Below are 224671 nucleotides of genomic sequence, written 5' to 3'. Positions count from 1 at the left end.
CGTCACCCTCGGCGACAGCCCGCTCGGCGGGCTGAGGGCGACGATCCGCATTCCGGCCTAAACGCCTGCCACAGTCAGCCTCACGGCCTTGCGCGCATCGAAATCGCCAAGCCGTTCGACGATCCAGCGCCAAAGCGCTGCGACCTGCATGAGGAGGTCGCGTCCGAGCGGCGTCAACTCATATTCAACGCGCGGCGGCACTTGCGGATAGAGCGTGCGGATGATGAGGCCGTCTCTTTCGAGGGTGCGCAGCGTTTGCGTCAGCACTTTCTGGCTGATGCCCTCGACCCTCTCCATGAGGCGCGAGAAGCGCAAGGGTGCGCCGGCATCGGAGAGCACGTGCAGGATGCGCAACGGCCATTTCGCCGCCGCGCGTTCGATCAGTTCGCGGGCGCGCGCATCCTGTTCGTCGGTCATGGAGCAGCAGAAATCGAACATGTCGCTCAAGTCAGTTACCTCAAGGTGTGTATAGATCGTCCGGGTACCTTCTTTCGATCGGATACAATAGACCATACATGATCCGGGAACCAAAGAAGGAAGGGTTTCCGATGTCCAGGGTCTGGTTGATTACAGGAAGTTCGCGCGGTCTCGGCCGGGCGCTGGCGGAGGCGGTTTTGGCCTCCGGCGACAATCTGGTGGCGACGGCCCGCGATCCCGCCCGGCTTGCCGATCTCTCCGAGCGGTATGGCGGTCAGGTGCTGACGATAGCGCTCGATGTGACCGACGAGACGGCTGCAGCCGCGGCGATCGAGGCTGGTGTGAAGCGGTTCGGGCGCATCGACGTGCTCGTCAACAATGCCGGCTACGGCAATGTCTCCTCGATCGAAGATACCAGCCTTGCCGATTTCCGGGCACAGATCGAGGCCAACCTGTTCGGCACGATCATCATGACCAAGGCGGTCATCGCCTTGATGCGCGGGCAGGGGGCGGGGCACATCATTCAATTCTCATCCGTCGGCGGCCGGATCGGGCCTGCGGGACGCGGCGCCTATTCGGCGGCGAAATTCGGGGTCGAGGGCTTTTCCGAGGTGCTGGCGAAAGAGGTCGCGCCATTCGGCATCAAGGTGACGGTGATCGAGCCCGGCGGCTTCAGAACCGATTTCGCCGGCGCCTCGACGGTGCTTGCCGAGGGGCGGCAGGATTATGCCGAGACGGTCGGCGCCACGGTGCGCTTCCAGCGTGAGTATAATGGTCGCCAGCCCGGAGATCCTGCCAAAGCGGCCGCCGTCGTCATCCATATCGCCGGCCTCGATGCGCCACCGCTCCGGCTGCTGCTTGGCAGCGATGCTGTACGCAATGTCGAGAAGGCCGATGCCGCGCGTATCGAAGCGGATCGAGAATGGCGCGCAGTCAGCGTCTCGACGGATTTCGAGCCGGATGCCGAGGTGGGGCCGATGCCTTGGGAAAAGAAAGCCGGGTGAAGGGTTCCAAAGCGCGTCGCATCAATATCCCTGAACCGCTGCAGACTTCCGGGCGACATGCGTAAAAAACAAAAGCGCCGCTGATGAGCGGCGCTTGGTAACTGGGATTGTTGAGCGATCAGCCGGCGGTGCAGAAGTGGCTGCGGCCGTCATTGCCGATATAGGTGCCGCTGCGCGGATCGAAGGAGCGGTAGCGGTAGGAGCAGTAACGCTCCCATTGCGGCGACCAGGGCTCTACTGCCGCGCGGACCGGCGCATAGTAGCGCGGCTGTTCGACATATTGCGGCTGCTCAACATAGACGCGGCGCGGGGCGCGATAGACCGGAGCCGGCTCGTAATATCCGGGTTCGTAGGGCGGGTCGATGTAGCGAGGCTCGTCGTAAACAGGGCCGTTATTGGCATTGGCGATGGCCGAGCCGACGATCAGGCCGGTGGCAAGGCCGACTGCGCCGCCGACGAGCGCGTCGTTGTTGCTATGATGGCGCCAATGGCGGTCGCGGGCCGATGCCTCGCCGATGGCAGAAAGGGTAAGCGCAGCAGCCGTTGCCGTCAGCAGAAGAGTTTTGGCGAGCCTGTTCATAAGCATAAATCCCAATCCCGGGAACCGAACGCCGGTTCCTTTCTCGATGATCACAGTAGTAGAGATCAGTAGCTGAACGAAGGCTGAACGACAAAACCCGGCATTGCTGCCGGGCTTCAACTCGAAATTCGACAGCCTTGTTAAGGGTTCAGCCCGCAATCTGCAGATTGACGGCCTTTGGGCCCTTGCCGCGGCGATCCGGCTCCGTGTCGAAGCTTACCTTCTGGTTTTCCGTCAGGCCGGCCAGCCCGGAGGCTTGAACGGCAGAAATGTGAACGAAGATATCGGCGCCGCCCCGGTCCGGCTTGATGAAGCCGAAGCCTTTGTCGGTATTGAAGAATTTTACAGTGCCAGTCTCTGCCATGCGTCAGGTCCTTTTCTCTCTGCCCGCCATCCACACGGGCAGCATCATAGCATTGCCTCCTTGCGGGAGGCGTTGGCAGGCAATTCTTGAAATGTGAGAAAAAGGTCCCCTCTACCTCGGCCTGCTCCAGACAGGACTTTCGCCCGCCATAATCGGAACCGGCTGACCGGGATAATTGGCGTTCCCGGCGCGCAAATACTTTAGGACTTCCCATGCTCGCAAAATGCCCGAACGCGCTGAGAGTGCTGCGTTAAACGAATTTTGGCAAGTAAAAGTTTTTTGCCGTGTCGTTCGAGGCACACCTGCCCGGATATCCAATTTGCGCAAAAACGCAAAATTTCCTTCGCCGATAGGGAATGATTAACGTTTTATATCGTCTGCAATATAAGTTTCGAGCAGATTTTCCCAAAAATGCAACGTGAACGCGTCTTGCCGCTCTCGTTAATTTTTTTTCGGATTCGCCAACCGCCCATATTTGGACGCGTGTTCAGACGGCTGGCAAGCGTCGCCGGGCAAATCCCGGCACGAGTTCGACCACAAGCATAGCGATAAACAGGAGCGCGCAACCTGCATAACCGGTCGCCGGCATCGTCTCGCCGAGCAGAAGGGCCGCAAGCGACGAGCCGAAAAGCGCTTCGGAGGAGAGGAAGATCGCGGCCTGCGAGGGCGTTGTGTAACGCTGGGCGATCACCTGCAGCACGAAGGCCAGGCCCGAGGAGAAAATGCCGACATAGAGAATCTGAGGTCCTGCGGCCCATATTGCCGACAGGGTGATCGGTTCAAAGGTTGCGGCAATGGCGAGCGCGCAGATCGCGGTGACGGCGAATTGCGTGGCCGAGAGTGCGAGCGGCCTTCCGGTCGCAGAAACGGTCGTGCCGGCAAGGGTGATCTGGATTGCCCAGAAGACGGCGCAGGCGACTGTCAGGAGATCGCCTGATGTGAGGGCCGAGAGATGACCGCCGGAGAGGAGATAAATGCCGGCGACGGCCATCAGCGCGCCCGGCCAGATGATCCAATGCGGGGCACGGCGCAGGAAGAACACGGCGATCAGCGGCACGAAGACCACATAGAGACCGGTGATGAAGCTGGAATTCGTCACCGTCGTCGTCTGCAGCCCGACCTGCTGTGTGGCTGCGCCGCTGAAAAGGGCAAGGCCGGTCAGGATATAGAGTTTCGCATGGCGAGCGGTTGTCTTCGCCTTGGCTTTGCGCGCTTCCAGAAGGACGAAGGGCAGGACGGCCAATGTGGCCACGGCAAAACGCAGGGCGATGAACCAGAAGGGCCCGATCGCCTTCATCGCCGTCGACTGGGCAACGAAGCCGCCGCCCCAGATGGCGGCTGCGAACAATAGCAGGAGGTTCGCCTGAGCGCGCGTCATGTCGTCCTCGATGGGGAAGGTTGCGCCCGAGCGGTTAGCAGTTGCATTTCCTCCAGGCAAGGGCAAAGACTTCATGCCTATCCGCGGAGATGACAGGATGGGACACGCAGAAAGCCGACAGGCCGGCGATACGGCAGCCACGTCCGGGACGGCTGGCTATTCAGGCAGGCCGCTCGCCAGCAAGCTCGGCCTTGGGCGCGGGCAGGCGGCTGCTCTTCTCGGAGTTCCCGAAACGATTGGCGACATCCATGGCTTCGATGGTTTTGCCTCGGTCACCCTTGCGCTGCCGGAGACGCCTCGGCAGGCGTTCGACTACGTGCATCTGTTTGTGACCGAACGGGCAGCGCTAGAGGCTGTCGCGGTTAAACTCTTCGGCGTTCTCAAGCCGGACGGCATGCTCTGGATCTCCTGGCCGAAAAAGAGTTCGAGGGTGCCGACCGATGTCACCGAGGACGTGCTGCGGGAGATCCTTCTTCCCACAGGTCTTGTCGACGTCAAGGTCTGCGCCGTCGACAAGATCTGGTCCGGGCTGAAATTCGTCATCCGCAAGGAGCGGCGCGGGACCTTGTGATCTTTCAGCCGTTATTGGCCTCAACGCGCGAAACCCGAAGCAGCGCGCCGTTATCCTCATCCGTCACCATCAGCAGTGCGCCGTCGGGCGCGATGATGACATCGCGAATGCGGCCGTATTCTCCCTCGAACAGCCGTTCCTCGGCGACGAAGGCGCCGCTTTCGTCGCGTTGCATGCGGGACAGCAGCTGGAACTTCAGCGCCGCGACGATGAAATTGCCGTCCCATTCCGGAAACATAGCGCCGCGATAGACAGCGAGCGCACCGGGCGCAATCGACGGATCCCAGTAATGCAGCGGCTGTTCCAGTCCTTTCTTCGCTGTGCCTTCTCCGATCTCGGCGCCGGAATAGTCGCGGCCGTAGGTGATGATCGGCCAGCCGTAATTCTTGCCCGCCTCGGGCTGATTGATCTCGTCGCCGCCGCGGGCGCCGTGCTCGACGGTATAAAGCTTGCCGTCCTTGCTATCGAAGGTGATACCCTGCGGGTTGCGGTGGCCTTTCGACCAGATTTCCGGCAGCGCTTTGCCGCCGTCCTTGAACGGATTGTCGGCCGGGATGCTGCCATCGGCATTGATGTGGATGATCGAGCCGGCATCGTCCCGCCAGTCCTGCGAGCGGTCGCGGTCGCCGCGGTCGCCGACGCTGATGAACAGCGAACCGTCACGGGCAATGGCGATGCGCGAGCCGTACTGGATATTGCCCGAGGTGAAGCGCCGCATGGTGAATACAGGCGTCACGGCATTGAGAGCCTTTTCGTCGGCGGAAAGCGTGGCGCTGAAGGCCTCGGTGCCGGAGCCCTGTCCATTGGCGATGGCGGCGGTGAAATAGAGTTTTCTCGACGTCGCAAAGTCCGGAGCCAGCGCCACATCCATCAGGCCGCCCTGGCCACGGGCGCTAACCTTGGGCACGCCGTCGATCGGGCTGGAGACCTTGCCGTCGCGAATGATGCGCATGCGGCCCGGCCGCTCGGTGACGAGGTAGGCGCCATCGGGCAACACCTCGACCGCCCAGGGATGTTCGAGGCCGTCGGCGAGTTTGTCGACACGGACCGCAAGATCCTGCGTATTGACGGTCTCGGCCGCATCGGCGGATGCGGCGCCGTGCAGAACCAGCGCTGCGGCGAAATGAAAGGCGGATATTCTCATCTTGTTTTCCCGTCGTCTCACGCTGAAGGTGGAGCGGGCAGGGGAGAGCTTCAACCCTCATGCGACCTGATATAACGGCTTTGTGTTTGCTGGTTGAACGGATGCGTGGATTCAAAAGACGCTCTACCCGTCGACCAGTTCGGCCTCGAGGATGTAGCGTAGCGGCCCGCGTTCGGTCGCATCGAAGGGCCAGCAGGTGGTCAGCACCAGGCGGCGGCCGTTGGAGGAAGGGTCGATGCCGCTGGCATCCCATGGGGCGATGCGGCCTTCGCCGGCCTTGAAGGTCAATAGTTTGCCGTCACGGCGGGTGACCTCGATCGTATCGCCGGGCTTTACATATTGCAGCCAGCGGAAATGCGTGTCGCGATGAGCGGCGATCACCGAGGTGCCTTTTTCGCCGGGCTGCGGCGTATCGGTAAGCCAGGCCGGGCCGAAGGCGAGGGCTTCGCCGGAGGCGCCGGCGAGCACGATCGCCTCCTTGCCGAGCCGCGGTGCGCGCACTTTGGCCTCCGTGGTGAAATCCGCCCAGGGCCAGGGTTTTGTCTCCTCGCCCTTCAGTTCCGCGGCGAAGGCGCGTTTCAGCAGGATCTGCGAGAGCTCCGCCTTCGCCTTCAGCAGGAAGCCGTCGCCCATCAGCGCCAAGCCATAAAGGGCAAGGCCGGCGATGGCGACGGCGATCGCTTTTTCGATCGAGGAAAGACGCCAGAGGAAGAAACCTCTCCTCTGGCGCACCTTGGGCCTGTCGTGGGCCGTGGCGGCGGCCATGGCGAGTTCCAGATAGGTCGGAAGCGGCTCGAATTCGGCCGCTTCCTCGTTCCGGCTTGCTGAGAGCCTAGAGACCATTTGGCTTGGCTCCCACCGCGATCAACCGCTTGATGCGCCGGCGCCAGACGGCCAGCCCGCTTGCCGCCGTCAGCGCCAGGAGCAGCATGGTCAGCCCGCGGATGATCTGCTCGTCGGCGCGCGTCGCCGTCTGCGGCAGGTTCACGGTCGAGCTCTTCTGCGCGATCAGGGTGGCGGCCTTGGCGGTCGGGGCTGCGGCCATCATGTTGGCGAGCTCAGGCGATGCGGCGAGATCCGGTGTTTCGGCCACGGCCTGATGCGGCGCGGCGTTTCCTGCAGGGGTGGCTACGCCATGACGTTCTCCGCCGCCGGGAGAAACAACGTTTTCGCCGAAGACCTTATCGAAATCCCAACCCTCAGGCAGGTTCAGCGGCAGCTTCGCCGAGCCGAGCGGCTCGTTTGCCGGCCGCGACGGCGTGACGTCGACGGCGACCAGGCTGGTGAGACGGGAGACGAGATGGTGGGCGAGCGCCACCGTCTCGATATCCTTGTCGAGCCCGGCCGGATCCTGACGCTCATAGGCGCGGGCTTCGAAATCATCGATCTTGCGCCGCGCCCAGAGCTTGGAGATGCCGTTGCCGTCGGCGGCATTGGCGATATCCATTTGGACGCGCCAGGGCTGGTCGCCCGTCTTGCCGATGATTTCAAGCTTGCCGGCGGGCTTATCCCCCGGCAGTTCCGCGGTCAGCACGACGGGCTCGCCGCTATAAAGGTCCGGCATCGGATTGGGCGTGATATCCTCGGCAGCGATGCCTTCGAAATTTGCGGCGATATCGGTCATGGCGGGGTTCTGCAGCTTGGCGAAAAGCTCGCCCATGCGGCTTGCCACCTGATCGGTCGAGCCGATCTGGGTGAAGGTGCCACGGCCGATTTCGGCGGCCTTGGTCATGAAATAGGTGTTCGGGGCCGAGCCGATGCCGACGGTGAAAACGCGGGCATCGCCGCGGTTTGCGGTGATTTCCTGGAAGAGCTGCTGTTCGTTGCCGATCGCACCATCAGTCAGGAACACGACCTGCCGCAGCGCGCCGGTTGCAACCGGTCCCTGATTGCGCAGCGCATCCTCGAGCGCGGGCAGCATTTCGGTGCCACCGTCGGCGGTCAGGCCCCTGACATAGGCGATCGCTTTTTCGCGATTATCAGGGGTGGCAGCGACCAGGCCCTTGAAATAGTCGGTCATCGTGTCGTCGAAACGGATGACGTTGAAGCGGTCGTCGGGATTCAGCCTGGAAATGGCAAGCGCCAGGCTCTGCTTTGCCTGCTCGATCGACGGCCCCGACATGGAGCCGGAATTGTCGATGACGAAGACCACTTCACGTTTGGCTGGCGGCGCTGCCGCATCCGGCGCCGTCGGCGGGGTGACGAAGGCGAGCAGGTAGGTCTTACCATCCTTCACTTCGCGGAAGAGGCCGGCGCTCGGCAGCTTGCCGGGCGCGGCCTGCCAGGTGAGCTCGAAATCCTTGTCGGCGGGGACGGCTTCCCCCTTGAGGCTGATCGTTCTCTCCTGGTCGCCGTCCTGGCGGATATCGACCTCGTGAAAGGAGGATTTGACCTCGCCGAGCGGGAAACCGGCCTTAAGGTCGACGGTCAGCGAAACCGGGTTGATCTTGGCATTTTCGCGCGGATCGAGCACCGGGGCTTCGATCTTCTCACGGTTTTCCACCGGATCGCGCGGCGTGGCGAAACCGGCGCCGTTGTTGAACTCGACGGTCTGGACGATTGGCGCCGGATTGTAGCGCGGGGCGACGACCATCGGGAAGCGCAGCGAGAACTCGCCGCCCGACTGGTGGACCGTCTGCTGATATTCGATCTGCACGACGATCTCTTCGCCGGGGCCGATATTGGCGACCTGATTGGTGAAGATGTTCGGCCGCTGCTGTTCGAGCAGCGCCGTCTTCTTGCCCTCCGCCTTGGCCTGCTCGTAGATCTCGCGGGCTTCCTGGCGCGGCTTGATCTGGCCTTCGATGAAGCGTTCGCCGATCTGCATCTTCAGCGCATCGACGGCGGAATTGTCCGGCAGCGGGAAGACGTAGGTGCCCTCGACCCAGCCCTTGCTCGGGTTATGGAAACGCTGCGTCACCTTCACCCTGGCGATCGGGCCGGAGACGTCGATCGCGACGTCGCTCTTCAGCCGCGGCGCTTCGACGTAGAAGCCCGGCTCCTTTGAAGGAAACAGCAGCGAGCCGCTGTTGACGTCGTTCGGCCGCACCAGTGCTGCAAGCTGGTTGGACGCCTGCTGCGTGTCGGCGCGAGCGGCGGAGGCAAGCCCTAGCATTGCCGTGACACAGGCGACAAAGGCGGTGGCGGCGACAAGAAATGAAATGGAAATCCGGCGCGCACGTATGCGCCCCATGGCATATTCGTCTTCCAGAAACATTGGCATACCCTCAATAACCAATTTTGGATGAGGCAATGATGCGGCTTCGATCTCGGCGCGCTCGCGACCGAATTACGGCGCGGCCCGGCATTTGTTGCGGCTTATTCGCGGCGATGACGAAATCCGGCGATCTGTCTGATTTCAAAAGACATAGGTGAGGAAAAAACGCGATCGTCGCTACCGCGAATGTGCCGGATGCTGTCGAGACGTCACCGACCGTCCGCCGCTGTCGTTCGTGACAACAACCCTTGCTGATCGGCATGATGGCGAAGGTCGGGTCGCGGCAGATGCCGGCGATCCTAATCGCCTCGACATGGTGGCGACTGGCTTCGAGGAAACGGAGAGCCCCGATGGTCTCAGATCTTGGTGCAAGAGTTGCGCCGAGCCCTTCAACTGCGCGTAGCAAGACTGTCCGAAGCTGCCGGCAAGCTGGGGCGGCCGGTGCGGCAAAAGGATCAATAAGAATCATTGCCCCATCACGCCTTTGCGCTTGAAATGCCGTCATACATTGGACATAGAGCTAACCGCAGAACTCCGGTCGCGGCTTTTCTGCCCGTTTCAACCATTAGGACCGATATCATGGCCTTCCTTGCCGATGCTCTTTCCCGTGTGAAGCCTTCAGCCACCATCGCCGTTTCCCAGAAAGCGCGCGAGCTGAAAGCAAAAGGACGTGACGTCATTGGCCTCGGTGCGGGTGAGCCGGATTTCGATACGCCCGAAAATATCAAGAAGGCCGCCATCGACGCGATCAACCGCGGCGAGACCAAATACACGCCGGTTTCCGGCATTCCCGAACTGCGCAAGGCGATCGCCGCCAAGTTCAAGCGCGAGAACGGGTTGGAATATTCCTGGGAGCAGACAATCGTCGGCACCGGTGGCAAGCAGATCCTGTTCAACGCCTTCATGGCGACGCTGAACCCCGGCGACGAAGTCGTTGTCCCGGCGCCTTACTGGGTTTCCTATCCCGAGATGGTGGCGCTGTGCGGCGGCACGCCGGTTTTCGTTTCCGCGACCCAGGAGCATAATTTCAAGCTCCAGGCTGCCGATTTGGAAAAGGCGATCACGCCGAAGACCAAGTGGTTCATCTTCAACTCCCCGTCCAACCCGACGGGTGCGGCCTATACGCAGGACGAGCTGAAGGCATTGACGGATGTGCTGATGAGGCATCCGCATGTCTGGGTGCTGACCGACGACATGTACGAGCACCTGACCTATGGCGACTTCAAGTTCGTCACGCCTGTCGAAGTCGAGCCGAAGCTCTACGACCGCACACTGACGATGAACGGCGTCTCCAAGGCCTATGCGATGACCGGCTGGCGTATCGGCTATGCCGCAGGCCCGATCCAGCTCATCAAGGCCATGGACATGATCCAGGGTCAGCAGACCTCGGGCGCGACGTCGATTGCCCAGTGGGCGGCCGTCGAGGCACTGAACGGCACGCAGGACTTCATTCCGGCGAACAAGAAGATCTTCGAAGGCCGCCGCGATCTCGTCGTTTCCATGCTGAACCAGGCCAAGGGCATCGTCTGCCCGGTGCCGGAAGGCGCCTTCTACGTCTATCCCTCCTGCAAGGGCTTGATCGGCAAAACCGCACCCTCCGGCAAGGTCATCGAGACGGATGAGGATTTCGTTTCCGAGCTTCTGGAATCGGAAGGCGTCGCTGTCGTTCACGGCTCGGCCTTCGGCCTCGGCCCGAATTTCCGCATCTCCTATGCGACCTCGGAAGATCTTCTGGAGGAAGCCTGCCGCCGCATTCAGCGTTTCTGCGCCGCCTGCAAGTAAGCGGACTGCGATAGTATCGATCGAAGGCCTGCCGGCGACGGCAGGCCTTTTTGCTTGCGGCGACGTTGACGATGTGGCTGCATGTAGCTACATTTGTGGCATGAAGACCGTTTCGATCCGTGACGCGAAGAACCGCCTGACCGAGCTTGCCCGCGAGGTCGAGGAAGGCGAGACCATTGTCGTGACGCGCAACGGCCGCCCGGTCTTCGATCTTGTACCGCATCAGAAACGCGGCGGTTTGAACCTGGAAGCTGGCGAGGCCTATCTCCGTTCCAAGGGCATCACGAGGACGGAGATGTACATCGCCGACGACTTCGACGATCCTTTGCCGGAAGATTTCCTTTTGAAGCCGCTGCCGTAACCATGCGGGTGCTGCTTGACACGCACATGGTGATCGCCATTGCGCAGAGGAAACTGGCGGAACGTTTTCCGCGTGTCGAGCAACTGCTTTCCGACAATGCCGCTGGTGGCTTCGTCAGCGTCGCCAGTCTCTGGGAAGTTGCCATCAAGACGAGGCTTGGCAAATTGCAGCCGGGATTGCCTCTGGAGACCATTCCCATCTATCTGCGGGAAGTCGGGCTGACGATCCTGTCCGTCGATGTCCCGCACGTCGTCACCGCCGCCGACCCAGAGCCGGAGACGCGCGATCCCTTCGATCGCCTGCTGCTGGCGCAATGCAAGGTCGAGGGCTTGCAGCTCGCGACGGTCGATCGATTGCTCGTCGATCATCCCCTGGCGCTGCGACTCTGAATCAGGCTGACATCCCGATTCAAGATCTTGCGGCATTGATTCCGCTTTGGCTCGCAAGTCGTTGAATTCCGATTCAAATCGTGACGGGGAGCGTCGGTAGCGCGGGTGATCTCAGGTTGCGGGCAGCCTTCAAACCAACTAGATATCCGGCATCAAGTTCAAGTTGCCGCTTTGGGAGGCCGGATTTTGCAGAGTAGTGCCGTCATCGTGTGTTCTGACGTCAACATGCTGCCGGCTGCCTGCTGCACGCTGCTATCCGTCAAGCGCAATCTCGACGGTCCTGGCGTGGAGTTCCTGCTTCTCGGCATCGACCTCAAGCCGAACGAGATCGCCGAGGTGGGCAATTTCGCGAAGCTGCACGACATGGCGATCACTGTGCTGCCCTATAATACCCCGGATACGGCAAAGCAGGCCCGGGGCCGCTGGTCAGGGGCGACACTGGCGCGGCTCTACATAGATCTGCATATTCCCGATCATATCGAGCGCCTGCTTTACCTCGACGCCGACGTGCTCGCGGTAGCGCCCGTCGACGAACTCTTCACCAGAGATCTCCGAGGCAAGGCGCTTGCTGCGGTCGACGATTATGTCATGGCCTTCCCAGAGAAAGCCGGAGCACGGCAGCGCAAGATCGGCATGGGCGAGGGCGGACGCTATTTCAATGCCGGCGTGCTGCTGTTCGACTGGTCGGCCTGCCGGGCGAAGGGGCTTTTCGCCAGAACCCGGGAAATCTTCGAGGAGCGGTCGCATCTTTTCGAAAATAACGACCAGGATGCGCTAAACGTCAGTTTCGACGGCGACTGGCTGGTGCTCGATCCGCGCTGGAACACGCAGACGGGGCTTTTGCCTTTCGTCGATCGGCCGGCGATCTTTCACTTTACCGGCCGCAAGAAACCGTGGCAGGCGACCGTTCCCTGGGTGCATCGGCGGATGGCCAGGCAGTATGTCGAGGATCTCCGGAACACGCCCTGGGCATCCTTCTGCAGGCAGCCGTCGGCTGCGGGCCGGATCGGCGGATTCTTCTCGCATGTGGGAAAGCAGATCGGCGGGCTGGCGCGGCTTGCACGGATGCGCGCCTATTTCAGCAACAGCTAGCAAGGCGCGTCCTTGGAAAGTGCATGTGAGCCGATATGGAATCGACCTCCAGTGATACGCAGAGGCTAGCCGCCGCCGATAGCGGCTTCAATTTCCTGACGCCGGAAGCGTGGAAGGCGCTGCTGTCGCGTTATTCCCACATCGTGCTGGTGGCAAACAGCGAAGCGGTCGATTTCGAGCGGCTGCGAAGCGAGCTGCCGGAGCCGACGCTCTACGTCTTCTTCAACAATGTCTACAAGGTGCTCGACGAACCCTTTGCCGGTCATGCAGTGCTGGTTGCCCGCAGCGGTGTAATGGGCGCCAATATCGTCCACCGGCGCGAGGTGGCGGAAGTTCTACGCTTCTTTGCCGGCGATGATTTTCTGGGTGTCGTCAACATCCGAGTTTCCCCCGAGGAGAACTTCAGCGAGGAGAGCCGCTTCGATGGCACCGGCACCCGCCATCTCGATCTGACGCAAATGATCGGAGATCTCTATCCAACAGGCAAGATTGCAACGAGCGGCTTTGCGATGGCGCTCTGGCTCGCCGACCTGCAGCTGCCGGGCAAGATCCTGCTTGCCGGCTTTTCGGCAAAGAGAAGCGAGAAGTGGAAGGTCTTCGACGTACACGATTGGACGTTCGAGCAAATCTTCCTGCGTCTCTTCGCCAGGATGGGTACGATCTCGATGATGGGCGGCGTCGATGCCAGCCCCTATGCGGCGCTCGCCAAACGCTTTCCCCAGGTGCCGCCGGTCGAAATCGCGATGACGGCGGCCGAAGTCCTGTCCGAGCGGCTTCACAATGCAAACAGCCAGATCGACAGGCTGATGTCCGTTACCAAATCCATCCGCGCCGTCGAAAACTTCTTCCGCCGTTTCAAACCGAAAACCCGTAAAGAGCGCTTCCTGGAAAAATCGAAAGAATGACTGTCGCAGGCTCCCGCCACCGGGCGTGACCTGCCGAGAGAACTCCTTTCGAGATCGAGAGCAGCGCCATCTTCAAAGCCCCAGCGCCGTCAGCATGACGAAAGTGGCAAAGAGGATGAAGTGCGTCATGCCTTCGATGGCGTTGGTCTCGCCGTCATTGAGGTTGATCGCTGCGGCAATCAGCGTGATCGTCACCATCACCGTCTGCACCGGGGTCATCGCCATGATGAAGGGTTGGCCGGTATAGAGCGCGATCGCCTCCATGACCGGCACCGTCAGGATCACGGTCGAGAGCGAGGCGCCCATGGCGATGTTGACGGTCGCCTGCATGCGGTTCTTGAGGGCCGCCTTCAAGGCGGTCAGGATCTCGGGGGCAGCTGAAATCGCCGCGACGACGACGGCGGTGACGGCGATCGGCGCGCCGCTGTCGCGCAGACCCTCGGTCATCAAGGCCGACATGAACTCGGCCAGCAGGCCGATGATGACGACGCCGACGAGAATGGTGGCGATCGATATCGCGGCCGGCTCGTCAGCGCCGTGCGCGTCCGAAGCCCCTTTCTTCCGTTCGGAGCGCGGGTAGCTGTAGCTGAAAAAATAGCTGTGCTGGCCGACCTGCATGCGCAGGAAGAGGCCGTAGAGCGCAATCATCGCAACGATGGTAAAGGCGGAATAATAGTGCCATTTGTCGCCGGGCACGAATTCCGGCACGATCATCGAGATGCCCATGGCAGTGAGGATCATCACGCCGTAGGTCTTGCCCGAATTGTCGTTGTAGGGCTGTTCGCCGTGCTTCAGGCCGCCGAGCAGGGCGGCGAGACCCAGAATGCCGTTGATATCGAGCATCAGGGCCGAATAGATCGTGTCGCGCACCAGTGTCGGCGAACTCTCTCCGCTCATCATGATGGCCAGGATGATGACCTCCACGGCAACAGCCGCCAGCGTCAGGATCATCGTGCCATAGGGGTCGCCGACCTTGACGGCGAGCAGTTCGGCGTGATGGGCAACGCGGATCGAGGCGAGAACGATGGTGCCGACCAGGACGGCGGCGGCGATCAGCGCGACGCCGCGTCCCATCTCGATCACCGTGTGTTCCAAGAGATAGGCGATGGCTGCAACGGCAAGTGCGGCGACGAGAAACTTCTCTCCTTTTAAGCGTGATGCAATCGCCAAGTTTCAGCTCCTGTCCCGATTCATGCGTTTTATCTAAGTCACTGATTTCGCATATCAAGAAAGCCGCGGTCTGGTGCCATTTGCAGTCTTCGGCGTTTAATGGAATACTGAACGTCATCGGGGCCGGAAAGCAGATCGCGGCGTCCTCGAATTCTTGTCAAGCGGCCGCGATGATCCGGATCCTGTCCGGAAGCGTGCGAATGCGCAACAAGAAGATGAGGAGACGGATGCATGATCAAGGTGGTCTACGAAGTCGTGCCGCATGACGGCGGTTGGGCTTACAGGCTCGGAGGCGTCTATTCCGAGGCATTCCCGACTCATGCCGAGGCGCTCGAAGCTGCGCGCATCGTCGCGGCCGAACAGCAGGTCGGCGGCGATTCCGCCGAGATCAGTTGGCAGGACGAGAATGGCAAGTGGCATGAGGAATATGCCGAAGGCGGTGACCGGCCGGAAACCGAGGTGGTAGACGGTCAATGGAAGGACCGCGGGGCCGGGGCCTCGCAAGGCATTTGAAGTCAGCGATCGTCCGCCAATGCCCGCGCGACGATCGCGTTGACGAATTCGCGCTTATGCGCGGTATAGCCGTCGCCATCCATCCTGAATTTGCCCGCCAGCCTGCGTTTGAGCGCGGCATATTCGGCCGCAGCCTCAGGATGCGCAATGAGATGATCCCGGAAAGCCAGCCTGTTTCGATGCGTGCCATTGCCGGCCGGACAAAGGTAGACCCGCTCCCGCGGTACCAAGCCTCTCGATAAAAACGCCCAGACCTCGTCGTCATAACGATTGCCGCGCGGTTCGTAACCTTCGGCCAGAAGCACATCGGTGGCAGCCTCGATATGCCCGAGGCTGGGAAGAACGATGTCGATATCGATCAGCGGCTTGGCAGTCATGCCTGATATGGACGTGCTGCCGATGTGATCGATGGAGAGCGCCTGCGGCAACAAGACGAGCAACCTGTCACGGATACGCCGGAACGCCTGCGGCCATTGCGGATCGTAGGGCACGAGTTCAACCGGATCGTGGCTCATCATTTTCTCCCGCTGCAGCGCCGCGCATCCGACAGGCCAGCTTTCGGATGCTCTCTTGCGTTGAAATTTGCGCATGATTCTCTCCGAAAATCGATTCCCGATTCGAGGTTATGTGCCGGTCGAATATCGGTGATAGTCTTGAAGCCCTTTGACCAGCGCGTCGAAGGTGGCGCGGCAGCGTGGCGAGGTCTTCAGGCTCTCATGCATCGCCACCCATGTGCCGAGCGGGATGTTGAACGCCTCGGGCAGGATATGAATCAGATCGGGGTTTTCCCGCGCAAGCCCGGTCTGGCAGATGCCGATTCCGACGCCGGCGCGGATCGCGGAAAGCTGCGCGAGATTACTGTCGGAACGAAAGACGAAATCGATGTCAGGCATGGAATAGCGGCTGATCATAAGGCGGATATAGGCCGTTTGCCGGTCGAAGCCGATAAGGCGGTGCCTTGCAAGGTCGGCAATGGTCTCCGGCATGCCGTGCCGCTCGATATAGCGACGATGGGCGTGGAAGCCGACCGGAAGATCGCCGATCCGACGCACGATGAGCGCATCCTGCCGAGGCTCGGCCATGCGCACGGCGATATCGGCTTCACGATTCAGAAGGTCCTCGATCGTATCGGACGCCGAGAGTTCGATCTGGAGTTTCGGGTAAGTCTCCTGCAGCGGCCCGAGGATGCGTGGCAAGATCTCGACGCCGACGATCTCGCTGGCACTGACCCTGACGGTGCCCGCCACGCTCTCGGGCTGGCCGGACGCCGTCCGCAAAAGTGCCGCCGTGGTTGCGGCCAGCGTTTCGGCATGGGGCTTCAGTGCCAGTGCGGTGTCGGTCGGCAGGAGGCCGTTCGGCGAGCGGGTGAAGAGCTTGGCGCCAATTGCCTCTTCCAGCGCATCGACATGGCGGCCTACGGTCGGCTGGGTCAATCCGAGTTCGCGGGCGGCGGCCGAAAGCGAACCTTGCTGCAGCACGGTCAGAAAACTCCGGTAGTAATCCCAACTGAGTTCGCTCATATATTTTTGTATATCTGATGCACTTATTTAGTCAATTTTGTTTATCTGATGCAGATGGCATCATGCCTTCAGCCAATCGAAGGAGATGATCATGAGCAGCGAAATAAATAAGACGGCCCTCGTTCTCGGCGCCACCGGCGGTATCGGCGGGGCGGTCGCCCGCAAGCTTCTTGAGAGCGGCTGGCACATCCGGGCGCTTAACCGCAATGCAGCCAAGGCATCCCAAAGCCAGCCGGCATTCGAATGGCTGCAGGGCGATGCCATGAATTCAGGCGATGTGCTGAAGGCCGCAGAGGGCGCCAGCCTGATCGTGCACGCCGTCAACCCGCCCGGCTACCGCGACTGGGAAAAATTGGTGCTGCCAATGCTCGACAATACCATCGCGGCTGCCCGAAGCGTGGGTGCGCGTATCGTGCTGCCCGGCACGGTCTATAATTTCGGTCCCGATGCCCTGCCGACGCCGACGGAGGATAGCCCGCAGCATCCGGTGACCAAGAAAGGGGCGATCCGCGCCGAGATGGAGAAGCGGTTGAAGGCTGCGTCGCAGCCCGGCGCCGGCGTCATCATTGTTCGCGCGGGTGACTTCTTCGGTCCAGGGACGACATCAAACAGCTGGTTCTCATCTGCGCTGGTTACGCCGGGCAAGGCGGTCGCCACGATCAAGAACCCGGCGCGACGCGGCATCGGTCATCAGTGGGCCTATCTGCCCGACGTGGCCGAAACCATAGTTCAGCTGATCGCGCGGGCCGATCAACTGCCGCCCTTCGCCGTCTATCATATGGAGGGATTCTGGGATGCTGACGGCATGCAGATGGCCGAAGCGATCAAGCGTGTGGCCGGCGGCAGGGCGAAGATCGGTGGCTTCCCCTGGTGGATCGTGCCGCTCGCTGCGCCCTTTATGCCGATCATGCGGGAGATCAAGGAGATGCGCTATCTGTGGAAGGTGCCGCTCAGGATGCGGAACAGCAGGTTGACGGCCGAACTCGGCAAGGAACCGCAGACGCCGATCGACGAGGCCGTCAGAGCTTCGCTCGTGGCGCTCGGCTGCCTGCCGGAACCGCATCGCGACATGGCGGCGGCCTTGATCGTACCTTCTCCTGAGAATGCGGGTTAAGCCTCGAGTTCTGCCAGCGCGATCCGGGCGACCGTCAAGGCGGTCTCGGCCTGCTCTATGTTCGGGTCGCCGAGGAACCAGGCGGCGGAAAGGCCGGAATAGGCGGCGATCCATTGTAGCAGCCGCTTCGGCTCGATCCCAGCTTCGGCCGAGACGATGGCGAGCTGGCGGCGGAAACGAGCGGGGTCAGTGTTAACAGGCAGTTCCGCGTTGGCGAAGATGTTGGCGAAATCGAAGCCGCGCTCGCCATGCAGCCGCTTCGGATCGATCGCCAGCCAGCCGCGCGCCTGGAAATCGAGGATATTGCCGTGGTGGATGTCGCCGTGGAGGACGGTGAGGTCACGCGGATCGGCAAGCAGCGCATTGGCAATCGCCGAGCATTCGGCCAGCGTGCCGCCATGTTTGCCTGCCGCCGGCTCGAGATCGCGGAACCAGCGGCTGAGGGGGATGGGATCGGGAAGCGGTTTTTCGCGCGGCGCATGCAGCCGTGCCGCCGTTCGGCAGAGGATGCGGCTTGCCTCGTCGTCCTCGCCGTTCATCGCCATGGCAAGCAGCGAGCGTTCTCCCATCGCCCGTTCCAGGAGCACCGCGTCGCCCTCATGAGCGTAGACATGGGCTGCGCCGTCGCCATCCCACCATTGCATCAGCAGCGCGCCGTATCGTTCGTCGACATCGGCGGCCACTTTCAGCATGGCCGGCTTCTCCTGCCAGAGGACCGGCAGCAGACGGCTTGAATGGGTTATGATGGGCTCGCCGTCTGATATCAGGGACCAGCGATCAAGATGGGCAGCGAACATTGGCATACCCTACAAAGATGCGTGGGAAATGAAAATCCCGCCTTTCGGCGGGATTCGCAATGTGTGTTCGAAAAGTTCAGGCGACCTTTTCGAGAGCGGGATAGTCGACATAACCCTTAGCGGTGCCGCCATAGAAGGTTGACTGGTCGGGCGTGTTGAGCGGCAGGTTCTTCGCCAAGCGTTCGACGAGATCGGGATTGGCGATGAAGGGCTTGCCGAAGGCGACGAGGTCGACGCGGCCGCTTTCGACAGCGTCGATCGCCAGATCGCGGTCATAACCGTTATTGACCATCCAGTCGGCCTTGCCGCCGGCAGTTTCATAAGCCTGGCGCAACGCCTTGTAATCGAAGGAAGGATTGTCGCCCTGCCGGTAGTCGCGATCACCGCCGGTCTGGCCTTCGATCACATGGATATAGGCGAGATCGTATCTGGCCAGCCCCTCGACGACATGGGTGAAAGTCGCCTGCGGATTGGAATCGTAGCTTTCGCCCGACGGTGTGACCGGCGAGATGCGGATCGCGGTGCGGCCTGCGCCGATTTCGCTGACGACGGCATCGACGACATCGAAGGTCAGGCGCGCGCGGTTTTCGATCGAACCGCCATATTGATCGGTGCGGTCGTTGACGCCGTCGCGGATGAACTGGTCGAGCAGGTAGCCGTTGGCGCCATGGATCTCGACACCGTCGAAGCCGGCGTCGATCGCCGCACGCGCGGCCTTGCGGTAATCTTCGATGATACCGGGGATTTCAGCGGTTTCGAGGGCGCGCGGCTCGGAGGTGTCAGCAAAGCTGCCGGTGCCGTCGCCATTGACCAGATAGGTCTTGGCCTTGGCGACCCGGTCGGTCGAGGAGACCGGCTTGCGGCCATTCGGCTGCAGCGTCGTGTGCGAGATGCGGCCGACATGCCACATCTGGACGACGATCTTGCCGCCGGCTGCGTGAACGGCGTCGGTGACGCGCTTCCAGCCGTCGAGAGCCTCTTTGCTGTAGAGGCCGGGCACGTCGGCGTAGCCCTGGCCCTGATGGGTGATCGCGGTCGCTTCGGTAATGATCAGGCCTGCCGTGGCGCGCTGGCGATAATATTCGACATTGAGGTCGTTCGGGATGGCGCCCGGCGAGCGGTTGCGGGTGAGCGGCGCCATGACGATGCGGTTTTTGACTGTAATGTCGCCAACCTTGGTAGGTTCGAAAAGCTTGGCCATGATGGTCCTTTCTTTTGCGGGAGGATCACTCGGCAGGGGCGAGGGCGGCTCGGCCCCTGGCGGAGAGATAGGTGAGCGCCGTCGCGCCGAGGCCGATCAGGGCCATCAAGGCTGCGGCGAGCGGGACGCGGGTAAGATCGAAGCCGGCATCGATGACCAGACCGCCAACCCAGGCGCCGAGCGCATTGCCGGTGTTGAAGCCGCCGATATTGATGGTCGAGACGAGGTTCGGGGCGTCCTTGCCGAAGCCGACGACACCGACCTGAAGCGCCGGCACGGCGGCAAAGCTCGCTAGGGCCCAGAGGAAGAGCGTGATTTCAGCCGGGATGAAGAAACGGCTTGTGTAGCTGAAGGCGATCGACGTGACGGCGATGGCGGCGAAGACGCCGGCAAGCGTCGCGCCAAGCCGCCAGTCCGCCAGTTTGCCGCCGATGAGATTGCCGATGGTCAGCCCGAGGCCGATCAGGAACAGCGTCCAGGTGACGCCTTCCGGCGAAACGCCGGTGACGTCGCGCAGCAGCGGCGCGATATAGGTGAAGAGGGCGAACATCGAGGCGGCGAAGAAGACGGTGGTCGATAGCGCCAGCCACAGGCCGCCATTCCGGAGTGCAGCGATTTCGCGCAGGATACTGCCGTTTTCCTGCTGCCTGTCCCTGGGCAGGATGGCGATCAGGCCTGATATGGTGACGACGCCGATGACGGTGACCACCCCGAAAGTGGCGCGCCAGCCATAGGCCTGGCCGATGGCGGTGCCGATCGGCACGCCAAGAACATTGGCGAGTGTCAGGCCGGTAAACATCAGGGCGACGGCGCGGGCCTTGCGGTCTTCGGCGACCAGGCCGGCGGCGACGACCGAACCGATGCCGAAAAAGGCGCCGTGGCAAAGCGCGGTCACGACACGGGCGATCATCAGTACCCAGTAGTCGCTTGCCAGCGCACAAAGCAGGTTGCCGGCAATGAAGAAGGCCATCAGCGCGATCAGGGCGGTGCGGCGCTTCAGCTTGGCCGTCGAAATAGCCATCACCGGGGCGCCGATCGCGACCGCCAGTGCATAACCGGTTACCAGCCACCCGGCCTGCGGGATCGTCACCGAGAGATCGGCGGCGACCTCGGGCAGAAGACCCATGATGACGAATTCGGTGGTGCCTATCGCAAATGAGCTCAAGGCAAGGACGAGAAGGGCGAGGGGCATTTTAAAGATCCTGCGTCAGCTGCTTGAGGAATGCAGCGATCGTTTCTTCGTTGCGCTTGTAGAAGATCCACTGTCCCACGCGTTTGGTGGTGACGAGGCCGGCGCGATGCAGCGTTCCCAAATGAGCCGAGACCGTCGACTGCGACAGGCCGCAGCGCTCGAACTGGCTGGCACAGACACCCATTTCGAACGGATGCTCCTGCGAGGGGAAATGCTGCTCGGGATTTTTCAGCCAGTTCAGAATGTCCATCCGGGTGGGATGGGCGAGTGCCTTGATAATCTCGTCTTTGTCCATCGTCGCTCGCCGAACTATAAATCGTGTTTGTTCGATATATTGATCGTCAGGCGTCGATATGCAAATCACGGAGGCGTGAGGCCGTGCGTTTTATTGAGTGAGCAAAATTTGGGCAAAAAAAGAGGGCCACCGGAAAACCAGGGCCCTTGTAATTGTGAAGGTCAAAAACCTCCAGAGGGGAACAGCTAATGCGGTGGTACTGGGAGAGAAACCACAAGATGCATCAGCTGAGATAGATATGGTGCTTCCTTGGGCAGGTTTCAATGCTTTTTTGTGCATGCCTGCTATGCGCCGCACAATTTTTTTGCGGCGCAGCATTCTCCGGGCACGTAAGGCAAAAAAAGAGGGCCACTGGAAAACCAGGGCCCTTATAAGTGTGAAGGTCAAAAACCTCCAGAGGGGAACAGCTAATGCGGTGGAACTGGGAGGAAAAGCCACCATGTGCATCGGCTATGTGCGATATGGTGGTTTAATGGGCAAACGGCAACCCTTATTTGTGCATGCCAGTCATGCGTTCAATGCATAGTATGGAAAACATTCCATAAATCTGGCCTAGGTCCGTATGATTTAAGGCCGATCCGGCCCAAAATCATCCGGATCTAATCAGAGCAGGTGAGCATGATGTCGTCCGAAGACCGCTCACACTTTTCGGCACGATGTTCTAGAAATTCCAGTTTCTGGCCTTGCTGACGATGAAGTCACGGAAGGCCTTCAGCTTGGCGGCGTTCTTGATCTCATCGGGATAGCAAAAATAGGTGTCGAAGGAGGGAACGTCGGCATTGATCGCCAGCTGAATAAGGCCAGGATCGCGGCCGACGATGTAGTCCGGCAGGCAGGCGACACCGATACCGAGCAGGGCGGCGCGCTTGATCGAGGTCTGGCTGTTGATCTGCAGATGCGGGATGCGCTTGTTGTCCGACGAGCGGCCGGCGACCTCAAGCCAGTTGACATCGAGCAGGTAGCTCGGCGCCGGCTCGCCGAAGGTGATGATGCGGTGATTGTCGAGATCCTCGATCTTCTGCGGCTCGCCATGGCGGTTGATGTAGGAGGGAGCGGCATAGACGTGCATGTGCACGGTGAAGAGCTTGCGCTGGATGAGGTCGGATTGTTGCGGCTGGCGCAGGCGGATCGCGCAGTCGGCATGGCGCATGTTCACATCCACTTCCTCATTGTCGAGGATCAGCTGGATCTGCACATCGGGATAAAGCTGCAGGAATTCCTGGATCTTGTCGGTCAGCCAGCCCTGTCCGAGGCCGACCGTGGTGGTGACGCGCAGCTTGCCGGACGGTGTTTCGTTGGTTTCCGTCAGCTGCATCTTCACGGTTTCGAGCTTCAGCAGCACGTCATGGGCGGTGCGGTACAGCAGCTCGCCCTGTTCCGTCAGGATCAGGCCGCGCGCATGGCGGTGAAACAGCTTGGTGCCGACGTCCTGCTCCAGCGCGCTCACCTGGCGGCTGATGGCGGACTGGGACAAATGGAGTTTATCCGCCGCATGGGTGAACGAACCCGCTTCGGCAGCTGCGTGAAAAATACGCAGCTTGTCCCAATCCAATGGCATTCCCCCACCCCTCATGCCGATCTTACTCCGCGGCTACGGCGACGGGCATGTGACCCGTCAGATAGCGCTCGGCTTCGAGCGCTGCCATGCATCCAAGACCGGCGGCAGTGATTGCCTGACGGAAGGTGTCGTCGGTCACGTCGCCGGCGGCATAGACCCCTTCCAGGCTGGTCGCGGTCGAATCCGGCGCGGTCCAGAGATAGCCGTTGTCCTTCAGCTTCAGTTTGTCCTTGAAGAGCTCGGTTGCCGGCGCATGGCCGATGGCGACGAAAACGCCATCGATTGCCATCTCGGTGATCGCGCCGGTTTTGACGTCGCGCAGTCGTGCGCCGGAGACGGATTGCGGCATCGGCGGCTTGGCCGGCGTGCCGGTGATTTCGGCCACTTCGGTGTTCCACAATACCTTGACGTTCTCCTTGGAGAACAAGCGTTCCTGCAGGATCTTTTCGGCCCGGAAGAAGTCGCGGCGGTGGACCAATGTCACCGACTTGGCGATGTTGGAGAGGTAGAGCGCTTCCTCGACGGCGCTGTTGCCGCCGCCGACCACGATCACATTCTTGTTGCGATAGAAGAAACCGTCGCAGGTGGCGCAGGCCGAAACGCCGAAGCCCTGGAAATGCTGCTCGCTCTCGATGCCGAGCCACTTGGCCTTGGCGCCGGTGGCGATGATCAGCGTATCGGCAGTCCAGACCTGGCCGCTGTCGGTGCGGGCGACGAAGGGGCGCTGGTTCATGTCGACTTCGGTTACCAGATCGTTGACGATCTCGGCGCCGACATGTTTTGCCTGCTGCAGCATCTGTTCCATCAGCCAGGGGCCCTGGATGGGATCGGCAAAGCCCGGATAATTCTCCACATCGGTGGTGATCATCAACTGGCCGCCCTGTTCGAGACCGGCGATCAAAACCGGCTTCAGCATGGCGCGCGCGGCATAGACCGCGGCGGTATAGCCTGCGGGTCCAGAACCGATGATGAGCACCTTGGTATGGCGGGCGGGCATGTCATTTCCTTTCGACTGGCAGGAGGGCGGCGGCTAAGTGGCGATTGCGGCCGTTTCGCGGTCCCTGCGCCATTTATGAACGTCCAATGCTTTTATTCAAGGGCAGCCTTGCGTTACCAACAAGGCAAATCGGCCGGATGTGCAAGAATCCGTCATCGGCGTGAAACATTCTTGCGTATTCCGCGGCTTTATATAGAAGCTCCCCGCGGAGAATTAAAGAAAGGCCATGATGTGGGTCGCGCCGAACTCGACGTCATCGACATAAAGATCCTCCGGGAATTGCAGGCCGACGGCCGCATGACCAATGTGGAGCTGGCCGACCGCGTCGGCATCTCTGCACCGCCATGCCTGCGCCGGGTGCGCAAGCTCGAGGAAGCGGGCATCATCGAGGGCTACCACGCGATGCTGAACAGCCCGAGGCTCGGCTTCGATCTGGTCGCTTTCTGCATGGTTGGCCTCAAGCACCAGTCGGAAGGCAATCTCAAATCCTTCGCCGCCGCCACCGCCGAGTGGCCGCTGGTGCGCCAGGCCTGGATGGTCTCCGGCGATAGCGATTTCCTGCTGCATTGCGTGGCGGAAAATCTCACCCATTTCCAGGATTTCGTCATCGAGGTGCTGACGGCGAACGAACATGTCGACACCGTGCGCACCATGCTGACGATCCGGCAGGTGAAGAAGCTCGGGCTGGTGGAAGTCTGAAACAGTTTATTTGCGCGCGGAATAGCCGCCGCGGTTGATGCCGTGGCGCTGAAGCTTGTCGTAAAACGTCTTTCTCGGAATGCCGAGCGCCTCGATAGTGCTGCGCACGTCGCCGTCATTGGCCGTGAGCGCGTCGCGGATGATCTCCGCCTCGTAGCGTTCCAGCCGTTCGGGCAGGGTGCCGCCGGTCGGTTGGGCAGGGATGGGTGCTGCTCCGCCGCCTTCGACACCCAGCACCACGCGTTCTGCATAATGCGAGAGCTCGCGGACATTGCCCGGCCATGCATGCGCGGCAAAGTGGCGGCGCACCTCGGGCGAAATCTCCGGCACCTCTCTGCGGAAGCGCTCGGCGGCGCGGGCGGCGAAATGGGAAAACAGCAGCGGAATATCGTCGCGGCGCTCCCTCAGCGGCGGAATAGAGATCGTCACCACATTCAGCCTGTAATAGAGGTCCTCGCGAAAATCGCCGCGCAGGTCGGGATCGCCGAGATCGATTTTGGCGGCTGCAACGACGCGAAGATCGACGGGACGCACCTCATTGGTGCCGAGCGGGGTGATTTCGCGCATCTCCAGCACCCGCAGCATCTTGACCTGGGTAGCGACCGGCATGCTCTCGATCTCGTCGAGGAAAAGCGTGCCGCCGCTTGCATGTTCGATGCGGCCGGTGCGGCGCTTCTGAGCGCCGGTAAAGGCGCCGGCCTCGTGGCCGAACAGCTCGCTTTCGATGACGGTTTCGGGGAGCGCGCCGCAGTTCAGCGCCACGAAATTGCCCTTCCGGCGGTGGCTCCACTGATGCAGGATCTGGGCGACGACTTCCTTGCCGCTGCCCGTCTCGCCGGCAACAAGCACGTCGACATCGGTATCGGCGATATGGCGAAGGATCTTCCGCAGATTTTCCATGACCGGCGTCTGGCCGATCAGCGGCGAATTCTCCTGCGCGTCTTCGGCCGCCTTGCGCAGCATACGGTTTTCCAGGATAAGCCGCCGCTTCTCGCCGGCGCGACGAACGCTCTGGACCAGCCGGTCGGCAGCAAACGGCTTGGCGATGAAATCATAGGCGCCGTCCTGGATCGCCTGAACGGCCATCGGAATATCGCCATGACCGGTCATCAGGATCACCGGCAGGTCGGCGTCAATGCCCTTCAGCATGCCGAACAACTGTAGCCCGTCGATCTCAGGCATGCGGATATCGGTGACGACCGGGCCGGCAAAATCCGCGGACAGGTCGGCCAGTGCGGCCTTCGCTCCCTCATAGGCCGAGACGGAAAATCCGGCGAGTTCCAGCGTCTGCGCGGTGGCGCGGCGCAGGTCCTTGTCATCGTCGATCAGCGCAACGGGCATCGGTGTGGCCATGATCTCAAGCCTTCCTCAGATGAACGACGAACCGGGTCCCGCCGCCGTCGCTGTCAACCTCCATCCGCCCGCCGTAATCGCCGACGATATCCTTGGAGATGACCAGCCCGAGGCCGAGGCCGCTTTCCTTCGAGGTGTTGAACGGCGTGAACAAGCCCTTGCGGATTTCAGGTGAAATGCCGGGGCCGTTATCGGCGACCGTCAACGTCACCATGTCCCCTTCGCTTGACGTCCTGACCTCGACATGCGCCTCGTCGGCCTTCGGCGCCACCGCCTCCAGCGCGTTCTGCAGCAGGTTGATCAGCACCTGTTCGAGGCGGATCCTGTTGCCCATAACTTGCAGGTCAGGCGGCGGCAGGTCGATGTCGAGCGTGTCCATGCGGCCGGCAAAGCGGCTGCGCAACAGCATCACCGCCCCTTCGATCACATCCTTCAAGCCTGTCGGCTCAGCGCTGCCGCGACCCTTGCGGGCAAAGCTTTTCAGCTCCTCGGTGATCGAGCCGATGCGCTCTGTCAGCGCCGCGATGCTTTCGAGATTTTCACCGGCCGGCGCCGTCTGGCCGCGGTCGAGAAAGGTGCGGGCATTATCGGCATAGGCGCGGATAGTCGCCACCGGCTGGTTGATCTCATGGGCGACGCCGGCGGCCACCTGGCCGAGGATTGCCAGCCGGTTGGCCTGCACCAGATCCTGCTGCACCGCCTGCAATTTCTGCTCGGTGCTCCTGTGGCCGACGATTTCGGCCTGCAGCCGATCCCGCGCCTGGCTGAGATCCTGTGTCCGTTCGGCGACACGCCGTTCCAGTTCCTCCCGCGCCTGCTGTTCGCTCAATATCCTGAGAGTGACAGCCTGGCGGCGGCGCAGCAGGAAGGCGGCGCCGGCCAACAGCGGCGAGAGCGTCAGCAGCGCCAGCATGCGGGCCTCGCGAATGCCGGCATCGACGGACGGACCCAGCGCCACGAGATGCTGCAAATGCCAGGCGGTCGCGGGAACCGGCATGCCGACATCGAGAAAGCTGGTTTTCCCGGCGCCGCCCGGCATGACGATTTCGACGACGCCGAGGTTCTCGCCCAGACTTCGCCCGGTATCGAGCGGCAGCGGCTGCAGCGGCGCGTCGCCGAATTGCAGGCTTTCGCGGATCGCCGTCAACTTGTCGTCGGCAATCCGCCCGATCGTCATAAATCGCCAGGAGGGAATGCTGGTGATGAGGACGATACCGCGGTCGTCGATCACATAGGAGGGGGCGTCCGTGGCGCTCCAATCCGCCTCGACGTCGTCGAACTCGACCTTAACCACGACGACCCCGAGCAGCCCGCTGCTGCCTGATATCCGCTCGGAGATATAAAGGCCGGGTTTTTTGCTGACGGTGCCGAGCGCGAAGTGCTCGGCCTGTCCTTCAGCGACCGCTCCCTGAAAATATTCCCGAAAACGATAGTCGTTGCCGACAAAGCTCGTCGGTTCGCGCCAGTTGCTGGCCGCAACCGCCATGCCGTCCTTGTCGATGACGTAGATGACCGCCGCCTTGGTGCCCGCCGCCAGCATCTCCAGCTTCTGGCTGAGCCGCTCGAAGGTGCCGGCATCGTTTCCCGCAAGCGCTGCGGCGAGTGCCGTATCCTGCGACAGCACGAAGGGTAGCGCCCGGTATTTTTCGAGAACCGTGCGCAGCAATGCCGCATTCAGCCTGGCATCGGTGCGGGCCTGTTCTTCGAGGGCCGCCTCTGCATGGCGCCGGCCGATCTCGCCGCTTGCCCACAGGCCGAGGGCGGCGGCAACAAGCGCGATCACCGCATAAGCCCACCACATCCGGCGGATGCGGTGCCGCAGGGGCAGGGAAGGCCACAGCGATGACAGGGACAGGGACAGGGACATGGCGGATTTGTGCATTTTTCTGCACTGGTTGCAAATGGATTTGTGCGGATTTCCGCATTTATTAATGGGTTGTCAGCGGCCTTAAAAATTTTTATTGAATAAAATCAATATTTTGGATGCGGACGCCAAAACTGGCACGGTGATTGCGAAGGAGATGGCAACAACGGCTGAGCTGTTGGATTGAAGCGAACGGCTCGGGAGGCCGGAGTTCGTTCCGGGCGAGCCTTAAGGAGGACATCATGATCGCAGCACCATTCGATGCAGTCGCAGACAGCAAGGGCAAGAAGCCCTTCTATTCCCATCTCTACGTTCAGGTTCTCGCCGCCATCGCCGCGGGTATCCTTCTCGGCCATTTCTATCCCGAGCTCGGCGCGCAGCTGAAGCCGCTCGGCGATGCCTTCATCAAGCTCGTCAAGATGATCATCGCTCCGGTGATCTTCCTGACGGTGGCGACCGGCATTGCCGGCATGAGCGACCTGAAGAAGGTCGGCCGCGTCGCCGGCAAGGCGATGCTGTACTTCCTGACCTTCTCGACCTTGGCGCTGGTCATTGGTATGATCGTCGCCAATGTCGTCCAGCCCGGCGCGGGCATGAATATCGATCCGGCGTCGCTCGATCCCACCGCCGTCGCCACCTACGCCTCGAAGGCGCATGAGCAGAGCATCGTCGGCTTCCTGACCAATATCATTCCGACGACGATCGTCGGCGCCTTTGCCGATGGCGACATTCTGCAGGTACTGTTCTTCTCGGTGCTCTTCGGCATCGCGCTTGCCATGGTCGGCGAAAAGGGTGAGCAGGTCGTCAATTTCCTCAACGCCCTGACGGCTCCGGTCTTCAAGCTCGTCGCCATCCTGATGAAGGCTGCCCCGATCGGCGCTTTCGGCGCCATGGCCTTCACCATCGGCAAGTACGGCATCGGATCGATCGCCAATCTCGCCATGCTGATCGGCACTTTCTACCTCACCTCGCTGCTCTTCGTTCTCGTGGTTCTCGGCGCCGTCGCCCGCTATAACGGCTTCTCGATCCTGGCGCTGCTGCGCTACATCAAGGAAGAGCTGCTGCTGGTTCTCGGCACCTCGTCGTCGGAGGCGGCACTTCCGGGCCTGATGAACAAGATGGAAAAGGCCGGTTGCAAGCGCTCGGTCGTCGGCCTCGTCATCCCGACAGGCTATTCCTTCAATCTCGACGGCACCAACATCTACATGACGCTGGCAGCGCTGTTCATTGCCCAGGCAACCGGCATCAACCTCTCCTGGGGTGACCAGATCCTGCTGCTCCTGGTCGCGATGCTGAGCTCGAAGGGTGCCGCCGGCATCACCGGCGCTGGCTTCATCACCCTTGCCGCCACGCTCTCCGTCGTGCCCTCCGTGCCGGTCGCCGGCATGGCGCTCATCCTCGGCATCGACCGCTTCATGTCGGAATGCCGGGCGCTGACCAACCTCGTCGGCAATGCCGTGGCGACGATCGTCGTGGCACGCTGGGAAAACGAACTGGATACCGCGCAGCTCGCCAGAGCCTTGGGCGGCCAGGCCGAGGAAGGCGCTCCGGCTGCCGGACTTCAGCCGGCGGAATAATCAGCGATTGTTGGCAATCTTTGCAGCGGCCCGTTATCCGACGGGCCGTTTGCCTGTTGGTAAACTTCGTTCTCTACTCGTCGTTTTCTGCCGTTTCCCGCTGGTCGCGAAACGCGCAGGAGCTCAATATCCACGCGACATTTCGGCCTAGGAGATCGGTGAGGGCTGCCCCTCATCCGGCTGCCGCCACCTTCTCCCCGCCTGCGGGGCGAAGGAGACAAGCCGCGACCTTCGGTCTCTCACCAACGCCTCGTGGGGCACGTCCCCTCTCCCCGTCAGAACGGGGAGAGGGTTAGGGTGAGGGGCAGTTTTTGCCTTTAGCCGCGGTTGTCGCCGAGAAGGCTGGTGTAAACAGCGCCGATGGCGTTTGCTTCCTTCTCCAGCGCAAAATTCGCTCTGACATGGCGCAGCGCATTCTCGCCATGCGCGATCGCCAGACCGGGATCGGCGATATAGGGGGCGATGGCCCGTGTCAGCGCTTCACTGTTGCCGGCAGCCACCACCGAGCCGGTCTCACCTTCGGCGATGAGTTCGGCATAGGCCCCGGCGTCGGATGCCACCACCGCCGTTCGAGACGCCATGGCTTCGAGCGGGGTCAGGCCGAAGCCCTCGTTGCGGGAGGGGGCGACATAAAGCGTCAGGCGGCGATACCAGACCTTGATATCGGGCACTTCGCCGAGAAAGAGGATGCGTTCGCTGAGGCCGGCGGCGGCGACATCCGCCTTGAGCTTGTCTGCGAAGGCGGTGTGCTCGGCCGTCACCCGGCCGGAAACAACAGCCGTCCATTCCGGGTGCTGCGGCAGGAGTTCGATCATTGCCCGGACGAAAAGATCGGTGCCCTTCTGATGGCGCACGCGGCCGAAACAGCCGACCAGATGGCGGCCGGGCAGGCCGGTGGCGGCAATGCCGTCTTCTGCCGTTTCCGGCGGATGGAACAGCGAAAGGTCGACGCCGTGCTGGATGACCGTGTGCGGCACTTCGAGGAACGAGCCGGAGCGGTCGCTGGTCGCGATCACCGCGTCCATGCGGCGGATCAGCCATTTTGTATAGGCGGTATGGCGGCGCTGCGCGGCCGAAGTGAAGAGCAGCTTCAGCGGCATGCGCAGGAGATAGCGAAGCAGGATGCCGACGGCCATCTCGTTGTTGCGGCGGGCGTGCCAGACACGCCGCCGCCGGCGCGCCGGCGGGCGCCAGAGGCCAAGGAGCTGCGACCATCTCAGCTTCGCCAAGCCTTCCGGCAGGCCGGGGCCGAGCGTTGCGATCCTCATGCCGAGCCGGATCTGGCAGGGGATGAGCTGGACGATGGTCGACGTGACGCCGGAGAGCCGGCGCTTGAAATTGGGCGCGATGATCTCGACGTCACGCATATCAGGCAAGGGAGGGGTCTCGTCTGTGGCGGGCGATCAGCCCCAGGAAACCTGGAGGATTTCGTAGGCCTTGGAGCCGCCAGGCGCATTGACCTCGATGGAATCGCCGACTTCCTTGCCGATCAGCGCGCGGGCGATCGGTGAGGAGATGGAGATGCGGCCGGCTTTGACATCGGCTTCCTGGTCGCCGACGATCTGGTAGGTCTTTTCTTCCTCGGTGTCCTCGTCCACGAGCTTCACCTTGGCGCCGAATTTGATCTTGTCGCCGGACATCTTCGTCAGGTCGATGACCTCGGCGCGCGCCGTCAGGTCTTCCAACTCGCTGATGCGGCCTTCATTGTGGCTCTGGGCTTCCTTGGCGGCGTGATATTCGGCGTTTTCGGAAAGGTCGCCATGGGCACGGGCTTCGGCGATCGCCTCGATGATTCGAGGGCGCTCCTCCTGCTGACGCCAGCGCAGTTCTTCCTGCAGCTTGACGAAACCACCCGGTGTCATTGGTACCTTTTCAACCATTTTTCTGTCCTTCACGCCTTGTATCCACGCAGTAGGCGCGAACACAAAAGAAAACAGGTCCCGAAGGGGAGCTTCGGAACCGTGCCACAATCCTAGTTAAGTGCTTATAGCAGATCGCCAAGGCCGATTTCCAGAAAATTCGCATAGAGGAAAAAGCGAGCCACTGCCACGGCGGGTCATCAGGCGCAATAACGCGGTTAAGCCAGGATCGCCGCGATTGACTTTGTCCGTAAGAACATATAGTGAACATACTAATGAAGAAGTCGCTAACAGAACGCTTGGCTATCCTTTCTGATGCTGCCAAATATGATGCTTCCTGCGCCTCCAGCGGCACGGTGAAACGCGATTCGGCGGCAAGCGGCGGGCTCGGCTCGACCGAGGGGTCCGGCATCTGTCATGCCTATGCCCCGGATGGGCGATGCATTTCGCTTCTGAAAATACTGCTGACCAATTTCTGCATCTACGACTGCGCCTATTGCATCAATCGCTCGTCGAGCAATGTCGAACGGGCGCGCTTCACGCCCGAGGAAGTGATCTGGCTGACGCTGGAATTCTACCGCCGCAACTATATTGAAGGCCTGTTCCTTTCCTCAGGCATTATACGCTCGTCCGACTACACGATGGAAGAGATGGTCCGCATCGTACGCGAACTGCGCGTGACGCATAATTTTCGCGGTTATATCCATCTGAAATCGATCCCGGAGGCGTCGCCGCGCCTGATCGAGGAGGCAGGGCTTTTTGCCGACAGGCTGTCGCTCAATATCGAGTTGCCGACGGATAACGGCATCAGCCGCTTTGCGCCGGAAAAGAAGCCCGCCAATATCCGCCGATCGATGGGCGATCTGAGGCTGAAGATCGAGGCCGCCGGCGAGCCGACGCTGCGCACGAAGAAGCGTCAGCGCTTCGTGCCGGCCGGCCAGAGCACGCAGATGATCGTCGGTGCCGACGGCGCGAATGATGCGACGATCCTTGCGACCAGCGGCCGGCTTTACAGCAGCTACGGCCTGAAGCGTGTCTATTATTCCGCCTTCAGCCCGATCCCGGATTCATCGAAAAACCTGCCGCTGATCAAGCCGCCGCTGATGCGCGAACACCGGCTCTATCAGGCAGACTGGCTCTATCGGTTCTATGGGTTCGGCATCGACGAAATTACTGCCAGCCAGACCGGCGGCATGCTCGACCTCAACCTCGACCCGAAGCTTGCCTGGGCGCTGGCGAACCGGGCCGAATTTCCCGTCGATATCAACAAGGCCGAACGTGAACGCCTACTGCGCGTTCCCGGTCTCGGCACGAAGACGGTCAAATCAATCGTTTCGGCTCGACGCTTTCGCCGGCTGCGGCTCGACGATCTGTCGCGGCTCGGCATCTCGATCAAGAAGGTTCAGTCCTTCATCTCGGCGGAAGGCTGGTCGCCGCGCCGGCTGATCGACCGCCCGGACCTTCGCGCCATGTTCGAGCCGAAACCTGAACAATTGTCGCTGCTATGATGCGCCGGGTCGTTCTTGCAGGACGGGGCGATCTCGCCGAATGGCGCGACGCCGCGCGCGCCTTCGCGGCCGCCGGCATTTTGCCTGAGGAGATCGACTGGCGGGAAAAAAGCGCAGAGGCGGATCTTGCCTTTCAACGCGACGCCATGCCGCCGGCGCCGGTGACACGCAAGCCGATGACGGTGCCGCCCGCCTTTATCGAGCTTGCCGAGACGGTTCTCTGCCACTCCGACCCGGCGCGCTTCTCCTTGCTTTACCGCCTGCTCTGGCGGCTGCAGCTGGACCGGCAACTGCTCGAAGTGGCCTCCGACGAGGATGTCGTGCGGGCTCGCCTGATGGCAAAAAATGTCCGGCGCGACGCCCACAAGATGACGGCTTTCGTCCGTTTCAAAGAGGTTGGTGCGGCAGCGGCGGGCCGTCGAAAATTCATCGCCTGGTTCGAGCCGGACCATCATATCGTCAGGCGCACGGCGCCATTTTTCCAACGGCGCTTCACCGATATGGACTGGCTGATCGCCACGCCCAAGGGGTCGGCGGCCTGGGACGGTGCGCGGCTGACGCTCAGCGACGCGCCCTGCGAGAAGCCCAATCTCACCGATGCCACCGATGATCTCTGGCGCACCTACTATGTCAGCATCTTCAACCCGGCGCGGCTGAAGCTGAAGGCGATGCAGGCGGAAATGCCGAAAAAATACTGGAAGAACCTGCCGGAAGCCGATCTTATCCCCGGGCTGATCGCCTCCGCCGAGAGCCAGGTGCGGGCCATGGCCGCGCGCGAGGCAACGCAATCGCTGCCCTTTCACGACCGGCTTCAGGAGGCTGCCCGCAACCTTCCCATAGAACCCGAAGCGCCGGCCGGCACGCTCGAAGCGCTGAGCGCCGAAGCTGGCGCCTGCACCCGCTGTCCGCTTCATGCCAAGGCGACACAGACCGTCTTCGGGGAGGGGCCGCGCGATGCGGAGGTGATGTTCGTCGGCGAGCAGCCGGGCGATCAGGAGGATATCGCCGGGCGCCCCTTCGTCGGCCCGGCCGGCAAGCTGCTCGACCAGGTGATCGCGGATGTCGGCATCGACCGCTCGGCGCTCTATGTCACCAATGCAGTCAAGCACTTCAAATATGAGCCGCGCGGCAAACGCCGTATCCATCAGAAGCCGAATATGGGCGAGGTGAAGCATTGCCGCTGGTGGCTGGATCTGGAACTGGCGCTCGTCAAGCCGAAGCTGATCGTCGCGATGGGGGCGACCGCGCTTGCGGCGCTGACAGACGTAAAGGAGCGTCTGCAGGACGTCAGGGGAAAGGCGATGGCGATCGAAGGAGGACGCACGCTCTTCGTGACGGTGCATCCCTCCTATCTGCTGCGCATTCCCGACGAGCGGCTGAAAGCGGAGGAGATGGTGCGATTTCGCAACGATATGCTGGAGATTCAGCGGCTTATGGCGTCCGCCGGATAAAGTGATTCCGGTGAAGCGGCGCCACCGCTCACCGAGCGATGGCGCCGCTGGAATTGCTCTATCTCAGGCGAAGTAGCTCTGCAGCGGCCGCACTTCAAGATTGCCCGCCTTCAGCGCCTTGATCGCCTGGGCCGCGGCTTCGGCGCCTGCCATGGTGGTGTAATAAGGCACCTTCTGCATCAGCGTCGCGCGGCGCAGCGACTTCGAGTCCGAGATCGCCTTGTTGCCGTCGGTGGTGTTGATGACCAGCTGGACCTGACGGTTGCGGATGGCGTCCTCGATATGCGGACGGCCTTCCAGCACCTTGTTGATCTTGGTGGCGGTGATGCCGTTTTCGCCGAGGAAGCGGGCCGTGCCGCCGGTCGCCAGCACCTTGAAGCCCTGTTCGACGAGGATGCGGATCGCCGGCAGCACGCGCGGCTTGTCCTCGTCGCGCACCGAGACGAACACCGTTCCGTCACGCGGCAGCTCGACGCCGGCGCCGAGCTGCGACTTGGCGAAGGCCAGCGCAAAATCGGTGTCGAGGCCGATGACTTCGCCGGTCGAGCGCATTTCCGGGCCGAGCAGCGTGTCGACGCCGGGGAAGCGGGCGAAGGGGAAGACCGCTTCCTTGACGGCGATATGCGTGAGCTTGCGCGGATCGGGCTTTTCGCCATAGGCGGCGAAGGTCGCGTCGAGTTTTTCGCCGGCCATGACGCGGGCGGCGATCTTGGCGATCGGTGCGCCGATGGTCTTGGCGACGAAGGGTACGGTGCGCGAGGCGCGTGGATTGACTTCGAGAACGTAGACGGTGCCATCCTTGATTGCGAACTGGACATTCATCAGGCCGCCGACATTGAGCGCCTTGGCCATCGCCTTTGCCTGGCGCTCGAGTTCGTCGAGCAGTTCGACGGGTAGCGAGCGCGGCGGCAGCGAGCAGGCGCTATCGCCGGAATGGATGCCGGCTTCCTCGATATGCTCCATGATGCCGGCGACATAGACGTCGGTTCCATCGCAGAGGCAGTCGACGTCGACTTCGATGGCGTGGCTGAGGTAGCTGTCGAAGAGCAGCGGGTTCTTGCCGAGCAGAGTGTTGATCTGGCCGGTCTTGTCGTTGGGATAACGCTGCTTGATGTCTTCGGGCACCAGTTCCGGAACCGTGTCGAGCAGGTATGTCTGCAGCTGGCCTTCCGAATGCAGGATCTGCATGGCGCGGCCGCCGAGCACGTAGGACGGGCGCACGACCAGCGGGAAGCCGATTTCGGCGGCGACCAGGCGGGCCTGCTCGACCGAGTAGGCGATGCCGTTGTTCGGCTGGTTGAGATCGAGCTTCATCAGAAGCTTCTGGAAACGGTCGCGGTCCTCGGCAAGATCGATCATGTCGGGTGCCGTGCCGAGGATCGGGATGCCGTTCTTCTCGAGCGCCTCGGCAAGCTTCAGCGGCGTCTGGCCGCCGAACTGGACGATGACGCCGACGACTTCGCCCTTTTCCTGCTCGGCCCGCAGGATCTCGATCACGTCCTCGGCCGTCAGCGGCTCGAAATACAGGCGATCGGACGTGTCGTAGTCGGTCGAGACGGTTTCCGGGTTGCAGTTGATCATGATCGCTTCATAACCCGCATCCTTCAGCGCGAAGGCGGCATGGCAGCAGCAATAATCGAACTCGATGCCCTGGCCGATGCGGTTCGGGCCGCCGCCGAGGATGACGACCTTCTTGCGGTCGGAAACCTCAGCTTCGGAGCGGGCGACGCCGACGAAGGGCGTCTCGTACGTCGAATACATATAGGCGGTCGGCGAAGCGAATTCGGCGGCACAGGTATCGATACGCTTGAAGACCGGGCGGACGTTGAGGCTGTTGCGAAGTTCGGCGACCTGCTTGGGGCGCTTGCCGGTCAGCGTCGCCAGACGCGCGTCGGAAAAGCCCATGGCCTTCAGCATGCGCAGGTTCGCGGCATCCTCGGGCAGGCCGTGCTCGCGGATGCGCGCTTCCGTGTCGATGATATTCTTGAGCTCGGCGATGAACCAGGGGTCGATCTTGCAGCCCTCGTGCACCTCTTCGATGCTGAGGCCCATGCGCAGCGCCTGGGCGACCATGCGCAGGCGATCCGGCGTCGGCGTGCCGATGGCGGCGCGGATGGCGTTGTGGCTGGATTCGCCTTCCTCGGAATCGGGGATCTCGATCTCGTCGAGGCCGGTCAGGCCGGTTTCGAGGCCGCGCAGCGCTTTCTGCAGCGATTCGGCGAAGGTGCGGCCGATCGCCATGACTTCACCGACAGACTTCATCGCGGTCGTCAGCACCGGCGAGGCGCCGGGGAATTTCTCGAAAGCGAAACGCGGGATCTTGGTGACGACATAGTCGATCGACGGTTCGAAGGAGGCAGGCGTTGCGCCGCCGGTGATGTCGTTGTCCAGCTCGTCGAGCGTATAACCGATGGCGAGCTTGGCGGCGACCTTGGCGATCGGAAAGCCGGTGGCCTTGGAGGCGAGCGCCGAGGAGCGCGAGACGCGCGGGTTCATTTCGATGACGACCAGGCGGCCGTCCTTCGGATTGACGGCGAACTGGACGTTCGAGCCGCCGGTTTCGACGCCGATCTCGCGCAATACCGCGATCGAGGCGTTGCGCATGATCTGGAATTCCTTATCGGTCAGCGTCAGCGCTGGCGCGACGGTGATCGAATCGCCGGTGTGGACGCCCATTGGATCGATGTTTTCGATCGAGCAGATGATGATGCAATTGTCCGCCTTGTCGCGGACGACTTCCATTTCATATTCCTTCCAGCCGAGCACCGATTCCTCGACCAGCACTTCGGTGGTCGGCGAGGCGTCGAGGCCACCGCCGACGATCTCGAAGAATTCCGAGCGGTTGTAGGCGATGCCGCCGCCGGTGCCGCCCATGGTGAAGGAGGGGCGGATGATGGCGGGCAGGCCGACGTGGTCGATCGCCTGGGCGGCAATCGCCATGGCGTGGCTGATGTAACGCTGCTTGCGATCGCTCTCGCCGAGGTTCCACTGGTTTTCCAGTTCGTCCAGTGCCTTGTCGAGATCGGATCCGGAGAGGCTGTCGCGCAGTTTGTTGCGCTCGGCCTCGTGCGTCTTGCGGTCGAGGTCCTTGATGTCGGTGGCGTTCGCCAGCATCGAGCGCGGCGTTTCAAGCCCGATACGGGCCATCGCCTCGCGAAACAGCGCCCGGTCCTCGGCCATGTCGATGGCGGCGGGCTTGGCGCCGATCATCTCGACATTGTAGCGGTCGAGCACGCCCATGCGCTTTAGCGAAAGCGCGGTATTCAGCGCCGTCTGGCCGCCCATGGTCGGCAGCAGCGCATCCGGGCGCTCCTTGGCAATGATCTTGGCGACGACCTCGGGGGTGATCGGCTCGACGTAAGTTGCATCAGCAAGGCCCGGATCGGTCATGATCGTCGCCGGGTTGGAGTTGACGAGGATGACGCGGTAGCCTTCCTCCCGCAGCGCCTTGCAGGCCTGGGTGCCAGAATAGTCGAACTCGCAAGCCTGGCCAATGACGATCGGTCCCGCGCCGATGATGAGGATCGATTTGATGTCTTGGCGCTTCGGCATGGGCGATATCCATTGTCTGGCTGCGCAAAAAACCGGCCAGGGTGGGAGATCACCGGGTCGGGTCGCGCATTGAAGGTCTTTTCAGGCTAGAAGCGGCTTATAGGCAAATGTATTTGCAAACGGAACCCCATAAATCGCGGAATCGACAGGAATCCAACACGGCGTGACAGCCTATGTCCGCCGGCGCACGGCGAGCACCCGGATTTCGCCGACGTGCGCCGGACCGGCGATGGCGACGACCGCCTCCCGGCGCTCGATCCGCCTCTATATCGGCGGCTCGACCTTGCGCTCGTGGTTGGCGGCGCTGCGGCGGTCCACGGCCCTCTCGCAGGCCGGGCCTCTCCTGCTACATGAAGCCGCTGGAATTCCAGCCGTCGACGGATATATAGATTCGTTAAGTGCAAGCACAGGCATTGCCGGGGAGAGCGAAGATGGAATGGAGAGGCCGGCGTCAGTCCGACAATATCGAGGATCGCCGCGGCGATCCGGGCAGCGGCGGTTTCGGCCGCGGCGGTGGCTTCAACTTTCCCTCCGGCGGCGGCGTTCGCCGCGCCGGCGGCGGCTTGAGCATCGGCACGATCATCTTCCTCGTCGTCATCTATTTCATCTTCAAGATGATGGGTGTCGACCTGCTGCAAGTGCTCGAAGGCGGCGGCATGACGAGCGGCCCCGGCTACGAACAGAGCCAGTCGGAAGGCACGCGGACGCCCGCCAATGATGAGATGACCGCCTTCATGCGGACCGTTCTTGCCGAAACCGAGGACACCTGGACGGGCATCTTCCAGGCGCAAGGCCAGACTTACGAGGAGCCGCGCCTCGTGCTGTTTTCGGGCTCGACGGCATCGGCCTGCGGCTCCGCATCGGCGGCAACCGGACCGTTCTACTGCCCCGGTGACCACAAGCTTTATCTCGACACGGATTTCTTCCAGGAGCTTTCCAACCGGTTCGGCGCGTCCGGCGATTTCGCCGAGGCCTATGTCGTCGCTCACGAGGTCGGCCATCACGTGCAGAACCTGCTCGGCATCCTGCCGAAGTTCAACCAGGCCCGCCAGCGCATGAGCGAGGAAGAGGCCAACAAGATGTCGGTGCGCGTCGAGCTGCAGGCCGATTGCTTCGCCGGCATCTGGGGCAAATATACTCAGCAGAAGGGCTTGCTGGAGTCCGGTGACCTCGAGGAGGCGCTCAACGCCGCCCAGCAGATCGGCGACGATACGCTGCAGAAACGGTCCCAGGGTTACGTCGTGCCCGAGAGTTTCAACCACGGCACTTCGGCGCAGCGCGTCAGATGGTTCAAGCGCGGCTTCGATAGCGGGCAGTTGTCGGCTTGCGATACGTTTTCGGGGCCGGTTTGAGGTTGCTTACCCAAGGTTTTCGCGTGTCGCCCCCTCATCCGCCTGCCGGCACCTTCTCCCCGCTGGGGCGAAGGGAGTCGCCGCAGCGTCTCGACTCCCTCTTCTCCCCTCGGGGAGAAGGTGCCCGTAGGGCGGATGAGGGGGCTGCGCGACAGGACGTTTCAGTACCTTTGACCTAACCTTATTTCTCACTATCCATATGCTGCAGCATATGCTCCGGATAACGCCCGCCGGCAGCCGCATCCTTCGGGACGGCGCGTTCGATCGCGGCGAAATCTTCTGCCGACAGATCCACCGCGCGTGAGCCGAGAGCCTCGGTCAGCCGGTCGCGGCGGCGGGCGCCGATGATCGGGACGATATCCTTGCCCTTGGCGGCGACCCAGGCGATGGCGATCTGGGCGACCGAGACGCTTTTTGCCTCCGCGATCTCCCGCAGTTTTTCCACCAATGCGAGGTTCTGCTCGATATTGCCCGCCTGGAAGCGTGGGCTATGGGTGCGGAAGTCTCCGGCTGCGGCCTGGCCCTTTTGCCAATGGCCGCTGATCAGGCCGCGCGAGAGCACGCCGTAAGCGGTGATCGAGATGCCGAGTTCGCGTGTCGTCGGCAGGATCTTCTCTTCGATGCCGCGCGAGATTAGCGAATATTCGATTTGCAGGTCGACGATCGGGGCAATAGCGGCGGCGCGGCGGATGGTGTCGGCGCCGACTTCAGACAGGCCGATATGCCTGACATAACCCGCTTTGACCATGTCGGCGGTGGCGCCGACCGTATCTTCGATCGGCACGTTGGGATCGAGGCGGGCGGGGCGGTAGATGTCGATATAGTCGACGCCGAGACGCTGCAGCGTGTAAGCGAGGAAGTTCTTCACCGCGCCCGGGCGGGCGTCGATGCCGCTCCAGCCGCTGGCGGGATCGCGGAGCGCGCCGAATTTGACGCTGATGACGGCATCCTCACGCCTGCGACCCTTCAACGCCTCGCCAATCAGCATTTCGTTATGGCCCATGCCGTAGAAATCGCCGGTGTCGAGCAGATTGACGCCGGCATCGAGCGCCGCATGGATCGTCGCGATACTTTCGGCGCGGTCGGCAGGGCCGTACATGCCCGACATGCCCATGCAGCCGAGGCCGATGGCCGAAACATCGGGTCCGGTCTTTCCCAAACGATAGGTCTGCATTGTCTTCTCCCTGATCCGCGCCCGAGCGGCGCTGCCGGATGCCGTTCTTACAGCCTTCGCCCCAGCGCGATAATCCGGATGGTCTCGAACGGGCCGTGCGGAGGGGCGCACAATGAATGTTCATTCCCCGAATGATCTGGACGTCGTCAATGCGATTGCAAGGGAGCCAACGATCACGTTGCCGCGCCCAACGGTTGAGGCGGTTCACAAATTTCCCGGTCAGAATTATCAAAAACTTTGAAATGTTCACGGATTGTTTCGGTTTCTTTTCTGGGCTATGTCAGTTTCTCGGCGACGAAATCGTCTTTTCAGAAGCAACCGCTGTAGAGATGCCTCATGCTTGACCCCAAATTCGTCCGTCGCGGCCTTTTCCTGGTCTTCATCATCCTCTTCCTCGACATTATCGGCATCGCCATCATCATGCCGGTGCTGCCCGCCTATCTGGAGCAGTTGACCGGCGGCGGCGTGAGCGATGCGGCGATCGACGGCGGCTGGCTGATGCTCGTCTATGCCGGCATGCAATTCCTGTTCGCGCCGCTGCTCGGAAACCTGTCCGACCGGTTCGGCCGCCGGCCGATCCTTCTGCTGTCGGTGTTGACCTTTGCGATCGACAATTTCATCTGCGGCATCGCCACCAGCTTCTGGATGCTGTTCGTCGGCCGCGTGCTTGCCGGCATCAGCGGCGGCAGCTTTGCCACGTGCTCGGCCTATATCGCCGATATCAGCACCGAGGAGAACCGGGCGAAGAATTTCGGGCTGATCGGCATCGCCTTCGGCGTCGGCTTCACGATCGGCCCCGTTATCGGCGGTGTCCTCGGCGAATTCGGCCCGCGTGTGCCGTTTCTCGGTGCGGCCGCACTCTCGTTCGTCAATTTCATCGCCGCCTGCTTCCTGCTACCGGAAACGCTGGAGGCCAGGAATCGCCGCCGCTTCGAGTGGAAACGCGCCAATCCGCTCGGCGCGCTGCGGCAGATGCGTCACTACCCGGGCATCGGTTGGGTCAGCCTCGTCATGTTCCTGTTTTTCCTCGCGCATGCCGTCTATCCGTCGGTCTGGTCCTTCGTCTCGACTTATCGCTACGGCTGGAGCGAGGGACAGATCGGCCTGTCGCTCGGGATCTACGGCATCGGCGCGGCACTGGTGATGGGATTGGTATTGCCGCGCGTCGTATCTCTGCTCGGCGAATGGAAGACGGCGCTTCTCGGCCTCTGTTTTTCGGCTGCGGGGCTGACCGGCTATGCCTTCGCCTGGGAGGGCTGGGTGGTCTATGTGGTGATCGTTGCGACCGTCATGGAAAACGTCGCCGATCCGCCGTTGCGCAGCATCGCCGCCGGCAAGGTGCCGCCCTCGGCGCAGGGCGAGCTGCAGGGCGCGCTGACCAGTCTCAGCAGCATCACCACCATCGTCGGGCCGCTGATCTTCACCCAGTTGTTCAGCTATTTCACCCGGCCAGAGGCGCCCGTCACCTTTGCCGGGGCGCCCTATCTGACTGCTGCCCTGTTCATCCTGGTGGCCGCCGGCGTGTTCCTCGTGCGGGTTCGGGTCCGTCAGCCGGCCGAAGCGCTGGAGGCGGCGGGTTGATCGATCAGAAACGGTGATACGATGATGAATTTTTCATCATCTGCCTGTTTAGGGTGGTTCTTTGCTGGGGTTTGATCTAAATCCCGATGATATTTCTCCGCAGATTGCGCGGCGACCGATATTTCAATCACAGGACTAGGTGTCATGGACACGCCGATCGACGCGCGCAGGCTTGCGCCGACAACCGATAATCGTTGGGGCGCACATTTCCGTGCAACGCTGGCGCTCGGCATTCCGCTGATCGGCGCGCAGCTCGCCCAGCTCGGCATCAACACCACCGATGTGATGATCGTCGGCCGCCTCGGCGCCGAGCATCTGGCGGCGATGGTGCTGTCCGCCCAGTTCCTGTTCACGATCCTGATCTTCGGCTCGGGCTTTGCCATTGCGGTCATCCCGATGGTGGCGCAGGCCTATGGCCGCGGCGACGTCGTCTCGGTGCGCCGGGCGCTGCGTATGGGTCTCTGGGTGGTGATCGCATATTGGGTCATCATGCAGCCCGCCTTCTTCAATTCGGAGCAGATCCTTCTCTTTGCGCAGCAAAAGCCCGAAGTGGCCAAGCTCGCCCATGGCTACATCATGATCGGCCAGTTCGGCGTGCTGCCGGCGCTGCTCTTCAACGTGATGCGGGCGCTGGTCAGCGCCATCGGCAAGGCGGGCATCATCCTCAACGTCACCATCGCCACGCTGGTGCTGAACGCGATCTTCGCCTATGCCCTGGTGCTCGGCCATTTCGGCTTTCCGGCAATGGGGCTCGAAGGCGCTGCGATCGTTTCGGTCGTCGTACAGACGGCAGGCTTCCTCTTTATCCTGGCCTTCGTGCAGCGGCGGGAGGAGACACGGCGCTACGAGATCTTCGTGCGGTTCTGGAGGCCCGACTGGCATGCGCTGCTGGAGGTCCTCCGGCTCGGTTTTCCGATCAGCGTCACCGTGCTTGCCGAGGTCAGCCTGTTTACGGTGGCCTCGCTGCTGATGGGCTATATCGGCACCATCGAGCTCGCCGCGCACGGCATCGCCCTGCAATGGGCCTCGATCGCCTTCATGATCCCGCTCGGCCTCAGCCAGGCGGCGACGGTGCGCGTCGGGGTCGCCCACGGGCAGGGTGATTACCGCGGGCTGGTGCGGGCTTCGATCATGGTGCTCATCCTTGCCTGCGCCATTTCGGCGGTGGGCTCGGTGCTGTTTGCCACCATGCCGCAATTCCTCGGCAGCTGGTTCCTCGACGTCAATTCGCCGGAGGCGCCCGCCGTGCTTGCTTATGCCGGGCCGCTGATCGTCGTCGCCGGGCTTTTCCAGCTGGTCGACGGATTGCAGGTGATCGCCAACGGATTGCTGCGCGGCCTGAAAGACGCGCGGGTGCCTATGATCATGGCACTGATTGCCTATTGGCCGATCGGCTTCTTCCTCGCCTGGGCCTTTGCCTTCCCGCTGGGCTTCGGCGGCATCGGCATCTGGTTCGGCTTCCTCGTCGGGCTGGCGGCTGCCGCCGTCATGCTCTGCTGGCGGTTCTATCTTCTGCTTCGCCGGGAAGGAGCGATGGCCGGCGCCTGAGCCGGCCATCCTTATCCTCAAGCCGCGACAGGCTTGTAGCTCGCCATGTCGGCGCGAATGCCGAGACGCGCAAACATTTCCTGCGGGTCGAAATTCGCGGCCTTGTGGGCGGCTGCGACGGCTGCCCGCACACGCTCGACGACATCGGCGCTTTCCCATTGGGCAATGGTCACGAAGTTGAACTCGCCGGGACCGGCGACCTGTTCCAGCACCTTGTGATCGATGAAGCCGTCCTGTGCCTCCAGCAGCTTGTGGGTCATCATCACATTGACGAGAAATTCCTCGCGCGCCGCGGCCGGCACGACGAACTTATCGACTCGAAAGAAAGCTCCGCTCATCCATTTTCTCCTGCATCAAATATCTGCAGGCAATTCTGTAATTCCTCAACTTAAATTGAGGTCAATATGCGGAGCAAAGAAAAAGGCCCGGTCGACGGGCCTTTCCTGAAATCGATGTTGGCTAAGATCAGCGTTCGGCGAGCGCCGGTTCGCCCTTCTTCTCGCGCACCATGTTGATGAAGCGGCGGAAGAGATAGTGGCTGTCCTGCGGGCCGGGAGAGGCTTCCGGATGGTGCTGGACGGAGAAGACCTGCTTGCCGAGCACGCGCAGGCCGCAATTGGTGCCGTCGAAAAGCGAAATATGAGTCTCTTCAACGCCATCGGGCAGCGACTTCGAGTCGACTGCGAAGCCATGATTCATCGAGACGATCTCGACCTTGCCGGTCGTATGATCCTTGACGGGGTGGTTGGCGCCGTGATGGCCCTGGTGCATCTTCTCGGTCTTGGCGCCGAGGGCAAGGCCGAGCATCTGATGGCCGAGGCAGATGCCGAAGACGGGGATATCGGTTTTAACCAGAGTCTTGATCACGGGCACGGCATATTCGCCGGTCGCCGCCGGATCGCCCGGGCCGTTCGACAGGAAGATGCCGTCCGGCTGCATGGCGAGCACGTCTTCGGCGCTCGTTGCCGCCGGCACGACGGTCACCTTGCAGTCGAGACCGGCGAACAGACGCAGGATGTTGCGCTTGACGCCGTAATCGAGGCAGACGACGTGGTATTTCGCGTCCGCTGCGGCGAGTTCGCCATACCCTTCATTCCAGACCCACGGCGTCTCGGTCCATTGCGAGGATTGGCCCGACGAGGCGATCTTGGCAAGGTCGAGACCTTCGAGGCCGCTCCAGGCCTTGGCTTCGGTCTTCAGCGCCTCGATATCGAAGACGCCGTTCGGATCGTGAGCGATCACCGCGTTCGGGGCGCCATTCTCGCGGATCCAGGCGGTCAGCGCGCGCGTGTCGATGCCGCAGAGACCGATGACGCCGCGCGCCTTCAGCCATTGGTCGAGATGTTTGGCGGCGCGGTAGTTCGAAGGGTCGGTGATGTCGGCCTTGAAGATGACGCCGACGGCGCCGTGGCGGGCAGCAGGCGTCAGATCCTCGATGTCTTCATCATTGGTGCCGATATTGCCGATATGCGGAAAGGTGAAGGTGACGATCTGGCCGAGATAGGAGGGGTCCGTCAGGATCTCCTCGTAGCCGGTCAGCGCCGTGTTGAAAACCACTTCGGCCTGGACCTTGCCGGTGGCGCCGATGCCCTTGCCTTCGATGACCGTGCCGTCGGCAAGAACGAGGAGGGCGGTCGGCTTTTCGATTGTCCAGGGTGCTGTCGCGGTCATCTTCATCCCGTTTCCGGCGGCCGGCGCGCGTTGCCGCGCTCGTCGCCATTTGATCTCGCAGGCGTGTGGACACGACAATGCCGCGCGCTTCAGGCCTGATCACGAATTTTGGTGCAGGTGGCGGTAAATAGCCACGCAATCGCGTAGCGTCAATCTTTGTAACGGAGATTGCCGCCGTTTTCCTGCGCTTTATCGCGGCGACCGCGCAATTTATTTGATCCGCCGCATCAGCGTGGTTTATGAAGCGGCATCAAAACAGGAGTGAAGACCATGCTGCGCGATCAACTCGCCACCCAGCTGAAAGAGGCGATGAAGGCCAAGAATGCGGAGCGGCTTTCCACCGTCCGGCTGATTCAGGCCGCGGTCAAAGATCGCGATATCGCCAATCGCGGCACCGGCAAGGAGCAGGCGAGCGACGACGAGATCCTGCAGATTCTGGCCAAGATGGTGAAACAGCGCGACGAATCGGCAAAGATCTACGAGGAGAATTCCCGGCCGGAGCTTGCCGCCAAGGAGCGCGCCGAAATCACCGTCATCCAGGATTTCATGCCGAAGCAGCTTTCGGACAGCGAAGTGCGCGCCAATGTGTCGGCGATCATCGCCGAGACCGGCGCTGCCGGCGCCAAAGACATGGGCAAGGTGATGGCCGCGCTCAAGGAGCGTTATGCCGGCCAAATGGATTTCGCCAAGGCGTCGGCGACCGTCAAAGAACTTCTGAGTTAATGCATGCCGCCCGGAAGTGTGCAGCGGTTCCGGACAACGACATGCATCAAAATAAAGGGCTAAAGCGCAAGGAGCGAATCTGAAAATCGCGACGCGCTTTAAGCCGGCTCAGACCATTCGTCTTGCCTGCGGTTCATCAAGGACCGCAGGCCCGAGCACCGCTTCAGCCGCGGCATCGATGATGGCGAATTTCGCCGCCTGATAATTCCAGTATTCGAGAATGAAGCGGCGCGACAGCCAGAAGTCGCCCTTGCGGGAGGGTTCTGTCCAGCCGACGCTTTCCATGGTTGCGGCTTGCGTCAGAAGCCGCTTCAAGTGGGTGTTTGAGATCATGAACTGTTCGCGGATTTCTCTCAGCGACAGAGGGCCGACCACGACACGTTCGGCCGTGCGGGGAAATTCCGGAAGGCGCGAGATCAGGTAGTCCATCACCAGCCCGCCGGTATTTGCCCAGTTGAAGAGGTTGAAGGTGGGGCCGGGATTGCGCACCGCTTCGCTCCCGATGATCGCCCTGGCGATGCGCGGCTGGATCGCTGCCATCATCGCCGAGGGGTCGGCGCTGACCTTGCCGGCGCGTTCACCGCCGTCGAGGCTGTCGAGGATCATCAGATGGGCGACGAGCCATCGGGTGAAATGCTGCTCGGCGGTTTCCGTGGGCTCCAGGTAACGTGTGCGCTTGTCCGGGCCGGGAACCGGACGCAGGAAACGATAGGCCAGCATTTCCTGCATGAAGGCCGCGGCCGTATTGCGGCTGGCGATGTCGTTCCTGACCGCGAAATCGATGAAGCGGCCGGAATAGAGACCGCTCTTGCCGTCGTCGGGATGGCCGTAATGAAGCGCAAAGCCGGCATGGGCCATCAGCCAGCGCTGCTGTGCGGCGAAAATCGAGGCGATGCGCGGGCTCTCACGATAGATCGTGAGCATCTGATCGGCGCAATGCAGGATCGCAGCGAGAAAACGATCGTCTGCTGCAAGAGTTTCAGCGGTAGAGGCCATATGGAAGGGTCCAGGGAATTCGGCGCATACTTCTTTCACGCAAGCGCCGCCTGTCAACGGTTTTGTCAATAATCGGTTAATTTCAAAAGGGAATTTGTATCAGGGGAAGTCAAAATTTAAGAAGGCAGGAGCTGGGGGCGCTCCTGCCTTCTTGCTCTTTGCTTCCGCCGGCAAACGCAGGGCCGAGGCCCAAGCCGGAGGGTATTTGCAAAGGCACCCTTGCGAAGCGGCGCCGGGGGTAGGGATGGTGCTTCGCTCGGGGATCGCTTTGTTGAGATCGAACCTATTGCGGGGCGGCGGTTTATTCAAATTACAAAAAAATAATGATTGCCGAAAACGTCGTTTTTGGCGGCTTCGAAGCGAAGGCTTACGGGGCGGCGCCGAGATAAGGCTGCGCGATCGATACAGGTAATAAGCGCCTGTTTTAAAACGGTTTAATTCGGCATCATCTGAGATCGGCACTCTTGCCGAGACGTTCGCGATCGTGGAATTGCAGCGCCCGAAAGACAATAATGTCGCACCCTGTCGCAGGGGGCGATAACGCGTTTTTGATTGGATAACTGACGCCATCGAGGACGGCTGCACTTGCCTGTGAATAGCGGGTTTTCATGACAAGTTTCGTGGCATGACGCGGCAAAGCAGCTTATATGGAGGCTGGCCAAGAGGTATAAATGCGCTTTTCCAACACTTTTCTCGATGATATTCGCGACCGCGTTCCGATTTCGAACGTGATTGCGCGCCGTGTCAGCTGGGATAAGCGCAAGACCAATGTGTCGCGCGGCGACTACTGGGCCTGCTGCCCGTTCCACGGTGAGAAATCCCCGAGCTTCCACTGCGAGGACCAGAAGGGCCGCTATCATTGCTTCGGCTGCGGCGTCACCGGCGACCATTTCCGCTTCCTCACCGAGCTGGAGGGCTTAAGCTTTCCCGAGGCGGTGCAGCAGATCGCCGATATGGCCGGCGTTCCGATGCCGCTTGCCGACCCTGTGATGGAGAAGCGCGAAAAGGAGCGCGGCTCGCTGATCGACGTTATGGAAATGGCGACGCAATTTTTCCAGGATCAGTTGCAGACGGCGAATGGGGCGAGGGCGCGCGCCTATCTGCGCGACCGCGGGCTGACCGGGCGCACCATCGAGACCTTCCGTCTCGGCTATGCGCCTGACAGCCGCAATGCGCTGAAGGAATTTCTCGCCGGCAAGGGCGTCACCAAAGAGCAGATCGAGGCCTGCGGCCTGGTCGTTCATGAAAACGTGCCGGTGTCCTACGATCGCTTCCGCGACCGCATCATGTTCCCGATCCTCTCGTCGCGGGAAAAGGTGATCGCCTTCGGCGGCCGCGCCATGTCATCAGATGCGCCGGCGAAATATCTGAACTCCAACGAGACGGAGCTCTTCCACAAGGGCAATGTCCTTTATAATTTCGCCCGCGCGCGCCGCGCCATCCAGGGGCCGGGCCGCAGCGATGCCCAGGACGACAATGCGAGCGGCACCATCATCGCCGTCGAAGGCTATATGGACGTGATCGCGCTCTATCAGGCGGGCATCGAGAATGCCGTCGCGCCGCTCGGCACGGCGCTGACCGAAAACCAGCTCGAACTGCTCTGGAAAATGGTGCCGCAGCCGGTGCTTTGCTTCGACGGCGACGGCGCCGGCATTCGCGCCGCCAATCGTGCCGCCGAACTGGCGCTGCCGCATCTGAAGCCCGGCCGTTCCGTCCGCTTCGCGCTTCTGCCTGATGGCAAGGACCCCGACGATCTCGTTCGCGACGATGGCCGCGCCCCCTTCGACAAGGTGATGAGCCAGGCAAAGCCGCTGTCGGAGATGCTGTGGAGCCGGGAGGTCAATACCGGCAAGTTCGACACGCCCGAGGCGCGCGCCGAACTCGAGGCGCGGCTGAAGCAGCTGGTCGCGGTCATTGCCGACGAGAATGTGCGCCGTCACTACCAGCAGGATATTCGCGACCGGTTGAACGCCTTCTTCCAGCCGCAGTTTCAGAACCGCAACAATGGCGAGCGCCGCGGTTTCAGCGGCAATTCCCGCACCGGCCGCGACAACGCTGTTAAGGCCGGGCCGAAAAGCCCCAGCCTCATTTCCGACCGGCTCGCCCGCTCGGGCCCGGTGCGCGGCCACCGGGACAATACGGCGCTGCGCGAAAGCGTGCTGGCGCTCACCATCGTCAATCATCCATCGCTGATGATCGACGATTATGACGAGATCGCCGCGATCGATTATGACAGCCGCGAGTTGAAGCAGCTCTGGTCGGCTGTGCTTGGGGCAGCGGCTGCCGTCGCCGGCCCGCATCTGACGCGCGAATATCTGACCGAGAGGCTGGAATTCGAAGGCTTCGGCCCGCTGATCAAGAGCCTCGACCAGCAGGTGCGCAATGCCAGACTCTGGACGGCGACCGAGGAGGCGGCGATGGAGGATGCGCGTGAGGGGTATCGCCAGGCGCTCGCCTTCCACAAACGGGCAAAGGCGCTGCGCCGGCAGAAAATGGAACTCGAACGCGAGATTGCGCTGGCGACCGAAGCCGGCGACGGCGAGGCGATCGTTCAACTGATGCGGGCGCAACAGGAAGTGCATTTCGAAGGTGTGCGGCTTGAGAACCAGGAGGCGATCATCGACGGCTTCGGCGTGCTCTCCGGCCGCGTCAAAGGGGCGGCGAACCACTGATGCCGCAGACCGAACGGAACGAACCAGGCTTTTCCGCCTCCGATGCGCTGTTTTCCGCCGGCCGCGCGCCGCTCGATATTCTCAAGCAGGTCTATGGCTATTCCTCCTTCCGCGGCAAGCAGCAGCTGGTGGTCGACCATGTGGTATCAGGCGGCGATGCCGTGGTGCTCTTCCCGACAGGCGCGGGCAAATCGCTGTGCTTCCAGATCCCGGCGCTCTGCCGCGATGGCGTCGGCATTGTCGTTTCGCCGCTGATTGCGCTGATGCGCGATCAGGTCGAGGCGATGAAGCAGCTCGGCATCCGCGCCGCCGCGCTCAATTCGTCGCTGTCGCGCGAGGAGTTCGTCGAGGTCCGCCGCGCGCTTTCGGCGGGAAAGCTCGACCTTCTCTACGTTACACCCGAGCGCATTCTGACCGATGGTTTCCGTGAGCTGATTGCCAATGAAAAGATCGCGCTGTTTGCCATCGACGAGGCGCATTGCGTCTCGCAATGGGGTCATGATTTCCGCCCGGAATATCGCGCGCTCGGCCAGCTTGGCGAGCAATATCCCGGCGTGCCGAGGGTGGCGCTGACGGCGACGGCCGATCCGCATACGCGGGACGATATTATCGAGCGGCTGGGGCTCGACGCTGCCGAGATCTTCACCACCAGCTTCGACCGGCCGAACATCGCTTACGAAATCGTCGAGCGCGACCAGCCGCGCCAGCAGCTGTTGCGCTTCCTGTCCGGCCACAAGGGAAACAGCGGCATCGTCTATTGCCTGTCGCGCGCCAAGGTCGAGGATACGGCCGAGTGGTTGAACGGGCAGGGCGTGCGCGCGCTTGCCTATCATGCCGGCATGGACAGGGCGGTTCGCGACGCCAATCAGGATGCCTTCCTGAAAGAGGAAAACCTCTGCCTGGTCGCCACCGTCGCCTTCGGCATGGGCATCGACAAGCCGAACGTGCGGTATGTCGCCCATCTCGACCTGCCGGGCTCGGTCGAGGCCTATTATCAGGAGACGGGGCGCGCCGGCCGTGACGGCCTGCCGTCGGAGGTCTGGATGGCCTATGGCATGGCCGACGTCATCCAGCGCGGCCGGATGATCGACGAGGGCAGCGCTGCTGCGGAGATCAAGCGGGTCGAGCGCGCCAAGCTCAATGCATTGCTGGCGATTTGCGAGACCGCCTCCTGCCGCCGCCAGGCGATCCTTGCACATTTCGGCGAGGCGCATGCCGGACAATGCGGCAATTGCGACACCTGCCTGAAGCCGGTCGAGACCTGGGAGGGCACTGAAGCGGCGATCAAGGCGCTGGCCGCGATCTACCGCACCGGCGAACGTTTCGGCGCCGGCCACGTCATCGATGTGCTTGTCGGCAACGTCAACGAAAAGACCGAGCGTTTCGGCCATGTCGATATGCCTGTTTTTGGCGCCGGCAAGGATATTCCATCGCGCACCTGGCAATCCGTCTACCGCCAACTGCTCGCCATGGGGCTGATCCGTGTCGATCACGAAGCCTATGGCGCGCTGAAGCTGGAGCCGGAGGCGCGCGCCGTCTTCAAGCAAGAGCGGCAGGTGTTCTTCCGCAAGGACCGCCCAGCCTCGGAACGGCGCACGAAGAAGGCTGAACGCAGCGAGCGCAAATCGGGATTGTCAGGCGCCGACGGCACCCTCTTCGACGCGCTGCGGGCCGAGCGCATGGCGATCGCCAAATCACTCGGCGTGCCGCCCTATGTGGTCTTTCCCGATACGACGCTGATCGCCTTTGCCACGGAACGGCCGAGGAGCCGCAAGGAACTTCTTGCCATATCGGGTGTCGGCCAGGCGAAGCTCGAGCGCTATGGCGATGCGTTCCTGGAAATCATCCTGGCGCAGGACGGTTGAACGGGCCGGCGGATGTTCCTGCTGATCTCGGCCCAGCGGTGAAGAAGACAAGCCGGCGGCGATATGCTAACCCGAGTGCTATAAAAAACATCAGGAAGGGCCGCCCATGACCTCGCCATTTCTCTCCCATCTCAGGGCCGAAATTTCGGCGCTGAAGGATGCCGGCCTCTATAAATCCGAGCGGGTGATCAGCTCCAAACAGGCGGGCGAGATTGCGATTTCGACCGGCGAGCGGGTGCTGAATTTCTGCGCCAACAACTATCTCGGCCTTGCCGACAATGAGGAGCTGGCCGTGGCCGGCAAGCAGGCGCTCGACCGCTACGGCTACGGCATGGCCTCGGTGCGCTTCATCTGCGGCACGCAGGAGGAGCATAAGCAGCTCGAAGCGCGCATTTCCGCCTTTCTCGGCATGGAAGACACGATCCTTTACTCCTCCTGCTTCGATGCCAATGGCGGTCTGTTCGAAACGTTGCTCTCCGAGGAAGACGCGATCATTTCGGATGCGCTGAACCACGCCTCGATCATCGACGGCGTCAGGCTGTCGAAAGCCAAGCGCTTCCGCTATGCCAACAACGATATGGCAGCCCTCGAAGAGGAGCTGAAGAAGGCCGAAGGCAGCCGCTTCAAGCTGATCGCCACCGACGGCGTCTTCTCGATGGATGGCATCATCGCCAATCTCAGTGGGGTCTGCGATCTCGCCGAGAAATATGGCGCCATGGTCATGGTCGATGACAGCCATGCGGTCGGCTTCGTCGGCAAAAACGGCCGCGGCTCGCCCGAATATTGCGGCGTCGAAGGCCGGATCGACATCATCACCGGCACGCTCGGCAAGGCGCTCGGCGGCGCCTCGGGCGGGTATACCTCGGCAAAGGCAGAGGTCGTCGAATGGCTGCGGCAGCGCTCGCGGCCCTATCTGTTTTCGAACACGCTGGCACCAGTCATCGCCGCCGCCTCATTGAAAGTGTTCGACCTCATCGAAAACGGCGATGCCTTGCGCCAGCGCCTGTCCGACAATGCCGATCTCTTCCGCACCGAGATGACCAAGCTCGGATTCACGCTCGCCGGCGAAGGCCATCCGATCATCCCGGTCATGCTCGGCGACGCCAAGCTTGCACAGGATATGGCGGGGCTGATGCTGAAGAAGGGCATTTACGTGATCGGCTTCTCCTTCCCCGTCGTGCCGAAGGGCCAGGCCCGCATCCGCACGCAAATGTCGGCTGCGCATTCCAGGGCGGATGTGGAGCGGGCGATTGCGGCCTTTGCGGAAGCGGGGCGGGAACTGGGTGTGATTTGAGAATGAGGCTGCCCCTCACCCTAACCCTCTCCCCGTAAACGGGGCACGTGCCCTGCGAGATGATGGTGGGGACGGAGAGGTCGCCGCTTGTCTCCTTCGCCCCGCCTGCGGGGAGAAGGTGCCGGCAGGCGGATGAGGGGCCGAAACAGGCACTGACCAAGGGATACAGATATGTCGAACATGATGAAGGCGCTGGTCAAGTCGAAGCCGGAAGTCGGGCTCTGGATGGAGAATGTGCCGGTGCCCGAGGTTGGGCCGAACGATGTGCTGATCCGGGTTAGGAAGTCGGCGATCTGCGGCACCGACGTCCATATCTGGAACTGGGATCAGTGGGCGCAGAAGACCATTCCGGTGCCGATGGTCGTCGGCCATGAATTCTCCGGCGAGATCGCCGAGATCGGTTCGGCGGTCACCCGCTATCATGTCGGCGAGCGGGTTTCCGGCGAGGGCCATATCGTCTGCGGCAAGTGCCGCAACTGCCGGGCGGGCAGGGGGCATCTCTGCCGCAACACGCTCGGCGTCGGCGTCAACCGGCCGGGTTCGTTCGGGGAGTTCGTCTGCATTCCCGAAAGCAATGTCGTGGCGATCCCGGAGGATATTTCCGATGAGATCGCCGCGATCTTCGATCCGTTCGGTAATGCCGTGCACACCGCACTCTCCTTCGATCTCGTCGGCGAGGACGTTCTCGTGACCGGCGCCGGCCCGATCGGCATCATGGGGGCGCTCGTCGCCAAACGGTCCGGCGCCCGCAAGGTCGTCATCACCGATATCAATCCGCACCGGCTGGCGTTGGCGCGCAAGCTTGGCATCGACCACGTCGTCGACGCTTCGAGCGAAAACCTGGCCGACGTGATGAAGTCGATCGGCATGACGGAGGGTTTCGACGTCGGGCTCGAAATGTCCGGGGCCGCACCCGCCTTCCGCGACATGATCGACAAGATGAACAATGGCGGCAAGATCGCCATTCTCGGCATCGCGCCGGCGGGTTTCGAGATCGACTGGAACAAGGTGATTTTCAAGATGCTCAATCTGAAGGGCATCTATGGCCGCGAGATGTTTGAGACCTGGTACAAGATGATCGCCTTCGTCCAGGGCGGCCTTGACCTTGCGCCGATCATCACCCACCGCATAGGGATCGATGAGTTTCGCGACGGCTTCGAGGCGATGCGGTCGGGCAATTCCGGCAAGGTCGTAATGGATTGGATGTGAGGAGAAAGACATGCTTTATGAGGGAAGCTGCCATTGCGGCAAGGTCGCATTCGAGGTCGAAGGCGAATTTACCGAGGCGCTGGATTGCAACTGTTCGCTCTGCCGCCGGCGAGGCGGGCTTCTCGCCTTCGTGCCGCGCGACAAGCTGGTGCTGAAGACACCCGAAGACGATCTCTCCACTTATACTTTCAACAGGCATGTCATCCGGCATCACTTCTGCGCCAACTGCGGCATCGCGCCGTTCGGCGAAGGGGTGGGCCCGAATGGTGCAGCCATGGCCTCGGTCAATCTGCGCTGCATTCCCGCAGTCGATCTCGGCGCGCTGAAGGTGACGGCCTATGATGGCGAGGCAAAGTAGCCAATATTCGTCCGGACAGAGGCGAATAGACCAACCATAGGACCGCAAAAATGCCGCGAACAACTGGCATGGCGGCCAATATCCATGCTGCCCTTGTCTTTTGTTCGCCGCATCTTAAATAAGGGTTCGCAATCGCTGCCGCGGTTCAAAGCCTGTGGATAAGGCTTTTTCCGATCTTTCGTGAGCTTTTTTTGTAGAAAAGCTTGACGAGAACAAAAAATGTGGGAATCACCGTTCGACTTGTTGAAACGGTGAACTGGGTCAAGGCGGATCGCGCAACCATGGCCGGAAATCCAAAAGCAAAAAAGCTTTGCTGTCCGGTGCCGGCGATCGTGGTTAATCAGGCTTTAAATGTCATCCCGTTAGGTGGGCAAAGGTGATTCTAGGGCGGCGCGAGCGACGTGTCAGGCCCTGAGACGGCCCATTCACCGTAGCGAGATTGGATAGCGTCAGGAAGGCGACGATATAAATGGCAACCAAGGTCAAAGAGAACGAAGACGCGGAAGTCGAACGCGACGGCGCAAGCGACGGCCCTCTTCTCGATCTTTCCGACGACGCGGTCAAGAAGATGATCAAGGCCGCCAAGAAGCGCGGCTATGTGACGATGGACGAGCTCAACGCGGTCCTACCGTCTGAAGAAGTGACGTCCGAGCAGATCGAAGACACGATGTCGATGCTGTCGGATATGGGCATCAACGTCATCGAAGATGAAGAAGCTGAGGAAGCCGGTGCTTCCGGCGGCGGCGATGACGACGATGCCGGTTCCGACGAGGAGAGCGAAGGCGGCGAACTCGCACCTTCGAGCGGCACCGCGCTTGCGACCGCCAAAAAGAAAGAACCGACCGACCGTACCGATGACCCGGTGCGCATGTATCTGCGCGAGATGGGCTCGGTGGAGCTGCTTTCCCGCGAGGGCGAAATCGCCATCGCCAAGCGCATCGAGGCCGGCCGCGAGACGATGATCGCAGGTCTCTGCGAGAGCCCGCTGACCTTCCAGGCGATCATCATCTGGCGCGACGAACTTAACGAAGGCACGACGCTGCTGCGCGAGATCATCGATCTCGAAACCACCTATTCCGGTCCTGAAGCCAAGGCTGCACCGCAGTTCCAGAGCCCCGAGAAGATCGAGGCCGACCGCAAGGCCGCCGAGGAAAAGGAAAAGACCCGCCGCGCCCGCTCCGGCGACGACGACATCACCGATGTCGGCGGCGAGGGCCTGCCTCCCGAGGAGGAGGAAGAGGACGAGGACGAATCCAACCTCTCGCTGGCGGCGATGGAAGCCGAGCTTCGCCCGCAGGTGATGGAGACGCTGGATACGATCGCAGAGACCTACAAGAAACTGCGCAAGCTGCAGGACCAGCAGGTCGAGCAGCGCCTGTCGGCGTCGGGTACGCTGTCTTCAGCCCAGGAGCGCCGCTACAAGGAGCTCAAGGACGAGCTCATCAAGGCCGTCAAGTCTCTGTCGTTGAACCAGAACCGCATCGACGCCCTGGTCGAACAGCTTTACGACATCAACAAGCGCCTCGTTTCCAACGAGGGCCGCCTGCTGCGTCTGGCCGAATCCTACGGCGTCAAGCGCGATAGCTTCCTGGAACAGTACCAGGGCGCCGAGCTCGATCCGAATTGGATGAAGTCGATCGGCAATCTGGCCGCCCGCGGCTGGAAGGAATTCGCCCGCGGCGAAAACACGACGATCCGGGATATCCGTCAGGAGATCCAGAATCTCGCGACCGAGACCGGCATTTCGATTTCGGAATTCCGCCGCATCGTGCACATGGTGCAGAAGGGCGAGCGTGAAGCGCGCATCGCCAAGAAGGAAATGGTCGAAGCGAACCTTCGCCTCGTCATCTCCATCGCCAAGAAATACACGAACCGCGGCCTGCAGTTCCTCGACCTCATTCAGGAAGGCAATATCGGCCTGATGAAGGCGGTCGACAAGTTCGAATACCGCCGCGGCTACAAGTTCTCGACCTATGCGACTTGGTGGATCCGCCAGGCGATCACCCGTTCGATCGCCGACCAGGCCCGCACGATCCGCATTCCGGTGCACATGATCGAGACGATCAATAAGATCGTCCGCACCTCGCGCCAGATGCTGCACGAAATCGGCCGTGAACCGACGCCGGAAGAACTGGCCGAAAAGCTCGCCATGCCGCTCGAAAAGGTCCGCAAGGTCCTGAAGATCGCCAAGGAGCCGATCTCGCTCGAAACGCCGGTCGGCGACGAAGAGGATTCGCATCTCGGCGATTTCATCGAGGACAAGAACGCGCTGCTGCCGATCGACGCCGCCATCCAGGCGAACCTGCGGGAAACGACGACCCGCGTTCTCGCCTCGCTGACGCCGCGCGAGGAACGCGTGCTCCGCATGCGCTTCGGCATCGGCATGAACACCGACCATACGCTCGAAGAAGTGGGCCAGCAGTTCTCGGTCACCCGCGAACGTATCCGCCAGATCGAGGCGAAGGCGCTGCGCAAGCTGAAGCATCCGAGCCGCTCCAGGAAGCTGCGCTCCTTCCTCGACAGCTGAGGCTTCGATCCTGTACTGAATTGGGAAAGCCGGGCCCTGCGCCCGGCTTTTGCTTTTGTGATTAACACCAATGAGTGCGGTAACTTTCTTGTCCCCTCATGGTGACAGGACTATAATCCGGCCACGGGGGAAGGGACCGATCGCGACGCGCGAGAGAGGTCGATATAGCCTTGCGTAGGCGGATCCTCCGGTAGGAGGTGCGACATGACCACTTACATTCTTTTGATCGACTGGACGGATCAGGGCATCCGCAATGTTCGCGACTCGGCCAAGAGGCTGGACGCGGCGAAGAAATTGCTTGCCGGCGTCGGCGGCTCCTTTAACCAGTTCTTCCTGACGATGGGCGGGCATGACATGGTCGCCGTCTGCGAAGCGCCGGATGACGCGGTGATGGCGCATTTCACGCTGTCGCTGGCCATGGGCGGCAATGTCCGGACCGAGACGCTGAAAGCCTTTCCGGAGGCTGCCTATCGGGATCTCATCGGTTCGCTCGGCTGAGTACAATTATAGATTGTTCATTTTGTGTGTTGCAGAGCTTCGGCTGTGCTGGCACTGTCGCGCCGTGCTTCAATTTCCGCGGCAGGGCTCGCGGCCCAATTTTTCCGGCAAGTCCATGATGAAAGCGCGCCTCAGTTTCATGATCTCCGCCGATCGTCCGACAGCGGCTTGCTGACCGATGGAACTGGCGGCGGGCAAATGGGATGACGGGATCCAGTGGGGCGCGGCGGCGTCCTTCGCCTTGCATGCCGCGGCGATCCTGGCTCTTCTGCTGTTGTTGCCGAAGGCCGAACCGCCTCTGCCATTGCCCGATGACGGTCTCTCGGTGGAGATCGTTCCGCAGCCCACGGTACCACCGACACCGCCCGAGCCGAACAAGGCGCCTTCGCCGGAACCGGCAAAGCCAGAAGCCGTAGCGCCCCAAGCCGAAAGGCCTGCGCCAGCTGCCGATAATGCGGCTGCTGCGGCAATGCCGTCTGTGATGCCGATCGCTCCACTGGTGCCAAAGCCGGCCGAATTCACCGCGGCAAGCCGGCTGTTTTCCGACAAGGTGTTGGCCGATCCGCGCAGCCGGGGCGCCCGCGAAGCGCTGCGCGGCCTTGCCGGCAGCGAGCGCCATCTGCAGCTTTGCGACCTCGAGGCGCTGGAGCAGGTTCGCCGCGCACGCCCGGATATGCGGCCCGATACGCTCGCCCCCTATGCGATGACGCCGGAGAAGGTCGGCGGTAACAGCGTCGAGGTGAGGGGCGGCGCCTTCCGCAGCAAAGGCAAGTGGTACAACATCCAATTCAAATGCGGGCTCGATGCCGGATCCGGCAAGGTGGCGTCCTTCGCCTTCCTCGTCGGAGATGCCATTCCGCAGGGTGAATGGCAGGCGCATGATCTGGTGGCCGATGACGGGGCGGCCGACCAATGACGCCAATCGCTGTTGCGATCACGCGGTTTTTTTCTTTTGTGGCTTGATGCTGCCGGTTTTAAAGGCCACATCGCTGCTGTGACGGAAGAAGACGTGGCACCAGCGGAAACGCAGCACGAAACGGGAAAACAGCGGCCTGAAATCCGCTGGGGTGTTGTCGTGTCCGTGCTTCTGCATGTCCCCCTAGTCGCGCTTCTGATCTTTGGGCTGCCGAAGATCGAGCCGAAGCCTGCCGAAGACGAGAGCGTCAAGGTCGAACTCGTTCCGCCGCCGGAAGAGAAGAAGCCGGAGCCAAAGCCCGAGGAAAAACCACCGGAGCCGAAGCCGCCGGAACAGGAGAAGAAGCAGCCACCGCCGCCACCGCCACCGCCACCGCCGGGGGCGGCTAAGAAAGCTCCCGCGCAAGCGAAGCCGATGCCGACCCTGCGCCCGGTCATCGAGTTTGGTGATAAGAATAGCGGCCCCGAAAAGTCGCTGACGGGAAATTCTTCGCAAGGTGAAGCCAAGCCTGCGGCAACCCCGCGGCAGCAGGATTCCGAAACGGCGCAGGCAAAGGCTGCGGCCGACAAACCTAAAACTGAGGAGCCTCCATCAAAACCCCTGCCAGACGATGTGAAGCTTCCTGAGGTTGCGACGACGGACGTTTCGCCGGAGCGTGATGGGCCGCCGACAGACATGTCTGGCGAAACCAATACGACGATCGAGCAGGCCAAACCGCCTGAAGAAAAGACCGCTGAGACGCCTCAAGCGATTGCTAAAAACAGCGATCTACCCAAGGCAAAAACGCTGTTTTCACAGACGGACGATGGCAGTTCATTTGCGCAAACTGCGATCAATGGCCTTCCACGTAAAAATCGAGTGGCCACGCTTTGCACCACCGAGCTTCAGGCCCAACTTGTTCACGGTTCGCCGCCCTATTTCCCCATCTCATTGCCGAGTTTTGGGTTGCGAGCCGGCAGCATTCTCAACGTGGGCGATGCGGCCTTTGGAACAGCCAAAGGCTGGTACCACGTTCGTTTCAGGTGCGAGTTGGATGAGGGAGCGACGAAAGTCGTGTCGTTTGCCCACGAAGTCGGCGGGTTGATCCCCCGCAGTCAGTATGCGAAGTACGATATTCGTGACTAGTCCTCGCGATGGGATTTCGTCTCATCGGCAACAAGCCACACGCAAGGAACCGCATCTAGCCTCTCCTCATGGCCGTGATGATACGGTGAGAGAGGACAATGATATGTCGAACGAGATCGAGCATTTTCTTGAGCGTCAGGACGAAGCCGTGAGCGCGCTGTTCCTGGAACACAAGGGCGACGAGCTGACCGATATTCTGGTTGCGGCCCTGGAAGAAGCGTTCGAAATCCTGCTCGAGGCCGCGCCCGCCGAAACCGTTCATTGACTTAGCGACGCGCGGTCCGCTGCATAATTTTCCTGCAGTCGGAATGCGATTTCCCGCCCGTCGGAACGAGGCGCCCAGATGTCCCAACAGGATCAACCGCCGCCGGCGGGTGCGCTCGATGCACGTCTTGCCGGTTACCGGTTCGAACGCGATGCGCTCGGCCGTTCCGCGGCGAGCATCTTCCGGCTGGAAGCGGGCGGATTGCCGACGCTTTATCTGAAGGTTGAAGAGGCCGGCGCCTTCGGCGAGGTCGCCGATGAAGCAGCAAGGCTTGAGTGGCTCAAGGCTTCCGGTCTGCCCTGTCCCGCGGTCATTGCGAGGGAAAGCGGCGGCGGGCGCAACCGGCTGCTGATCAGCACCCTGCCAGGTGCTGATCTCGCCAGCGCGTCGGCGCTGACGCCGCTTGTGCGGGTCGAATTGCTGGCTGCGGCGCTTCTTGACCTGCATCGACTGCCCATCGCATCCTGCCCCTTCGATCACCGGCTGGAGAAGCGCATGGCGGTCGCCAAAGCGCGGATGCAGGCCGGCATCATCGACGAGACCGATTTCGACGAGACGCGGCTTGGCAAAAGTGCCGAGGCGCTGTTTGCCGAACTCGAAAGCAGAAGGCCGGGCCGCGAGGATCTCGTGGTCACCCATGGCGATGCCTGCCTGCCGAATTTCATCGCCTGCGAAGACGGGTTCTCCGGCTATATCGATTGCAGCCGGCTCGGCGTCGCCGACCGCTATCAGGATATCGCGCTCGCCTGCCGCAGCATCACCTATAATTTCGGCGAGGCGCTGGTGCAGCCCTTCCTCGATCGTTACGGGCTGACGGCTCTGGATCCGGCAAAGCTCGATTATTTCCAGCTGCTCGACGAATTCTTCTAGCCGTTGCGCCATCTCCATCCGGCTGGCAGAGTGGCCGCAATCGAACCTGCGGACGGACGATGGCGAAGAACCAGTTCAGGATGCTGCGCTCAGCGTTGGCCGGCGTCGAAGCGGTGGAAGCGGAAACGCATCACAGCTTTTCCAGGCACACGCATGAGCAGTTCGGCATCGGCCTCGTCTCATCAGGGGCGCAGAAATCGCTGAGCGGCCGCGGCATGGTGGAGGCCGGGACCGGCGATATCATCACGGTCAATCCGAACGAGGTGCATGACGGCGCGCCGATTGGCGATGGGCGATCGTGGCGCATCCTCTATTTCGATCCCGAGATCGTCGCCGGCCTGTCGCGGGAGATCGGCGAGGGTGGGGCAGGGCGGCAGGAAATCCCCCATCCCGTCATCCGCAACAGGGCGGTCGCCGCCCGCTTCGAAACATTGTTTGGCGCGGTGACCGAGGCCAAGACGGCGGACGGGATGCTCCGCGAGCAATTGCTGCTGCAGCTTGTGGCCGATGTCATGCGCGAACGCGGCGGCAGCGACGAGCGGCCACCGGTGCCGGCCGCCATCCGCGCGGCCCGGGATCTGATCGACGACGATCCGCTTGCCGCCGTCTCGCTCGCCGATCTCGCCGGGGAAAGCGGGCTCAGCCGCTTCCAGGTGCTGCGCGGTTTTGCCAAGGCGACGGGCCTGACACCGCATGCCTATCTCGTCCAGGCCCGCATCCATATCGCACGGCGGCTGATCGCTCAGGGCATGCCGCTTGCCGAAGCCGCCTTCGCCAGCGGCTTTGCCGACCAGAGCCACATGACGCGGGTCTTCGTGCGCAAATACGGCCTGTCGCCGCGGCTCTATGCCGGTGCCTTTCTCTAAAGACCCGGCGCCTGCAATTTCGTTCAAGACCGCGAGACGCCCCTGTTGTTTCCTCGGCGTTCCAACAGGAGGCGTTGAATGTCGAGGCAGGTTCAAGGGTATGTCTATCTGGCGCTGGCTATGCTGACGGTCGGAAGCACCGTCATCGCAAGCAAGCTCATCGCATCGGGCCTGCCGCCATTTACCGCAACCGCCCTGCGCTTCGCGCTGGCTTTTCCGGTCTTGCTGGTGCTGATGCGGGCAAGCGGCGTCCGGCTGCCGAAGCTCTCCGGGCATGATCGGCTGATCCTCGTCATTCAGGCAGGCGCCGGCAGCGTCGGTTATACGACGCTGCTGATCTCCGGCCTCAGCCTCACCTCGGCTGCCGATGCCGGCGTGGTGATCGGCACGCTGCCGGTGGTCTCGGCTGGTATTTCCATCCTGCTGCTGCGCGAAAGGCCTGGGCGCGCCCTGCTCCTTGCCGTGGCGCTGGCGACGGTGGGCGTGCTCTCGATCGCCGTCACGCCGGGTACGGCCGGAGGGTCGCTCGTCGGCAATCTGCTGATCTTCTGCGCCGTCGTCTGCGAGGGGCTGTTCATCCTGTTGAACAAAAGGCTGAAGGCTGACATTCCGCCGCTTGCCCAGTCAACGCTGATGGCCGGCATCGGCTTCGTCGTCGCCGTCATCCCGGCGGTTTTCGAGGCGCCTTTCGCGCGGGATATACCCGCAAGCGCCATCATTGCCGTCGTCTATTATGCGCTGGTGCCGACGGTCGGCGGCTTCCTGCTCTGGTATGCGGGAGCGGCCAGGGTGAGCGGCACGGAAGCGGCGCTCTTCACCGCAGTTGCTCCGGTCTCCGCCGTCATGCTGGCTTTCCTGGTCCTCGGTGAACCGATCGGGCTCAACCAGATCGTCGGCATTTTCTGTGTATTGGCGGCCATGCTCGGCCTTGCCTTTGCCGGCAGCCGGGTGGCGCTGAATATATCCGGAGGGAGATAGGCCATGCAGTTCCGTCATTCCGATGCGATATGGCAGGCGTTTCCGGAGCTTCGCGCCGGCGCGCTCCATGTGGACGCCATTCATGCGGATGCCGATGTCGAGACGGCGATTGTGGGCTTCAGCGCGATTGCCGAGGCCCGGCTGTCCCTAGCGCAGGAGGGCGAATTTCCCGAAATCCAAGCGTGGCGGCGCGGTTTTTCCCGCATGGGGCTGAAGCCGACGCAATATCGCTCCGCTTCCGAGGCGCTGTTGCGCCGCGTCCGCCAGGAGCATGGCCTGCCGCGCCTGCATCCGCTCGTCGATCTCTGCAATGCGATTTCGCTCGCCTTCGCCATTCCAATCGCCGCCTTCGACACCGAACAGATTGCCGGAGAGCTCGAGGTTCGGCGGGCCGGCGGCCACGAGACCTATCTGACCTTCGGCGGCGAAACCGAGCATCCGGACGTAAACGAGGTGATCTTCGCAGACGGTGCGGAGCGGGCGCATGCGCGGCGCTGGACAAACCGGCAGAGCGGGCTTTCGGCGGTGCGGCAGCAGACGCGCTCGGTGCTGATCGTCGCCGAGGCGCTGCACGCCTCTGCCGGCGAGGATATCGGCAGGCTGGTCGCAACGCTTTCGGAGGCGCTGGCGCGTCACTGGGCGGTTCAGCCGAAAGCCGCCATGCTGAGCCTGGCATCGCCGCGTTTCGAATTCTAATGCATGTCGTCCGAAAGGCCTTGGGCCGGCGGCATGCCCGACCTATCTCAGTGGGATCGATATCTCATGGAGACGAACCTCATGTCAGACAAATCGATCAAGATCCCGGGCCCCGATCATCCGATTACCGTCGAGCACAATCCCTGCCGTGTCGTCGTCACGCTTGCCGGCAAGGTGATTGCCGACAGCCGCGATGCGCTGACGCTGCGCGAGGCCTCCTATCCGCCGGTGCAATATATTCCGCGCAGGGATGTCGACATGTCGCTGCTGCAGCGCACCGATCATACCAGCCATTGCCCCTATAAGGGCGATGCCGCCTATTACAGCATCATTGCGGGCGGCGAGCGCTCTAGGAATGCCGTCTGGACTTACGAGGCGCCGAATGCCGCCGTCAGCAACATCAAGAACCATCTCGCCTTCTATCCCGACCGTGTCGACGGCATCGAGGAAATGGCCTCTCCTGAGGCCGGCACCTTCTGACCAAGGCAGATAGGACATATCTGCGGCCGGGAACATGTTGCCTGCGGGATCGTTAGACTGATCTAGCGGGGGATGTGTCGTGCCGAAATTCTACTTTCAGCTCCTCGACCGTGATGGCGTCGGGGCGACCGAGACGGGATATGAATTCGCCTCCGTCGACGCCGCGAAAGCGGAGGCCCGGCGCGTGCTGGCGGAGATGGCCGCCGAAGGTCTGCCGGCGGAACCTCTGAACATGCTGTCGGTGGAGCTCTTCGACGAAAGCCGGCAGCCGCTTGCGGAAATCCGGCTGATCCTCGAGGAAATCCCCAAATAGCCGCAGCCGGCAAGCCGCCTACGATGTTGCTCCAAGCAATGGCGAGTATGTCAAATTTAATTGCCGGCTATGAAGGCGGGTCTTAATGCATAGCGCCCGGAAGCGTGCAGCGGTTCCGGGATGACGACATGCATAAAAAGAGCTTAAGCGTCGCGGCGACCGAGTCGGATTCATACGGCAGAGACCGGCGGCAAACCTTGAACGGCGGCCTATCGGAAAACGTCGAGCCATTCATTGTTGAAGACGAGGCTGGCAACCGTAATCGGGTCGCCGCTTTCGTCGCGAACGGTGACGGCGATGATGGTGCGATCCCCCGCCGGCAGTTCGTCACGGGCCACATCCAGCAGGATGCGGGTCACCTCTTTCGGAATGTCCGCGCGCGATCTGAGCTCGGTGCCGTGCTCATCGCGTGTGGGACCTTCGCCGTTATGCAGATCGAAAAAGTAGCGAGCCATGTTTTTTCCTGTGCGTCACAGGGGGAAATTACAGATGAAGACAATTGTTCCCGAGGCTAGGCATTGATTCTTATAGAAAATACAGGTCGCATCGTCATGATCTCCTCTTGCGCTATCGGCGGAAAAGCCCGTGATTGAAGCTCTGCTGCTCAATCTTGGAAGCCGCGATGTGCTTTCGGCTGAAGAGGAGAACCTTCTCAGGTCGATCCTGGTCAAGGACAGGCATTTTGTTGCCGGAGAGGATATCGTCCTCGAAGGCAGCCGCCCGCCCTACAGCACCCTGCTGCTCGATGGTTTTGCGGCGCGCTACAAGGTGATGGCCGATGGCAGCCGGCAGATCACCGCGCTGCATGTCGCCGGCGATTTCGTCGATCTGCATGCCTTTCCCGTCAAGAAGATGGATCACGGCATCGTTGCGCTATCGACCTGTCATGTCGCCTTCGCCGATCATGCCGATCTCAGGGCGATCACCGAGCGCATGCCGCATCTGACCCGGCTGCTCTGGCTCGATACGCTGGTCGATGGCGCCATTCACCGCGAGTGGATCGTCGCCATGGGCCGGCGCTCCAAACGCGCCCATATCGCCCACCTCGTCTGCGAGCTCTTCGTGCGGCTGCAGGTCGTCAAACGGACGCGCGGCGCCAGCTTCCAGTTTCCGTTGACGCAGATCGAGATGGCCGATGTGCTCGGCGTTTCCGTCGTCCATCTGAACAAGACGCTGCAGGCGCTGAGGCGCGAGGGCGTTTTCACTTGGGAGAACCGGACGATCACCATCGTCGACTGGGAGCGCCTCCAGGAAATCGCCGAATTCGACCCCGCCTATCTGAACATCTTCAAGGAGCCGCGCTAACGCTTCTGCGGCCTGACGTCACCGGCTTCTCGGCATGCTTGCCATCAATAGGGGCGGGTGCCTATCATCCGCGCCATGAATAATCTCTCCTCGATCGACCTCAACCTTCTCGTCGCCTTCGATGCGATCATGGCAGAGCGCAGCGTCACAAGGGCTGGCGCCCGCATCGGCCGCACCCAGCCGGCGATGAGTGCGGCGCTCGCCCGGTTGCGGCAGCTTTTCCAGGATGAACTCTTCGTGCGCAGCCCAAGCGGGCTGGAGCCGACGCCGCGGGCACTCGATCTCGCCGAGCCGATCGGGAAATCTTTGCGGCATGCGCAGGAGGCGCTGGCCTTCAGCGGCGTCTTCGACCCGTATTCGTCAACGGCTTCGTTTCGCCTCGGTCTCTCCGAACATCCGGCCTTTGTGCTGCTGCCGAAACTGCTCTCGGCAATCCGGCAGGTCGCGCCGAATGTTAGCGTCGACGTTAGGGGTTTCAGCGCGCGCGAACGGGCGGTGGAGATGCTCGATGCCGGCGAGGTCGATGCGGCAATCGGCGTGCCGGTCTCCTCGTCGCCGCGGATCCTTTCGCGGCTGCTTTTCGAGGAAAGCTTCGTTTCGATCGTCCGCGCTGGTCACCCCGCGGCAAAGCGCCTCGACCTCGAAACCTTCGTCAGTCTCGACCATCTGCTCGTATCGCCGGAAGGTGATCGTTACGGCCATGTCGACCGGAGGCTTTCGGAACTCGGGCTGCGGCGCAGGCTGGGCCTGACGCTGCCGCAAATGTATGCAGCGCCGGCGATCGTTGCCGAGACCGATCTCGTCGCCACGCTGATGCAGGGCATCGTCGACGTCTCGGATCATCGCGCCAGGCTGTCCGTCCACAGGCCGCCGATCGAGCTGCCGCCGGTTTCTTTTGCGCTGTCATGGCATCGCCGCAACGATTCTCATGTCGGACAGCAGTGGTTCCGCGCGCGGATCGGTTCCGTTGCGGCGGCGAAGCAGGATCGGTGAGGAGATCCGGCTGATCCTGCTTCTGCGGTTGCCTATGGCATCAGCAGCGTCTTGCCCGGAGAACCGCCCTTCGAAAGAACTTGCAGCGCTTCAGCCGTATCGTCAAAAGCAAATTCTCGGCCAATGACGCTCTGCAGGTGACCATCGGCAACGAGCGCTGCCACCGCGGCGAGGCGGCCTGCATCGCTCTGGTGAAACAGGAACTGCGCATCGATGCCGCGCGCTTTCGCCCCTTCAGTGTCGAAGGGTGCCGACAGGCCGACGAGCTTGCCGCCCGGGCGGATGATGCCGAACGAGCGCTCCAATGTTTCACCGCCGACCGTATCGATCACCAGGTCGACGGACGTCAGCAGGGCGGCGAAGTCCTGGCTGCGGTAATCGATCACCGCCTCGGCGCCGAGCGAGCGAACGAGGTCGAGATTGGCCGCAGATGCCGTTGCCGTCACATGCGCTCCGGCACGCGTTGCGAGCTGGACGGCAAAGCTGCCGACACCGCCGGCGCCGGCATGGACCAGCACCGATTGACCGGGCTGGACGGTTGCGGCTTCGAACAAGGCCTGCCAGGCGCTGGCCGCAGCGGTCGGCAGACCGGCGAGGCTTTTGAGCGGCAGCGCCGGCGAAACCGGCACGACCAAGCGCGCGGGCACGGCCGCCAGTTCGGCAAAAGCGCCGTCGGCGGCCGGCTCGGTGCGCGCGATCACCCTGTCGCCGGACTTGACGGTCGCGACCATCCGGCCCGTTGCAACGACCGTGCCGGTGAGATCGGTCCCCAGCACATGAGGGAAGGCGAGAGGAAAGAAATCCTTCAGGTGGCCGGCGATCAGCTTGTTATCCATCGGATTGGCTGCTGCCGCCTCGACACGGATGAGGACGTCGTCGAGACCCACCACCGGCTCGGGAACATCATCGATGCGGATGTCGTCGATCGCGCCGTAGGCATGGATGCGGGCGGCCTTCATCAGGCGTGCTCCTGCAGCAGCGGCATCGTCTTCGGCGGCCAGGCGCCAAGCTGATGCAGCATGCCGAACCAGTCTTCGAGATGCCAGGTATGGGAAATCCTGTCGCCTTCGAAACGATGGAATTCATGAAGCGCGATTTCGATTCGGCGGTTCGTCGGGGGAATGCCGAAGACCGCGCCGCGCTGCGTGCCGACAATGCGGGCGCGAACGCCGGCGCGGTCGTTGAAGCCGATGACTTCGTCGACCAGGATCTCGACATCAGGCAGCGAATCGATGAAGCCGAGAATGATTGGCTTCAGTCCTGCCGGTCCGGGCCCCTGGCCCGGCGCCAGTGGAATGTCCTGCCAGCCGGGCGTGACGGCTTCGTCGAGAAGATCGGGATTTTTGCGGGTGAATGCGCCGTAGAAAGTTTGAAGCGTTGCGTGCTGCCCTGCGGTCAGTGCGCTTGCCGTCGTGTCGATTGTCATGGAAAGCCTCTTGCTTGGGTGACGACCGGAAGGCTACGGCGCGGGTCTTCATATTGGAAATCGATATCAATTATGATCAATCATTCACCGCATGGATGTTCCAGCTCCACAATCCCACAATCCGGTGAGAGCCGTTCATTGCGATTGACAATTGGTCCGTTCGGGCAGAACACCGTTTTGACCTTCCCAAACTCCTGCAAAGGCTGGCGCAGCCGCGCCGGCCGGTGACATCGCAAATGGACATATCCCAAGGCCCGCGGAGCGTTCTTCGCCACCCCGGCTATCTGAACTTCGCTGCCTCCCGCGTCTTTTCCTCGCTTGCCTTCCAGTCCATCGGCATCGCCATGGGCTGGATGATCTATGATCAGACGCACAGCGCCTTTGCGCTCGGCCTCGTCGGCCTCTGCCAGTTCCTGCCGATGGCGGTGCTGACCTTTGTCGTCGGCCATGTCGCCGACCGGTTCGACCGGCGGCGTATCGGCCTCATCTGCCAGCTGATCGAGGCGGTGACGGCGCTGGTGCTGGCGGTTGCCACCTGGCAGCAATGGCTGACGCCTTCAGGCATCCTTGTCGCCGTCACGGTGCTCGGCGCCGTCGTCGCCTTCGAGCGGCCGACCATGGCGGCGCTGCTGCCGAACATCGTGCCGGCTTCGATGCTGCAGAAGGCGGTCGCCACCTCCACCTCGCTGATGCAGACGGCGCTGATCATCGGCCCTTCGCTCGGCGGCTTGCTCTACGGTCTCAATCCTGTGGCGCCCTTCGCCGTGTCGGCGCTGCTCTTTGCCGTTGCAAGCTTCAACGTCATCTCGATCCGCATGCAGTGGGCGCCTTCCAAACGCGAGCCGGTGACGCTTGCCTCGGTCTTTGCCGGCGTCTCCTTCATCCGCAGCCGGCCGGTGATGCTCGGCACGATCTCGCTCGATCTCTTCGCGGTGCTGCTCGGCGGCGCCACGGCACTGTTGCCGATGTTTGCCCGCGATATCCTGCATGCCGGTCCCTGGGAGCTCGGCCTTTTGCGCGCCGCACCGGCGATCGGCGCGCTTGCCATGTCGATCGTGCTGGCCCGCCGGCCGCTCGAGAGCAATGTCGGGCGCAAGATGCTTGCCGCCGTCGCCGTGTTCGGTCTCGCCACCATCGTCTTCTCGCTGTCCACCAACATCACGCTCTCCGTCGCCGCCCTGCTTGTCGTCGGCGCCTCCGATACGGTCAGCGTCGTCGTGCGCAGTTCGCTGGTGCAGCTTCTGACGCCGGATGAGATGCGGGGGCGTGTCAGTGCGGTCAACTCGCTGTTCATCGGCACCTCCAACCAGCTCGGCGAATTCGAATCCGGCATGATGGCGGCAGCCCTCGGGCCGGTCGCCACCGGCATCGTCGGCGGGCTCGGCACTGTTATCGTCGTGCTTCTGTGGATGCGGCTCTTCCCCGATCTTGCCAAGGTCAAGACGCTGCAGGGCTGAAACATGCATGGCGCGTTGAAAGCGGCAGCGGCTGCCGCTAGGGTCCGCGCCAACCATCATTCGGCGGGGTCCGCGCGTGACGAAAACTTTTCTATCCTATGTCCTGGCGGCGATTTTTGCCTTGTCGCCAGCCGCTGCACTGGCCGAATGGCAGGCCGTGGAAGAAGTGCGGCCCTATTCGATATCCGGCAAGACCGGCGCCGAACTCTACGAATCGATCGGGGCGCGGGGGCCTGAAGTCGGCAATGGCCGGGTGATCGCGCATACGACCTTCAAGCTGACCTGGACCCGGAAATACGAAGCGCAAGGCGGCGCCTGCGTCATCACCACCAACAGGCCGAAACTGATCATCACCTATACGCTGCCGAAACCCTCGACAGCGCTGCCGCCGGCCGTCCAGAGAAGTTGGGAGAGCTTCATCGCAGGCGTGCAGGCGCATGAGCGGGTGCATGGCGTGACCATCAAGGAGATGGTTAGGGAAATCGAGACGATGAGCATCGGCCTGACCGTTGCCGACGATCCCGATTGCAAGAAGATCCGCATCGAACTGACCCGACGCCTCGGCGAGATCTCGGCAAAACAGCGTCAGCGTGGCCGCGACTTCGACAAGATCGAAATGGGCGACGGCGGCAATATCCAGCAGCTCATCCTCAAGCTGGTGAATGGGCCGTGATCGTCAGGAATTCAGTGGGCGATTATTGATTCTCAGTGACCGGTTTGACCGCGTGGGCTCTGTCATAGTCCATTATTTGCACGGCCACCGGAAATGGCATCTCGCCTGCGCCTTGATCATAGCGGCTGATTGTCTTGATAAATTGCCCTGAAGTCTTGGATATCCAGATGTCTATTGCCGCGCTCCATTTGTAACGCCGCCAGTGCGCGGAGTAGTGAAAAGCTGGCTCTCCTTCGGTGTGCGAATCCTCGAGTTCTTTGCAGGATGTGAAGATTGGCAGCCCTGAATTTGCATCGAGAGGAGTACGGATGGGGAAACGCCTATCCTCATTCCAAACGCCATTTTCGATTCTGGAATAGAAGATACCGTCTCTCGCCCGCGCCTCCATGTAAGGGATGGGATGACCATCCGCTCTCAACTCAGATATGGTAAAGCTGTAGCGCCCGCTATTGTGCATGTTTTCGTATGCACGGTTGACAGCATAGCAGGACTTATCCTCTCCATCGAGCGCTCGCAAATGCGAAGAGCGACTATCTTCCGCCCCGTGAACGGTTACGGTTTGTATCAGAGTTACACAAAAGACAGATGCAGCAATAACACGCATGAAAAACCGCTAAATGAAATGACGGATGGGACCTGAAGATTGCCACTTATACGTTGTCTTCAGGTTGGCGCAATTTCTTACTTCGCGATTTCGTACGATCCGCCGCGAAAATCCGTGGCCGCCTCATCCCTGGACCTGCCCGGCGGCGCTCCTATTTCTCCCCCCAACGCGAGAATGTGAAGGAGGCGTGTTATGTCCTATGTCGACGGTTTCATCGTGGCGGTGCCGAAGGAGAATATCGAGGCCTATAAGAAATTCTCGACCTTCGCCGGCACGATCTGGAAGGAATATGGGGCGCTCGAATATGTCGAATGTATCGGCGACGACGTGCCCTATGGCGAGCTGACCTCGTTTCCCCGCGCCGTGCAGGCCAAGGAGGACGAGGTGGTGGTGTTTGCCTGGATCGTCTACCGGTCGCGGCAGCAGCGCGACGACGTCAACGCCAAGGTGATGGCCGATCCGAGGCTCAAGGGCGACCAATGGCAGATGCCCATCGATGGCAAGCGGATGATCTATGGCGGCTTCGAGACGCTGATCAAACTCTGAACTCATCAGGCATTGACTTGGCCGTCATGGAGCGCCACCTCGCGGCGATAACATTCCGAGACGGGAGAGCGCCTTGCCCCAGACGATCCTGAGCCTATCCACACGCGGACAGGGCCTTTACGAATTCACCGATCAGGCGGATGCCTTCGTCAGAGCTTCGGGGCGGGAGGAGGGGCTTCTCACCGTCTTCGTGCGCCACACCTCCTGCTCGCTGCTGATCCAGGAAAATGCCGATCCCGACGTGCAAACCGACCTGCTTTCCTTCTTCCGCCGCCTCGTGCCGCCGGCCTCCGATCCGTCGATGGGCTGGGTCGTGCATCGCGCCGAGGGGCCGGACGACATGCCGGCGCATATCAAGGCAGCGCTGACGCAGGTCTCGATCGGCATTCCCGTCGCCCGCGGCCGGCTGATGCTCGGCACCTGGCAGGGCCTCTATCTCTTCGAGCATCGCGACCGGCCGCACCGGCGGGAAATCGTCCTGCATCTCGGATACTGAAAGGATTAATCCTTCTGAATGAAAACTGAATGGCTGGTTCGAACACCATTCAGTTTGCAGCGTTTACTGTCGGGACAATCCCTGAAGGGAGAGCCAGGCATGCCGCGCAACAACGGCATGCATAAAAATAAGACCAATCGACGGAGACGCCCCATGACACATTTTCTCGCCAAGGCCTCGCTTGCCGCATTGCTCGCCCTCTGCGCCGTCCCGGCCACTGTCACCACCGCGGCAGCTGCAGGGCCGCAGACGAATTTCGTCGTCGAGGCGCAATATCATCGCCCGATCCGCGCCTGCTCGCCGATGCATGCCGTGCGCAAGGCACGTGATTTCGGCCTGCGCGATGCCCGCATCACCCGCATGTCGCCGCGCGTCGTCGTCGTTGCTGGCCGCGACCGCCGCGGCTGGGACAGGATTACCTTCGCGAATGTCCGCGGCTGCCCGCTGATCCGGCGCTGAGGACTGCGCCGGCAAGCGCCAACTCGGCGCTTGCCGGCCGCTTTTGCCTTGACTGCGACACTTTCAGCCGTTTCTTCTCTAACCCGTATGAGTGATTCCCGCATGACGCTTCGGCGGAGGGCGGAGTAACAAGGCAGGCGGCTCGGCCGCACCGACTTTGAAACGAAAGGTTTTTCGATGATGCAGTTTTTGGCAAAGGCGGGTCTTGCCGTCATGCTGACCGCCGGCACCCTTGCCGGCACGGTGGCGCCCGCCGCCGCGCAGTTGAATATCATTATCGGCGATCAGGACCGTGACGCGCCGCGGGATTACCGCCGTCCGGCTCCCGGCTACGACCGTCCGGGCTACGATCGCCGGCCGCGCGGCTGCGATCCGCGTCTGGCTGAAGATATGGCCCGCGATTACGGCTTCCGCCGCGCCCGCGTCGTCGACATCACGCCCCGCCGCGTCATCGTCCAGGGCTGGACACGCCGCGGCCCCGGCGAAATGAGCTTCGGCAATGTCCGCGGCTGCCCGGCTCTGCGCCGCTGATAAACTAGAATACCGCCCCGTCTCCCCGATGCGGCGGCCAGAACCGCCTTTGCCAGTCTCCCCGGATCGGCAAGGGCGGTTTTCTTTTTGTAGGATTTTCTGCGCTCGGCAGACCCCTCCCCAACCCCTCCCCACAAGGGACTCTTGTGGGGAGGGGTTTTAGCTGCCGCCGGCGTGATTTTACTGCTCAATCGCAAAAGTCACGGTGACGCTGACACTGTAATTGTTCTCGCCGCTCTGGACGGGAACGGCCGCATCGGCCTCCTTCATCATCGTGGCGCGATAGGCCGGCTGTGGCATCGGGCGAGGCGCATTCTCGTTGATCTCGATGATGCGGCCAAGCTTGACGCCGGCGGCTTCGCTCAGCGTCTTCGCCTTCTTCACCGCCTCGGCGACGGCATTTTTGCGCGCCTCTTCAAGGGCAGCTTGCGGCTTGTCGTTGGTGAACTGGATGTCGCCGCCCTGGTTGATGCCGAGGGTGACGGACTGGTCGATCACCTGGCCGAGCTTGGCGAGATCGCGCAGCCTGATGGTGATGGAATTAATCGTCTGGTAGCCGATCAGCTGCGGCTGCTGCTGCTGACCATCGACCGGCTGCGGGTAGTTGTATTGCGGCTGGATTGAGAAGCCGGAGGTCTGCAGATCGCGCTCGGCAATGCCGCCGTCCTTCAGCGCCTTCAGCACCTCGTTCATCGCCTTGTTGTTCTCATCGAGCGCTTCGCGGGCGGTCTTTGCCTGCTTGACGACGGCAAGATTGACGACGGCCATATCGGGCGCGACGGCCGATTCACCATCCCCCGTCACCGAAATCACCGCCTCACGCGGCTTTGCCTCCTGCGCCAACACCGGCGCTGCGCTGCCGAGCGGCAGGGTGAGAAGGGCAGTCATCAGAAGAGTCTTGGAGAGAATCGGCGCCATGTTTCATTCCCTAGTTGTCGTTTCCCGGATGAACTTTCTGTCGGTTGATTGTGAAGCTATTGCGGCGGAAGAGAAGGGCGAGTGCGTCCGGAGAGAAAAATGTGAAGGTGCGGGTGTGGAACTCGAATCCGGCTCGACGGTGAGTAGCGGAGAGGCTGTGCCGTGGTCGGCCCCCTCTGCCCTGCCGGGCATCTCCCCCACAGGTGGGGAGATTGGCTGGGCGCGCGGGCTTGCCCAAACAATTGACGTCACAGCACGACGAACCGCTAGACGGACGCGAAGGTTTGGCCACTTGCGATCTCCCCACCCGTGGGGGAGATGCCCGGCAGGGCAGAGGGGGGCTGCCACGGCACAGCCCCTCCGTTCCTGCCTCTTCCGACCCACCACCTTCCCAAATCCCCCAAACCTGATAGCAAAGACAGCGGGTTAAGAAACAGGGGCGGGCACGCTGTGCCCGGCAAGGGGGCAGTATGCGCTTCATAACAGTTCTTTCGATCAGCCTCGCCATCGGCCTGGCGGGCTGCTCCCAGGTGGCGGAAAAGGCTGAAAATGCCGCCAACCGCTCCTACACCAGCTATGCGCTGGGCAAACCCTATACGGAGATCGCCAACCTCGGCCAGTCGCCGATGGCGCAGCTTTCCGGCTCCAACGCAAGCTATGGGCCGATGATCGGCTCTACGCCGTTGAAGAACGGCATGACGATTTACCGGCATATGACGCCCGCCGCCAAGACCGAGACCGGCACGAATTTCGTCGGCCTGGTCGGCAGCTCCACGGTGTCGCAGAACAACCGGCTGTCCTATTTCCTGGTGGGCGCCGACGGGATCGTCAAGGATTGGGCGACGGGCTCGGTGCAGGGCAGCGCCAGCGACTGCGTGCAATATATCGGCGGCATCATCAACCGCTGCAACGACATGCGGCAGCTTCAGGCGTCGCTCGCGCTCTATGATGTGAGGGTGGCAACCAAGGCCGGTCAACCCATATCGAGCTGGGGCGAACCGGCAGCGCCCGCAGTGAACTGAGGGCGCGCGCCAGCCAGGATAAGGTCGTTTGCCTTACCTGCGGCCAGCGGACACATTGCAGATTTAAGCGCCGAAATCATCCATGAAAGACGGATGGATCGCCGGCTTGCGCTCTTCGCGTGCGTCGCGAAAACGCTGGGGAACCGCGCCGAGACCGGTTACGAAACGGGTCAGGAGATTGCGGTTGAAAAGTCTATGCAGGGCACTCATGGCAGTTCACTCATTCTTTTTTTTGTTAGCCGGCAGCATATATTTTGCCCAAGCTGCCATCGCAATGGGCAATTTTACATGACAGTTATGCGACAGTGCATGGCTTGGGAGATCACATTGGCGTTATGAGGGCCACCGAAGGGCACTCTCACACCATAAATCCTCGCGAACATACGGGATCGCGTGGTAAATTCTCCGTTCAGGGCCAAGCCAAGGCCCTCCGAAGGAGAAGCTCAGATGAACCGATTTTTCGCATTTATCGCGACCGGAACGCTGATCAGCCTTGCCACGATCACTTCGGCCTGCACGTCATCCGGAAATCTCGATCAGACCTCGTCGATCGGCGGCGGTTATTATCGGGAAGAGCTGCCGCTCAACCCGGCCTGCGGCGGCGGGTTCAGACCCAGCGACGGTCGCTCCTGCAGCTATTAAAGGCCGGCTCGAGCATTGGCAGAAAACAACCAAGCCCGGAACCGAGATAGTCGGTTTTCCGGCTTGGGCCGTGCCGCAATGAACATCACCGCTTTGGACTCCTGCCTGGCGTCCAAGCGTATCACTCAGTGAAGCCCTTGCAGTCTGTTCCGTCGCTCTGCCAGCAGTTCATTTTGAACCAAATTCCTGGCATTGTCCGAAAGACCATTCGGCCCCAGCAGACCAAGTTCGGTAAACCGCGCTTCGATTTCCTTCGGAATGCTATCCGCTTCGTGTTGGCAAAGGCGCACAAGCCACTTCCATTCGTCGCTAGTCATATCCCTGTGCACGACCATGAATTGCTACCCCTCCCGACAACAACGACATCCACTAAAAAGTACCACAACTTCTATCGAAACGCAGGTGGTTTGACGATTGGGCCGATCATTCGCGTATCAATCGGCTCTGAGGGCCTCTCTGAAACTGTTGGGCTATCCGGCGATTCCCGAAGTCAGCTGATCGTTGAGAAAGCGCGCTTGAAATTGTACCTTTGTGGTTCTTGCACGGCTGTGTCGACCTGTAGCTGTGCTATTTGATCTTCTCTCGGCAGCACGATGTAGCGGACTGCGGCCTTACCTTGAAGACCATTTAAGTAATTCATTGCATCGTTCGAAAGATGCAGGGGCGTGGAGAGCGTGCTGCCGCATGCCCCTGTTTGAGCGTTCGCATCGGTGTGCAAATACAGGATGTGACGTGGCGAAATAGGCAGAAATGCATCGCTATCGCGCGCTGAGACCATGAACGCTGCATGTACATTCGTCGCCATCTCAAAATATGAATGCGTTACTATCGGGCTGTCGCCAATGACCGCCGAATCGTCGGGCGCCAGCGCCAAAGCCAGGTGCGCGCGCTCGAGGACATTGGATAAGCTCTCAGCACTGATGAGAAATCCCATCAAGGCCAAATCACGTGACTGATCCGGCTTGTTGGGCGTGCCATACACTCTGAGGTTTCTTGCCGGCTCCGCCGTTTCGAAGGTTCTAGACATTGCTGACCGCATGTCGAACACTCGCCCGGGCACACGGACCCACTGGAGCGCGACAAAGCGAATGATGAGTCGGCGTTCTTCAGGGGTAAGTCCAATCAAACTTGAATTACTGACCACTCTTTCGAAAAGCGGGGCTACAGGATCCTCGAAATTCTCGTTTATAAGCGTTTCTACTTTCGGCAAATTGTCGTCTGCGAATTCTGTTCGCATATCCAGTGAAAATGTGTGGCAGTCCTCAATCCCAAAATCTTTGACTGCGGGGTGAAATATCTTTCCGGAGATTTTGTCCAAGACACTGAGGTTGCGGCCTTGGGTATGTTCCACGAAGCGGCGTAGGAGGCTTTGCGGGATGTAGTGATCTGTTGCCATCAGTTTCGATCCAAAATCTTCAATCACATACGCGGCTGATCGACGAAGACCCATGGTGTCGCGCGCATTTTGTCATCAAGAAGAGTTTTGATTCCTCATGAGTTCACGACTCGGCCTCCAAGCATTCTAAGAGGCATTCATAATGCAGCTTCAGGCTGGATTTAAAAGGCCTTCAAAATTCCGGAACCCAGTGTCAAAATTCCGGTTTTCCGCGTCGGACTACAGTGATTTGCTTGGTTAACCCGTTGAGGTGAATAAAAAGCTGGTGGGCCCGGAGGGACTCGAACCCCCAACCAAGCGGTTATGAGCCGCCGGCTCTAACCATTGAGCTACAGGCCCTTGACGCCGATGGTGGGCGTCTTGGCGCCGGAGACCGGCACCGTGATGCCGGGGCAATGGTTCCCGCAGCATCGGTTCGCTCTAACGCAAATTGCAGGGAGCCACAAGCGCAGAGCGCAAGCATCTGTGGACGATGCATATTTCATCGGTTCCGGCACTGGAACCTTCTCGCGCGGGCGACAATTACAGAGATTGGATTCGATAAAGAGGGCGATCGCAGATGGTGGCGTTGAACAGTGCCGTGGTGCTTATCGTCGAGGATGAGCCGCTGATCCGGTTCAATGTTCTCGATGTGCTTGAAGAGGTCGGCCATGTGGCGCTGGAGGCGGCGAATGCCGACGAGGCGATGGTGGTGCTGAAGGGCAGGCAGGATGTCGATATCCTGTTCACCGACGTCAATATGGCGGGTACGATGGACGGGATCCAGCTTGCCACGCGGGTGAGGGCGATGCGGCCGAATATCGGCATCATCATCACCTCGGGCATGGTGCGGCTCGACCCCATGGCGCTGCCCGCCAACACCGCCTTCCTGCCGAAACCCTATATGCACGACGCGCTGATCTCGACGATCGATTCCCTGATGACGTGACGGCAATCCCCTGATGACATGAAGGGGCGCGCAGCCGCAAAACGGGGACAGGTTTTGCGGCTGCGCGCGAGGCGCCGGGAGACATGCTCGTCTTCAGGCGTGCGGAGGGGGTCGCGCCCTCAGCTGAAGCTGCTCTTCAGCGCCTCGTTCTCGTGGTGAGCCTTCTTCTCGTAGATCGTGAACAGCGCCATCGAGAGGAGATAGGAGAGGAAGGGATCCCCGATCTGCGTGGCGATGTCGCGGGAGGCGAGCACGTGGCGCTCCAAGGCGCCGATATCTTTCTGTATTGCGGTTTCAGCGAGGCGGTTCATGCTGCCATCTCCAGGAATTGCGTCACGACCGAGCGGGCCGGAACATGTCTGATATAAAGGGGTAGGGTCAGGCCGAGGGCGGTGCGCATCTTGCGCAGCACGCGGTCAGACACTTCGAAGGCGCCGCAGCAGACGGGGTGCTTGCCATAGCCGTCTGCGCGGCCGAGTTCTTCCACTTCGGCGCCTGCGCGCTTGTAGACGCGCTTGAGATAGGGCTCGTAGTTGGAAATCATTGTATGGATGCCGTGATCGAGCGCGCATTCGCAAAGCGCAAGCAACATCATCGAAAAGGCGCGGCCGGCGTCGATCTGGGGGAGATCCCTGGCGATCGCCTCTTCGTCGATGCACATGCGCGTGCCCTCCCAGATGCCCGGCGCGATGAGATTGGCGGCATCCGGAAACGTCTCGCGGAAAACGTCGTAGAGAAGGGTCGGGCCGGTCGTCGGCATCAGGCGCATGCCGCCGTAAAGGCGCGTGCGGCTGTCGTTGCACCAGACGAGATAGGCGGGAGCCAGCGCATCGTAGCTGTCGCGTTCGTAAGGGCCGATGACGGGGACGTCCCAGCCGAGCGTATCGGCGAACACCTTCTTGCGCAGGCGAAACATCTGATCGAGTACGGCAGCGTATTTCTGATACTCATGTGCCTGAATGATAACGAACATTTTGCCCTCCAGCGTTTACAAGTTCGTGGAGAGCAGAATGGTTCAGGCGGGCCGGATCGGAAATTCCCTCAGATGGGCCCCCTCAGATGAGGGGATTAGCCCAAAAGTATGACGACCGACGTCACGAGATGCGCCGGCCGAAGACTATGGATTGATGATGCGCAATTGCACGGCCCGCGAGGCGGCGGCCGAGATCGTGGCGCAGCCGAGCTTGAAGCGGGCGGTCTTCAGGTAATCGCGCGTGGTGTGCTCTGATATGCCGAGGATGACCGAGATATCCTTGTAATCCTTGCCGAGTGCCGTCCAGTGCAGGCATTCGATCTCGCGCGGCGACAGGGCCGGCACAGGGTCGTTCTCGCCGTGCAGCTCGTAGACGGCCTTGCGATGGATCAGATGGGCGATCTCGATCCATTCGTTGCGGCAGCGGCGGACAAGCTCGGTCCATTCCTCGGCCGGGATGCGGGCATTCACCGACAGCAGCGCGCGGCGCTGCGCCTTGTCGGCGACGGGAATGGAGTAGCCGTTGCCGCCGATGCCGTGCTTCTGGGCGTCGACCAGCATGGCATAGGCCTCGGGCGTCGGCTCGACCTCGCTCCAGTCGAAAGGCAGCTGGCGCTCGAATCCCTGTTTGACGATCGGATCGACCTTCACATAGCTGTTCAGCAGGTAGCGGGAGACCCAGGCATCCGGATAGGTGGTGCGCACGAAGGGCGAATCGATCTTGCTGGCGATCGTCTGGGCGAGATGGTAGGTGACGAAATCGAGGCCATATTCCGCCTGGAGAATGCGGATGGCAGCATCCACATTGGCCGCCGCCTTGATCTGTTCGAAGGCGGACTCGAACTTATCGCTATAGGTATTCTCGATCATTTCCACTGCCCCAATTCCCTCAATCCTACCGTGAGGACCGTCACAAATACAAGGCACCCCCACATATGCGGGGAATGACAATCCCGGCTCCGCCTGCTAGCGCCTTTCCACGAGGAGACCTCATATGGACAGCAAGCGACCCTTCGAGATTGCCGAATGCCAACAGGCCGCCAAGGGCCTGAAATCCAGCTGGCAGGACATGGCAGGCTCCGAAGCGCTGATCCGCGCACTCGTTGCCGAACGCAACGGCGACACCCCGCTGGCGCTGTTCTGGACCGAGGTCCACAGGGCGCTTAGCGTGGATAATAACGTTTTCTGACACGGCCCGCCCCGGCGGGGCTTTCAGGCTTTTGCCGATATTATAGCACCGACCGGGACATCGGGATCGGCCACGATGAGATGAAATCCGTGTCCCGTTTTCATTCTCAACCGTTTCCGATTTTGCGAAGAAAGTGTCGAGCGGCAATGCTGCGGGGAGGCAAACGGAAAGCCACTACTCCCTGGATTTGTGCCATTATGCTTGATGAATAGTTTCCAATGGCGGCGCTGGTGTCTCGGGAAACGGCTAGACTGTGCCATTGTTGGCGCGCCTCTTCTCTCCACCTCATCCTGAGGTGCCCCGTAGGGGCCTCGAAGGACGAGGTGCCCACCGCTATCTCCTCCGGCAATGGGGGTGGCGCCCATCACCCGCCCCCGTCCTTCGAGGCTCCGGCCTTTGGCCTACGCACCTCAGGATGAGGGCTGATCGTAGTGCCGTGTGGCTGGTGGCTGATCGTTGTGTCGTATAAATCGGGAGCGATTGGTGTGCCGGGCGGCTGGTGGGAGATCGGGTGCCGTGGCATGCTGAACGGCTGAGTGGCACCGCTGAGTCTGGCCGTTGGCTACCGCTCCGCTCTCCGGTGCCACAAGCCGCACCCTCTATCCGACCTCATCCTGAGGTGCCCCGCAGGGGCCTCGAAGGACGGGGTCGGCCACCCGCGATCACTCCACCTCGATCGGCCCGCGCTTCGACAACTCCGGTAAGGCCTCGTAGTCCAGGGCAATCAACGCCTCCTTCTTGCGGCCTGACCAACCCTTGATCTGGCGCTCGCGGGCGATGGCGTCGATGATGCGGTCGTAGGTTTCGGTGAAGACGAGTTCGACGGGAAGGCGCTTGGCGGTGTAGCCGTCATAGGTGCCGGCATTGTGCTCCCAGACACGCGCCTCGATCTCCTGCTTGGTCAGCCCGGTATAATAAGAGCCGTCGCTGCAGCGGAGGATGTAGACGGTGACTTCCATGGCAGGAGGCTAGCATGGGGAGCGAGCGGGCGGCAATTGTGCAGCGCTGGAGCGTTCCAGCCACCCGCCCTCGTGGTTCGAGACGGCCCTGCAAGCCTCCTCACCATGAGGGCTAGTTGTTGTGCCGCGTGGCTGGTGGGCTGAGCGGTGGGCCGTGTTTTGCAATTGGGCTCCGACGTGCCGTTCCACTCTGTGATGAGGCAAGCCGCGCCTTCTCTCCGCCATGAGGGCTAGTTGTTGAGCCCAGCGGCTAGGTTATCGGCGTCACGGCACTCCGCTCTCTGCTGAGCCACAAGCCGCAACCTCCCTCCGCCCTCATCCTGAGGTGCCCCGCAGGGGCCTCGAAGGACGAGGCCGGCCACCCGAGATTGGGATTACCCAACCTTCGTCGAAGGGTTGAGCCAATCCTGGAGCGGCAGTTCCGGCCGCGGCTGTTTCGGGCGAAATTTCACCAGCACCTCGCGGCCGTCGACAGAGGCTTGCGTGCGTTCCAGGGCGTTGCGCTCGGCCACTGCCTGGCGCCAGTGTTCGTCACCGCGCCCGTCGGGGCGACCCTGTTCTTCCCAGATCGCGTAAGCTCTTTTGCTGATCCATTCGTTGCGTCTGTCGCTCATCTATCTATTCCATTCGTGAAAGGTATTATTCGGCAATCCTGTCCTGCGGAACCGGCCCGTCGTTCCGAACCGGCAGGCGCCGCTTGGCAGCCATCAGCAGGTCGAGTTCGATCGAGGAAGGCCCAAAACGGGTGAAAAGGCTTTCGGCCTGCTCGCCGCCGAGGCCATATTTGGAAGCGAATTCATCAAGGCTATACGGGCGGCCGCGCAGGATTCTGCTTCGGCGCTCCGGTTCATGGATTTGCGTCATTGGTGATTACCCCAGACTGTTTTTCGAAGTGTGAGAACAAAACAAATTACAGCGGCAAAAGTTCCGTGAATTTGCAGGGTTTTTTCGCTCCGTCGTGCCATTGCGGGGCGATTTGCAGTCGCTGGCATGGATTTTCAGGAAGGGGCGTGGATGAGAAAATTTCCACTAAAACACGCAAGAAAATCAGCGCGTTATGGAATTGGCTTCCGCAAGGGTGCATAATTGGGCTTTACCCCGGCGCGTTACTCTATAGAATCAATAGTGTTATTCGGTTCGCAGGGGCAGCAAAACCTGCCATTCCCCGCGTTGGCGCGACCGAGACCGGAGGACTTTGGCCTCAACCCATCAAGAGGAGACAGACATGATGAATGCCCTGCCGCCACTTCATGACGGCCACGCGCCGTTTACCCTCCAGCAGCTGTTTCGCGAAGCACTTTACGCCTTCGAGGAATGGGACAGCGAATTGACCGAACCGATCGTTACATACGAAGGACGGGTCATCCCTATCGGCTTCGTTTTCGAAGCCATGCGCGAATGCACCGACATCGTGCCGATGAACATCGTCGGCGCCGTCACTGAGCGGCTGACCAAGCCGTGGGAGGGCGAAGGCCCGCTCGACCAGATGACCTTTTCGACGGCGGCGCGCGTCATGCGCGTGCTGGTGCGCAAGCGCCTGCTTCCCAACGGCACGGTCGATCTCGTCGCCGTTTCGGCCCACGCGGCCGAAGATCAGAACCGCGACTGACAGGATGAGGATCGCGGCCATGGCTGCGATCCTTTTCCGCTTCCTGGCGGAACCTCGCCCATTGCCAGCCGTTTACTGGCATGCCCGCCGCCAGTGCGGGTGAGGAATAAGCACCATGCTGAAATCCATCGTTCATGAAATCATCGGCACGCCGAGGCGTGAGCCGGAACTTCCCCAGTCGCTCGAGCAGTTTCGCGACAGGAAGCGGGTACTGATCATCTTTGCCGATGCCCAGGACGACCGCGCCGTCATCCAGGACGAATGGCTGCGTAACGCGCATATGCGTCTCATCGAGGAAGACGTCGAGGTTTTCATCATCGCCGGCGGCGGCGCTTTCTCGCTGTTCGACGATGGCTCCGACCTCGATGCCGACGATGTCAGAGAGCGGCTGCAGGGCCCGCCATCCGGCGAGTTCGGGCTGATCCTGATTGGGCGCGACGGCACGGTCAAGCTGCGCTCGAATGAGCCGAGGACTGCGGAGGATATCTTCGCGGCCTTCGAGATGCTGCCGAAGCAGACGCCTTGGTAGGGCTTCGGACTGCGCGTGACGCGCGACGGGGCGTGGCGAGGCCGCGCTCCGGCGTCTTCGTATGCCGACGCCTAAAGGGCGTTCCTAAAGCTCGAAGGCTTCCTTGAGGCCGAGGCTCTTGCGTTCGCGCAGGTCGAGATCGGTCTCGATATGGGTGATGTGGTGCAACATCAGTTGGCAGGCGCGGTCGAGCTCGTTATTTTCGATCGCCGTGATGATCTCGCCATGTTCGGAATGGCCGCAGCTCGATGCGGTGGACTGGCCGTAAAGGGCAATGACCAGCGACGAGCGGGCGACCAGTTCTTCCATGAAGCGCTGCATGATCGCATTTCCGGAGATCTCCGCCAGCCTCAGATGAAAATCGCCCGACGCCTTGATTTCGGCGCGCCGCGCCGTCTGGCCGCGCTCACTCATCAGGCGGCCTTCCTCCAGCAGAAGCTGTTTCAGCTGGCTGATGTCACCAGGCGTGATCCGCACTGCTGCCTCCCGCAATATGCCGGGCTCGACCAGGCGGCGGGCGGCAAAGATCTGCCGGGCCTCGTCGGGCGAGGGGTAGGCGACAAAGGCGCCGCGATTCTTCTCGACGCTGACGAGGCCTTCATAGGAGAGTGCCTGCAGGGCCGCGCGGGCAAGCGTGCGGCTGACGCTGAAGAGATTGCCGACATCTTTTTCGGAGAGCTTGGTGCCGGGCGAAAGCCTGCGCTCGACGATTGCTTCGCGAATAGAATCACGGATCAGTTGTGTGCTTGTTTCGGCGGAGTCTTCGGCCTGCATGGCCTTGGCAGCGGATTTCATGAAAATCGATTTCCTGATGATGGGCAAACCATATCCGGCTTCCCGCCAAAAGTTAAACGGAATTTGTGCTCGAAGCGTCGAGCAAATTGTATACGATCATCTGCATAAATTGAGGACGATAGCCTAAATCCTGTGCAGGTGTCGTTTTGCTCATAATTTATCTCGATCGGATGGCTGGCAGTGAAAACCCATGATTCACAATGGGTTGAGAAGTCTTCAGCGAATTGGCACGGCAAGTGCATCGTCTTTTCCAAACAGAGGAAGGCATGATGTCGAAAGCGGCAGAGATCGATATAGTATCCGTTTCGAAGGTCTATGGGGCGACGACCGCGGTACAGGCGATCAGCCTGAAGATTCCGGCCGGCTCCTATTGCTGCTTCCTCGGCCCGTCGGGCTGCGGCAAGACCTCGACGTTGCGCATGATCGCCGGCCATGAGAGCATCTCGTCGGGCGATATCCGGCTCGGGAATACAGTCGTCACCGATTTTCCGCCGGCTCGGCGCGGTACTGCGATGATGTTCCAGTCCTATGCGCTGTTTCCGCATCTCGACCTCATCGACAATGTCGCCTTCAGCCTGAAGATGAAGGGCGTCGACAAGGCGGAGCGGCGGGCCAAGGCGCTCGACATGCTGAAGCTGATGCAGATGGAGCCCTATGCTATCAGGCGCCCGGCCCAGCTTTCCGGTGGCCAGCAGCAGCGCGTGGCGCTGGCGCGCGCGCTGATCACCGATCCGGAGGCGCTGCTGCTCGACGAGCCGCTGTCGGCGCTCGATCCGTTCCTGAAGATCCGCATGCGCGCCGAACTCAAGAAGTTGCAGAAGTCGCTCGGCATCACCTTCGTGCATGTCACCCACAGCCAGGAAGAGGCGATGGCGCTTGCCGATATCATGGTCATCATGAATGACGGCCGGATCGAGCAGGCGGCCGCGCCCCGCGAAGTATTCGAAAAGCCGGCGACCGCTTTCGTCGCCCGCTTCATGGGCGACCACAACGTGCTCACCGGCCGGGTGACCTCAAGCGAAAATGGCGTGATCGTCATGACCGTGCCGGAGGGACAGAGCTTTTCCGTGCGCGGGGCGGGCAGGGAGGTCGGCCAACCGGTCGATATCGGCATCCGCACCGACCGCGTGCGCCTGCAGGTGGCGTCCGAATGGACGCTCGGCTTCAACGCCATCGTCTCCAATGTCGAATATCGCGGCTCTTCGGTGAAGATCACCGTACACGGGGCCGGCAGCGACGACTTCACCGTCATATCAGACGATAGCGATTATTTCGCCGGGCCGGTCGCCGTCGGCGACGCCGTCTCGCTCAGCTGGACGCTCGACGACGCCGTGCTCCTCGGCCGCTCATCCGCATGAATCATTGCCAACCATCCTTCCGCATCAACAAAAAGGGGAACTGACATGACGACTGAAACGACATCGACCAAGGCTGCGAAGGGTCTTTCCCGCCGCACGCTGCTGAAGACGGGTGCTGCCGCCGTCGGCGCCATCGCCGGCTCCGGCGCCATTACCGGCTTTCCCACCATCTGGGCGCAGACCAACATCACGCTTCGCCAGTTCGGCACCGGGGTTTCCAACATCAATGCCATCGCCGAGAAGTGCAAAGCCGATCTCGGCATCACACTGGAGATGACCGCGACCGATTCCGACGCTGCAGCCCAGCGCGCCGTCACTCAGCCCGACAGCTACGACATTGCCGATATCGAATACTGGATCGCTAAGAAGGTGTTCCCGACGGGCGTTCTGCAGCCGATGGACGTCAAGAAGCTGAAATATTACGACAAGATCGTGCCGCTGTTCATCAACGGCAAGCTGAAGGCAGACAGCGTCATCGCCCAGGGCACGGCGCCGCACACCGTCGGCTTCGTCGAGGCGCAAGGCTCCAAGAAGTTCGCCAAGGAGCCGACGCAGTGGATGACGATGGTTCCGACCATCTATAACGCCGACACGCTCGGCATCCGCCCCGATCTCACCGGCCGCCCGATCACCAGCTGGGCTGATATTCTCGATCCGGCCTTCAAGGGCAAGACGGCGATCCTCAACATTCCGTCGATCGGCATCATGGATGCTGCGATGATCATGGAGGCCGCCGGCAAGATCAAATATGCCGACAAGGGCAACATGACCAAGGAAGAGATCGACAAGACGATCGAATTCCTGATCAAGACCAAGGGCGACGGCCAGTTCCGCGCCTTCTGGAAGTCGTTCGACGAGTCGGTCAACCTGATGGCCTCGGGCGAAGTCGTCATCCAGTCCATGTGGTCGCCGGCCGTCGCGGCCGTCCGCTCCAAGGGCATCGCCTGCACCTTCCAGCCGCTCAAGGAAGGCTACCGCGCCTGGGGCGGCGGTCTCGGCCTTGCCGCGCATCTGAAGGGCGCCGAGCTCGACGCGGCTTACGAGTACATCAACTGGTACACATCGGGCTGGGTCGGCGGCTACCTCAACCGCCAGGGCTACTATTCTGCTGCCATGGACACCGCCAAGGAATTCATGTCGGCCGATGAATGGGGCTACTGGATCGAAGGCAAGCCGGCGCAGGGCGATATCCTGTCGCCCGAGGGCAAGGTGATGGAGAAGGCTGGCGCCGTGCGTGACGGCGGCTCCTTCGAAGCCCGCATGGGCGCCGTCGCCTGCTGGAACTCGGTGATGGACGAAGACCGCTACATGGTCCGTCGTTGGAACGAGTTCATCGCTGCCTGATCGTCGAGGGGGTGGAGAAGCACTGTCTTTCGCCGACGCTCAAGACGTCGCTCCGCTCCGCCCCCTCATCCGCCCTTCGGGCACCTTCTCCCCGCTGGGGAGAAGCGGGAGTTCGCGGCTGGGGTCGCGTGAAGAAAATCGAGGTTCGCGGTCGCCCAGGCGCTGCCGCGATTCCTCTTCTCCCCAGCGGGGAGAAGGTGCCGGCAGGCGGATGAGGGGGCGGCACGCGCCTTCGTCCAACCTGACGTAATCAGAACGGAGAACCTGACATGGCAACCATCGCAGCAGAAACGGAAGAGGACAGCCGTGGCAGCCGCGCCTTCCGCCTCTCCCCCTCAACCATCTCCTATCTCCAGGCGACGCCGCTGATCGCCATTCTCGGCTTTTTCTTCCTGCTGCCGATCGCCATGATCGCGGTCGTCAGCTTTTGGGATTATGATTTCGCCGGCCTCTATCCCGATTTCCTCACCATGAATTACACCGATACGCTCGGTTCGTGGGTGACGTGGAAGACCTATCTCAACACGCTGAAATTCACCGCGATCGTCTGGTCATTGACGCTCGTTATCGGTTTCTGGGTCGCCTATTTCCTGGCCTTCCACATCCGCAAGACCTCGACGCAGATGATTCTCTTTCTCGTCTGCACCGTGCCGTTCATGACCTCGAACATCATCCGCATGATCTCGTGGATCCCGGTGCTGGGGCGCAACGGGCTGGTCAATTCGACGCTGATCGAGATGGGCATCATTCCGCAGCCGATCGAATGGCTGCTCTATTCCGATTTCGCCGTCGTGCTGGCCATGGTGCATCTCTATACGCTGTTCATGGTGACGCCGATCTTCAACACGCTGATGCGCATCGACCGGTCGCTGTTCGAAGCGGCGCGCGATGCCGGCGCGTCGGGCTGGCAGGTGCTGTGGAATGTCGTCATTCCGCTGGCAAAACCCGGCATGGCGATCGGCACGATCTTCGTCGTCACCCTCGTCATGGCGGATTTTTCGACGGTGCAGGTGATGTCCGGCGGCCAGAGCGCCTCGGTGGCGCTGATGATGAAGAACCAGATGTCGCTGCTGCAATATCCGGCGGCGGCCGCCAACGCCGTGGTGTTGCTGGCCGTCGTGCTGCTGATGGTCGCGGCGATCCTGCGCGTCGTCGACATCCGCAAGGAGCTTTGAGATGAACCACGAAAAACGCGGCCTCGAATTCTATCTGCTGGCGATCTTCTTCGCCGTCTTCGTGCTGTTCCTCTACGGTCCGCTGTCGGCGGTGCTGATCCTCTCCTTTCAGGGGCCGGACGGCGGCCTGACTTTCCCGATGAATGGCGTCTCCACCCATTGGTTCTTCAACCTGTTCGAAAAGCAGGCGGTCGGCGATTTCGGTGCCTCTTTCCGCCGGTCCTTCATCCTCGGGCTGATGGTGATGGTCGTGACCGTCACCGTGTCGCTGCTTGCCGGCCTTGCCTTCCGCCGCCGTTTCCGTGGTTCGACCGTGCTGTTCTATGCGACGGTCGCCAGTCTCGTCGTGCCGTCGATCATCGTCTCGCTCGGCATCGGCGTCGTCTTCCAGGAGGGCGGGTTGAAGCCCGCCTGGTATTCCTCGGCCTTCGGTGCGCATCTCACCTGGACGCTGCCCTTCGGCGTGCTGATCATGTTTGCCGTCTTCAACCGCTTCTCGCCGGCCTATGAAGAGGCAGCGCGCGATCTCGGCGCCTCCGCCTGGCAGACGTTCCGCCATGTCGTTCTGCCGATGATCGCGCCGAGCCTGATCGGCGTCGGCCTGTTCGGCTTCACGCTGTCTTATGACGAATTCGCCCGCACGTTGATGACGTCGGGCACTTACAATACGCTGCCGCTCGAAATCTACGGCATGACGACCAACGTCACGACGCCGGTGCTCTATGCGCTCGGCACGGTGACGACATTGTTTTCCTTCACCATCATTCTCGTCGCGCTCGCCATCATGACGATGCTCAGCCGGCGGCAGGCAAAGATCAACTGACATCATGCGCATCCTCATCGTCAATCCCAATACCACGGCCTCCATGACCGAGAAGGCCGCCATCGCCGCGCGTGCGGTGGCCGCTTCCGGCACGGAAATCATCGCCGCCACATCCAGCATGGGGCCTGTCTCCATCGAGGGTCACTACGACGGGGCACTGGCGATCCCCGGCCTGCTTTCCGAACTGAAGGAGCGGCAAACGGCGGGTTATGACGCGGCCGTCATCGCCTGCTTCGACGATACCGGGCTGGAGGCGGCACGCAGCTTCGCCGACGTGCCGATCCTCGGGCTCTGCGAATCCGCAGTCGCAACGGCGGGTTTCCTGGCGCAGCGTTTCACCGTGGTGACGACGCTTGAGCGGTCGCGGGTGCTGATCGACAATCTGGTGCGCCGCTACGGCATGGGCGAGCGCGCCAGGGTGCGCGCCTCCGATATCCCGGTGCTGGAGCTCGAAGATCCGGCCTCGGGCGCGATCGGCAAGCTCAGGGCCGAGATCGAACGGGCGCTTGCCGAAGACGGCGCCGAGGCGATCGTGCTCGGCTGTGCCGGCATGACGGATCTGGCGAGGGAATTGCAAGCAATCTATGGCGTGCCCGTCATCGATGGTGTCTCCGCCGCCGTCAAGCAGGCCGAGGCGCTGGTGTCGCTTGGGCTTTCCACCAGCAAGCGCGGCTCCTATGCCTCGCCGCTGCCGAAAGCCTTTACCGGCGCGATGAGCGCCTTTTCGCCGGCCGGCAAGCTCGGCTGAGCCATGGCCATTTCATTCGACTTCAAAGAGCTCAGCGAGCGCGAGCGCTATAAGCTGATGATCGGCACGATCATTCCGCGGCCGATCGCGCTGGTGACGACGGTCGACGAACAGGGACGGATCAACGCCGCCCCCTTCAGCTTCTTCAACTGCCTCTCGGCCGACCCGCCGATCCTGGCGATCGGGGTCGAAAACCATGCCGACATGTCGTTCAAGGACACCGGCCACAATATCCGCATGACCGAGGTCTTCACGGTCAACATCGTCTCTTTCGCCATCGCCGAGGCGATGCATATCTGCGGCGCCCGTTATCCCAGCGGTGTCGACGAATTGAAGGAGGCTGGATTGACGGCAATGCCCGGCGCGAAGGTGGCTTCTCCCTGGATTGCCGAGGCGCCGGCCGCCTTCGAATGCCGGCGGCATGTGACGCTGGAACTCGGGCGCTCGCGGCAGATCGTCATGGGCGAGATCGTCTATGCGCATTATCAGGACGGCGTCGTCGATCCGGAACGGCTGCATGTCGATCCGGCCGCCGTCGATGCCATTGCGCGGCTCGGCGGCGATACCTGCGCCACAACACGCGACCGCTTCGAGATGCTGACGCCGAAACTCTGAGGCCTCGGGTAGATCCAAGTTTTTGCTTTACTTTTTTACTCCCCGCAAGAATGGTCGCAGCGGATCATTACGGCAGAGGAGTGCTTGGCCATGACAATCGAACAGGATCTCAGCCGGATCGCAGAGCAGGAGAAGGCCCTGAGCTTCGACGCCTTCGACCTGACGACGGCATGGCAGCTCGGCAAACTCCTGCAGGAACTTGCCACCGAACGCGGCCTCGGCATCGCGATCGATGTGACCCTGCATTCGATGCCGGTCTTCTATGCCGCACTGCCGGGCGTCACGCCCGATAACGTCAATTGGGTCCGCCGTAAGCGCAACATGGTGCTGCGCTATTTCCGCAGCAGCTATGCCTCCGGCCTGAAGCTCAGCAAGGACGGCAAGACGGTCGAGGATAACGGGCTTTCCGGCGCCGATTATGCGCCGCATGGCGGCAGCTTCCCGATCAACGTCAAGGGCACCGGCTGTATCGGCGCGGTCACCGTCTCCGGGCTGCCGCAGCGCGACGACCACAATCTCGCGGTCGAAGCCCTGGCGCTGATGCTCGCAAAGGATCTGGACACGCTGCGGCTCGACCCGCCGCTCTGAGCGGGCCGTTTGCTGCGTCGGCGGGCGCGGGGTACTGAACCTCAGAGCCTGCCGCCGGCCTCGGTAATGCCCTTGGTCAGGCTGCCGGTTGCCGGGAAGAGCGGGATCAGGCAGGCCTGCAGGGCGTGGTATATATCGCCCTTGCCGGGGAAGAGCGAATGGGCGGGAACGAGATCCTCCGTCAGTTCCTCATGCCAGCCGCCGTTCCGGTGGTCGATGAAGGCGCGTTCGATCACGTTCCAGATCTTGCGGTAGCATTCTTCGTGATAATCGCTCGGCAGATGCTCGTTGAGAAAATGGGCGGCGGCGGCACCCTCGCAGGCCGGCCACCAAAGTTTGTTGCGCTTGGCGGGCGTGTCGTCCCAATCGAGCGTATAGAAAAAACCGCCCTTGTCAGTGTCCCAGCCGAGCGCCATGGATTGCTCGAAGAGGGCCTTGGCCGCGTCCGGCATCCACTCGATGCGTTTGCCGCCGAGTGCCCAGAGCTGCAGGATGAGGCGGGTCCATTCCAGCCAATGGCCGGGCGTCGTGCCGGCCGGGCGGAACATTTCGTTCGGATGATAATATTGCTTGTCGAGCTTCCATTCGGCGTCGAAATGCTCGGCGACGCGCCAGTCGACCGAACCGGCCGCGCGCCGGATGACGAGGTCGGCGATGCTTTCGGCCTTGGTCAGGTAGTCCCGGTCGCCGGTTGCTTCGAAGGCGGCCATCAGCGCTTCGGTCAGATGCATGTTGGAGTTCTGGCCGCGATAGGCGCCGCCGTCGAGCGGCTGCCAGTCGGCGGTGAATTCCTCGGCGATGGCGCCGTGGCGCGGCTCCCAGAATTTCTGGTTCAGGACCTCGGTGATGTCGGCAAGCATGCCGTCGGCCAGCGGATGGCCGATCGTCTTGGCGGATGAGGCGGCCAGCAGCACGAAAGCGTGGCCATAACCCTGCTTGTTGCTGTCGACCGGACTGTTATTGTTTAGCGACCAGAAATAGCCGCCGTTTTTCCGGTCGCGATGATGGTTCCAGAGATAATCCATGCCGTGGTCGACGAGATCGGCCGCGCCCGGGCGGCCGAGCAGCGCGCCGATTGCGAAACAATGCACGGCGCGCGCGGCGATATGGATGCTGCGGATCTGGCCTTCGGCGTCAAGCGGCTTGCCGCTATCGTCGAGATCGTAGAAGCCGCCCTTGGGATTGACCGAATTGTGCTGGAAGAAATCGAAGAGGCCATTCGCCTGGGTAAGCAGCCAGTCGCGGTGATAGGCGCGGCTCGTCCAGTTTCCAAGCAGGGGTGCCATGATACTCCTCCGATTTCGTGCGCAATGCGTGTCAATTGCCTATATAGAGGCCGTTCAAGCCTGTCATCCGCTGAGACTTGCAAAGCACGAAATCGATAGGCATATATTGACATAAAGATATCTTTATGTGATTTGGACTGTCTGGTCTTACGACGTCAAGGAGCCCTCCCGTGTTCGATACTCTCTTTGGTCCGGAAACGGGCAAACGTGACGGCAACGAAGTTTTCGCAGCGCTGCGCAAAGCCGCGAGCGAACGCATCCTCGTCCTCGACGGCGCCATGGGCACGCAGATCCAGGGGCTGGGCTATGACGAAGACCAGTTCCGCGGCAGCCGTTTCATCGGCTGCGCCTGCCACCAGAAGGGCAATAACGACCTTCTGATCCTCACCCAGCCGGATGCGATCGAAGAAATCCATTACAAATACGCCAAGGCCGGCGCCGATATTCTCGAGACCAACACCTTCTCCTCGACCCGCATCGCGCAGGCCGATTACGAGATGGAAGGGGCGGTCTACGACCTCAACAAGGAAGGCGCCGAGATCGTCCGCCGGGCAGCCCAGCGCGCCGAGCGCGACGACGGCCGCCGCCGTTTCGTCGCCGGCGCCATCGGCCCGACCAACCGCACCGCCTCGATCTCGCCGGATGTCAACAATCCCGGCTTCCGCGCCGTAACCTTCGACGACCTGCGTTCGGCCTATGGCGAACAGATCGACGGTCTGATCGACGGCGGCGCCGACATCATCCTGATCGAGACGATCTTCGACACGCTGAACGCCAAGGCAGCGATCTTCGCTTGCGAGGAGCGCTTCGAGGCCAAGGGCGTGCGCCTGCCGGTGATGATCTCCGGCACGATCACCGACCTTTCCGGCCGCACGCTCTCCGGCCAGACGCCGTCGGCCTTCTGGAATTCGGTGCGCCACGCCAATCCCTTCACGATCGGGCTGAACTGCGCCCTCGGCGCCAATGCGATGCGCCCGCACCTGCAGGAGCTTTCGGGTGTCGCCGACACCTTCATCTGCGCCTATCCGAATGCCGGCCTGCCGAACGAATTCGGCCAGTATGACGAAACGCCGGAACTGATGGCGGCGCAGATCGACAGCTTCGCCCGCGAAGGCCTGGTCAACATCGTCGGCGGCTGCTGCGGCTCGACGCCTGAACACATAAGAGCGATCGCCGAGACCGTCGCCAAGTATAAGCCGCGGCCGCTCCCCGAGCACCGCCCCTTCATGTCGCTGTCCGGCCTCGAACCCTTCGAGCTCACCAAGGACATTCCCTTCGTCAACGTCGGCGAGCGCACCAACGTCACCGGCTCGGCGAAGTTCCGCAAGCTGATCACCAATCACGACTACACCGCAGCACTCGATGTCGCTCGCGACCAGGTCGAGAACGGCGCGCAGGTGATCGACATCAATATGGACGAGGGCCTGATCGATTCCGAAAAGGCGATGGTCGAGTTTCTCAACCTGATCGCTGCCGAGCCCGATATCGCCCGTGTGCCTGTCATGATCGACAGTTCGAAATTCTCGATCATCGAATCCGGCCTGAAGCGCGTCCAGGGCAAGCCGATCGTCAACTCGATCTCGCTGAAGGAAGGCGAGGAGAATTTCCTCGCCCAGGCGCGGCTGCTGCACAATTACGGCGCCGCCGTCGTCGTCATGGCTTTCGACGAGACGGGGCAGGCCGACAGCTACGAGCGCAAGGTGGAAATCTGCACCCGCGCCTATAAGCTTCTGACCGAAAAGATCGGCTTCCCGCCTGAAGATATCATCTTCGACCCGAACATCTTCGCGGTCGCGACCGGCATCGAAGAGCACAATAATTACGGCGTCGATTTCATCGAGGCGACGCGGACGATCCGCGAGCGCATGCCGCTGGTGCATATTTCGGGCGGCGTCTCCAACCTGTCCTTCTCGTTCCGCGGCAACGAGCCGGTGCGCGAGGCGATGCACGCCGTGTTCCTCTACCACGCCATCCAGGCGGGCATGGACATGGGCATCGTCAATGCCGGCCAGCTCGCCGTCTATGACAATATCGATCCGGAACTGCGCGAGGCCTGCGAAGACGTGGTGCTGAACCGCCGTCCCGACGGCACCGAGCGGCTGCTCGAAGTGGCCGAGCGTTTTCGTGGCGCCGGCGCCAGGGAAGGCCGGGTCCAGGATCTCTCCTGGCGCGAATGGAGCGTCGAGAAGCGTCTCGAACATGCGCTGGTCAACGGCATCACCGAATATATCGAAGCCGATACCGAGGAGGCGCGCCAGCAGGCCGCCCGACCGCTGCACGTGATCGAAGGGCCGCTGATGGCCGGCATGAACGTCGTCGGCGATCTGTTCGGCTCGGGCAAGATGTTCCTGCCGCAAGTGGTCAAGTCAGCGCGCGTCATGAAGCAGGCGGTCGCCGTGCTGCTGCCCTACATGGAAGAGGAAAAGCGCCTGAACGGCGGCGAAGAACGTCGCTCGGCCGGCAAAATCCTGATGGCGACGGTTAAAGGCGACGTGCACGATATCGGCAAGAACATCGTCGGCGTCGTACTGGCCTGCAACAATTACGAAATCGTCGACCTCGGCGTCATGGTGCCGGCGACGAAGATTCTCGACACGGCAATCGCCGAAAAGGTCGACGTCATCGGCCTTTCCGGCCTGATCACGCCGTCGCTCGACGAGATGGTGCATGTTGCGGCCGAGATGGAGCGGCAGGGTTTCGACATCCCGCTTTTGATCGGCGGGGCGACGACCAGCCGTGTGCATACGGCGGTGAAGATCCATCCCGGCTATAACAAGGGACAGGCGATCTACGTCACCGATGCGAGCCGCGCCGTCGGCGTCGTCTCGGCGCTGCTGTCGCCGGAAACGCGCCAGGGCTATGTCGACGATACAAGGGCCGAGTATGCCAAGGTGGCGGCCGCTCATGCGCGCAGCGAGGCCGAGAAGGTGCGCCTGCCATTGCCGCGAGCCCGCGAAAATGCGCATAAGGTCGACTGGTCGGCCTACCAGCCGACGAAGCCGGAATTCTTCGGCACGCGGGTGTTCGAGGATTACGATCTGGCCGAGCTTGCCAGATATATCGACTGGACGCCGTTCTTCCAGACCTGGGAACTGCGCGGCCGTTACCCCGCCATTCTCGAGGACGAGAAGCAGGGCGAGGCGGCGCGTGCCCTCTGGGCCGATGCGCAGTCGATGCTCAAGAAGATCATCGACGAAAAGTGGTTCCGTCCGCGCGCCGTCATCGGCTTCTGGCCGGCCGGCGCCGTCGGCGACGATATCCGCCTGTTTACCGATGAGAGCCGCAGCCAAGAGCTTGCCACCTTCTATACGCTGCGCCAGCAGCTTTCGAAGCGGGACGGGCGGGCAAACGTGGCGCTCTCCGATTTCGTCGCGCCTGTTACAAGCGGTGTGCAGGATTATGTCGGCGGCTTCGTGGTGACGGCCGGTATCGAGGAAATCGCCATCGCTGAGCGTTTCGAACGCGCTAACGACGATTATTCCTCGATCCTCGTCAAGGCGCTGGCCGACCGCTTTGCCGAAGCCTTTGCCGAGCGCATGCACGAGCAGGTGCGGCGTGAATATTGGGGCTATGCAAAAGACGAGACGCTCAGCAATGAGGATCTGATCACCGAAGCCTATGCCGGCATCCGGCCTGCGCCCGGTTATCCCGCCCAGCCCGACCACACGGAAAAGGCAACGCTCTTCAAGCTGCTCGACGCGGAAAAGGCGGCGGGCGTGAAGCTGACGGAGAGCTATGCGATGTGGCCGGGCTCCTCGGTCTCCGGCCTCTATATCGGCCACCCCGACTCCTATTATTTCGGCGTCGCCAAGGTGGAGCGCGATCAGGTGGAAGACTATGCCAAGCGCAAGGGCATGGAGGTTTCCGAAGTCGAACGCTGGCTCGGGCCGGTGCTCAACTACGTGCCGCGCAAGACCAGCGAGGAGATCGAAGACGCGGCATGATTTGCCGAGTCTTCTCGGTCGCTTAAGGCGGCGTGCTGAGAGATCGATTCAACGGATGGAGAGTGATTGCGCCGCAGCCCCGGTCGCTTTCGGGCAATAGGCATCAGCGGCGGACGGAATCGCTTTTCCTTGCCTTGGCAAGATCGAGAAATTTCCCCTTGATCGTTGCGAAAAGCCCAGGCGGAATGAAGCCGTAGGCGAACATTCCCTCGCTGCCCGGCACGGGTGAAAGCCCGCCATTCGGCCATTCATCAATATTGTGTTCGGAGACGATGACCCAACTCGGGGCGTCGTCCAGACCGATCGCCTGCTTCACTTTCGGTGGGATCTCTATTCCCACGATTTCGCCGGACGGCGGCGTATGCGTGATCGGCAGCAGAACGACATAGCGGGGACTGGCCAGGCTATCGCTCGCCGCAACAAGACAGGCGGGCCTGTCTTTGCCCTGATCGAGACCCGCCGATGCTTCGCGCGACCACAGGTAATCATAGCGCACGACAAGGCCGGGCTTCGGCTCGGGAATTGACGCCATGATGGACTATTTCAACAAGTCGTCGAGAGAGGTGTGGGCCGCGTCCATCTCCGCTCTTTCGACCGCGTCGATGACGACAGACAAGGCGTCGACAGTTCTGTGCGTCCGTTGCGCGGCAGCTTTCAGCCAATCATAATGCTCGGCGGACATGAGGACGAATTCACGACGGCCATGCCGGGTGATCTCGACGGGCTCGCGTTGCGCCTGATGTTGAAACGCGCCGAATTTTCGCTGAAATTCCAGAGCCGTGGTCCGGGCCATGATAAGATTCCAAACTTCGATATCCGGATTATACGTATAATTTGGATAAGCTCAAGCCGTCAGGTTAGCCCGATCGTCAGCTCGGCGACGAAATCATAGGCGTCGCCGCGATAGAGTGAGCGGGTGAATTCCACGGCGCGGCCGGAGCCGAGATAGGAGATACGTTCGATCGACAGGCCGGCGGCGCCGACGGAGACGCCGAGAAGCTGGGCGTCGGCTTCCTTCATGTTGGTCGCCGAAATGCGCTGCACGGCGCGCACTGGGCGGACCTGGAGGCGTTCGAGTTCGGCATAGAGCGAATTGGTGACGGCCGAGGGATCGGGGAGAAACTCGCCGGAGACGCTGGCATTCTCAATTGCCAGCGGCTGGTCGTCGGCGATGCGCAGGCGGGAGAGACGGGAGACCTTCACGTCGGTGCCGAGGCCGAGAATCATCATCTCGTCGGGCGAGGGGGTGTGGATGCCCTTGTGCAGCCATTCGGAGCGGGAGGACATGCCGCGGCGCGCCATGTCCTCGGTGAAGGAGGTAAGCTGCGACAGGCGCTGCTCGACCCTGGAGACCGGTTTGGCGACGAAGGTGCCCGAACCGTGACGGCGTACCAGCAGGCCGTCGGCGACGAGTTCGTCGATCGCCTTGCGGACGGTAACGCGGCTGACGGCGGCGAATTCGGCGATATCGCGTTCCGGCGGCAGCGCATCGCCATGGCCGAGCGTGCCGGTGCGCACGGCCTCTTCGAGCGTGCGGCGCAGCTTGACGTAGAGCGGGCCGGTGCCGGCTGCCTGCAGACGCTCCAGGGACAGAAGGGTGGCGAGATCGTCGGTCATGCCGCACCTCTCTGTCCGTCGTGCAGGAGCTTGACGGCAAGTTCCACCGCACCCTGCAGGGCATCGCCCTTCGGCCTGGCAAGCTGTGATCTGTAGCGTTCGGAAAGCCACGGCTCATAGGCTCCTGCAAGGCCGCCGAGTAGGCAGATCGACGGGCATTCAGGCCAGAGCAGCGCTTCGAGGCTTTCGCCGATTGCCGTTGCCGCATCCGTGACGATGCCGATTGCGACGGCATCGCCCTTGGCCGCATGTTCGAAGACGACGGGCGCATAACGAGCAAAATCCGTCGGTCTTGCCGAATGCGCGAATTCGACGATGCTTTCAGGGTCGCTGCCGTATTCGGCCATGATCGCTTCGGTCATGGGGGACGCCGGGCGCACGCCGTCATGGGCGAGCAGCGATTGCTCCATCAGGTCGCGGCCGAGGCGGGCGCCGCTTGCCTGGTCGCCGACGATGAAGCCCCAGCCGCCGATGCCGTTCAGCCGGCCGTTCCTGCGGGCATTATAGACCGAGCCGGTGCCGAAGGCACCGACGATGCCGTCGCCATCGCCGAGCGCCCCCTGCAAAGCAATCAGCGCATCGGTGACGACGCGGCCTTCGGCAAAGGGCAGGGCCTTTTCGATGCGCTGGCCGTAGTCCGTGACATTGGCGCCGGCAACGCCGACCACTGATGCAGCGGAGGCGATGGTTTCAGCGGCAAGCCCTGCATCGATCAGCGCCTGCCGGGCAGATTCGACGATGTTGAGAAGAGAGTTTTCCAGATCGGACAGGATATTGGCCGGACCTGCTTTGCCACGGCCGATGACATTGCCGTGTCTGTCCGCGACCGCGGCCCGGCAGCTCGTTCCACCGCCGTCTATGCCGATTGCAAACTCCGTCATCGGGCCTCCGAAACGCCGTTCCCTATGTTTTTAAATACAATACCAAAAAAATACCATTTACCAAGTGGGAATGATGGAGAAAATCAATCTTTTTATCATGTTGATTTTATTGATTAAAATTTTTTAACGAATTTTTGGCGACCGAAAAGTTAAATTCGGCTGGACAATTGGTATTTTTTTGGCATTAATTTGGCAAAAGGGAACAGCACATCGAAGCCCACGAAAACCGGCAGCAAAGCCAAGCCGGAACTGCTTCGAGGATGATCGAGAGAACGACCCGCCGCCTGTCAGGCTGGTGGTGAAGCTCAGCATCCATCGGCTTTTTCCGTCAATTCTTGCCGTGCTCGATGCAGGTCATGGGCAAGGCGCAGTCCGGCCGCAGGCGATCCGCCTTCGTGTCCGTCGAGCTTTCGGGGCCGGCAGTCGCTGGCGGCCCTCAAGGGGCGTTGGGTGTTTCCTCAAGCACGCCAACCGCTTGTTTCAGATCGAAAACGGCGCCTTTCGGCGCCTGAAAACAGGAGAGGGAAATGAAAAACACTACTCTGAAAAGCTTCCTGCTTGCCTCCAGCCTGCTGACATCGGCAGGTCTCGTCCATGCCGCCGACGTCACGCTGACTGTGGAAAGCTGGCGTAACGACGACCTGCAGATTTGGCAGGAGAAGATCATCCCGGCTTTCGAAGCCAAGAACCCGGGCATCAAGATCGTCTTCTCGCCGACCGCGCCGACCGAATACAACGCGTCGCTGAACGCCAAGCTCGATGCCGGCTCCGCGGGCGATATCATCACCTGCCGTCCGTTCGACGCCTCGCTCGAACTCTTCAACAAGAAGCAACTCGTCGACATCACCAGCCTGCCCGGTATGGAGAACTTCTCGCCGGTCGCCAAGGCCGCCTGGTCGACCGACGACGGCAAGTCGACCTTCTGCGTGCCGATGGCTTCGGTCATCCACGGTTTCATCTACAACAAGGATGCCTTCGACAAGCTCGGCATCTCCGTGCCGAAGACGCAGGACGAATTCTACGCAGCGCTCGACAAGATCAAGGCCGACGGCACCTATATCCCGCTCGCCATGGGCACGAAGGACCTCTGGGAAGCCGCAACCATGGGCTACCAGAACATCGGCCCGAATTACTGGAAGGGCGAGGATGGCCGCGACGCCCTGATCGCCGGCAAGCAGAAGCTGACCGATGCCGACTGGGTCAAGCCCTATGAAGAGCTTGCCAAGTGGAAGCCCTATCTCGGCGACGGTTTCGAAGCCCAGACCTATTCGGACAGTCAGAACCTCTTCACCCTCGGACGCGCCGCCATCTATCCGGCCGGTTCCTGGGAAATCGCGCTCTTCAACACGCAGGCGCAGTTCAAAATGGGCGCCTTCCCGCCGCCGGTTCCGAAGGCCAGCGACCAGGGTTACATCTCCGACCATCCGGATATCGGCGTCGCCCTGAATGCCAAGAGCAAGCATGCCGAGGAAGCCAAGAAGTTCCTCAGCTGGGTCGCTTCGCCCGAGTTCGCCGACATTTACGCCAACTCCCTGCCGGGCTTCTTCAGCCTGAACTCCAACCCGGTCAAGATGTCCGATCCGCTTGCTCAGGAATTCGTTTCCTGGCGCGGCCCGTACAAGTCGACCGTGCGCTCGACCTACCAGATCCTGTCGCGCGGCACGCCGAACCTTGAAAACGAGACCTGGGTCGAGTCGGCCAACGTGATCAACGGCACGGATACGCCGAAGGTCGCTGCCGAGAAGCTGCAGAAGGGCCTCGACAGCTGGTACAAGCCGGCCAAGTGATGTGAGGAGGGGCGGCGTTTGCGGCCCCTCATCCGGCCTGCCGGCCACCTTCTCCCCGCGAGCGGGGAGAAGGAGACTCGCAGCGACCTCCCAGCCCGATCTGATCAGGGCGCGTTCCCTCTCTTCCCAGGTGGGTAGAGGGTCAGGGTGGGAGCATGTTTTCCATCTGCGCTGCGCCTCGCAGCCAGTCGACAAGAACAGGCAAAAGCCATGAGCGAAACCGACAACGCGATCGATATCGTCCCGATCAAGCGCCCGGTGCGCTGGCACATTTTCGTCTTCATGCTGCCCGCGGTGATCGTCTATTCCGCCGTCATGGTGCTGCCGCTCATCGAAACGCTTCGGCTTTCGCTGTACAATATCGTCGACGGTCAGCCGGCCTTCGTCGGACTTGCGAATTTCCAGGTGCTGTTCGGCGATCCGCGCTGGGCGCATGATTTCTGGAATGCGCTCGTCAACAACCTGATCTTCTTCGCCATCCACATGTGCGTGCAGAACCCGATCGGCGTGGCGCTTGCCGCCCTGCTTTCGGTACCGAAGCTGCGCGGTGTCGCCTTCTACCGCACGGCGATCTTCCTGCCGACGCTGCTCTCCTTCGTCATCGTCGGCTTCATCTGGAAACTGATCCTTTCGCCGATCTGGGGCGTGGCGCCCTGGATGCTCGATCTCATCGGCTTGAAATTCCTGTTCGCGCCCTGGCTCGGCAAGCCCGGCTCGGCGCTGATCGCCGTGTCGCTGATCTCCAACTGGCAATATATCGGCATTCCGATGATGCTGATCTATGCCGCCTTGCTCAGCATCCCCGAAGAGGTGATCGAGGCGGCCGAATGCGACGGCATCACCGGCTGGGCGCAGTTCTGGAAGATCAAGCTGCCGCTCATCCTGCCGGCGATCGGCATCATCTCGATTCTGACCTTCGTCGGCAATTTCAACGCTTTCGACCTGATCTACACGGTGCAGGGCGCGCTCGCCGGACCCGACATGTCGACCGATATTCTCGGCACGCTGCTCTACCGCACCTTCTTCGGTTTCCAGCTTCAGCTCGGCGACCGCTCGATGGGCGCGACGATCGCAACGGTGATGTTCCTCATCATTCTGGCCGGCGTCTCGCTTTATCTTTTCGTCATCCAGCGGCGCATGCGTCGCTACCAGTTCTGAGGAGCGCGCATGTCCAAGGCACGCACATCTCCGATCCGCACCGGCCTCATGCATCTGGCGCTTGGCGCCTATACGCTGGTCGCGCTGTTTCCGGTTTTCCTGACCGTCGTCAACTCGTTCAAGGATCGGGCCTCGATCTTCCGCGAGCCGCTGATGGTGCCGACGCCGTCGACCTTCAGTCTGGTCGGCTATCAGACGGTGTTGGGGCAGGGGGATTTCGCCACCTATTTCCAGAACAGCTTCATCGTGACGATCGTCTCGATCCTGCTGGTGCTGCTCTTCGGCGCCATGGCGGCTTTTGCGCTCTCGGAATACCGTTTCCGCGGCAATACGCTGCTCGGGCTCTATATGGCGATCGGCATCATGATCCCGATCCGTCTCGGTACGGTGGCAATCCTACAGGGCATGGTGGCGGCAGGCCTCGTCAATACGCTGACGGCGCTGGTCCTCGTCTACACCGCGCAGGGCATACCGCTGGCAATCTTCATCCTGTCGGAATTCATGCGCACGGTTTCGGACGATCTCAAGAATGCCGGGCGCATCGACGGGCTTTCCGAATATGCGATCTTCTTCCGCCTCGTGCTGCCGCTGGTGCGCCCCGCCATGGCGACGGTCGCCGTCTTCACGATGATCCCGATCTGGAACGATCTCTGGTTCCCGTTGATCCTGGCGCCCTCCGAGGCCACGAAGACCGTGACACTCGGCTCGCAGATCTTCATCGGCCAGTTCGTCACCAACTGGAATGCGGTGCTGGCGGCGCTGTCGCTGGCGATCCTGCCGATCCTCGTCCTCTACGTCATCTTCTCGCGGCAGCTGATCCGCGGCATTACGTCAGGAGCCGTCAAGTGAGCCCCGAGAAACCCATCCGCGTCCTCGTTGCCGGCCTCGGCAACATGGGCCGCAGCCATGCGCTCGCCTATCACGACAATCCAGGCTTCGAGATCGTCGGTCTCGTCAACCGCTCGACGCCGAAGCTGGAGCCCGAGCTGCAGGCCTATACGATCCATCCCGATTTCCTGACGGCACTCGCCGAGCTGAAGCCGGACCTCTGCTCGATCAACACCTATTCCGACAGCCATGCCGATTATACCGTCGCCGCCTTCGAGGCCGGCTGCGACGTCTTCGTCGAAAAGCCGCTGGCGACAACCGTCGCCGACGCCGAACGGGTCGTCGCTGCGGCGAAGAAGGCAGGCCGCAAGCTGGTGATCGGCTATATCCTTCGCCATCACCCGTCATGGACGAAGCTGATCGAAGAAGCACGCAAGCTCGGTCCGCCTTACGTCTTCCGCATGAACCTCAATCAGCAGTCCAGCGGCCCGACCTGGGCGACGCACAAGTCGCTGATGCAAACCACCTCGCCGATCGTCGATTGCGGCGTGCATTATGTCGACGTCATGTGCCAGATCACCGACGCCAGGGCGGTCGAGGTGCGCGGCATGGGGCTGCGGCTGTCCGACGAGATTGCCGCCGACATGTATAATTACGGCCAGCTGCAGGTGCTATTCGAGGATGGTTCGGTCGGCTGGTACGAGGCCGGCTGGGGTCCGATGATCTCGGAAACCGCCTTCTTCGTGAAGGACGTCATGTCGCCGAAGGGCGCGGTGTCGATTGTCATGGATCCGAACGCCAAGTCGGACGATATCGACACCCACACCAAGACCTCGGTCATCCGTCTGCACACGGCCGAGACCGGCCCGGACGGCAAGTTCATTCGGCCCGACCAGGACATGCGGATGACGGGCGAGCCCGGTCATCAGGCGCTCTGCGACCTGGAACAGGCTTTCATGCTGAGGGCGATCCGCGAGGATCTCGACCTCGATCGCCATATGGCGGATGCCGTGGCATCGCTGCGCATCTGCCTTGCCGCCGACGAGAGCGTGCGCACCGGCCAGCCGGTCAGATTGTAAGGAAAAATCAGTGGGATCACTTCAACTCAAATCCATCCGCAAGACCTATGGCACGCATGAGGTGCTGAAGGGCATCGACCTCGAGGTGAGGGATGGCGAATTCGTCATCTTCGTCGGGCCATCGGGCTGCGGGAAGTCGACGCTGTTGCGCAGCATTGCCGGCCTCGAGGACGTCACGTCGGGCGCCATCGTCATCAATGGCCGCGACGAGACGCTGACGCCGCCGGCCAAACGCGGCATCGCCATGGTCTTCCAGTCCTATGCGCTCTATCCGCACCTGACGGTCAAGGACAATATGGGGCTCGGCCTCAAGCAGGCCGGCACACCCAAGGACGAGATCGACAGCCGAGTCGGCAAGGCATCCGGCATGCTGTCGCTTGCCCCCTATCTGGCGCGGCGGCCGGCCGAACTATCAGGCGGCCAGCGCCAGCGCGTTGCAATCGGCCGCGCCATCGTGCGCGAACCGGAACTCTTCCTGTTCGACGAGCCGCTGTCGAACCTCGATGCGGCGCTGCGTGTGCAGACCCGCCTCGAGATCGCTCGGCTGCACCGCAGCCTGAAGGCAACGATGATCTATGTCACCCACGACCAGGTCGAGGCGATGACGCTTGCTGACAAGATCGTCGTGCTGAATGCCGGCGCGATCGAACAGATCGGCTCGCCGATGGAACTTTACAATCGCCCGGCCAATGTCTTCGTCGCCGGCTTCATCGGCTCGCCGCAGATGAATTTCATCGCGGCCGAAAAGGTCGGCGATCACAGCGCCAAGACGATCGGCGTGCGTCCCGAACACATGACGCTGTCGCGCGAGCAGGGGGCCTGGGCGGCGAAGGTCGTGCATGTCGAGCATCTCGGCGCCGACACGATCATCTATCTGGAATCTGATCAATGCGGCCTGCTGACGGCGCGTCTGTTTGGCGAACATCAGTACGAGCCAGACGAGATCGTTTATGCGACGCCGGATCAGGCGCGTGTGCACCGCTTCGATGTGGACGACCAGGCCATCCGAGCATAGGCGACACCGGGATCGATTTTCGGAAAACATGCAAAATTCAAAGGAGGGCTCGGTCGCAGCCCTCCTTTTTTGTGCCACATCGCTCCGCCCGGGAGGTCATGCTTGACTTCTATATCGTAGATCGTATACGTTATTCTAACTAGAACTGAAGAGGCCTTCTTCACGAGATTTTCATGCGGTTCCGGCCGTAAAACTGCTGCACGCCTTTGCTGGAAGTGCTCAAGTCTCGAAAAATAAGCGCGGGGAACATCAAATGCGTACCTCCAAGATCGTGCATATCGTCAGCTGCCATGCCGAAGGTGAGGTCGGCGACGTCATCGTTGGCGGCGTCGCGCCGCCTCCGGGCGCTACGGTCTGGGAGCAGTCTCGGTGGATTGCCGAGGATGAGACGCTTCGAAATTTCGTGCTGAACGAACCCCGCGGCGGCGTGTTCCGCCATGTCAACCTGCTTGTCCCGCCGAAAAACCCCAAGGCGCAGATGGGCTGGATCATCATGGAGCCGGCCGATACTCCTCCAATGTCGGGTTCAAACTCCATGTGCGTGTCGACCGTGCTGCTCGATACCGGCATCATCCCGATGCAAGAGCCAGTCACGCGCATGATCCTCGAGCCGCCAGGCGGCCTGATCGAGGTCGAGGCCGAGTGCCGCAACGGCAAGGCCGAACGCATCCGCGTCCGCAACGTCCCGTCCTTTGCCGACAAGCTCGATGCCAGGATTGAGGTAGAAGGTATCGGCACGGTCACGGTCGACACGGCCTACGGCGGGGACAGTTTCGTCATCGTCGATGCGGCGTCCATAGGGCTCAGCCTTCGACCGGACCACGCCCGCGATATCGCCCGCATGGGCGTCAAGATCACCGAAGCCGCCAATGAGCAGCTCGGCTTCAAGCACCCCGCCAATGATTGGGGCCATATCTCCTTCTGCCAGATCACCGATCCGGTCGAGATGAGGGATGGCGTGTTCTGGGGTAAGAATGCGGTCGCCATCCGTCCGGGCAAAATAGACCGTTCCCCCTGCGGCACCGGATGCTCGGCTCGCATGGCCGTGCTCCACGCCAAGGGCCAGATGAAGGCAGGCGAAAAGTTCGTCGGCACATCGCTGCTGGACACGGAATTTCACTGCAGCATCGATAGCGAAGTCGACATCAACGGCAAGCCCGGCATCATCCCGATTATCTCGGGTCGCGCATGGGTCATCGGCACGAAGCAGCTCATGGTCGATCCGGCCGATCCGTTCCAGGCCGGCTACCGCCTCTCCGACACCTGGCCGATGGACCTTTAAAGAGGCGACTATACCGCTAAGCAACGAAAAAGGCGCCGTTTTTTGCGGCGCCTTTTGCATGGGTGGTTCGTCAAGCTCAGTCGCGGATAACCAGCAGATCGGCCGCCATGAAACGCAGCGTCACCGTTTCGCCGGCCTGCGGCGGGGTGACGCCGGGGCTGTTGAACATGTCAAAGGAAATGACGTTGCCGCCGACATTCATGCGGGTGCGGATGACCGACCCCAGGAAGTGGGCCGAGACGACCTGACCGGTGAGCGCAGTATCGCTTCTGACGCTGTCGGAGAGCGAGCCTGCTTCCGGGCGCAGCGCCAGCGAGATGGTCTCGCCGGCCTTGTGGGCTGCGACCGACTGCTTCAGCGTGATGGCCTGATCGCCGATCTGGATGCGGTTGGCGTCGGGATCGACGACCTTGGCCTCGATCAGGTTGAGCGTGCCGACGAAGGAGGCGACAAAGCGTGTTGCCGGCGTGTTGTAGATCTCGAAGGGCGAACCGATCTGGTCGGCCTTGCCGGCATTCATGACAACGATGCGGTCGGAGATCGACAGCGCCTCTTCCTGGTCGTGGGTGACGAAAACCGTGGTGATGCCGAGCTGCTGCTGGATCTGGCGGATTTCCTCGCGCAGCGAGACGCGGATCTTGGCGTCGAGTGCGGAGAGCGGCTCGTCGAGCAGCAGCACCTGCGGCTTGACGGCAAGCGCTCGAGCAAGGGCTACACGCTGCTGCTGGCCACCCGACAATTGGTAGGGGAAGCGGTCGGCCAGGTGATCGAGTTTGATCAAGCCGAGCATTTCCTTGACGCGGGCGTCAATTTCGGGCTTGGGGGCGCCGGCGACCTTCAGGCCGAAGGCGACATTGTCGTGCACCGTCATGTTCGGAAACAGCGCGTAGGCCTGGAAGACCATGCCGATATTGCGCTGGTTCGGCTTCAGTGCGCTCTGGTCCTTGCCGTTGATGGTCAGCGTGCCGCCGGTCGGCGTTTCGAAGCCGGCGATCATGCGCAGAACGGTTGTCTTGCCGCAGCCCGACGGTCCGAGGAAGGAGACGAATTCGCCCTTCTCGATGTTCATGTTGAAGTTCTTGACGACCTGGACCGGGCCGAAGGATTTCTGAATATTGTTCAATGTGAGAAAGGACATGAGCCGAATACCTTAAGCCTTTGCCGGGCGGGCTTTGCCGAAGCGGGAAACGAGGTTGAGCAGGCCCATGCTGAGCCAGGTGATCGAGAAGGCGATGACGGCAAGCGCCGAAGGCTCGTAAGCCTTGTTGGCACCGACGAGCTGCAGGTAGGGGCCGAAGGCAGGACGGTTGAGCAGGGCGGCGAAGGTGAATTCGCCCATGACGATCGCCAGCGTGATGAAGGCACCCGACAGCACGCCACTCATGACGTTGGGGAAAATGCACCTGAACATGATGGTCGTCCAGCGGGCGCCGAGGCTCTCGGCCGCTTCCGTGAGGGTGCGGACGTCGATGGCGCGCATGGCGGTGTCGACGGCGCGGTACATGTAGGGCAGCGACAGCGTGATGTAGGAGAAGACCAGCAGAATGTTGGTGCCGGTCGTCGAACCCGTCAGCGGCAGATAGGACGACGAGTTGTACATCCTGAGATAACCGAAGACGATGACGATTGCCGGAATGACGAGCGGCAGCAGCGTGATGAATTCGACGACCGGGCGCATCTGCGGCAGCCGCAGCCGCACCCAGTAGGCCGTCGGCACGACGAGCAGCATGCCGAAGACAATGGTCAGAAGCGCCATCATCATGGAGTAGCCGAAGGTCTCGCGGAACTGGGCGTCCGAGAAGACCGACTGATAGGCATCGAGACTGTATTCACCGCGGCGCATGCGCAGCGAAAATTCAATGGTGCCGATTAGCGGAATGATGAAATAGGACGCGCCCAGGATGATGGCGATCCAGGCTCCGAGACGTTGCGCTTTCATTTCTGCCACCGTTCGGCGCGCATGCGCAGCATGAGGTAAAGGACATTGGAGACGCCGGTGATCACGATCATTCCGAGCGCGATGGCGTAACCGAGGTTGGCATTGTGCAGAACGTCGCCGCGGATCTGCGCGTAGAGCAGGATCGGCACGATGTTCAGCGAACTGCCGGTCAGCGCGAAGGCGGTGGCGATGGCGCCGAAGGCGTTGGCGAAGAGCAGCAGGGTCGTGCCGAGCAGGCTCGGCCAGAGGATCGGCAGCGCGACCATCGTCCAGTACTGGCGGTTGGTGGCGCCGAGGATTTGCGAGGCTTCACGCCATTCCTTCTTCATGCCGTCAAGGGCCGGCGTCAGGATCAGCACCATCAGCGGGATCTGGAAATACATATAGGTGATGGTGAGGCCGAGGAAGGACAGCAGATTGAAGCCGGTGCTGTAAAGGTTGAAGTCGAACCATTCCCGCAGGAAGACCGTCACGAGGCCGGTGCGGCCGAGCGTTGCCAGAAAGGCGAAGGCGAGCGGCACGCCGGCGAAATTGGAGGCGACGCCGGAGAAGGTCAGAAGCGTCGAGCGCACCGAGTTCGGCAGGCCGCCGAGCACCACGGCCCAGGCGAGGAAAAAGCCGATCAACGCGCCGCCCAGAGCCGAGGCGACCGAGACGCGGATACTGATCCAATAAGCGCTCATGATCGACGGCGTAAAAAGATCGCCGATATTCTTCAGCGTAAAACTGCCCTCGGGTGTCAGGAACGCGCCGGCCACGAGATAAAGCGTCGGGATGATCAGAAACAGCAGCGAGAAGATAATGAAGGGTGCAATGCCCAGCCAGTCGATCACGCGATCTCTGTTGATCAAGGGGGCGCTGCTGACCATAGGCGTTGAGACGGTGCTCATGGAAAAGCTCATCCTGGGGCGTCGGAGTGAGAAAACCTCCCCGCCATTGCGGCGGGGAGGCAGGATCAGAAGTTACTTGACGCTGGCGCCAACCACGGAATCCCAGTTCTTGGTGATGGTTTCCTTGCCGGCGGCCTGCTCTTCGAGCGTCGGGAAAACAGCCTTTTCATAAGCTGCTGCCGGCGGCAGCTTGTCGAGGAGATCCTTCGGGATCTTGTTGTTCTTGGCAAGATCGTTGAAGCGGATCGGGTGGCAATAGCCCTTCAGCCAGCCGAGCTGACCTTCGTCGGAATAGAGGTATTCCATCCAGAGCTTGGCAGCGTTCGGGTGCGGAGCGAAGGCCGAAATCGCCTGGACGTAGACACCGGCAACGACGCCCGTCTTCGGAACGACAACCTCGAACGGAGGATTGCCCTTGAGGCTCTGGCCCCAGGACAGGGCGTTGTAGTCCCAGGCGACGATGATCGGCGTCGAGCCCTGCGCGAAGGGAGCAGCCTTGCCGACGACGGGCACGAAGTTGCCAGCCTTGTTGAGTTCGGCAAAGAACTTCAAGCCTTCTTCGCCTGCCTTGGCCGCGTCACCGCCTGATGCGGAAAGACCAGCGGCATAGACGCCCTGGACGGCCTGGTTGGCCGTGCGCGGATCGCCTGCAAGCGCGACGGTGTTTGCGTAGTCGCTCTTCTTCAGGTCGGTCCAGTCGGCCGGCGATTCCTTGACGAGGTCCTTGTTCACGAGGAACGAGAGAACGCCGTAATAGTCGCCGTACCAGAAGCCTTCGGCATCCTTGGCCGTGTCCGGGATCGAATCCCAGGTGGAAACCTTGTAAGGCTGGATCAGGCCGTCCTTCTTGGCGGACGGACCGAAGGAGAGGCCGACGTCGATGACGTCAGGAGCCTGCGGGCCGGTGTTGCCCTTGTTGGCCTTGATGGCTTCGACTTCGTCGCCCGAACCTGCGTCCGGGTTCAGTTCGTTGACTTCGAGGCCATACTTGGCCTTGAAGCCGGCAATGACGTCGCCGTAACCGCACCAGTCATGCGGAAGAGCGATCGTGGTCAGGGTGCCTTCCTTCTTGGCGGCGGCGATCAATTCAGCGCTCGGCTCGGCGGCGGCAATCGCGGTCGAAGCCACGATCATCGCAGTAGAGAGCGACAGAAGTCGAGAAATGTTAGAGATCACTGTTGTTCTCCTTCGGGTTTTCAGTGTCTGGCGATGCTGTTAATCAGCTTACATGAAGCTTGTGTGACGGGTGGATGACGTTAACTTTGCTATGAATAGCAGGCGTTTGCGACACGTGTTTTATTTGCGACGACACGACCTGTTTCCGCGAAAGTCCGTCCTTGTTCTCCCCTTTGTTTTTCTTGTCCCTCCTAACCCGGTTTGCGGAAAAGCTTGGTCTGCTCGAACAAGCCCTCAAGCGTCTTCATGCGCTCCTTCGTCTCGTCCCAGGTGGAATTCTGAACGGCCTCGATGAGCGCTTCGACGATGAAGAGGGTGACGACGGAGGAGTCCCAAGCCGACGGCGCCTCGATCCGAACGCGAAAGGCATGCCGGGCGAGCTTGGCGGCGGGCGAGCTCCACTGGTCGGTGAAGACGACGATTTCTGCGCCGCGTTTGCGAGCGGCAGTGGCAAGGCTCACCATCTCCTGCTCGTAGCGGCGGATGTCGAAGATGATCAGAATGTCGCCGGCATTCATGTTGAGAGCATATTGCGGCCAGCTGCTGGAGTTCGAAGACAGCAGCGTCGTAGCCGGCCGAATCACCTGCATGTGGGTGAAGAAATATTCGGCAAGCGCGCCGGTGATGCGGCCGCCGACGAAATAGAGGCCGCGCTTGCGGTCGGACAGCAGGGAGGCGACGCTGTCGAAAGTCGCGGTGTCGAGATCGGTCAGCGTCTGGCGCAGATTGCTCATGATGGCATCGGCGAAACGGTTGAGGATATGCGTGCCAGGCGCATTCTGGGCCCAACGATCATGCTTGGCGATCGGGTTGGAGATCGTCGCTTCGACCTCCAGGTGCAGATGCGCCTGAAAGTCCGGATAGCCCTTGAAACCGAGCTTCTGCACCATGCGCACGACAGTCGGCGTCGAAACGCCGGCATTTTCGGCGATCGTGGTGATGCTGCCGAGACCGGATACCGGATAATTGTCGAGAAGGCTTTCGGCCAGTTGCTTCTCGGCGCGCGTCAGCACCCCGAAATGCGAGTGTATGACGTCCGAAACCGTCTTCGACGCAACTGTCACTTAACGATGCTCCCCGGGATGGTCTGGCGCCACTTTCCCACTCAAAGTTAACAACGCTGTCATAATCCATGTCAACTACTGTCATGAAAAGAAATTTTCAGTCGACGCTTGACAGTGACCGAAACCTGAAGAATTCTTTTCTTGGAAAGATTTTATTAAGGGATAGGAGTAGCGCCATTGGTGCTGGCCGGGCCGAAAATCCTCAGCGAAGCGGACGGCGATTGCGTCGGGATCGAGCGCGTCGGCGGCCGAAGCCCGGTGCTGCTCGTCTGCGAGCACGCTTCGAATGTGCTTCCCGCTCATTTCGGTGATCTTGGCCTGCCCAGCGAAGCGCTCTTAAGCCACATTGCCTGGGACCCGGGGGCTCTTTCGGTCGCCCGCGGCATATCGGAAGGGCTCGATGCGACGCTCGTCTACCAGCGCTTCTCCCGGCTGATCTACGACTGCAACCGGCCGCCGAGTTCACCCGGCGCCATGCCTGAAGCAAGCGAGATCTATGCCATTCCCGGCAACACGGATTTGACCGCCGAAGAACGGCTTGCGCGCACCGACGCGCTCTATGTGCCTTTCCACGACGCCATCCGCGGGCTGATCCGTGATCGCCGGGCGAGGGGCCAAGACAGCATCATCGTGACGATCCACAGCTTCACGCCGGTCTATCACGGTCGCGAACGCGCCGTCGAACTTGGCATATTGCACGATGAGGACAGCCGGCTCGCCGACCGCATGCTGGAGGCTGCGGCCGAGGCGCCGCTTTACAGGACGGAACGCAACCAGCCTTACGGGCCCGAGGATGGCGTGACCCACACGCTGATCCTGCACGGGCTTTCGAACGGCTTGCGCAATGTGATGATCGAGGTCCGCAACGACCTCGTCGCAGACGATGTCGGCCAAGGGGTCATGGCCGACTATCTAAAAGGGCTGCTCCAGCAAAGCCTGGACGCCTGATAAAAAGAAGACCCGAGGGAGCAGTCTAACTGCGAACGTCCGCACGGCGCAAATGCCGCGGGCAATTTGGCACTGAACCGGCCCGCAATCCCGCGGCCGATCGTGAACAGGGGGAAGTCATGTCGGATTATTCCGAACTGGACAAAAAGCAGGATGTGCACATCCTGCATTCCATGGGTTATGCCCAGGAACTCGAACGACGCATGAGTTCGTTCTCGAACTTCGCCGTCTCATTTTCCATCATCTGCATCCTCTCGGGCGGCATCAATTCACTGGCGCAGGCGACCTCCGGTGCCGGCGGAGCCGCCATCGGCATCGGCTGGCCGGTGGGATGCTTCATCTCACTTGTCTTCGCCGTCGCCATGGCGCAGATCAGCTCCGCCTATCCGACGGCCGGCGGGCTCTATCACTGGGGCTCGATCCTAGGCAACCGCTTCACCGGCTGGCTGACCGCCTGGTTCAACCTGCTCGGTCTCGTCACCGTGCTCGGCGCCATCAATGTCGGCACCTATTATTTCTTCATGGGCACGTTCGGCACGGGCTATCTCGGCCTGACGGACACCATCACGGTGCGGATCGTCTTCCTCGTCATCATCACCGGCGCGCAGGCGCTCGTGAACCATATGGGCATCGGGCTGACCGCAAAGCTGACGGACTTTTCGGGTTACCTGATTTTCGCAACCGCCATCGCGCTTGCGGCGGTGTGCCTGTTGTCGGCTCCGTCCTATGAATTCGGCCGGCTCTTTACCTTCGCCAACTATTCCGGCGAAGCGGGTGGCAGTGTCTGGCCGACGACGTCGGGCAGCTGGGTTTTCCTGCTCGGTCTGCTGCTGCCGATCTACACGATCACCGGCTACGACGCATCGGCGCATACGTCGGAAGAGACGGTTAAAGCCGCCCACTCCGTCCCGCGCGGTATGGTCGCCTCGGTCCTGTGGTCGGCACTGTTCGGCTATATCATGCTGTGCTCTTTCGTGCTGATGCTGCCGAATATGGACGATGCGGCAAAACAGGGCTGGAACGTGTTCTTCTGGGCGATGGACACGCAGGTCAACGCGACCGTGAAGGACATCCTCTACCTGGCGATCCTCGTCAGCCAGTGGCTGTGCGGCCTTGCGACGGTCACCTCCGTTTCCCGCATGATCTTCGCCTTCTCGCGTGACGGCGGCCTGCCGGCATCGAAGGCGCTGTCGAAAGTCAGCCCGCAGTACCGCACACCGGTGGCTGCGATCTGGACCGGCTCGATCCTTTCGGTGCTGTTCGTCTGGTTCACCTCACTCGATATCATGAAAATCGGCGATACGCCGGTCTACACGATCGTCGTTTCATGCACGGTCATCTTCCTCTTCTTCTCCTTCGCGATCCCGATCACGCTCGGCCTCTTCGCCTGGGGCACATCGAAGTGGGACAAGATGGGTCCGTGGAACCTCGGCGAGGGCCTCTTCAAGCTCTTTGCAGTGCTGTCGATCATCGCGATGGTCCTGATCTTCATTCTCGGAATCCAACCGCCGAACGGTGCTGCCCTTTACGTTACCGTCGGCTTCCTCCTGATGACCGCGATCGTCTGGTTCGGTTTCGAAAGCCGGCGCTTCAAGGGACCGCCGATCGGCGCCGAAGTGGCAAAGCGCCAGGCCGAAATCGCGGCAGCCGAAGCGGCGGTTGGCGAAAGCGGCGAAAAGTAAGCATCGAGGCTTCCCTCTCAAATGGCGGGGCCGCTCCTGCGGCCCCATCACCGGTTCAACGAAAAGGCATCAGGCCCAAATCCGGCCGAGCGCATGCGGTTTCGTTGCCCCCGATTTTCTCAATTCCAATGTCAGGCGGATCAATCATGAGCAGCTACACATTCGACGATCTCAAGAAGGATGTTGCCGAAGGGCGCATCGATACGGTTCTGGCCTGCCAGGTGGACATGCAGGGCCGGCTGATGGGCAAGCGTTTCCAGGCGGAATATTTCGTCGAGAGCGCCTGGAAGGAAACGCATAGCTGCAACTATCTGATCGCCACCGACATGGAGATGGAGACGGTCTCCGGCTATAAGGCGACGAGCTGGGAAAAGGGCTACGGCGACTATACGATGAAGCCGGATCTTGCGACGCTGCGCCGCATTCCCTGGCTTGAGGGCACGGCGCTGGTGCTCTGCGACATGCTCGATCATCACACCCATGAGGAGGTCGCCCATTCCCCGCGCGCGATCCTGAAGAAGCAGGTGAAGCGCCTCGAAGACATGGGCATGAAGGCCTATATGGCCTCCGAACTCGAATTCTTCCTGTTCGACCAGAGCTACGAGGCTGCGCATAGCGCGGGCTACCGCAATCTCAAGCTCGCCAGCGCCTATAACGAGGACTATCACATCTTCCAGACCACCAAGGAAGAAGAAGTGATGCGGGCGATCCGCACCGGGCTGCAGGGCGCCGGCATTCCGGTGGAAAACTCCAAGGGCGAGGCTTCGGCCGGTCAGGAGGAGATCAATGTGCGTTATGCCGATGCGCTCGCCATGGCCGACCGGCATGCGATCATCAAGAACGGCTGCAAGGAGATCGCCTGGTCGAAGGGCAAGGCCATCACCTTCCTCGCCAAGTGGAATTACAACGCCGCCGGCAGCTCCTCGCATATTCACCAATCGCTCTGGAGTCTCGAGGAAAAGCCGCTGTTCTTCGATCACACCGGCAAATACGGCATGTCGCCGCTGATGCACAATTACGTTGCCGGACTTCTCGCCCATGCGAGCGAGATCACCTATTTCCTGGCGCCCTACATCAATTCCTACAAGCGCTTCATGGCCGGCACCTTCGCGCCGACCAAGGCGATCTGGAGCAAGGACAACCGCACCGCCGGTTATCGCCTCTGCGGCGAGGAAACCAAGGGTATCCGCATCGAGTGCCGTGTCGGCGGCTCCGACCTCAATCCCTATCTCGCCTTCGCCGCGCTGCTTGCCGCCGGCATCGACGGGATCGAGAACAAACTCGAACTTGAAGCCCCCTTCGTCGGCGACGCCTATGGCGGCAAGGGCGTTCGCGAAATCCCGCGCACGCTGCGCGCGGCGACCACCGAAATGACGGAATCGGCAATGCTGCGCAAAGCGTTCGGCGATGATGTGATCGACCATTATACCCGTGCTGCCGAATGGGAGCAGGAAGAATACGACCGCCGCATCACCGATTGGGAAGTGGCGCGTGGGTTCGAAAGAGCTTAGTACGGGATTGCAGGTAGCTGCCCCTCACCCTAACCCTCTCCCCGTAAAAAACGGGGAGAGGGAACGTGCCAAACGCAATGTCGAGGTTGGAACGGAGAGGTCGCGGCTCGCCCCCTTCTCCCCGCAAGCGGGGAGAAGGTGCCGGCAGGCGGATGAGGGGCTACGGCCCCGAAGAAATTTTTGATCAATACGAGGACGGAAATCGATCATGACAATGATCCAATGCATTTCACCGGTTGACGGGTCGGTCTATGCCGAGCGCGCCGCACTTTCTCTCGATGCCGCCAAGGATGTGGTGGCGCGGGGCCGCAAGGCGCAGAAAGCCTGGGCGAAACAGCCGCTTGAAGAGCGCGTGCAGTTGGTGCTGAAGGGTGCTGCGCGGCTGAACGAAATGTCCGACGTGGTCGTGCCGGAGCTTGCCTGGCAGATGGGCCGGCCGGTCAAGTATGGCGGCGAATACAAGGGCTTCAACGAGCGCTCCAACTATGTCGCCTCGATCGCGGCCGATGCGCTGGCGCCTGTTGTCGTCGAGGAGAGCGATCGTTTCGAACGCCGCATCGAGCGCGAGGCGCATGGCGTCGTCTTCGTCGTGGCCCCGTGGAACTATCCCTATATGACGGCGATCAACACGATCGCGCCGGCGCTGATGGCCGGCAATACGGTGGTGCTGAAACATGCCTCGCAGACGCTGCTGGTCGGCGAGCGGCTGGTACAGGCCTTTATCGAGGCCGGTGTGCCCGAGGACGTGTTCCAGAATGTCTTCCTCGATCATCAGACGACCTCGGCGCTGATTGCCGCCGGCAGCTTCAATTTCGTCAACTTCACCGGATCGGTCGAAGGTGGGCGCTCGATGGAGAGGGCCGCCGCCGGCACCTTCACCGGCCTCGGCCTCGAACTCGGCGGCAAGGATCCGGGTTATGTCATGGAAGACGCCGATCTCGAGGCGGCCGTTGACACGCTGATGGACGGCGCGACCTACAATTCCGGCCAGTGCTGCTGCGGCATCGAGCGCATCTATGTGCACGAATCCCTCTATGACGCCTTCGTCGAAAAGTCGGTCGCCTGGGTGTCGAACTACAAGCTCGGCAACCCACTCGATCCCGAGACTTCGCTCGGACCGATGGCGAACAAGCGCTTCGCCAAGGTGGTGCGCGAGCAGATTGCCGATGCGGTTTCCAAGGGCGCCAAGGCGCTTGTCGACCCGAAACTTTTCCCTCAGGACGACGGCGGCGCCTATCTCGCACCGCAGGTTCTCGTCGATGTCGACCATTCCATGGCCTTCATGCGCGAGGAGACTTTCGGTCCGGCAGTCGGCATTATGAAGGTGAAGAGCGACGAGGAGGCACTCGCCTTGATGAATGACAGCCAGTACGGGCTGACGGCTTCGCTTTGGACCAAAGATGTCGAGCGGGCTGCGCGTCTCGGCCGCGAGATCGAAACCGGCACCGTTTTCATGAACCGCGCGGACTATCTCGATCCGGCGCTCTGCTGGACCGGTGTCAAGGAGACCGGCCGCGGCGGTTCGCTGTCGATCATCGGCTTCCAGAATCTGACGCGCCCGAAATCCTTCCACCTGAAGAAAGTCACAGCATGAGCAGCAACATCACCGCAAACTGGAGCTATCCGACATCGGTCAAGCTCGGCCGGGGCCGGATCAAGGAACTGGCAGACGCCTGCAAGAGCCTCGGCATCAAAAAGCCGCTGCTGGTCACCGACCGCGGCCTCGCCTCGATGGCGATCACCAAGAACGCGCTCGACATCCTCGAAGATGCAGGCCTCGGCCGGGCGATCTTTGCCGATGTCGATCCGAACCCGAACGAGAAGAACCTCGAGGCCGGCGTCAGGGCTTTCAAGGATGGCGGCCATGACGGCGTCGTCGCCTTCGGCGGCGGCTCCGGTCTCGATCTCGGCAAATGCGTCGCCTTCATGGCCGGCCAAACCCGGCCTGTCTGGGATTTCGAGGATATCGGCGACTGGTGGACGCGCGCAAGCCTCGAGGGCATTGCCCCGATCGTCGCCGTGCCGACGACAGCGGGTACCGGCTCGGAAGTCGGCCGCGCCAGCGTCATCACCAATTCGCAAACGCATGTGAAGAAGATCATCTTCCATCCGAAGTTCCTGCCTGGTGTCGTCATCTCCGATCCGGAACTGACCGTCGGCATGCCGAAGATCATGACTGCCGGCACCGGCATGGATGCCTTTGCCCATTGCTTGGAGGCCTATTCCTCACCCTTCTATCACCCGATGTCGGCCGGCATCGCGCTCGAAGGCATGCGGCTCGTCAAGGAATTCCTGCCGCGCGCCTATCGGGAAGGCACCGATCTCGAAGCCCGCGCCAACATGATGTCCGCCGCCGCCATGGGCGCGGTCGCCTTCCAGAAGGGGCTCGGCGCCATCCATGCGCTGTCGCACCCGATCGGCGCCGTTTACAACACCCATCATGGCATGACCAACGCGGTTGTCATGCCGGCGGTGCTGCGGTTCAACCGCAAAGTGATCGAAGAGAAGATCGGCCGGGCGGCCGCCTATCTCGGCATTTCGGGCGGTTTCGACGGTTTCTACGACTATGTGCTGAAGCTTCGCTCCGACCTCGGCGTGCCAGAGACGCTAACGGCGATGGGAATCGCTGCCGACCGTATCGACGAATTGTCGGCGATGGCGATCGAAGATCCGAGTGCGGGCGGCAACCCGGTTGCGATGACGCTCGAGAACACCAAGGCGCTGTTCAGGGATTGTTTCTGAGTATTTGGGGGTGGACCTGCAGAGCGGCCCGGAAAGCCTTGCTTTCCGGGCTTCCTTTATTTTAGCGCATCCCCAATTTTAGGGATGTGAAAAATACCGGCTGCAATTTCGGCGCGCGTGTTTGGAATTTGTTAACCATGATTAGAAAGGATGGATTAACCGCACGATGCTCCGATGGTGCGTAAAAGAGCGATTCCGGCTCGCACCATTTCCTTCCGAGGACTGAACATGCCTGTCATCACATTCGCAAATACCAAGGGCGGCGCCGGCAAGACGACTGCTGTTCTCCTGCTCGCCACCGAGCTTGCCCGCAAGGGTTTTCGCGTCACCATTCTCGACGCCGATCCGCAGCACTGGATTTCGCGCTGGCACGAGATCTCAGGCCATGTGCCCAATATTTCGGTGATCGATTTCGTCACCACCGCCTCGCTGCCGCTGCACATCAGTGAGAACAAGCACAATACCGACTATTTCATCGTCGACCTGCCAGGTGCGCGCAATCCGCTGCTTGCCACCGCCGTCGGCCTTTCCGACCATGTGCTGATCCCGATCCAGGGCTGTGCGATGGATGCGCGCGGCGGCGCGCAGGTGCTCGAACTGCTGCAGTATCTGGACGAGAAGGCGGGTATCAAGATCGGTCATTCGGTGGTGCTGACCCGCGTCAACTCCATGGTCACGACCCGGGCGCTGCAACTCGTCAAATCACTGCTCAGCGAACGGCATGTGCCGGTGCTGGACACGGCGATCATCGAACGCTCCGCCTTCCGCGACATCTTCGACTGTGGCGGCACGTTGCACACGCTCGATCCCGCCCGCGTCAGCAATCTCGACAAGGCGCGAGAAAACGCCACCTGTTTTGCCGAAGAGATAATGAGCAAGCTGCCGGCCCGGCTGACGGCGTCGCCCCGTATGGCAACGGCGGCCTGAACATCCCCCCGTATGAAACGAAAAGGCCGCCGGAGCGATCCGGCGGCCTTTTCCGTGTCGTTGTCACGCTGGCTTCAATCGACGAATTCGACCGTCACTCCAGGCTTGACCATCTTGGCAAGCTCGGTTGCGTCCCAATTGGTCAGGCGGATGCAGCCGTGGCTTTGGGTGCGGCCGATCTTGGAAGGTTCTGGCGTGCCGTGGATGCCGTAGGTCGGCTTGGAGAGCGCCATCCAGACGGTACCGACCGGGCCGTTCGGGCCGGGCGGAATGTTGAGGATCTTGTCGTTGGCGCCCTGCTGGAAATTGATCTTCGGATTATAGGTGTAACCGGGATTGAAGGCGACGCGCTCGACCGTCACGATGCCCGACGGGGAGGGTGTGTCGGTGGAGCCGATCGATGCCGGATAGGCGGCAATGAGATTGCCGGCGCTATCATAGGCAAAGACCTGCTTGCGGCCCTTGTCGGCGATGATACGGGCAACCTCGCCGCTCTTCGGCTCGCCGGGATTGACGACCTTGATGACAGTGCCGGCAACGGTGAAATCAGCGCCGGGGTTCATTTCCTTCAGGAAGGCCTCGTCCATGTGGAAGCGCTCGGCCAGCATTTCGGTGGTCGATGTATAGGCAAGCGACGGCAGCAGCGCCTTGTGCGAATAGTCTTCCGGGATCTCTGCGACGTAGGGGCCGGCGGCATCGGCCGGCGTAATCGTGTAGCTGACGACCGGCAGGCCGCCGTTCATGCGCAGCTCTTCCAGAATGGCGTCGGTGTCGTTCGGGTCGAGTTTGGAGCCGGTCATCTGGTCATAGGCATAGACCGACTTGGTGACGTTCGAGCCCATATGGCCGTCGATGACACCGGGCGAGATGCCGGCGCGATCAAGGAAGACCTGCAGCGCGACGATCTCCGGCTTCGACTTGTTCTTCAGCGTGATGACGGGTTCATCCGGCGCGGCCTTCGGCGCGTCGGCGGGCGGAATCTGCTGGTCGGGATCGATCGAGGCATAATCATCGCCGGACTGCGGATTGCCGATACTGTTATCCTGGGGATAGGGCTGCTCGCCGAGCGGCTGGCGTTCGATCGCCGCGTCGCGCGGGATGCCGCCGGTGACCGCACCGCGCTCGGAGTATCGCGTGTCGCCATCGTCGGCGTAATAGGGATCGTTGCCGTTCTGGTCGGAATAGACGTCGCGCGGGCCGGGCCGCGGCGGATAGTAGCCGCGGGCGCGCATCTCGGTGGCGACGACATTGCCGTAGTCGTCGATCAGCACGCGGTTGCCGCTGCGGTCGCGGGCGTAAATATAGCCGCGCGGGACATAGTCGAGGATTTCGCCGCTCGGGGTGACGAGCACGACATCGCTCTGGCGGCGGTCACGGAACTGCTGCGCGCCAGCCTCCGGTGCTGCAGCCGCAATGGCTGCCAGCACGGCCGCAAGCGAAAATGCCGACTTTAAAAAACGATTCACGTCTCACACCTCGAACAGTGACTAGGCCGACACACACCTGCGAATTTTGACGCTAGTGTGGAATTTATGAAACCGTGCTGAACAAAATATGAAAATCACTAAGATTTCCTTTTACGCATAAACGTTTGCGTCTCCGTGTCAGTTCCGCAAAATCCATGGTTGCGGCAAAAGCGCAAGAGAGGAAAAGGGTTCGATTGACGAAAGACAGCGCAAAATCTAACGCTACTCGGCCGATAAGCCCCTGAGGAGACTGCGATGATCGAATTTGCCGCTGCAAGCGGGCCGCGCCTGATGCTCGATGAAACATCGGTGCTGGATATCGGCGGCTGCATCGTCGAAGGCGTCGATATCGCGCCGAAGCGCGCCATTCCCGACGATGGCGATCCGCGAATCGATCACTCGCTCGAAGGCTTCCTGTTCACCTGCGGACCGGATCATATCCGCCACCGCCAGCCGATCGCCGGTAGCGCCGAGGGCAAGGTCTATCCGCTGCACGGATCGGCCTCCGGCCATCCAGCCAAGGTGCTGTGGACGAAGTTCAAGAACGGCAATGCCGAATGCCGCGCCGATATCGACATCGTGACCGTCGAGGGTCTGCCGCAGCGCATCGAGCGGCTGTGGCGGATCGACGGGGAAACCGGCGAAGTGCTGCTCGAGGACCGGGTCGTCAACACCAGCGACCAGACGGTGCCGACCTTCCTAATGTATCACATGAACACCGGGGCCAAATGGCTGGACGAGGGCACGCGGCTCGAGGGCCGGATGCTTGAGAAAGGCGGTTTCCCCTGGACATTCGGCGAGGAGCCGGGCGGTATCTTCTGCGTGCCGGCGCCGGCAACGGAGCAGGGCTTTGCCGAGGTTCGGCTCGGGCCCATCGCCGCGATCGGCGGCAGGACGCTCCGCGTGCGCTTCCGCGCCGACACGCTGCCTTATCTGCAGGTCTGGCGAAACCAGAAGGCGCCGGCCCATATCATCGGCATCGAGCCGGTTTCGCATCGCTGGGTCACGCGTGACGAGCTTCAGGCGGCCGGCGAGTTCAACATGCTGGCATCAGGCGAGAGCCGCAGCTATGGGCTGAGCTTTGCCTTCCTGTGAGCGAAGTGTTGTTGACGCTTGCCAAGCTGCGTCGTAGACCTTCAGCCCACCATTTTTGAGGAGACAGGACGATGGATATTCGCCAGATCGACGATGAATATTCGGTTTCGGGTCAGATCACGCCCGAGGACCTCGATGAGATCAAGGCGCTGGGGTTCAAGTCGATCGTCTGCCACCGCCCCGACCATGAAAGCCCCGACCAGACGTTGTTCTCCGTCATCGAGGCGCGCGCTAGGGAACTCGGTCTCGAGATCAGCCATGTGCCTGTCGGCCCGATGGGCGTGACCGAGGAAGCCGTGCAGGGTATGGTCGATGCGCTCGACGAATTCCCGCGGCCGATGCTCGGCTATTGCCGCTCCGGCGCCCGCTCGACGGCGATCTACCAGAAGACCCACCATATCCGCAGCTAGGCCGGTTCCGGCTGCCGATTTTCCGGCGCTGCATCGCAGCGCCGCCACCTTCCCATTCACTCAGGAGACTATGATGAGCATTAAGCGTATCGACGTCGGCGCACGCATGAGCGGCGCCGTCATTCACGGCAACACGGTTTATCTCGCAGGCCAGGTCGGCGAGGGCGAAAGCGTCACCGATCAGTGCAAGTCCTCGCTTGCCGAAGTCGACCGCCTGCTGGCTGCATCCGGCAGCAACAAGTCGAAGATCCTGCAGACGATCGTCTATCTCTCCGACATCGCTTATTTCGCCGAGATGAACGCCGCCTGGGAAGCCTGGATCGATCCGGCCAATCCGCCGGCCCGCGCCACCAGCGAAGCCAAGCTCGCAGCGCCGAAATACAAGGTTGAGTTCATCGTCACGGCCGCGATCGACTGATCGTCGCCGCAGCATTGCATCAAAGCCGGTAAATCCGCGAACTCACGGACTTACCGGCTTTTTGTTTGCGCGATTTCCGAGAGCGTGCGGGTCGGCGTGATCGCCTCGGGATCGAGTTTGACTTCGATGATTGCCGGCTTGCCGCTTGCACGGGCCCGCTCGAAGGCGGGGGCGAATTCTTCCGTGCTTTCCGCCGTCTCGCCATGGCCGCCATAGGCGCGGGCAAGGGCTGCGAAGTCGGGATTGGTGAGATCGGTGCTGCTGACGCGGCCGGGATATTCGCGCTCCTGATGCATGCGGATCGTGCCGTAGATGCCGTTGTTGACGACGACCGATATGATCGGCAGGCCGTAGCGGATGGCGGTGGCGAATTCCTGGCCGTGCATCAGGAAACAGCCGTCGCCGGCAAAGCAGATGACCTCGCGCTCCGGGAAGAGCCGCTTGGCGGCGACGGCGGCCGGCAGGCCGTAGCCCATCGAGCCTGAGGTGGGCGCGGCCTGGGTGTTGAAGCGGCGGAAACGATGGAAGCGGTGCAGCCAGGTGGCGTAGTTGCCGGCGCCGTTGGTAAAGATCGTCTCCGGCCCGGTATTGGCTTCCAGCCAATCCATGATCGGCCCCATATGGACGGCGCCCGGACCTGTTGCCGGCGGCTTCGACCAGGTGAGATAGGACTGATGCATGCGCTGCGTGCGCTCCGCCCAATGCGGCTCGGCCGGCGCTTCCAGATCGGCAAGTGCAGCGACGAAGTCGGCAGGTGCGGCGCAGATCGCGAGATCCGGGCGGTAGATACGCCCGAGTTCGGATGCATCGGGATAGACGTGAACCAGCGATTGCTGGGGGTAGGGGATATCGATCAGCGTATAGGACGAAGACGGCATTTCCGACATGCGGGCGCCGAGCAGGATCAGCAGATCACTCTCCTTGATCTCCTTTGCCAGCGCCGGATTGATGCCGATGCCGACATCGCCGGCATAAGAGGGATGGAGATGATCGAACAGCATCTGCCGGCGGAAGGAGCAGCCGACCGGCAATTGGAAACGCTCGGCGAAGATTGCAAAATCGGCGACGGCATCGGCATCCCAGCGCGTGCCGCCGAGGATCACCATCGGCCGCTCGGCTTTGAGCAATCGTATATAGAAATCGTCGATCTGCCGGCGGCCGGGATGCGCCTCGACGCTGACGTAATGCTTGGCGCGAGGCGCTTCGACCTCGTCGCGCAGCATATCCTCCGGCAGCGTCAGCACCACGGGGCCGGGACGGCCGGAGGTTGCGACGGCAAAGGCGCGGGTGACGAACTCGGGAATGCGGGCGGCATCGTCGATCTCGCCCACCCATTTGGCGAATTCGGTGAAGGCGCGGCGGAATTCGACCTCTTGGAAGGCCTCGCGCTCTCGGGCTTCGCGCTGCACCTGGCCGATGAAGAGGATCATCGGGATCGAATCCTGTTTGGCGATATGCAGACCGGCGGAGGCGTTGGTGGCGCCGGGGCCGCGGGTGACCATGCAGATGCCTGGTTCGCCGGTCAGCCGGCCCCAGCAATCCGCCATCATCGCCGCGCCGCCCTCCTGGCGGCAGACGATCACATCGATATCGCTGTCGCGCAGCGCGTCGAGGACGGCGAGGAAACTCTCGCCGGGCACGCAGGAGAGACGCTTGACGCCGTTCGCCTTCAGCGCCTCGACGATGAGTTGCCCGCCCGTTCTTTTCATGACAATACCTTCTTCATGACGATGCCTTCCTCTCGCGCTCGGCGAGTTCCGCCAGAATTTCTTCGGTGTGTTCGCCGAGACGCGGGCTCGGCCTGCTGTAAGACAACGGCGTTTCCGACAGCACCACCGGCGTCCTGACCCCCGGTATGACGGTACCGGCGGCATCGGCAAGGTCGATGCGCAGGCCGCGAGCTTCTACCTGCGGATCGGCGAACATTTCCTCGATCGTATTGATCGGGCCGGCGGGAACCCCGTTCGCCTCGCAGGCCTTCAACAGATCCGCCTTCTGCCATTTCAGCGTCTCGGTGGAGATGAGACGGCGTAGTTCGCCGCGGTTGGCGACGCGGGCCTTGTTGGTGGCGAAACGCTCGTCGCCGGCAATCGTCTCCAGGCCGAGGATGGTGCAGAGGCGGCGGAATTGGCCGTCATTGCCGACCGCGAGGATGAGATAACCGTCCGCCGCCGGTACGACCTCATAGGGCGAGATATTCGGATGGGCATTGCCGAGACGGGTGGGTGCCGTGCCGGAGACTAGATAATTCATGTTCTGATTGGCGAGCACGGCCGATTGCACGTCGAGCAGGGCCATGTCGACGAGCTGGCCTTCGCCTGACTTCAGCGCGTGGATCAGAGCGGCTTCGATTGCCGAGACGGCATAGATGCCGGTGAAGATATCGGCGATGGCGACGCCGGCCTTCATCGGCTGGCCGTCCGGCTCGCCGGTGATCGACATGAAGCCTGACATGCCCTGGACGATGTAATCATAGCCGGCGAGGGCGGCATAGGGGCCGGTCTGGCCGAAGCCGGTGATCGAGCAATAGACGAGCTTGGGGTTCACCTTGCGCAGGCTGTCGTAATCGAGGCCGTATTTGACGAGGCCGCCGAGCTTGAAGTTCTCGATCACCACATCGGCTGACGCAACCAGGCGGCGGACGAGATCCTGGCCTTCAGGGCTCTTCAGATCGGCGGTGACGGAGCGTTTGCCGCGATTGGCGGCGTGGTAATAGGCGGCCGAGAGATTTTCGCCATCGGCACCTTCGACGAAGGGCGGCCCCCATTGGCGGGTATCGTCGCCGCCGTCGGGGTTTTCGACCTTGATGACGTCGGCGCCGAGATCGGCAAGCATCTGTCCAGCCCAGGGGCCGGCCAGCACGCGGGCCAGCTCGATCACCCGGATGCCGGCAAGCGGCGGCTTTTTCGTGGTCTGCGTCATATTCCCTCGTCGGTCTTTACGGCGCCAGCGTCGCCTCAGATGTATCGGATACGGGCTTTGAAGCAAAGCGGCGCTCGCGCCAGAGGATGTACAAGCCCGATGCCATGATGATGGCGATGCCGAGCCATTTGACCGCATCCGGAAAGTCGCCGAAAACCAGCCAGGCGAAGATCGTCGCCGAGACGATTTCGAAATATTGCAGCGGCGCCAGCGTCGAGGCCGGTGCGGCGCGAAAGGCATAGACGCCGAAGATGCCCGCAATTGCGGCCATGGCGCCGACGCCGGCGACGTAGAACCAGGCACTGCCTTCGGGCATGACGGGATCGAAGAGATCGGAGCCGCTTCCATTGCCGATAAAAAGCAGGATGGCGCAGAAGATGAGGCCCCAGATGCCCATCTGGAACTGCATCGCCCAGGGATCTTCCCGGTGCGAGAGGACGCGGGTCATCAGCACGAAGATCGCGATGCAAAGCGCGCTGAGGACGGGCAGGAGGGCGATATAGCCGACCTCCTGGAAACTCGGCTGGATGATCAGCATCGCCCCGAAGAAGCCGACGCCGCAGGCGGTATAACGCCGCCAGCCGATCGTCTCCTTCAGGAAAATGCCGCCGAGGATCGTCACCATGATCGGCTCGACGAAGAAGATCGCAATCGCGTCGGCGACCGCCATGTATTTCAGCGTGGTGACGAAAGAGATCATCGAGACGGTGATGATTAACCCGCGGATGGCGTGGAACAGGCTCTGGCGCCAGGAGAAATCGGCAAAGCTGCGCCGCCATATGACGATCGGCAGCATGCACAGCGCCTGCACGAAGAAGCGGCCGGCGGTGACCTCGGCGGAGGGGATGGTGACGACGGCAAGCTTGGCGAAAATATCGATGAGCGGCGAGAACATCACCGAAAGAAACATCAGCGCAAGCCCCGTCGTCACCTCGGAGGCTGAGGAAACGGGGCGGGCGGAGGTGCTGCTCATGACGGAATCTCTCTGGTTCAGGATTTTGCCGTTTGGAATCTGGCGACGGCCTCGTCGCACCAGTCCGCGAAGGCGGCGGTTGCAGCATCCGCACCGATCTCGTTCAGCGTTTCGTGCCGCATGTCCTGATATATCTCAGTGCTGATACGAGAGAAGCCGCTGGCTTTCAAATGGTTTGACAGCCAGAGCACGGCTTTTCCGCGCTCCGTCGCCGGGTCTTCTCCGCCACCGACAAGATGGATCGGCATGTCGCGCGGCAGCCGATCCAGTTGGAGCTTCTGCGGCGCGCGAAACGTCAGTTCGAAGAGATCGAGCCAGAGCGAGACCGAGGCATCGAAGCCGCAGAGCGGATCGGCGATATATTTGTCGACTTCACCGGGAAGGCGCGACAGCCAGTCGAACGCGGTGCGGCGGCCGGCAATCGATTTTCCCCAGGCGGCGAAGGTGAGCTTCGGCAACAGGCCGCTCGGCACGTCGGAGCCCTTCAGCATGCGTTCGGCAAGCAGGATCGCCTGGGCGGCGCGGCCGGCAAGGCCGACGGCGAAATTCGAATTCCAGACGGCAACAGCGTCGAAATCGGCCGGTGCCGTGACGGCGGCATTGAGGGCGATCAGGCCTCCCATCGAATGGCCGAAGAGGATTACCGGCAGGCCGGGATGGCGCGTGGCCGCGTGGGCGCGCATGGCACGGACGTCGCCGATCACCCTGTCGACGCCGCCGCGGCAGGCGAAGCGGCCGATCGGCGCGTCGGGCGCCGACGTCTCGCCGTGGCCGCGATGATCATGGGCATAGACATGATAGCCGCGCGCCGCCATCGCCTCGGCAAAGCCGCGATAGCGTTTCGAATGTTCGGCGAGACCGTGCGATATCAACAGGATGCCGCGTGCCGGGCCGGCGGCCTCGGCATGGTGATAGGCGAGCGACGCCCCCGTCGAAGCGAGCCTTTGCGTTTCAGAAAACATCTCGATCCTCCTTCCGGCAACAGACCAGATCACCGCCCAAAAGCAACATCGGTTCCAGGTTTATCCGATAACAAATTGCGTGTCCGCTGCGATTCAGGGTTGCGGGCTTTCGATCTTCGTGCTTATTTGTTCCTGTATTGTTCTTTTTGGGGGTTGAAATGAGCAGCATGCAGTTGCGTACCTTGACGTTCGCCGTATCGATGGTTCTTGCAGGCGCCGCCGTGGCGCAGGAGGCTGGCGGGCGCACCCGTTTTATTCTTTCGGCGAGTTGGCAGCCGGCCTTTTGCCAGACGAACCAGAAGAAGGCCGAATGCGCAAGCCAGACCGGTGAGCGCGCCGATGCGACGAATTTTTCGCTGCACGGGCTTTGGCCGATGCGTCAGAACTATTGCGATGTCAGTGCCGAGCAGAAGGCGGCCGACAAGGACGGCAAGTGGGACACATTGCCGGCGGTCACGCTGTCGGCCGAGACGCAAGCCGCGCTGGCAAAGGCGATGCCCGGCACACAATCCGGCCTGGAACGGCATGAATGGGTAAAGCACGGCACCTGCACGAAAATGAGCGCCGAAGATTATTTCGGCGTCGGCGTGCATCTCGTCGGCGCGCTCAATAGCTCGGCCGTGCGTGATCTCTTCGCCGCCAATATCGGCAAGCCGGTCAAGGCCGAGGCGATCAAGGAAGCTTTCGACAAGAGCTTCGGGCCGGGCGCCGGCGACCGCGTCAAGATGAGCTGCCGGCGGGCCGGCAAGGTCAAGATGATCAGCGGGTTGACCATCGGGCTTTCGGAAGCCGCCGGGGCGGCGTCGGCGAAGAGCACCGGGCTTGGCGATCTGATCCAGGGCGCGGGAAAAACGACGTTCGGATGCGACGAGGGCGTCGTCGACGCTGCGGGCTTCTGACCGGAAATCCTGCGTAAACCGGGTTTCGGCGTTGCCCGCAGGCGCTGTTTCGCCTACATAGCGGCACAATCGAAGTTTCCCGCCCGGAGCAGCGCAGCATGGCACGTCAGTTCATCTATCATATGTCCGGCCTCAACAAGGCCTACGGCAACAAGAAGATCTTGGAGAACATCCACCTTTCCTTCTACCCGGATGCCAAGATCGGTATTCTCGGGCCGAACGGCGCCGGTAAATCCACTGTGCTGCGCATCATCGCCGGCCAGGACAAGGAATATACCGGCGAAGCCTGGCTCGCCGAAGGAGCGACGGTCGGCTACCTCGAGCAGGAGCCGCACATCGATCCCAACAAGACGGTGTTCGAAAACGTCATGGAAGGCGTTGCCTCGAAGACGGCCGTGCTCGAGCGCTACAATGAACTGATGATGAACTACTCCGACGAGACGGCGGAAGAGGGAGCCAAGCTTCAGGACATCATCGACAGCCAGAACCTCTGGGATCTGGAAAGCCAGGTCGAGATGGCGATGGAAGCCTTGCGCTGCCCGCCGCGCGACGCCGATGTCACCAGCCTGTCCGGCGGCGAGCGTCGCCGTATCGCGCTCTGCCGGCTGCTGCTGTCGCAGCCGGACCTGCTGCTGCTCGACGAACCGACCAACCACCTGGACGCCGAGACGATCGCCTGGCTCGAAAAGCATCTGCGCGATTATCCGGGCGCCGTGATGATGATCACCCACGATCGCTACTTCCTGGACAACGTGACCGGCTGGATCCTCGAACTCGACCGCGGCCGCGGCATTCCCTACGAAGGCAATTACTCGGCCTACCTGCTCGCCAAGGCCAAGCGCATGCAGCAGGAAAACCGGGAAGAGGCCGGCCGCCAGAAGGCGATCAGCCGCGAACAGGAATGGATCGCCTCCAGCCCGAAGGCTCGTCAGGCCAAGTCCAAGGCGCGTATCAAGTCCTATGAACAGCTGGTGGAGGCGGCCGAAAAGCAGCGTCCCGGCGACGCGCAGATCATCATCCCGGTCAGCGAGCGCTTGGGACAGGTGGTCATCGAGATGGAAGGCATCACCAAGGGCTTCGAGGGCCGCACGTTGATCAACGACCTGTCGATCAAGCTGCCGCCGGGCGGCATCGTCGGCATTATCGGCCCGAACGGCGCCGGCAAGACGACGCTGTTCCGCATGATCACCGGCCAGGAAAAGCCGGACGCCGGATCGGTCCGCATCGGTGAGACGGTCCATCTCGGTTATGTCGACCAGAGCCGCGATGCGCTTGACGGCAGCAAGACCGTCTGGGAGGAAATCTCGGGCGGCGCCGAAGTCATCAAGCTCGGCAAGTTCGATATGAACTCGAGAGCCTATTGCGGCGCCTTCAACTTCAAGGGCGGCGATCAGCAGCAGAAGGTCGGCAATCTCTCGGGCGGCCAGCGCAACCGCGTTCACCTTGCCAAGATGCTGAAGGCCGGCGGCAACGTGCTGCTGCTCGACGAACCGACCAACGACCTCGATACGGAAACCCTCGGTGCACTGGAAAGCGCGCTTGAGGCGTTTGCCGGATGCGCCATCATCATCAGCCACGATCGCATGTTCCTCGACCGTCTGGCGACGCACATCCTGGCCTTCGAAGGCGAAGGTCATGTCGAATGGTTCGAAGGCAACTTCGAGGATTATGAGCAGGACAAGGTGCGCCGTCTTGGTCCCGATGCCCTCAATCCGGGCAGCCAGGCTCATAAGCGCCTGACGCGCTGATCGCAGCCATTTTTGCAGTCACGAAGCCCCGGTTTCCACCGGGGCTTTTTCACGCCTGGCCTGTCGCAATTTGAGCAGGCAATTTCGCTCAAGTGCGAATTGCCGCTTGTCACCATCGTTCAAATCACATAAAGATATCTTTATATCTTGATCGGATCGAAGATGAGTGAACCCTTGAAGCTTGGACTGGATGCGCTGGTGGACGTCATGAAGGCGGCCGGCGAGCCCACGCGCCTGCGTCTTCTGGCGCTTCTCGACGGCGGCGACCTGACGGTGACCGATCTTACCGAAATTCTCGGCCAATCCCAGCCTCGCATCTCCCGCCATTTGAAGCTGCTCGGCGAGGCCGAACTGATCGAACGCTACCAGGAAGGCGCCTGGGCCTATTTCCGCCTCAAGCAGGAGGGCAAGGCGGCCCTGCTGGTGCGGGCATTGCTGAAGCATGTCTCCGAGAACGATCCGACCGTGCTTCGCGACGGCGAAAGGCTGTCGCAGGTCAAGCGCCAGCGCGCCGAGCGGGCGCAGGCCTATTTCAGCCGCAACGCGGCTGAGTGGGACGAGCTTCGCCGCCTGCATGCCGCCGATGAAGAGGTCGACGCCGCCGTCATCCGGCTGCTCGGCAGCCAGCCGATCGATTCGCTGCTCGATCTCGGCACCGGCACCGGCCGCATCCTCGAACTGCTGTCGGGGCTCTACCGCCGGGCGATCGGCGTCGATGCCAGCCGCGACATGCTGAGCGTGGCGCGCGCTAATCTCGACAAGTCCCGCATCACCAAGGCCACCGTGCGCCACGCCGATATCCTGAACCTGCCGTTCGAGGGCCAGGATTTCGACCTGGTGACGATCCATCAGGTGCTGCATTTCTTCGACCAGCCGGAGATTGCGATCGCGGAAGCGGCGCGCATGCTGCGGCCGGGCGGCCGGCTCGTGGTCATCGACCTTGCGCCGCACACGCTCGAATATCTTCGCGACGAGCATGCGCATGTCCGTCTCGGCTTTTCGCACCAGGCGATATCCGACTGGCTGCACAGGGCCGGGCTCGACGTCGAGCAGGTCGTCGATCTTCATCCGGGTCAGCAAAGCGGGCAGGGGTTGACGGTCACCGTCTGGCTCGCGCGCGATCCGAGGCGCCTGATGGCTTCGCAACTGAGCGAAGGCGCCGAACCTACATTTGCCGGGAGAGTATGACATGGCTTTGAATAACGAGGCACGCGGCCGCAACATCGGGATCTCCTTCGAATTCTTCCCGCCGAAATCGGAGGAGATGGAAGGTCAGCTCTGGGATACGGTCAGCAAGCTGCAGGACTGGGACCCGGATTTCGTCTCGGTGACTTATGGCGCCGGCGGCACCACCAAGGCGCCGACGCTGACTGCCGTCACGCGTTTCCTGTCGCAGACGCCGCTCGCCACCGCTTCGCACCTGACCTGCGTCGGCGCGACGAAGGAAGAGACGCACCAGATGATCGAGACGTTCCGCAAAGTCGGCGTCACGCATTTTGTCGCGCTGCGCGGCGATGCGCCCGGCGGCGCCGGCGCGCCCTACCAGCCGCATCCCGGCGGTTATGCCAATGCGGCCGAGCTGGTGGCCGGCCTCAAGGCGGTCGGTGATTTCGAGATTTCGGTTTCCGCCTATCCGGAAAAGCACCCGGAAAGCCGTGACACGGCCGCCGATATCGACATGCTGAAGCGCAAGGCCGATAACGGCGCCGACCGGGCGCTGACACAGTTCTTCTTCGACAACGACAATTTCGAGCGCTACCTGGAGAAGGTGCGCGCTGCCGGGGTCTCGATCCCCGTTGTGCCCGGTATCATGCCGATCCAGAACCTGACGCAGCTAAAGCGTTTCGCCGGCGCCTGCGGCACGATCATCCCGGCCTTTCTCGACGAGCGCTTCGCCGGCTTCGACGACAAGCCCGAGGAGCGGGCGAAGGTCGCAGCCGATGTCGCCGCCGAACAGATCGAGGATCTCGTCCGGCGCGGCATCAATGAGTTCCATCTCTACACGATGAACCGCGCGCCGCTGGTTTCCGCCGTGCTCGACAATCTCGGCTTTTCCCGCCGGGCGGCAAAAAGTGCGGGCGCGGCCGCCTGATTTATACGGTTGAAAAGGTGAAAAAGCGCATGTCGGGCGGGACATGCGCTTTTTCATTGGCGGATTGATCAGGGGAGTTCAGGTACTACCAGTCATTCCGCTTTCCCCAGCCAGCTCAGATGAAGAGCATGGACAAGACGAAAGCAAACGCTGCACTGACCAACAGAACATTCAAGGATTGCGTGAGTCCCATGTCTGTCTCCTCGCGTTAACCGGACGATAATATGTCGGAAATATGTCGGTTGGGAAGCGGATTCTATGCTGCGCTGCCGAAGGGCGCGGTGGACAAGTCGAAGAGGCTGTCGGCAAGCTGTTGAAACTAATCGATTATATTCGATAATTTTTTGTTCACAGATTTTAACGTGCCGTTAAATTCGGCGATGGCCGGTTTACCTATGCGCCGAAAACATGGCGAATGGCCAACTGGTTGAAAACACGTGGAATTCACAACCAGTATCAGGTGGTCTTCCCCAGCAGGCGATAGGCGCGGCCGTCGAGAATGACGAGGCCGAAACCGATCAGCGCCATGCCGGCGAATTCGGCGGATGTGAGCCTTTCTCCAAGGAAAAGCACGCCGAGAAGGATGGCGCTCGGTGGCACCAGCAGGGTGACGAGCGAGGCGTTGGTGGCCCCGGCTGCCGCCATGATCCGGAAATAGAGGATATAGCCGAATGCGGTCGAGAGCAGCGCCAGCGCCAGGATGGCAAGCAGCGCATCGAGCGGCGGCGCGGCCAGTGTCCACGGGCGATCTGCGAGCAGCGACAGCGGCAGCGCGATTAGCGAAGAGGCGGTCAACTGGCCGGCAGCAGTGACCGGGGCGGGAACTTTCTTGAAACGTTTGCCGTAGGTGGCGGCGAAACCATAAGAGATGGCGGCAAGCACGGGCAGCAGCAGCGCCCAGAGCGGCGCCTCGCCGCCGGCCGAGATGCCGGGACCAATCAGCACGATCGTTCCGGCGAGGCCGACGAGGCAGCCGGCGATTTTTGCCGATGACAGCTTTTCGTCTGATGTGAAGTAATTGGCAATGAGCACTGTCCAGATCGGTGTCGTCGCGTTCAGGATCGCCGCGAGGCCGGCGCCGATGCGGGTCTGGCCAAAGAAGATCAGCGCATGCGGCAGGGCATTGTTGATGAGCCCGAGGATCAGGAATTCGCGCCAGCGGGCCTTGAGGATCGAATAGATATCGAAACGGCCGGCGATATAGACATGCAGCGCCAACGCCGCGATCAGCAGCCTGAGAAAGACCAGGGTCAGCGGTGGCACATGCTGGACGGCGATGCGGGCAAAAAAGAAGGAGGCGCCCCAGATCAGGCCGAGCAGGACCAGCAGGCTCCAGGTCCAGGCATTCATTCTGCTGTCCACGCCGGTTCCTCCACCGCAAGCCGTTCGTTTGCCGAAAACCGGGAGCGGTTTCCAGGACTGATGCTTAGGCCATACGGCGGACCGCGCCACCCGTTTCTTGCGAAACAGGTGGCGGTGAGGTGTCTGCGGCGATCAGAGAGCGTTGAGGAGGGCCGGCGTTGCCCAGCCGTCGGCCGGCATGCCGAGGCGCTGCTGCTCCTTCTGGATCGCCACACGCGTGCCGGAGCCGAGAATACCGTCGATCTCGCCGACATCATGACCGAGCGACTGCAGCTTGGTCTGCAGCGTCTTCATCTGGTCGTTGGCGAGCCCCTGTTCCGGCACGCCCTTCAGATAGGTCGGAGCGCCGGAAAGCCGGGTCCCGAAATAGGCGGCCGAGGTCGTGTAAATGAACGACTTGTTCCATTCGAGATAGATCTTGAAATTCGGGTAGGCGATGAAGGCCGGTCCCATGCGGCCCTGCGGCAGCACCAGATCGCCTTCCAGATTGCCGAAGGCGGTGTTGCCGTCGCGCGGTTTGACGCCGAGCGCGAACCATTCACCTGCCGTCATCGTGCCGCCGAGGCCGGATTTCTCCCAGGGCAGGTTATCGGGCAGGGTGACCTCCTGCAGCCAGGGCTGGCCGCGCTCGAAGCCGAGATGCTGGATGAATTTCGCCGCCGTCAGGATGGCGTCCGGGCCGCTCTGCTTCAGGCGGATATGGCCGTCGCCGTCGCCGTCCATGCCATAGGCGATGATGTCGCGCGGCAGCATCTGCACCTGGCCGATCTCGCCGGCCCAGGCGCCGGTATTGGTGGCGGGGTCTAGATCACCGTGCTGGACCATCTCGATGAGGGCGATCAGTTGCGGGCGGAAGAGCTCCGGGCGGCGGCAGTCATGCGACAGTGTCACAAGGGCATTGCGGGTGTTGAAATCGCCCTGGACGGCGCCGAAATCGGTTTCCATCGCCCAGAAGGCGGTGATCACGCCTGCGGGAACACCGAACTCCTGCTCGGCGCGGGCAAAGACGTCGGCATATTGCTTCATCTTCTGGCGCCCGATGTCGAGGCGGGCCTGGCTGACGGTGCGCTGGGAGAATTCGAGGAAGGTCTGTTTGAAGACGCCCTGGGCTCGATCCCGGCTCAGAACCTTAGGGTCCATCTCGGCGCCGGCAAGGGCTGCGTCGGCGGCTGCCGCACTGGCGCCGGCGGCAATTGCATCCTTCTTGACACCTTCGAGGAAAGCGGACAGATCGCCGCCGCAGGGCGCGGCCGGGGCTGGGTCCGGCGCCTGCTGGGCGGCTGCGCCGCCGGCAAGCGCGAGGGCAAACAGAAGGGCGAGTGCAGAGCGGCTTGCGAGCGAGCGGTGCATGGATGCGGTCCTTATATCAAACAGATTGCCGTCGCTTTCACAGAGGAATGTGACGGAAGCAAGAAACATCATAAGACGTTACTAAGAATTTCTATCCTTGGAAACGGCCGCAACCCAATTGTTCCAGTTCTTTGCACTGCCGGCAAAGACATTGATATCGGTTGGACCGCTGATGCCGGGAATGACGCCGGTCGAGGTATATTGCCAGAAGGCCCAGCGGCGGTCGGAATAGGTCACTTCGGGGTGTTTTGCCACCGAACGCACCCAGAAATGATAATCCTGGAAGTAACCGGCGAGATTGTCGCGGTGGAAATCGACCGAGGTGTAGATGATCGGGCGCTTGCCGTAATAGGCCTCCAGCCGGTCCATGAAACGCTGCATTTCGGCGCGCACCGTTTCCGGGTCGGGACGGTAGCGGCAGGTCTTCGATTCGGCGTTCCATTCGACGTCGAGCACCGGCGGCAGGCGCATGGCCTCCTTCGGCACGTTGCGGATGAACCAGTCGGCCTGCTGATCGGCCGAGGAGCAGAAATAATAGAAATGGTAGGGCGCGTGCGGGATGCCGGCGGCGCGGGCCTCGCGCCAGTATTCGTCGAAGCGCGGATCGACCCTGTCCTTGCCTTCCGTTGCCTTGATGAAAGCGAAGGCGACGCCGGAATTTTTCACCGTCGCCCAGTCGATATCGCCCTGCCATTTGGAGATATCGATGCCGTGGACCTGGTTCTGCTCTGGATGCTTCGGGCCGAAATCCTGCGGATCGGTGTCCTTGAAGCGCGTCTTCGGTTTGATCGAAGCGGTTTCGAGATAGTCGTGGCCAGAAGAGGAGCAGCCTGCCAGAAGAATGGCCAGAGGCAGAACGCAAAACAAAAGCCGGCGCATGGGCATCCCGTCGTGAACCGAATGATCTCTTTGCCCCACAGCCTGACCTTCGAAAAAGACGAGTCGGCAGAGGATAACCCTCTTTTCACCATATCAACGTAAAAAATCGGTTAGTTTCAAGCGAATTATGAGCGCTTGCTGATAATGGCAGCCCGCCAGGCATAACCGCCGCCGACGGTATCGAACAACAATCTCGCGTTGTTTTCATGGGCTTGCGCTTCCAGGACCTCGCGCAGATCGGAGCGCGGGGCGACGTGGAATTTTGCCAGCCATGACTGCAGCATGTGGCGGAACCAGCCGGGCAGGCGTTCCTGCTGGCCGAAATCGACGATGTGCAGCTGGCCGCCGGGGTTGAGTGCGGCAATCGACGCATCGACGGCGCGCTCCCAGTCCGGGATCATCGACAGGGCGTAGGAGATCAGGATACGGTCGAAGCCGCTGACGCCGAATTCGCGCGGCGTGAAGGCGGTGGCGTCGGCAACGCGAAATTCCGGGATCGTCGCCTTGGTGGCGAAGGTCTTGCGTGCCGAAATCAGCATTTCCTGGGAGATGTCGAGGCCGAACAGCTTGGCGGTCGGGAAATGCCGATGGGCGAAGGCCATGTTGCGGCCGGTGCCGCAGCCGACTTCAAGCAGGGTGCCGCCCTCGGGCACGTCGAGATTGCGGATCGTGCTGTCGCGGCCGAGAAGGTAATATTTGCGGGTGAGATCGTAGATATGGCGCTGGTAGCGGTACATGCCATCCATCAGGCTGGCATGTTCGCCGCTCTTTCCCGCCGTCTCGGTGCCGACCTTGCTCACGCCTTCTTCCCGTAAATATGGAAGCCGCCGTAGATCGCCGAGCGATCGAGTGCCGTCAGCTCGCGCGACTTTTCCTCGAAGTAATCCCACTGGTTGCGGATCGAGGGTGACAGGCGGCCTTCGATGATGCTCTTTTCGGCGGCGGTGCGGAAGATCACGCGGGCGCCTTCACGCGCCGTGCGGGTGATTTCCCGCCAGACGTCGTTCAACTGCTCGTCCGTCATCCAGTCCTGCGCGTCGAGTAGGATGTAGCGGTCGCGCGAGGCGGCCGGCTCGCGGGCCAGAAGCTCGGTGAAGCTTGCATGGTGGACGTTGACGCGGTCGACATTGGCGCGGATCACTTCATAGTGCTCCGGCTTCAGATAGGTCGGCAGCGGGCCTTCCTCTTGCGTGCCGTAGCGGCGGCCGAAGGCCTGCCAGGCGAAATAATTGTCGCGCATCGGGAAATGACAGGCGAGCTTTTCTAGGCGGTGCTTCAGCACCGGTGCGATCGAATGATCGGCGGCGAGGCTTGCGAGCTCATCATATTGCTGCGGCGGGATGCCGAGGCCGAAGAGCGAGCTCTTGCGGCCGGTGATCCAGCGCACCACCGGCTTTTCGAACAGCGGCGCGATCTGCTCTTCGAAGAACTGGCGCTGCTCGCGGATCGAGCGGGTCTTGGTCATCTCGCGCAGCTTGACGCCATGCAGGCGGGCAAGAAGATGGGCTGCGCCGATGAAGCGGCCGAGCAGACCGGTTTCGTAGATGTTACGGTCGAAGACGGTGACGCGGCGGCGGCCGAACTTGCGGCCGTTCCAATAGCTGCGGGTCGCCTCGTCAAGCTTGACGGCGAGATGCCGGTCGTAGGCGCGGCTGTTCGACTTCTCGTTCGGCATGGCCAGGAAACGGACGAGATCGGCATGATCCGGCAGATGCTTGAAGGCGGCAAGCTTCAGGCGGTTCAGCGCGATATGGTGCGGGTTGAGGTCGACGACGTCGATCGAGGCCGGCGCCTTGGAGAGATAGGCGAGCATGTTGCAGCCGCCGGAGCCGATGGTGACGATGCGATGGTTGGGCTTCAGCTCCATCGCCTGCATGTCGAGATCCGGATCCTCCCATATCTGCGGATAAACCAGGCCGGAGAACAGGAGGCCGAAGAGACGCTCGGAAAAACCTTCCTTCGAAAAAGCCTTGTGGCGGAGAAGGGCGTCCTTGAGTTTCCGGTTCTTGCGGAAGCCGGCATCCGGTGCAAATTCTGACATGAGTCTGTCACCTTTTTAGCGTTCAGGGCGTGTAGCGCGCCACTGCTACAGTTTGATGACGTGGGCTGTGGGGCACCGTTCTGCGGAGAGATCGCCCTCCTGGTAAAGTGATCGCAATGACGGCTCTTCTTCGCCGCCACCTCTTTCCGGCGCGTGCGATTCCTGCTTCTCTCCCGGCATGGAGGAATGCCATGCGATTTGTTCTGCGTATCCTGAAGGCGCTTGCTCTCCTTGTGTTGCTCGTCGTCATCGGCGCCGGCAGCTGGCTCTTCGTGCAGCCGCCGGAACTGCTGCGTGTCGGCGACGGCTATGCCGCCAAGATCGTCTGCTCCAACGTCTTCATATCAGGCCGGGAGGCCGATGAGGTGCTCGAAGACGATGTCCAGGCGCCCGGAAATCCGCTGCTGCGGCTGGTGCGCGTCAGCGTCGACCGCGACAACGACCGTGTGACGGCGCGCTTCATGGGGCTGTTTGCGCCGAGTTATGCGCTCTACCGCGGCGCTTTCGGCTGCACGAGCGTGCCGGACGGCAATTTCGAGGCAGCGGCGAATGCGGTGCCTTTCGATGCGCCGGCCAGGGTGGAGGCGAACGAGGCGTTGTGGCCTGAGGGCGAGGGCGCCGGCGATCAGCCAGACGCGAAGATCGCAGCGCTGCTTGCCGATGAGAGCGTTGCCGGACCGGCCATGCGGGCGATCGTCGTGGTGCGCAACGGCCGCATCGTCACTGAGGCCTATGGCCCCGGCTTTTCAGCGAAGACGCCGCTGATCGGCTGGTCGATGACGAAGACGGTGAATGCCGCGATTGTCGGCCGGCTGATGCTCGACGGCAAGATCTCCTTCGACGACGACAATCTGCTGGCGCAGTGGAAGAACGACGGGCGTGCCAGGATCAAGGTTTCCGATCTGCTCGGCATGGAGAGCGGCCTTGCCTTCAACGAGGATTATGGCGCTGTCGCCGATGTGACGCGCATGCTCTATCTCGATCCCGACATGGTATCGCTGCCGGCCAACGCACCGATGGAGGCGGAGCCGGGCAAACGCTTCCGCTATTCGAGCGGCACGGCGGTGCTCTTGTCGCGCATCTGGATGGACAGGGTCGGCAATGCCCAGACGGCATTTTCCTACCCTGAAGACGCGCTGTTTTCGCCGCTCGGCATGACGAGCGCCGTCTTCGAACTCGATGCGCGCGGCACGTTTGCCGGAAGTTCCTATCTCTATGCGACGGCGCATGACTGGGCGCGTTTCGGGCAGTTCCTGCTGCAGGACGGTGTCTGGAACGGCCAGCGGCTGTTGCCGGAAGGTTTCGTTGGCGCCATGCGCACGCCGACGGCAGCGTCGAACGGTCGCTATACGCAGGGTCAGGCTTGGCTTGCGCCCGGCGGCCCGAGTGCCAAGTTCGGGCTGCCCGAGGATACGTTCTGGCTGACGGGGCATGACGGGCAGAGCATGGCGATCGTACCGTCTGCCGATCTGGTCGTCATCAGGCTCGGCCTGACGCCGAGCTGGCTCGGCTATCAGCCGCAGACGCTTCTCAAGGCTGTTCTGACGGCTTTGCCGCAAACGGGAGCGCCGCAACAGCAGGCCGGCTCGCAACAGCGCGCGCAGCCGCAGCCATAGGCGGCTTCCGTCGTTCCAGTCGTTTATTGTTTAATAGTTGCCCTGGGCGATGTCGGTCATGCCCTTGCGCTTGGCGTCGTAATAATAGCCGCGCGCATAGAGACGCACGGCATCGTCTTCCTTGCTGTCGGAGACGAGCCAGGCGCCGCGCAGATATTTCGCGGCATATTTGATGTTGGTCTCGGCGTCGAAGAGACCGCCCGGGGCGCCGTCATACCCCATTGATTTGGCAGTGTTGTACTTGATCTGCATCAGGCCGAAATAGCCACGCTTGTTGTAGGCCTTCGGATTGTACCGGCTCTCGCGATGGACGATGCGGTGGAGCAGCGTCTCGGGAATTTCGTAGAGCTTCGAATATTTCTGAATGAGCTTGGTGACGAAGCTCTTTTCGACCGTTGGCGCATCGTCCTTGTCGTCGTCGCTGAACATCGGCGGCGCCGTCGGCGGATCGATCGGCCCGGATTCGTCGAAGCCGTAATCCATGCTGGCACGCGGGGTGGTGTCGACTGCGGCAAGGGCCGCAAGCGCGCCGTTCTGCGGTGTCGCGGCAAAGGCAAGCTGCGTCGTCGGCTGTGCTGGGGCTCCCGGACGCGGCGTCGGCACCACGGATTGGATCGCCGTCATCTCGGGTGTCAGCGGGATTTGTGCATAGGCCGCCGGCTGCATGGTGAGATCGGCAGGTTGAGAGGCTGTCACGGTCGGCATCGCCGTCGCGGTCAGGGCAGGAGATGCCTGGGGAAGGGTGGCTCCGGCGACCGCCTGACCGGCCGTGCCTTCGGCTGTCGGGATTGCAGCAAGCGTGGCGTCTTCACCGGGTTTCGGCATCGGCACCACGGTCTGGGCAGCGGTCAGTTCGGCCTGGGACGTGTATTCGACGCTCGCACAGCCCGCCATCATGCCGCAGCAGAGTATCGTCGAAACGACAAAACTGCGTTTCAGGCCGGACAATCCGATCGCTACCATTCCGCCACTTTCGTGAAATCGCGCCGCCCCGGCAGCGTTATAAAAGTTACTAAAAAGCTTAAATCCGACGACCCCATTAACCTATTCGTGGCATTCCGGCAACCACGGATTATTTCTAGGCTGCAATACGGCGATACCCGGCGGTTACGGCGCCTGCCGCGATCAGCAGGGTCCCGCCCGTACGGTTCACAGCCCGCTGAACGCTCGCCTTGCGAATCAGTCCGCGCGCGGTATGGGCGAGAAACGCATAAGCGGAAGCGTTGAGGATCGCCAGCACGAGGAAGGTCGCTTCCATGATCGCCATCTGGCCGACGAAGGGCAGGGCCGGATTGAGGAACTGCGGCACGAAGGCGACGAAGAAGATAATGCTCTTCGGATTAAGGGCGGTAACGACATAGGCGTGGAGGAAGATCTTGAGCGATTTTTCCTCCGGCAGATTGTCGTTGTCGGCAACCGGTTCGCCGATGACAGGCGCCCGCCACAGCTTGATTCCCAGCCAGATCAGATAGGCGCCGCCGATCCACTTCAAAACGGTGAAGAGGGTGGCGGAGGCGGCGAGGACGGCGCCAAGACCGAAGAGAGACGCCGTCATCGCGGTGAAGTCACCAAGCGCCACGCCGCTCACCGTCGCAAACGCAGTCCTGCGTCCATGACCGAGCGCATAGGAAACGACGAGCAGTATCGTCGGTCCCGGTATGGCCAGCATGATGGCGGATGCGGCCGCAAAAGCGAGCCAAGCTTCAAGTGACATGGTGTCTCCTCCTATTCCTCAGGAACAAGCAAAGACATCATATTAACCATCCGTCAATCACGCTTCTTTGTATTTCTGGCCTATATTGTCCATGACTTCGGCAAACCATGCCGTCGACAGGTCAAAAGCCTTGCCGCCCTTGATGCGCGGGAATTCTATAGTGCGCAATTTACCATTCTGCGCTTCATCGTGGCCGGTGACGCCGGAGACTTTGTTGAGCGCGCTTTCGACGGCAAGATCGACCATGCTCTGGATCAGCCTGAGGTCGTCGCTGTTGGCAGGCGCCGAGCGGGCGAAATAGCCCGATTTCTGCACGAGGGAACGTTCGGCGTTCAACAGGCTGGCGAACTGCTTCTGGAACCAGGCGCCGACATTGATCGTGTCGATCTTCACATGGCCGAAGGCGTCGCGCTTGACGGTTTCGCCGGCGGCTTCGCGCTCGGCGACGATGGCATCGAGGCAGGCGCCTTCAGAGACGAAGACCGTGGCGTGGCCATTGCGGTCCATGCTTTCCTTCAGGCGGGCGGCCTCGGCGTCGAGGTCGAAGGCCATTTCAGGCAGGTAGACGGCGTCGATGCTTTTCAGATGCGCGTCCATCATCAGGCCGTCGACATACTGGTTGCGGCTGGTGCGCTGGAGATAGGCGCGGGCGGTCGCGGCGGTCAGCCAGCCGCAATGGCGGCCCATGACCTCGTGGATGACGAGGGTGCGGGGCGCGGCCGTCTGTTCATTGCCGACATTGTCGAAGAAATGCGCGCCGACTTCGGCGGCCGTCCAGGCGCCGAGCGACTGACGGATCGGCACGACGTCGTTGTCGACGGTCTTCGGCAGGCCGACGACGGTCAGGTTGTAGCCGTTGGCGGCGAGATAGGCGGCAAGGTCGGCAGCGGTGGTGTTGGTGTCGTCGCCGCCGATCGTGTGGAGAATGGTGATGCCGTCACTGGCGAGGCGTTCGGCGGCAACCCGCAGCGGGTTGTCGCCTTCCTTGACCAGGCCACGCTTGACGCAGTCGGCGGCATTGGTCAGCTTGACGCGGCTGTTGCCGATCGGCGAGCCACCATAACGATGCAGCAGCGGCGCCTTTTCGCGCATCTCGCGGGTGATCTCGATGCTGTCGCCGAGCAATACGCCCTGATAGCCGGACTTGTAGGCGACGAGATCGAGGTCGGGGGCGATGTCGCTGTAGCGCTCGATGAGGCCGCCGACGGCGGAGGAAAGGCAGGGCGCCAGGCCTCCGGCGGTCAGCATTGCAACTTTCTGCTTGGCCATGATCCCTCCTATGGCGTTTCGGTGCGGCGGCTTCAGCGACAGGCGTCGCCTCGAATTCGATTCAAGAGACGCGCGTTAGCGCATTGTTTTCATGGATGTCGTTATCCCGGATCCGCTGCACACTTCCGGGCGACATGCATGAGCGCATGGATGCGGCAGGGAAGGGAGCCTGTAAAGTAAAGAATTTACGAAAAAGCGCCTTTCTGCCGCGTTGCGGCCGGAAGAGTTGATATAATCGTTTCAAGCCGGTTCTGACTGCCGAGAACTCTTGTGGAAATTGCCGGCGCGGCGCGCCGCGAAGCGGAGGTGCCGAGCATAGGAGGAACCTTTGCTGCGGTGCGACAATTACCAAATCGTGAAAACTGTGTTCGGCCCTACGACCAATAGCCGCCTTGCAAAGGCTACGATTCTTTGGTCAAGCTATCTGCATATAAGTTGACAAGCGTGCGAGAGATTTCGATGTCCTTCTGGGAAAAACTGTTGAATGCCATTGGCAATACCGCGGGCAATGCGCTGTCTGCGGTGGTCGAGGCTATCCGAACGGTTTTCGAAGGCGATCCGGAGACCCGGCGCAAGGTGGCTTTCTCCGTGGCGATCATCGCGCTGTCGGCCAAGATGGCCAAGGCCGACGGCATCGTCAGCGAGAAGGAAGTCGAAGCCTTCCGCGAAATCTTCGAATTCCCACAGGACCAGGCAAAGAACGTCGCCAGGCTTTACAACCTCGCACGTCAGGACGTGGCCGGCTACGAAGCCTATGCCGAACGGCTCTCGACGCTCTGCGTTACCTGTGCGGCCAATTGCACCGTGCTCGAAGACGTGCTCGACGGTCTCTTCCATATCGCCAAGGCCGATGGGCTGATCCACGAGAAGGAACTGAATTTCCTCAGCCATATCGGCGAGATCTTCCAGATGAGCGAGACGCGATTCGAGCAGATCGCCGCCCGTCACGTCTCCACAGGCGGCGATCCCTACAAGGTGCTCGGTGTGTTGCCTTCGGACGATTTCCCGACCATCCGCCGCCGCTATCACGGCCTTGTCAGCGAACATCATCCCGATCGGCTGATCTCGCGCGGCGTGCCGAAGGAGTTCCACGTCATCGCCAATGAGCGCATGGCGGCGCTGAACGCGGCGTATGCGGCGATCGAGAAGGAACGCCGCGCCGCATGACCTCTTTCGAGGCCGACTGCGGCAGCGCCCGCGTGCAGCCTTCGCCGAACCATGGCGAGCGCGCGGACGGGCGCCGTCCGGACATGATCCTGTTGCACTATACCGGCATGCCGACGGCTCTCGGTGCGCTCGACTGGCTCTGTCGCGCCGAGAGCCAGGTTTCCAGCCATTATTTCGTGCATGAGAACGGCGAAGTGATCCAGCTCGTGCCGGAGGTGCGGCGTGCCTGGCACGCGGGAAAGAGCAGCTGGCATGGCGAGACGGATATCAATTCGCTGTCGATCGGCATCGAGATCGCCAATGCCGGCCATCCCGGCGGGCTTCCCGATTACCCCAAAGAGCAGATCGCCGCAGTGATCGAATTGTGTCGCGACTGTGTCAAACGTTGGTCGATTGCGCCGGAACGGGTCCTTGGGCACTCCGATGTGGCCCCGATCCGCAAGGTCGATCCGGGTGAAAAATTCCCCTGGGCCGAGCTCCATAGGGCAGGCATCGGGCACTGGGTCGAGCCGGCAACGATCACCGGTGGGCGCTTCTTCCAGCAAGGTGATGCCGGTCAGCCTGTCGAAGCGCTGCAGTCGATGCTGTCTCTCTATGGTTACTCCACTGAAATTACGGGCCAATTTTCCGAAAAGACGGCAGGTGACGTGGAAGCTTTCCAGCGCCATTTCCGGCCTGAACGGGTGGATGGCATCGCCGATTTCTCGACGATCGACACGCTGCACCGGCTGCTGTCGGCGCTGCCGCGTTATTACTGAGCGCAAGAGGCCGATTTCCGGCCGATATTTCCGCGGCTGGCGAGAAAACCGCCTCGCCACATCATCTCCCTATTATCTCCTCATTGCGATGGTCTAAGAACGCCCGCTGAGCAGCGCTCACGGCTTTTTCAAGTGTAACCACGAGCGCCAAATGAAACGATAAGAATTGCTGCGGAACACGATCAGTCCTTGATCGCGTATGACCGGATGACGGCGAGGCGCGCAGTCCTGCAATTCTATGGGTCGGAGTGAATAGACTACATGAAGAATATGATTGTTGGTGCTGCGGCATGCGTTGGCATGCTGCTGGCGGGATATAGTTTTGCCTTGGCTGGTGATGACTGGGGCGCCAGGGCCCAAACCGTCCCGCTGAAAACCGTCGATCGCCAGAGCGGCTATGCCATGCCCGATTTTTCCGCCAGCGTTCCCTATGCCGCGCTGATCAATAAATATGCCGCTGAATACGACGTGCCGGTCGCGCTCGCCCAGGCCGTCGTGCGTGTCGAGAGCAATTTCAATCCGAAGGCACGCGGCAGCGCCGGCGAAATCGGCCTGATGCAGATCAAGCCGGCGACGGCGCGGATGATGGGCTATTCCGGCACGAGGAAGGGCCTGTTCGATCCGGAGACCAACATCAAATACGGGATGAAATATCTGGCGGCCGCCCATCAGCTTGGCGGCGGGCAGACTTGCAACACCATCCTGAAATACAATGCCGGCCATGCCGCCACGCGCATGAACCCGGTTTCGAAGACCTATTGCGGCAAGGTGCTGGCGATGCTCGACTGAGCTTCGCCGGACGCGCCGGGCGAAAATTCTTCCGGCATTTTTGCGATATGAATCAGGATGCTTGCCGTGATATCCCCGCCTGAAACGAGGTGGGCCACCTCGATATGAGGTTAGGCCACCTCGAGACGAGGTTAGGTATGGCAGTCGATTTCAGGTTCATCATCATCGGGCGCGGCATGATGGGGGCGGCTGCCGCACGGCATCTCGCCTCGATGGCCGACGGCATTGCGCTGATCGGCCCGCGCGAGCCGGAGCAACGCAAAGCCCATCATGGGATATTCGCCAGCCATTACGACGAAGCGCGCATCACCCGCACCTTCGACGGCAATCTGGCCTGGGGAAGTTTCGCCGCCCGTGCGCTCGACCGCTACCGCGAGATCGAGGCAAGGAGCGGCATTTCCTTCTATTCGGAAGTAGGCTGCCTCTTTGCCGGTCCGCCGCCCAAGGATGAGCAAGACTATATCAACCGGGCGCTCACCGTCAGCCGGACGCTCGGCAGCGATGTCGAGACCATCGCGCCGTCGGACCTTCGCCAGCGTTTTTCCTATCTTGCCGTCAATCCTGAATTCACCGGATACTTCGAGCGCAAGCGCGCCGGCCACATCAACCCTCGGGCGCTGGTGCGGGCGCAGGCGAGACTTGCCGAACAAGGCGGCGTCTCGCTGATCGAGGCAACCGCGACATCCGTGCGCGACGCCGGTTCCCATGTCGAAGTGACGACGGCCGGCGGCAGAAGCTACAGCGCCGAGCGCGTACTGGTCGCTGCCGGCGGTTTCAGCAATTTCCATGCCCTGCTGCCGCGTCCGGTCGATACCAGGGTGATGGCGCGCACGGTCGCCTTCTATAAGATCGGCGAGCGCGAGATGGCGATCTTCGGAGATATGCCGTCGACGATCGTGCTCGGCGAGCGGGAGGAGGACCACATCTATATCCTGCCGCCGGTGCGTTATCTCGACGGCAAGACCTATCTGAAGCTCGGCGGCGATACCGAGATGCTTTCTTTCAGTGAGCTGGAGGATGTCGGCGCGTGGTTCCGTTCCGATGGCAGCGTGGCCGAGCGCGAGCATCTCTCGCGCATCGCCCTGGCGTTGATGCCGGCACTTGCCGGCTGCCCGGTGACCTCGGGGCCGTGCGTGGCGAATTTCACGCCCACCGGTTATCCCTATGCCGGATTTACGCAGTCGCCGCGCATCGCGGTGCTCACCGGCGGCAATTTCGTCGCGGCCAAATCTTCCGACGAACTGGGGCGATTGGGGGCCGTGCTGCTGAGCGAAGGGGCGCTCGGCGACAAGGATTTCGGCGGCGAGTTGACGCCGGTCTTTGCCTGAAAGGGAGCATCATGGCAGTCGATTTCAAATATATCGTCGTCGGCCGCGGGCTGATGGGGGCTGCGGCGGCGCGGCATCTGGCGCGCCAAGTGGATGGCGTGGCGGTGATCGGCCCGGACGAGCCCGATGATCGCAAGGCGCATCAGGGCGTCTTTGCCAGCCATTACGACGAGGGGCGCATCACCCGCACCATTGATCCCGACCGCAACTGGGCACTGCTCGCCAATCGCTCGATCGGCCGCTACGGCGAGATTGCCCGTGACAGCGGCATCGACTTCTATCGCGAGGCTGGCTGCGTCGTCGTTGGCGCTGATCGAGGCGATTATCTCGAAAAAACCCGGCAGGCGGCCGTTTCGCTGGATGTCGAGACCAGCCTTATCGACGCGGCCGGGCTGAAGGCCACCTTTCCGTTCTTTGCCTTCCCCGATGTCGCCGCCGGCGTCTTCGAGGCGAGAGGGGCCGGGCATATCAGTCCGCGCAAGCTGGTGAAGGCGCAGTCGCTGCTGGCTGAAAAGGTAGGTGCTGCGGTCATTCGCGACCATGTTGTCTCGATCCGCAGCGAGGGCGGATCGGCTGTCGTCGAGACCGCCGGCGGCCGAAGCTATCGCGGTGAAAAGGTGCTGCTGGCTGCGGGCGGATTTTCCATTGCAGAGAATCTGTTGCCGAAGCCGGTTGCCATGACGGTTTATGGTCGGACCGTCACGCTTTTTGAAGTGAGCGAAGCCGACGCGGCGCGCCTTGCGACCATGCCGTCACTCATTCTGAATGTGCCCGGCACCCATATTTATCTGCTGCCGCCGATCCGTTATCCCGACGGCAAATTCTATCTGAAGATCGGTGGCGACCCCGACGATCTGGCGCTCGGCGACGCGGTAGCGATGCGCGCCTGGTTCAAAACCGAGGGGCGCGAGACCGTGCGCGCCTATCACGAACGCATCGTCGAAGGTCTCGTGCCCGATTTGGCGCCGCGCTCGATTTCGACGGCGGCCTGCGTCGTCTCGCAGACGGAAAGCGGCTACCCGATGATCGGCTACACCTCATCGCCTGAAATCGCGGTGCTGACGGGCTGCGCCGGCACCTCGGCGAAGAGCTCGGACGAAATCGGCCGGCTTGGGGCCGAGCTGCTTTTGTCGGGCAGAATCAGCGAACAGGGCTACTCCACGGATTTCACACCGCAATTTCGCTAAATAAATTTTGATTTAGGTGGCAATTGCCGTCTCTCTCGTTTATGGGACCCCTGCCAGTTGGCTGGGCAGCCGCGCTTTATCAATGCCGAAAGGCGGTAGGGTGAGGAAAGTCCGGGCTCCACGGAAACACGGTGCCGGATAACGTCCGGCGAGGGCGACCTCAGGGAAAGTGCCACAGAAAGCAAACCGCCTGTCATGACAGGTAAGGGTGAAAGGGTGGGGTAAGAGCCCACCGCATCTCCGGCAACGGAAATGGCACGGTAAACCCCACCGGGAGCAAGACCGAATAGGGATGACGCGGCAGGCCGAAAGGCCTTCCGGCCGGTTTCCAGGCCAGTCATCCGGGTGGGTTGCGCGAGGCAGCGTGCGAACGCTGTCCCAGAGGAATGGCTGCCACGTTCCGGTTCACGCCGGAGCCATACAGAACCCGGCTTACAGGCCAACTGGCGATTAACTTTTGTGGCGCGATCAAGCCCTGATTTCAGGAATCATTTCCCCGTAAGCCGCTGAATTCGAAGGTTTTCAAGTGGATGCTCATGCAATCCGCCCGTTGAAAATTCTTTTTGCAAAAGCACCGCCGCTCGACCATCGCGACAGGGCGATCCTAACTCTTTGTTAAACTTAACAGCTTATAAATTTTTGATTATGCGTCTGTTGCAAAATGGGCGTATCCCATTGACGCCCATATGGTCCCATGCTATCCCAAATGCGCACTGCACCAGGGCAATCACCTGCCCATTCATCGCAAAGCAAAGGCGTCTTCCTCTCCGGAAGCGTCGGAGGGGTTTTTGCTCATCCGGCTTGCGAAGCTGTGCCTGATATTGGGAGTTTCGGGCGTCTTTTGGTCCGGATCCCTGCGGGAACGGATGTTTCGTGTGATGAGCCGCTTCCTTTCGAATGCGACCAACAGGATCGATGCCAAGGGCAGGGTTTCCGTGCCTTCGGCATTTCGTTCCGTGCTGGTGCAGCGCAATGTTCAGGAGCTCTATTGCTTCCAGGACTTTGTGTTTCCGGCGATCAGCGTCGGCGGTCCGGATCTTCTCGAAAGATTCGAACGGCAGATTGCTGCGGAGGATCCGTTTTCGCCGGATGCGAACGAGATGTCGCTTCTCATTCATGGAGGCGGGGTCTTCATGAAGCTCGACGCCGAGGGGCGGCTGATGGTCACGGATTTCATTCGCGGCTTTACCGGCATCTCGGACGAGGTGACCTTCGTCGGTCGGGCGGATCATTTTCAGCTTTGGCAGCCGCAGGCTTTTGTGGCTGCGCAGGCGCAGGCACGAGGGGAGCGCAAGCTGGCGGGCAAGCGTTCCTGAAAGAACGAGGGAACGGAATGGTGGCGAATCCTGGCGGAGGTTCAACTGATGCCGGTGGCGGACCGGTTCGTCACATTCCTGTCCTTCTTGATGAAGTGCTTTCGGCGCTGGCGCCCGCGCCCGGCAAGCTCATCCTTGATGGTACCTTCGGTGCTGGCGGTTACAGCTCAGCCATTCTTGCGGCCGGCGCCGAGGTGATCGCGCTCGACCGCGATCCGACGGCGATTGCCTCCGGCCAGGCAATGGTCGCCGCCCATGGTGGCCGTCTCAAGCTCGTTCATTCGCAATTCTCACATCTTGCCGATCATGCGCCGCAAGGCGGGCTCGACGGTGTCGTCCTCGATATCGGCGTTTCCTCGATGCAGATCGATGAGGCCGAGCGCGGTTTCTCCTTCCAGAAGAACGGGCCGCTCGACATGCGTATGTCGGCCGCAGGCGTTTCGGCCGCCGATGTCGTCAACCGCGCCAAGGTCGCCGATCTCATCCGCATCTTCCATTTCCTCGGTGAGGAAAGCCAGGCGCCGCGCATCGCGCATGCGATCGAGAAGCGTCGCGAGGAAAAGCCGTTCGAGACGACACGCGATCTTGCCGGTCTCATCGAGCTGGTCACGCCCCGCAAGATGAAGGACAAGATCCATCCGGCAACGCGTGTCTTCCAGGCCTTGCGCATCTTCGTCAATGACGAGCTCGGCGAACTCGCAGAGGCGCTGTTTGCGGCGGAAGCGGCGCTGAAGCCGGGCGGCCGGCTCGTCGTCGTCACCTTTCATTCGCTCGAAGACCGCATCGTCAAGAAATTCTTCTCCGACCGCGCCGGCAAGGCGTCGGGGTCGCGGCATCTGCCGGTCGCGCATGAGCGGGCGGCAACTTTTGCGGCGATCGGCAAGCCGATGGTTTCGGCAAGTGAGGCGGAGGCGGAGATCAATCCGCGCGCCCGTTCCGCCAAACTGCGCGCCGGCCTGAGGACGGAGGCCGCCGCTGAAGCTGCGGATATGTCGCTCTTCGGGTTTCCCAATCTCGCCAGTCTCGGAAAGCTTGGAGGTTGATATGCTGAAAACGTTCGATCTCGTGCTCATCGGCGTCATGACGGCCACCGCCGCCGTCACCTACACGATCAAGCATCGCGCCGAATTGAAGCTCGAAGAGGTTCATCGCCTCGAAGCCGAGATCAAGCTCGAGGAGGACACGATCGACCTTCTCAAGGCCGACTGGGCGCTGCAATCGCAGCCGAACCGGCTGGAGCGGCTGGTCAAGGCCTATGATGACGAGTTGCAGTTGCAGCCGACGCAATCGACGTCGCTGGTGCATGCCAAGGAATTGCCGATGCTGAAATCCGAGGTTCCCGTGCCTGAGGTAACGGAGGCCAAGGCCAGCGCCAAAGGCGCGACCGAGGCCAGCGCCAAAGGCGCGACCGGGGCCAGCGCCAAGGGCGCAACAGGAGCCAGCGCCAAGGGCGCGGCTCTCGCCAGCGCGACGGTTACGACCAAGGCGCAGCCTGTTCCCAAGCCCGCGCCGCGCGCCGCGGAGGAGGATGAAGCAGACGAGATCGAAACGGGGTCGGTGGAATAATGTCGTTTCTTTCCCGCATCATGGTCTTGAAGAGCCAGGCGCATTTCTCCGCCGGCGTTTACAATCGTTTCGGCGGTCCTTCTCCTGCCGGCCTGGCGATCGAGGGATCCCGCAAGAAGAAATCAGGGCAGGCAAAAAGCCGCGTCGGCCTGCTGATCCTCGGCTTCATGGGTGTCTACGTCGTCATCGGCGGTCGTCTCGTCGAATATGCGATGAAGGATCAAGAGGTCGTCTCCAGCATCCTGCCGCCCGACCGGCTGATGGCTTCGCGCCCCGACATTCTCGACCGCAACGGCGAAGTGCTGGCGACCGACATCCGCACCGTCTCGCTGTTTGCCGAACCCAACAAGATCGTCGATGCCGACGAGGCGGTCGAGAAGCTTGCGACTGTTCTGCCGGAGCTCGACGTCCGGGATACCTATAAGAAGCTCTCGGTCAAAACCTCGCATTTCGCCTGGCTGCGCCGGCAGCTGACGCCGAAGCAGCAGAGCCAGATCCTGGCGCTCGGCATTCCCGGCATCGGCTTCCGGCCGGAAAAGCGCCGCTTCTACCCGGGCGGCTCGACCGCTGCGCATATCCTCGGTTATGTCAACATCGACAACCGCGGTGTCGCCGGCATGGAGAAATATATCGACGACCAGGGGCTTGCTGATCTCGCCTCGGTCGGCATGACCAGCGACCAACCGCTGGAGCCGGTGCGGCTGTCGATCGACCTGCGCGTCCAGAACATCGTCCGGGATGCGGTCGTCAACGCCGTCAACAACTTCCAGTCCAAGGGGGCGGGTGCTGCCGTCATCGACGTGCATACCGGGGAAGTGCTGGCCATGGCCTCGGCGCCGGATTTCGATCCGAACGATCCGCAGGAAGGCGCCAAGGAGGGTTGGCTCAACCGGATGACCAACGGCACCTTCGAAATGGGATCGACCTTCAAGACCTTTTCGCTGGCGATGGCGCTCGACACTGGCAAGGTGAAGATGACCGACACGTTCGATGCCAGCAAGTCGATCTATATCGGCGGCTTTACCATTCACGACTTCCACGGCCAGCGCCGCTGGCTGACCGTGCCTGAGATTTTCCAATATTCGTCGAATATAGGCACCGCGCGCGTCATCGATATCGTCGGCATCGACGCGCAGAAGGACTATCTGACCAAGTTCGGCCTGCTGACCAAGATGCAGACCGAACTGCCTGAAGTGAAGATGCCGAGCCAGCCGAGGGTGTGGAAGAAGATCAATTCGATCACGATTTCCTTCGGCCACGGCGTCTCGACGACGGCGCTGCAGACCGGGGTGGCGGCCGCCGCTCTGGTCAATGGCGGCAAGCTGATCGAGCCGACATTCCTGCCGCGCAGCCGCGAACAGGCCGATGAAATCGCCACGCAGGTCATCAAAAAGACGACCAGCGACGAAATCCGCTATCTGCTCGATTTCAACGGATACAAGGGATCGGGCCGTGTCGCCCGGGTGCCGGGCTTTGCCGTCGGCAGCAAGACCGGTACGGCCGACAAGGTGGTGAACGGCCGTTATTCCGCGACCTTGAACTTTAATTCCTTTATTGCCGCATTCCCGATCAACGATCCCAAATATGCGGTGATCACCTTCTGCGACGAGCCGAAGACCGGCGAAAAACAATATGGCGGAACGATCTCTGCCGGTACCGCTGGCCCGATCGCCCGCGAGATCATCAGCCGCGCAGCTCCCATTCTCGGCATCGAGCCGAAATTCGGGGAGGGCGGATCGGCCTTGCTGGTGTCTTATTGAGTGTGAATGAATATCGGCGCCGATTCGCGAGGGGTGGACCGGCTTCAAGAGAGAAAAGTGCATTCGATGAAATTGCGAGACCTGGCCGGAGATCAGTTTCCGGAAATTGAAGCACAGCTCGAAGGCCCGGCAGGCCTGCTTGATATTTCAGGTCTGTCTTCGGACAGCCGCCATGTGGCGCAGGGCAATGCCTTCGTCGCAGTCGCCGGCACCAAGGCGGATGGCGCGGGCTTCATCGCCGATGCCGCCGGCCGGGGTGCAGCCGTCGCGATCGCCTCCCAGTCCGTCGAGGCTTCCATCCCCGTGCTTGCGGTCAAGGAGCCGCGCCGTTTTCTTTCGATCGCCGCTTCGCGTTTCTTCGGTAGCCAGCCAGAGACCATGGTCGCCGTCACCGGCACGGCGGGCAAGACCTCTGTTGCCTCCTTCACTCGACAGATCTGGGCGCATGCGGGCCATGCGGCGGCGATGATCGGCACGACAGGTGTCGTCTCGCCGACGCGCAACGAATATGGTGCGCTGACGACACCCGATCCGGTGTCGCTGCACAAGCTACTGGCCGAACTTGCCGGCGAAGGTGTCACGCATGCGGCGATGGAGGCTTCCAGCCACGGCCTCGACCAGAGCCGGCTCGACGGCGTCAAGCTTGCCGCCGCCGCCTTCACCAATCTCGGCCGCGACCACATGGATTATCATCCGACCGTCGAAGCCTATATGGCCGCCAAGATGCGGCTTTTCCAGCTGCTGCCGAAGGGCGCGCCTGCGGTGATCTTCGCCGACGATCCGTGGTCGGCGCAGGCGATCAAAGCTGCCGCCGATGCCGGTCACGATGTGCGCACCGTCGGGCGCAAGGGCGATTACCTTACGTTGAAGCGTGTCGAGCACTTCCGCCACAAGCAGACCGCCGAGATCCATATCGACGGCGAAATCTTCGAGGTGGATATTCCGCTGGCCGGCGATTTCCAGGTGGCCAACGCCCTGGTCGCGGCAGGTCTTGCCATGTCGACCGGAGTCGAGCCGAAAGTTGCGATGGCCGCGCTCGAGAAACTCGTCGGCGCGTCCGGCCGTCTCGAACTCGTCGGCCATACGAAAGACGGCGCGCTCGCCTATGTCGACTATGCCCATAAGCCGGACGCGCTGGAAAACGTGCTGGGCTCGGTCCGGCCCTTCACCACCGGCCGCGTCGTCGTGGTCTTCGGCTGCGGCGGCGACCGTGATCGCGGCAAACGGCCGATCATGGGCGAAATCGCCTGCCGACTTGCCGACGTCGTCATCGTCACCGACGATAATCCGCGCTCGGAGGAGCCGGCCGCAATCCGGGCGGAGATCATGGCGGCAGCATCCGGCGCCTCGGAAATTGCCGATCGCGCGAAGGCGATCCGCGAGGCTGTGGGCATGTTGCGATCCGGCGATACGCTGATCGTCGCCGGCAAAGGGCATGAGGAAGGGCAGACGATCGGCAGCGTCACCCTGCCGTTCTCCGATCATGCGGAGGTGCGCAAGGCCTTGGAGGAACTGCAATCTTGAGCTGGCTCTGGACGACCGAAGATATGATCGCGGCGATGGCGGGGCGCCCCTTCGGCACTCTGCCCGAAGGCATCACCGGCATTTCCATCGACAGCCGCTCGATTGCTCCAGGCGAGGCCTTCTTCGCGATCAAGGGCGACCGTGTCGACGGTCACGACTACGCATCGATGGCGATGGCGAACGGCGCCTCCCTTCTCGTCGTCAGTGAGGCGAGGCTTCCCGCCATGGGCCGCCTGACGGTGCCGATGATCGTCGTGGAAGACGTGCTCGCCGCACTCGGCCGGCTCGGCCTTGCCTCGCGCCAGCGCTCCAAGGCCCGGATCATCGCGGTGACGGGATCTGTCGGAAAGACGACCACCAAGGAAATGCTGCGGCACGTGCTGTCGCCCTCCGGCAAGGTGCATGCCTCCGTCGCCTCCTTCAACAATCATTGGGGCGTGCCGCTGACGCTGGCGCGCATGCCTGACGATACGGATTACGGTGTCTTCGAAGTCGGCATGAACCATCCCGGCGAAATCCGGCCGCTGGTCGAGATGATCCGTCCCCATGTCGCCATCATCACGACCATCGCGCCGGCCCATCTCGGTAATTTCAAGAACATCAAGGAGATCGCCGCCGCCAAAGCGGAGATCTTCGAAGGGCTGGAACCGGGCGGCCATGTCGTGCTCAACCGCGACAATGACCAGTTCAACTTCCTCGACCGAACCGCACAGTCGCTCGGCATCGAGCATATTCATTCCTTCGGCCAGCATGCCAAGGCCGAATTCCGCCTCGCCGAATTCAACGGCGCAGATGAGAATTCGACGCTGTGGCTGACGATCGGCGGTGAGACGCTGGAAGTCGCGATCGGCGCGCCCGGCCGCCATATCGCCGAGAATGCGCTTGCAGCGCTCGGGGTCGTCAGGATCGTCGGCGCCGACATGGAAAAGGCGATCGCAGCGCTGGCGACGCTGAAGCCGGAAAAGGGCAGGGGCAAGCGCCACCGGCTTTCCATCGGCAGCGGCAGCTTCACGCTGATCGACGAAAGCTACAACGCCAATCCGGCTTCGATGCGGGCGGCGATCGCACTGCTGGCGGCCTCCGAGCCGACCAGTCGCGGACGCCGTATTGCCGTGCTGGGCGACATGCTTGAAATGGGCGAGTATGCGCAGAAGGTCCATACCGATCTCGTAGTGCCGCTGCTTGCAGCCGGCATCGAACATGTCTGGCTTGCCGGCGCAGAGATGGCTGCGCTCAAGGAATCACTGCCGGAAAGCGTCCATGTCGAATATCGCGAGAACACCGGCGAATTGACGGATTATGTATTGAACTCGGTCGCGCCAGGCGACGTGTTGATGGTGAAATCGTCTCTGGGCATCGGTTTCGGCAAGATCGTTGCCGCGCTCCTTGACAAGTTCCCGCCATTTTCCGACACGCAACGCGAATTTTGATCGGGTAAATAAGGGGCCCTGAATGCTGATCTGGCTTGTCGAACTGTCGGAATATTTCAAATTTCTGAATCTGTTCAGATATATTACCTTCCGTACAGGCGCTGCTCTCTTCACCTCAGCCCTGATCGTCTTCCTGTTCGGACCGACGATCATCAATTCGCTGCGTATCCGGCAGGGCAAGGGCCAGCCGATCCGCGCCGATGGGCCGCAGACCCATTTCAAGAAGGCCGGCACGCCGACCATGGGCGGGCTGATGATCCTTGCCGGCATCGTCGGCGCGTCGCTGCTCTGGGCCGATCTTTCCAACGTCTATGTCGTCGCCACGCTGCTGGTGACGCTCGGCTTCGGCGCGATCGGCTTCTATGACGATTATCTCAAGGTCACCAAGCAGAGCCATATGGGCTTTTCCGGCAAGGCGCGTCTCGGCATCGAATTCGTCATCGCCGGCATCGCCGTCTATTTCATGATGCGCACCGCTCTTGCCTCGGGCGTTGCCGGCTCGACCTTCGGCTCGTCGATCGCCTTTCCCTTCTTCAAGGACTTCATGATCAATATCGGCATCATGTTCGTCGTCTTCGGCGGCTTCGTGATCGTCGGCGCCGGCAATGCCGTCAACCTGACCGACGGCCTTGACGGGCTTGCTATCGTGCCTGTCATGATCGCCGCCGCCTCCTTCGGCGTCATTGCCTATCTCGCCGGCAACGTGGTGTTTGCGAACTACCTGCAGATCAATTTCGTGCCCGGCACCGGCGAGCTCGCCGTCGTTCTCGGCGCCGTTATCGGCGCCGGCCTCGGCTTTCTCTGGTTCAACGCGCCGCCGGCCGCCATCTTCATGGGCGATACCGGCTCGCTCGCACTCGGCGGTACGATCGGCACTGTTGCCGTCGCCACCAAGCACGAGATCGTCATGGCGATCATCGGCGGCCTCTTCGTCATGGAGACGCTTTCCGTCATCATCCAGGTCGGCTTCTTCAAGATGACCGGCCGGCGCGTCTTCCTGATGGCGCCGATCCATCACCACTTCGAGAAGAAGGGCTGGACCGAAAGCCAGGTGGTGATCCGCTTCTGGATCATCGCCGTCGGCCTTGCGATGCTCGGCCTCTCGACGCTGAAGCTGCGGTGAGGCGGCGATGATCCCGGTCACGACGCTCAAGGACAGGAAGGTCGCGCTCTTCGGGCTCGGCGGCTCGGGCCTTGCCACCGCCCGGGCGCTGGTTTCGGGCGGCGCCGAGGTGACCGCCTGGGACGACAATCCCGACAGCGTCGCCAAGGCTTCCGCCGAAGGCATCCGCACCGAGGACCTGCACACCATCGACTGGAGCCAGCAGGCGCTGTTCGTGCTCTCGCCCGGCGTGCCGCTCACCCATCCGAAGCCGCACTGGACCGTCGATCTTGCGCGCGCCGCCGGCGTCGATATCGTCGGCGATGTCGAGCTCTTCGTGCGCGAGCGCCGCGCCCATGCGCCGGATTGCCCGTTCATCGCCATCACGGGCACCAACGGCAAGTCGACGACGACGGCGCTGATCGCCCATATCCTGAAATCCGCAGGCTACGACACACAGCTCGGCGGCAATATCGGCACCGCGGTTCTGACGCTCGATCCGCCGAAGGCCGGGCGTTATTACGTCGTCGAATGCTCCTCCTACCAGATCGATCTGGCGCCGACGCTGAACCCTTCCGCCGGCATCCTGCTCAACCTGACGCCCGATCATCTCGACCGTCACGGCACGATGCAGCATTACGCCGATGTCAAGGAACGGCTGGTCGCCGGCAGCGATGTGGCGATCGTCGGCGTCGACGACAGCCATTCGGCGCTGATTGCCGACCGCGTCGAGCGGGCGGGTGTCAAGGTGGTGCGCATTTCGCGCCGCAGCGTGGTGGCGTCAGGCATTTATGCCGAGGGCAGCAGGCTCATTCAGGCCGCCGGCGGCGCCATGCTGCCCTTCGCCGATCTCTATGGTATCCAGACGCTGCGCGGCAGCCATAATGCGCAGAACGCCGCAGCCGCTGTCGCCGCCTGCCTTGCCGTCGGTGTTTCCGCCGACGATATCCGCGCCGGCCTTGCCTCGTTCCCCGGCCTCAAGCACCGCATGCAGCCGGTGGGGCAGCGTGGCCGCGTCGTTTTCGTCAATGATTCCAAGGCGACCAATGCCGATGCTGCGGCACCGGCGCTTTCGAGCTATGATCGCATCTACTGGATCGCCGGCGGCCTGCCGAAATCAGGCGGCATCACCACGCTCGCTCCCTATTTTCCGCGCATCGCCAAGGCCTATCTGATCGGCGAGGCGGCGGCGGAATTTGCAGCGACGCTCGGCGAGGCCGTGCCTTACGAGATCTCGGGCACGCTGGAGCGCGCGGTCGTGCATGCGGCGGCCGATGCCGAGCGCGACGAGGCCGCCGCTTCGGCCGTCATGTTATCCCCGGCTTGCGCAAGCTTCGATCAGTATAAGAATTTCGAAGTCAGGGGTGAAGCCTTCGTCGGACACGTGGCAGCGCTTGACGGGATTGCGATGCTGATCGGTTCGGCAACAGGAGAGAAATGACATGGTAAGCCGCGCGGAACGTGGGCCTCTGGCCGATTGGTTCTGGACCATCGACCGCTTCTTCCTGGCGATGTTCATCTTCCTGATGGGCATCGGCTTCATGCTGTCGTTCGCGGCGTCTCCCGCCGTTGCCGAGCGCATCGGGCTCGAGCCCTTCCACTTCGTCAAGCGCCATGCGGCCTTCATGATCCCTTCGATTTCCGTCATGCTCGGACTGTCGTTCCTGACGCCTCGGCAGGTGCGGCGAACGGCGATCCTGCTCTTGATCATCTCGCTCGCCATGATGGTGCTGGTGCTGTTCGTCGGGCAGGAGGTCAAGGGCGGCAGGCGCTGGATCTGGATCGCCGGCCTTTCCATCCAGCCGTCGGAATTCATGAAGCCCGCCTTCGTCGTGGTTTGCGCCTGGCTGTTTGCCGAACATGCGCGCCAGCCGGAGATTCCCGGTAATCTCTTCGCCATCATCCTGTTTGCCATCGTCGCCGCCCTGCTCGTCGCGCAGCCCGACCTCGGTCAGACCATCCTGACCACGGCCGTCTGGGGCGGGATGTTCTTCATGGCCGGCATGCCGTGGATATGGATCATGCTGCTCGGCATCGGCGGCGCCGGCGGCCTGCTCAGCGCCTATTACGTCTTTCCGCACGTGGCGTTGCGAATAGACAAGTTCATGACCGGCGAGGGCGACACATTCCAGATCGACACGGCGCGCGAGGCGATCATCCGCGGCAGCTGGTTCGGCCAGGGACCGGGCGAGGGTATCGTCAAGCGCATCATCCCGGACGCCCATACCGACTTCATCTTCTCGGTCGCGGCCGAGGAGTTCGGCATCGTCTTCTGCATGGCGCTGGTGGCGCTCTTTACCGTGCTGGTGCTGCGCGGCCTCTCGCATGCCTATCGCGAGCGCAACGACTTCAACCGCTTCGCCGTTGCCGGTCTGGTGCTGCAGATGGGCATCCAGTCGATCATCAATATCGGCGTCAACCTTGAGCTGCTGCCGGCAAAGGGCATGACGCTGCCGCTGATTTCCTACGGCGGCTCGTCGATGGTGGCGATCTGCGTCACCGCCGGCTTCATTCTGGCGCTGACGCGTCATCGACCGGAAAAACGTGCGCAGGACCGGAGCCTTTTCCGCGTCCCGCACGGCATGCCGGCGGAGTAAAAGGCCATGAGCAAAGGCATCGTGCTGCTTGCCGCCGGGGGAACCGGCGGCCATGTGTTCCCGGCGGAGGCGCTGGCCTTCAAGCTGAAGGAGCGCGGCTACTCGGTGCATCTCGTCACCGACAGCCGGGCCGAGCGCTATGCCGGCAAGTTCCCGGCCGAAGAGATCCATGTCGTGCCGTCGGCGACGATCGGCTCGAAGAACCCGGTCGCCGTCGCCCGTTCGCTGTGGACGCTGTGGAGCGGCATGCGGGCGGCAAAGAAGCTGATCCAGCGGCTGAAGCCCGTCATCGTCGTCGGTTTCGGCGGTTATCCGACAGTGCCGCCGCTGCTTGCCGCCACAAGGCTTGGCGTGCCGACGATGATCCACGAGCAGAATGCGGTGATGGGCCGTGCCAACAAGGCCTTGGCGACCCGCGTACAGGGGATTGCCGGCGGTTTCCTGCCGGAGAGGGGCGGCGCCTTCCCGGACAAGACGGTGACGACGGGCAATCCGGTCCGCCCGGCAATCATCGCTGCCGCGGAGGTGCCTTACACGCCGTCTCATCCCGGCGAAGCCTTCAATCTTGTCGTCTTCGGCGGCAGCCAGGGCGCGCAATATTTCTCCAAGGCGCTGCCGACGGCGATCAGCCTGCTCGACGACGCGCTGCGTCTGCGCCTGCGCATCACCCAGCAGGTGCGTCCCGAGGATATGGAAATGGTCGGCGGCTGCGTCGCCAAGCTGGAGATGGGGGCCGATATCGCGCCGTTCTTCACCGACATGGCCGAGAGGCTGGCGAAAGCCCATCTTGTCATTTGCCGCTCAGGCGCCTCGACGGTTTCGGAGATCTCCGTCATCGGCCGGCCGGCGGTGCTAGTGCCTTACCCGCACGCTCTCGATCACGACCAGGCGGCGAATGCGGCAGCGCTGGCTGCGACCGGCGGAGCGAAGGTAATCGCCCAGTCGGAGCTTTCGCCGGAGAAGATCGCGGCGATCCTGACGGCTGTGATGAACGATCCGGAAAAGCTTTCGCACATGGCAGCGGCGGCGAAACTCGCCGGAAAACCCGATGCCGCGAACTTGCTTGCCGACATGGTTGAGGCTATTGCCGCCGGACGGACAATTGCGGAATTGAAGAGGACACGCGCATGAAACTGCCGAAGGCGATCGGCCTCGTTCATTTCATCGGCATCGGCGGCATCGGCATGAGCGGCATTGCCGAAGTGCTGCACAATCTCGGCCACAAGGTGCAGGGATCCGACCAGGCCGACAGCGCCAATGTCCAGCGCCTGCGCGACAAGGGCATCGAAGTGTTCGTCGGCCACCGGGCCGAGAACCTGGGTGATGCCGAAGTCGTCGTCGTTTCGACGGCGATCAAGAAGAGCAATCCGGAACTGATCGCCGCGCGCGAAAAGCTGCTGCCGGTGGTGCGCCGCGCCGAAATGCTTGCTGAGCTGATGCGCTTCCGCAATGCGATTGCCATTGGCGGCACCCATGGCAAGACGACGACCACGTCGCTGGTCGCAACGCTGCTCGAAGCCGGCGGGCTCGACCCGACCGTCATCAACGGCGGCATCATCAATGCCTACGGCACCAATGCCCGCATGGGCGAGGGCGAGTGGATGGTGGTCGAGGCCGACGAATCCGACGGCACCTTCCTGAAGCTTCCTGCCGATGTCGCCGTCATCACCAATATCGACCCCGAGCATCTCGACCATTACGGCAATTTCGACGCCGTGCGCGCCGCCTTCAGGCAGTTCGTCGAGAACGTGCCGTTTTACGGTTTCGGCGTCATGTGCCTCGACCATCCCGAGGTGCAGTCGCTGGTCGGCCGCATCGAGGATCGCAAGATCATCACCTATGGCGAGAACCCGCAGGCCGACGTACGCTTCAAGAATGTGCGCATCGACGGCACACGCTCGATCTTCGACGTCGAAATCCGCCGCCGCCGCACCGGCCAGGTGATCGAGCTCAAGGGGCTGGTCATGCCGATGCCGGGGCGGCATAATATTTCCAACGCGACGGCGGCGATCGCCGTTGCCAACCGGCTCGGCATATCGAGCGCCGATATCGCCAAGGGACTTGCCTCCTTCGGTGGCGTCAAGCGCCGTTTCACGCTGACCGGCGAATGGAACGGGGTGCAGATCTTCGACGATTACGGCCACCATCCGGTCGAGATCAAAGCGGTGCTGCGCGCTGCCCGCGAAGCCTGCAAGGGGCGCATCATCGCGGTCCACCAGCCGCACCGCTACAGCCGCCTGGCAAGCTTGTTCGAAGAATTCGCCGCCTGCTTCAACGATGCCGACAGCATTTTCCTGGCGCCGGTCTATGCGGCAGGCGAAGATCCGATCGCGGGGATCGATTCCGTGTCGCTGGTCTCGCGGATAAAATCCGGCGGCCATCGCGACGCCCGCTTTCTCACCTCGGCGGAGCTTCTGCCGCAGATGGTTGCGGAGGTTGCAAAGCCCGGCGATTTCGTGGTTCTGTTGGGGGCTGGTAGCATCACATCCTGGGCGGCGGCGCTGCCCAAGCAACTGGAAGGCCTATCGGGAAAGTCCGTATGAAACAGGTGAATGGGGAAAAGCTTCTCGCGTCTCTCGGAGACGGTGTAAAGGATATCCGCGGTCGCATCACGCCGGATGCCCCCATGGACCGCGTCACCTGGTTCAGGGCAGGCGGCCTCGCCGAGCTGATGTTCCAGCCGCATGATATCGACGATCTCGTCGCCTTCCTGAAAATCTTGCCGGAAGAGGTGCCGCTGACGGTGATCGGCGTCGGCTCCAACATCCTGGTGCGCGACGGCGGCATTCCCGGCGTCGTGCTGCGCCTGTCCGCCAAGGGCTTCGGCTTCGTCGAGCTTGCCGGCGAAAACCGCATTCTGGCCGGCAGCATCTGCCCCGATAAACATGTGGCGGCGATGGCGATGGATAACGGCATCGGCGGCTTTCATTTCTTCTACGGTATTCCGGGCAGCATCGGCGGCGCAGCGCGCATGAATGCCGGGGCCAATGGCGTGGAGACGCGCGAGCGGCTGATCGAGGTCAACGCGGTCGACCGCAAGGGCAACAAGCACGTGCTGTCTAATGCCGAGATGGGCTATTCCTATCGTCATTCGACCGCATCCAGCGAGCTGATCTTCACCTCCGTGCTGTTCGAAGGATATCCGGAAGAGCGCGCCCAGATCCGCGCCGAGATGGACGCCGTGCGCAATCACCGCGAGACGGTGCAGCCGGTGCGCGAAAAGACCGGCGGCTCGACCTTCAAGAACCCTGCCGGCCATTCGGCCTGGAAGCTGATCGACGAGGCGGGCTGCCGCGGTCTCGTCATCGGCGGAGCGCAGATGTCGTCGCTTCACTGCAACTTCATGATCAATATGGGGCAGGCGACCGGTTACGATCTCGAATATCTCGGCGAACAGGTGCGCCGCGAGGTCTTCGAGAAAGAGGGCATCAAGCTCGAATGGGAAATCAAGCGGCTCGGCGTCTTCATGCCCGGCCGCGAAGTGCGCCCGTTCCACGGCGTCACCAGCGAATAGCTTTTTACTTCACGGCAAGCTTCAGACCTTCGCGCGGCGTGACGATGGGCGACCAGCCGAGCACGTCGCGGGCGTGGGATATGTCGACCTGCAGGGAACCGCAAAGACGCTGGTAGACGGCGTCTTTTCCCGTCAATTTTGCGCCCAGCTGCAGCAAGGCGGGGGGGAAGGGGAGCAGCATCGGTTTGACACCCAAGCCTGCGGCAATGCCCTCGATGAGCCCGGGCGTGGAGAGATCTTCTCCGTCGCCTGCGAGAAAGGTTTGGCCGGTCGCATCCCGATGCGTCATGGCCGTGACGATCAGGTCGACGAGATTTGGAAGCGCAACCAGTGTGCGGTGGTTCTTCAGCGACGCGAAGGGGAGCGGTATCTTCTTCCGGACAAGTCCGACGAGCAGGGCGAAGTTGCCCCTGGCGCCAGGCCCGTAGACGAGGGGCGGGCGAATGACGACGACTTCCATGCCTGTTCGGGCTGAGATTTCATGCAGGCCGATTTCGCTTTCCAGCTTCGAAACGCCATAGGGATCGAGCGGCATCGGCGTATCGTCGTGGCGGAAGGGCCGTTCGGTTTCTTCGCCATTGACTTTGATGCTGCTGATGAAAACGAACCTTTTTACCCCGGCGCGTGCGGCCTGCTCGGCGAGATTGAGCGTGGCGGCGGTGTTGATCCGGCGGAATTCCGTCAGAGGATCGGCCGCGCGGTCATTCATGATGTGCACCCGGGCGGCGAGATGGACAACGACGTCGACACCGTCGAGCGCGGCCGTCCAGTCCGTTTCGCTGGATATCTCGATGGGGAAATGCCGCATCTCTGCCGGAAAGCCGGCGGCTGCGGATCGCGTCGTCACCCGAACCTCCCACAGCCTCTCGCCATGCAGTCTTTCGACGAGAGGCCCGCCGACAAAGCCGGCCGCGCCGGTGATGAGGCATCGCATGATATGTTCCCCGCTTGACCTTGAGTGCTCCGGTTAGCCGGAAGTGCCGAGCGCATCAATAAAAAAGCCGCGCTGGCTGTGTTCCTCGGATACACAGTTTCTCGATCCTTGCGCGAAGCTTGCCGCAGCATTTGCAGCCAGCTTGACCGGACTCGAATTGTGGCAGATTCACTGTGAACTCTCTGGTTGAGATTTAGGAGGCGCGCATGCAAAAGAGTCTTGTTGCGGAGTTTCTCGGCACGTTCTGGCTTGTCTTTGGCGGATGCGGCAGCGCCGTCCTTGCCGCGGCCTATCCCGAATTGGGCATCGGTTTTGTCGGGGTGGCTTTTGCGTTCGGCCTCACCGTGCTCACCATGGCCTATGCCGTCGGCGGTATTTCGGGCGGGCATTTCAATCCGGCCGTCTCCCTCGGCCTGACGGTCGCCGGGCGGTTTCCCGCCGCACGCCTGCTTCCCTATATCGGCGTCCAGCTTGTCGGCGCCGTCGCCGCGGCCGCGCTGCTTTATCTCATTGCCAGCGGCAAGGCGGGTTTCGAACTCGGCGGCTTTGCCGCCAACGGCTATGGTGATAACTCCCCGGGCGGTTATTCGCTGCTTTCGGCACTGCTGATCGAAGTGCTGCTGACCATGTTCTTCCTGATCATCATCCTCGGATCGACCAGCAGCCGGGTGCCGGCGGGCTTTGCGCCGCTTGCGATCGGCCTCGGGCTGACGCTGATCCATCTCATCTCCATCCCGGTGACAAATACCTCGGTCAATCCGGCGCGTTCCACCGGCCAGGCGCTTTTCGTCGGCGGCTGGGCATTGCAGCAGCTCTGGCTGTTCTGGATTGCGCCGCTTGCGGGCGGGGCGCTCGGCGGCCTGGTGTGGAAGGTTCTCGACGACGCCGACTGACTGCAAGACGTGAGGTTATCTCGTTGAGCCCGCGTGGTTTTTCTATGCGGGCTTTTCCTTTTTTGACAGATCGGCTGCGATATTCGCCTCGACACTTCGAAGATGTGAAGCTTCGAAAAATCAAGTGCGCGGCACGGACAAATGCCGCGCCTGGGAAGAAGAAGTTAACGAAAGTAAACACTTCATTAACCATAATGATGCTCTAATGCATGCAGGTCGGACAAAGGCCGGAAACGGCGCAGACAGCTTCGCGCAAGCGTCGATTTCGACAATGAAGGTTATTTTTGGGGGTGTTGATGAGTCGCAAGCATGTCGCTGTCCTGATGGGCGGATTTTCCTCGGAACGGCCTGTCAGCCTTTCCTCGGGAAAGGCTTGCGCAGAAGCCCTCGAAGCGGAAGGCTTCGACGTGACGCGCATCGATGTGGCGCGCGATGTTTCGGAAAAGCTTGCCGCATTGAAGCCCGACGTGGTCTTCAATGCGCTGCACGGCCCCTTCGGCGAGGACGGCACCATTCAGGGCATCCTCGAATATCTCGAAATCCCCTATACGCATTCGGGCGTGCTTGCCTCGGCGCTGGCAATGGACAAGGACAAGGCGAAGCTTGTTGCTGCCGCCGCCGGCATTCCGGTCGCCGAATCGCAGGTGATCAATCGTTTCGCCTTTCCCTCGACGCATCCGATGAAGCCTCCCTATGTGGTGAAGCCGGTGCGGGAAGGGTCGAGCTTCGGCGTCGTCATTGTCACGGAAGATCAGGCGCATCCGCCGCAAGTCGTCAGCTCGCCCGAGTGGCGCTACGGCGAGGAAGTGCTTGTCGAGCGCTATGTCTACGGCCGCGAACTCACCTGCGGCGTCATGGGCGAGACTGCGCTCGGCGTCACCGAGGTGGTGCCGCAGGGACACAATTTTTATGATTACGATTCCAAGTATGCAGCGTGCGGTTCAAAACACGTCATCCCGGCAAAAATTTCACCGAATATTTACCAAAAAATACAAAGATTGGCCCTAAGGGCGCATCAGGCAATCGGTTGTCGCGGCGTCAGTCGGTCCGACTTTCGTTACGACGATCGTTTCTCCGAAGACGGCGAAATCATCTGGCTGGAGGTCAATACCCAGCCAGGCATGACTCCAACCTCGCTTGTGCCCGAAATGGCCGGTCATGCCGGTTATTCCTTTGGTGAGTTTCTCCGGTGGATGGTGGAGGACGCGTCTTGTTTGCGTTGACAGTCAAGAGGATAGGGCGCCCCAGCCATCATGCCGTGCTTCCGGTCATGGAAGCCGAAGAGCGATTCGTCCTGCCGCGTCCGCTGCGCCGCGTTACCCGTTTCCTCATCAGTCTCGGCAGTGGCCGCATCTACATCCCGGCCCATACCGGCACGATCTCGGCGCTGGCTTTCCTGGCTGCAACCGGGCTTTACGGCATGTCGCTCGGCGGCCACACCGAAGCCGTTGCGCAGGCGACGACGACGGCGGCGGGTTTTGCGATCGAGGATGTGAAGGTTTCCGGCAACTCGGAGACGTCCGAAATCGAGATCCTGCAGCTGATCGGCCTCGACGGCACGACCTCCCTGGTCGCCCTCGACGTCGATGCCGCCCGCCGGAAGATCGCCCATCTTCCCTGGGTCGAAAGTGTCGAGGTTCGCAAGATCTATCCGAAGACGATCGAGGTGAAGCTCAAGGAGCGTCAGGCTTATGCGATCTGGCAGCACGGGCAGGAGCTTTCGCTGATCGAAAAGAACGGCAGCGTCATTGCGCCGCTGCGCGACAACAAATTTTCGTCGCTGCCGCTCGTTGTCGGCCGCGATGCGGAAACGGCAGCGGCGTCGCTCGACGAGGCCTTCTCGAAGTGGCCCGACGTCAAGGCTCGCGTGAAGGCCTATGTCTGGATATCAGGCCGTCGCTGGGACCTGCATATGGATAACGGCGTCGTCGTCAAATTGCCGGAAGACGGTATCGACCAGGCGCTGGCGACGCTTTCGAAGTTCGACAAGGAGCACCAGCTCCTGGAGCGGGACATTGCCGCGGTCGATCTCAGGCTGTCCGACAGAACCGCGATCCAGCTGACGCCGGAGGCGGCAGTCCGCCGTCAGACGGCTGTGACGGAGCGCACCAAGGAATTGAAGAAGGCGGGGCAGAATATATGAGCTTGTTCGGTTCATCCCATTTCGGATTGCCGCGCCTGAAGCCGCTTTCGTCGAAGCGGTCGCATGTCGTTTCGGTGCTCGACATCGGCTCGACCAAGGTCGTCTGCATGATCGGCCGGCTGACGCCGCGCGAGGAAAGCCAGATCCTGCCGGGCCGCACGCACAATATCGAGATCATCGGCATCGGGCACCAGCGGTCCCGCGGCATCAAGACCGGCGTGATCGCCGATCTCGACGCGCTGGAAGGCGTCATTCGCCTCGCCGTCGACGCGGCGGAGCGCATGGCCGGGCTGACTGTCGAGAGCCTGATCGTCAATCTGACGGCCGGCCGCCTCGGCAGCGACATTTACACAGCCACAATCGATCTCGGTGGCCAGGAAGTCGAACTCAACGATCTGAAGAAGGTGCTGTCGGCCGCCTGCCAGCAGTCGCTGCGCCAGGACCGTTCGGTGCTGCATTCGCTGGCAACCGGCTTTTCGCTCGACGGCGAGCGCGGCATTCGCGATCCGCTGGCAATGTATGGCGATGCGCTCGGCGTCGATATGCATGTGGTCACCGCCGAGCGCTCGGCGCTGAAGAACCTCGAGCTCAGCGTCAACCGCGCGCACCTGTCGGTCGAGGGCATCGTCGCGACGCCCTATGCATCGGGCCTCGCCGCTCTCGTCGATGACGAAGTCGAACTCGGCTGCGCGGCGATCGACATGGGCGGCGGCACCACGACGATCTCGGTCTTTGCCGAAGGCAAGCTCGTTCATACGGATGCCGTCGGCCTCGGCGGCCATCATGTGACCACCGATCTCGCGCGCGGCCTTTCGACCCGTATCGAGGATGCGGAGCGGCTGAAGGTCGTGCATGCCACGGCCCTTTCGAATTCCTCCGACGAGCGCGAGCTGATTTCGATTCCGCCGATCGGCGAGGATGATCGCGACCAGCCGTCGCAGGTGCCGCGGGCGCTGGTCTCGCGCATCGTTTCGGCCCGAATCGAAGAAACAATGGAACTGATCCGTGACCGCATCCAGCGCTCCGGCTTCAGCCCGATCGTCGGCAAGCGCGTCGTGCTGACGGGCGGAGCCAGCCAGTTGACCGGTCTGGCCGACGTGGCACGGCGTATCCTTGCCCGCAACGTCCGCATCGGCCGTCCGATGGGCGTCTCGGGATTGCCGACGGCAGCCAAGGGCCCGGCCTTTTCGACGGCCGTCGGCCTGATGATCTATCCGCAAGTCGCGGACATGGAGACACATGCGTCACAGAGCGGTCTGCTCATGTCGCTGGGTGGAAATAACAGCCGCATAGCCCGGATGGGCCAGTGGCTGAAGGAAAGCTTCTGAAATTGAGTGATTGGCCGGCGTGGCGATGCGGCCAGAGAGAGAAGGAACAGGTACCATGACCATCAAGCTGCAAAAGCCTGACATCACAGAGCTGAAGCCGCGCATCACCGTATTCGGCGTTGGCGGCGGTGGCGGCAACGCCGTCAACAACATGATCACTGCCGGTCTCCAGGGCGTCGACTTCGTCGTCGCCAACACGGATGCCCAGGCGCTGACGATGACGAAGGCGGAGCGGGTCATCCAGCTCGGCGCCAACGTCACTGAAGGCCTCGGCGCCGGTTCGCAGCCGGAAGTCGGCCGCGCGGCCGCCGAAGAGTGCATCGACGAAATCATCGATCACCTGAACGGCACGCATATGTGCTTCGTCACCGCCGGCATGGGCGGCGGCACCGGCACGGGTGCAGCGCCCGTCGTCGCACAGGCCGCCCGCAACAAGGGCATCCTGACGGTCGGCGTCGTCACCAAGCCTTTCCATTTCGAAGGCGGGCGCCGCATGCGCCTGGCGGAGATGGGCATCCAGGAACTGCAGAAGTCTGTCGACACGCTGATCGTCATTCCGAACCAGAACCTCTTCCGCATTGCCAACGACAAGACCACCTTCGCCGACGCCTTCGCGATGGCCGACCAGGTTCTCTATTCGGGCGTTGCCTGCATCACCGACCTGATGGTGAAGGAAGGTCTCATCAACCTCGACTTCGCCGACGTCCGCTCGGTCATGCGCGAAATGGGTCGCGCGATGATGGGCACCGGCGAAGCCTCCGGCTCCGGCCGCGCGCTGCAGGCCGCCGAGGCCGCGATCGCCAACCCGCTGCTCGACGAAACCTCGATGAAGGGCGCCCAGGGCCTGCTGATCTCCATCACCGGCGGTCGCGACCTGACCCTCTTCGAAGTCGACGAAGCCGCGACCCGCATCCGCGAGGAAGTCGATCCCGACGCCAACATCATCCTCGGCGCCACCTTCGACGAATCGCTTGAAGGCATCATCCGCGTCTCGGTCGTCGCAACCGGCATCGATCGGGCGATCAGCGAAGCCGCCGAGCGCAACGTTCAGCCGGTCGCAAGGCCTGCTATCCGTCCCTCCGCGGCTGTTGCTCCGGCAGCGGCCGCAGTTCAGCCTGCCCCCGTGATGCAGGCACCGAAGGTGGTGGATCCGATCGCGCAGACCATCCGCGAAGCCGAGATGGAACGCGAACTCGAATTCCCGGCCCCGCGTGCCAGCGCCCCGGTACAGCAGCCTGTGGCACAGCAGGAAACCTTCCGTCCGCAGAGCAAGATCTTCGCGCCTGCGCCGGAAGCTCCCGTCATGCGTCCTCAGGTACAGCAGCAGGCTCCGGCGCCCGTGATGAGCCAGCCGGTGATGAGCCAGCCCGTCCAGCAGCAGCCGGTCCGGCAGGAGCCGATCATCCGCCAGGCGCCCGAGCCGATGCGCATGCCGAAGGTCGAGGATTTCCCGCCGGTCGTCCAGGCCGAACTCGACCACCGCACGCAGCCGGCTGCCGCGCATGCAGCGGAAGAGCGTGGTCCGATGGGCCTGCTCAAGCGAATCACCAATTCGCTCGGCCGCCGCGACGACGAAGCCGTTGCCGCCGACATGACTGCCGCACCGCCGGCCGCTTCGCAGCAGCGCCGTCCGCTGTCGCCTGAAGCAAGCCTCTACGCACCGCGTCGCGGCAACCTCGACGACCAGGGTCGGGCGGTTCCGCAGGCCCGGATGATGCAGGAAGACGACCAGCTGGAAATCCCGGCATTCCTGCGTCGCCAGTCGAATTGAGCGGCTGAATCAGCACCGTTCATGCCCGGGACCAAGGTCCCGGGCATTGCTGTTTTTCAGTCGGTGATTCGCAAGCGATTTCAATCGTGTGACTTCGTAACAAAGCGAAAGAAACAGTGATTTGGATTGGAGCGCCGGGGCACGTAAGTATGATGCAAGGAAACTGCCCCACGAGTCCTTTCTAAAGGCTCGTTGTACAGAATGAACGATAACCGCGCCGATTGGGCAGACTGCCGGTGCGGAAGAATAAAGGCAGAATTTATGGCAATTGGCTTGCTGGGTTTTCAAACGACGGTATCGCGTCCCGTGACGCTTTCGGGCATCGGAGTCCATTCGGGCGCTAACGTCTCGATCACGCTGAACCCGGCCGAATCGGATACCGGCGTCATTTTCCAGCGCATGCATGCCAATGGCGATATCACCGAACTCAAGGCCGTCTCCTCGCAGGTCGGCAATACCGACCTCTGCACCGTGCTTGGCTTCTCGCCCGCCCATTCGGTCGCGACGATCGAGCATGTGATGGCGGCGATCTATGCGCTCGGCCTCGACAATGTGGTGATCGAGGTGCAGGGCTCCGAAATGCCGATCATGGACGGCAGTTCGCTGCCCTTCGTCGAGGCTATCGAGCAGGTTGGCCTGGTCTCGCTCGGCGTCAAGCGCCGCTATATCCGTATCACCAAGCCGGTGCGAATCGAGCATGGCGGCTCCTGGAGCGAATTCCGTCCCTATGACGGCACGCGCTTCGAAGTCGAGATCGATTTCGACTGCCCGCTGATCGGCCGGCAGAAGTGGGCCGGCGACATGACCGCGGCCGTCTTCAAGGCCGAGCTTTCCCGCGCCCGCACCTTCGGCTTCATGCGCGATGTCGAGCGTCTCTGGGCCTCGGGCCACGCGCTCGGCTCCTCGCTCGAAAATTCCGTCGTGATCTCGGACGACAATACCGTCATCAACGTCGAAGGGCTGCGTTACGCCAAGGACGAATTCGTCCGCCACAAGACGCTCGATGCTGTCGGCGATCTATCGCTTGCCGGCGCCCCGTTCATCGGCTGCTACCGTTCCTATCGCGGTGGCCATAAGATGAATGCCAATGCGCTGAAGGCGCTGCTCGCCGATCCCTCCGCCTATGAGGTTGTGGAGACGTCGACACCGCGCCAGCGCGTCGCCGCCCGCGAACTGATCGCGGTCAGCGCTTCGGAATTCGCTCCCTGGTCGGCATGACCTCCAGCACATTTTCAAGACCAGGCCGCCTCTTTCCCGGAGGCGGTTTTTTTATGTCCGCCTGGTCAGATGCTTTCCTGTCACAGGTCGGGGAAGAAGAGGAAAAGCCGGTCATTCCCCGGCCGCTGCCACAAAAATGCGTTAATGCCTTATCATTGCGTTGCTCTTGATGCACATTTATGGCTAGAAACGCCAGCGAGGCGTGGCTGCCGTGGAGCGAGCGGCGGCAGTGGGGTTCTTTCGAATGGGTTATGCAGGATCTGACGGTATGATGAAGACAGCGCGTGCTTTGTTCGCATCGCTTCTGGTGCTCAGCGCAGGCGCCTCGATATCCGGTTGCCAGTCGGATCCCGATATCGACATCACCAAGCTCGGCCTCGAAACCGATCCGCCGGATGTGCTCTACACCCAGGGCCTTGCCAACATGAAGGCCGGCAATATGGCGGAAGCGGCGCGCAAGTTCGACGCCATCGACCGCGAGAACCCCTTCTCCGAATGGGCGCGCAAGGCGCTTGTGATGAGCACCTTCGTCAAATACCGCCAAGGCCGCCTGGACGATGCGCTTACATCCGGCAACCGCTACATGTCGCAATATCCGAAATCGCAGGATGCGGCCTATGTGCAGTATCTCATCGGTCTCACCTATTCCAAGCAGATCGTCGACGTGACCCAGGATCAGCGCGCCTCGGCCAAGACGATCGAAGCGATGCAGGCCGTCATCGACAATTATCCGAACTCCGAATATGTCGACGACGCCCAGGCCAAGATCCGCTTTGCGCGCGACCAGCTCGCCGGCAAGGAAATGCAGATCGGCCGCTACTACATGGAGCGGAAGGAATATCTCGCCGCGATCTCGCGCTTCCGCATCGTTGTCGAGAAATATCCGAACACGAACCAGATCGAAGAGGCCCTGGCGCGTCTCGTCGAGGCTTATTACGCCATGGGCATCGTCGATGAGGCGCAGACGGCGGCTGCCGTCCTCGGCCACAATTATCCCGACAGCCAGTGGTACGCCGATTCCTACAAGCTGCTGCAGACCGGCGGTGCCGAGCCGCGTGAAAACAAGGGCTCGTGGATCGCTGCGGCAGGCAAGAAACTCCTGCTCGGTTCCTGAGGCCAATGCTGATCCAGCTTTCGATCCGCGATATCGTCCTGATCGAGCGGCTGGATCTTGCCTTCGAGACCGGCCTCTCCGTGCTGACGGGCGAGACCGGAGCGGGCAAATCCATCCTGCTCGACAGCCTGTCGCTGGCGCTCGGCGGGCGCGGCGATGGCGACTTGGTGCGCCACGGCGAGGACAGGGGGCAAGTGACGGCGGTGTTCGACGTCGGCATGGACCACGGCGCCCGCAAGCTGCTGCGTGAAAATGGCATCGACGACGAGGGCGACCTGATCTTCCGGCGCCAGCAATCGGCGGACGGGCGCACCAAGGCCTATGTCAACGACCAGCCGGTCAGCGTGCAGCTGATGCGCCAGGCCGGCCAGATGCTCGTCGAAATTCACGGCCAGCACGACGACCGCGCCCTTGTCGACACCAATGCCCATCGCACTCTGCTCGATGCCTTCGCCGGTCTCACCGATGAGGTTTCGGAGGTTTCCCGGCTGTATCGTCTGTGGCGCGACAGCGAGCGGACGCTGAAGAAGCACCGCGAGAAGGTGGAAGGTGCGGCGCGCGAAGCCGACTATCTCCGCTCTTCCGTCGAGGAGCTCGAGAAGCTCTCGCCGCAGGACGGCGAGGAGGACGAACTCGCCGATCGCCGTCAAAAAATGATGAAGGCCGAGCGAATCGCCGGCGATATCGCCGAGGCGTCCGAGTTCCTCAACGGCAATGCCTCGCCCGTGCCTCATATCGCCTCGCTGGTGCGCCGGTTGGAGCGCAAGAGCCATGAGGCGCCGGGCCTGCTGGAAGACACCGTGACGCTGCTCGATGCCGCGCTCGACCAGCTGTCGAACGCCCAGATGGAAGTCGAAGCGGCGTTGCGCAAGACCGAATACGATCCGCGGGAACTGGAGCGGGTGGAGGAGCGGCTTTTCGCGCTCAGGGCTGCCTCACGCAAATATTCCGTGCCCGTCACCGAGCTGCCGGCTCTTGCGGTCCGCATGATCGCCGATCTTGCCGACGTCGATGCTGGCGAGGAGAGGCTTGCCAGGCTCGAAGCCGAAGTCGGCCTGGCGCACGAGAATTACGACGCGGCGGCACGCTCGCTCTCCGACAAGCGCCATCATGCCGGCACCGCACTGGCTGCGGCCGTCATGACGGAGCTGCCGGCGCTGAAGCTCGAACGCGCCCGCTTCATGGTCGAGATCACCACGGATGCGCAGGAGGCGCTCGCCGAAGGCATCGACGTCGTCGAATTCCATGTCCAAACCAATCCGGGCACGCGGCCGGGCTCGATCATGAAGGTCGCCTCCGGCGGCGAGTTGTCGCGTTTCCTGTTGGCGCTGAAGGTGGCGCTCGCCGATCGCGGATCGGCCCCGACGCTCGTCTTCGACGAAATCGATACCGGTGTGGGCGGCGCCGTCGCCGATGCGATCGGCCAGCGGCTGAAGCGGCTGTCGGAGCGGGTGCAGGTGCTGTCTGTCACGCATGCGCCGCAGGTCGCCGCTCGGGCGGCAACGCATCTTCTGATCTCCAAGGGGCCGGCCGCCGAGGGATCCGAAAAGATCGCCACGCGGGTGGCGACGATGGCGCAGAAGGACCGCACCGAGGAGATCGCCCGGATGCTGGCCGGGGCTTCGGTGACCGAAGAGGCGAGGGCGGCGGCGAAGCGGCTGCTGGCCGGTAACGGCTGATTTTCCAGCACCGCGGTGACAAAGATTCCGCTTCGCGTTATGCGCATCATTCCGAACAGCGGCGATCCGGTGCCATGCGCCTTTTCCATTTCAGCGATGACCCCGATATTGCGGTGTTCGAGCCACGGCCAGTCCGTGTGCCCTCGATACGCCCGGCAGGCCGGGAATGGCTGAACGGCCCGCTCGTCTGGGCGATCGATGGCGAACATGACTTCATGTATCTCTTTCCGCGTGATTGCCCGCGGATACTGATATGGGCGACGCCCGAGACACCGGTGGCAGAGCGACGGCGCTGGCTCGGGGATTGGCGGGCCGCGGCCTTGGTCGAGCGCCATTGGCTGGAACGGCTCGAAGCGGAGACCATCCATCGTTATGAGATGCCGGCGGAGGATTTCGAAGACCTCGACGATGCGGGCATGTGGGTGTGCCGCCGGCGCGTCATTCCGACGGAGCAGGTTGTCGTGTCACGGCTCGATCGGGAGTTTGCGCCGCGCCGGGTGGAGCTTCGAGTGGTCGACAGTCTGCGGCCACTAAAGAGCCTGTGGAACACTGGACTGCATGTTAGTGGCATCCGGCTGCGCAATGCGAGAGATTGGGAATAGGGCGCGCAGGGTATTCCAATGCTATCCGCCTGTGCGATGCTCCGCGTGTCGAATTTTGGCGCGAAAGCCGGCCCCAACCTCCCTCATTCCTGTGCCCGTCACAGGAATCCAGTGCGCCCAAGTCCTTGGGTGCAGAAGACTCTTCTTCGGTGCAAGAGAGTCAATCACCGCGCGCAGACGCGCGGTGGCTGGATTCCTGTGACATCCCTCGGGTCAAAGCCCGAGGACAGGAATGAGGGTGGAAAGGTCAGCGGTCCGTCTGTAGGTCAGCGGTATCCGGCTGCGTACTGCTGCGGACTGGGGGTAGAGCGATCTTCGCGAGGTGACAGATATTGCCTCTCTTTTCATCCGGCGATTTTGCTCTAAAAACAATCGAGATTTTCTGGCCAGATTCTCTGGAGTGATGTTCCATGTCCACCGAAGGTTCCGCCGTCGACACGTTGACGATCGAAGAGGCTGCCGCCGAGCTTGAGCGGCTGGCAAAGGAGATTGCGCATCACGACGCGCTCTACCATGGCAAGGACCGGCCGGAGATTTCGGATGCGGATTACGACGCGCTGAAGCGCCGCAACGATGCGCTGGAAGTGCAGTTTCCCGAGCTGATCCGCGAGGATAGCCCGTCGCGGCGGGTGGGTGCTGCGCCCTCCGTTACCTTCTCGGCCGTCGTCCATGCGCGGCCGATGCTGTCGCTCGACAACACGTTTTCGCAGGAGGACGTGCAGGATTTCGTCGCCAGCGTCTATCGCTTCCTCGGCCGCCTGCCGGACCAGTCGATCGCCTTTACCGCCGAGCCGAAGATCGACGGTCTGTCTATGTCAATCCGTTACGAGAACGGCAGGCTGGTGACGGCGGCGACGCGCGGTGACGGCACGACCGGGGAGAATGTCACCGCCAATATTCGCACCATTGCTGAAATCCCCAACGAGCTGCCAAAGGGCGTGCCCGCGGTGGTGGAGATCCGCGGCGAGGTCTATATGGCCAAGAGCGATTTCCTGGCGCTGAACCGGCAGATGGAAGCGGAAGGCAAGCAGACCTATGTCAATCCGCGCAATACCGCCGCCGGGTCGCTGCGCCAGCTCGACGCCAAGGTGACGGCCAGCCGCAAGCTGAAATTCTTCGCCTATGCCTGGGGTGAAATGTCGGAAATGCCCGCCAACACCCAGTTCGGCATGGTGCAGGCTTTCAAGGACTGGGGTTTTCCGGTGAACCCGCTGATGAAGCGGCTGAATTCGGTCGCCGACATCCTGACGCATTACGACGAGATCGGTCTGGAACGCCCGGATCTCGACTACGACATCGACGGCGTCGTCTACAAGGTCGACAGCCTCGAGCTGCAGGCCCGTCTCGGCTTCCGTTCGCGTTCGCCGCGCTGGGCGACAGCGCACAAATTTCCGGCCGAACAGGCCTTCACCGAGGTCGAGAAAATCGAGATCCAGGTCGGCCGCACCGGCGCGCTGACGCCGGTGGCGCGACTGAAGCCGATCACCGTCGGCGGCGTCGTCGTCACCAATGCGACGCTGCATAACGAGGACTACATCAAGGGTATCGGCAATAGCGGCGAGCGCATTCGGCCTGAAGATCACGATATCCGCGAAGGCGATACCGTCATCGTCCAGCGTGCCGGCGACGTCATTCCGCAGATCCTCGACGTGGTGATGGAGAAACGCACGGCCGACGCCCGGTCGTACGAATTTCCGAAAACCTGCCCGGTCTGCGGTTCGCATGCGGTGCGCGAGGTCAACGAGAAGACCGGCAAGATGGATTCTGTGCGCCGATGCACCGGCGGCTTCATCTGCCGGGCGCAGGCGACCGAGCATCTGAAGCACTTCGTCTCGCGCAACGCCTTCGATATCGAGGGGCTTGGATCGAAGCAGATCGACTTTTTCTTCGAACACGAGGATGCGTCGCTGCAGATCCGCACCGCGCCCGAAATCTTCACGCTGGAGAAGCGCCAGCAGGCTTCGCTGACCAAGCTGGAAAATATCGACGGCTTCGGCAAGGTCAGCGTCGGCAAGCTTTATGCGGCGATCGACGAACGGCGCAGCATTGCACTCCACCGCTTCATCTACGCGCTCGGCATCCGTCATGTCGGCGAGACCACGGCAAAGCTGCTGGCGCGCTCCTATGGCACCTACGAAGCCTTTGCGATGGCGATGAAGGAGGCGGCACCGCTTTCCGGCGACGCCTGGAACGATCTCAACGCCATCGAGGGCATCGGCGAGGTGGTGGCGCGCGCCATGGTCGAATTCTACAAGGAGCCGCGCAATGTCGAGGTGATCACCCGGCTCATCGAGGAAGTGACGCCACAGCAGGCCGAACAGCCGGTAACGACCGGCAGTCCGGTGGCCGGCAAGACCGTGGTCTTTACCGGCTCGCTGGAAAAATTCACCCGCGACGAGGCGAAGGCGAGGGCAGAAAGCCTCGGCGCCAAGGTGGCGGGATCGGTCTCCAAGAAGACCGACATCGTCGTCGCCGGCCCCGGCGCCGGCTCCAAGCTCGACAAGGCCCGCGAGCTCGGCGTGCAGACGATGGATGAGGACGAGTGGCTGGCGCTGATCAGCGGGTGAGGGCTGACCGCAAGCCGCCAACCTCGTTCGCTCATAGCCTGAGCCGGGCCGTCGTATAGGCGTCGACATATTCTCCCGATCGAAAACCGAAGGCCCTCAGCAGGCCTTCCCGCTCGAAGCCGAACGTCTCGTAGAGGCCGATGGCGGCATCGTTGTCGGTGTAGACGGTCAGTTCCAGCCGTTTGACATCCAGCCAGTCGTCGGCGGCATCGACCATGGCGCCTAGCAGGATGCGGCCGAACCCGCGGCCGGTGAAATCGTCATGTACGCCCATGCCGAGGCTGGCTGCGTGCTGCCTGCGACCGGAGAGACGGTTGAGGCCGCAATTGCCGACGATCTTGCCATCCAGGGTAACGACGAGGTTCAGCGCACCCGGCGATGGGTTTTCCATGTATTTGCGGACCTCTTCGACCCTCTGGTACGGCGGCCGCAGGGTGCCGGCCCGATATCCCGGCAGATTTATCAGATCGGTGATTTCTTCCGCATCGGAAAGGCGCACGGCGCGCACGAGGATGCCCTCCGGCAGGCGCGCCCGGCGGCTCGGCTCATTCTCTTCGTTTTCGGACATTGGCTGCTCTCCGTAGGTTTCAGGAGGAGAGCCGGAGTTTTTCGAAAACCCTGCTCGCCTCGGCAGGGTTTTCGGGATGATCGGATCGCTGCTAACGCGCCATCGCTCCCGCGCACCCTTCAAGGGGCGTGGTGTGATGGATAAGCGCTGCCATGGTCACGGAACCGATCATGACGGCAAGTTTGGATATGCCGGGTGAAATGTCAACCGTGCGTCGTATCGAATTTGCGCGGCCGGGAGCGGGACGGTATTTCTGTTTCGGAATGAAACGATTCGGGTGCCGATTTGAAGACCATCGCGATTGACTTCGAGACGGCGAACGAACAGCGCGGCAGCGCCTGTTCCGTCGGCCTTGCCTGGATCGAGGAGGGCAGGGTCACGCGCGTCGAGGAGCGGCTGATCCGGCCGCGGGACATGCGTTTTGCCGGGATGAACATTGCGATCCACGGCATCCGGCCGGAGCATGTCGAGGATGCGCCTGAGTTTCCCGAAGTGATGGACGAGTTTCACGAGGATATCAGCGGCGCAACCATGATCGCCCATAATGCCGCCTTCGATTTCAGCGTCTGGCGGGCGAGCCTCGATCTCTACCGGCAATCCTATCCGGAGCTGACCTATCTCTGCAGCCTGAAGATGGCGCAGCGGATCTGGCCGCACTTCCTCTCGCATCGGCTGAACCTGATCGCCGAGCATCTCGGCCTGCGTTTCGTGCACCACAACGCCGCCGAGGACGCCGTCGTCTGCGCGGCTGCGGCCATCGAAATGGCAAAAGCGGTCAAGGCCAATGCCGTCCATGCCATACCGGCGCTGATCGGCATGAGGCCCGGCCGGCTGACGGCGCGGGCCTACGAGCCCTGCACCTGCCGGAAAGGCTGATCGTTTCCCTGCAGACGGCCATTTCTTGCAAAGCATGGGGGCGCACTTATTTAGAAGGCGGATCATTCAGGGAGCCGCCATGTCCAAGCCTCGCAATCTTCTCCTCGCCGCCTTCTCCTTCGCCGCCCTTTCCGCCGGCGCCGCCTCGGCCGAGGTCGTCGGCAAGGTCGGGGTCGACTGGATCGGCAACGACATCATCGTCGAGGCGGTCTCCGATCCGGAGGTCAAGGGCGTCACCTGCCACGTCACCTATTTCGACCGCAGCCTGATCGACCGGTTCAAGAACGGCAACTGGTTCGAAGATCCCTCCAACAATTCCATCGCTTGCCGGCAGACCGGGCCGATCGAGATCGGCAATATCGACCTGTCCAAGGATGGCAGCGAAGTGTTCCGGCAGGGCATGTCGCTGATCTGGAAGACGCTGGTCGTCAACCGCATCTACGACAAGACCAACGATACGCTGATCTATCTCGCCCATTCCAGGGAACTGACGGATGGCTCTGCGAAGATGTCGATCTCGACAATTCCGCTCTATGGGCAGACTGTCACATGGAAGAATGGGAAGCCCCAATAAGCTGCAGGTTTGTGTGCGACGCATGTTTCATCTTGAGTAGTGCATCTCACCGAGCTCCCTCATGCCTGTGCTTGTCACAGGCATCCAGCGCGCCCAAGTCCTTGGGCGCGGGAGACCCCATTTGACAAGCAAGTCATTCACCGCGCAGACGCGCGGTGGCTGGATCTCTGTGACGAGCACAGAGATGAGGGAGGAGAGGGTGTGCCGTGCGGCTCGGAGAGAGGCGACGGGTCGGTCTTCTCTAAGCAAAAAGGCCCGGAAAACCGGGCCTTCCAACACCTAATTGAGAAATATCAAGCCGCCTGCGTCAGTTCGTCGGCAATAACCGTATCGAGGTTGAGGAAGCAGACCATGGTCTTTTCGAGCGCGACGATGCCGCGGCAGAAGGCGCGCTGGGCTTCCGGGATGATTTCCGGCGGCGGCTGCAGGTCTTCGCTCTTGATGGTCATCATATCGGATACCTGCTCGACCAGCAGGCCGACGAGCTTGCCGGCGATGTCGGTGACGATGATCGCCGAGCGCTCCGAGGGCTCGGTCATCTTCATGCCGAGGCGGCAGGCCATGTCGATGACGGGGATGACCGCGCCGCGCAGGTTGATGAGGCCAAGCACGTAGGGCGGGGTGTGCGGCATCGGCGTCACCGGCGCCCAGCCGCGGATTTCGCGGATGGCCATGATATCGATGCAGAATTCCTGGTCGCCCAGGTGGAACGAGACGATTTCGAGATAAGCGCCCGACTGCTTGATGGCGTTGTTGTTGTTCATGGTCAGAATTCTTCCCAGTTATCCCCGGCGGAGTAGCGATGCAGAACCGCCATTAAATATAGATGTGACGGCTTAAGTCTTTCCTAACGATATGTATTTTGGGTTTGCCCGTCGCTCTGAAGGCAAGCTATTCACAAACATCGCTTTTTTGATCCGTACTGATTTCTGGGGCTGGTTTCCGGTTGGGGACGGCCGCGGCCGATGAGACAATTAATCACGGGTCAGAAAACATATTGTTGAGTTGCGCGCCTTCGGTCGAGACTATAATCACGCCGGCAAAGGCGGGCGACGCATTCGCCTGGATCGAGGATCTCGTCAATGAAGACATTTCGCATCGCCGTCTGGGTCGGTGTCCTGATACTTGCCGGGGTTCTCGGGTTCTTCAGGTGGTATCCGTTAAAATCGGGGGATGTGGCGTTGGAGGCGCCCTTCGGTGTTCCTTTCACTCTGGTCTCGCAGAGCGGACGGCCGATTACCGAAGAAGCGTTGCGCGGCAAGCCGACGGCGCTGTTCTTCGGTTTCACCCATTGCCCCGAGGTTTGCCCGACGACGCTTTTCGAGCTGAACGGCTGGATGGAGAAGGTCGATCCGAAGGGCGACAAACTGCAAGCCTATTTCGTGACCGTCGATCCGGAGCGCGACACGCCCGAGATCATGAACGAATACGTTTCCAACGTCTCCAAGCGCATCACCGGCATTTCGGGACCGCCCGACAAGATTGCCGAGGTCATCAAGGGCTTCCGTGTCTACGCCAAGAAAGTGCCGGTCGACGAGAAGGATCCGAACGGCGATTACACGATGGATCACACCGCCTCGGTCTTCCTGCTCGATTCGGCCGGGCGGTTTGCTGGAACGATCGCCTATGGCGAAAACCCGGACACGGCGGTAAAGAAGCTGGAGAATCTCGTCAGCAAGGGGTGATGGTTTCAGCGTGATGGGGCGTTGGCTCGACCGGTGGCGGGCAACGGAAACGGGAAAGACCGCCTATCGTGAGTGAAATCCGCCTTTACGTGACGACGACCGAGAGCAAGGCCGAAGAGATCCTCGATCTTCTGAGTGCGGTTTTCGGCGAAGAAGACTTTGCCATCGGGACCACCGAGATCGACGAGAAGAAAGACATCTGGGAAGCCTCGATCTATATGATGGCTGAGGACGAGGCCGAGGTGCATTCCCGCGTCGAGGACGCATTGAAGGCCTCTTTCCCCGATGCCCGGCTGGAGCGGGAAGTCATCCCCGATGTCGACTGGGTGGTGAAATCACTGGAGGGGCTGAAGCCTGTTAGGGCGGGGCGCTTCCTGGTGCATGGCTCGCATGACCGCGACAAGGTCCGCCCCGGCGATATCGCCATCGAGATCGATGCCGGCCAGGCCTTCGGAACCGGCCATCACGGCACGACCGCCGGCTGCCTCGAGGCGATCGACGCCGTGGTGCGTTCGCGCCGGGTCCGCAATGCACTCGATCTCGGCACCGGCAGCGGCGTGCTGGCGATTGCGGTGCGCAAGCTCAAGAACATACCGGTGCTGGCAACCGACATCGATCCGATCGCGACGCGGGTGGCGGCAGAAAACGTGCGCCGCAACGGCATCGCCTCGGGCATCGTCACCAGGACCGCGCCGGGCTTTCATTCGACGGCCTTTTCCGAGCATGGTCCCTTCGATCTGATCATCGCCAACATTCTCGCCCGGCCGCTGATCCGCATGGCGCCGAAGCTTGCGACGCATCTGGCACCCGGCGGCTCGGTCATCCTTTCGGGCATTCTCGCCGCGCAGCGCTGGAAGGTGATCGCCGCCTATAGCGGCGCGAGGCTTCGGCATGTCCGGACGATTTGGCGGAACGGCTGGGTGACGATCCATTTCGATCGGCCGTGATTTTTTGGGGCGATGAGGCGGCGAGTGCCTGTGTGATGGCACATCCGACGCGGTGTTTCACTGCGCCGGCGGCGAGTTTGGCGAGAACATCACCTCACTCTCCGTCATCCTCGGCCTTGAGCCGAGGACCCATGCCACTGCTGCTGATGGATGCCGCATGGATGCTCGGCTCAAGGCCGAGCATGACGGAGCGTGGGGTCGGCGGGAGGAGCCATTCACCGTAAGGCAATCATATCAGGAACCCTGCCCGCCAGCTAAACCCTACCGACGACAAAGAAAAAGGCGGTGCCGATGGCACCGCCTTGGACCGGTCTATCCGGCCAATGCCCGCGAGCTCAAAGGGGAGGAGCGCTCGAGCGGGCTCTACTGCATTCCAATAGGCCGGTCCGGGAGGGAGGAGACGGACGGGCTTTCAGACTTAGAACGCGTAGCTGGGAGCGCCGTTGTGGCGCGTGGCGCGCTGGCCGGCGCCGAGCAGCTTGAGGCTGTCGTCGTTCTGCGGCCGGCGGGCGCCGATGACGTGACGTACGGTCTGGCGTTCGCCAGCCTGCACCGGGCTGCTATATGCGAAGCGCGAGAGAGAGGCGGTCATTTCAAAAATTCCTTAGTTGCAGGTTCATCGCGAACCGTTCGATGCCGCCTATATAGCTATTCTGAAAGGCGGAGGCAGAGGGTTTCGCTCATGGGAGCCATGCGGCTAATGCATAAAGCGTGCCAAATTAACTTTTCGCGTCACAGTTCTGTCAAAATATTGGGCGGCACCCAGGGTTTCGACTCGTTTCGTCGCTTTTTCTCCCCATCGATTGAAATTTCGCTAACATGGCCGGCATCCCATTTACCGGATTCGTCTCAACCATTCGGGTTTCCAGCATGTTCCAGTCCTTCGAAGTCACCTCCACGCCCCAATTCGGCAGGGATCGCGTATCGGCGCTGCGCGCTGCTTTCGATTCGCTCGGGATCGACGCCTTCCTCGTGCCGCGTGCCGACGAGTTCAACGGCGAATATGTTCCCGCATGTTCGGAGCGCCTGGCATGGCTGACGGGCTTCACCGGCTCTGCAGGCATTGCAATGGTTCTGCGCACGCAGGCGATCGTCTTCGTCGACGGGCGTTATGTGACGCAGCTTGCCGAACAAGTCGACGGTTCGGTCTTCTCGGGCGGCGATCTCGTCAACGAGCCGCCGCATCTCTGGCTGGCGGCAAACGGAGCCAAGGGCCTTCGGCTCGGCATCGATCCTTGGCTGCATGCGGGGGCCGAGGTGCGCCGTCTGGAACGAGCGCTTTCGCAGATCGGCGGCACGCTCACCTTCCTGCCGCACAATCCGCTCGACAGGCTCTGGAGCGACCGGCCGGCCGAGCCGCTCGGCGCGGTCAGCATCCAGAATGTCGCGCAGGCCGGCGTGCTTGCCAGGGATAAAATCGCGACGATCGCCGCCGACCTTTCGAAGAAGGCCCTGGCGGCAGTGCTGATCGCCGATCCCTCCTCGGTCGCCTGGACCTTCAACATTCGCGGCGCCGACGTGCCGCATACGCCGCATCCGCTGGCGCGCGCCATCGTCTATGCCGATGGGCGGGCCGATCTTTTCCTCGACAAGCGTAAGACCGGCATCGAGCCGGAGGCCTATCTCGCGCAGATCTGCACACAGCTGCCGCCCTCGGCGCTGGAGGAGAGGCTCACTGCCGTTTCCAGGGATGGCGGCCGTGTGCTGATCGACCCGGATATCGCTTCCTATGCGCTGGCCGAGATCATCCGCAAGGCGGGCGGCGAAGTGGTGGAGGGGACTGATCCTGCCAAGATGCCGCGCGCGGTGAAGAACGACGTCGAGATCAACGGCTCGGCCGCCGCGCATCTGCAGGATGGGGCGGCGATGGTGGAATTCCTCTATTGGCTGTCGCAGACAAAACCCGGCACGGTGAGCGAAATTGCTGCCGCCGAGCATCTCGAAGCGGTGCGCGCCCGCGTCGGCCAGAGCATGCAGAACCCGCTGAAGGACATTTCCTTCGACACGATTTCCGGCACCGGCGAACATGCGGCGATCATGCATTACCGCGTGACCACCGAGACCAACCGGATGATCGAGGCCGGCGAACTCTTCCTGATCGATTCCGGCGCGCAATATATCAACGGCACGACCGACATTACCCGCACGGTCGGCATCGGCGCGGTTTCAGAAGAGCATCGCCGCTTCTTCACGCTGGTGCTGAAGGGGATGATCCAGATCAGCACGGCGCGTTTCCCTAAGGGTACACGCGGCTGCGACCTCGACCCGCTGGCGCGCATCGCGCTGTGGCGGGCAGGGGCCGATTTCGCCCATGGCACGGGCCATGGCGTCGGCTCCTACCTCTCGGTGCATGAGGGGCCGCAGCGCATCTCCAGGCTTTCGACGCAGGAACTGCTGCCCGGCATGATCCTGTCCAACGAGCCGGGCTATTACCGGCCCGGCAGCTTCGGCATCCGTATCGAAAACCTGATCTATGTGCGCGCAGCCGAGGAGATCGACGGCGGCGACGCGGCGATGCTCGGCTTCGAGACGCTGACCTTCTGCCCGATCGACCGCAGCCTCGTCATTCCGGAGCTTCTGACCCATGACGAGTTGCATTGGTTCAACGACTATCACCGCCGCACACGCGAGGCGCTGATGCCGCTGATCCATGATCACGATGTCCGGGCGTGGCTCGAAAACGCGACGCTGCCGCTGGAATATTAAGAAGACGGGTTTGAGGCGCCGGCCTTCGGCCGGTGCTCAGACCCCGATCGTGTGGCGCCAGGCCATCACGACGATCCAGGCGGCGACCAGCATCCAGCTATGCGAGACCCGCAGGCCGACGAAGAGCGCAACGATCAGTGCCAGCTTCGATTCCCAGCCGCCGATGAAGAAGGCGGGCGCGACCAGCGTTGTCAGCACGGCGGCCGGTACGGCATTCAGCGCCGCTTCCATGCGCGGTGGGATGCGCTTCATTTTGGTGATGAGGATGTAACCGCCGATGCGGGTAGCGAAGGTGGCGGCTGCGGCCGCGAGGATGACGAGCGCCATGTGAAGATCGAATTCCATGGCTCAGACCTCATGCAATTCGGATTGAAGGGCGTCGGCTTCGAGATCGGGCTCCTGCGGCGGCAATGGCAGCAGGGCGGCAAGCACGATGCCGGCAGCGGCGCCGAGGCTGACATGCCAGGGCGAGCCGACATAACGATAGGCGAGCACGGATGCCACAGCGCTGACGAGCGCCACGGGCAGGAAATTGTCACGCTTCCGGAAGCCGAGGACGATGCCGAGGAAATAGGCCGGCAGCAGGATATCGAGGCCGATCGCCTTCGGATCACCGATGAAACCGCCGAGCATGCCGCCGATGACGCTGATCAGCACCCAGGGAATGTAGATGATGATGCCAAAGCCGAGATACCAGGCGAAGGTGAGCGGCCGGCCGGATTCACCGCGCTTGACCGCTTCGGCAAATTGCGGATCGACGAGCAGGAAGAAGGTGAAAAATTTCTGCACCGGCGTGAAATGGCCGATGTAGCGCGCCAAGGCCGCCGAATAGAGCACGTGGCGAAAATTGACGGCAAGGATCGAAAGCACGATCAGCCAAGCATGGACATTATGGCCGAAGAGTTCGATGCCGACCATCTGGCTGGCGCCGGCATAGACCGTGGCGCTCATGAAGGCGGCTTCGGAAAGCGACATGCCGTTTTCGACTGCGAGCGCTCCGAACAGGGCGGCAAAGGGCGCCGATGCCAGCGCAACGGCGGAGCCGCCCCGCAAACCTTCAACAAAGTCGGCGCGACTCATATGGGTGATCCTGTTGGAAATTCAGCTTTCCCTTATGGTCTAAGGGGTGCCGCGGCAATTGAATTTCGTTGATTGACCAATCGATTTCGCTGAAGCATCAACGTCCCGATTACATCCGGCAAAGAGAGAGCCCATGAAGAAGATCGAATTTTCGAAGGAAGAAAAGGCTGAGATCGTTTCGCGCATCCGCGCCTATTTCGACCGGGAGCTCGATCCCATCGGCGCCTTGCCGGCCGAGTTCCTGCTTGACTTTTTCGCCACGGAGATCGGTCCATATCTTTACAATCGAGGGCTGAGAGATGCTCAAGCGGCCCTATTGAAGAGGATGGAAGACGTGACCGAGGACATCCATCTTCTCGAGAGAGAGCAAAAAATCTAGCGCCTAAGAAACAAGCGGGAGCCTTCATTTAACGGCAAATTATGTCAGGGCCGATATGGTCGTCACGCTGTCATTCACCGGGTTGCGTGTCATTTGGCCTCGATTGTCTCTGTTGTTGATGAACCGCGTTTCGCCAAGCTCGGCAAGCCGTTGATCTTTTTGGTCTGGCTTGCGCTGGCATCTGCTCTTTGCTGGTCCGAAACCGTTTGGCGTGACGAAGTTCGTGCATTATCGCTGGCCCTTCAGGGGGACAATTTCGCCGATATGCTTCGCCAGCTGCATGGCGAGGGACATCCTGCTCTCTGGTATATTCTGCTGCGCGCCGCCTATGTCGTGATCGGCTCACCCATCGTCCTGAAGGTCGTGGCGCTGGCGGTTGCAGCGGCAGCAGCCTATCTTCTTGTTTTCAGGCTGAAACTGCCGCTTCCCATCATGCTGCTGTCGCTGTTCGGCAGCTTTTCGATTTTCGAATACGCTGCGATGTCGCGAAATTACGGCATCAGCATGCTGGTGATTTTCCTGATCGTCCTGACCTGGGAGAAAGGTGCGCGCAACGGACTGTTGATCGGCCTGTTGTTTGCCTTGCTGGCAAATACCAACGTCCATTCGGTCGTGCTTGTCGGCGGCTTCTTGGCTTATTGGTTTTTTGATTTGGTTCTGGCGCGGCCAAGGCCTCCTTTGAGGGAATATCGAGGCTTCGCGACGGCCGCCGCCATTGCCGCGATTGGAATTGTTGTGTGTTTCCTCACGGTCTATCCGACCTTCAACGATACGGGGCAGAACGATCTCAGCGGCGAGAATTTCGCTTTGCTTGCCCTTCGTGCTCTTGCCTTGCCTAGTTCGCATTTCATGTCGTTCTATCCCGACAGCATTCTTGAACTGATGGTGGTCTATCCGTTGGCGTTCCGCATCTTCGCCGCGTTGATGTCCGTACTCATCTACGGCAGCCTGTTCGCGTTGGCGAACCGACGGCCGGCGATGATCGCAGCCGCACTGGTGCTTTTAGGGCTGTCGCTGCTTTTTACGCTTGTCTATCCCGGCGGATACAGACATCAGGCGCTCTGGCTGGTTTTCATGATCGCGATGACCGCCTTGAGCACGAAGTTCCAGGGTGAAGGGGCGGGCGTTGTCGGCATCAAGGCTGCCGGCGGCGGCGTAAAGTTCGGGCGTCTGTGCTTCCTGATATTGCTGGCGCTGCAGGTCGTGTCCGGTATCGAAAAGGTCAATCGCGCCTTCGTGGCTGAAATACCCTTCAGCCGGAGCAAGGATTTCGGTGCTTTCATGCAATCGCGCCCCGATCTCAAAGATGCGATCATCATGGCCGATCCCGACTATCTCGTGGAGGCGCTGCCTTATTATCTTTCCAATCGTACTTATCTTCCGCGCGAGGAGCGGTTCGGCGCCATCGTGCGATATACCCGCAACGCGCGGCTTTCGCTCAGCCTTGCCGATATGCTGCAAACGGCACGTCGATTGCAGCAGAGTGAGCAGGTGCCTGTCGTCATTCTGCTTTCGCAGCGGCTCGACCAGATTACGGCACCCGTCTCCCTGCGTGAAAGCTATGTTTGGCAATTGTCCCTGACGCCGGAGGATATGTCGGCTTTCCAGAGTGCGACAGAGCTCGTCAAACGCTTCGGCCCGACTGCCGGGAGCGACGAGAGCTACGACGTCTATGTCGTGAAGTAAGACGCCGGACGGCCGTCTTCCTCAACTCTCCCGCTTCATCCGCTCCCGGCGTGCGATTTCGGCCTGCGAGGGCTCCGACATGGCGAAGCTTCCGGGTTTGACCTCGCCGGCGCGTTCGTAGACGCTCATGATGACGCCCGTGGTCGATACAAAGTTGGCGGCGGCTTGCAACAACGACATGCGTAAAGACGAGGAGTTGAAGTGCGAAGCGAATCTGAAACATCTCGACGCGCTTTAGCTTGATTTAGCCGTCCAGGACTTCGGCGCTGTCGATAATCCCGACGCCATGGGCGCGCATCTCGTCGATGGCGGCGGCGACGCCTTCGGGGTTGATGCCGCGGCTTGCATCCTCGATGAAGCGGACGCGGACGCCGGGGATCATTTCCAGCGCGTCTAGCGCGGAGAACTTGACGCAATAGTCGGTCGCCAGCCCGCAGACGTCGAGATCGGTGACACTCTGGCCCTCGAGGAATTCGGCAAGGCCGGTCGAGGCATCGCGGTCATTGTCGCGGAAGGCGGAATAGCTGTCGATGTCGGGATCCTCGCCCTTCTGCTGGATCAGGTCGATCTCTTCGGATTTCAGCGCGGGATGCAGTTCGGCATCGAGCGTGCCCTGAATGCAGTGATCGGGCCACATCATCTGCGGCTTGCCCGACAGTTCGCCCATCTCGAAGGGCGCCGCACCCGGATGGGCGGAGGCGAAACTGCCATGGCCCGGCGGGTGCCAATCCTGGGAGGCGACGATCAGATCGTATTTGCCGCTGTCGATCAGGCTGTTTGCGATAGGAACCACTTTATCGCCATCCGGGACCGGCAGATTGCCGCCCGGGCAGAAGCCATTCTGAATGTCGACGAGCAGCAGCACTTTCATCAAGGCTAATCCCTTCGCTTATTCCAGTGTCAGACGCCAAGCATATTGAACGCATCAACTAGTGGATTTCCAGGCGCCGCCGCGCAAGTGTTAAATCTGGTGCTAGCGGTAGTAAGTGGCTGAAAAAGAATACGCTAATGCAATCACCGGGAGAGTTGGCGACGACTCTCGTGTCGAAATGGAAGGGAAGGCGGAAGACGCTTTTGCGTCTGCGGATCGAGGCTCCCCCGGCGGAGCCTCATGCCGAACTATGCCGGTGTCACGCCTTCGGCTGCGGAATCACTTGCCGCGGGGGATGCGCCGTAGGTATTGCGATGGGCTTGGAGGGCCGTCTGCATGTCACTCAGCACTTTGGTGAGCGGCGGATCGCTCTCGCCTGAGGTGCTGATCTTGTTCGGATCGGCGGCGAGGAATTCGGCCTCGGTCAATTTGCCGTCGCCATTGGTATCCATCGCGGCAAAGACGCCCTTGGAGGTGTCGTCGCTCTGATCGCTGCCGTCGCTCTGATCGTCGCTGCCGTCGGTCTTCTGCAGGGACAGCATCAGGGACAGGATGTCGGCGGTGATCTTCTTGACGATATCGGCACTGCTGTCGTCGCTATCGGCGGTGGTCGCAGCCGCGCCGGATGATGAAGACTGCGATGCGGCGGCGAGTTCGTCCGCCGAAACGACGCCGTCGCCATTCTTGTCGAGGCTGGAAAGCGGAGACTGGTACTGGGATAGTGTGCTGCCGAGAGATGAAACACTGGTCACTTGAACCTCCTTCGAAAAGTTCGTCGTGAAGCCCGCCTTTCATGGACGGGCAGGTTCCGGGCTAAGCTGATTTGCGCAAAGCGTCAAAGCGACGTTTTGACACGTTAACTTTTCGGTTACCAAATATCCTATTGGAATTATTGCATTTTCATAGTCGAAGGATTCGCTCGAACGGCGTCCTGCACCGATGATATCATGAGATCGTGCCGGCGCGGCTTGCGGAACGGGCGTTGAGCGCTGCGCCCAATCTCGCCACGACGGCTTTTCGTTCGCGTTCCGGAGCGCGATGCTGGAACAGGCGTTCGTGATGTCGCCCGAAAACCGCTCACACTTTTCGGCATCATGCTCTGGGCCGATCTTGCTCCCGGCTGCGATTTCTGCCTTTCTTGCTCAGACGCAAGCCGGAAGCGAAACCATGTCCGACGCAGAGCCGAACGAGAAGATCGATGCGACGTTCCGCAACGGATCGCTGACGGCGACCGGGATCATCCTCGGTTTCTCGCTCAATTTCATCAGCCTCTGGGTTTCCAATCCCAATGACTGGAGCCGCATCGATCTGCTGCCGATGTCGTTCCTGATGGTCGGCATCGCCATTCAGGTGAAGGTGTTTGCCGATCTCTTGGCGCGGGACTCGCTGCTTGCCGTCAAATACGACCGGTCGCGCCGGCTCTTCCTGATCGGATTGTCGATCGTCGCCGTCGGGATGGGGATCGCCCTGATGAACGATATCCTCGGGCTCGGCAGCATGCGGATGCTCGGGTAAAGGGTCTCGCGTCGCGCCGAGGTGATTATCACACGCGCTCGACGAACCCGTCCAGCACCCGCTTCTGCCCGGCCCGGTCGAACTCGATCGTCAGCTTGTTGCCTTCGATGCCGGTGATGTTGCCGTTGCCGAATTTCAGATGGAACACGCGGTCGCCGAGGGTGAAGCGTGAAGGCTCCGACGAGGTGGATTTTGCCACCAGTTCGCCTTCGATCGTCCGTCCCTTCGGGCCGCTTTCGCCATAGCCGATGCGTTCGACGGCGTGGCCGGAGCGGGAACCCCAATTGTCGCGCGTGGCATCGGTCTTGTTGGCCTGGGCACGTTTCCAGCCGGGGGTGGAATAGGAATTGGCAAAAGGCTCGGCCTTGTCGAAGCGGGACTGGCCGTAGCCGCCGCGGCCGTAGCCACCATAGCTCTGCTCCATTTCGGCGACCTCGACATGGGTTTCCGGCAGCTCGTCGAGGAAACGCGAGGGCAGGGTCGATTGCCATAGCCCATGGATGCGGCGGTTGGAGACGAACCAGATGTGGCAGCGGTGCTTGGCGCGGGTGATGCCGACATAGGCGAGCCGACGTTCCTCCTCCAGGCCGGCGCGGCCGCTTTCATCGAGCGAGCGCTGATGCGGAAAGAGGCCTTCCTCCCAGCCGGGCAGGAAGACGGTGTCGAACTCCAGGCCCTTGGCCGAATGCAGCGTCATGATCGAGACGGCATCGAGGTTCTCGTTGGTCTCGGCATCCATGACGAGAGAGACGTGTTCGAGAAAGCCACGCATCGACTCGAAGCTCTCCATCGAGCGGATCAGTTCCTTGAGGTTCTCAAGGCGGCCGGGCGCTTCGGCGCTCTTGTCGTTCTTCCACATATCGGTATAGCCGGACTCTTCGAGGATCTGCTCGGCAAGTTCGGTATGCGATGTGTTTTCAAGCAGTTCCTGCCATCGGCGGAAAGATTGAATCACATCGAAGAGGGCTTTTCGCGCCTTCGGCTTCAACTCGTCCGTTTCGATGATGTCGGCGGCTGCCGCCAGCATCGGGATATCGCGGGCTCGCGCGTAGTCATGCAGCGCGCGCACCGTCGTGTCGCCCAGGCCGCGCTTCGGCGTGTTGATGATGCGCTCGAAGGCGAGGTCGTCGGAGGCTTGAGCGACCAGGCGGAAATAGGCCATGGCATCGCGGATTTCCAGGCGCTCGTAGAAGCGCGGGCCGCCGATGACGCGGTAGTTGAGGCCAAGGGTGACGAAGCGGTCTTCGAATTCGCGCATCTGGAAGGAGGCGCGCACGAGGATCGCCATGTCGTTGAGCAGATGCTTGCCGCGCTGAAGCTGCTCGATCTCCTCGCCGATGGCGCGGGCTTCTTCCTCCGAATCCCAGGAGGCGTGCACCTGCACCTTGACGTCTTCAGGATCGGAGCGGTCGGTGAACAGCGTCTTGCCAAGCCGCCCTTCATTATGGGCGATCAGATGGGCGGCGGCTCCAAGGATATGTTCGGTCGAGCGGTAGTTACGCTCGAGCTTGATGACCTTGGCGCCAGGGAAATCCTTTTCGAAGCGCAGGATGTTGTCGACCTCGGCGCCGCGCCAGCCATAGATCGACTGGTCGTCGTCGCCGACGCAGCAGACGTTCTGCGGCTCGCCCTTGGCGCGCTGGGCGAGGAGCCGGAGCCACATATATTGAGCGGTGTTGGTGTCCTGGTACTCGTCGACGAGGATATAGCGGAAGCGGCCGTGATATTCCTTCAGGAGATCGGGGTTCTTGCGGAAGATCGCGATCGGATGCATCAGCAGGTCGCCGAAATCGCAGGCGTTCAGCGTCGTCAGGCGCGCCTGATAGGCGAAATAGAGATCGCGGCCGCGGCCGTTGGCGAAGGCGCGGGCGTCGCCCTCGGGGATATCGGCCGGACCGAGCCCCTTGTTTTTCCAGGTGTCGATCATGCCGGCGAACTGCTTGGCCGGCCAGCGCTTGTCGTCGAGACCTTCGGCCTGGATCAGCTGCTTGATCAGGCGGACGACGTCGTCGGTGTCGAGAATGGTGAAATCGGAGCGCAGGCCGACGAGTTCGCCGTGGCGGCGCAGAAGTTTGACGCCGATCGAGTGGAAGGTGCCGAGCCAGGGCATGCCTTCGACGGCGCCGCCGACCAGCAGCGCGATGCGCTCCTTCATCTCGCGGGCCGCCTTGTTGGTGAAGGTGACGGCTAGGATCTGCGAAGGGAAGGCGCGGCCGGTATTGAGGATATGGGCAATGCGGGTTGTCAGCACGCGCGTCTTGCCGGTGCCGGCGCCTGCAAGCACGAGGACTGGGCCTTCCAGGGTTTCGACGGCTTCCGTCTGCTCGGGGTTCAGCCCGGCGAGATAATCCGGCCGGCTGCCGCCGTCGCGGGCGGCCATGGCGCGGGCGGCAATGCCGCCGGTGGCGGGCGCCCTTCCGGCGGGTGCGGCAGGCGGCTGCGGCTTGCGCGCCATCTCGCCCGGCTCTTCGTCGAAGAAGGGAATATCGTCGAAACTATTGCTCATGGCGCGTAATGTAGTGATTCGGGAAGGAAAGACCAGAAAAGATGTTCTGCTTTCATTCCCAAGCCGCCGCTATCCCAAGGGGTTTGCGCATGGCGGCAAGTCTCCTGGACACACGGCGGCGACACGACGGAAAAAATCAGCCGCGCTCTGTCGGAACCCGCGCCGGCGGGGCGTCCTTGGATCATCGGACAGTGGTCCGGGTCAACCGTCAACAAGGAGGCTGTATCATGGCGAAGGTCGTTTCAAATCTCTGGTTCGCGGAGGAAGCACGCGAAGCCGTCGAATTCTATGTGTCCGTCATCCCGGATTCCAGGATCGGCCGCACCACCATCCTTCCGGCGGAAACGCCGAGGGGGCCTCCCGGCAGCGTCGAGCTGATCGAGTTCACGCTTGGCGATCAGGCCTTCCTGGCGATGAAGGCCGGCCCGCTCGATAGCTTCAACCATTCCTTCTCGATCGCGATCCTGTTGGAAAGCCAGGCCGAGATCGATCGGGTCTGGGAAGCGTTCCTCGCCAACGGCGGCACGCCGGAGGCCTGCGGCTGGCTGAAAGACCGTTGGGGCCTTTCCTGGCAGATCGTGCCGCGCATGCTTTCCGAGATGATCGCCGACGATGATCGCGCGCGGGCCAAACGCGTGACCGAGGTAATGCTTGGTATGGTCAAGATCGATGTCGCCGCGCTGGAGAAGGCATTCAACGGCTGAATTGCGCCGGCGGCGAATCATTCGAACGATTGGCTCACGGCCGGCATGCGGCCGTTTCCACCATCTCCGGCGTCGATCGGCACATGCTGTCCAGCGTCGACTCTGCGCAGATTTTGCTGCCAATCGTCGATTTTTCCGGAACTCGAATCACGGGCGACATTGCACACCCTTTTCATCTTTCTGTCACGTCGCGAAATGTGCTGATACCGCACGGGTGCTTTTTTCAACTATAATGAGAAACAGTTTCGTAGAGTAAAAATAACCGGTGCATGCACGTTTTTGTGCGTTGCAAGAAACAGCCGGTGAGCGTCGAATATACCTACGAAATTATTGATTCTTAGGAACGTCGTAGCCATCTCGATGGTTATACGACTTTGAGCCTGCGGCATAACCTTACTGGAGGGCCCATGCTGAACGAATCCGTATTCGATGCGTTTACGCGCAGTTACGAAGCGCGCCGCGAAACCGATATGTCGGTGGCCGAGTATCTCGATCTCTGCAAAAAAGACCCGATCGCCTATGCCAACGCGACCGAGCGCCTGCTCGCCGCCATCGGCGAACCGCAGATGGTCGACACTGCGAGAGATGCGCGGCTCGGCCGAATCTTCATGAACAGGACCATCCGGATCTATCCGGCTTTTGCCGGCTTCCACGGCATGGAAGAGACGATCGAACGTATCGTTTCCTTCTTCCGGCACGCGGCGCAAGGGCTCGAGGAGCGCAAGCAGATCCTCTACCTGCTGGGCCCGGTCGGCGGCGGCAAGTCGTCCCTGGCGGAACGGCTGAAGCTGCTGATGGAGGTTCATCCGATCTACGTGCTGAAGGCGGGCGACGAAATCAGCCCTGTTTTCGAAAGCCCGCTCAACCTCTTCGATCCGGAGACGATGGGGGCGCTGCTCCAGGAGCAATACGGCATCCCGCTGCGGCGCCTAAACGGGCTGATGAGCCCGTGGTGCCTGAAGCGGCTCGACGACTTCGGCGGCGACATTTCCCGCTTCCGCGTGGTCAGAATTCAGCCTTCGCGGTTGCGCCAGATCGCCATCGCCAAGACCGAGCCCGGAGACGAGAACAATCAAGATATCTCGTCGCTGGTCGGCAAGGTGGACATCCGCAAGCTGGAAACCTACTCCCAGAACGATCCCGATGCTTACAGCTATTCGGGCGGGCTCAACCGCGCCAACCAAGGCGTGCTTGAATTCGTCGAAATGTTCAAGGCACCGATCAAGATGCTGCATCCGCTGCTGACGGCGACGCAGGAGGGGAACTATATCGGCTCCGAGAATATCGGCGCCATCCCCTTCTCGGGTATCGTCCTTGCCCATTCGAACGAAGCGGAATGGCAGACCTTCAAGGCCAACAAGAATAACGAGGCCTTCATCGACCGCATCTGCGTGATCAAGGTGCCCTATTGCCTTCGGGTGATGGAAGAGCAGAAGATCTACGAGAAACTGATCGAAGGATCGGAACTAGCGGATACCCCGTGCGCTCCGGCAACGCTCGAAATGCTGGCCCGTTTTTCGGTGCTGTCTCGCCTGCGCAAGCACGAGAACTCGACGTTCTTCTCGAAGATGCGCACCTATGACGGCGAGAGCCTGAAGGAAACCGATCCGCGCGCCCGCAGCGTTCAGGAATACCGGGATGCGGCCGGCATCGACGAGGGCATGGACGGCATATCGACACGTTTCGCCTTCAAGGTGCTCGCCTCCACCTTCAATCACGACACCACGGATATCGGCGCCGACCCTGTGCATCTGATGTATGTGCTGGAACAAGCGATCCGCCGCGAGCAGTTTTCCGACGATGTCGAGAAGCGCTATCTGGAATTCATCAAGGCCGATCTTGCGCCACGCTACGCAGAGTTCATTGGCAATGAGATTCAGAAGGCTTATCTTGAATCCTATGCGGACTACGGACAGAATCTGTTCGACCGCTACGTCGACTATGCCGATGCCTGGATCGAAGACGTGGACTTCAAGGATCCCGATACCGGCCAGCTTCTCGACCGCGAGCTCCTCAACCAGGAACTGACGAAAATCGAAAAGCCGGCGGGAATTGCCAACCCGAAGGATTTCCGCAACGAAATCGTCAAATTCTCGTTGAGGTCGCGGGCAGCCAACGGCGGAAAAAATCCGTCTTGGACGAGCTACGAGAAGATCCGGGAAGTGATCGAGAAGCGTATGTTCTCGCAGGTCGAGGATCTTTTGCCGGTCATTTCCTTCGGATCGAAGAAGGATTCGGAAACAGAAAAGAAGCACAGCGAATTCGTCTCGCGCATGGCCGCGCGGGGTTACACGGAGAGGCAGGTTCGACGCCTCGTCGAATGGTACATGCGCGTCAAACAGGCAAGTTAATGCGGAGCCACCATGCACATTGTCGACCGTCGGCTAAATCCGCGCGGTAAAAGTCTGGAAAATCGGCAACGGTTTCTTCGGCGCATGAAAGGCGCCGTGCAGCAGGCGGTCAAACGTTCTCTGCAAAACCGCAACATCCGCGATGTACTCGACGGCGGGGAGATCAGCCTGCCGATCGACGGAATGGCCGAACCGAGCCTTCGCAAAGGCGAAGGCGGCACCGCAGATCACATCCTGCCGGGAAACAGAGCCTTCGTCGAAGGCGATATCATTCCGCGCCCGCCAGGGGGCAGGGGTGGAAAGCCAAAGGATGCGGGCGAGGGCGATGGTGAGGACGGTTTCCGTTTCGTGCTGACGCGCGAGGAATTCCTCGATGTCTTTCTCGACGACCTGGAACTGCCCGACCTTGCCAAACGGCGCCTAGCCGAAACTGAAGAGGAAACGCCGTTGCGGGCCGGCTATTCCGTGTCCGGATCGCCGTCCAATATCGCCGTCGGCCGCACGACGCGGCTGGCGATGATGCGCCGCGTCGCGCTTCACCGTCCGCGCCGAGAAGAGATCGAAGCCCTGCAGCGGCAGATCGAGGAATGCGAGGACGACGAGAGCCGCCTGGCGCTCGAGGCGAAACTCAAATCTTTGACGGAAAAAAGCCGACGCATTCCCTATATCGATCCGCTCGACGTGCGGTACCGCCGTTTCGAAAACGAGCCGAAACCCGTGGCCAAGGCCGTGATGTTCTGCCTTATGGACGTCTCCGGCTCGATGTCGGAACACATGAAGGACCTCGCGAAGCGGTTCTACCTGCTGCTCTATCTCTTCCTGTCGAAGCGCTACAAGAAGGTGGAGATCGTCTTCATCCGCCATACCGACAAGGCCGAGGAAGTCGACGAGGAAACCTTCTTCTACGGCCCGGCAACCGGCGGCACGCTGGTGTCCAGCGCCCTTGCGGCCATGCGCGGGATCATCGCGGCGCGTTTCGATCCGGCAGAGTGGAACATCTATGGCGCCCAGGCCTCGGACGGCGACAACGCCCATTCGGACGGAAACCTGAGCGGACAGCTGCTGCGCGAGATTTTGCCGCTCTGCCAGTATTTTGCCTATATCGAGGTCGGCGAAGAGGGCGGCGACTCGTCGGTATCGCGTTCACCGCTTTGGATGCTCTATGACGGGATCCGCTCCGAGCTGCTGCCGCTTTCGATGCGCAAGGTCTGCCGGCGAAGCGAAATATTCCCGGTTTTCCACGATCTCTTCCAGAAGCGTGACGCACAGTCGAGGGTGACGCCATGAACACGACGATGAGGCCAAGAGAGCGGCTGTTGTTCGAGGGGGCCGACTGGGACTTTTCGACGCTCCAACGCATCCACGACGCCTGCGAGGAAATCGCGCTCGGCGAACTCGGCCTCGACGTCTATCCGAACCAGATCGAAGTCATCACCTCGGAGCAGATGCTGGATGCCTATTCCTCGACCGGCATGCCGCTGTTTTACCGCCATTGGTCCTTCGGCAAACATTTCGCGCATCATGAAGCCTTCTACCGCCGCGGTATGCGCGACCTCGCCTATGAGATCGTCATCAACAGCTCTCCCTGCATCTCCTACCTGATGGAGGAGAATACGGCGACGATGCAAACGCTCGTCACCGCGCACGCGGCCTTCGGCCACAACCATTTCTTCAAGAACAATTATCTCTTCAAACTTTGGACCGATGCGGAGGGGATCCTCGATTACCTCGATTTCGCCAAAAGTTATATCACCCGTTGCGAAGAGCGTTACGGCGAGACGGCCGTCGAGCGGACGCTCGATGCGGCGCATGCGCTGATGTCGCACGGGGTGCATCGCTATGCGGGCAAGACCACCATCGACCTTCGCCAGGAGGAGAAGCGGCAGCAGGAGCGCCGTGCCCACGAAGAGCAGATGTTCAACGATCTGTGGCGCACGGTTCCCGTCGGCAAGGCCAAAAAGGCAAGCGACGGCGGCCTGGAAAAACGCCGCGCCGCACTTGGTCTGCCTCAGGACAACATCCTCTATTTTCTTGAGAAAACCGCGCCGCGGCTGCAGCCATGGCAGCGTGAGATCCTTCGCATCGTCCGCCATGTCGCCCAATATTTCCATCCCCAGCGGCAGACCAAGGTGATGAATGAGGGGACCGCGACCTTCGTCCACTATCAGATCATGAACCGGCTCCACGAGCGGGGGCAGATCAGCGATGGCAACTTCCTCGAATTCTTGAAGTCGCACTCCAACGTGGTGTTCCAGCCGAGCTACGACGATCGGCGGTTCTCGGGCTTCAACCCCTATGCGCTCGGTTTTGCAATGATGCAGGATATCGAGAGGATCGTCACGAAGCCGACGGACGAAGACCGCACATGGTTTCCCGATATCGCCGGCCGCGGCGATGCGATGGCGGTTCTGCGCGATATCTGGGCCAATTACCGGGACGAAAGTTTCATCAGCCAATTCCTCAGCCCCAACCTGATCCGCCAGTTGCGGCTGTTCCACCTCTACGACGACCCGGAACAGACCGAGGGTGTGCTGGTTTCGGCGATCCACAATGAGCGCGGATATCTGCGCATCCGCCGCCAGCTTTCCCGCGAATACGATATCGGCTGGACCGATCCGGCAATCGATATCGTCGATGTCGACCTCGCCGGCGACCGCCGCCTGCTGCTGCAACATATCATGATGAGCGGCAGCTATCTCCAGGAAGCCGACACGAGGGCTGTCCTGCAGCACCTCGCCGATCTCTGGGGCTACGACGTGCTGCTTCAAGAAATCGATGGTTCGAACAGCGTGGCGAGGGAGCACACGGCGAGCCCGCGCAAGATCGTTCAATGATCCCCGATCTTTCTCCAAGCCGCATTCGTTACCATCGATAGTTTGCAATTATCGATGGTAACGAAGACAAAGGCTTAGTAACTTACCGCCGCTGCAATCGCCGATCACTCACCCACATTCCACGTTTGCAGCGACCTTGCGGGAGCAGACAGCGCGGAGACGAGAGACCATGAGTGAAACGCGGCGCAAGCTGACGACGATCTTCTGTGCTGACGTGCAGGACTATACCCGGCTGATGGGGGCCGACGAGGAGGGGACGCTTGCGGCGCTGAAGCGCTGCCGGGAGGCGATGGGGCGCTTGATCGAAAGCCATGGCGGCCGTGTCGTCAACACCTGGGGCGATGGGCTGATCGCCGATTTCCCGAGCGTGGTCGAGGCGGTGCGCGCCGCCGTCGATACCCAGAACGAACTTGCCGGTTTCAACGCCCGCCGCCCGGAAGACGGACGCATGCTGTTCCGCATCGGCATCAACCTCGGCGATGTGATCGTCGAAGACGACGACATCTACGGCGACGGCGTCAACATCGCCGCGCGGCTGCAGTCGTCGGCTTCGGCCGGCGGCATCGTCATCTCAAGCACCGTCTACGACCAGGTCCGCAACAAGGTCGCGGTCGGTTTTGAGTTTCTCGGGCCGCTGATGGTCAAGAACGTCGATGAAGGCGTGCCGAGCTACGCGGTGAAGATCGGCGATGCCAAGGACGAGACGCCGCCGCCCCAACGATCGGGCCCCGCGCAACCGCAGCCGGCGGCTCAAATTGCCGACGCAAGCCCGCTCCCTGGCAGACGAAGGCTGTTCGCTGTGCTCGGCGTCATCGCGGCTGTGCTGATCGGCATCAACCTTTTATCGTGGCAGGGCGTTTTCTGGGCGCGCTTTCCGATACTTGCGCTCGCTGTCGTCGCGGCCTTCGCCTGGAATCGCAACCAGACCCTGTTCAACCGGAAGATCACTTCGCTGGCGATCGTGGCGCTCGGGATTGCCGGCATCAACCTCTTCACCTGGACGGGGCAGTTCTGGGCGGTGTGGCCGATATTGGGAATTGCGGCCGTCATGGGTTTGCGATGGTCGATGAGGCGATAGACATTTAGGCCGCATCGGCAGAGATTTTGCACGGCGTCTCGCCCGCCACTCGGCGGTGTCAAAGACACGGCGAGTGTTCGTTCAAGCAAAAGTGAGCGGTCGGGTTATTCCCATTCTTTGCTGATATTACAAATCGGTAATGCCGGCTGCTTATGCTTGCCGGTAAACTGTAAACGCGCGATATTGTCGCATCAGACGGGACCGTCATCCCGCAGCGCCTCTTTCGACCGACCCTGGTCCAACCTCGAGTCCCTCCGGAGACGTGAATGGCCTTTTGGAAGCAGTTTATACTTTCGCTCATCGTCATTGTTGCCGGCTTTGCCGCGTGGGTTTTCTTTGTCCCAGGCGCCGGCGACATGATGCGCGATGCGGGTATTCCAGACGGCATCGTTTCCAGGATCGCGCCGAAGGCTGAGCAGACGGCGGATGCCGACGCTCCCGCCCGGGCGCAAGGCCAACAGCGTGGCGAGGGGCAGGGACAGAACCGCCGCAATGGCGGCGGGCGCAACGGCGCCATTCTCGTCGCAACGCAGGCGGTCGTCCAGGGCGTCGTCAACGACCGGCTGAACGCCATCGGCACGGGGGATGCGATCCGCTCGGTCGCGGTCACGCCGCAGGCATCGGGAACGATCCGCGAAATCCTCATCAAGTCGGGCGACAGGGTGAAGGCCGGCCAGGTGCTCGCCAAGCTCGACAGCGAGGAGCAGGTGATTGCCCGCGGCCAGGCTGACGTGGCAGTCAAGGCCGCCGTCGAGAAATCCAATCTCTATCACAACATCAAATCCAGCGTGTCGCGCATGGACGTGTTCGATTCCGAGATCGCCGAGCAGGGCGCGCGGCTGCAGCTGCAAGTCGCCGAGCTCAATCTCGCACGACGCAACATTGTTGCGCCGATCGATGGCATCGTCGGCATCGTGCCGGTCAATATCGGCGACAATGTCACGACGAGCATTCCGATCGTCACACTCGACGACCGTTCGGAAATCCTCGTCGACTTCTGGGTGCCGGAGCGCTTCTCCAACACAGTGTCGGTCGGCCAGCCGGTCGAGGCGATGTCGGTCGCAAAGCCGGGGCAGGTGTTTTCCGGGGAAGTCGAAGCTGTCGACAACCGCATCGACGCGGCAAGCCGTACGCTTCGACTGCGCGCCCGCATCGACAACGCTTCCGACGAGCTGCGCGCCGGCATGTCCTTCAGCGTCAGCATGAAATTCCCCGGTGACAAATATCCGGCGGTCGATCCGCAGTCCGTGCAGTGGGATTCGCAAGGGTCCTTCGTCTGGCTGGTCAACGACGACAAGTCGCATAAGGTGCGGGTCAGCGTCGTGCAGCGCAACCCGGATTTCGTCCTCGTCAAAGCCGATCTCAAGGACGGCGACAAGATCGTGACGCAAGGCCTGCAGCGCGTGCGAGAGGGTGGAGCGGTGCGCGTTTCCGCCGACGTGGCCTCGAATGGCGAGGTCGCCACGCAATGAGTGTGACCGAGATTCATCAGGACAGGGCCTCGGGCAAGCAGAGCTTCACCGCGCTTTTCGTTCGCCGGCCAATCCTGGCACTGGTGTTCAATACGCTGATGGTTGTCGCCGGCCTTGCGGCTTACGTCGGCGTCGAGGTGCGCGAACTGCCGGATGTCGACCGACCCGTCGTCACCGTGCGCACGACCTTCGACGGCGCATCGCCGCAGACGATCGACCAGGAACTGACCAAGGTGATCGAGGGCGCGGTCGCGCGCGTCAGCGGCCTGAAATCGATCTCGTCCACCTCTTCCTTCGGCCAGAGCCGGGTGACGCTCGAATTCTCGGATGCGATCGATCTTGCGGTCGCCGCCAACGACGTGCGCGACGCAATCGGCCGCATCACCCAGAACCTGCCTGATGAGGCGGATGCACCGCAGATCGTCAAGGCGGATTCGGATTCCTCGGCGATCATGCGCCTTGCCGTCACCTCCACCAAGCTCAACATGGACGATCTGACGCAGCTCGTCGAAAACGAGGTAATCGATCGCCTCGCCTCCGTCGACGGTGTCGCCGACGTCGAGGAATATGGCGACCAGGAGAAGGTCTTCCGCGTCGATGTCGACCAAGGCGCGCTGGCAAGCCGCGGGCTGACCATCGGCGACCTGACCAAGGCGCTCGACAATGCCGCACTCGACGTGCCGGCGGGATCGCTGAAGAGTAACACGCAGGATATCGTGGTGCGTGCCACTGCAAACTTGCAGACGCCGGCGGATTTTTCCAAGGTCATGCTGCAGGACCGCGTCCGGCTCGGCGACGTCGCGACGGTGACGCTCGGGCCGCGTGACGGCGAAACCGCGCTGCGATCGAACGGTAAGCCGGGCATCGGCCTCGGCATCATCCGCCAGGCGCAATCCAACACGCTGAACATCTCGACCGGCATCAAGGCCGCCGTCGAGCAATTGTCGAAGACGCTGCCCGAGGGCACGACGATCGCGATCACCAGCGACGACGCCGTCTTCATCCAGGGCGCGATCCACGAGGTGGTGCTGGCGTTGCTGCTCGCCGCCGTCATCGTTACCGCCGTCATCTATCTCTTCCTGCGCGACTGGCGGGCGACGCTGATCCCGGCAGTCAGTATGCCGGTGGCGCTGATCGGCACGCTGGCGGCAATCTACATGGTCGGTTTCTCGATCAACATCCTGACGCTGCTGGCGATCGTGCTGGCGACCGGCCTCGTCGTCGACGACGCGATCGTGGTGCTCGAAAACATCGTGCGCCGGCGCGCCGAGGGCATGGGGCCGCGGGCGGCCGCCGTGCTTGGAACGCGCGAGGTGTTCTTCGCTGTTGTTGCGACGACCGCGACGCTCGCGGCGGTGTTCATCCCGCTCTCCTTCCTGCCGGGACAGGTCGGCGGCCTGTTCCGTGAATTCGGCTTCGTGCTCGCCTTCTCCGTCGGCCTGTCGTCGATTGTGGCGCTGACGCTCTGCCCGATGCTGGCCTCGCGCATGCTGACGAAGCCGATGATCGAGGATCACGGCGCGCTCGGCCGTTTCGGCGGAGCGCTTGCCCGGCTCTATAAATGGGCGCTGCACGGCTGCCTCAACGCCCCCTTCGTCGTTATCCTGTTTTCGGTGATCTTTGCCGGCGCGGCGCTCGTCGCCTTTTCCACAGTCAAGAGCGAGCTGACGCCGGAAGAGGATCGGTCGATGGTGATGATGCGGCTGACGACGCCGCAGGGATCGAGCCTCGAATATACCCGCGACAAGATGCAACTCGTCGAGGAAAATCTGCAGCCGCTCGTAGACAGCGGCGACATCCGCAACGTCTTTTCGATCTCCGGGCAGGGCGGTTCGCTGAATAGCGGCTTCATGGTGCTTACACTTGCGCCCTGGGGAGAGCGCCATAGAACGCAGGCGGAGATCGTCGGCGACATCAACCAGGCGGCAGCAAGAGTGCCGGCGCTGCGTGGCAACGCCATCTCCTCCAACAGCCTGCGCATCCGCGGCGCCGGCAGCGGCGTGCAGATGGCGCTGATCGGCAACGATCACGAGGCGCTGACGGCGGCGGCCGCCAAGCTGGTGCAGGCACTCGACGCCACCGGCCAATACGATACGCCGCGCCTGACCAACGAACCGAGCCAGGCGCAAGTGTCTGTGGCGATCGACCGCGAGCGTGCCTCCGATCTCGGCATCGACATCACCGGGCTTTCGACAGCGATCCAGTCGCTGCTCGAAGGGCGCTCGGTGGTCGACGTCTTTGTCGACGGCGAGTCCTATCCCGTACTTTTGACCTCGACGACGCGGCCGATCGACGATCCGACCGACCTCGAAAACGTCTTCCTGAAAACCGGCGACGGTAAGATCGTGCCGATGTCGGTCATCGCCACGATGAAGGAAGGTTCGGTTGCGCCGCAGCTCAACCGCGAGCAGCAGCTCGCCTCCGTCGCGATCACCGCCGGCCTGAAGAACGGCATGTCGCTCGGCGACGCGGTCAAGCAGGTAACCGAGCTTGCGCAGCCGCTGCTGCCGGCAGGCGCACGCCTGCTGCCGCTTGCCGAAGCCGCGACGCTGGAGGAGAATTCAAGCGGTATGGCGCTGACCTTCGGCTTTGCTATCGTCATCATCTTCCTGGTGCTGGCAGCGCAGTTCGAAAGCGTGCTGTCGTCGCTGATCATCATGTCGACGGTGCCGCTCGGCCTTGCCTGCGCCGTCTTCGCGCTCATCATCACCGGCTCCAGCCTTAATATCTACAGCCAGATCGGCCTGGTGCTGTTGGTCGGCGTCATGGCGAAGAACGGCATTCTGATTGTCGAATTCGCCAATCAGCTGCGCGACCGGGGCGAGGACGTGCGCTCGTCGATCGAAAAGGCCTGCGCGCTACGCCTTCGCCCTGTGATGATGACGATGATTGCCACCATCCTTGGAGGCGTGCCGCTGGTCTTTGCCCATGGCGCCGGCGCCGAAGCGCGCGTGGCGCTCGGCTGGGTGATCGTCGGCGGTCTCGGCTTCGCGACGCTGGTGACGCTGTTCATCACCCCGGTCGCTTATCTGCTGCTTGCCCGCTTCGGCAAGCCGCACGCCCATGAGGAAGCGCGGCTGCACGAGGAGATGGCGGTCGCCACGCGGCCACGCGCCGTGCCGGACGATGAGCAGTTGCAGGCTGCCGAATAGACTTCTTATCCGAATTGACCACGCCGCCGGATCGCCATTCGGCGGCGTTTCTTATGGTGTATGAAACCTTGCGAAATAAGATAAATTACTTCTGAAGTTTAGCCGTTTGTTAAGCATAAACGGCAATGATCGTGGCCAGCAACCGGCTGGTCTTCTTCGTTTCTTGAAGGCTGCAACGCGCTGGAGTCTCCAGCGACCCCGGACATGAATGTCCGCGCGGCAACGGTTCATTTCTTGTGCAGTTTGCGTCCTGTTTGCGTTTTGGAGTTTAGTTCCCGTGAGTATTTATCAGCGCGTCTCCGTGGACGCGGCGCTTCATGTGCTGCGCGATATCAACCGGAATATGACGGTTACCCAAAACCACATCACGACCGGCATGCGTGTCGCAAAAGCCGCCGACAACGGCGTCTATTGGTCGGTCGCCACCACCGCGCGCACCGACAACAAGGCCGTTTCGGCGATCCAGGATGCACTCGGCATGGCGGCGGCGACGATGGGCACAGCCTATACCGGCGTCGAGAACGTCATCGACGTCGTCTCCGAGATCAAGGCCAAGCTGGTTGCCGCGACCGAAGACGGCATCGACAAGAACAAGGTCAACGAAGAGATCAAGCAACTGCAGGAGCAACTGCGGAGCGTTTCGGAATCGGCGACCTTCAACAGCGACAATTGGGTGATCCTCAACAACGACGCGACGCCGACGCAGCCGCGCCAGATCCCGGCCTCGTTCATCCGCAATGCGGACGGCACGGTCTCGGTCGGCATGCTGAGCTATCATATCGACAACACGCCGGTGGGAGCGACGAGCTCCAAGGACGCGCGCTATTTGATCGACGACCGTGCCACCGGCTCAGGCGAATACGGCGTGTTGACATCGGCCTATTTCGCCACCGAGCTCGGCGCCTCGCAGAATTATGTTCTGATGGAAAGCAAGAACGGCACCACCACCGGGCAGGTGGTGATCTCGCTTTCGGACGCCACGACGAAGGGACAGATCGGCGAAATGATCAGTGTCGTCGATGCCGCGCTGACGCAGCTGACGACGGTCGGTTCGGCCTTCGGCGCGCTGGAGAAACGCATCAACCTGCAGAATGATTTCGCCTCGAAACTGCACGACAATAACACCGCCGGAATCGGCCGGCTCGTCGATGCCGACATGGAGGAAGAGTCGAGCAAGCTCAAGGCGCTGCAGACGCAGCAGCAGCTCGGCCTGCAATCGCTGAACATTGCCAATGCCACTTACGACACCGTGCGGCAGCTGTTCCAGAATTTCTAAGGTTGTGAGCCGCCACCCGCCCTCGTGGTTCGAGACGGCCTTTGGGCCTCCTCACGATAAGGGCTGGTTGTTGTGCCTTTTTGCCGCGCAGGCGCGTGTTCGATCCATTAAAACTGGTGATATCAGCGCAATCCCGCAACATGGCTCCTATTTCGGCGCCTGAAATTCCCCTATCACGAGAGCATCTTCATTTTCTTGCCGCAATCCTTGCCATTTGCTCGCATCAGCTTCGAACGGAGACCATCCTGTCCATGATCAAGAAATTCGTACTTTTGGCTGTCGCAGCAAGTTATCTCACTGCCTGCACGACGACCGATCCCTATACCGGTGAACAGAAGGTTTCCAATACGGCGGGCGGCGCGGCGCTTGGTGCGCTTGGCGGTGCTCTGGTCGGCGTGGCTGTCGGCGGCGGCGGCCACGGCAAGCGCAACGCAGCGCTGATCGGCGCCGGCGTCGGCGCGCTCGCCGGCGGGGCGATCGGCAATTACATGGACCAGCAGGAATCCGAGCTTCGCGCCCAGCTCGAAGGCACCGGCATTTCGGTGACCCGCAACGGCGACAACATCATCCTCAACATGCCGTCGAACATCACCTTCGACGTCGACCAGGATGCGGTAAAGCCGGGCTTCTATCCGACGCTGAATTCGGTGGCGATCGTGCTGCGCAAGTTCAATCGCACGCTGATCGACGTCAACGGCCATACGGATTCGACCGGCAGCCTCCAGCACAATCAGGACCTGTCGCAGCGCCGCGCGCTTTCGGTTGCCGATTATCTCGGCGGCCAGGGCATCGACCAGCGCCGCGTCTCGGCCGTCGGCTTCGGCCCGTCGCAACCGGTCGCCTCCAACGCCAGCGAGGCTGGCCGCGCCCAGAACCGCCGCGTCGAGATCCAGATCGCGCCGATCACGCAGGGCTGAGCCGGATTCTCCCATCTTTGAAGCGGCCGGGCTATGCTCGGCTGTTTTTGTTATTGCTGCATCGTCGCGCCCTTGGTGATCTTGTCGACGATCTTCTTTTCGGCCCGTACTGCGATGCCGACCACCTTGGCATCGTCAGGCGTGAATTCTGCGAAGACGGCGCGGTTGGCGGTGTCATGGCCAGTCGCAAACATCTCCTCGATGAAAAGAGAAGCGGTGACCTCACGGTCCAGCGCGCGGCGATGGATGGCTGAGATCGTCGCCTCGTCGGCGGAGAGTACGATGATCGGCTGGATCGACAGCGGATTATAGAGATTGCCGGCGCGGTCCTTGTAGGGCTCGCCGATGATTTCGGGATGGCCGCCGGCGATGCCGGTCATCAGGAAGGCGGTAACGTTCAGCTTCTGCCAGCCGGCAAGATTGTTTCGCAGGACGACGGCAATTTTGGTATCAAACATCGGACAGTCTTTCACCTCGGGTTATGGAGTATCGGGCGCGTTGAGCCAGGATCTACATCCGCAGGCCTTCGAAGGTCTTGAACGTTTGTGCGCGGGACCATCCGGCAACGCCATCCTGGCGGCCCCGGCCTTTCCCGGCATCGAGCGCATCGAGGCGCAGTTTTCAGGCAATGCCTTCGAGCCGCATCGACACGACACCTATGCGCTCGGCGTGACGCTGAAGGGCGTGCAGACTTTCGGCTATCGCGGCGAGCGACGCTTCAGCCTGCCGGGCCAGGTGATCGTGCTGCATCCCGATGAGGAGCATGACGGCGGGGCGGGGACCGAAGACGGGCTGCACTATCGCATGCTTTACCTGGAACCGTCGCTGCTGCTCGAATGCCTGGAGGCGGATGGCGTCGGCCTTCCCTTCGTCAGAGAACCTGTTATCGGCGATCCAGCGCTCGCCGGCGTGCTGCTTGCCGCGCTCGGCGAACTCGACCGCGAGTTGGACGAGCTTTTCGTCGACGACTTCATCTCGCGGGTGACGGGTGGGCTGTCCAAGCATGCGCTGATGCCACGCCGGCCGCTCGGCAGCGTCGCTTGGCGGCAGGCGCGAGCGGCGCGGGATTATCTCGAGGCGCATGCGTTGCGAGCGGTACGCTCAGGCGAGCTGGAAGCGGTGACCGGGCTCGACCGTTTCGCGCTCTCGCGGCATTTCCGGGCCGCCTTCGCCACCAGCCCGCACCGCTATCTGCTGATGCGGCGGCTGCAGCAGGCCCGCGCCATGATCGGTGCGGGAGAGGGAATTTCGGACGCGGCGGCGGCGACCGGCTTTGCCGATCAGAGCCATCTCAACCGGCATTTCAAGAAGGCCTACGGCATGACGCCTGGCCAGTGGGCAACGCTCGCCCACAATTCCGCCCCGCGCTTTATACGGGATTTTCCGCAAGGCCGGAGCGGCGGGCGATGAAGCGGGCGAGCGTCGGGCCGATCAGCAGAATGATGAGGAAGCGGCCGGTCTGCATCGCCATGACGAAAGGCACGTCGACATCGCTGGAGGCGGCGATGATGGCGACGGAATCGGCGCCGCCGGGGCTGGTGGCGAGATAGGCCGTCAGCGGGTCGATGCCGGCGAATATATGGAGGGCCGCCGCCATGCAGCCGCAGAGCGCCATCAACAGCACGATGCAGGCCGACACCCGCGGCAGGGCGCGCGCCACATGTTCAAGGATCGAGCGGGTGAAACGCAGGCCGATGCTCCAGCCGACGAGCGCATAGGCGATGGCGAGCAGCCACATCGGCAGCTCGATCTTCAGGAGGCCGACGCCTTGCAGGAAGGCGCCGAGGAAGAGCGGCACGATGATCGTGCCGCCTTGGATGCGCAGACGCCGGACGCCATAGGCACAAATGGCCGCGAAAGCCATCGTCGCCGCAAAGGCCGGCCAGTCGACCTCGGGAAAGAGGATAAGCGGTGGCGGTTCGGCCCCGTCGGCGGCCACCCACAGGCGTGAGATCACCGAGGCGCCGACGGCGACGAAGACGACGCGCAGATATTGCATGAAGGCGACGAGGCGGGCATCGGCGCCATAGGCCTCGGACATGATGACCATGGCCGACGCCCCGCCCGGCGAAGAACCCCAGACGGCGGTCGTTCCCGGCAGCACCTGCCAGCGCGTCAAGAGCCAGCCAAGGCCGGTGGCAATGGCGATGACAGAGAAAATGAACAGCAGGAAAAGCGGCGCGTCCTTCGCCATGGTGCCGAGAATATCGGGAGTGATGGTGCGTGCCATCATCAGGCCAACGAAGACCTGGCCGAATTGCAGCGGCCAGACCGGAATGCGAAGCTTTCCCTTGCCGACCGTCAGCGCCAGCAGGATGGCCGCGGCCATCGGTCCGATCAGCAGCGAGGCGGGCAGGGCGAAGAATTCGAGGAAGACGACGAGAGCGGTGGAGAGCGCCAGCAGCAGCGCCCATTTCGGCAGGCCGGCATCGCGCAGCAGGCGGCGTGCGTCGCTGAATGGCATGATCCCCATGTCTTTCCCGGCCGGTGCCAAGCGCTGAGGCTGAAGATGGGAGGAGGCTCCGGCATGACGAAGAGAGGCCGGCTGCAAGGGCCGGCTGGCGCGGGTCCGGTATAGGTGGGCGCGAGGCACGCGGTCAATTGCGAAATCTGGCGTCTCGCCGCTCGCGGATGCCAAACTGATTCATCTGGCCGCTTCAAGCGATTGTTTTTCCATGTCATCGCGTCAAGTCGCCAAACGGTTTGGGCGGAATTTATCAGAGGCGCACATGGCTGGCGAGAAAGTCGAGTAGGGCGCGCACGCGCGCCGGCAGCGGGCCGCCCTGGCCCATGTAGAGGGCGTAGAATTCTTCGAGATCGCCGGGATTGGCCTCATCGAGCACCGGCATCAAGCGTCCGGCATCGATGTCGGCGCGCACGGTGAAGGCAGCAAGGCGGGCAAGGCCTGCGCCTGACAAGGCGAGGTGGCGCATGGCTTCGCCGTCTCCCACCTGGACGCCGGGGGTGATCGGGATGGTTATCGTTTCGCCGTCCTCGCGCAGCGGCCAGCCCTCGACGGCGCGGGCATAGGAAAAGCCGATGCGGCAATGGCGGCGGAGATCGGCGACCGTGCGCGGTTCGCCGTGACGCCTGAGATAATCCGGCGAGGCGACGATGATCTTGCCGGTGGCGCCGAGCTTGCGGGCGATCAGGCTGGAATTCTTCAAGGGGCCGGCGCGGATCGCGACATCGGCGCGCTCCTCCATCAGGTCGACGATCCTGTCGGTATGGGAAATGTCCAGCGTCACGGCGGGATGAAGCGCCATGAAGGCCGGCATCAGCGGCGCCAGCACATGATTGCCGAAAGAGCCGCTGGTGTTGATACGGATGCGGCCCGAAGCCTGTTCGCCTGATGAGGCCTGGCGCTCGGCCTCGGCAATATCGGCCAGGATGGCGATGCTGCGCTCGTAGAAGGCGCAACCCTCCGGCGTCAGCTGCAGTTTTCGCGTCGATCGATTGACAAGGCGGGCGCCGAGGCGTTGCTCCAGCCTAGCGACGAGCTTGCTGACGGCCGACGGCGTCATGCGCCGGGCGAGGGCGGCCGCGGTAAAGCCGCCGCGCTCGACGACGCTGACGAAGACCTCCATTTCGCCGGAGCGGTTGATGTCCTGACGGCTCATGATGAATTTAAGTCACAGATGATTTGCTCGCAGGCAATCTATATCACCGCGCAGTCGAGGTCTATCTTAGTGGAAACGAAGGAGACAGATCCATGGACTACAGAAATCTCGGTACATCCGGGCTCAGAGTGCCGGTGTTGAGCTTTGGCGCCGGCACATTTGGCGGCAGCGGCCCGCTGTTTGGCGCCTGGGGTAATACCGAGGCGGACGCGGCGCGGCGGCTCGTCGACATCTGCCTCGAAGCCGGCGTCAATCTCTTCGACACCGCCGACGTCTATTCGGCCGGCGCTTCCGAGGAGGTGCTCGGCCAGGCGATCCGCGGCCGGCGCGACGCCGTGCTGATCTCGACGAAGACGGCGCTGCCGATGGGCGAGGGGCCGCAGGACTGGGGAACGTCGCGGGCGCGGCTGATCCGTGCCACCGAGGCTGCGCTCAGCCGGCTCGGAACCGACTATATCGACCTCCTGCAACTGCACGCCTTCGATGCCTCGACGCCGGTCGGCGAGGTGCTGTCGACGCTCGACGGGCTCGTGGCATCCGGCAAGATCCGCTATGTCGGTGTGTCCAACTTTGCCGGCTGGGAACTGATGAAGTCGCTTGCGGTGGCCGAGCGCCATGGTTATCCGCGTTACGTCGCCCATCAGGTCTATTATTCGCTGGCGGGGCGCGATTACGAATGGGAGCTGATGCCGCTCGGCGCCGACCAGGGCGTCGGCGCCCTGGTCTGGAGCCCGCTCGCCTGGGGACGGCTAACCGGCAAGATCCGCCGTGGCCAGCCGCTGCCTAGGGAGAGCCGGCTGCACGAGACGGCGCAGTACGGGCCGCCCGTCGACGACGAAAAGCTATTCGACATTGTCGCGGTGCTGGATGCCATCGCAGAGGAAACCGGCAAGACGGTGCCGCAGATCGCCATCAACTGGCTGCTCGGCCGGCCGACGGTATCGAGCGTCATCATCGGTGCCCGCAACGAGGAGCAGCTCAGGCAGAACCTCGGCGCGGTCGGCTGGAGCCTGTCGAAGGAGCAAATCGAAAAGCTCGACGCCGTCAGCGCGGTGACAGCGCCCTATCCCTATTTCCCCTATCGGCGGCAAGAGGGTTTCGCGCGGCTCAATCCGCCGATCGTCTGAGCCGCCCCGCTGCCGTCAGTGCAGCAGCACCACCTTGCCGAAGCGGCCGCCCCGTTCGAAATGGCGCATGGCGGTCGCCACTTCCGTCCAGGGAAAGGTCCGGTCGATGACCGGGCGGAGGCGGTTGACGTCGATCGCCCGGTTCATCGCCTCGAAGGAGGCGCGTGAGCCGACGGGGATGCCTCGGACGCGGGCCTGGCGGCGGAAGATATCGAGCGGGTCGATCGTACCGGCCGTACCACCGAGATAGCCGATGACATCGATCTGGCCGCCGCGCCGGACTGAGCGCAGCGAGCGGGCAAAACTCTCCGGACCGCCGACCTCGATAATATGGTCGACGCCGCTGCCGCCGGTGAGCCTCAGCACCTCTTGATCCCACTCGGGATGGCTGACGTAGTTGATGCCATCGGCAGCGCCGAGTGTGCGCGCGCGGGCGATCTTCTCGTCAGTGCTCGAAGTCACGATGACTCTGGCGCCCGAAGCTGCGGCAAATTGCAGGGCAAACAACGAGACGCCGCCGGTGCCCTGCACCAGCACCGTGTCTCCTGCCTTCAGTCCGCCCTCGGTGACGAGCGCATGCCAGGCGGTGACGCCCGCGCATGGCAATGTCGCTGCCTCGGCATCGGTCAGATGCGGGGGAACGGCCACGGCCGCCTGCTCGTCGATCCTGGTATATTCGGCCAGCCAGCCGTCGATCGGTCCGCCGCGCTGGTATTGCGCTTCCGCCATGTCGAAGCCGCCGGCGACCCAGCGCTCCCAGAAAGTGCCGCTGACCCGGTCGCCGATCTTCCAGCGCGTCACGTCCTCACCGATCGCCACCACCTCGCCGACACCGTCGGAAAGAGGGATAAGAGGGTGCGGGAAGGCGGTGTGATAGCTGCCGCGGGCGATCTCGATGTCGCGATAGTTCAGCGCGGTCGCCGTGACGCGCACGACCACCTCGTGCCGGCGCGGTTCCGGCTGCGGGCGGTCGACTAGCGCCAGGCTGTCGAAGCCGATGCCTTCCAAAGTTATAGCTTTCATTGAATGTCTCCGGGATCAGGTTCCGGCTGGACATGTACCGCCCGAAGCGGCTATTCTCAAATTCATAATATCCATAATGATTATGTGTTTGAAGAATGATTGACGAGATCAGGACGTTGGTTGCCTTCGCCGAGGAGGGCTCTATCCAGAGGGTGGCGGATCGGGTCAGGCTGACGCAGCCGGCCGTCAGCCGGCAGGTACAGCGCCTCGAGGCGCTGCTCGGCGGCGCGCTGCTCGACCGCCGCCAGAAGCCGCCGCAGTTGACGGCCCTCGGCGCAAGGGCCGTCGAGAAGGGCAGGGAGATCCTTGCTGCATTCGAGGAGATGAAGGCGCTGGCGCACGGAGCGGAGCCGCGGGGTGTCTTCCGGCTCGGGCTTGCCAACGGCCTCTCCGACGATGGCGTGTCGAGTATCGTTGCCGAGGTCGTCGATGGTTTCGGTGGCATATCGCTGCACCTCAAGACCGGCTGGAGCGGCGAACTTGCCGAATTGTACCGGCAGGGGCAGCTCGATGCGGCAATCGTGCTCGGCGAGGCACCGCCTGGCGGTGGGGCAGTCATCGGTCACGAGGAGCTTGCAGTGATCGCCGCATCGCAATTCGCCGATCGATGGCGGGCCGGGGACTTCACGCTTGCCGACATGCCCTGGGTTTTGAGCCCCGAGCCTTGCGATGCCCGGCGACTGCTGGCAAGCCGCGTCGGCCGCAGACATCTGCCGGTGACGGGCGAGCTCGACGATCCGAGACTGCAGCTTGCCTGGGTGCGCAGAGGCGCCGGCGCCAGTCTGTTGCCGCGGCGGCTTCTTCATGCCGTGGGCGAGGGCATCGAGGAGATCGAGGCCGCCAGCCTCGCGCTGACGCTGCCGGTCGTCCTGCTGGCCTCGCCGCATCTCGGCGCCCGCGGCGTCGTCGCAGACACGCTGGCGGCAAGACTTTCCGATTTCTTCGACAGGGCTTTCGAGGCGCCGGACAGCCGGCCCGGCCGGAATTCACCGAAGCGCTCCCGGCCGAAGGCGGTTCTGTAACAAAAAGGGAATGAGATCTTCTCCCAATCTTAACTGGACAGTCGCTTTGACTTGCCGCATACCCAGCCTGACCCCATGGGGTACGACATGTCCCATGGAATGGCAGGGAGATCAAAGGGATGGCGCTGAAGGACGCGAAGGCCGGCACACGCAACGAGGCGGGGATATCAGCCGTGCTCGGCATTCTCAAGCAGAGCTTCGGCGAGCGCTTCCAGACCGGCCAGTCCTTCCGTGAACAGCATGCCCACACGACCACCTATATCCCGCCGCAGGTGCCTGATGGCGTGCTCTTTGCCGAGAGCGCCGACGATGTAAAGGCGGTGGTCAGGGCGTGTGCGACCCACAAGGTGCCGGTGATCGGTTTCGGCGTCGGGACCTCGCTGGAGGGTCAGGTCAATGCCGCCAATGGCGGTATTTCGATCGATTTCAGCCGCATGAACCGGGTGCTCGAGGTCAATCCCGAGGATCTCGACTGCACCGTCGAGCCGGGTGTGACGCGCGAGGCGCTGAACATCCATCTGCGCGATACCGGACTGTTTTTCCCGATCGATCCCGGCGCCAATGCCTCGATCGGCGGCATGGCCTCGACGCGGGCCTCCGGCACCAATGCCGTGCGCTATGGAACGATGAAGGACAATGTCCTTGCCGTCACCGCCGTCACCGCCAATGGCGAGGAGATCCGCACGGCCCGGCGCGCCCGCAAATCTTCCGCCGGCTATGACCTGACGCGGCTCTTCGTCGGCGCCGAGGGCACGCTCGGCATCCTGACCTCGGTGACGCTGCGCCTGCAGGCGATCCCGCAGAAGATCGCCGGCGGCGCCTGCGCTTTTCCGAGCATCAAGGCGGCTTGCGATGCCGTCATCATGACGATCCAGATGGGCATTCCGGTGGCGCGCATCGAGCTGCTCGATACGGTGCAGATGCGGGCCTGCAATGCCTATTCCAAGCTGTCCTATGCCGAAAGCCCAACGCTCTTCCTCGAATTCCACGGCACTGACGAGACGGTGCCGCTGCAATCGGCAGCCTTTGGCGAGATCGCGGCGGAATGCGGCGGGGGCGAGTTCCTTTGGACCGCCAATGCCGAGGAGCGGACCAAGCTTTGGAAGGCGCGCCACGACGCTTATTGGTCGGCAAGGGCGCTGGCGCCCGGGCTTGCCGCACTTTCGACGGATGTTTGTGTTCCGATATCGCGTCTTGCCGATTGTGTTTCCGAAACGCAGGCCGATATCGAGGCCCATGGGCTGCTCGGCCCGATCGTCGGCCATGCCGGCGACGGGAACTTCCATGTGCTGCTGTTGTTCGATGACAAAAGCGCCGAAGACATCGCCAAGGCCGAGAGCTTCGTGCAGCGGCTCAATCGGCGGGCGCTCGACATGGACGGGACATGCACCGGCGAACACGGGATCGGGCAAGGCAAGATGGCTTTCCTCGAACAAGAGCTGGGGGGCACGGTGGATCTGATGCGACAGGTGAAACAGGCGCTCGATCCGGACAATATCTTCAATCCCGGCAAGATTTTCCACCAGGGCTGAAAACGGAATATTCTCATGAACTTGGGCCTTGCCCCCGGCATGAATAGCGCTAGTGTCGGCAACAGAATGCTGAATGGAGAATCCTTGCATTGGTAGGCCGGTTCCTCGTCTTTCTGGGGGGAGTGATCGTCGTAGTGCTGTTTGTGGCGCTGCTTGCGCCGCTGTTCATCGACTGGACGGATTTCCGCAAGAATTTCGAGGATCAGGCAAGTCGCATCATCGGCAAGAAGGTCACTGTCTACGGCACGGTGGATGCGCGCCTTCTGCCGTTTCCGTCGGTCACACTGCATGACGTGCGCGTCGGCCAGGAGGCGGACGGTACGCCGATCGTCAAGGTCGAGCAGTTCTCCATGGATGCGGAGCTCGCGCCTTTCCTGTCGGGTGAGGCGCTGATCTTCGACATGCGCGTCGTCAATCCGAAGGTGCGCCTGAGATTGCTCAAGGATGGCACGCTCGACTGGATGCGCGGCAGCCGCGCCGAAATACCGGCGAAAAACGTCGTTCTCGAAAACGTGCATGTCAATGGCGGTGAAGTCGAGTTCATCGACGACCAGTCCGGCCGCTCACGCCGCATCACCGGCCTCAATGCGGAAATGTCGGCCAAGTCGCTGGCCGGCCCCTGGCGCATCGAGGGCAATGCGGCGCTTGACGGCGAGCATGGCAGCTTTTTGATCTCGAGCAGCCAGCCCGACGAAAAGGGCGTGCTGCGCATGCGCACGAAGCTTTCGCCGGACAAGCACCCCGTCAGCATCGATCTCGATGGCGAATTGAAGCTCGTCGACAGCAAGCCGAACTATCAGGGGCAGCTTTCGGCGGCGATCGAAAGCGGCAACAGCGCCAAGCCCGCCAACAAGAAGGAGCAGCCGCCGCGCGTCAAGGGCCGCTTCGAGCTCACCAATGAACGCATCCGCATTCCCGAATACCGGATGGAGATCGGACCGACGGACGATCCCTACGTCATAACCGGCGAGGCGACGCTCGATACCGGCAATGCGCCGGAATTCCTGTTGACCGCCGACGGGCAGCAGATCGACGTCAACCGCATCGGCAATCAGGGCGAGGCCGGCAAGACGACCCGCGACCCGGCGGTTTCGGCGCGCCAGCGGCTGAATTCGTTGATCGATGTCATCGCACAGGTGCCGATCCCGCAGGTGCCGGGTAAGGCAAGTGTCAAGTTGCCGGCGATTGTCGCCGGCGATACGACGCTGCGCGACGTGCAGCTGGAGCTTGAACCGGCCGGTACCGGCTGGATGATCGACAGCGCCACCGGTACGCTGCCGGGGCGCACGCAGGTGGAAGGCAAAGGCAAGCTCCTGCTGCAGGGCGAAGCCTCGTTCAATGGCCAGATCGTGGTGGCGTCCAGCCAGCCGACCGGGCTCGCCTCCTGGCTTGCCGGCGCGGTCGATCCGGCCATCCGGCAATTGCGGCAGGCGGGCTTTTCCGCCAATGTCAGCTTGACACCCGAATTGCAGCGTTTCGAAAATCTTGAGATCGCCATGGGGCCGGCGACGCTGAAGGGCCGGCTGGAGCGGCAGGCGATCTCCGGCCAGACGCCGACACTGTCGGTGGCCCTGGATGGCGACACGCTCGATCTCGATGCGCTGCAGGCGCTAAGCGGGCTGATGACCGGCCAGGATGCCGGCGACAACGTGCTCGACCACAAGATCGCCGCCCAGCTCAAGGCCGATAAGTTCACGGCCTTCGGCGTCGATGCCGAGAATGTCGAGACCACCTTCACGATTGCCGACGGAGAGCTTGCCGTCGACCGGCTGTCGATCAAGAATATTGCAGGCGCCGAACTGACGGCGACGGGCAGGGCGGAAGGCTCGCTGCTCGATTATAAGGGCGCCGGCGAGATCACCTTCAAATCGGCCGATCCCGGTGGCTTTTTCACCATGCTGCGCGAACACCTGCCGCATCATCCGGTGCTCGACCGGCTGGTGCGCAATGCCGGCTGGTACGGCAATACGGCGCTGCGCGGCGCGCTGACGCTCGGCGGCGACGAAGGCAACGCGCTGACGGTGACGCTTGCCGGCGTCTCGAACGGCAGCCGCGTCAATCTCGACTACCGCATGTCCGACCTGCTGGCGCTGACCGGCAACGGTACGACGAGCCTCGAGGCGACGCTCGAAAATGCCGTGCCGTCCATCCTGTTCGGCCAGGCCGGGCTCGATCCGCTGCCGGTCGATGTCGGCGCCAACGGCCGCCTGACGCTGAAGGTGAAGGCATCGGGCAACGATCCCGCCGATGCGGCGCTGACCTTTGCGACCGACCGAACCTCGTTCACGGCCAATGGCAAAGTCGATGTCCGGCCGGAGACTTTCATGAACGGCAAGATCGCGCTTTCGCTCGACAGCGCCGATATCGACCCCTATCTCATCATGAACGGGATCGCCCTGCCGCAGACGGGAGCCGGGCTGCCGTTCGGCCTGCAGGTCAATGCCCGCGTCGACAGCGACAAGATCGTCTTTTCCGATCTCAAGGGGCATGCGGCCGACAACGAGTTTTCAGGTGCGCTGAGCTTTGACCGGAAGGCTGCGAAGACGACCGCGACCGGCGAGCTGACGCTCTCCAAGGCGGATGCCGGCTGGCTTGGCGAGGCAGTGTTCGGCCAGATCGTTGATCCCGCCAATGGTGCGCTGACGACGGCGCCGCTCGGGCTGCCCGTCTTCAAGGATCTCGATGTCAACGTGAAGCTGACGGCCAAGCAGTTCTGGCCCGGCCTGCCGGAAACGGCGGTCACCGATTTCACCAGCAACGTTGCCTACAAGGGCGACGAGCTGCAGCTCAACGACATGGCCGGCAACTGGGACGGCGGAAAGCTTTCCGGCAATCTGCTGTTCACCAATGCCAACGGCACCGGCTTCCTGCAGACGAAACTTGCACTTGCCGATTCCGATGTTGCCGGCGTCGTCTGGCTGCGCGACGGCGCGCCGATTGCCAACGGCAAATTCGGATTGTCGCTGTCGATGGAAGCCTCGGGCAAGACGATCGGCGAGATTGCCAGTTCGCTGAACGGTTCGGGCGAGCTGAGGCTCGGCGATACCAGTATACGCGGGCTGAACCTCGCCATCCTTCCGCCGCTGCTTGCCGCGACCGATACGATGCAGGAGCAGATCAATGCCGGCAAGGTGCATCCGATCATCGAGACGCTGCTCAGCAACGGAGAGGCGAAGCTGCCGCCGCTCGGCATCCCCTTCAATATTGCCGACGGGACATTGCGCGTGCAGAATGTCACTGTCGCCAACGATCTCGCCCGCATCACCGCCGATGCGCAGATCGCGCTGCCGGAGGAACGGATCAGCGCGACGCTGGGCGTCGGTCTCAATCCGGGCACGGAAGTGCTGTCCGGCGCTGAGCCGTCACTCAGGCTGAATTTTTCCGGCATGCTGCCGTCGCCCGGCAAGACGATGGATGTGACCGATATCACCAGCTACCTGTCGTTGCGCGCCTTTGAGCGCGAGCGCCGGCGCGTCGAGCGGCTGCAAGCGATCGTGCTCGAAAAGCAGCGGCTGCGCCGCGAGGCGGCGCTCTACCGGTTCAACGACGCCGAGCGCGTCAGGGCGGCCGAAATCGAGCAGCAACGGCAGGCAGAGGAAGAGCGGCTGCGCGCATTGGCGCAGGCGGCGGCCGCGCAGAAGGCTCTCGCGGAAGCAGAGGCTGCACGCGCGGCGGAAGCCAAAGACAAGGCGGAGGCGCAGGCGAGGGCCGCCGCCGAAGCGGAAGCAGCGCGGCGCGGCGGGCCGCCCGGTTCGCTTAATTTCGACCAGGTGCCGGGCGTTCAGGCGCAATGATAATGCGTGGAATTTGATTATAATCCGCGGCCAGCGCCGGCCTTCGCCCAGGCCAGCACGTGGAGCCGCAGTGCCGAGGACAGGTTGCTGTCCGGCGGCCGATGGTCATCGATTTCGGAAATCAGGGCGGCGAGCGGCATGGAACGGCTAGCAGCGATCGCCTTCAACTCGTCCCAAAACTCGTCTTCCAGCGAGAAGCTGGTGCGGTGGCCGTGCAATGTCGCCGAATGCTTACGGATCATGACGCCGCATCAAGTTGAGTTTTTCGTACATTGATTCAGGGAAACTGCATAAGTGGCTGATCGCAGAGTGCATTCCGGCTCTTCGAGTTTTGCCTGAGCCATCAGGCGCCGTCGTCATCGGTCTCGATACGGCCGTCGCGATGAGCCTTGTCGGCCTTCTCGTTCAGGCTGCGGGTAAGCTGCTTATCAGCCTTGGTGCGCCCGAACGAAATGCGGTTCTGCTCGGCCTGCGCCTCCTTTTCGGAGCGGGCCTGCTTCTTGCGGAATTGGCGCAGATTGACGATTTCGGCGCTCATGCGGCCCCTTAATCCCTATGAAAAAGGGAGGCTTGGCCTCCCTTCAAATCACTGCTTCTTGCGGAAGGAGTCGAGCGAGACGACCGAACCCGGTTTCTTCTCTTCGCCGTCGGCAGGTTTTCCGCCCGCGGCCTCATCGGGCTTCGCTGCGGCATCGACGGGATAAGCGGTGATTTCACCAGACGGCAATTCCTCGCCATCGGCGAGCGGCACGTCGAATTCGAGCTCGAAGTTGACGGAGGGATCGTAAAAGCCGCGGATGGCATTGAACGGGATGACCAGCTTTTCCGGGACGTCGGAGAAGGAAAGGCCGATCTCGAAATGCGACTCGGTGATCTTCAGGTCCCAAAACTGATGCTGGATGACGATGGTCATCTGCTCGGGATATTTCGATTTCAGGTGCTGGGAGATGCGTACGCCGGCAGCACCTGTGAGGAAGGTGATGAAGAAGTGATGGTCGCCGGGCAGGCGGCCCGTCGCTCCGACTTCCGCCAAAACCTTGCGGATGACGCCGCGAAGTGCATCCTGTGCCAGAATGTCGTAGCGGATATGATCCTGCCCCATGCTTTTCCTGTCTTTCGTCGGTTCGGAAGTCTTTTCACAAGGTTATATGCCACGTCCGGGCGCCTTGGGAAAGACCGGAGCCGAGTCACGTTTTTCAGCAGCATACATGATTTCGGCGGCAGGGAGAAGGTGAAGGCTTCTGTTGCCAGGTGCCTTCGGACCCCGCCTAGAGGTGCGAACCACTAGGACTTTGATTGAAGTGTCACACCGCGATTAAGCAGCGAGACGAGCTTCCGCATAGTTGTCGTTTGCAACTACAATTTTAGCCCGATAACGGCGGTACAATGCCGAGCAAAAAGACGATCTTTACACCCTTGTCGATCCTGTTTCGCCCCCATCAAAAGCCGGCCTTCATGCCCGCCGGTTTTTGGTGGAGGCGCCGGGTACCGCCCCCGGGTCCAATAGGTTTATTACACCGCTCATTTATCGCCATAGCCGGCCCGAAAGCCGGCATGGGTGATATAGTGGTTTCCGCTGCCCAAGGAAAGGGCCAACGTCATAAAAGCGTTATGCGGGCCATCAGAAACATTGGGAAAATGCCCGCCGGCGATTGGTTTCCTGCTGCCGGGAGCTTAAATTAGGCCAAACGGAATCAGCGCGCCATGAAGCAATATCTCGATCTCCTCAACCATGTGATGGAAAAGGGCTCCGACCGGGGCGACCGCACCGGCACCGGCACGCGCTCGGTCTTCGGCTACCAGATGCGCTTCGACCTGCAGGAAGGCTTTCCCGTCACGACGACGAAGAAGCTGCATCTGCGCTCGATCATCCACGAGCTTTTATGGTTCCTGAAGGGCGAGACGAATATCGGCTATCTCAAGGAGAACGGCGTTTCGATCTGGGATGAGTGGGCCGACGAAAACGGCGATCTCGGGCCGGTCTACGGCGCCCAGTGGCGCTCGTGGCCGGCGCCGGATGGCGGCCATATCGATCAGATCGCCAATCTCGTCAAAGGCATCGTCAACAACCCGAATTCGCGCCGCCATATCGTCTCGGCCTGGAATCCGGCCGAGGTCGACCAGATGGCGCTGCCGCCCTGCCATTGCCTGTTCCAGTTCTACGTGGCCGATGGCAAGCTCTCCTGCCAGCTCTATCAGCGCTCGGCCGACATCTTCCTCGGGGTATGCTTCTTTTCCGGCATCAAACATGTACCATTGGTCTTAAGCAATTGGTGTAAAAAGGTTTTCGGGAATTTTGGAATGGTACCGGTACCATTGGTAGCCTGAGCCTGCTCCTCCATTCTTCTTAGTCGGCCTATTGCTTCCGAATTCGGCCGTTGTCAGACTTGTTGGCATAACCACAGGAATTGAAAATGGCCCGCCACCCCGAATATCAGTATCTCGATCTGATCGAGCACGTTCTCGAAAAAGGTGATCGCCGGATCGACCGCACTGACGTGGGTACTTTGTCGGTTTTCGGCGCGATGATGCGCTTCGATCTGTCTGATGGAACCTTCCCGGTTTTCACGACGAAACGGGTGTTCTGGAAAACGGCCGTAAAGGAGATGCTTTGGTTCCTGACCGGCCAGACGAACATCCAGTCGCTGCTGAGAGAAAACGTCCGCATTTGGACGGACTGGCCCCTGGACAAGTATCGGAAGGCGACCGGTGAGGAAATCTCGCAGGAGGACTTCGAAGCTCGCATCCTCTCCGACGACGCATTCGCTTTGCAATGGGGCGATCTGGGGCCGGTCTACGGCAAGCAGTGGCGTCGGTGGCTCGATGCAGACGGAAACGAGCACGACCAGATCGCCACCCTCATCCAAACGCTGAGGACGAACCCGTCGAGCCGTCGAATGCTTTTCCACGCGTGGAACGTACCGGAGTTGGGCCAGATGGCACTTCCACCGTGCCACATGACGTATCAGTTTCATGTGACCGGGCTTGGGGATGCGCGTGAAGCTACCAAGACCGTAAAGCCGAAGCTGTCACTTCTGGTCGGTCAGCGTTCATGCGACCTTGGCCTTGGCGCTCCCTTCAACGTTGCGCAGGAGGCTGCTCTTCTCCATATGGTTGCGCAGCAGGTTGACATGGCACCCGGAGAGCTGGTCTGGGTGGGCGGTGATACGCATCTGTATCTAAACCACATGGAATTGGCCCATACTCTGCTGAGCCGCGAGCCTCGTGCGTTCCCAAAGCTGCGCCTGTTGAGACGGCCGGACTCCATCGATGGGTATACCATCGACGATTTCGAGGTGAGTGGATACGATCCGCATCCTGCTATCGATGCGCCCGTCGCCGTTTGATCGGCTTCATATTCCACGAGTCATCGCTGCGTTAACCAGCGAGTAAAGATGCTGATAATTTAGCAATCGCTGACGGAGTCGATGGCGGCTGGATGATAGCGTCCAGCGGTTGAAACCGCGTCATTTCCGATACCGAAAATAAACAACTCAACATTACCCGTTGACACGCAAGTCACGGGGAAAGGCGGTCCTATGTCTAAAAAAAGCTCGAAGTCAGGAGGCGGTGAGACGCTAGTCGATGATGCGCAGCTGTCGCTTTTCGAAATGGCCGACGAGCGCTCCAAAACGGTATCCGACCCTCTTGATTATGTCGTTTCTGAGCTTGTGAAGACCGCGCTCGGCAAGCTGGACGACACCCAGGCGGCGGGTCCAACTGCCGATAGCGCAGAAGTGCATCGGCTATCGGTGCGTCCCCCTCCGTTGGCCTCAGATGAGGGCTTCGACCATGCTGATAGTGATCTCAGCGGGTTGAAGGCCTTTGATGTCCCCCACATTGGCCGTTTCTCTGCGCTCGCGGTTCATCAGTCCTACAAATCGGCATCGACCAAAGCGCGGTTGGTGGACATGCTGAATGAATGTCTGGAAACTAACACGATCCCACGGTCCGAGGCTGACCGAAGGTTGATTAATCGCCGAGAAATGGCGAGCCGACTGGGTGTAAGCAATAGCCTTTTGTCGTCCACCCTAAAGGACATCCTGACAGATTACGAAGTTATGCTTGAAATCATTCAGCCTGTCGCAACTCTGCCAGAGACTTCAAAATTCGGGGCAAAGCCTGATGAAATCGGGCCTCTTGATGTGGCAGGCCGACAGGTAGTCTCGCAGTATCCGGGCCTTGCGACGCACCAGCATTACCCTGAGGAGAGCACGGCCTATAAGATCGTCCAGATTCTCAATGCTCAGATCTTTTCCGGCGGTCTGGAGAGAAGTAGAGGAGGCAAGATCAGTCGAAAGCTGATCACGGGGCGGCTTGGTCTCAGTCAAACCGCACTGACGATCTACGCGCAGATATTGGAAGATTACGAAAATGAGGTCGGAGGCAAAGAGTCGGCCACCGAAGCCAAGATTCCAGCTATGCGTCGATGGCTGGAGAACCAAATTGATCAGGGCACGCTGCAGGTTCGTGACGGCAAAGTGAGCCGCATCCAACTGTTTGGTGAGTTCGGTTTTGCAAGAACCAACACACTTCTAATCCGATATCCTCGTCTGGCAGAACTTATCGAGGAGTTCGACAAGCGTGTCGCCGAGACGAGTTATCAACCCAAGGAAATTGGCGAAAGCCTGCGCAAGCTTCGTGAGCTGTTGGAGGAGCCACCGGTCGGCAAAGACGGCCAGAGCTTCGATACGGTGGAGTTGTGCAAATTACTAGATTTGCCAAAAAACAGGATATTGCGGTCACCTTATGTCGAGGTTATCGCAAGCGAGGAATTGAAGTTCAAGGAAAGGCTAAAAAGCGATCCATTTCTCGCTTTTGCCGGGGGGCGTGTCTTCAAATGCCACATGCTCGCTGAGCTAGGATGGTCGCATTCGTTCGCACGTCGATTTAAGGAGAGCTTCGAGCGGCTCTATCGCAAGTCGACGAAAGATAAAGCAAAGGTCGCATTTTCCGCCGCTACCGAACTCCTGAGCTTTATTGCGACCGACAAGTCGGTGGCATGCGTGGCGCTCTTGGAGGGGCTTTCAAACGGAGTGAACGCGCGAAGCCTGGCGAAGGAGTTTACCCTCGCCACCCAGTCGTATCGTGACGGCCTTGTTGAGCGGTATGAGCACGTTCCCAGTCGGAATGGAAAGCTGACGATGACGAACAGCGTCATCAAGGTTTTCAGCAACGACGGAATCTTGCCGCCGCACGAATTGGGGCTCATCGCTTTCCGTGAAGACAATCAGAACCATCTGCGTTCGGTGGCGGAGGTAACGGAGAGGACGAAAGGGAAGCCCAAAAACCCTCATGTAGACGATTATCTTCACTTCGCTACGTCGATGCTAAAACAGGCTGCTGATGTCCGTCAGATCGAAATTAGCGGGCTGGATCAGAGCGACTTCAATCGTGTTTTGAAGGCGGAGCTGGAAAATCACGAATTCAAGGCAGCGGAGAACCCCGCCAAGGTTATCCTCCACGTATTGACCCGTCGCCTCGATTTGCTCAAGACCGCTGCGACCAACCTCTTGAACGCTGGTCGAGCACTTTGGGATCGCGGTCGAGAGCTTCTTTCAATTAGCCGTGATCCTGGCGATGTCCTTCACGACGTTCTCAACAGAGGGCAGATCAACGAGCATCAGCGGCGTCAGCTCCTCCGCGAGCATTTTCCGGCCGATGAAGCTAACCGCGAGCAAGGCATCGCTAACCTGCTCCGAGTTGTGGCTGAGCGGTACAGTTCTATCTACCCCAGCAATAAGGCAGCGGGCCGCCAAGAAGGACAATTCTTTCAGAAGCGAGCCCTCGATTACGGTGGTGGCATGCTGCTCCAATCGTACCTCTTGCCAACGCAAGAGGCGGTGGCCGCTACCATCACACTCTACCTACTAGAATCCGGCAGTAACGTATCGGTTGGACGAACACTCTATTGCGACAGCATCGAGCCGTCGGAGGAGCCCAATCATAGCAAGGTAACGGGCTACAAGGCGAGGGCGGGTGGAAAACCGATCTTCGTTACCCTCCCTGATCGCTGTGACGCTATCAAGGGAATGAACTGGCTTCGGGAGGCGTTCGCAGGTAACCCCAAAATTGCTGACGAGGACCGTAATCAGCTTTTCTTATGCAAGGGCAATAACGAAACCCTTAAGCTGATCGAGGAGTGGACATTCCGGGCCGAGTTCAAGCGGATGGTGCAGTCGGTTCCGGAACTGGCTGACCTCCCGCTGACCCCAAACATGCTGCGACCGTCCATCTTGTTGAAGGCCGCGCTTGAGTCAGACGCGAAGACGGGCTTGTCGCGAGCAATGGGACAGCACGGGGCGCAGGTCCATGAGGGGTACATAAACAAGTATCCCATTAGATACCTGCGAGATACCGACATTCGGCTGTTCCAGTATTCGATGGAAACTGTCGTCATCCAGAAGATCGAGGAAGTTCACGCCTTCCTTGGTGTGGATGACGAGAAGATGGCTGGTCGCGTCGAGGCGGTGATGAGGACCGGCTTGGGCACGATGTGCGCCGACCGATACGGCAAGCCTGGCAACGAGGGAAAGCTCTGCCAGTCACTTGATTGCGTCAAAGGCTGCCCGCAGCTCATTTTGATCGCGATCCCGAAGGAAATCGCAATTCTTCAACTTTGGCAGCACTCGCTCCGTCTGGTGGAGGGCGACTGGATTCGCGACCAGCCGGAGCGGTGGGAGAAGGTATGGCTTCCGTGGCTGTGCTTCTGCGATGCGGTCGAGATGAAGATGCGCCAGTCGTTTTCGGACGTCTGGTCTGATGCGACCGAAATCTCCAGCAAGATGCTTGCAAACCCGAATTTCGCGCCCATGAGGTTGTTCTGATGCCTGTTTCATTGAAGGCCCCATCTTATAAGACGATTGATGGCTTCGATTACGAAAGCCGTCGCCGTAGCTGGCTGGGGTCTCCTTATGGAATCCACGAATGGATCTTCAGAGACGGAGCAGGCGAGGGTAAGGACGAGACGGTTAAATTCGACGTCCCGATGGCGGACGGTCGATCTCTGATCGAACACACGAATCTTTACGCCACGTTCAAGGAACTGGTGTTCTGGCTCCGAGCAGGCAATTACACGCGCATCGACGATGGCGAACGGCATGCGCAGTACGCAAAGACTTTGCTGCGGATTTGCTACGGGATGACCGTTCGCGGGTTCTATTCCTTTGCCACTCTCACGTCTTTCGACATCGATATGTTATGCGAAGAAGCGGCTATGGGCTCCGACAGTCTGCTGCGGGCCTCAGCCATCGTGAAGGAAAAACTTGGGGTGTACTCGTCCTGGGAGGGCGTCCCGCACACGTTGGTCAAGAACAAGAAATTCAACATCGGTGCAATACGCCTGGCCTTCAATCTTCCGAAGAAGTGGGCGGCTATTGAGATCAACTCGGAGGTCGAGGTTGCGACTGCTCGATTGAATGGCGAGTTGAAGCAGTCGGTGGCTGACCTCAGAGAGGACCCGATCACCGTTCAGAACATTCAGCTCGTCACGACCTTGTTCGACGCTCTATATGCGCTTCGACATTATATTGAGGCTCCTACCATCAGGTTTCGGCCGTTCCCGGAAGGCCCGGCGAAGCGGGCCGACAACCTTGGCGCACGCACGACGAAGACGCCGATAGCACCTCCGTTGCTGGTCATGAAATTGCTGGAGGAGTCGGTCCGATTTGTCGCGAACAATAGCGATGCCGTCCAGGGTGCCTACAAAGCCAACCTCGATGCACGCGAGAACGGAGACGTTTGCCGCCCGGACGCCGAAGCCCTGAAGCCACGCATCAGCCAGATCGCCGTGGCGTGTTTCATCTTGATCGCGGCCTTCACAGCACGGCGCACCGAAGAGATCAAAATGCTGGAGCGCGATTGTCTTGAAGGCAACGACGTCGATGGCTGGTGGATGAAATGCTACATCGAGAAAACGCAAAGGACGCGGACCTGGATACCGATCCCGAACATCGTGGCACGCGCGGTTCAGGTTCTCTCTTCATTCAACGCCGATGGCGACGGTGATCCGAACGCGCTCATTTTCGATTACCTGGACCCCGTCTCCGGCAAGATCGCGGATTTAGCGCCCGAAGGTAAGATCAATGATTTCGCTCGCTCCGTAGGTGCGGTCGAGTACGCCAACGATAATGATGACAGCCTCACTTGGCATTGGCAGCCTCGCCAGTTCCGGCGCTTTTTCGCCGTGCTCTATATCTGGCGGTACAAAGGTAAGTTCGAAAGCCTGGCGCACCATCTCCGGCATTTCAATCTCGAAATGACCAACGACTATGTGACGCTGGACCCGGAGAATGCCAAGGAATGGACGCGTGAGGTCTGGAACTTCCGGGTCGAGATCGTCAAGGACCTCGTGTCGGGTGAGAGCGTCTATACCGGACCTATGGGCGAGCGGTTGAACAAGCTGGTGAAACGCCTTCGTGAGAAGTTCTCCGACGTTCAGATCATTCCCGAATTCCTTGCTCAGGCAGTCATCCGTCAGATGGAAAAGGGCAGCGTGGTGGTGACGCCGAAGCCGTGGGTTGTTGATTTCCACTGAGAGCTGACCCGGCGTTTCCACCGAGAATTGACCCGCCTTTAGGTATTGTTCGTGTTGTTGGTCGGGGTCAAGTTCCTGC

At 61.6% G+C, this 224671-nt stretch carries 211 protein-coding genes, 1 tRNA gene, 2 other RNA genes and 2 pseudogenes (1 of these 216 cut by a window edge); 131 read left to right on the top strand and 85 right to left on the bottom strand.

All coding sequences use genetic code 11. From position 1 onward, the window contains the following. Window positions 1–61, top strand: partial view of an ATP-binding protein gene (locus FHX14_RS20415; protein ID WP_184378374.1) — the end only. Its footprint begins 1316 nt before the window's first position; the window shows 61 of its 1377 coding nt (coding positions 1317–1377); its start codon lies off the left edge, out of view; the stop codon is at window positions 59–61. On the opposite strand, the gene FHX14_RS20410 is transcribed toward FHX14_RS20415, so the two are convergent. After that, complete coding sequence (locus FHX14_RS20410) at window positions 58–513, bottom strand: helix-turn-helix domain-containing protein (protein WP_183698090.1); 456 nt, start codon at window positions 511–513, stop codon at window positions 58–60. The two genes, FHX14_RS20415 and FHX14_RS20410, sit on opposite strands and share 4 nt — an antisense overlap. 35 nt (window positions 514–548) lie before the next feature. Here FHX14_RS20410 and FHX14_RS20405 point away from each other — a divergent pair, with 35 nt between their 5' ends. Then, window positions 549–1421: an oxidoreductase gene (locus FHX14_RS20405; RefSeq protein ID WP_184378372.1), complete on the top strand. Its 873-nt coding sequence runs from the start codon at window positions 549–551 to the stop codon at window positions 1419–1421. 118 nt (window positions 1422–1539) lie between these two features. On the opposite strand, the gene FHX14_RS20400 is transcribed toward FHX14_RS20405, so the two are convergent. The 3 genes from FHX14_RS20400 to FHX14_RS20390 form a co-directional block, all read right to left on the bottom strand. Next, window positions 1540–2001, bottom strand: a complete 462-nt coding sequence (locus tag FHX14_RS20400) for a BA14K family protein (RefSeq protein ID WP_003593100.1) — start codon at window positions 1999–2001, stop codon at window positions 1540–1542. A 148-nt stretch (window positions 2002–2149) separates the two neighbouring features. Then, a complete protein-coding gene (locus FHX14_RS20395; RefSeq protein ID WP_003561293.1) occupies window positions 2150–2365 on the bottom strand; it encodes a cold-shock protein in 216 nt (71 codons plus the stop codon). Window positions 2366–2852: 487 nt separating this feature from the next. Continuing rightward, window positions 2853–3743, bottom strand: coding sequence for a DMT family transporter (locus FHX14_RS20390; RefSeq protein ID WP_184378370.1), 891 nt, complete (start codon window positions 3741–3743; stop codon window positions 2853–2855). 97 nt (window positions 3744–3840) lie between these two features. Here FHX14_RS20390 and FHX14_RS20385 point away from each other — a divergent pair, with 97 nt between their 5' ends. Further along, window positions 3841–4314 (top strand): DUF3052 domain-containing protein, encoded by a 474-nt coding sequence (locus tag FHX14_RS20385; protein WP_184378369.1) that lies wholly within the window; start codon window positions 3841–3843, stop codon window positions 4312–4314. Window positions 4315–4318: 4 nt separating this feature from the next. On the opposite strand, the gene FHX14_RS20380 is transcribed toward FHX14_RS20385, so the two are convergent. The 4 genes from FHX14_RS20380 to FHX14_RS20365 all read right to left on the bottom strand — a co-directional run bounded on the left by FHX14_RS20380 (window position 4319) and on the right by FHX14_RS20365 (window position 9144). Continuing rightward, on the bottom strand, window positions 4319–5458 hold the full coding sequence (locus tag FHX14_RS20380; RefSeq protein ID WP_184378367.1) for a PQQ-dependent sugar dehydrogenase: 1140 nt from the start codon (window positions 5456–5458) through the stop codon (window positions 4319–4321). A gap of 123 nt (window positions 5459–5581) precedes the next feature. Beyond that, on the bottom strand, window positions 5582–6301 hold the full coding sequence (locus FHX14_RS20375; RefSeq protein WP_184378365.1) for a class GN sortase: 720 nt from the start codon (window positions 6299–6301) through the stop codon (window positions 5582–5584). Then, window positions 6291–8675: a marine proteobacterial sortase target protein gene (locus FHX14_RS20370; protein ID WP_184378363.1), complete on the bottom strand. Its 2385-nt coding sequence runs from the start codon at window positions 8673–8675 to the stop codon at window positions 6291–6293. The genes FHX14_RS20375 and FHX14_RS20370 overlap by 11 nt, the downstream gene beginning before the upstream one ends. 10 nt (window positions 8676–8685) lie before the next feature. Continuing rightward, window positions 8686–9144 carry a hypothetical protein gene (locus FHX14_RS20365; protein ID WP_184378361.1) on the bottom strand — a complete coding sequence of 153 codons (459 nt, stop codon included), beginning with the start codon at window positions 9142–9144 and terminating at the stop codon, window positions 8686–8688. A 110-nt stretch (window positions 9145–9254) separates the two neighbouring features. Between FHX14_RS20365 and FHX14_RS20360 the strand changes: the two genes are divergently transcribed. The 5 genes from FHX14_RS20360 (at window position 9255) to FHX14_RS20340 (ending at window position 13204) form a co-directional block, all read left to right on the top strand. Continuing rightward, window positions 9255–10457, top strand: coding sequence for a pyridoxal phosphate-dependent aminotransferase (locus FHX14_RS20360; RefSeq protein WP_054182592.1), 1203 nt, complete (start codon window positions 9255–9257; stop codon window positions 10455–10457). 100 nt (window positions 10458–10557) lie between these two features. Then, a complete protein-coding gene (locus FHX14_RS20355; RefSeq protein ID WP_011652922.1) occupies window positions 10558–10818 on the top strand; it encodes a type II toxin-antitoxin system prevent-host-death family antitoxin in 261 nt (86 codons plus the stop codon). Window positions 10819–10820: 2 nt separating this feature from the next. Then, entirely contained in the window at window positions 10821–11207 is a 387-nt protein-coding gene (locus tag FHX14_RS20350; protein WP_054182593.1) for a type II toxin-antitoxin system VapC family toxin, read from the top strand. A gap of 105 nt (window positions 11208–11312) precedes the next feature. Then, entirely contained in the window at window positions 11313–12299 is a 987-nt protein-coding gene (locus FHX14_RS20345) for a glycosyltransferase family 8 protein (protein ID WP_184378359.1), read from the top strand. Window positions 12300–12334: 35 nt separating this feature from the next. After that, complete coding sequence (locus FHX14_RS20340; protein ID WP_184378357.1) at window positions 12335–13204, top strand: 3-deoxy-manno-octulosonate cytidylyltransferase; 870 nt, start codon at window positions 12335–12337, stop codon at window positions 13202–13204. 72 nt (window positions 13205–13276) lie between these two features. Here FHX14_RS20340 and FHX14_RS20335 read toward each other — a convergent pair whose 3' ends face one another. Continuing rightward, entirely contained in the window at window positions 13277–14374 is a 1098-nt protein-coding gene (locus tag FHX14_RS20335; RefSeq protein ID WP_184378355.1) for a calcium:proton antiporter, read from the bottom strand. 231 nt (window positions 14375–14605) lie between these two features. Between FHX14_RS20335 and FHX14_RS20330 the strand changes: the two genes are divergently transcribed. Next, window positions 14606–14887, top strand: a complete 282-nt coding sequence (locus tag FHX14_RS20330) for a DUF2188 domain-containing protein (RefSeq protein WP_003593123.1) — start codon at window positions 14606–14608, stop codon at window positions 14885–14887. A 2-nt stretch (window positions 14888–14889) separates the two neighbouring features. Here the strand turns inward: FHX14_RS20330 and FHX14_RS20325 are convergent, their stop codons facing one another. Then, window positions 14890–15405, bottom strand: a complete 516-nt coding sequence (locus tag FHX14_RS20325) for a GrpB family protein (RefSeq protein WP_003593125.1) — start codon at window positions 15403–15405, stop codon at window positions 14890–14892. A 105-nt stretch (window positions 15406–15510) separates the two neighbouring features. Then, window positions 15511–16407, bottom strand: coding sequence for a LysR family transcriptional regulator (locus tag FHX14_RS20320; RefSeq protein ID WP_003593127.1), 897 nt, complete (start codon window positions 16405–16407; stop codon window positions 15511–15513). A gap of 91 nt (window positions 16408–16498) precedes the next feature. On the opposite strand from FHX14_RS20320, the gene FHX14_RS20315 reads away from it, so the two are divergent. Next, complete coding sequence (locus tag FHX14_RS20315) at window positions 16499–17521, top strand: NAD-dependent epimerase/dehydratase family protein (RefSeq protein WP_003593128.1); 1023 nt, start codon at window positions 16499–16501, stop codon at window positions 17519–17521. Here the strand turns inward: FHX14_RS20315 and FHX14_RS20310 are convergent. The 4 genes from FHX14_RS20310 to FHX14_RS20295 form a co-directional block, all read right to left on the bottom strand. Continuing rightward, window positions 17518–18318, bottom strand: a complete 801-nt coding sequence (locus FHX14_RS20310) for an aminoglycoside phosphotransferase family protein (protein ID WP_184378354.1) — start codon at window positions 18316–18318, stop codon at window positions 17518–17520. The two genes, FHX14_RS20315 and FHX14_RS20310, sit on opposite strands and share 4 nt — an antisense overlap. A 76-nt stretch (window positions 18319–18394) precedes the next feature. Further along, on the bottom strand, window positions 18395–19519 hold the full coding sequence (locus FHX14_RS20305; protein ID WP_184378352.1) for an alkene reductase: 1125 nt from the start codon (window positions 19517–19519) through the stop codon (window positions 18395–18397). Between the two features lie 25 nt (window positions 19520–19544). Further along, window positions 19545–20711: an MFS transporter gene (locus tag FHX14_RS20300; protein WP_184378350.1), complete on the bottom strand. Its 1167-nt coding sequence runs from the start codon at window positions 20709–20711 to the stop codon at window positions 19545–19547. Window position 20712: 1 nt separating this feature from the next. After that, window positions 20713–21006, bottom strand: coding sequence for a metalloregulator ArsR/SmtB family transcription factor (locus FHX14_RS20295; protein ID WP_003593135.1), 294 nt, complete (start codon window positions 21004–21006; stop codon window positions 20713–20715). A 97-nt stretch (window positions 21007–21103) separates the two neighbouring features. On the opposite strand from FHX14_RS20295, the gene FHX14_RS20290 reads away from it, so the two are divergent. Next, window positions 21104–21532 (top strand): hypothetical protein, encoded by a 429-nt coding sequence (locus tag FHX14_RS20290; protein ID WP_184378348.1) that lies wholly within the window; start codon window positions 21104–21106, stop codon window positions 21530–21532. A gap of 135 nt (window positions 21533–21667) precedes the next feature. On the opposite strand, the gene FHX14_RS20285 is transcribed toward FHX14_RS20290, so the two are convergent. Beyond that, the gene (locus FHX14_RS20285) at window positions 21668–22564 is read right to left on the bottom strand and encodes a LysR family transcriptional regulator VtlR (protein WP_003593139.1); all 897 of its coding nucleotides are present in this window, start codon (window positions 22562–22564) and stop codon (window positions 21668–21670) included. A 22-nt stretch (window positions 22565–22586) separates the two neighbouring features. Next, a complete protein-coding gene (trxB, locus tag FHX14_RS20280) occupies window positions 22587–23561 on the bottom strand; it encodes a thioredoxin-disulfide reductase (protein ID WP_012558464.1) in 975 nt (324 codons plus the stop codon). A 231-nt stretch (window positions 23562–23792) separates the two neighbouring features. On the opposite strand from trxB, the gene FHX14_RS20275 reads away from it, so the two are divergent. Continuing rightward, entirely contained in the window at window positions 23793–24260 is a 468-nt protein-coding gene (locus FHX14_RS20275; RefSeq protein WP_003593144.1) for an Lrp/AsnC family transcriptional regulator, read from the top strand. 6 nt (window positions 24261–24266) lie between these two features. Here FHX14_RS20275 and FHX14_RS20270 read toward each other — a convergent pair whose 3' ends face one another. Together FHX14_RS20270 and FHX14_RS20265 are read right to left on the bottom strand one after the other, a co-directional pair. After that, entirely contained in the window at window positions 24267–25613 is a 1347-nt protein-coding gene (locus tag FHX14_RS20270; protein ID WP_184378346.1) for a sigma-54 dependent transcriptional regulator, read from the bottom strand. A 4-nt stretch (window positions 25614–25617) separates the two neighbouring features. Beyond that, window positions 25618–27495: a sensor histidine kinase gene (locus FHX14_RS20265; RefSeq protein ID WP_184378344.1), complete on the bottom strand. Its 1878-nt coding sequence runs from the start codon at window positions 27493–27495 to the stop codon at window positions 25618–25620. A gap of 224 nt (window positions 27496–27719) precedes the next feature. Here FHX14_RS20265 and FHX14_RS20260 point away from each other — a divergent pair, with 224 nt between their 5' ends. After that, on the top strand, window positions 27720–29054 hold the full coding sequence (locus FHX14_RS20260) for a dicarboxylate/amino acid:cation symporter (RefSeq protein WP_183698135.1): 1335 nt from the start codon (window positions 27720–27722) through the stop codon (window positions 29052–29054). Between the two features lie 317 nt (window positions 29055–29371). Here FHX14_RS20260 and FHX14_RS20255 read toward each other — a convergent pair whose 3' ends face one another. Continuing rightward, window positions 29372–30430 (bottom strand): glycosyltransferase family 4 protein, encoded by a 1059-nt coding sequence (locus tag FHX14_RS20255; protein WP_080589074.1) that lies wholly within the window; start codon window positions 30428–30430, stop codon window positions 29372–29374. A 27-nt stretch (window positions 30431–30457) separates the two neighbouring features. Then, window positions 30458–30934: a transcription elongation factor GreA gene (gene greA, locus FHX14_RS20250; RefSeq protein ID WP_003565408.1), complete on the bottom strand. Its 477-nt coding sequence runs from the start codon at window positions 30932–30934 to the stop codon at window positions 30458–30460. A gap of 254 nt (window positions 30935–31188) precedes the next feature. Here greA and FHX14_RS20245 point away from each other — a divergent pair, with 254 nt between their 5' ends. Beyond that, on the top strand, window positions 31189–32421 hold the full coding sequence (locus FHX14_RS20245) for a putative DNA modification/repair radical SAM protein (protein WP_041671488.1): 1233 nt from the start codon (window positions 31189–31191) through the stop codon (window positions 32419–32421). Next, a complete protein-coding gene (locus FHX14_RS20240) occupies window positions 32421–33872 on the top strand; it encodes a UdgX family uracil-DNA binding protein (RefSeq protein WP_179611879.1) in 1452 nt (483 codons plus the stop codon). The genes FHX14_RS20245 and FHX14_RS20240 overlap by 1 nt, the downstream gene beginning before the upstream one ends. A 63-nt stretch (window positions 33873–33935) precedes the next feature. Here FHX14_RS20240 and carB read toward each other — a convergent pair whose 3' ends face one another. Then, window positions 33936–37424 (bottom strand): carbamoyl-phosphate synthase large subunit, encoded by a 3489-nt coding sequence (carB, locus tag FHX14_RS20235; protein ID WP_184378342.1) that lies wholly within the window; start codon window positions 37422–37424, stop codon window positions 33936–33938. 431 nt (window positions 37425–37855) lie between these two features. On the opposite strand from carB, the gene FHX14_RS20230 reads away from it, so the two are divergent. Then, complete coding sequence (locus tag FHX14_RS20230; protein WP_003593152.1) at window positions 37856–38776, top strand: neutral zinc metallopeptidase; 921 nt, start codon at window positions 37856–37858, stop codon at window positions 38774–38776. A 181-nt stretch (window positions 38777–38957) separates the two neighbouring features. Here the strand turns inward: FHX14_RS20230 and FHX14_RS20225 are convergent, their stop codons facing one another. Then, entirely contained in the window at window positions 38958–39950 is a 993-nt protein-coding gene (locus FHX14_RS20225; RefSeq protein WP_184378340.1) for an aldo/keto reductase, read from the bottom strand. Window positions 39951–40286: 336 nt separating this feature from the next. Here FHX14_RS20225 and FHX14_RS20220 point away from each other — a divergent pair, with 336 nt between their 5' ends. Beyond that, on the top strand, window positions 40287–41531 hold the full coding sequence (locus FHX14_RS20220) for a TCR/Tet family MFS transporter (RefSeq protein ID WP_184378339.1): 1245 nt from the start codon (window positions 40287–40289) through the stop codon (window positions 41529–41531). Here the strand turns inward: FHX14_RS20220 and FHX14_RS20215 are convergent. Next, a complete protein-coding gene (locus FHX14_RS20215) occupies window positions 41498–41677 on the bottom strand; it encodes a hypothetical protein (protein ID WP_184378338.1) in 180 nt (59 codons plus the stop codon). The two genes, FHX14_RS20220 and FHX14_RS20215, sit on opposite strands and share 34 nt — an antisense overlap. On the opposite strand from FHX14_RS20215, the gene FHX14_RS20210 reads away from it, so the two are divergent. Then, window positions 41676–43079, top strand: a complete 1404-nt coding sequence (locus FHX14_RS20210; RefSeq protein ID WP_184378337.1) for an MATE family efflux transporter — start codon at window positions 41676–41678, stop codon at window positions 43077–43079. The two genes, FHX14_RS20215 and FHX14_RS20210, sit on opposite strands and share 2 nt — an antisense overlap. A 17-nt stretch (window positions 43080–43096) precedes the next feature. Here the strand turns inward: FHX14_RS20210 and FHX14_RS20205 are convergent, their stop codons facing one another. Beyond that, window positions 43097–43417, bottom strand: coding sequence for an antibiotic biosynthesis monooxygenase (locus FHX14_RS20205; RefSeq protein ID WP_012558453.1), 321 nt, complete (start codon window positions 43415–43417; stop codon window positions 43097–43099). Between the two features lie 127 nt (window positions 43418–43544). Then, on the bottom strand, window positions 43545–44750 hold the full coding sequence (gene carA, locus FHX14_RS20200; protein WP_041671741.1) for a glutamine-hydrolyzing carbamoyl-phosphate synthase small subunit: 1206 nt from the start codon (window positions 44748–44750) through the stop codon (window positions 43545–43547). A gap of 270 nt (window positions 44751–45020) precedes the next feature. On the opposite strand from carA, the gene FHX14_RS20195 reads away from it, so the two are divergent. After that, entirely contained in the window at window positions 45021–45473 is a 453-nt protein-coding gene (locus FHX14_RS20195) for a GatB/YqeY domain-containing protein (RefSeq protein WP_049736298.1), read from the top strand. 108 nt (window positions 45474–45581) lie between these two features. Here FHX14_RS20195 and FHX14_RS20190 read toward each other — a convergent pair whose 3' ends face one another. Next, window positions 45582–46469, bottom strand: coding sequence for a hypothetical protein (locus FHX14_RS20190; RefSeq protein ID WP_054182604.1), 888 nt, complete (start codon window positions 46467–46469; stop codon window positions 45582–45584). A gap of 445 nt (window positions 46470–46914) precedes the next feature. Next, window positions 46915–47079 (bottom strand): hypothetical protein, encoded by a 165-nt coding sequence (locus FHX14_RS20185; RefSeq protein ID WP_184378336.1) that lies wholly within the window; start codon window positions 47077–47079, stop codon window positions 46915–46917. A gap of 61 nt (window positions 47080–47140) precedes the next feature. Here FHX14_RS20185 and dnaG point away from each other — a divergent pair, with 61 nt between their 5' ends. The 16 genes from dnaG to FHX14_RS20105 all read left to right on the top strand — a co-directional run bounded on the left by dnaG (window position 47141) and on the right by FHX14_RS20105 (window position 63401). After that, complete coding sequence (gene dnaG, locus FHX14_RS20180; RefSeq protein ID WP_184378335.1) at window positions 47141–49141, top strand: DNA primase; 2001 nt, start codon at window positions 47141–47143, stop codon at window positions 49139–49141. After that, window positions 49141–51006: a DNA helicase RecQ gene (gene recQ / locus FHX14_RS20175; protein ID WP_184378334.1), complete on the top strand. Its 1866-nt coding sequence runs from the start codon at window positions 49141–49143 to the stop codon at window positions 51004–51006. The genes dnaG and recQ overlap by 1 nt, the downstream gene beginning before the upstream one ends. A gap of 106 nt (window positions 51007–51112) precedes the next feature. Next, window positions 51113–52300 carry a glycine C-acetyltransferase gene (locus tag FHX14_RS20170; RefSeq protein ID WP_184378332.1) on the top strand — a complete coding sequence of 396 codons (1188 nt, stop codon included), beginning with the start codon at window positions 51113–51115 and terminating at the stop codon, window positions 52298–52300. A gap of 171 nt (window positions 52301–52471) precedes the next feature. Next, window positions 52472–53509: an L-threonine 3-dehydrogenase gene (gene tdh, locus FHX14_RS20165; RefSeq protein WP_012558447.1), complete on the top strand. Its 1038-nt coding sequence runs from the start codon at window positions 52472–52474 to the stop codon at window positions 53507–53509. Between the two features lie 10 nt (window positions 53510–53519). Continuing rightward, window positions 53520–53867, top strand: coding sequence for a GFA family protein (locus tag FHX14_RS20160; RefSeq protein WP_003565374.1), 348 nt, complete (start codon window positions 53520–53522; stop codon window positions 53865–53867). Between the two features lie 469 nt (window positions 53868–54336). Next, window positions 54337–56394, top strand: coding sequence for an RNA polymerase sigma factor RpoD (gene rpoD, locus FHX14_RS20155; RefSeq protein ID WP_003593178.1), 2058 nt, complete (start codon window positions 54337–54339; stop codon window positions 56392–56394). A 204-nt stretch (window positions 56395–56598) separates the two neighbouring features. Continuing rightward, a complete protein-coding gene (locus FHX14_RS20150; protein ID WP_003581051.1) occupies window positions 56599–56892 on the top strand; it encodes a GYD domain-containing protein in 294 nt (97 codons plus the stop codon). A 178-nt stretch (window positions 56893–57070) separates the two neighbouring features. Beyond that, window positions 57071–57808 carry a DUF930 domain-containing protein gene (locus tag FHX14_RS20145; RefSeq protein WP_184378329.1) on the top strand — a complete coding sequence of 246 codons (738 nt, stop codon included), beginning with the start codon at window positions 57071–57073 and terminating at the stop codon, window positions 57806–57808. A gap of 36 nt (window positions 57809–57844) precedes the next feature. Then, complete coding sequence (locus FHX14_RS20140) at window positions 57845–58933, top strand: DUF930 domain-containing protein (RefSeq protein WP_184378458.1); 1089 nt, start codon at window positions 57845–57847, stop codon at window positions 58931–58933. Window positions 58934–59036: 103 nt separating this feature from the next. Beyond that, on the top strand, window positions 59037–59198 hold the full coding sequence (locus FHX14_RS20135) for a hypothetical protein (protein ID WP_003593186.1): 162 nt from the start codon (window positions 59037–59039) through the stop codon (window positions 59196–59198). Window positions 59199–59276: 78 nt separating this feature from the next. After that, window positions 59277–60068, top strand: coding sequence for an APH(3') family aminoglycoside O-phosphotransferase (locus FHX14_RS20130; protein ID WP_184378328.1), 792 nt, complete (start codon window positions 59277–59279; stop codon window positions 60066–60068). Window positions 60069–60127: 59 nt separating this feature from the next. Next, window positions 60128–60934 (top strand): AraC family transcriptional regulator, encoded by an 807-nt coding sequence (locus FHX14_RS20125; RefSeq protein WP_184378326.1) that lies wholly within the window; start codon window positions 60128–60130, stop codon window positions 60932–60934. A gap of 78 nt (window positions 60935–61012) precedes the next feature. Beyond that, complete coding sequence (locus tag FHX14_RS20120; RefSeq protein ID WP_184378324.1) at window positions 61013–61912, top strand: DMT family transporter; 900 nt, start codon at window positions 61013–61015, stop codon at window positions 61910–61912. A 3-nt stretch (window positions 61913–61915) separates the two neighbouring features. After that, on the top strand, window positions 61916–62608 hold the full coding sequence (locus FHX14_RS20115; protein WP_184378323.1) for a phenylalanine--tRNA ligase beta subunit-related protein: 693 nt from the start codon (window positions 61916–61918) through the stop codon (window positions 62606–62608). Between the two features lie 81 nt (window positions 62609–62689). Then, window positions 62690–63088, top strand: coding sequence for a DUF427 domain-containing protein (locus FHX14_RS20110; RefSeq protein ID WP_184378321.1), 399 nt, complete (start codon window positions 62690–62692; stop codon window positions 63086–63088). Between the two features lie 79 nt (window positions 63089–63167). Continuing rightward, entirely contained in the window at window positions 63168–63401 is a 234-nt protein-coding gene (locus tag FHX14_RS20105) for a hypothetical protein (RefSeq protein ID WP_054182613.1), read from the top strand. 209 nt (window positions 63402–63610) lie between these two features. On the opposite strand, the gene FHX14_RS20100 is transcribed toward FHX14_RS20105, so the two are convergent. Continuing rightward, window positions 63611–63856 (bottom strand): hypothetical protein, encoded by a 246-nt coding sequence (locus FHX14_RS20100; protein WP_003593195.1) that lies wholly within the window; start codon window positions 63854–63856, stop codon window positions 63611–63613. Between the two features lie 130 nt (window positions 63857–63986). On the opposite strand from FHX14_RS20100, the gene FHX14_RS20095 reads away from it, so the two are divergent. Beyond that, complete coding sequence (locus FHX14_RS20095) at window positions 63987–64706, top strand: Crp/Fnr family transcriptional regulator (protein ID WP_003593196.1); 720 nt, start codon at window positions 63987–63989, stop codon at window positions 64704–64706. 75 nt (window positions 64707–64781) lie between these two features. Next, entirely contained in the window at window positions 64782–65699 is a 918-nt protein-coding gene (locus FHX14_RS20090; protein WP_184378456.1) for a LysR family transcriptional regulator, read from the top strand. 32 nt (window positions 65700–65731) lie between these two features. On the opposite strand, the gene FHX14_RS20085 is transcribed toward FHX14_RS20090, so the two are convergent. Beyond that, window positions 65732–66658, bottom strand: coding sequence for an NADP-dependent oxidoreductase (locus tag FHX14_RS20085; RefSeq protein ID WP_184378319.1), 927 nt, complete (start codon window positions 66656–66658; stop codon window positions 65732–65734). Beyond that, a complete protein-coding gene (locus tag FHX14_RS20080; RefSeq protein ID WP_184378317.1) occupies window positions 66658–67125 on the bottom strand; it encodes an ester cyclase in 468 nt (155 codons plus the stop codon). Before FHX14_RS20080 ends, FHX14_RS20085 begins: the two co-directional genes overlap by 1 nt. A 236-nt stretch (window positions 67126–67361) precedes the next feature. Here FHX14_RS20080 and FHX14_RS20075 point away from each other — a divergent pair, with 236 nt between their 5' ends. Together FHX14_RS20075 and FHX14_RS20070 are read left to right on the top strand one after the other, a co-directional pair. Further along, the gene (locus FHX14_RS20075) at window positions 67362–68582 is read left to right on the top strand and encodes an MFS transporter (RefSeq protein WP_184378315.1); all 1221 of its coding nucleotides are present in this window, start codon (window positions 67362–67364) and stop codon (window positions 68580–68582) included. A 76-nt stretch (window positions 68583–68658) separates the two neighbouring features. Continuing rightward, a complete protein-coding gene (locus FHX14_RS20070) occupies window positions 68659–69255 on the top strand; it encodes a DUF922 domain-containing protein (RefSeq protein WP_184378313.1) in 597 nt (198 codons plus the stop codon). 22 nt (window positions 69256–69277) lie between these two features. Here the strand turns inward: FHX14_RS20070 and FHX14_RS20065 are convergent, their stop codons facing one another. Continuing rightward, window positions 69278–69859 (bottom strand): hypothetical protein, encoded by a 582-nt coding sequence (locus FHX14_RS20065; RefSeq protein ID WP_184378312.1) that lies wholly within the window; start codon window positions 69857–69859, stop codon window positions 69278–69280. Window positions 69860–70051: 192 nt separating this feature from the next. On the opposite strand from FHX14_RS20065, the gene FHX14_RS20060 reads away from it, so the two are divergent. The 4 genes from FHX14_RS20060 (at window position 70052) to FHX14_RS20045 (ending at window position 71891) form a co-directional block, all read left to right on the top strand. Next, window positions 70052–70405 carry a DUF1428 family protein gene (locus FHX14_RS20060; RefSeq protein WP_184378310.1) on the top strand — a complete coding sequence of 118 codons (354 nt, stop codon included), beginning with the start codon at window positions 70052–70054 and terminating at the stop codon, window positions 70403–70405. Between the two features lie 73 nt (window positions 70406–70478). After that, the gene (locus FHX14_RS20055; protein ID WP_184378308.1) at window positions 70479–70901 is read left to right on the top strand and encodes a secondary thiamine-phosphate synthase enzyme YjbQ; all 423 of its coding nucleotides are present in this window, start codon (window positions 70479–70481) and stop codon (window positions 70899–70901) included. 153 nt (window positions 70902–71054) lie between these two features. Further along, entirely contained in the window at window positions 71055–71360 is a 306-nt protein-coding gene (locus FHX14_RS20050; protein ID WP_003593208.1) for a hypothetical protein, read from the top strand. A 177-nt stretch (window positions 71361–71537) separates the two neighbouring features. Continuing rightward, complete coding sequence (locus tag FHX14_RS20045; RefSeq protein ID WP_184378306.1) at window positions 71538–71891, top strand: hypothetical protein; 354 nt, start codon at window positions 71538–71540, stop codon at window positions 71889–71891. Between the two features lie 180 nt (window positions 71892–72071). Here FHX14_RS20045 and FHX14_RS20040 read toward each other — a convergent pair whose 3' ends face one another. Continuing rightward, complete coding sequence (locus FHX14_RS20040; RefSeq protein ID WP_184378304.1) at window positions 72072–72809, bottom strand: SIMPL domain-containing protein; 738 nt, start codon at window positions 72807–72809, stop codon at window positions 72072–72074. Between the two features lie 470 nt (window positions 72810–73279). Between FHX14_RS20040 and FHX14_RS20035 the strand changes: the two genes are divergently transcribed. Beyond that, window positions 73280–73831, top strand: coding sequence for a hypothetical protein (locus FHX14_RS20035; protein ID WP_184378302.1), 552 nt, complete (start codon window positions 73280–73282; stop codon window positions 73829–73831). 63 nt (window positions 73832–73894) lie between these two features. Here FHX14_RS20035 and FHX14_RS20030 read toward each other — a convergent pair whose 3' ends face one another. Next, on the bottom strand, window positions 73895–74041 hold the full coding sequence (locus FHX14_RS20030) for a hypothetical protein (RefSeq protein WP_184378300.1): 147 nt from the start codon (window positions 74039–74041) through the stop codon (window positions 73895–73897). Between the two features lie 237 nt (window positions 74042–74278). On the opposite strand from FHX14_RS20030, the gene FHX14_RS20025 reads away from it, so the two are divergent. After that, window positions 74279–74473, top strand: coding sequence for a hypothetical protein (locus FHX14_RS20025; RefSeq protein WP_012558430.1), 195 nt, complete (start codon window positions 74279–74281; stop codon window positions 74471–74473). Window positions 74474–74598: 125 nt separating this feature from the next. On the opposite strand, the gene FHX14_RS33475 is transcribed toward FHX14_RS20025, so the two are convergent. From FHX14_RS33475 to FHX14_RS20015, 3 genes are all read right to left on the bottom strand, one after another. Next, window positions 74599–74808, bottom strand: coding sequence for a hypothetical protein (locus FHX14_RS33475; protein WP_012558428.1), 210 nt, complete (start codon window positions 74806–74808; stop codon window positions 74599–74601). Window positions 74809–74963: 155 nt separating this feature from the next. Then, window positions 74964–75869 (bottom strand): DUF4238 domain-containing protein, encoded by a 906-nt coding sequence (locus FHX14_RS20020; protein ID WP_184378298.1) that lies wholly within the window; start codon window positions 75867–75869, stop codon window positions 74964–74966. 263 nt (window positions 75870–76132) lie between these two features. After that, window positions 76133–76208: transfer RNA gene (locus FHX14_RS20015), tRNA-Ile, on the bottom strand. Between the two features lie 220 nt (window positions 76209–76428). Between FHX14_RS20015 and FHX14_RS20010 the strand changes: the two genes are divergently transcribed. Then, window positions 76429–76797 (top strand): response regulator, encoded by a 369-nt coding sequence (locus tag FHX14_RS20010; RefSeq protein WP_184378296.1) that lies wholly within the window; start codon window positions 76429–76431, stop codon window positions 76795–76797. A 119-nt stretch (window positions 76798–76916) separates the two neighbouring features. Here the strand turns inward: FHX14_RS20010 and FHX14_RS20005 are convergent, their stop codons facing one another. From FHX14_RS20005 to FHX14_RS19995, 3 genes are all read right to left on the bottom strand, one after another. Continuing rightward, complete coding sequence (locus FHX14_RS20005; RefSeq protein WP_003593249.1) at window positions 76917–77108, bottom strand: hypothetical protein; 192 nt, start codon at window positions 77106–77108, stop codon at window positions 76917–76919. Next, entirely contained in the window at window positions 77105–77770 is a 666-nt protein-coding gene (locus tag FHX14_RS20000) for an acyl-homoserine-lactone synthase (RefSeq protein WP_184378294.1), read from the bottom strand. The genes FHX14_RS20005 and FHX14_RS20000 overlap by 4 nt, the downstream gene beginning before the upstream one ends. 144 nt (window positions 77771–77914) lie before the next feature. Beyond that, a complete protein-coding gene (locus FHX14_RS19995) occupies window positions 77915–78640 on the bottom strand; it encodes a LuxR family transcriptional regulator (RefSeq protein WP_184378292.1) in 726 nt (241 codons plus the stop codon). 124 nt (window positions 78641–78764) lie between these two features. Between FHX14_RS19995 and FHX14_RS19990 the strand changes: the two genes are divergently transcribed. Next, on the top strand, window positions 78765–78959 hold the full coding sequence (locus FHX14_RS19990; protein ID WP_003593254.1) for a hypothetical protein: 195 nt from the start codon (window positions 78765–78767) through the stop codon (window positions 78957–78959). 662 nt (window positions 78960–79621) lie between these two features. Here FHX14_RS19990 and FHX14_RS19985 read toward each other — a convergent pair. From FHX14_RS19985 to FHX14_RS19975, 3 genes are all read right to left on the bottom strand, one after another. Continuing rightward, the gene (locus tag FHX14_RS19985) at window positions 79622–79918 is read right to left on the bottom strand and encodes a GIY-YIG nuclease family protein (RefSeq protein ID WP_184378291.1); all 297 of its coding nucleotides are present in this window, start codon (window positions 79916–79918) and stop codon (window positions 79622–79624) included. A 374-nt stretch (window positions 79919–80292) separates the two neighbouring features. After that, complete coding sequence (locus FHX14_RS19980) at window positions 80293–80532, bottom strand: DUF2934 domain-containing protein (RefSeq protein WP_003593256.1); 240 nt, start codon at window positions 80530–80532, stop codon at window positions 80293–80295. A 25-nt stretch (window positions 80533–80557) separates the two neighbouring features. Continuing rightward, window positions 80558–80782 (bottom strand): hypothetical protein, encoded by a 225-nt coding sequence (locus FHX14_RS19975; protein ID WP_012558422.1) that lies wholly within the window; start codon window positions 80780–80782, stop codon window positions 80558–80560. Between the two features lie 361 nt (window positions 80783–81143). On the opposite strand from FHX14_RS19975, the gene FHX14_RS19970 reads away from it, so the two are divergent. Together FHX14_RS19970 and FHX14_RS19965 are read left to right on the top strand one after the other, a co-directional pair. Beyond that, a complete protein-coding gene (locus tag FHX14_RS19970; protein ID WP_184378289.1) occupies window positions 81144–81527 on the top strand; it encodes a hypothetical protein in 384 nt (127 codons plus the stop codon). Between the two features lie 115 nt (window positions 81528–81642). Then, complete coding sequence (locus FHX14_RS19965) at window positions 81643–82056, top strand: DUF4174 domain-containing protein (protein WP_184378288.1); 414 nt, start codon at window positions 81643–81645, stop codon at window positions 82054–82056. A gap of 84 nt (window positions 82057–82140) precedes the next feature. Here FHX14_RS19965 and FHX14_RS19960 read toward each other — a convergent pair whose 3' ends face one another. Beyond that, window positions 82141–82851, bottom strand: coding sequence for a GntR family transcriptional regulator (locus tag FHX14_RS19960; RefSeq protein WP_184378286.1), 711 nt, complete (start codon window positions 82849–82851; stop codon window positions 82141–82143). Between the two features lie 269 nt (window positions 82852–83120). Between FHX14_RS19960 and FHX14_RS19955 the strand changes: the two genes are divergently transcribed. From FHX14_RS19955 to FHX14_RS19925, 7 genes are all read left to right on the top strand, one after another. After that, window positions 83121–84209, top strand: coding sequence for an ABC transporter ATP-binding protein (locus tag FHX14_RS19955; RefSeq protein WP_179613732.1), 1089 nt, complete (start codon window positions 83121–83123; stop codon window positions 84207–84209). A gap of 45 nt (window positions 84210–84254) precedes the next feature. After that, window positions 84255–85553: a PotD/PotF family extracellular solute-binding protein gene (locus FHX14_RS19950; RefSeq protein WP_184378284.1), complete on the top strand. Its 1299-nt coding sequence runs from the start codon at window positions 84255–84257 to the stop codon at window positions 85551–85553. A 269-nt stretch (window positions 85554–85822) separates the two neighbouring features. After that, window positions 85823–86728: an ABC transporter permease gene (locus tag FHX14_RS19945; protein WP_184378282.1), complete on the top strand. Its 906-nt coding sequence runs from the start codon at window positions 85823–85825 to the stop codon at window positions 86726–86728. Window position 86729: 1 nt separating this feature from the next. Further along, window positions 86730–87551 (top strand): ABC transporter permease, encoded by an 822-nt coding sequence (locus FHX14_RS19940; RefSeq protein WP_184378280.1) that lies wholly within the window; start codon window positions 86730–86732, stop codon window positions 87549–87551. 4 nt (window positions 87552–87555) lie between these two features. After that, entirely contained in the window at window positions 87556–88299 is a 744-nt protein-coding gene (locus tag FHX14_RS19935; RefSeq protein ID WP_003593268.1) for an aspartate/glutamate racemase family protein, read from the top strand. Between the two features lie 3 nt (window positions 88300–88302). Continuing rightward, window positions 88303–88914, top strand: coding sequence for a flavin reductase family protein (locus FHX14_RS19930; RefSeq protein ID WP_184378278.1), 612 nt, complete (start codon window positions 88303–88305; stop codon window positions 88912–88914). A gap of 90 nt (window positions 88915–89004) precedes the next feature. Next, a complete protein-coding gene (locus tag FHX14_RS19925; protein ID WP_003593272.1) occupies window positions 89005–89502 on the top strand; it encodes a heme-degrading domain-containing protein in 498 nt (165 codons plus the stop codon). Between the two features lie 41 nt (window positions 89503–89543). Here the strand turns inward: FHX14_RS19925 and FHX14_RS19920 are convergent, their stop codons facing one another. Beyond that, window positions 89544–90788 carry an AGE family epimerase/isomerase gene (locus FHX14_RS19920; protein ID WP_184378276.1) on the bottom strand — a complete coding sequence of 415 codons (1245 nt, stop codon included), beginning with the start codon at window positions 90786–90788 and terminating at the stop codon, window positions 89544–89546. A gap of 170 nt (window positions 90789–90958) precedes the next feature. Here FHX14_RS19920 and metH point away from each other — a divergent pair, with 170 nt between their 5' ends. Continuing rightward, the gene (metH, locus tag FHX14_RS19915) at window positions 90959–94732 is read left to right on the top strand and encodes a methionine synthase (protein WP_184378274.1); all 3774 of its coding nucleotides are present in this window, start codon (window positions 90959–90961) and stop codon (window positions 94730–94732) included. A 103-nt stretch (window positions 94733–94835) separates the two neighbouring features. Here the strand turns inward: metH and FHX14_RS19910 are convergent, their stop codons facing one another. The 4 genes from FHX14_RS19910 to FHX14_RS19895 are packed head-to-tail and all read right to left on the bottom strand — an operon-like array spanning window position 94836 to window position 97230. Further along, window positions 94836–95264, bottom strand: coding sequence for a hypothetical protein (locus FHX14_RS19910; protein WP_184378272.1), 429 nt, complete (start codon window positions 95262–95264; stop codon window positions 94836–94838). A gap of 6 nt (window positions 95265–95270) precedes the next feature. After that, a complete protein-coding gene (locus tag FHX14_RS19905; RefSeq protein ID WP_184378270.1) occupies window positions 95271–95525 on the bottom strand; it encodes a type II toxin-antitoxin system prevent-host-death family antitoxin in 255 nt (84 codons plus the stop codon). A 59-nt stretch (window positions 95526–95584) separates the two neighbouring features. After that, window positions 95585–96349, bottom strand: coding sequence for a GntR family transcriptional regulator (locus FHX14_RS19900; protein WP_003593278.1), 765 nt, complete (start codon window positions 96347–96349; stop codon window positions 95585–95587). Then, window positions 96346–97230, bottom strand: coding sequence for an N-acetylglucosamine kinase (locus FHX14_RS19895; protein ID WP_184378268.1), 885 nt, complete (start codon window positions 97228–97230; stop codon window positions 96346–96348). The genes FHX14_RS19900 and FHX14_RS19895 overlap by 4 nt, the downstream gene beginning before the upstream one ends. A 527-nt stretch (window positions 97231–97757) precedes the next feature. Here FHX14_RS19895 and FHX14_RS19890 point away from each other — a divergent pair. The 6 genes from FHX14_RS19890 (at window position 97758) to FHX14_RS19865 (ending at window position 104379) form a co-directional block, all read left to right on the top strand. Further along, a complete protein-coding gene (locus tag FHX14_RS19890; RefSeq protein WP_184378266.1) occupies window positions 97758–99017 on the top strand; it encodes an ABC transporter substrate-binding protein in 1260 nt (419 codons plus the stop codon). Window positions 99018–99227: 210 nt separating this feature from the next. Beyond that, entirely contained in the window at window positions 99228–100175 is a 948-nt protein-coding gene (locus FHX14_RS19885) for a sugar ABC transporter permease (RefSeq protein WP_183696618.1), read from the top strand. 9 nt (window positions 100176–100184) lie between these two features. Further along, the gene (locus FHX14_RS19880) at window positions 100185–101024 is read left to right on the top strand and encodes a carbohydrate ABC transporter permease (RefSeq protein ID WP_003593286.1); all 840 of its coding nucleotides are present in this window, start codon (window positions 100185–100187) and stop codon (window positions 101022–101024) included. Further along, window positions 101021–102082: a Gfo/Idh/MocA family oxidoreductase gene (locus FHX14_RS19875; RefSeq protein ID WP_184378264.1), complete on the top strand. Its 1062-nt coding sequence runs from the start codon at window positions 101021–101023 to the stop codon at window positions 102080–102082. Before FHX14_RS19880 ends, FHX14_RS19875 begins: the two co-directional genes overlap by 4 nt. 10 nt (window positions 102083–102092) lie before the next feature. Continuing rightward, on the top strand, window positions 102093–103097 hold the full coding sequence (locus FHX14_RS19870; protein WP_184378262.1) for an ABC transporter ATP-binding protein: 1005 nt from the start codon (window positions 102093–102095) through the stop codon (window positions 103095–103097). A gap of 253 nt (window positions 103098–103350) precedes the next feature. Next, complete coding sequence (locus FHX14_RS19865; RefSeq protein ID WP_184378260.1) at window positions 103351–104379, top strand: proline racemase family protein; 1029 nt, start codon at window positions 103351–103353, stop codon at window positions 104377–104379. Window positions 104380–104455: 76 nt separating this feature from the next. Here FHX14_RS19865 and FHX14_RS19860 read toward each other — a convergent pair whose 3' ends face one another. The 5 genes from FHX14_RS19860 to FHX14_RS19840 all read right to left on the bottom strand — a co-directional run bounded on the left by FHX14_RS19860 (window position 104456) and on the right by FHX14_RS19840 (window position 109448). Next, window positions 104456–105517: an ABC transporter ATP-binding protein gene (locus FHX14_RS19860; protein ID WP_003593295.1), complete on the bottom strand. Its 1062-nt coding sequence runs from the start codon at window positions 105515–105517 to the stop codon at window positions 104456–104458. 12 nt (window positions 105518–105529) lie between these two features. Further along, window positions 105530–106318, bottom strand: coding sequence for an ABC transporter permease (locus FHX14_RS19855; RefSeq protein ID WP_003593296.1), 789 nt, complete (start codon window positions 106316–106318; stop codon window positions 105530–105532). Further along, a complete protein-coding gene (locus FHX14_RS19850; RefSeq protein ID WP_012558402.1) occupies window positions 106315–107208 on the bottom strand; it encodes an ABC transporter permease subunit in 894 nt (297 codons plus the stop codon). Before FHX14_RS19850 ends, FHX14_RS19855 begins: the two co-directional genes overlap by 4 nt. Before the next feature lie 72 nt (window positions 107209–107280). Continuing rightward, complete coding sequence (locus FHX14_RS19845; RefSeq protein ID WP_003593298.1) at window positions 107281–108384, bottom strand: ABC transporter substrate-binding protein; 1104 nt, start codon at window positions 108382–108384, stop codon at window positions 107281–107283. Between the two features lie 191 nt (window positions 108385–108575). Then, window positions 108576–109448: a MurR/RpiR family transcriptional regulator gene (locus tag FHX14_RS19840; RefSeq protein ID WP_003593299.1), complete on the bottom strand. Its 873-nt coding sequence runs from the start codon at window positions 109446–109448 to the stop codon at window positions 108576–108578. Window positions 109449–109625: 177 nt separating this feature from the next. Between FHX14_RS19840 and FHX14_RS19835 the strand changes: the two genes are divergently transcribed. From FHX14_RS19835 to FHX14_RS19810, 6 genes are all read left to right on the top strand, one after another. After that, window positions 109626–110396 carry an N-formylglutamate amidohydrolase gene (locus FHX14_RS19835; protein WP_054182658.1) on the top strand — a complete coding sequence of 257 codons (771 nt, stop codon included), beginning with the start codon at window positions 109626–109628 and terminating at the stop codon, window positions 110394–110396. A gap of 119 nt (window positions 110397–110515) precedes the next feature. Continuing rightward, on the top strand, window positions 110516–112078 hold the full coding sequence (locus FHX14_RS19830) for an amino acid permease (RefSeq protein WP_012558399.1): 1563 nt from the start codon (window positions 110516–110518) through the stop codon (window positions 112076–112078). A gap of 146 nt (window positions 112079–112224) precedes the next feature. Then, complete coding sequence (locus FHX14_RS19825; protein ID WP_184378259.1) at window positions 112225–113589, top strand: glutamine synthetase family protein; 1365 nt, start codon at window positions 112225–112227, stop codon at window positions 113587–113589. A 208-nt stretch (window positions 113590–113797) separates the two neighbouring features. Next, window positions 113798–115183, top strand: coding sequence for an aldehyde dehydrogenase family protein (locus FHX14_RS19820; protein ID WP_184378257.1), 1386 nt, complete (start codon window positions 113798–113800; stop codon window positions 115181–115183). After that, complete coding sequence (locus FHX14_RS19815) at window positions 115180–116331, top strand: iron-containing alcohol dehydrogenase (RefSeq protein ID WP_184378255.1); 1152 nt, start codon at window positions 115180–115182, stop codon at window positions 116329–116331. The genes FHX14_RS19820 and FHX14_RS19815 overlap by 4 nt, the downstream gene beginning before the upstream one ends. A gap of 228 nt (window positions 116332–116559) precedes the next feature. Continuing rightward, entirely contained in the window at window positions 116560–117258 is a 699-nt protein-coding gene (locus tag FHX14_RS19810; RefSeq protein WP_184378253.1) for a ParA family protein, read from the top strand. Between the two features lie 74 nt (window positions 117259–117332). On the opposite strand, the gene FHX14_RS19805 is transcribed toward FHX14_RS19810, so the two are convergent. Continuing rightward, a complete protein-coding gene (locus tag FHX14_RS19805) occupies window positions 117333–118724 on the bottom strand; it encodes a L,D-transpeptidase (protein ID WP_184378251.1) in 1392 nt (463 codons plus the stop codon). Window positions 118725–118979: 255 nt separating this feature from the next. On the opposite strand from FHX14_RS19805, the gene FHX14_RS19800 reads away from it, so the two are divergent. From FHX14_RS19800 to FHX14_RS19790, 3 genes are all read left to right on the top strand, one after another. Next, on the top strand, window positions 118980–119819 hold the full coding sequence (locus tag FHX14_RS19800) for a DUF4432 family protein (protein ID WP_184378249.1): 840 nt from the start codon (window positions 118980–118982) through the stop codon (window positions 119817–119819). Window positions 119820–119890: 71 nt separating this feature from the next. Continuing rightward, window positions 119891–120229: a TIGR01244 family sulfur transferase gene (locus tag FHX14_RS19795; RefSeq protein ID WP_184378247.1), complete on the top strand. Its 339-nt coding sequence runs from the start codon at window positions 119891–119893 to the stop codon at window positions 120227–120229. Between the two features lie 73 nt (window positions 120230–120302). Beyond that, window positions 120303–120647, top strand: a complete 345-nt coding sequence (locus tag FHX14_RS19790; RefSeq protein ID WP_003580917.1) for a RidA family protein — start codon at window positions 120303–120305, stop codon at window positions 120645–120647. A 50-nt stretch (window positions 120648–120697) separates the two neighbouring features. Here FHX14_RS19790 and FHX14_RS19785 read toward each other — a convergent pair whose 3' ends face one another. The 4 genes from FHX14_RS19785 to FHX14_RS19770 are packed head-to-tail and all read right to left on the bottom strand — an operon-like array spanning window position 120698 to window position 125504. Then, window positions 120698–122356: a thiamine pyrophosphate-binding protein gene (locus tag FHX14_RS19785; protein WP_184378245.1), complete on the bottom strand. Its 1659-nt coding sequence runs from the start codon at window positions 122354–122356 to the stop codon at window positions 120698–120700. A gap of 13 nt (window positions 122357–122369) precedes the next feature. Continuing rightward, window positions 122370–123569: a CaiB/BaiF CoA-transferase family protein gene (locus tag FHX14_RS19780; RefSeq protein ID WP_184378243.1), complete on the bottom strand. Its 1200-nt coding sequence runs from the start codon at window positions 123567–123569 to the stop codon at window positions 122370–122372. Between the two features lie 16 nt (window positions 123570–123585). Then, window positions 123586–124542, bottom strand: coding sequence for a DMT family transporter (locus FHX14_RS19775; protein WP_184378241.1), 957 nt, complete (start codon window positions 124540–124542; stop codon window positions 123586–123588). 17 nt (window positions 124543–124559) lie between these two features. Further along, entirely contained in the window at window positions 124560–125504 is a 945-nt protein-coding gene (locus FHX14_RS19770; RefSeq protein ID WP_184378239.1) for an alpha/beta hydrolase, read from the bottom strand. Between the two features lie 158 nt (window positions 125505–125662). On the opposite strand from FHX14_RS19770, the gene FHX14_RS19765 reads away from it, so the two are divergent. From FHX14_RS19765 to metF, 4 genes are all read left to right on the top strand, one after another. Continuing rightward, window positions 125663–126403 (top strand): ribonuclease, encoded by a 741-nt coding sequence (locus FHX14_RS19765; protein ID WP_184378237.1) that lies wholly within the window; start codon window positions 125663–125665, stop codon window positions 126401–126403. A gap of 98 nt (window positions 126404–126501) precedes the next feature. Further along, a complete protein-coding gene (gene ettA, locus FHX14_RS19760) occupies window positions 126502–128151 on the top strand; it encodes an energy-dependent translational throttle protein EttA (RefSeq protein WP_184378235.1) in 1650 nt (549 codons plus the stop codon). A gap of 162 nt (window positions 128152–128313) precedes the next feature. Further along, entirely contained in the window at window positions 128314–129339 is a 1026-nt protein-coding gene (locus tag FHX14_RS19755) for a metalloregulator ArsR/SmtB family transcription factor (protein WP_054182755.1), read from the top strand. 1 nt (window position 129340) lies between these two features. Continuing rightward, a complete protein-coding gene (gene metF / locus FHX14_RS19750; protein WP_003593331.1) occupies window positions 129341–130243 on the top strand; it encodes a methylenetetrahydrofolate reductase [NAD(P)H] in 903 nt (300 codons plus the stop codon). Window positions 130244–130699: 456 nt separating this feature from the next. Here metF and FHX14_RS19745 read toward each other — a convergent pair whose 3' ends face one another. The 5 genes from FHX14_RS19745 to FHX14_RS19725 form a co-directional block, all read right to left on the bottom strand. Beyond that, a complete protein-coding gene (locus tag FHX14_RS19745; RefSeq protein WP_184378232.1) occupies window positions 130700–131605 on the bottom strand; it encodes a DMT family transporter in 906 nt (301 codons plus the stop codon). Window positions 131606–131737: 132 nt separating this feature from the next. Next, a complete protein-coding gene (locus FHX14_RS19740) occupies window positions 131738–132955 on the bottom strand; it encodes a lytic murein transglycosylase (protein ID WP_184378230.1) in 1218 nt (405 codons plus the stop codon). Window positions 132956–133036: 81 nt separating this feature from the next. Continuing rightward, window positions 133037–133834, bottom strand: a complete 798-nt coding sequence (locus FHX14_RS19735) for a GH25 family lysozyme (RefSeq protein ID WP_012558384.1) — start codon at window positions 133832–133834, stop codon at window positions 133037–133039. 125 nt (window positions 133835–133959) lie between these two features. Then, window positions 133960–134634: a class I SAM-dependent methyltransferase gene (locus tag FHX14_RS19730; RefSeq protein ID WP_184378229.1), complete on the bottom strand. Its 675-nt coding sequence runs from the start codon at window positions 134632–134634 to the stop codon at window positions 133960–133962. After that, window positions 134631–135875 (bottom strand): DUF3419 family protein, encoded by a 1245-nt coding sequence (locus FHX14_RS19725; protein WP_184378227.1) that lies wholly within the window; start codon window positions 135873–135875, stop codon window positions 134631–134633. Before FHX14_RS19725 ends, FHX14_RS19730 begins: the two co-directional genes overlap by 4 nt. Before the next feature lie 191 nt (window positions 135876–136066). Between FHX14_RS19725 and FHX14_RS19720 the strand changes: the two genes are divergently transcribed. Further along, window positions 136067–137491: a serine hydrolase gene (locus tag FHX14_RS19720; RefSeq protein ID WP_184378225.1), complete on the top strand. Its 1425-nt coding sequence runs from the start codon at window positions 136067–136069 to the stop codon at window positions 137489–137491. A 30-nt stretch (window positions 137492–137521) separates the two neighbouring features. Here the strand turns inward: FHX14_RS19720 and FHX14_RS19715 are convergent, their stop codons facing one another. From FHX14_RS19715 to FHX14_RS19705, 3 genes are all read right to left on the bottom strand, one after another. Beyond that, window positions 137522–138454, bottom strand: coding sequence for a lytic transglycosylase domain-containing protein (locus tag FHX14_RS19715; protein ID WP_003593340.1), 933 nt, complete (start codon window positions 138452–138454; stop codon window positions 137522–137524). A 115-nt stretch (window positions 138455–138569) separates the two neighbouring features. Next, window positions 138570–139205, bottom strand: coding sequence for a LysE family translocator (locus tag FHX14_RS19710; RefSeq protein ID WP_003593341.1), 636 nt, complete (start codon window positions 139203–139205; stop codon window positions 138570–138572). 57 nt (window positions 139206–139262) lie between these two features. Next, window positions 139263–140474, bottom strand: a complete 1212-nt coding sequence (locus tag FHX14_RS19705; RefSeq protein ID WP_184378223.1) for a pyrophosphate--fructose-6-phosphate 1-phosphotransferase — start codon at window positions 140472–140474, stop codon at window positions 139263–139265. A 459-nt stretch (window positions 140475–140933) separates the two neighbouring features. Between FHX14_RS19705 and FHX14_RS19700 the strand changes: the two genes are divergently transcribed. The 18 genes from FHX14_RS19700 to murB all read left to right on the top strand — a co-directional run bounded on the left by FHX14_RS19700 (window position 140934) and on the right by murB (window position 160512). Beyond that, window positions 140934–141641, top strand: a complete 708-nt coding sequence (locus FHX14_RS19700; protein ID WP_003593343.1) for a DnaJ family molecular chaperone — start codon at window positions 140934–140936, stop codon at window positions 141639–141641. Next, window positions 141638–142399, top strand: a complete 762-nt coding sequence (locus tag FHX14_RS19695) for an N-acetylmuramoyl-L-alanine amidase (RefSeq protein WP_003593345.1) — start codon at window positions 141638–141640, stop codon at window positions 142397–142399. Before FHX14_RS19700 ends, FHX14_RS19695 begins: the two co-directional genes overlap by 4 nt. Window positions 142400–142660: 261 nt before the next feature. Beyond that, window positions 142661–143188, top strand: coding sequence for a lytic transglycosylase domain-containing protein (locus FHX14_RS19690; RefSeq protein WP_003593347.1), 528 nt, complete (start codon window positions 142661–142663; stop codon window positions 143186–143188). Window positions 143189–143325: 137 nt separating this feature from the next. Beyond that, complete coding sequence (locus FHX14_RS19685) at window positions 143326–144516, top strand: FAD-binding oxidoreductase (RefSeq protein WP_184378221.1); 1191 nt, start codon at window positions 143326–143328, stop codon at window positions 144514–144516. A gap of 11 nt (window positions 144517–144527) precedes the next feature. Continuing rightward, complete coding sequence (locus tag FHX14_RS19680; RefSeq protein ID WP_003593350.1) at window positions 144528–145703, top strand: FAD-dependent oxidoreductase; 1176 nt, start codon at window positions 144528–144530, stop codon at window positions 145701–145703. A gap of 53 nt (window positions 145704–145756) precedes the next feature. After that, an RNA gene (rnpB, locus tag FHX14_RS19675) (RNase P RNA component class A) lies at window positions 145757–146154 on the top strand. Window positions 146155–146581: 427 nt separating this feature from the next. Further along, window positions 146582–147019 (top strand): division/cell wall cluster transcriptional repressor MraZ, encoded by a 438-nt coding sequence (gene mraZ, locus FHX14_RS19670; protein WP_012558375.1) that lies wholly within the window; start codon window positions 146582–146584, stop codon window positions 147017–147019. A gap of 17 nt (window positions 147020–147036) precedes the next feature. Beyond that, window positions 147037–148062, top strand: a complete 1026-nt coding sequence (gene rsmH, locus FHX14_RS19665) for a 16S rRNA (cytosine(1402)-N(4))-methyltransferase RsmH (RefSeq protein ID WP_003593352.1) — start codon at window positions 147037–147039, stop codon at window positions 148060–148062. A 1-nt stretch (window position 148063) separates the two neighbouring features. Beyond that, entirely contained in the window at window positions 148064–148585 is a 522-nt protein-coding gene (locus tag FHX14_RS19660; protein WP_184378219.1) for a hypothetical protein, read from the top strand. Continuing rightward, window positions 148585–150345, top strand: a complete 1761-nt coding sequence (locus tag FHX14_RS19655; RefSeq protein WP_003593354.1) for a penicillin-binding protein 2 — start codon at window positions 148585–148587, stop codon at window positions 150343–150345. Before FHX14_RS19660 ends, FHX14_RS19655 begins: the two co-directional genes overlap by 1 nt. 6 nt (window positions 150346–150351) lie before the next feature. After that, window positions 150352–151869: a UDP-N-acetylmuramoyl-L-alanyl-D-glutamate--2,6-diaminopimelate ligase gene (locus FHX14_RS19650; RefSeq protein WP_003593355.1), complete on the top strand. Its 1518-nt coding sequence runs from the start codon at window positions 150352–150354 to the stop codon at window positions 151867–151869. Then, on the top strand, window positions 151866–153299 hold the full coding sequence (locus tag FHX14_RS19645; protein ID WP_003593356.1) for a UDP-N-acetylmuramoylalanyl-D-glutamyl-2,6-diaminopimelate--D-alanyl-D-alanine ligase: 1434 nt from the start codon (window positions 151866–151868) through the stop codon (window positions 153297–153299). Before FHX14_RS19650 ends, FHX14_RS19645 begins: the two co-directional genes overlap by 4 nt. A 22-nt stretch (window positions 153300–153321) precedes the next feature. Further along, a complete protein-coding gene (mraY, locus tag FHX14_RS19640) occupies window positions 153322–154422 on the top strand; it encodes a phospho-N-acetylmuramoyl-pentapeptide-transferase (RefSeq protein WP_003593357.1) in 1101 nt (366 codons plus the stop codon). A gap of 7 nt (window positions 154423–154429) precedes the next feature. Continuing rightward, window positions 154430–155842 (top strand): UDP-N-acetylmuramoyl-L-alanine--D-glutamate ligase, encoded by a 1413-nt coding sequence (gene murD / locus FHX14_RS19635; RefSeq protein WP_003593358.1) that lies wholly within the window; start codon window positions 154430–154432, stop codon window positions 155840–155842. A gap of 1 nt (window position 155843) precedes the next feature. Further along, a complete protein-coding gene (gene ftsW, locus FHX14_RS19630; protein ID WP_003565051.1) occupies window positions 155844–156998 on the top strand; it encodes a putative lipid II flippase FtsW in 1155 nt (384 codons plus the stop codon). Window positions 156999–157004: 6 nt separating this feature from the next. Further along, window positions 157005–158129, top strand: coding sequence for an undecaprenyldiphospho-muramoylpentapeptide beta-N-acetylglucosaminyltransferase (gene murG / locus FHX14_RS19625; RefSeq protein ID WP_003593360.1), 1125 nt, complete (start codon window positions 157005–157007; stop codon window positions 158127–158129). Next, a complete protein-coding gene (gene murC, locus FHX14_RS19620) occupies window positions 158126–159541 on the top strand; it encodes a UDP-N-acetylmuramate--L-alanine ligase (RefSeq protein WP_003593362.1) in 1416 nt (471 codons plus the stop codon). The genes murG and murC overlap by 4 nt, the downstream gene beginning before the upstream one ends. Further along, window positions 159538–160512 carry a UDP-N-acetylmuramate dehydrogenase gene (gene murB / locus FHX14_RS19615; protein WP_003593364.1) on the top strand — a complete coding sequence of 325 codons (975 nt, stop codon included), beginning with the start codon at window positions 159538–159540 and terminating at the stop codon, window positions 160510–160512. The genes murC and murB overlap by 4 nt, the downstream gene beginning before the upstream one ends. Before the next feature lie 4 nt (window positions 160513–160516). On the opposite strand, the gene FHX14_RS19610 is transcribed toward murB, so the two are convergent. Then, window positions 160517–161446 (bottom strand): SDR family oxidoreductase, encoded by a 930-nt coding sequence (locus tag FHX14_RS19610; RefSeq protein WP_184378217.1) that lies wholly within the window; start codon window positions 161444–161446, stop codon window positions 160517–160519. A gap of 206 nt (window positions 161447–161652) precedes the next feature. Between FHX14_RS19610 and aqpZ the strand changes: the two genes are divergently transcribed. The 10 genes from aqpZ to ligA all read left to right on the top strand — a co-directional run bounded on the left by aqpZ (window position 161653) and on the right by ligA (window position 174761). Next, a complete protein-coding gene (gene aqpZ / locus FHX14_RS19605) occupies window positions 161653–162339 on the top strand; it encodes an aquaporin Z (RefSeq protein ID WP_184378215.1) in 687 nt (228 codons plus the stop codon). A 296-nt stretch (window positions 162340–162635) separates the two neighbouring features. Then, entirely contained in the window at window positions 162636–163562 is a 927-nt protein-coding gene (locus FHX14_RS19600; RefSeq protein ID WP_184378214.1) for a D-alanine--D-alanine ligase, read from the top strand. Then, on the top strand, window positions 163550–164482 hold the full coding sequence (locus FHX14_RS19595; protein ID WP_003593370.1) for a cell division protein FtsQ/DivIB: 933 nt from the start codon (window positions 163550–163552) through the stop codon (window positions 164480–164482). Before FHX14_RS19600 ends, FHX14_RS19595 begins: the two co-directional genes overlap by 13 nt. Further along, the gene (gene ftsA, locus FHX14_RS19590; protein ID WP_003565034.1) at window positions 164479–165810 is read left to right on the top strand and encodes a cell division protein FtsA; all 1332 of its coding nucleotides are present in this window, start codon (window positions 164479–164481) and stop codon (window positions 165808–165810) included. The genes FHX14_RS19595 and ftsA overlap by 4 nt, the downstream gene beginning before the upstream one ends. A gap of 55 nt (window positions 165811–165865) precedes the next feature. Next, window positions 165866–167581 carry a cell division protein FtsZ gene (gene ftsZ, locus FHX14_RS19585; RefSeq protein ID WP_012558365.1) on the top strand — a complete coding sequence of 572 codons (1716 nt, stop codon included), beginning with the start codon at window positions 165866–165868 and terminating at the stop codon, window positions 167579–167581. Between the two features lie 261 nt (window positions 167582–167842). After that, entirely contained in the window at window positions 167843–168799 is a 957-nt protein-coding gene (lpxC, locus tag FHX14_RS19580; RefSeq protein ID WP_054182690.1) for a UDP-3-O-acyl-N-acetylglucosamine deacetylase, read from the top strand. Between the two features lie 244 nt (window positions 168800–169043). Then, complete coding sequence (locus FHX14_RS19575) at window positions 169044–169913, top strand: outer membrane protein assembly factor BamD (protein ID WP_172643284.1); 870 nt, start codon at window positions 169044–169046, stop codon at window positions 169911–169913. Window positions 169914–169918: 5 nt separating this feature from the next. Next, window positions 169919–171592 (top strand): DNA repair protein RecN, encoded by a 1674-nt coding sequence (recN, locus tag FHX14_RS19570; RefSeq protein WP_184378212.1) that lies wholly within the window; start codon window positions 169919–169921, stop codon window positions 171590–171592. A 74-nt stretch (window positions 171593–171666) separates the two neighbouring features. Continuing rightward, entirely contained in the window at window positions 171667–172194 is a 528-nt protein-coding gene (locus tag FHX14_RS19565; RefSeq protein WP_184378210.1) for a DUF6886 family protein, read from the top strand. Between the two features lie 410 nt (window positions 172195–172604). After that, a complete protein-coding gene (gene ligA, locus FHX14_RS19560; protein ID WP_184378208.1) occupies window positions 172605–174761 on the top strand; it encodes an NAD-dependent DNA ligase LigA in 2157 nt (718 codons plus the stop codon). 31 nt (window positions 174762–174792) lie between these two features. Here the strand turns inward: ligA and FHX14_RS19555 are convergent, their stop codons facing one another. Further along, window positions 174793–175329 (bottom strand): GNAT family N-acetyltransferase, encoded by a 537-nt coding sequence (locus tag FHX14_RS19555; protein WP_184378206.1) that lies wholly within the window; start codon window positions 175327–175329, stop codon window positions 174793–174795. 285 nt (window positions 175330–175614) lie between these two features. Here FHX14_RS19555 and FHX14_RS19550 point away from each other — a divergent pair, with 285 nt between their 5' ends. Together FHX14_RS19550 and FHX14_RS19545 are read left to right on the top strand one after the other, a co-directional pair. Next, window positions 175615–176205 (top strand): 3'-5' exonuclease, encoded by a 591-nt coding sequence (locus FHX14_RS19550; RefSeq protein WP_184378204.1) that lies wholly within the window; start codon window positions 175615–175617, stop codon window positions 176203–176205. Between the two features lie 79 nt (window positions 176206–176284). After that, on the top strand, window positions 176285–176779 hold the full coding sequence (locus FHX14_RS19545; protein ID WP_184378202.1) for a CreA family protein: 495 nt from the start codon (window positions 176285–176287) through the stop codon (window positions 176777–176779). A gap of 293 nt (window positions 176780–177072) precedes the next feature. Here the strand turns inward: FHX14_RS19545 and FHX14_RS19540 are convergent, their stop codons facing one another. Then, window positions 177073–177543 (bottom strand): chemotaxis protein CheW, encoded by a 471-nt coding sequence (locus tag FHX14_RS19540; RefSeq protein ID WP_003541378.1) that lies wholly within the window; start codon window positions 177541–177543, stop codon window positions 177073–177075. Window positions 177544–177861: 318 nt separating this feature from the next. Between FHX14_RS19540 and FHX14_RS19535 the strand changes: the two genes are divergently transcribed. Next, entirely contained in the window at window positions 177862–178464 is a 603-nt protein-coding gene (locus tag FHX14_RS19535) for an SCO family protein (RefSeq protein WP_003593391.1), read from the top strand. A 68-nt stretch (window positions 178465–178532) separates the two neighbouring features. Next, window positions 178533–179411 carry a 50S ribosomal protein L11 methyltransferase gene (locus FHX14_RS19530; RefSeq protein WP_184378200.1) on the top strand — a complete coding sequence of 293 codons (879 nt, stop codon included), beginning with the start codon at window positions 178533–178535 and terminating at the stop codon, window positions 179409–179411. 418 nt (window positions 179412–179829) lie between these two features. On the opposite strand, the gene FHX14_RS19525 is transcribed toward FHX14_RS19530, so the two are convergent. Continuing rightward, on the bottom strand, window positions 179830–180003 hold the full coding sequence (locus tag FHX14_RS19525) for a hypothetical protein (protein ID WP_003593393.1): 174 nt from the start codon (window positions 180001–180003) through the stop codon (window positions 179830–179832). A 278-nt stretch (window positions 180004–180281) separates the two neighbouring features. Between FHX14_RS19525 and FHX14_RS19520 the strand changes: the two genes are divergently transcribed. Next, a complete protein-coding gene (locus FHX14_RS19520; RefSeq protein WP_184378198.1) occupies window positions 180282–182117 on the top strand; it encodes an aminopeptidase P family protein in 1836 nt (611 codons plus the stop codon). Between the two features lie 36 nt (window positions 182118–182153). Here the strand turns inward: FHX14_RS19520 and FHX14_RS19515 are convergent, their stop codons facing one another. Both FHX14_RS19515 and FHX14_RS19510 read right to left on the bottom strand, forming a co-directional pair. After that, complete coding sequence (locus FHX14_RS19515) at window positions 182154–182462, bottom strand: AzlD family protein (RefSeq protein ID WP_003593395.1); 309 nt, start codon at window positions 182460–182462, stop codon at window positions 182154–182156. A gap of 3 nt (window positions 182463–182465) precedes the next feature. After that, entirely contained in the window at window positions 182466–183197 is a 732-nt protein-coding gene (locus FHX14_RS19510) for an AzlC family ABC transporter permease (protein WP_003593396.1), read from the bottom strand. Window positions 183198–183330: 133 nt separating this feature from the next. On the opposite strand from FHX14_RS19510, the gene FHX14_RS19505 reads away from it, so the two are divergent. Together FHX14_RS19505 and FHX14_RS19500 are read left to right on the top strand one after the other, a co-directional pair. Beyond that, a complete protein-coding gene (locus FHX14_RS19505; RefSeq protein ID WP_003593397.1) occupies window positions 183331–183576 on the top strand; it encodes a DUF2164 domain-containing protein in 246 nt (81 codons plus the stop codon). Window positions 183577–183669: 93 nt separating this feature from the next. Further along, entirely contained in the window at window positions 183670–185262 is a 1593-nt protein-coding gene (locus tag FHX14_RS19500) for a hypothetical protein (protein ID WP_003593398.1), read from the top strand. 21 nt (window positions 185263–185283) lie between these two features. Here FHX14_RS19500 and FHX14_RS19495 read toward each other — a convergent pair. The 3 genes and pseudogenes from FHX14_RS19495 to FHX14_RS19485 form a co-directional block, all read right to left on the bottom strand. Beyond that, window positions 185284–185418 (bottom strand): annotated as a pseudogene (locus tag FHX14_RS19495) (dihydrofolate reductase); the annotation flags it as partial. Between the two features lie 88 nt (window positions 185419–185506). Further along, the gene (gene pncA / locus FHX14_RS19490; protein WP_003593399.1) at window positions 185507–186133 is read right to left on the bottom strand and encodes a bifunctional nicotinamidase/pyrazinamidase; all 627 of its coding nucleotides are present in this window, start codon (window positions 186131–186133) and stop codon (window positions 185507–185509) included. A gap of 248 nt (window positions 186134–186381) precedes the next feature. After that, window positions 186382–186885, bottom strand: a complete 504-nt coding sequence (locus FHX14_RS19485; RefSeq protein WP_003593401.1) for an EF-hand domain-containing protein — start codon at window positions 186883–186885, stop codon at window positions 186382–186384. Window positions 186886–187300: 415 nt separating this feature from the next. On the opposite strand from FHX14_RS19485, the gene FHX14_RS19480 reads away from it, so the two are divergent. Further along, on the top strand, window positions 187301–187648 hold the full coding sequence (locus FHX14_RS19480) for a hypothetical protein (protein ID WP_003593403.1): 348 nt from the start codon (window positions 187301–187303) through the stop codon (window positions 187646–187648). Window positions 187649–187676: 28 nt separating this feature from the next. On the opposite strand, the gene FHX14_RS19475 is transcribed toward FHX14_RS19480, so the two are convergent. Next, entirely contained in the window at window positions 187677–190154 is a 2478-nt protein-coding gene (locus FHX14_RS19475; RefSeq protein WP_003593405.1) for a UvrD-helicase domain-containing protein, read from the bottom strand. Between the two features lie 227 nt (window positions 190155–190381). Between FHX14_RS19475 and FHX14_RS19470 the strand changes: the two genes are divergently transcribed. From FHX14_RS19470 to FHX14_RS19430, 9 genes are all read left to right on the top strand, one after another. After that, complete coding sequence (locus FHX14_RS19470; RefSeq protein WP_003593407.1) at window positions 190382–190858, top strand: VOC family protein; 477 nt, start codon at window positions 190382–190384, stop codon at window positions 190856–190858. Window positions 190859–191265: 407 nt separating this feature from the next. Continuing rightward, window positions 191266–193209: a PrkA family serine protein kinase gene (locus tag FHX14_RS19465; protein WP_184378196.1), complete on the top strand. Its 1944-nt coding sequence runs from the start codon at window positions 191266–191268 to the stop codon at window positions 193207–193209. A gap of 12 nt (window positions 193210–193221) precedes the next feature. Further along, complete coding sequence (locus FHX14_RS19460; RefSeq protein WP_003593411.1) at window positions 193222–194496, top strand: YeaH/YhbH family protein; 1275 nt, start codon at window positions 193222–193224, stop codon at window positions 194494–194496. Continuing rightward, the gene (locus FHX14_RS19455) at window positions 194493–196043 is read left to right on the top strand and encodes a SpoVR family protein (protein WP_184378194.1); all 1551 of its coding nucleotides are present in this window, start codon (window positions 194493–194495) and stop codon (window positions 196041–196043) included. Before FHX14_RS19460 ends, FHX14_RS19455 begins: the two co-directional genes overlap by 4 nt. A 169-nt stretch (window positions 196044–196212) precedes the next feature. Further along, window positions 196213–197121, top strand: a complete 909-nt coding sequence (locus FHX14_RS19450; protein WP_184378192.1) for an adenylate/guanylate cyclase domain-containing protein — start codon at window positions 196213–196215, stop codon at window positions 197119–197121. Between the two features lie 266 nt (window positions 197122–197387). Beyond that, a complete protein-coding gene (locus tag FHX14_RS19445; protein ID WP_003593417.1) occupies window positions 197388–198593 on the top strand; it encodes an efflux RND transporter periplasmic adaptor subunit in 1206 nt (401 codons plus the stop codon). Then, window positions 198590–201745 (top strand): efflux RND transporter permease subunit, encoded by a 3156-nt coding sequence (locus tag FHX14_RS19440; RefSeq protein WP_183696776.1) that lies wholly within the window; start codon window positions 198590–198592, stop codon window positions 201743–201745. The genes FHX14_RS19445 and FHX14_RS19440 overlap by 4 nt, the downstream gene beginning before the upstream one ends. Before the next feature lie 277 nt (window positions 201746–202022). Then, window positions 202023–203021 (top strand): flagellin, encoded by a 999-nt coding sequence (locus FHX14_RS19435; RefSeq protein ID WP_003593421.1) that lies wholly within the window; start codon window positions 202023–202025, stop codon window positions 203019–203021. Between the two features lie 251 nt (window positions 203022–203272). Next, window positions 203273–203938: an OmpA family protein gene (locus FHX14_RS19430; RefSeq protein WP_003593423.1), complete on the top strand. Its 666-nt coding sequence runs from the start codon at window positions 203273–203275 to the stop codon at window positions 203936–203938. A 50-nt stretch (window positions 203939–203988) separates the two neighbouring features. Here the strand turns inward: FHX14_RS19430 and FHX14_RS19425 are convergent, their stop codons facing one another. After that, complete coding sequence (locus tag FHX14_RS19425; protein WP_184378191.1) at window positions 203989–204396, bottom strand: DUF2000 family protein; 408 nt, start codon at window positions 204394–204396, stop codon at window positions 203989–203991. A 40-nt stretch (window positions 204397–204436) separates the two neighbouring features. Between FHX14_RS19425 and FHX14_RS19420 the strand changes: the two genes are divergently transcribed. Further along, window positions 204437–205348, top strand: a complete 912-nt coding sequence (locus tag FHX14_RS19420; protein WP_184378189.1) for an AraC family transcriptional regulator — start codon at window positions 204437–204439, stop codon at window positions 205346–205348. Here the strand turns inward: FHX14_RS19420 and FHX14_RS19415 are convergent. Both FHX14_RS19415 and FHX14_RS19410 read right to left on the bottom strand, forming a co-directional pair. Continuing rightward, window positions 205308–206402, bottom strand: a complete 1095-nt coding sequence (locus FHX14_RS19415) for an AbrB family transcriptional regulator (protein WP_184378187.1) — start codon at window positions 206400–206402, stop codon at window positions 205308–205310. The two genes, FHX14_RS19420 and FHX14_RS19415, sit on opposite strands and share 41 nt — an antisense overlap. 253 nt (window positions 206403–206655) lie before the next feature. Further along, entirely contained in the window at window positions 206656–207558 is a 903-nt protein-coding gene (locus FHX14_RS19410) for a LysR family transcriptional regulator (RefSeq protein ID WP_012558339.1), read from the bottom strand. Window positions 207559–207650: 92 nt separating this feature from the next. On the opposite strand from FHX14_RS19410, the gene FHX14_RS19405 reads away from it, so the two are divergent. Further along, the gene (locus tag FHX14_RS19405; RefSeq protein WP_184378185.1) at window positions 207651–208685 is read left to right on the top strand and encodes an aldo/keto reductase; all 1035 of its coding nucleotides are present in this window, start codon (window positions 207651–207653) and stop codon (window positions 208683–208685) included. 15 nt (window positions 208686–208700) lie between these two features. Here the strand turns inward: FHX14_RS19405 and FHX14_RS19400 are convergent, their stop codons facing one another. Then, window positions 208701–209708: an NAD(P)-dependent alcohol dehydrogenase gene (locus tag FHX14_RS19400; protein WP_184378183.1), complete on the bottom strand. Its 1008-nt coding sequence runs from the start codon at window positions 209706–209708 to the stop codon at window positions 208701–208703. 95 nt (window positions 209709–209803) lie between these two features. On the opposite strand from FHX14_RS19400, the gene FHX14_RS19395 reads away from it, so the two are divergent. The 3 genes from FHX14_RS19395 to FHX14_RS19385 all read left to right on the top strand — a co-directional run bounded on the left by FHX14_RS19395 (window position 209804) and on the right by FHX14_RS19385 (window position 216056). Beyond that, on the top strand, window positions 209804–210730 hold the full coding sequence (locus FHX14_RS19395; RefSeq protein WP_184378181.1) for a LysR family transcriptional regulator: 927 nt from the start codon (window positions 209804–209806) through the stop codon (window positions 210728–210730). Between the two features lie 119 nt (window positions 210731–210849). Beyond that, window positions 210850–212262, top strand: coding sequence for an FAD-linked oxidase C-terminal domain-containing protein (locus FHX14_RS19390; protein ID WP_183696797.1), 1413 nt, complete (start codon window positions 210850–210852; stop codon window positions 212260–212262). 89 nt (window positions 212263–212351) lie between these two features. Next, window positions 212352–216056: an AsmA-like C-terminal region-containing protein gene (locus tag FHX14_RS19385; protein ID WP_184378179.1), complete on the top strand. Its 3705-nt coding sequence runs from the start codon at window positions 212352–212354 to the stop codon at window positions 216054–216056. 17 nt (window positions 216057–216073) lie between these two features. Here FHX14_RS19385 and FHX14_RS19380 read toward each other — a convergent pair whose 3' ends face one another. From FHX14_RS19380 to ssrA, 4 genes are all read right to left on the bottom strand, one after another. Then, entirely contained in the window at window positions 216074–216298 is a 225-nt protein-coding gene (locus FHX14_RS19380) for a ribbon-helix-helix domain-containing protein (RefSeq protein ID WP_179613134.1), read from the bottom strand. A 101-nt stretch (window positions 216299–216399) separates the two neighbouring features. Further along, window positions 216400–216594, bottom strand: coding sequence for a DUF4169 family protein (locus FHX14_RS19375; RefSeq protein WP_184378177.1), 195 nt, complete (start codon window positions 216592–216594; stop codon window positions 216400–216402). 48 nt (window positions 216595–216642) lie between these two features. Then, window positions 216643–217158: an SspB family protein gene (locus tag FHX14_RS19370; protein WP_184378175.1), complete on the bottom strand. Its 516-nt coding sequence runs from the start codon at window positions 217156–217158 to the stop codon at window positions 216643–216645. A 128-nt stretch (window positions 217159–217286) separates the two neighbouring features. After that, window positions 217287–217649, bottom strand: a transfer-messenger RNA (tmRNA) gene (gene ssrA / locus FHX14_RS19365). 111 nt (window positions 217650–217760) lie between these two features. Between ssrA and FHX14_RS19360 the strand changes: the two are divergent. The 4 genes and pseudogenes from FHX14_RS19360 to FHX14_RS19345 all read left to right on the top strand — a co-directional run. After that, window positions 217761–218282, top strand: a pseudogene (locus FHX14_RS19360) (thymidylate synthase); the annotation flags it as partial. Between the two features lie 188 nt (window positions 218283–218470). Then, window positions 218471–219403 (top strand): thymidylate synthase, encoded by a 933-nt coding sequence (thyA, locus tag FHX14_RS19355; RefSeq protein ID WP_184378174.1) that lies wholly within the window; start codon window positions 218471–218473, stop codon window positions 219401–219403. A gap of 192 nt (window positions 219404–219595) precedes the next feature. Then, window positions 219596–222883, top strand: coding sequence for a hypothetical protein (locus tag FHX14_RS19350; RefSeq protein ID WP_184378173.1), 3288 nt, complete (start codon window positions 219596–219598; stop codon window positions 222881–222883). Beyond that, window positions 222883–224592: a hypothetical protein gene (locus tag FHX14_RS19345; protein WP_184378172.1), complete on the top strand. Its 1710-nt coding sequence runs from the start codon at window positions 222883–222885 to the stop codon at window positions 224590–224592. The genes FHX14_RS19350 and FHX14_RS19345 overlap by 1 nt, the downstream gene beginning before the upstream one ends. Window positions 224593–224671: the final 79 nt, after the last annotated feature.

Source organism: Rhizobium sp. BK619, from assembly GCF_014195245.1.
In the GTDB taxonomy this organism is placed as follows: domain Bacteria; phylum Pseudomonadota; class Alphaproteobacteria; order Rhizobiales; family Rhizobiaceae; genus Rhizobium; species Rhizobium acidisoli.
This window is presented reverse-complemented; position numbering and strand designations above follow the sequence as displayed.

What these genes read in the sequence shown, in the direction of transcription:
- FHX14_RS19815 (WP_184378255.1), top strand. Translation starts at nt 115,180, where the DNA reads ATGAGCAGCAACATCACCGCAAACTGGAGCTATCCGACATCGGTCAAG.
- FHX14_RS19925 (WP_003593272.1), top strand. Translation starts at nt 89,005, where the DNA reads ATGACAATCGAACAGGATCTCAGCCGGATCGCAGAGCAGGAGAAGGCC.
- FHX14_RS19415 (WP_184378187.1), bottom strand. Translation starts at nt 206,402, where the DNA reads ATGCCATTCAGCGACGCACGCCGCCTGCTGCGCGATGCCGGCCTGCCG.
- FHX14_RS20205 (WP_012558453.1), bottom strand. Translation starts at nt 43,417, where the DNA reads ATGAGCGGAGCTTTCTTTCGAGTCGATAAGTTCGTCGTGCCGGCCGCG.
- FHX14_RS19390 (WP_183696797.1), top strand. Translation starts at nt 210,850, where the DNA reads ATGGCGCTGAAGGACGCGAAGGCCGGCACACGCAACGAGGCGGGGATA.
- FHX14_RS20300 (WP_184378350.1), bottom strand. Translation starts at nt 20,711, where the DNA reads ATGCCCCTCGCCCTTCTCGTCCTTGCCTTGAGCTCATTTGCGATAGGC.
- FHX14_RS19970 (WP_184378289.1), top strand. Translation starts at nt 81,144, where the DNA reads ATGATGAATGCCCTGCCGCCACTTCATGACGGCCACGCGCCGTTTACC.
- FHX14_RS19820 (WP_184378257.1), top strand. Translation starts at nt 113,798, where the DNA reads ATGACAATGATCCAATGCATTTCACCGGTTGACGGGTCGGTCTATGCC.
- FHX14_RS20020 (WP_184378298.1), bottom strand. Translation starts at nt 75,869, where the DNA reads ATGGCAACAGATCACTACATCCCGCAAAGCCTCCTACGCCGCTTCGTG.
- FHX14_RS19975 (WP_012558422.1), bottom strand. Translation starts at nt 80,782, where the DNA reads ATGACGCAAATCCATGAACCGGAGCGCCGAAGCAGAATCCTGCGCGGC.
- FHX14_RS20355 (WP_011652922.1), top strand. Translation starts at nt 10,558, where the DNA reads ATGAAGACCGTTTCGATCCGTGACGCGAAGAACCGCCTGACCGAGCTT.
- FHX14_RS19945 (WP_184378282.1), top strand. Translation starts at nt 85,823, where the DNA reads ATGGCAACCATCGCAGCAGAAACGGAAGAGGACAGCCGTGGCAGCCGC.
- FHX14_RS19980 (WP_003593256.1), bottom strand. Translation starts at nt 80,532, where the DNA reads ATGAGCGACAGACGCAACGAATGGATCAGCAAAAGAGCTTACGCGATC.
- FHX14_RS20370 (WP_184378363.1), bottom strand. Translation starts at nt 8,675, where the DNA reads ATGTTTCTGGAAGACGAATATGCCATGGGGCGCATACGTGCGCGCCGG.
- FHX14_RS20005 (WP_003593249.1), bottom strand. Translation starts at nt 77,108, where the DNA reads ATGAACCGCCTCGCTGAAACCGCAATACAGAAAGATATCGGCGCCTTG.
- pncA (WP_003593399.1), bottom strand. Translation starts at nt 186,133, where the DNA reads ATGAAAGTGCTGCTGCTCGTCGACATTCAGAATGGCTTCTGCCCGGGC.
- trxB (WP_012558464.1), bottom strand. Translation starts at nt 23,561, where the DNA reads ATGCCCGCCCGCCATACCAAGGTGCTCATCATCGGTTCTGGACCCGCA.
- FHX14_RS20115 (WP_184378323.1), top strand. Translation starts at nt 61,916, where the DNA reads ATGCAGTTCCGTCATTCCGATGCGATATGGCAGGCGTTTCCGGAGCTT.
- FHX14_RS20385 (WP_184378369.1), top strand. Translation starts at nt 3,841, where the DNA reads ATGGGACACGCAGAAAGCCGACAGGCCGGCGATACGGCAGCCACGTCC.
- FHX14_RS20230 (WP_003593152.1), top strand. Translation starts at nt 37,856, where the DNA reads ATGGAATGGAGAGGCCGGCGTCAGTCCGACAATATCGAGGATCGCCGC.
- FHX14_RS20110 (WP_184378321.1), top strand. Translation starts at nt 62,690, where the DNA reads ATGTCAGACAAATCGATCAAGATCCCGGGCCCCGATCATCCGATTACC.
- FHX14_RS20350 (WP_054182593.1), top strand. Translation starts at nt 10,821, where the DNA reads ATGCGGGTGCTGCTTGACACGCACATGGTGATCGCCATTGCGCAGAGG.
- FHX14_RS20190 (WP_054182604.1), bottom strand. Translation starts at nt 46,469, where the DNA reads ATGGCCTCTACCGCTGAAACTCTTGCAGCAGACGATCGTTTTCTCGCT.
- FHX14_RS20340 (WP_184378357.1), top strand. Translation starts at nt 12,335, where the DNA reads ATGGAATCGACCTCCAGTGATACGCAGAGGCTAGCCGCCGCCGATAGC.
- FHX14_RS19410 (WP_012558339.1), bottom strand. Translation starts at nt 207,558, where the DNA reads ATGAGCCGTCAGGACATCAACCGCTCCGGCGAAATGGAGGTCTTCGTC.
- FHX14_RS20390 (WP_184378370.1), bottom strand. Translation starts at nt 3,743, where the DNA reads ATGACGCGCGCTCAGGCGAACCTCCTGCTATTGTTCGCAGCCGCCATC.
- rsmH (WP_003593352.1), top strand. Translation starts at nt 147,037, where the DNA reads ATGGTGGCGAATCCTGGCGGAGGTTCAACTGATGCCGGTGGCGGACCG.
- FHX14_RS20220 (WP_184378339.1), top strand. Translation starts at nt 40,287, where the DNA reads ATGCTTGACCCCAAATTCGTCCGTCGCGGCCTTTTCCTGGTCTTCATC.
- FHX14_RS19455 (WP_184378194.1), top strand. Translation starts at nt 194,493, where the DNA reads ATGAACACGACGATGAGGCCAAGAGAGCGGCTGTTGTTCGAGGGGGCC.
- murD (WP_003593358.1), top strand. Translation starts at nt 154,430, where the DNA reads ATGATCCCGGTCACGACGCTCAAGGACAGGAAGGTCGCGCTCTTCGGG.
- FHX14_RS19710 (WP_003593341.1), bottom strand. Translation starts at nt 139,205, where the DNA reads ATGTCACTTGAAGCTTGGCTCGCTTTTGCGGCCGCATCCGCCATCATG.
- FHX14_RS19700 (WP_003593343.1), top strand. Translation starts at nt 140,934, where the DNA reads ATGTCCTTCTGGGAAAAACTGTTGAATGCCATTGGCAATACCGCGGGC.
- FHX14_RS19930 (WP_184378278.1), top strand. Translation starts at nt 88,303, where the DNA reads ATGGCCATTTCATTCGACTTCAAAGAGCTCAGCGAGCGCGAGCGCTAT.
- FHX14_RS19480 (WP_003593403.1), top strand. Translation starts at nt 187,301, where the DNA reads ATGTCCGACGCAGAGCCGAACGAGAAGATCGATGCGACGTTCCGCAAC.
- FHX14_RS20210 (WP_184378337.1), top strand. Translation starts at nt 41,676, where the DNA reads ATGGACACGCCGATCGACGCGCGCAGGCTTGCGCCGACAACCGATAAT.
- FHX14_RS20075 (WP_184378315.1), top strand. Translation starts at nt 67,362, where the DNA reads ATGGACATATCCCAAGGCCCGCGGAGCGTTCTTCGCCACCCCGGCTAT.
- FHX14_RS19755 (WP_054182755.1), top strand. Translation starts at nt 128,314, where the DNA reads ATGAGTGAACCCTTGAAGCTTGGACTGGATGCGCTGGTGGACGTCATG.
- FHX14_RS19350 (WP_184378173.1), top strand. Translation starts at nt 219,596, where the DNA reads ATGTCTAAAAAAAGCTCGAAGTCAGGAGGCGGTGAGACGCTAGTCGAT.
- FHX14_RS20135 (WP_003593186.1), top strand. Translation starts at nt 59,037, where the DNA reads ATGTCGAACGAGATCGAGCATTTTCTTGAGCGTCAGGACGAAGCCGTG.
- carB (WP_184378342.1), bottom strand. Translation starts at nt 37,424, where the DNA reads ATGCCGAAGCGCCAAGACATCAAATCGATCCTCATCATCGGCGCGGGA.
- FHX14_RS19790 (WP_003580917.1), top strand. Translation starts at nt 120,303, where the DNA reads ATGAGCATTAAGCGTATCGACGTCGGCGCACGCATGAGCGGCGCCGTC.
- FHX14_RS20100 (WP_003593195.1), bottom strand. Translation starts at nt 63,856, where the DNA reads ATGGCTCGCTACTTTTTCGATCTGCATAACGGCGAAGGTCCCACACGC.
- FHX14_RS19380 (WP_179613134.1), bottom strand. Translation starts at nt 216,298, where the DNA reads ATGATCCGTAAGCATTCGGCGACATTGCACGGCCACCGCACCAGCTTC.
- FHX14_RS20000 (WP_184378294.1), bottom strand. Translation starts at nt 77,770, where the DNA reads ATGTTCGTTATCATTCAGGCACATGAGTATCAGAAATACGCTGCCGTA.
- FHX14_RS19405 (WP_184378185.1), top strand. Translation starts at nt 207,651, where the DNA reads ATGGACTACAGAAATCTCGGTACATCCGGGCTCAGAGTGCCGGTGTTG.
- FHX14_RS20410 (WP_183698090.1), bottom strand. Translation starts at nt 513, where the DNA reads ATGGTCTATTGTATCCGATCGAAAGAAGGTACCCGGACGATCTATACA.
- FHX14_RS19955 (WP_179613732.1), top strand. Translation starts at nt 83,121, where the DNA reads ATGTCGAAAGCGGCAGAGATCGATATAGTATCCGTTTCGAAGGTCTAT.
- FHX14_RS19545 (WP_184378202.1), top strand. Translation starts at nt 176,285, where the DNA reads ATGTCCAAGCCTCGCAATCTTCTCCTCGCCGCCTTCTCCTTCGCCGCC.
- FHX14_RS19985 (WP_184378291.1), bottom strand. Translation starts at nt 79,918, where the DNA reads ATGGAAGTCACCGTCTACATCCTCCGCTGCAGCGACGGCTCTTATTAT.
- FHX14_RS19400 (WP_184378183.1), bottom strand. Translation starts at nt 209,708, where the DNA reads ATGAAAGCTATAACTTTGGAAGGCATCGGCTTCGACAGCCTGGCGCTA.
- FHX14_RS19890 (WP_184378266.1), top strand. Translation starts at nt 97,758, where the DNA reads ATGAAAAACACTACTCTGAAAAGCTTCCTGCTTGCCTCCAGCCTGCTG.
- FHX14_RS19725 (WP_184378227.1), bottom strand. Translation starts at nt 135,875, where the DNA reads ATGTCAGAATTTGCACCGGATGCCGGCTTCCGCAAGAACCGGAAACTC.
- dnaG (WP_184378335.1), top strand. Translation starts at nt 47,141, where the DNA reads ATGCGCTTTTCCAACACTTTTCTCGATGATATTCGCGACCGCGTTCCG.
- mraZ (WP_012558375.1), top strand. Translation starts at nt 146,582, where the DNA reads ATGAGCCGCTTCCTTTCGAATGCGACCAACAGGATCGATGCCAAGGGC.
- FHX14_RS20195 (WP_049736298.1), top strand. Translation starts at nt 45,021, where the DNA reads ATGCTGCGCGATCAACTCGCCACCCAGCTGAAAGAGGCGATGAAGGCC.
- FHX14_RS19940 (WP_184378280.1), top strand. Translation starts at nt 86,730, where the DNA reads ATGAACCACGAAAAACGCGGCCTCGAATTCTATCTGCTGGCGATCTTC.
- FHX14_RS19660 (WP_184378219.1), top strand. Translation starts at nt 148,064, where the DNA reads ATGCTGAAAACGTTCGATCTCGTGCTCATCGGCGTCATGACGGCCACC.
- FHX14_RS19765 (WP_184378237.1), top strand. Translation starts at nt 125,663, where the DNA reads ATGAGCAGCATGCAGTTGCGTACCTTGACGTTCGCCGTATCGATGGTT.
- FHX14_RS20295 (WP_003593135.1), bottom strand. Translation starts at nt 21,006, where the DNA reads ATGGACAAAGACGAGATTATCAAGGCACTCGCCCATCCCACCCGGATG.
- murB (WP_003593364.1), top strand. Translation starts at nt 159,538, where the DNA reads ATGAAACAGGTGAATGGGGAAAAGCTTCTCGCGTCTCTCGGAGACGGT.
- recN (WP_184378212.1), top strand. Translation starts at nt 169,919, where the DNA reads ATGCTGATCCAGCTTTCGATCCGCGATATCGTCCTGATCGAGCGGCTG.
- FHX14_RS20170 (WP_184378332.1), top strand. Translation starts at nt 51,113, where the DNA reads ATGACCTCGCCATTTCTCTCCCATCTCAGGGCCGAAATTTCGGCGCTG.
- FHX14_RS19825 (WP_184378259.1), top strand. Translation starts at nt 112,225, where the DNA reads ATGAGCAGCTACACATTCGACGATCTCAAGAAGGATGTTGCCGAAGGG.
- FHX14_RS19475 (WP_003593405.1), bottom strand. Translation starts at nt 190,154, where the DNA reads ATGAGCAATAGTTTCGACGATATTCCCTTCTTCGACGAAGAGCCGGGC.
- FHX14_RS19720 (WP_184378225.1), top strand. Translation starts at nt 136,067, where the DNA reads ATGCGATTTGTTCTGCGTATCCTGAAGGCGCTTGCTCTCCTTGTGTTG.
- FHX14_RS19650 (WP_003593355.1), top strand. Translation starts at nt 150,352, where the DNA reads ATGAATATCGGCGCCGATTCGCGAGGGGTGGACCGGCTTCAAGAGAGA.
- carA (WP_041671741.1), bottom strand. Translation starts at nt 44,750, where the DNA reads ATGACCGCGACAGCACCCTGGACAATCGAAAAGCCGACCGCCCTCCTC.
- FHX14_RS20240 (WP_179611879.1), top strand. Translation starts at nt 32,421, where the DNA reads ATGCGCCGGGTCGTTCTTGCAGGACGGGGCGATCTCGCCGAATGGCGC.
- FHX14_RS19345 (WP_184378172.1), top strand. Translation starts at nt 222,883, where the DNA reads ATGCCTGTTTCATTGAAGGCCCCATCTTATAAGACGATTGATGGCTTC.
- murG (WP_003593360.1), top strand. Translation starts at nt 157,005, where the DNA reads ATGAGCAAAGGCATCGTGCTGCTTGCCGCCGGGGGAACCGGCGGCCAT.
- FHX14_RS19510 (WP_003593396.1), bottom strand. Translation starts at nt 183,197, where the DNA reads ATGAGTCGCGCCGACTTTGTTGAAGGTTTGCGGGGCGGCTCCGCCGTT.
- metF (WP_003593331.1), top strand. Translation starts at nt 129,341, where the DNA reads ATGGCTTTGAATAACGAGGCACGCGGCCGCAACATCGGGATCTCCTTC.
- tdh (WP_012558447.1), top strand. Translation starts at nt 52,472, where the DNA reads ATGTCGAACATGATGAAGGCGCTGGTCAAGTCGAAGCCGGAAGTCGGG.
- aqpZ (WP_184378215.1), top strand. Translation starts at nt 161,653, where the DNA reads ATGCAAAAGAGTCTTGTTGCGGAGTTTCTCGGCACGTTCTGGCTTGTC.
- FHX14_RS19715 (WP_003593340.1), bottom strand. Translation starts at nt 138,454, where the DNA reads ATGGTAGCGATCGGATTGTCCGGCCTGAAACGCAGTTTTGTCGTTTCG.
- FHX14_RS19950 (WP_184378284.1), top strand. Translation starts at nt 84,255, where the DNA reads ATGACGACTGAAACGACATCGACCAAGGCTGCGAAGGGTCTTTCCCGC.
- FHX14_RS19895 (WP_184378268.1), bottom strand. Translation starts at nt 97,230, where the DNA reads ATGACGGAGTTTGCAATCGGCATAGACGGCGGTGGAACGAGCTGCCGG.
- FHX14_RS19610 (WP_184378217.1), bottom strand. Translation starts at nt 161,446, where the DNA reads ATGCGATGCCTCATCACCGGCGCGGCCGGCTTTGTCGGCGGGCCTCTC.
- FHX14_RS20320 (WP_003593127.1), bottom strand. Translation starts at nt 16,407, where the DNA reads ATGAGCGAACTCAGTTGGGATTACTACCGGAGTTTTCTGACCGTGCTG.
- FHX14_RS19440 (WP_183696776.1), top strand. Translation starts at nt 198,590, where the DNA reads ATGAGTGTGACCGAGATTCATCAGGACAGGGCCTCGGGCAAGCAGAGC.
- FHX14_RS19785 (WP_184378245.1), bottom strand. Translation starts at nt 122,356, where the DNA reads ATGAAAAGAACGGGCGGGCAACTCATCGTCGAGGCGCTGAAGGCGAAC.
- FHX14_RS19465 (WP_184378196.1), top strand. Translation starts at nt 191,266, where the DNA reads ATGCTGAACGAATCCGTATTCGATGCGTTTACGCGCAGTTACGAAGCG.
- FHX14_RS19885 (WP_183696618.1), top strand. Translation starts at nt 99,228, where the DNA reads ATGAGCGAAACCGACAACGCGATCGATATCGTCCCGATCAAGCGCCCG.
- FHX14_RS20365 (WP_184378361.1), bottom strand. Translation starts at nt 9,144, where the DNA reads ATGATTCTTATTGATCCTTTTGCCGCACCGGCCGCCCCAGCTTGCCGG.
- ettA (WP_184378235.1), top strand. Translation starts at nt 126,502, where the DNA reads ATGGCACGTCAGTTCATCTATCATATGTCCGGCCTCAACAAGGCCTAC.
- FHX14_RS20120 (WP_184378324.1), top strand. Translation starts at nt 61,013, where the DNA reads ATGTCGAGGCAGGTTCAAGGGTATGTCTATCTGGCGCTGGCTATGCTG.
- FHX14_RS19525 (WP_003593393.1), bottom strand. Translation starts at nt 180,003, where the DNA reads ATGACCGCCTCTCTCTCGCGCTTCGCATATAGCAGCCCGGTGCAGGCT.
- FHX14_RS19810 (WP_184378253.1), top strand. Translation starts at nt 116,560, where the DNA reads ATGCCTGTCATCACATTCGCAAATACCAAGGGCGGCGCCGGCAAGACG.
- greA (WP_003565408.1), bottom strand. Translation starts at nt 30,934, where the DNA reads ATGGTTGAAAAGGTACCAATGACACCGGGTGGTTTCGTCAAGCTGCAG.
- FHX14_RS20010 (WP_184378296.1), top strand. Translation starts at nt 76,429, where the DNA reads ATGGTGGCGTTGAACAGTGCCGTGGTGCTTATCGTCGAGGATGAGCCG.
- FHX14_RS19535 (WP_003593391.1), top strand. Translation starts at nt 177,862, where the DNA reads ATGAAGACATTTCGCATCGCCGTCTGGGTCGGTGTCCTGATACTTGCC.
- FHX14_RS20050 (WP_003593208.1), top strand. Translation starts at nt 71,055, where the DNA reads ATGACACATTTTCTCGCCAAGGCCTCGCTTGCCGCATTGCTCGCCCTC.
- recQ (WP_184378334.1), top strand. Translation starts at nt 49,141, where the DNA reads ATGCCGCAGACCGAACGGAACGAACCAGGCTTTTCCGCCTCCGATGCG.
- FHX14_RS19990 (WP_003593254.1), top strand. Translation starts at nt 78,765, where the DNA reads ATGGACAGCAAGCGACCCTTCGAGATTGCCGAATGCCAACAGGCCGCC.
- FHX14_RS19695 (WP_003593345.1), top strand. Translation starts at nt 141,638, where the DNA reads ATGACCTCTTTCGAGGCCGACTGCGGCAGCGCCCGCGTGCAGCCTTCG.
- murC (WP_003593362.1), top strand. Translation starts at nt 158,126, where the DNA reads ATGAAACTGCCGAAGGCGATCGGCCTCGTTCATTTCATCGGCATCGGC.
- thyA (WP_184378174.1), top strand. Translation starts at nt 218,471, where the DNA reads ATGGCCCGCCACCCCGAATATCAGTATCTCGATCTGATCGAGCACGTT.
- FHX14_RS20215 (WP_184378338.1), bottom strand. Translation starts at nt 41,677, where the DNA reads ATGACACCTAGTCCTGTGATTGAAATATCGGTCGCCGCGCAATCTGCG.
- FHX14_RS19775 (WP_184378241.1), bottom strand. Translation starts at nt 124,542, where the DNA reads ATGAGCAGCACCTCCGCCCGCCCCGTTTCCTCAGCCTCCGAGGTGACG.
- FHX14_RS19910 (WP_184378272.1), bottom strand. Translation starts at nt 95,264, where the DNA reads ATGGCGTCAATTCCCGAGCCGAAGCCCGGCCTTGTCGTGCGCTATGAT.
- FHX14_RS19705 (WP_184378223.1), bottom strand. Translation starts at nt 140,474, where the DNA reads ATGGCCAAGCAGAAAGTTGCAATGCTGACCGCCGGAGGCCTGGCGCCC.
- FHX14_RS19540 (WP_003541378.1), bottom strand. Translation starts at nt 177,543, where the DNA reads ATGAACAACAACAACGCCATCAAGCAGTCGGGCGCTTATCTCGAAATC.
- FHX14_RS19680 (WP_003593350.1), top strand. Translation starts at nt 144,528, where the DNA reads ATGGCAGTCGATTTCAAATATATCGTCGTCGGCCGCGGGCTGATGGGG.
- FHX14_RS20325 (WP_003593125.1), bottom strand. Translation starts at nt 15,405, where the DNA reads ATGATGAGCCACGATCCGGTTGAACTCGTGCCCTACGATCCGCAATGG.
- FHX14_RS20270 (WP_184378346.1), bottom strand. Translation starts at nt 25,613, where the DNA reads ATGGCCACACCGATGCCCGTTGCGCTGATCGACGATGACAAGGACCTG.
- FHX14_RS20145 (WP_184378329.1), top strand. Translation starts at nt 57,071, where the DNA reads ATGGAACTGGCGGCGGGCAAATGGGATGACGGGATCCAGTGGGGCGCG.
- FHX14_RS20285 (WP_003593139.1), bottom strand. Translation starts at nt 22,564, where the DNA reads ATGCCATTGGATTGGGACAAGCTGCGTATTTTTCACGCAGCTGCCGAA.
- ftsA (WP_003565034.1), top strand. Translation starts at nt 164,479, where the DNA reads ATGAGCTTGTTCGGTTCATCCCATTTCGGATTGCCGCGCCTGAAGCCG.
- FHX14_RS20160 (WP_003565374.1), top strand. Translation starts at nt 53,520, where the DNA reads ATGCTTTATGAGGGAAGCTGCCATTGCGGCAAGGTCGCATTCGAGGTC.
- FHX14_RS19920 (WP_184378276.1), bottom strand. Translation starts at nt 90,788, where the DNA reads ATGGCACCCCTGCTTGGAAACTGGACGAGCCGCGCCTATCACCGCGAC.
- FHX14_RS19860 (WP_003593295.1), bottom strand. Translation starts at nt 105,517, where the DNA reads ATGTCCTTTCTCACATTGAACAATATTCAGAAATCCTTCGGCCCGGTC.
- FHX14_RS19770 (WP_184378239.1), bottom strand. Translation starts at nt 125,504, where the DNA reads ATGTTTTCTGAAACGCAAAGGCTCGCTTCGACGGGGGCGTCGCTCGCC.
- FHX14_RS19600 (WP_184378214.1), top strand. Translation starts at nt 162,636, where the DNA reads ATGAGTCGCAAGCATGTCGCTGTCCTGATGGGCGGATTTTCCTCGGAA.
- FHX14_RS19995 (WP_184378292.1), bottom strand. Translation starts at nt 78,640, where the DNA reads ATGATCGAGAATACCTATAGCGATAAGTTCGAGTCCGCCTTCGAACAG.
- FHX14_RS19565 (WP_184378210.1), top strand. Translation starts at nt 171,667, where the DNA reads ATGCGCCTTTTCCATTTCAGCGATGACCCCGATATTGCGGTGTTCGAG.
- FHX14_RS19900 (WP_003593278.1), bottom strand. Translation starts at nt 96,349, where the DNA reads ATGACCGACGATCTCGCCACCCTTCTGTCCCTGGAGCGTCTGCAGGCA.
- FHX14_RS19830 (WP_012558399.1), top strand. Translation starts at nt 110,516, where the DNA reads ATGTCGGATTATTCCGAACTGGACAAAAAGCAGGATGTGCACATCCTG.
- FHX14_RS20035 (WP_184378302.1), top strand. Translation starts at nt 73,280, where the DNA reads ATGCGCTTCATAACAGTTCTTTCGATCAGCCTCGCCATCGGCCTGGCG.
- FHX14_RS20395 (WP_003561293.1), bottom strand. Translation starts at nt 2,365, where the DNA reads ATGGCAGAGACTGGCACTGTAAAATTCTTCAATACCGACAAAGGCTTC.
- mraY (WP_003593357.1), top strand. Translation starts at nt 153,322, where the DNA reads ATGCTGATCTGGCTTGTCGAACTGTCGGAATATTTCAAATTTCTGAAT.
- FHX14_RS33475 (WP_012558428.1), bottom strand. Translation starts at nt 74,808, where the DNA reads ATGGTCGTGCACAGGGATATGACTAGCGACGAATGGAAGTGGCTTGTG.
- FHX14_RS19690 (WP_003593347.1), top strand. Translation starts at nt 142,661, where the DNA reads ATGAAGAATATGATTGTTGGTGCTGCGGCATGCGTTGGCATGCTGCTG.
- FHX14_RS20150 (WP_003581051.1), top strand. Translation starts at nt 56,599, where the DNA reads ATGACCACTTACATTCTTTTGATCGACTGGACGGATCAGGGCATCCGC.
- FHX14_RS20040 (WP_184378304.1), bottom strand. Translation starts at nt 72,809, where the DNA reads ATGGCGCCGATTCTCTCCAAGACTCTTCTGATGACTGCCCTTCTCACC.
- ligA (WP_184378208.1), top strand. Translation starts at nt 172,605, where the DNA reads ATGTCCACCGAAGGTTCCGCCGTCGACACGTTGACGATCGAAGAGGCT.
- FHX14_RS19460 (WP_003593411.1), top strand. Translation starts at nt 193,222, where the DNA reads ATGCACATTGTCGACCGTCGGCTAAATCCGCGCGGTAAAAGTCTGGAA.
- ftsW (WP_003565051.1), top strand. Translation starts at nt 155,844, where the DNA reads ATGGTAAGCCGCGCGGAACGTGGGCCTCTGGCCGATTGGTTCTGGACC.
- FHX14_RS20125 (WP_184378326.1), top strand. Translation starts at nt 60,128, where the DNA reads ATGGCGAAGAACCAGTTCAGGATGCTGCGCTCAGCGTTGGCCGGCGTC.
- FHX14_RS19430 (WP_003593423.1), top strand. Translation starts at nt 203,273, where the DNA reads ATGATCAAGAAATTCGTACTTTTGGCTGTCGCAGCAAGTTATCTCACT.
- FHX14_RS20330 (WP_003593123.1), top strand. Translation starts at nt 14,606, where the DNA reads ATGATCAAGGTGGTCTACGAAGTCGTGCCGCATGACGGCGGTTGGGCT.
- FHX14_RS19865 (WP_184378260.1), top strand. Translation starts at nt 103,351, where the DNA reads ATGCGTACCTCCAAGATCGTGCATATCGTCAGCTGCCATGCCGAAGGT.
- FHX14_RS19960 (WP_184378286.1), bottom strand. Translation starts at nt 82,851, where the DNA reads ATGAAATCCGCTGCCAAGGCCATGCAGGCCGAAGACTCCGCCGAAACA.
- FHX14_RS19740 (WP_184378230.1), bottom strand. Translation starts at nt 132,955, where the DNA reads ATGCACCGCTCGCTCGCAAGCCGCTCTGCACTCGCCCTTCTGTTTGCC.
- FHX14_RS19395 (WP_184378181.1), top strand. Translation starts at nt 209,804, where the DNA reads ATGATTGACGAGATCAGGACGTTGGTTGCCTTCGCCGAGGAGGGCTCT.
- FHX14_RS20360 (WP_054182592.1), top strand. Translation starts at nt 9,255, where the DNA reads ATGGCCTTCCTTGCCGATGCTCTTTCCCGTGTGAAGCCTTCAGCCACC.
- FHX14_RS20060 (WP_184378310.1), top strand. Translation starts at nt 70,052, where the DNA reads ATGTCCTATGTCGACGGTTTCATCGTGGCGGTGCCGAAGGAGAATATC.
- FHX14_RS20265 (WP_184378344.1), bottom strand. Translation starts at nt 27,495, where the DNA reads ATGCACAAATCCGCCATGTCCCTGTCCCTGTCCCTGTCATCGCTGTGG.
- FHX14_RS19780 (WP_184378243.1), bottom strand. Translation starts at nt 123,569, where the DNA reads ATGACGCAGACCACGAAAAAGCCGCCGCTTGCCGGCATCCGGGTGATC.
- FHX14_RS20260 (WP_183698135.1), top strand. Translation starts at nt 27,720, where the DNA reads ATGATCGCAGCACCATTCGATGCAGTCGCAGACAGCAAGGGCAAGAAG.
- FHX14_RS19555 (WP_184378206.1), bottom strand. Translation starts at nt 175,329, where the DNA reads ATGTCCGAAAACGAAGAGAATGAGCCGAGCCGCCGGGCGCGCCTGCCG.
- FHX14_RS19685 (WP_184378221.1), top strand. Translation starts at nt 143,326, where the DNA reads ATGGCAGTCGATTTCAGGTTCATCATCATCGGGCGCGGCATGATGGGG.
- FHX14_RS19470 (WP_003593407.1), top strand. Translation starts at nt 190,382, where the DNA reads ATGGCGAAGGTCGTTTCAAATCTCTGGTTCGCGGAGGAAGCACGCGAA.
- FHX14_RS19855 (WP_003593296.1), bottom strand. Translation starts at nt 106,318, where the DNA reads ATGAAAGCGCAACGTCTCGGAGCCTGGATCGCCATCATCCTGGGCGCG.
- FHX14_RS20315 (WP_003593128.1), top strand. Translation starts at nt 16,499, where the DNA reads ATGAGCAGCGAAATAAATAAGACGGCCCTCGTTCTCGGCGCCACCGGC.
- FHX14_RS19515 (WP_003593395.1), bottom strand. Translation starts at nt 182,462, where the DNA reads ATGGAATTCGATCTTCACATGGCGCTCGTCATCCTCGCGGCCGCAGCC.
- FHX14_RS20080 (WP_184378317.1), bottom strand. Translation starts at nt 67,125, where the DNA reads ATGACAATCGACACGACGGCAAGCGCACTGACCGCAGGGCAGCACGCA.
- FHX14_RS20030 (WP_184378300.1), bottom strand. Translation starts at nt 74,041, where the DNA reads ATGAGTGCCCTGCATAGACTTTTCAACCGCAATCTCCTGACCCGTTTC.
- FHX14_RS20090 (WP_184378456.1), top strand. Translation starts at nt 64,782, where the DNA reads ATGAATAATCTCTCCTCGATCGACCTCAACCTTCTCGTCGCCTTCGAT.
- FHX14_RS19445 (WP_003593417.1), top strand. Translation starts at nt 197,388, where the DNA reads ATGGCCTTTTGGAAGCAGTTTATACTTTCGCTCATCGTCATTGTTGCC.
- FHX14_RS19450 (WP_184378192.1), top strand. Translation starts at nt 196,213, where the DNA reads ATGAGTGAAACGCGGCGCAAGCTGACGACGATCTTCTGTGCTGACGTG.
- FHX14_RS19505 (WP_003593397.1), top strand. Translation starts at nt 183,331, where the DNA reads ATGAAGAAGATCGAATTTTCGAAGGAAGAAAAGGCTGAGATCGTTTCG.
- FHX14_RS19370 (WP_184378175.1), bottom strand. Translation starts at nt 217,158, where the DNA reads ATGGGGCAGGATCATATCCGCTACGACATTCTGGCACAGGATGCACTT.
- FHX14_RS20375 (WP_184378365.1), bottom strand. Translation starts at nt 6,301, where the DNA reads ATGGTCTCTAGGCTCTCAGCAAGCCGGAACGAGGAAGCGGCCGAATTC.
- rpoD (WP_003593178.1), top strand. Translation starts at nt 54,337, where the DNA reads ATGGCAACCAAGGTCAAAGAGAACGAAGACGCGGAAGTCGAACGCGAC.
- lpxC (WP_054182690.1), top strand. Translation starts at nt 167,843, where the DNA reads ATGGCAATTGGCTTGCTGGGTTTTCAAACGACGGTATCGCGTCCCGTG.
- FHX14_RS20045 (WP_184378306.1), top strand. Translation starts at nt 71,538, where the DNA reads ATGATGCAGTTTTTGGCAAAGGCGGGTCTTGCCGTCATGCTGACCGCC.
- FHX14_RS20245 (WP_041671488.1), top strand. Translation starts at nt 31,189, where the DNA reads ATGAAGAAGTCGCTAACAGAACGCTTGGCTATCCTTTCTGATGCTGCC.
- FHX14_RS19905 (WP_184378270.1), bottom strand. Translation starts at nt 95,525, where the DNA reads ATGGCCCGGACCACGGCTCTGGAATTTCAGCGAAAATTCGGCGCGTTT.
- FHX14_RS19935 (WP_003593268.1), top strand. Translation starts at nt 87,556, where the DNA reads ATGCGCATCCTCATCGTCAATCCCAATACCACGGCCTCCATGACCGAG.
- FHX14_RS19575 (WP_172643284.1), top strand. Translation starts at nt 169,044, where the DNA reads ATGGGTTATGCAGGATCTGACGGTATGATGAAGACAGCGCGTGCTTTG.
- FHX14_RS20085 (WP_184378319.1), bottom strand. Translation starts at nt 66,658, where the DNA reads ATGAAGGCCGCCCGCATCCATGCCTACGGCGCGATCGACGACATCCGC.
- FHX14_RS20405 (WP_184378372.1), top strand. Translation starts at nt 549, where the DNA reads ATGTCCAGGGTCTGGTTGATTACAGGAAGTTCGCGCGGTCTCGGCCGG.
- FHX14_RS20380 (WP_184378367.1), bottom strand. Translation starts at nt 5,458, where the DNA reads ATGAGAATATCCGCCTTTCATTTCGCCGCAGCGCTGGTTCTGCACGGC.
- FHX14_RS20400 (WP_003593100.1), bottom strand. Translation starts at nt 2,001, where the DNA reads ATGAACAGGCTCGCCAAAACTCTTCTGCTGACGGCAACGGCTGCTGCG.
- FHX14_RS19965 (WP_184378288.1), top strand. Translation starts at nt 81,643, where the DNA reads ATGCTGAAATCCATCGTTCATGAAATCATCGGCACGCCGAGGCGTGAG.
- ftsZ (WP_012558365.1), top strand. Translation starts at nt 165,866, where the DNA reads ATGACCATCAAGCTGCAAAAGCCTGACATCACAGAGCTGAAGCCGCGC.
- FHX14_RS19800 (WP_184378249.1), top strand. Translation starts at nt 118,980, where the DNA reads ATGATCGAATTTGCCGCTGCAAGCGGGCCGCGCCTGATGCTCGATGAA.
- FHX14_RS20225 (WP_184378340.1), bottom strand. Translation starts at nt 39,950, where the DNA reads ATGCAGACCTATCGTTTGGGAAAGACCGGACCCGATGTTTCGGCCATC.
- FHX14_RS19655 (WP_003593354.1), top strand. Translation starts at nt 148,585, where the DNA reads ATGTCGTTTCTTTCCCGCATCATGGTCTTGAAGAGCCAGGCGCATTTC.
- FHX14_RS19425 (WP_184378191.1), bottom strand. Translation starts at nt 204,396, where the DNA reads ATGTTTGATACCAAAATTGCCGTCGTCCTGCGAAACAATCTTGCCGGC.
- FHX14_RS20185 (WP_184378336.1), bottom strand. Translation starts at nt 47,079, where the DNA reads ATGAAAACCCGCTATTCACAGGCAAGTGCAGCCGTCCTCGATGGCGTC.
- FHX14_RS19735 (WP_012558384.1), bottom strand. Translation starts at nt 133,834, where the DNA reads ATGCGCCGGCTTTTGTTTTGCGTTCTGCCTCTGGCCATTCTTCTGGCA.
- FHX14_RS19375 (WP_184378177.1), bottom strand. Translation starts at nt 216,594, where the DNA reads ATGAGCGCCGAAATCGTCAATCTGCGCCAATTCCGCAAGAAGCAGGCC.
- FHX14_RS20025 (WP_012558430.1), top strand. Translation starts at nt 74,279, where the DNA reads ATGAACCGATTTTTCGCATTTATCGCGACCGGAACGCTGATCAGCCTT.
- FHX14_RS20310 (WP_184378354.1), bottom strand. Translation starts at nt 18,318, where the DNA reads ATGTTCGCTGCCCATCTTGATCGCTGGTCCCTGATATCAGACGGCGAG.
- FHX14_RS20130 (WP_184378328.1), top strand. Translation starts at nt 59,277, where the DNA reads ATGTCCCAACAGGATCAACCGCCGCCGGCGGGTGCGCTCGATGCACGT.
- FHX14_RS20305 (WP_184378352.1), bottom strand. Translation starts at nt 19,519, where the DNA reads ATGGCCAAGCTTTTCGAACCTACCAAGGTTGGCGACATTACAGTCAAA.
- FHX14_RS19795 (WP_184378247.1), top strand. Translation starts at nt 119,891, where the DNA reads ATGGATATTCGCCAGATCGACGATGAATATTCGGTTTCGGGTCAGATC.
- FHX14_RS19850 (WP_012558402.1), bottom strand. Translation starts at nt 107,208, where the DNA reads ATGAGCACCGTCTCAACGCCTATGGTCAGCAGCGCCCCCTTGATCAAC.
- FHX14_RS19880 (WP_003593286.1), top strand. Translation starts at nt 100,185, where the DNA reads ATGTCCAAGGCACGCACATCTCCGATCCGCACCGGCCTCATGCATCTG.
- FHX14_RS19520 (WP_184378198.1), top strand. Translation starts at nt 180,282, where the DNA reads ATGTTCCAGTCCTTCGAAGTCACCTCCACGCCCCAATTCGGCAGGGAT.
- FHX14_RS20065 (WP_184378312.1), bottom strand. Translation starts at nt 69,859, where the DNA reads ATGCGTGTTATTGCTGCATCTGTCTTTTGTGTAACTCTGATACAAACC.